This is a genomic window from Telluribacter roseus (assembly GCF_017355915.2).
Taxonomy (GTDB): Bacteria; Bacteroidota; Bacteroidia; order Cytophagales; family Spirosomataceae; genus Telluribacter.
In genome coordinates this window covers 403,701-634,386 of record NZ_JAFEUV020000002.1, presented here as the reverse complement: position 1 = coordinate 634,386, position 230,686 = coordinate 403,701, and the positions used below count along the sequence as shown (strand labels likewise).

Below are 230,686 nucleotides of genomic sequence, written 5' to 3'. Positions count from 1 at the left end.
TACGCTGCTGCTGACCACCCGATAGCTGCTGCGGAAAGTGGTTGCGGCGGTGCATCATGTTCATGCGGGTCAGGGCTGCTTCTACGCGATCCTTGCGCTCATTGGGAGGCGTCTTCAGGTACAGCAGGGGTAGCTCGACGTTCTCATACACAGTAAGTTCGTCAATCAGGTTAAAGCTCTGGAACACGAAGCCAATGTTGCCCTTACGAATCTGCGCCCGCTGCCGCTCCGACATTCTTGATACATCCGTACCATAAAACTCGTAGGTACCTTCGGAAGGGTTGTCCAGTAGCCCCAGGATATTCAGGAGGGTGGATTTACCACATCCCGAAGGACCCATAATGGCCACAAATTCACCGTCCTTGATCTCCATATCAATGCCGTTGAGGGCGGTGGTTTCCACCTCTTCGGTGGTGAATACTTTCTGCAAATTAGTAGTTCTGAGCATGGCTTTTTTAGAAGGATAAAAGGTACGAAGGGAGGAAAGGAGGAAAGGTTTTAGTTACCTGCCGCCGATTCCGTTACTTATTGAATTAGTTATACATGGCTAAAATCGAAAAATTTGAGGACCTGGTAGTATGGCAGGAAGGCTTCTCCCTTGCCACACGCTTGTACGAATTACTCTCCGGTTGTAAAGACTTTGGTTTAAGGGACCAGATGCAGCGGGCTGCTGTGTCTATTCCATCCAACATAGCCGAAGGTTTTGAACGATATTCTAATAAGGATTTTATTCGGTTCTTACGTATTGCCAAAGGGTCTACCGGGGAACTCAGGACACAGATTCAGATTGCTATACGCATTGGGGTACTTAGCCAGGAATCAGGAGAAGAGTTGATTAACAAAACACGCCTCATCTCTTCTATGCTACACTCTCTGATCAAGACCCGAACTGAAAACTTCACGTCCTAGCCGGAAAAAAGATAATACTTTTCTCCCTTATTTCTTTCCTCCCCTCCTCCTTTTAGAATTCTAACACCTAACAACCTCCCTTAGAATTCCAACACCTCATTATCCCCGAAATTCTCGTAAGATGAGGTGATGACTTTTTCGCCGGGCTCGAGGCCTTCCAGTACTTCAAAGTACTCAGGATTTTTACGGCCCAGGGTGATCTTACGGCGTGAGGCCTTGCTACCATCTCCGTTGACAACGTATACCCAGTTGCCACCGGTGTCGGAGAAGAAGCCGCCCACGGGTAGCAGAGTAGCCTTGGAAGGCTGGCCCAGCTGCAGGCGAATCGGGGTAGACTGGCCACGCTTGATGCGCTCGGGGGCTCCCTGCACAAAGCTCATATCTACTTCAAAGCGTCCGCTGCGTACTTCAGGATAGATCTTTACGATTTCGAGTGGAAAGGTCTTGCCATCAAAGTCCATGGAGGCGCGGAGGCCAACGAAGATACGGGAGATGTAGTGTTCGTCAATACCGACACGCATTTTGAAGCCATCCAGGTCATCGATCTGACCGATGTTCTGGCCCTGGTTGATGTTTGAACCTACCTCTACGTTCATAGAAGACAGCAGACCGGATACCGGCGCCTTCACCACCAGGTTATCGAGCGTCTGGCGCCACAGGCTTACGTTTTTCTGGGTATTGGCCAGGGTACCTTCCAGCTGGGTGATCTGCATCCTGGCGTTTTCCTCCTGATACCTCTGCGATTCTACCTCAATTTCGCGCTGCTTGGTCAGGCGCTCAAACTCCCGCTTGGTTTTCAGGTAGTCAGCTTCAGGAATTACTTTGTCACGGAACAGCTGCTCATTACGACGGTGGGCATCACGGGCCTGGTCGATCTGAAAGTCCAGTTCGCTCAGAGTCTTTTGCAGGTTAAAGCGTTCTACTCTCAGGCGCTGACGGGTATTCTGCAGGTCGTTGACGAGGCGGCTGGCTTCGGTTTCGGACTGTAGGAAGTTGAGCTTCAGACTCTGGTTTTCGAGGCGGAGCAGTACATCACCCTGCTTGACCATATTACCGCCCTCAACGAGCTTCTGGGTTACGTACCCTCCTACGATCGCATCCAGCTGGATGGTCTTCAGGGGCTGTACCACACCGGTCACGGCGATAAATTCATCAAACTCGCCCTGCTTTACCGTAGATACCGTGAGCTTATCTACCTCTACGTTCAGCTTACTGCGTTTGTCGGCAAATAAGAACTGGTATATAATAAAGCTTGCGAGCAGCACACCTATGACTGTACCACCAATACGACGGCTGTTCCAAAACTTCTTGGGCTTGATGCGATCCATAGAGCTAGAATTATTCTCGACGAAGCCGTTTTTGGGAGTACCAAAAGGGGGTGTTTTAATTTCCATTGTATTATGAATGTCTTTATGTATGGCTAAATAGGTTTGTCAATCTGTTAGGTCTCTATACCCAATCCCCGTGCCAGAACAACAGAAACCGCCTAATTTGCTGTATTTCAGCCATATCTTAATTTTTACCCCCTACTGGATTGTTCATTATCGGACACTTTTGTTCGCTGCCGAACAAAGCCTTTTTTACTACATTTGTGTAAATTGTTTAGTGCTAGTCGCTTAAGCTCTGTGGCAAGTATAAGGAATAGTTTTTGCACTCTCCTGCTTGCACCAAAAGCGGCTCGTACTGATCCGGACCCATACTCATGCTATCATTCATGCAACTCTCCCAATCCAAAATCCTTATCATGGACGATGACGTGGACGTACTCAGTGCGGCCAAGTTATTACTGAAACGTCACGTCAAACAGGCCGATATCGAGAAGAACCCCGAACGCCTTCCCTTCCTGGTTACCAACGGAGCCTACGACCTTGTCCTTCTGGACATGAACTTTACCCGTGACGTCAGCAGTGGGCGCGAGGGCTTTCAGTGGCTGGATCGCATCCTGGACATAGCTCCCGAAACAACCGTCATTATGATCACAGCCTATGGGGATGTAGAAATGGCGGTCCGGGCTATCAAAGCCGGCGCGGCTGACTTTGTACTTAAGCCCTGGGAGAACGACAAGCTACTGGCTACGATCGAGAATGCGCTGCAGAGCCGCAAGGATAAGTCAGGTAACGGTGAAGACAGGAAACCCGAAAAGAAAGCATCGGATACGTCTATCATAGGTAGTAGTGTGGCCATGCAGCAGGTACTGGATACCGTAGAGCGTGTAGCGCCTACCGATGCCAACATACTGGTACTAGGGGAGAACGGTACCGGTAAGAGCCAGCTGGCCCGCCACATTCACCAGCTCTCCAGGCGTGCCGATAAGCCCTTCGTGACCGTAGACCTGGGTGCCCTGAGCGAGTCTTTGTTCGAGAGCGAACTCTTTGGTCACGTCAAAGGAGCCTTTACCGACGCCAAGGAAGACCGCCCCGGACGATTTGAAGAAGCGCAGGGAGGTACCATATTCCTGGATGAGATTGGCAACCTGCCCCTACCCCTGCAGGCCAAGATGCTGACGGTGATTCAGGAGCGGCGTATTACGCGCGTAGGCTCCAACAAACCCATACCGGTAGATGTCCGGCTCATCTGCGCTACCAATCAAAATGTGGATAAGATGGTAGCCGACCGGCAGTTCCGGCAGGACTTGCTCTACCGCATCAATACCATCGAACTGGAACTACCACCCCTGCGCGAGCGTCCGCAGGATATAGCCCCGCTGGCCGAGCACTACCTCAAGCAGTTCCGCAAGAAGTACAGCCGTCCGGTATCGTCACTGAGTGCCGCGCTGGTTAAAAAAATGGAGCAGTACAACTGGCCCGGCAATATCCGTGAGCTGCAGCACGCCATCGAGCGGGCGGTGATTCTGTCGCAGTCCAATGCGCTCCAGCCGGAGGACCTGTTCCTCAAGAACACAGGTCCGGAGCCAGCCGCTGCCACCGGATTTGATCTGGAAGAAATGGAAAAGAACATGATTGTTAAAGCCCTCAAACGCTATAACGGCAACATCACTGACACGGCCCGCGAGCTGGGCCTGAGCCGGGCTGCCCTGTACCGTAGGATGGAAAAATACGGACTCTAAGCCTCTAACTCTGCGCACCCTTTTATGCGTCATTTTTCTATTGGCATCTTTTGGCGGGTAGGTCTCCTGATCCTCTGTGGTATGGGACTGGGTTACCTGCTTGTACAGGAGCCCCGCTCCTGGCTACTCATCTGGATACTGGGGCTGATTACCCTGCAGGTGGGGCGCAGTGTTTATCTATACGTCACCTCATTCAACCGTAAGTTTGTCCACTTTCTGGAGTCGGTACGGTACTCCGACTTTGCCATTAAGTTCCGCTCTGATAATGAGATGGGGCCCACCTTCCGGGAATTGAATCAGCAGTTCAACGAAGTACTGGGAGCCTTCCGGCAGGCGCGGGCTGAGAAGGAGGCCAACCTGCAGTACCTCAACGCCATCGTACAACACATCGGTACGGGCTTGATCTCTTTTGACGCCAACGGGCAGGTCAACCTGATCAACAACGCCGCGCTACGTATGTTGGGCATCTACCGCCTGCGGCAGCTGAGCGAGCTACAGGACACCCACCCCCGACTTTACGAGCTCCTCTCTGATCTGGAGACGGGCGTTAGGGAGCTATATAATACCCCCAATGACCAGCCCCTGGCCGTACAGGGTACCGCCATCCAGCTACAGGGCAACTGGGTACGCATCGTGGCTCTGCAGAACATCCGGACGGAGCTCAACCAGAAGGAGGTAGAAGCCTGGCAGAACCTGACCCGGGTACTGCGCCACGAGATCATGAACTCCCTTACGCCTATTCTGTCGCTGGTAGGTACCATGCGCCTGATCGTGAATGAAGATATTGAGAAAAGCACTACTGATCAGGAAGCCGTAAGTGATCTTAAGGAAGCCTTGTACACCCTGGAAAAACGCAGTCAGGGTATGATGCAGTTTGTAAATGCCTACCGTGACTTTACTACCCTGCCTAAGCCTAACCTAGCTCAGGTAGAGGTGCGTGATCTGCTGCGCGATGTCATCCAGCTACTACAGGCCAACCTTACTTCCGCCGGGGTACTATGGCAGGTAGACGTAAAACCGGAAAACCTATCCATTCGGGCCGATTATGACCAGTTGCAGCAGGTACTCATCAACCTGGTCAAGAATGCTCTCGAGGCTTTCAGCAAACAGTCCCATCCGCTCATCGAGCTCATAGCGTATTCACCCGATAACCAATCGGTGATTATTGAGGTCAGGGACAACGGCGACGGCATTGAACCCGAGGCCCTCGAGAAGATATTCATCCCCTTCTACACGACCAAAAAGACCGGCTCGGGTATTGGGCTGAGTCTGTCACGGCAGATCCTGCAGCAGCACGGCGGACAGCTTACTGCCCATTCGGAAGTAGGGGAAGGAACGGTTTTTTCAATGGTACTCTAGAATCTTTCTCTGCCACATTCCAACCATGTTGGCAGTAATGAGATCATAGATAAAAACTGAGTACATATATGAAAAAATTAGCCATACTACTTCTGATAGGAGCAAGTACCATAGCCTGTCAGGAAGGATCCATAAATAAACAGGGGGATCAGGGAATCAGGTACAAGGAGACCGTTACGCTGAATGAATCTCCCAAAGCTACGCTGACGTTTTCGGAAGTGGAGGATAGCCGGTGTCCAGAGGGTGTACAGTGTGTATGGGCAGGAAATGCTACAGTTGATCTGACGCTTACCTCAAGTATCTCGGCCAGCAATGAGCCGGAACTGGTCAAGATGTGTCTGGGGGATTGCCGTACGCTATACCCCAAGAACCCCTACCGCACCGCCGATACTCTCAACTATACCCTGGCGGGACAGTCGTATCGCTTTATACTGAAAGCAGTAAATCCGTCACCCAAGGCCGATAAGGAAGTAAAAAAAGAGGACTACACGATCACGTTGGGAATTGAGAAGATGTAGTAACGATACCATACATAATCACACCTGTATTTCCACACTTTTATAGAGCCACACTAGCAGAAAAGCCGCTTTGAAGCGGCTTTCTTGTTTATACTGCAATGTGCTTTATTACCCGGTTATCCGTGCCACGGTTTCAAACCGTGGCACGGGTCAGGAGCCGGTTCAGTCTTGTGTCAGAATCATGCCTTAACTACTTATATTTAGGCCGTAACTAACAGTATAGTCTTTCCCCATGAAGAATAAAGTACTTGTCTGGATGCTCGTCGTAGGTATAGCCGCCTGTCAGGAAGTCTCTATTTACAGGAATGAAGACTTGAAAATCAAATACAAAGAAACAGCTCAGCTTCCTCCCTCTATTACCTTGACCTTCCGGGAAGTAGTTGACAGCAGATGCCCACTCAATGCTTACTGCTTACAAACAGGTAACGCAGTTGTTACCCTGGAGATAAAGCCCATAGGTTCTTCGTCTGCCAGTCCTCAGGAGGTAGAGTTATGTGTGGGGGCATGCTCGTCTGATGCGCCAGATACCACTTATATCAATATAAACGGCACCCGTTATAAACTCACGCTACTGGAGGTGGCACCTTATCCCAATTTTTCCAAGAGTCTTACTCCCAAAGAAGAGTACAGCATTAAGGTGAAGCTCCGGAAGAGTCCGAAGTAAAGCTAACTACCTCCATAAACACCCGTGGCACGGTTTGAAACCGTGCCACGGGTACTTCGGGTACTTAAGAGATTATTCGTTCCCCTCAGCCAGTTTGCTCTTCTTATAGCCGTAGCTGAAATAGATCACCAGCCCGATCACCAGCCAGATCACAAAGATCAGCCAGTTGGAAGTACCCAGCTCCGTCATCAGGTACAGGTTAGTCAGGATGCCCAGTACCGGCAGAAGCGAGAACTTATGGCGGAAAGCCAGTACCGAAAGTACCAGCCAGGTAATCCAGAAGAAGCCCAGCAGTGGCTTATCAGCCACAGATTCGCCCAATGTACCAGATGATAAAGTAAACCCAAAGGCAATCACGAAGAGTACCCCTACGATGAATTGTCCATTAACATAAGGTACTTTAAACTGCGACTGCCGCGAGATACCCGAATGATCCATATACAGTACTCCGGCACATACCAGTATAAAAGCGAAGAAAGTACCTACACTGGTAAGGTCTACGAAAAAGTCCATCTTGAAGAAAAGAGCGGGCACCGCCACGACAATACCCGTTACGATGGTGGCGAAGGAGGGTGTTTTGTACTTCGGGTGAATCCGGGAAAAAGGCTTCCAAAGCAGGCCATCACGGCTCATGGTCATCCAGATCCGGGGCTGTCCCAACTGGTACACCAGCAGGGCACTGGTAATGGCCACCACCGCACTGACGGATATGACACCCGCCATAAAGTCCAGACCAATGTACTGAAATACAAACGCCAAAGGATCGTCGACATTAAGCTCTTTGTAATTGACCATTCCCGTTAGTACCAGCGTAATCAGTACGTAGAGCACCGTACAGATCAGCAGGCAGTAGAGCATAGCCCGGGGCAAATCACGCTGTGGGTTTTTACACTCTTCGGCCGTGGTGGAGATGGAGTCAAATCCAATAAAAGCGAAGAATACGGCGGCTACACCACTCAGTACTCCCTTCATTCCATTGGGCGCGAAAGGCAGCCAGTTCTCCGGCTTGACGTAGAAAGCCCCGGCAAAAATCACCAGCAGTACTACCCCTATCTTGAGCACCACCATAATATTACTGGCCGTCCGTGACTCCTTGATACCAATGTACACCAGCGCCGTCACGAGTACCGTGATCAGCCCGGCCGGCAGGTCCAGGATCATACGCATACCCCCGAGTTGGGGAGCGGTCTCGTAGGCCCGGGCCGCCTCACGCTCTGCTATGGTCAGTGCATCTGCTCCTACCGTCTGTAGCCTGGCGAAAGCATCGGCGGCCGATCCGGGATCAATGGTCAGGTAGGCGGGCAGGTGCAGCCCGAACCCGGCCAGCATACTCACGAAGTACTCCGACCACGAAATAGCCACTACCATGTTGGAAACGGCGTATTCCAGGATAAGCGCCCAGCCGATAATCCAGGCAAACAACTCGCCAAAGGTTACGTAGGCGTAGGTATAGGCACTACCCGATACGGGTACAGTACTGGCAAACTGCGCGTAGGAAAGAGCCGTAAATACGCAGGCAATGGCGGTAAATACGAACAGGAGTGACACGGCCGGTCCGCCGTTGAAGCTGGCCAGACCAATGGTACTGAATATCCCCGCTCCTACTATGGCCGCAATACCTAGCGATACCAGATCACGCACCCCGAGCACTTTTTCCAGACCGGCCCCTGTATCGGCCTTTTGGGTATCACTAAGAATTTTAGCTACTGATTTTTTACGAAAGAGAGAGGAATTATTTGCCATGAAGTGATTTAAATTTTATCTGTCTTGTCAGAATCGATTGGCTAAATTAACTATAATCCTGTTTGTAGATAGAAATTGCTCCCGAAAACATACTTTTAAATGCCATAGTGGCCTCATGTACAGGAATAAGCCGTTCTTAGTACATTTGCATAACCTCAATCCTTAAGCCATTGCCTTTCCCATGAAACTACCATTATTGAGCCTGCTGACCGCCACGCTGCTTTACGTTTATCCGGTGCTGGCACAAAGTACTATTAAATATACCACCGCCCAGGCCCACTCCCATAACGACTACGAGCAGGCCGAGCCCTTCTGGAAAGCCTATAACCAGCAGTACGGCTCCATTGAAGCGGATCTGATCCTGCGGAATGATACCCTTTATACCGCCCACGATCTTAAAGACATCTCCCCCAGCCGCACCTTCGCTTCGCTGTACCTCAACCCGATACTGGCTCAAATAAAGAAGAATGGTGGCAGCATTTATACAGATAAAAACACGCAGCTCCAGCTACTGATCGACTTCAAGACTCCCGCTGAGCCCACTATGACAGTTCTGATCAGGGAACTGGCCCCCCACGCAGACCTTCTGGCGCCGAAGGGCTCGGTCCGGATCGTCATCAGCGGTAATACGCCCGCTCCCGAACATTTTGGACGGTACCCGGACTACATCTCTTTCGACGGCAGGCCCAACATCACCTACACCCCTCAGCAGCTCGAGCGCGTTGGTCTCATCAGCCAGTCGTTCCGCAACTACTCCCGCTGGAACGGTACGGGTACCCTGCCGGAGCCGGACCGGGCAAAGCTTCAGCAGGTGATACAGCAGGCACACGCGCAGGGTAAGAAGTTTCGCCTCTGGGCTACGCCCGATACCCACGAAGCCTGGGCCACTCTTAAAAGCCTGAACGCCGACTTTATCAATACCGATAAGGTAGTGGAGCTGGCAGACTATCTGAGAAAGTAAGGGGTATGTACTCACGACTACTCGCTATAATCCTGCTTCTGTCAACGACGGTTTACGGACAGATTGACCTCCAGAAGCCTTTCCGGGAGTGCGGTATGGAGGGCAGCACTACGATCTACGACTACAAAAACCGGAAGTGGATCTATAGTAACGAAGCCGATAGCCAGATACCTACCCTGCCCGCCTCTACGTTCAAGATCATCAACTCACTGATCGTGCTGGAAACGGGGGTAGTCAGGGATGAGAATGAGGTAGTACCCTGGGTGGGCAAAACCGATACCGTCCTGTACGGCTACCGCCCGGACATCTACCACGACATGACAATCAAGGAAGCTTTTGAGAAATCAGCGGGATGGGTGTACGTGGAACTGGCGAAAAAAGTAGGAAAAGACCGCTACCTCGACTACCTCAAACGGTGCGGCTACGGCAATCAGGACCTGTCGGGCAGCGAAGGGGCTGACTTCTGGAACTTCGGAAATTTTGCTATTTCACCCGCTAATCAGGTCTCATTCCTGCGCGACTTTTACGAAGAGAAGCTCCCTTTCTCCAAACGTACCTTTGAGATAGTCAAACAGATCATGGTATCGGAACGCACGGACAACTACACCCTCCGCGCCAAGACCGGCTGGACCCGCTACGGCGGCAAGGATACAGGCTGGTGGGTAGGCTACGTGGAGCGGAAGGATAATGTGTACTTCTTTGCTACCCGATTGATCAAACCCCGCAGCACACCTAACCGGAGGTTTGGCACTTGCCGCATTGAAATCACCAAAGCGATACTGCGGCAGCTGCAGGTACTTGATTAGTCAGGTACCTGCAGCTGTGTACTACTCTGTATGTAGGGCAATAGCAGATGGCTACTTGTTCTTTACAAACCGGAGGTTAAAGCGGTACTCGGGACTATCGCTGTTATCATAAAATGACATATTGTGGTTAAGCCCATTGGCACTTTCCATGATACTCATGGTTTGTCCACCGACGGTCCAGTACTCGCTGATGTCCCCGTCCTGCGGAGCCGCCTCCCTAAAGCAGTACCCACCGGGGTAGGCGTTGAAGCCGGAGGCATTGGTACCCGCCACTTTCCGCCAATTGATAACAGAAACCAGTTTTTTGAGAGCATCCTGGTTGGTAGCCCGGTCACCGGTAAATGTTACCCCCTGCGATTGAGCCAGCTTCTTGTAATCTTCTATTGTGGGCATTCGCCAGCCGGCGGGCAGGGGCACCGCTTTTGCTTCTTCATATGTGTAGTAGCGCCCGTATTCGGGCTTTTCGTTGTTGGTATTGTAGGCGACTCCCCCCTTGCCCGTATAGTTGGCAGCCGTCCAGGTCAGATCTCCAATCGTAACCGTCGGGTAGGCTTTCCCGTCAATAAGAACTGAGCTGGGCTGGGGCTGAGGTTGCGGTTGGGGGTCATCCTGAGTGCGGCAGGATGTTAACAGAATGGCTAGCAGGAAGGCCGCCAGCGCAGTACTACGTGATATGTAATCTTTCATGGCTTATGGTAATAGTTATAGTATCTCTAAGACCCACTGCCACATAAATGGTTGGATAGTAACCAAACAATACAAGTAATCCTCCGTAAACCACAATATAGTACAAAATAGCGCTAGTCCTGAGCAACTATGTATATCAGGTCAGCTTCACCGAGAACAGGTCCCTTGAGCGGTAGTAGATCCATGAAACCACCCCGATGGTAAAGACGCCTCCCAGCACTACCGAGGGAACAGTCCCCATCAGCTTGGCCGCCAGTCCTGACTCAAAGGCCCCCAACTCGTTGGAGGAGCTTACGAACATACCATTCACGGCCGCTACCCGGCCCCGCATCTCGTCGGGCGGAAACAGTTGCAGGATGGTCTGCCGGACTATGACACTGACGCTATCGCAGGCACCGGTCATAAACAGGGCCAGGCACGACAGCCAGAAGTCAGTAGATAAAGCAAAGACAATAGTAAATACGCCAAATCCACCTACGGCTATCAGCATATTACGCCAGGCATTGTGCGTGGGCGGGAAGTACGCCATGGTAAACATGGTCAGCAGTGCCCCCACCGACGGCGCCGCCCGCAGTACCCCCAGCCCCTCAGGACCTACACGCAGGATATCCTCCGCAAAAACAGGCAGAATAGCTACCACGCCTCCAAACAAGACCGAAAACAAGTCCAGCGAGATAGCGTACAATACGATACGGGTACGGAATACAAAGCGGAAGCCCTCTTTCAGGCTTTCAAACAGCGGCGTAGTGGTTTTGACAAAAGCAGGGAGTGTTTTGATAAACGAAAGCAACACCAGACATACCACAAAGCTGCCTATTACCACCAGTAGGGTATGGGTAAGGCCGATGTAGGCGTACAGGAAGCCGGCGATGGCGGGCCCAAGTATGGCCCCGGCCTGCCAGAAAGAGCTACTCCAGGTAGAGGAGTTGTGATAGATCTCCCGCGGTACCAGAAACGGCTTAAGGGAAGAGGACGCCGGTGAGTAAAACCCCTTGGAAAAGCCAATCAGGAAAAACGCCGAATAGATCAGTACCATTTGCTCCCGAAACGTAAGGTCATCCATAAATCCCGGTTGAAAGATGAGGTACAGTACTACTGAGCTCATAATAATAACCGACAGACTGATACGCATGATGGTGGTCTTGTTGTACTGGTCGGCAATGTGGCCCCCGAAGAGCGAGGTACAGATAAAGGGTATGACCTCGGCCAGACCGATCAATCCCAGCGACAGCGGGTCGTGGGTCATCTTGTATAGCTCATAGCCTACGATTACCTCCTGGATCAGAATGGTAGCCGTAAACAAGGTACTATTCGCAATAAAAAAGCGGAAGTCGGGATAGCGTAAGGCCGCGTAGGCGTCGTTGGATCGGGTTGGTTTCAATGCTAATGCTACAAGTGAGAACAATTCGGGCTTAGTACACAAGATGTACCTGCTGCTGCACTTCAGAGAAACAACAAATTATCACCTTAGTTCACCATCCAGTACTTTGAATTTTAAGGTACTGCACGCTTTCCTATGTTTTGTATTTATCGTTACTTGCCTGCTGATTGTAATTTCATCCTCATTCTTCAAAAACACACTTTCACCAATTCATACCATTTCCATGTTACCCAAAGTAAAAATCTGCTGCATCAGCAGTATCGAAGAGGCACGCCTGGCCGTACAGTACGGCGCTTCGGCACTGGGTCTGGTGGGTCGTATGCCCAGCGGACCGGGTGTAGTGACCGACGAGCTTATCGCTCAGATTGTCCCCACCGTACCACCGCCCATCGCTACCTTCCTGCTCACCTCCGAAACCACGGCCGTCGATATCATAGCGCACCAGCGCCGGGTCCATACCAATACCCTCCAGCTGGTCGATGCCGTATCCGAAGGTACTTACCAACTCATCCGGCAGTCGCTGCCTTCGGTCAAGATCGTGCAGGTCATCCATGTCATTGACGAAAGCTCCGTCGAAGAGGCCCTGATGGCGGCCCAGGAGGTAGATGCGCTGCTGCTGGACTCAGGCAACCCCAAGCTGGCCGTGAAGGAACTTGGTGGTACCGGGCGCGTCCATAACTGGTCGCTGAGCCGCCGGATCGTTGAGCAGTCGGCAGTGCCGGTATTCCTGGCGGGTGGACTGAGAGCCGAGAATGTACAGGAGGCATTGGATACGGTGCAGCCGTTCGGCCTGGACCTATGCAGCAGTGTCCGTACAGATGGAAAGCTGGACGGAGCTAAACTGGAAGCCTTTTTCAGAGCCGTTGGGTATTAATCAGCTAACATTTACGTACAGCACCGGTTATTGATAAATGAATTAACTTGTAAAATTCTGTCAGGCTGAGCGGACAGAGCCGCCTGGCGGTCGAAGCCCGGGCTTCGACTCCGCTCAGCCTGACAAACCTAATTGATTTTATAGCATTTCAACAACTCTACATACCTAATCAATAAGAAGGTATAGGACTAATTTCCTTAGAACGATATGCAACTTACCAATGCAGTGGCGCTGGTCACGGGTGGCGCTTCGGGCCTGGGTGAAGCCACTACCCGCCTGTTTGTGGACCAGGGCGCACAGGTAGTGATCCTGGACCTGAACGAAGAGCGCGGACTGGCGCTCGAAAATGAACTCAGCGGCAAGGTACGCTACGTAAAAGCCAGCGTCACCGATGAGGCCGCCGTACAAAACGCCATTGATACCGCCCGGGAGCTGGGACCGCTTCGGATCGTGGTCAACTGCGCAGGAGTGGCCGAAGCCCGCAAGACCATCGGTAAAGTGGGCGACACCGTAGGTCCTCACGCGCTGGATGTATTCCAGAAAGTCATCAATATCAATTTGGTGGGTACCTTCAACGTCATCAGGCTGGCGGCTTTCGCGATGAGCACCAACGAACCCAATGGCGAAGGAGAGCGCGGGGTGATTATCAATACAGCTTCGGTAGCCGCTTTTGACGGACAGATTGGTCAGGCTGCCTACTCAGCCAGTAAGGGAGGTATCGTAGGTATGACCCTGCCCATAGCCCGCGACCTGTCGCGGACGGGTATCCGGGTCATGACCATTGCACCGGGACTTTTCGAAACGCCGCTGCTGGCCAGTCTTCCCGAGGAGGCTCGTATCTCGCTGGGCCAGCAGGTACCCTTTCCGTCACGCTTGGGCCGGCCTTCTGAATACGCTCTGCTGGCCAGATCCATCGTTGAAAACCCTATGCTCAATGGCGAGGTAATTCGGCTGGACGGAGCCATCCGGATGGCCCCCAAGTAGCAAAAAGAGGCAGTCTGCACCTATAACTCATTAGTAAGCAAATAGCTATGCCGCAGCTATTTGCTTTTTTTATTTTTTTAGTTTAGATTCATACTCCCATTGTATAAGTAGTAGGGATAAGGTAGCCAATAGGTCAGGTGGAAACCCTTTTTGCCAGGTTCTCTTTTACATCCCCTGACCACTTTATCCCTTTTCTTATTAATCCCTATTAGCCAGTAGCAGTAGCCTTATAAGGTACCACACCCAGGAAAGTCCGTTACGCGTAAGTACTGATTCTCACCTCTCACTACCTCATGATAAGACTACTCCCGCTTGGGCTACTATGCCTGCTCTGTGCGTTTACCCCCGTGACCGTTACTACCTGGTCTGTCAAGTCCTACTCGGTCAAATGCAAGATTCGCAACGCGGGCATCCCTGTCACAGCTACTTTCACTGACCTGCAGGCCAACCTACGCTTCGATCCCAGCCGCCCCACCGAAAGTACCCTTACCGCATCGCTGGGAGCCAATACCATCAAGACGGGTGTAAGTCTGCGCGACTACCAACTCCGGAGCCGCAACTACCTCTACGCCGACAAGTACCCACGGCTGCTGATGCAGTCAAAGCAGATCAGGGCCGTTGGGAAGAACAGCTACGTAGGCCAGTTTGACCTGACCCTCCGCGGAGTCACCAAAGTCGTGGAAGTACCTTTCAGTTTTGTTCAGCAGGGTAATCTGGTTACCTGTAAGGGTAAATTTTCTATTAACCGCCGGGATTTTGGCGTAGGAGGATCCAGTCTCATCCTGGACGATAAGGTGGATATCGTGGTGGAAGTTACCGGCAGCGACAGCAGCAAGGAGCCCGGACCACCCACCGCACTACCCAAAACCTGATTTAACTCAGCAAGCGTATGCCCGGACTCGCCGGAACCGAACGAAAGAATATAGCACCCGGCTTAGCGGTGTCTATTGTACTCAAGCAGGATCAGCGCACCGGCAAGCTCACCGAAGGCGTAGTAAAGGACATCCTGACCAAGTCGCCCCACCACCCGCACGGCATCAAGGTACGCCTGGAAACGGGCGAGGTAGGCCGCGTGAAGGAAATCCACGATGAGGAGTAATGTTACTCCTCCCCATACACCAGCTTCTCCGCTCTGAGCAGCCCATCCGCCGCCTGCTGTAGCTTTGCTTTCAGGCGAGCGTTGTAGGTGGGGTTCTTGTCCAGAAAAGCTCGTACTACCTGCGCCGCTTCGGGCGACTGATAGGCACCCAAGGTAGCCCTCAGCCACCGTTCGGGGAAGAAAATATCACCCGTGCGCTGGATTTCGGCCAGTAGCTCCAGGCTCTGCGGCAGGTAGTTGACTGAGGTAGCCGCCCGCAGGGGATGGTGCAGGTACTCCAGCGCCGTGACTACATTGGCCTCCCGCTCCCGGTTCTCCTCTTTACTAAGCGAAGCAAAAAACGCATCGCGCTCAGCGGCCTTTGACGACAGAGCCGGCATGATGAACTGCAGCCTTTTCTGTCGGTCCGGGTTCTTGATGCGCCCCAGCTGCTGCTCAAGTATCCCTGCGGCCGGATAATCGCGTACCGCCAGGGCCAGCGCCAGGGAGGTGTAGTCATCCTCGGTGAGGGTCACGCCCGTAGGGGCCTGCTGCGCTTTCCATATTTCGTACAGCCGCTGCTGAGCCGGCTGGCTCAGGGCGATATTCTGGTACAGTTTGAACAGTACCTTCTTTTTATTGGCACTAGTTTCCTGCTGCATGGCCTGCCAGGCCTCCCCTTCCAGCGCTCCGGCTAGCCCGGCTCGTTGCTCGGGGCGAATAAACTGCCAGACTATCTCCGACAACTGTCCCGTCAGTAGCCGCAGGTTTTGCTCTTCCGGCTCGTTGTCCAGCAGGCCCCGGTACAGGTCGGCTAGTCTCGTCGGGGTAACAGCCTGGCCGCTGAGCATATTTTCGTAGAGGTTGATGTAGGCCGAAGCCCTCGCTACCGGCTCCCGTATCTCCGCTAACTGTTGCAGCATCAGCGTATCTACCGGAAACAGGCCGTAGCCCTGCCCCGTGGAGTTGAATACCACGTACAGCGGTGCTTTCTTTCTCTCAGCCTCCCGGACTACTACCTGCCGCTGGTTCATGTCCACCGTTAGTTCCTCCACCCGGTCGGGGTACATCAGGGCTACTTCAAAGAGTTGCGGCCACAGCCGGTCGGAGCCATCTTCGGCCTTTTGACTGACGGTAAAGCGGGTAATAGTACCATTATTTGATTCTAGCTTGTAGTCAATTCGAGGGCGGCTGGTCTCATTCACCCATACGTGGTTCCACTTGGCTAGGTCGGCCGGGGTACGCTTATCCAGGATCCGGATCAGGTCGGGCCAAGTGGCGTTGGCGTACGAGTACTCTTTCAGGTACTCCCGCAGCCCGGCCCGTAGCGCCTCCTCCCCCATGAGCCGCTCCAGCTGGCGCATCATTATGGGGGCTTTGTGGTAAATAATACCTCCGTATAGGGTACCTGCTTCCTTGAGGTTACGCAGCGGCTGACCGATAGGATTAGCTCCCGCCGTACGGTCCACCGCGTAGGCCGCCGGGAAGTGATTGACCAAAAACTGCAGGTCATAGTTGTTATCCTGCAGGGTCACCTCCCCCACCTTATCGGCCATAAAGTTGGCAAATACCTCCTTCATCCACACGTCATTAAACCACTCCATCGTCACCAGGTCGCCAAACCACATGTGGGCCGTTTCGTGCGCAATGAGGTTGGCGCGGCTTATCATCTGATCTTTGGTAGCTCCCTTATCCAGGAACAAGGCCGAAGCCTTGTACTGAATGGCCCCAACGTGCTCCATACCTCCGTACTGAAAGTCAGGAATAGCCACAAAATCGAACTTCTGGAAGGGGTACGGGATCTGCGTATACTCTTCCAGAAATTGGAGCGCTCCGGCATGAATGGCAAAGATGGAGTCGAGGCTGTAGTTGATCTTGGAGGTATCGGTTTCGCGGTGGTAAAAATTCATCTCTCTCCCTCCTATATTTCGCGTTACCCGTTCAAATTTACCCGCCACAAAGGAGAACAGGTAGGTACTGATGAGGTCAGATGGCTGGAAGTGGTAGGTTTTGCGCTGCTCAGTGAGTAGTGTGTCACGCAGGGGTGCGTTGGCTACGGCCTGCCAGTCGTGGGGGACGGTCAGAGAGAGCTCGTAAGTTGCCTTCAGGCTGGGCTGGTCAAAGCAGGGGAATACCGTACGCGCCCGGTCAGGTACCAGCAGGGTATACAGGTACTCGGGATTGCGATTGAGGGAGAGGTTACCGGCTATGAACGCTATATCCACCTTGTTTTCCCCGGCTTTCAGGTACTCCGGCCGGATCAGGATGTGCTCTTTCTCAAATTGAATGGGTACTTCCTTCTGATTGACTACCACCCGTTTTATATGGTCCCGTTCTTCACGGAAATCAATCTGCAGGGGAGCCGAATTCTTTTTCCAGGTAAAGGAGATGGTCTCGCTGGCGTCGATGGGCTCTTCTTTCTGAGCCGGTATTTCCAGGCTGATCCGGTAGGCAATCTGGCTGAGTACCTGCTTGCGATGCTTCGCCAGCTCCTCCAAAACGCCCTCCTCCACGGCAGGCAGGGTACTCACAGGAGTAGACTTTCGGCTACACGCAAGTACCAAAAAGAGGGAGGTGGCAAACAAAAACATGGTAAGAGTAAAGCCTTGTATTTTTTTCATAGTACCGGAATCATAAGCATAGAATCCCCCTAAAATAGCCATTTCTGAGCTATTTTACAGAAGAATCCCAATTATGATCCTTGGGGATGTCCCGGACAAATTCTTTTTCCAGATTTTTCATACTGAAGCTCGCTGTAACGCCATGAACAACCAGCGATACCAGAACCGTAAAGGCTACCAGCGCCCAGACGTCATCTCCAGACGGAAAATCTGCCTTCTCCAGGGCAAACGATAAATAGAAAAAGGAGCCGATCCCTTTGATACCGAAGAAGGCAATAGCCCATTTTTGCTTCTTATGCAGACCAGTCCCGATGAGCCCCAGATATCCCGTAAGCGGGCGCACCAAAAAGACAAAGGCCAAACCATACAGAGCCATCTCCCAGGTAAGCTCTTCCAGAATACCATTGATGAGGCTTCCCCCGAAGAGGATCAACACAATGGCTACCAGTATGCGCTCGATCTGATCCGTAAAAGAGTGTAACTCCGTATGAAACTCGTGCTCCAGCTCCCGGCTCCTGAGCGCCACGGCTCCTACAAAAACGGCTATGAACCCGTATCCGTGAATTATCTCGGTGAGGCCGTAGATCAGTAAGGTAGCGGCCAGAGCCATGAAGGCATTATCTCCCTCGTAGATCTTCTTGCCCTGGGTCCATTTCCACTCGTTAAATATCAGATAAGCCAGCAATCGCCCCAGTACATAGCCACTGATCACTCCGGCGATAATCCGGTACAGCAGGTCCACCGTAAACCACTCCATCAGCCCTCCTTCGCCCGAGGAGGTCATGAGTGCTACCGCTACGGCCAGCCAGGTAAAAGGGAAAGCCATGCCATCGTTCAGGCCAGCTTCGGCAGTCAGTGCAAACCGTACATCATCCCTCTGCCCCTCGTTGGGCGGACCTACCTGCACATCTGAGGCCAGCACCGGATCGGTAGGGGCCAGTACCGCGCCCAGCAGTATGGCCGAGGCGGCATCCATATGTAGCCCCCACCATCCCAGAAAAGCAATCAGCGCTATACTTAGTAGCATAGTAACGCTGATCAGCCGCAGGGGGGCCTGCCAGGCTTTATAAGAAAAGGGTCGGTCAATCTTAAGACCGGTACCCATCAGGGAAATAATAACTACCAGTTCGGTCAGACGCACCGTGTACTCCAGCTTCCGAATGGGGTTGGGCAGAGGTAGTACATCCAGGAACAGGTAGAGCAATACCCCAAACAGAACGTAAGGAATGGCATACGAGACTCCTATCTTTTTAGAGAACAGAGGCATCCAGGCCATGCCCATCGCCGCCAGTCCGATGACCGTGATAACAATGATATAGGTATTCATAGAATGTAATAGTGACAGGGTGTAAAGACGCCGTAGCAGGAATATGTTTCTTATCTTAAAAATTATACCTACACCCTCTTACTACCTGTTATACAGCTCGCTGTGGGGTTTCGACTGCTCCTTCAATGCGTCTGAAAACACACTTCTTCTCCCCGGTGGGTTGTGCCGAAAAATAATTGGCTGGAGGCTCAACTTTTTCTATGTCCGCTTTAAACCTTTTACCGTTATATAGATCTAATAATCAGGAAGTCTTTCCTCAGCACTTTAATCTACTTCTAGTCATGAAAATACCTTATATAGTACGGGTACTAGGCCTGCTGGCTATTATAACAGCAGGCTCAGCCGTGGGAGACAGGGCCGTGGCCCAGCCGGGTATGAGCGTCTCCTTTCAAACATTCTACAGTGACCTGTCGCCCTATGGCCGCTGGACCTCACATCCACAATATGGCTCGATCTGGATTCCGAGTGTAGTTGGCGACTTTCAACCCTATGCAACCAATGGTCGTTGGGTGGTGACTGAGTACGGCAATACCTGGGTGTCCGACTATGACTGGGGCTGGGCTCCCTTTCACTACGGTCGCTGGTTTCACGACGACTTCTACGGATGGGCCTGGGTACCCGACTACGAGTGGGGTCCTGCCTGGGTAAACTGGCGCTCGGGTGGTGGCTACTACGGATGGGCTCCACTGAGTCCGGGTATTCATATCAATGTGCAGGTAAACATCCCCATGAACTACTGGGTGTTTGTACCACAGGTATATATTACCAGCCCGAGGCTGTATAACTACTGCCTGCCACGTACGCGGGTAGTAAATGTGTACAACCAGACGACCATCATCAACAACTACTACAACAACGACAACCGTACGTATGTGTATGGTCCCCGCCGGAATGAAATAGAGCGGGTAACGCGCAATACGGTACCTGTGTACCGGGCTGATGAAGTAGTTCGCCCAGCGCGTTCGCGCTACGAGAATGACCGGGACAACAACCGTACGTACAGTGCTGATGTCAACAGCAACCGCGCACGTACCGGAGCCCGTCAGGATGAGGTGTATAGCAACGACCGCACTCCCAGTCGCTCCAACCGGGAGAGTACATCAGGTATTATAGAGAGAAACTCCACTGACCGCAACTACGGTAGTACTACCGAACCAGGCCGCGCCAGAAGGAGCTACGAAGAGGCCGCTCCCGGACGCTATGGCACTGATACCGACAATCAAGCCGAGCGCTCTACCCGCAGCCGTAGCAGTGCCGACTGGTCTGATGCTACCCGTAGTACCCCTACCCCTGACTATACCGAGCGGAGCAACTCCAGCCGGAGCCGCCAGAGCGGAGTAGAAGCGGATCGCACTCCTTATGGCACCAACCGATCATCGGGCACCTACGATACGGACAGAACGGCTCCGTCCAGCCGGAGTTACGGTGACCGTAGCTATGGTACTTCGGAGTCAGGCCGGGCCCGTAGCAGCTATGGTGAAAGCAATCGGAGCAGTGCACCGGCTACCCGCACGCAGCCAAACTACTCGCCGCGCTCCTCCGGGGCCGAAATGTCAGCACCCCGTAGCCGCAGCAACCAGAGCAGCCAGGGCAGCTACCAGTCGCAGCCGCAGCGTCAGAGCTCACCATCGTACGGAGGTGACAATGGCCGACAGGCGTCTGGCCGACAGGCGTCTCCACGCTCGAGCCGCAGCCGGGGAGTTGAGTAGTAGCTCTCAGGACTGCCTTCGGCTCCCTTACTGAACAGAAATTTTTTCAGCCTCAGGCCCTTCCGGTATAGTTACCGAAAGGGCCTGAGGCTTTTATTAGGGTGTATCTTCCAACACCTGCTGCCCTCTCCACTGAGGCTTGCTTATGGGATTGTCAGAATATCTTCGTCAATAAAAATAGAGTCCATGACATATTTTTAGTACACTTGTATCCGACGATAAGAAATCGGCCTGATTTTTGATCGGGAGCTATTTACTTATGACCCTCCGTCTCCTGTATCATACGTATAAAAGCCTGCGACTCAAGCCCTTGTTCGGCCTGATCCTGCTGGCTATTTTCCTCCCACTGTACATAACCCCGGCCTGGGCCAGTACCCCCAGGGCGGAGCAGGGAGTACTGGATTTACGCAATTCGGAGCTGGACGATAAGGGCCTCCAGCTGGGAGGCGAGTGGAAGCTGTACTGGAACCGTCTGCTTACTTCTGCTAGCCCGACCGAGTACCACGAGTACGTCCCGTTTCCGAAGCTCTGGGCTCACACTACGTGGAAACAACAGCCTGTGCCTACCAAAGGATACGCTACCTATGCACTTGACATCCTGTTGCCCACTACCAGCGAACCACTGGCGCTCTACCTACCCGAGGCGTACTCGGCCTATGCGCTGTACGCCAATGGCAACCTTATAGCCCAGAACGGCGAACCGGGCATCTCAGCCGAAACTACCACCCCTTACTGGTCGCAGCAGGTAGTACCTGTTACGCCCAGCACTGATACCCTGCGGCTTACGCTACAAGTAGCTAACTTTCACCATGCCAAGGGAGGCCCCTACAAGCATATCCGGATTGGCTACTTGAGCGCGCTACAGGCTGCTCAGCAGGTCAATTACGCCCTGGATATATTCCTGGCGGGGTGCCTTTTTATGGGTGGGCTGTTCTTTCTGGGGCTCTATCTGTTTGGGCACCACGAAAAATCCAACCTTTACTTCTCGCTGTTCTCTATCCTTTACAGCTACCGGGTAGTAGGTACCAAGCAGTATGCTCTTCACACGTTTTTTCCGCACCTTGACTGGAGTCTGACGCTGCACTTTGAGTACCTGTCTCTCTTCCTGAGCATACTGATGTTTACGCTGTATACGTATAAGCTCTACCCGAAAGACATCAATAAGTACATTGTTCGATTTATGGCAGGAAGCTGCATAAGCTTTGCGCTGGCTACTCTCCTGCTCCCTACGACACTGTTTACCCAGCTCATCATTCCATTCCTGGTATTGATGGCCGTTGGTATTCCTTATACATTCTATGTGTATTGGGTAGCTGCCCGTAACCACCGCCCCGGTGCCCGGTACGCGCTAATGAGTACGTGGGCACTCCTGTTCATATTTGTGGTCATTATGCTGGAATACTTCAGGATAGCCACCCCTGGCAAGCTCATCCTGTTTGTAGGGTACATTGGCTTCTTCTTTCTGCAGTCGCTGATCTTGTCGTTCCGGTTTGCCTCCACCCTTAAGAAAGCTAAAGAAGCGGCCGAACTAGGCCTGAAAGCCAAAAGCGAGTTCCTGAGTACGATGAGCCACGAGATACGTACGCCGCTGAACTCGGTGATCGGGATGACCCACCTCATGCTCAGAGACGCCCCGCGTCCTGACCAGAAAGAGCAACTGGATGTACTGCTGTTCTCGGCCAATAACCTGCTGACGATTGTTAACGACATCCTGGACTTCAACAAGATTGAAGCCGGTAAGATCACCTTTGCCATGGGGCCCATTGATCTGGCTACCATCGCCCGTAATATTGTGTCGGGTTATAGTAAGTCAGCGGCTGATCTGGGGATAGAGATAAGGGCCGTGATTGACCCATCGCTTACCTTCAGGGTCATCGGAGATCACACACGTACCTCGCAGGTGATCAGTAACCTGGTACAGAACGCCATCAAGTTTACGCCCAAAGGGTCCGTGACGCTGCGCCTGGGGGTAGAAGACCAGACGGACAAGGACGTGACCGTGACGTTATCGGTAGAGGATACCGGTATTGGTATTGCTCCAGAAAAACAGCAGGAAATTTTTGAACGCTTTACCCAGGTTGATTCGTCGGCCACACGTGGCTTCAGTGGTACCGGACTAGGCCTGGCCATTAGCAAGCGGATACTGGAACTGCAGCAGGTAGATCTGCACCTGGACAGCGAACCAGGCGTGGGATCCACCTTCTACTTTACCCAGACCTTCCCGCTGGCCCCCGTAGTGGAAGTTACCAAACCGGTCGTATCTACGGTTCCTACGACCGAAAAACCGCTGGAAGACGTACGTATCCTGATTGTAGAAGATAATAAAATGAATGTACTGGTAGCCCAGAACTTCCTGAAGCGCTGGGGAGCTACCTCCGAAGTAGCCACTAACGGCAAAGAGGCCTTGGCCAAGCTGGATCCCAGCCGGCATGACCTGGTACTGATGGATCTGCACATGCCCGTGATGGATGGCTACGAAGCCACCCGACTCCTGCGCGAACGGGGTGAATCCATACCGATCATAGCCCTTACGGCCAGCATAGCTCAGGAAGTAGAGGGGCGCATATACAGCATTGGTTTCACGGATATTGTAGTAAAGCCTTTCAATCCGAATGAACTCCTGCGGGTTATCGCCGCCCACGCGCCACAGAAGAATAAAGTAGTCGTATAGCACCATAGATAAACTTAAACAAAGAAGCGCGGGCAGAGCTGCCCGCGCTTCTTTATTATAACTACTAGTATCAGCCTTACTCGGCTCCCCACGTCAGCCCCATGTTGTGGAACATGAAGGCGTAAATATCAGCCGCGGTTTCGAGCGCTTTCTTCGTGTTACTGGCGCCGTGGCCGGAGTTGGTATCGATCCGGATCAGGAGCGGATTGGTAGATGACGCTCCCGCCTTCTCCTGCAGCGTAGCCGCGTACTTAAACGAGTGCGCCGGTACTACGCGGTCGTCGTGGTCGGCGGTGGTGATGAGGGTAGCGGGGTACTTGCCGCCCTCTTTGATATTATGTACGGGCGAGTAGCCGTACAGGTATTTAAACTCCTCCGCGTTGTCGCTGCTGCCGTAGTCGGCGATCCAGTTCCAGCCGATGGTGAATTTGTGGAAACGCAGCATATCCATTACCCCTACCGCCGGGAAAGCCACCTTAAACAGCTCCGGACGTTGGTTCATCACGGCACCTACCAACAGACCACCGTTGGAACCTCCCTGAATAGCCAGACGCTCCGGTGAAGTATACTTCTCTTTGATCAGGTATTCGGCCGCCGTGATAAAGTCGTCGAATACATTCTGCTTTTTAAGCTTCATACCCTGCTCGTGCCACTTCTCGCCATACTCACTACCGCCGCGGAGGTTAGCCTGCACGTACACCCCACCCTGATCCAGGAACGGAATGCGCGTCGGGCTGAACGAAGGCGGCAGGCTTACGTTAAAGCCCCCGTAGCCATATAGTAAGGTTGGGTTAGTACCATCCAGCTTCAGACCTTTCTTGTACACGATGAACGCGGGTACTTTGGTACCATCCTTTGAAGTATAGAACACCTGCTTGGTTTCGTAATCGGTAGGTTTGAAGCTTACCTCCGGCTCCCGGAATACGGAGCTCTTCTTCGAAGCAATATCATAGCGGAATATAGTCGGTGGGTAGTTGAATGAGGTGTAGGTATAGAACACGAATTTGTCCTCCTTCTCACCACCAAAGCCGCTGGCGGTACCCAGTCCGGGCAGGGTCACTTCGTTTTCCTGCTTACCTTTCATATCGTACACGTACACGCGGGTAGTTACGTCTTTGGAGTACAGGGCAAATACCTTACCTCCGGCTGTACCAGCGTCCTGCAAGGGCTCGGGCTTTTCGGGCAGGAAGGGCTTCCAGCTTTTGGTCTTCGTCTCGTACAGTACCACTTTGCCATTGGGCGCGTCGGCGTTGGTTTCGATCAGGAAGCCGCCTTCTACGTTGTCCACCACACCGTACTTAAAGTCAGTGATTTCGCTCACGATGGGGGTAAATTGGGTCTGTCCCCGCTCCATAACCCATAGTCCGTTCCCATCCTTGCCTTTACCTCGGTCACTTACGCTGAGTACCGCGTAGCGGCCATCTTCGGTAGTACCTACCGTATGGAAGCGCTGCGGATTGGCGGGATCTTCGTACACCAGCTTATCGGCCGACTGGGGAGTACCTACCTTGTGGTAGAATACCTGGTGGTTTTCGTTTTTGGCGGCCAGGGCACTTCCTTCGGGCTTGGGGTAGCGACTATAGTAGAAGCCATCGCCCTGCCAGGCCGCACCGGATACCTTCACCCACTCCACCTTATCGGATAGCATCTTGAGGGTTTTCATATCCATCACCTGGTAGTCCTGCCAGTCGGAGCCGCCCTTCGAGAAGCCCAGTACCGCGTAGGCACCATCTTTGGACAGGCTGAATACCGTCAGGCGCGTGGTACCATCGGCCGAGAGCTTATTGGGATCCAGTACTACCTCAGGCGTACCATTCAGGCCTTTCTGTCTATAAAGCACCGCCTGGTTCTGCAGACCGTCATTCTTATAGAAATAGAAGTAGTCGCCCTTCTTGCGGGGAGCCGAGTACTTGGGGTAGTTGTAGGCTTTTTCCAGATCGTTGTAGATCTCCTGCTTAAACGGGATCTTGTTCAGGTAGCCAAATGTCACCTCGTTCTGCGCTTTCACCCAGGCGGCCGTTTCGGCCGAGCGGTCGTCTTCGAGCCAGCGGTACGGATCGGGTACTTTGGCACCGTGGTACTCGTCTACATGATCTACTTTATTGGTTTTGGGATACTCCAGTTTCTGCGCCGTTCCGTCGGCGTTGACAATCATGGCAGCGATCAAGGTCATTCCTAAAAGGTTTTGTTTCATGCTTCTATCAAAAGGGTTTGAGATGAAGGGAATTACAAATGTACTATCGGATCAGGTCGCAATCAACCCACTTATTAGCAAGACCATATTCTCAGACATTCCGTTCACTGCTACTGAACTCACCATCCTGGAGTAGGTACAGAAATACGGCAGAAGCAACTTATTAGCACTATAAATAAATAGAATAAAACAAATACCCGAGCGAAGCCTTTCCAAAATATTCGAAAAGCTGACTCTCCTTTCAGAAGGACTCTTGCGCTGATGGCCATTTTTCAAAGCAAGGGGGTCAACACTTTTGTTATTAAATAAAATATAGACTACTAACAAACTGAATTAGAAATAATTATAAAAATATAGAAAATATTTCCACAGTAATTCAATCCTTCCGAAACCCTCAGGCGTAAGTTCAGACATAAACATTATAACTACTAATAGGATCTAACACTTAATCTCTTTTACACATGAAAAAAATTGCATTTTTTGTGGTGGCATTATTTGCCGCACAGGCTTCCTTTGCCCAGGGCAATATGCGGACAGTTAAAGTGGGTGGCGCCGCTATGTACCCTAACAAGAACATTGTTGAGAACGCTCTTAACTCCAAAGACCACACTACCCTGGTAGCAGCCGTCAAGGCCGCCGGACTGGTGGAGACGCTGCAGGGAGCTGGTCCTTTCACCGTATTTGCTCCAACGAACGATGCCTTTGGCAAACTACCCGCTGGCACCGTGGAGACGCTGGTAAAGCCTGAGAACAAAGGTACACTCACCACCATCCTGACCTACCACGTAGTACCCGGCCGTATGGACTCAGAAGCCATTGCCGAAGCCATTAAGAAAGGAAATGGCAAAACTACTTTCAAGACCGTAGAAGGGGGTACCCTTACGGCCATGATGAATGGTAAGAAGCTGGTCCTGACGGATGAAAAAGGGGGAACCTCTACCGTAACCATTAAGGATGTGTACCAGAGCAATGGTGTAATACATGTAGTTGATACCGTAGTAATGCCTGATTAACCTGGCTGAATTGAATTGGTATGTGTTGTGAATAACAAAGAGCCGGCGCGTTTGTGCCGGCTCTTTGTATATATCTTTGCAATTCTATCGCTCGCCCCGATTTGCAATCGGGGCGCTGTCGTACTCGCGTTTAAAACGCTAACAGAACCAACTCCCGATTGCAAATCGGGGTTAGCAGGGTTGACAGGGTTAGACAAGTTCAGCCTCTGGAAGGGTAAGAAAATGTTCAATTCCTTTTACCTTAGCGCTAATCAGTTTCTGAAAATAACATTGCAATGAATAACAACGACATACTACGCCGCCTGCGCTTTGCCTTTGACCTGAAGGATGAAGAGATGATGCGGCTATTCAAACTGGGCGGCTACGATGCCAGCCGGGCTGAGGTGAGTGACTGGCTCAAAAAGGAGGAAGACCCTGAACACAAAGGCCTGGTGGATGTAAGGCTGGCTAACTTCCTGAACGGATTTATCGTGGATAAGCGCGGCAAGAAAGATGGTGAAGAACCCCAGGCCGAGAAAAAGACCAATAATAACCTGGTACTCCGAAAGCTAAAAATTGCCCTGAGCATGAATGATACGGATATGCTGGAGGTATTTGATCTGGTGGGCTTTCGGATCAGTAAGCATGAACTCAGCGCTTTTTTTCGCAATCCCAACAATCCGCACTACCAGCCTTGTAAGGACCAGATACTTCGCAACTTTCTGGTAGGGTTGCAGCTGAAATACCGGCCTAAGGGGGACGAAAGCGATCAGTAGAGAAACTACCCTGCGCTCGTCCCGATTACAAATCGGGACGCTGTCATACTAGCGTTTGAAACGCCAATCCAAGCCTGGGTACGAAAGCCATCAGTAGAGAGACTACTCAAATCCAGCCTGCCCATTTTGAACATTGATTTACTATAGCATGACCCATTACAAAGCCATTATTTTTGATTTAGGAAACGTACTGATCGACTGGAATCCGAATTATTTATTTGATCAGATCATTGTGGATCCGGTGAAGAAGAAGTACTTCTTTGACAACGTATGTACCTCCGACTGGAATGAGGAACAGGATGGCGGACGCCTGATCAAAGAAGCCACAGAAGACCTCGTAAACCGACACCCCGAGTGGAAGGAGCACATTGAAGCCTACTATGGCCGCTGGACCGAAATGCTGGGCGGACCGATCCACGGATCGGTTGATATATTCCGCGAATTAAAAGATACCGGCAAGTACAAGTTTTACGCCCTTACCAACTGGAGTGCCGAGCTATTTCCGATTGCGCTGGAGCGGTACGATTTCCTGCACTGGTTTGATGGCCGGGTCGTGAGCGGTGAAGAAAAGATGCGCAAGCCTTTCCCGCAGTTTTACCAGGTTCTGCTGGACCGGTACAGCCTACTACCCAACGAAGCCGTCTTTATAGATGATAATTTCCGTAACATCAAAGCCGCGGAGGCCCTAGGCATACCTTCTATCCATTTTCAGTCGCCGGAGCAGCTTCGGCAGCAGTTGCAGGAGATGGAGGTACTATAATTACAACCTACCCCTACTCATCCCGAAAGTACGTCCTAGGAGGAGTAGGGGTAGCCTGTTTAGAGATTTGAAGATTAATTGTTTAACAGCTCTGCTACCTTGTTAGCCAACTCCTCCCCTCTTAAACTGTGCGCCCTGATTACCCCCTGCTGATCAATAAGATACGTCTGAGGTATCCCCTGCATTACGTACCACTCTTGTACGGCTTTATTCTCCTTATCTACTACCACCTGAAGTCCCGGCGGTGTATGCTTTTTAATACCTTGCAGCCACTGCTTATGATTTTCATCTACAGATATGCTGATGATCTCAAGCCCCTGGCTGGCGTAGGTACTATATAGCTTTTTTATAGACGGCATTTCCACAATACAAGGCCCACACCAGCTCGCCCAGAAGTCCAGCAGCACCAGCTTTTTGGCTTTCCTTACTTCTTCCAGACTTTTGAAAGCACCACTACTATCGGGTAGCGTAAAATTATAGGCCTGATTACCTACGGCCACTTTTTGTAGTTGTAAAGCTTTTTCTTTCAGCCCATTTTCCATTTTCTGGAATGTAGGGTATGAAGCAAACTGGCCTCTGAATTCATCAAGCATAGTTTTGACATAGTCATCCTCCCAGCCACCGCTACTCAGGAGGGATAGGTTGAAGAAGGTAAAAGGTTTCTGCGCTACCGCTTCTCTCATACGCCTTCCAACAGAGATACTGACGGAGTCATTCTGCTTCATCAATTGATTAAACAGTACCGTATCGCCTTTTTGTTGAGCAACAGCCCGCTCCTGATAAAGCTTTATCAATTGATTCCTGGCCGGATTAAGGATCTCCGTCTGATACTGCTCCCACTGCGAATGTAGCTTAGAGCCAGCTATCTTATAGCTACCATCATCTTTGATACTAACCTGCATGGATGAAGGCTCTACAAAGACCGAATATGGATCAGGTACGCCATCAATCTTCAGATTGTACAGACCAGGCTCCATCTGTGTCCCTTTCAAGGTGAAAGTACTTCCGGTAATGGGAGCCGAACTAACCTGATTTTCTGCCTTGTCAAGCAGATACACCTGACCGTTCCGGGGCTGAGCCAGTTGCCCCTGAATGGTGAAGGCTTGGGGAGACTGAGCGAGAGCGGAACAGGCGCAAAGACAAATTAGCAGTAAGAAGCTTGATAGCCTTAGTACATTACCAGGCAGGTTGAGGTGTGTGGCATGCATGGCGTGAGTGTGTATTTGATGAAGAAAAAAGCCTGTGAATCAGACCGTAGCCCAATGTACTAATAGTTAGAAGATGAGTCAATCCTGTACATAGATCTTTCTAAAAAATGGCAAGAAACACCCACCAGACAAGTAAATGCTACCCGCTTGTACAGGACTGTACCTATTTCTTCCGTCTAGATATAGAGCAATCCCTTTAGTTTATTTAGTACCATGAAGCTCAAACTATCATCACTCCTTCTAATCTTTACCCTGCTGGCGCTGGCCCTGACCAAACCCGCTCCCGTAAACCTGTACCTGATTGGCGACTCTACCGTCAAGACCGGCTCGGGCAAGGGCGAAAACGGCCAGTGGGGCTGGGGCAGCTTCCTGCCGGAGCACTTTGACACCACCCGCATCAAGATCCACAACCACGCCATCGGAGGGCGGTCCAGCCGGACGTTTGTCAGCGAAGGCCGCTGGGACAAAGTACTGTCTGAGCTCAGGAAGGGTGACTACCTGCTGATCCAGTTTGGGCATAATGACTCCAGTCCCGTCAACGATACCCTTCGCGCCCGGGGTACCATTAAGGGCATCGGCGAAGAAACCGAGGAAATCGACAACCTTATTACCAAAAAGCACGAGGTAGTACACTCGTACGGCTGGTACCTGCGCAAGTACATTGATGAGGCCAAAGCCAAAGGAGCCATCCCGATTGTGTGTTCGCCTATCCCCCGTAACCAGTGGGAGAACGGCCGCATTGTGCGCCCCACAGACAGCTATCCGCAGTGGGCGCAGGCCGTAGCAAAGTCCAAGGGTGCCTACTTCATAGACCTGTACGAGCTGGTCGCTACCGAATATGACCGTACCCCGCCCACCTTGGTCAAGCAGCAGTACTTCACCCCGGCCGACGACACGCACACCTCCCGCCAGGGCGGTGAACTGAACGCGGAGCTGGTAGCCCGGGGCATCAAAACGTTGAAAAAATGTAGTCTGAAGAAGTACCTGAAATAGGCCATAGAGCGAGGATCTACCACTCCCTAAAAAGCTACGGGTGAAGGTTGGGTAAGTATGGGTTGTTCGCTACATTTACTGCAAACTACATCCCTATGTATAAGCGATTTATCTCCGGCCTTACTACCCTGTTTCTTTTACTGAGCCTGCTGTTGGCAGGTAGTACTGTACAGGCACAGGATAGTACTCAAGTCAAGTCGGCGGAAACGCCTACGCCCTCCCTGCTGCACATGAAAGATGGTACGGTACTGCGGGGGGTAATCCTGTCGGAGACGGAGGAGGGTGTCCGGATCAGGACGGATAACCTGGGGGAGCTATTCATTACGCGCGATAAAATCGATAAGATCGAAAGGGAGGTAGCGGGCTACTACCGCAACGGGCAGTTCTGGTTCCAGAATCCGCACAGTACCCGGTACTTCTGGGCGCCGTCGGCCCTGCCACTCCGCAAAGGCGAAGGCTACTACCAGAATGCCTATATCTTTATCAACTCCGTAGCCATAGGTGTTACGGATCAGTTTAGCATGGGTGCCGGATGGGTCCTTAACCCGACGTTCCGCGACTGGCAGGTATTCTTCATTACGCCCAAGGTCAGCTTTCCCTCTACCTCCAACGTCACCTTCGGAGCGGGCATGATCGGCGTAGGCGTCTTCTCCAATCGGAACACCTATGACAACCGAGGCTACGTCACCGGCCACCGGCTTGGCACTGATCTGTTCGGCATTGGCTACGGCAACGTAACTTTCGGCAACACCGAAAAGAACTTCACACTGGGGCTTGGCTGGGGATTTTCTAATGATGATATAGCTTCCACTCCGGTTGTCAATCTGGCTTATATGTCACGGGTGGGCCGAAGAGTAGGCTTCGTGACCGAAAACTGGCTTGTGCTTAATGGTATAGACAATGACCCGCTGGCGCTGCTGTCGGGTGGGGTACGCTTCTTCGGCGAAAAGACGTCCATCGACCTGGGCCTCTGGATACCCGCCGTCGCTGATATGGATGCCTTCATCGCCATTCCGTACGTAGATTTTGTTCTGAAGTTTGGTAAGAAGCCGCGGCGACGGTAAAGTTTTTGAATCTTCATGAAGAAACAACTCATCCCAGCCGCACCAGCTCTTTCAGTTCTTTATTCGAAAAATCCCCAATCCAGGTTTCGCCATTGGCGACGGTCAGGTCGGCCAGCTCCTTTTTGCTCTGGATCAGCTGGTTGATTTTTTCTTCAAAAGTACCTTCCGTCAGCAGGCGGTGAACCAGTACGTTGCGGGTCTGGCCGATGCGGAAGGCGCGGTCGGTGGCCTGGGCTTCCACGGCGGGGTTCCACCACAGGTCGTAGTGGATGACGTTGTTAGCGGCGGTCAGGTTGAGGCCGGTGCCGCCTGCTTTGAGCGAGAGCAGAAGCAGGCGCGTGGCGCGGTTCTGCTGGAAGTCCTCCACCATGGCGTCGCGCTGCGGGCGGCTGACGCCGCCGTGCAGGAAAGGTACCTCCACCCCCAGCCGCTGGAGCAGCATGGTTTGCAGCAGGGTACCCATCTCCTCGTACTGCGTAAAGATCAGCGCCTTCTCCCCGTTTTCGAGGAGCCGCTGCACCAGGTCCAGCAGGAGCAGGGCCTTGCCCGAGGCCTCCGGGTGCACTTCGCCCTTCTTGAGGTAGTGCGTGGGGTGGTTGCAAATCTGCTTTAGGGCTGTCATCATCTTAAATATCAGCCCGCTGCGGTTAAAGCCATCCTTAGCTCCCTCAATGCCCCGCAGGGCTGTATCCACTACGCTCTGGTATAGGGCCGCCTGCTCCGACGTGAGAGTACAGGTCTGGTCCATCTCTATCTTATCCGGCAGGTCCTGAATTATTTTTTTATCCGTCTTGACGCGGCGCAGGATAAACGGCTCCGTCATGCGCCGAAACACGTCCAGCCGGTGCTGGTCACGGTCTATTTCGATGGGAATGGCAAAGTCACTGACAAACTGCTTCAGCGAGCCCAGGTACCCCTTGTTAGCGAAATCCAGGATGCTCCAGTACTCACTCAGGCGGTTTTCGACGGGCGTCCCGCTCATAGCAATGCGCACACCCGCCTTTATCTTCTTGATGGCTTTGGTCTGGGCGGTGGTGGGGTTCTTGATGTTCTGGGCTTCGTCAATGACTACCACCGGCCAGGGCGATTTGGTAAAGGTATCCAGCTCGCTGCGTACCACGCCGTAGGTAGTCAGCACCAGATCGGCTTCCATAAAGCCCGCCTGGCTGCGGCCGGGGCCGTGGTACACGCTGGCGCGCAGGCCCGGTGCAAAGCGGGCTATCTCGCGGCTCCAGTTGGTGAGCAGCGTGGTAGGTACCACCACCAACCCTTTGTACTTTTTGAAAGCGCCTTCTTCCTTAAATTTCAGCAGGGTAGCGATGACCTGCAGCGTCTTGCCCAGGCCCATGTCGTCGGCGATGAGGCTGCCGAAGCCTACGCGGGCGTTCTTGTACAGCCACTCGTAACCGCGCTGCTGGTAAGGGCGCAGGCGGGCGTCCAGCCCCTCGGGCAGCCCTACCGCCTCCGGGGCCGTGAGCTGCTGGATGAGCCTGCGGGCTTTGGCAGTAAGTTGGATGCCCGCCCCCTCGTACTCTTCGGTCAGGGCGGTCTGCAGCAGCGTCTGGGCATCCACACTGGGCGGGTTTTTGAGCTTGTCCAGCAGCGACCGCACCTCCTTCTCGTCGAGGTACACGTACTGGTCCTTGATTTTGACCAGGCCGCGGTAGTTTTCAATCAGGTCCACAAACTCCCGCGTATCCACGTGCTGCTCCCCGATGGCTACTTCCCATCGAAACGCCAGCATAGATTCCAGGTCAATGACCGAGCTGGCCGCTACCCGGCCCGACTCCTCGCCGTCGAGCGTCATGGAGAGCTGCGGACGCACGAGCTTCTGCAGGGCACGCGGCAGCAGGATCCGGATGCCAAACAGCCGGAGCGTAGGCAGAATTTTGAGTAAGATTTCGGGAAAATCTCCAGCGCTGAACACCAGCTCCTCCTCCCCCCGGGAGGCAATGAGGCGGTTGAGCTGGGGGAAGTGCTCCGCCATCATGGACAAGTCGCGCAGTACGCCCATGCGGACGGGGGCGTATTCGGACTCCTGCATGAACAGCGCGAAGGGCACCGGCGCTTTCAGCGGGTCGGCCTTGTTCTCGACCAGTACCTGCACCCTGAAGTCCGCGCTTTCTTCCCGCTCTTCTACCTGAATGAGCGGTACGTAGTCGCGCTGGGCGATGAAGAATTTATTGAGCCAGAGCTGAATCGTGACCGGAATCTCGCGGCTGTCGAAGCCGCTGAAGCGGGCGTACTCGCGCCGGAAAAACAGGTCGTCAATGTCGGTATCCCTGTAGTGATAGCGGTCGTTAAACTGCCGCACGCGCTCGGTCAGGAAGAGCGAGCACAGCATGGTGAACCAGTCGCTCGTCAGGGGCTCGTAGATGTCGTGGCGACCTATTTTGTAAAAGAGAAACTCCTTTGGCAACAGTACCTCTAGCTGGCGGGCAACCTGCGCGACCTGCTCGTTGATGAGGGCCGGTATCCAGCGTACAAAATAATTTTCCTTTTTGAGCTGTACCCGCAGAAGCTGTGGCAGCAGGCCGCCTACTTCCAGGAGCTTGCTGGCAAAGCGGTTGGTGAGGTACAGGCCGCGCAGCAGGGGCGACAGCTGCGGCAGCTGGCTGGGCGGTACCTGCTGCAGCCAGTCCAGGAACTTCGGAAGTTCGTTGAACTGAAACACCAGGCGCTCGTTAGTATCGCGGAAGTTGGCCTGCAGGAATAGCATGGCCTCGTCCAGGATGATTTCGCCGCTCTCGATGGCGTCGAGGTCCTTGTCGTAATCGTGCTCGCGCAGCTCGCTGGCCACCGCCAGGGCCTGGGCCTGCTTCCGAGCGTCGACATAGAAGGTACTTAGTACCTTCTTAAAATCACCGGCTTTGTAAAAGAGCGGATTCTCCGAGAGCAGCGACAGCAGCCCCTCACGGCAGTCGGGCAGCACCGAGAAGTCCAGCGCCTCGTACAGGCTCTCCTCCGGCCGGAACTCCACCTCCTCGCCTCCCTCGTAGGGGCGGCGCAGGTCGGCTACGTCGGGCACCTCCACGTCTTTCTGCTCGGCCGAGGCTACCCCCAGTCCTTCCAGCGCCTTGAACAGGTCAAAGTTGCGGAGCTCAAACACCAGAAAGGGGTTCTTGTCGATCTCGTTGGCGACCAGGTACAGCACCGCCGCCCGGTGCTTGCAAGGGTCGCCCCAGTCGGGGCAGGTGCAGGAAGACTCAATGGTACTCCAACTATCCGGAAAAAGCGAAATCCCTTTGCTGCGCCCTTCTTCGTACAGTTCAGCCGGGAGCTGGCGGTTGAGCAGTTGGGTCAGGAAAAGTGGGTTCTCGGTAATAAGGCTGACCAGCCGGGCTTTATCCGCGGCCGACAACGGCTTTATCTTAAATGTAGTTTTATAGGGAATAGGCCGGGTGCCCTGTACCTTAGCTTTAAAAGTATTCTTGTCAAATTCGAGCGAAAGTACCGCCCCGCCGCTGGCATAGGTTCGCCCCCGCGCCAGCCGCCCGCTCTCGTCTATCTTTTCCAGCACACTAATCCACTGCTGCCCCCACCACGTTTGTCCGAATGCCTTTTTTCGCGCCATGTTGTATAGCTACCAAGTAGTTTATTGAGTAACTGACAAAGGTACGGATTGTGGGGAAAATGAGGAGTTGCTACTCTTTGCTGTATAAAAAGACAGTTAAAATCTTCCATTTTCGTACTGTTACACAATACATTTAGGTTAATGATACGGAGCATTAGGTACGTATAAACTCTTGGTCCCCGCTCGGTTCTACCGGGTGAGTACTATACAACAGGCTTCCAGCCTGTACTGTATAAGTAGATCATTAGAACACGTGCCGGAGGCACTTTCGGATAAAGGTCGCTCGTCGGAGCCGAGCGACTGCGGGAATTATTAGAGGTAACCTTCCTCCATGGACTGTGTCCCCACAGTCCATGCCCTAAAGCCAATAGTCCCCACTTGATCTAGACAAGCGGGGACTAAGTCATAGAAGAATCAATCTGCTATTTACTTGCTATACATAATGCCGCTCTTTCCCTGCCAGTGATAGAACATCTCCACGCCTAGCTCTTTGAGGTACTTTGCCCTCATTTTCTGGTGCAGGGCCTCGGGCTGCTTCTTGCCGTTTACTACCAGTTCGTCCTGGTTTAACCGGTACGAAAGGTCTTTTTTGCTCTGGATTACTCCCTCCTGAATCAGGTCATTGATAAATTCCCCCTGCAACTTCTCGTATTCAGCCCGCTGCGCCTCGGCTTTTTTCCGGTGCTCCTCAGCTTCTCTGCGGTGTACCTCCGCCTGCTGACGATGTACCTCCGCTTCCCGACGAGCTTCATCGGCGTGGCGTCGGGCTTCGGCCTGTGAAGCCTGCATACTTTCCGCCTCTCTGCGATGCTTTTGTGCCTGTTCCCGCATAGCCGCTGCTTCCTGGCGCATCAAATCGGCCTGTGCCCGATGCTCTTCCGCTTGCTTGCGGTGTACCTCAGCTTCCCGCCGATAGACTTCGGCCTGTGCCCGGTGTATTTCAGCCTCTTTCTGATGCTCCCGAACCTCCGCCATTACAGGTGCCAGTTCAGAGCTATACGACGCAATCTGGTCTTCCGGAATGACAACACCATCTATTTTTAACCCGGTTATCTTTCCATTCTGCTCCACAATCTCGTACCGCTTACCATTGAATGACATGTGGTAGGTCGACAGAACCTTGCCCGTGCTTATACCTGTTTTTCTGGGCGTAATAGTATCTGGTGCGGCCGGGGGTACTACGACAGGCACTGCTGCGGGGGCCGGAGGTGGAGCAGGGATAGGTGAAGGTGATGGTGCCAGCGCAGGAGAAGGCGCTACTACTGGCCGGACTACCGGCTTAGGAATCTCCGGCTGGGGTACCTCGGCCGGAGGAGTGGGTGAAAAGGCCACCGACAGCACGGCGATGGTGAGCAAACTGGCTGTTACAAATACTTTTTCCATGGCTTCTAAAGGTTTATTGTTATTGTAAATGATTCGCTTGATCCGGTCCAGCAGGTGGTTGCGACGGCCCGCAAAGGCCAGCGCGTGGGCCGACTGCGTCAGATTGTACTCCTGAAACTGGACCAGCGCCTCCACAAACCCCTTTCGGTTCTGCGTTACGGCTATGGCCAGGTCGTCGCAGCAGTGCTCCCGCTCTTCGCGGAGCAGGTACGACAGCCACAGAACGGCCGGGTTGAAGAAGTAGATATTCTCGGCCAGGCTCTGGAACAGGTTGACGAGGTAGTCCTTGCGGCGGATGTGCGCCAGCTCGTGCAGCAGAATGACCTCTACCTGCTGGTAGGGCAAGTTGGTCAGAAAGCCAGCAGGTACCAGGATGATGGGCCGCAGAAAGCCCGCTACCTGAGGTACCGTGACCAGTTCTGACTCCACCAGATTAATGGCTGTGTTAATTTTTAATTTTTGGGCCAGCAGGCTTACCCGTTCGGCCCAGGCGGCGGGTACTTCATGGATACCGTGGTGGCGGAGCCTGTGGATGTAGTAGAGTCCGGTGGCTGCCTTCACTGACTTGAGCAGGAACACCAGAAACCACAGGGCTACAATAAGGGAGGCATGCCGGGTACAAAAGTCCATCAACCTACTCAGCAACAGCTCAGCATCCAGCCAGTTTATACCTCCTGCACCAGCGGGTTGAACCATCTCGGTGCTGCCTACCTCCGTCTCCTGATGCGAATGAAAGATAATGGTACTGGAGGTCTGGCGATATTCCAGCCAGAAGGTACCCGCACTGACCACCATAAAGCCTACCAGCAGGGTCGCCAGCGCATTGTACCGTAGCGCGGGCCGGGCCTTCCGCAACGTGAGCAACACAAGGCCCGTCAGGACCGCCAGCACCAGACCCTGCCAGAGCGAGTGGAGCAGCGTCCAGCTCAGGGCCTGGATGAGTTTCTGGGAAAGAGGCAGATCAATGATGTGTATTTTCATGGCTAATAGGAATAGGATATGGCTACTTACTGATCGAGCTTTTTCAGAAATTCCTTTATTTCGTCCAGCTCCTTCTTCGAAGTATTCTTGTTGCCGAAGAGCTGCATCACCAGGCTGGTGGCGGAGCCCTCGTACATGGAGTCCACAAAGCGGTCCAGCAGTTTCTTTTTGGTTTTGTCCTCCTCCTCCGCCGGGCTGTATACGTGCTTCATGCTGCTTTCGTCGCGGGTCACGAGGCCCTTCTCCGCCATAATCTGCATGAGCTTCAGCGTAGAGGAGTACTGTACCTGGCGCTTCTCCTCATTCAGGGTATCATTCACGAAGCGTACCGTGGAAGGGCCGTGCTTCCATAGTACCTGTAGTATTTCCAGTTCTGATTTTGTGGGTTCCATACCTGTTCTATTGATCACTCAACCAAAGGTAGGAAATATTTCGTACGAAGCAATACCTAGCCTGATATTTTCTATAAGGTATTCATATAGAGATGAAATGTTGCACCGTCCTGAAATATAAAAGCCCTGTGACCAAAGATGTCACAGGGCTTTTTGTTGATGCACTTTCTCTACTGCTTCTTCTCCGGCATCAGTACTACCTTGATGTAGTTGGACTCGTCGAGGTACTTCTGGGCCGCAGCTTTGGTACTGGCCGTAGTTACCTGTCTGAGGAGCTCCGGTTGCTTAAATACCTCATCCAGATCATCTCCGTAGAACAGATTGCCGGATATATAGCCCCGCCAGAACTCGTTAGTACGCAGGTCTAATTCGGTCTTGCGGTTGGTTTCGGCTACGAACTTCTGAATGTCCTGCGGATCGGCTCCCTTCTGCTTGATCTTATTGATCTCTTCCAGGGTACGGTTTACCAGTTTATCCACGTTTTCGGGACCGCAGCCAAAGCTGACCTGGAAGCGATAGCGGCCGCTGGGGAACTTGTCGGTACCTTCGGATACACTTACGCCGTACACGCCACCTTCCTCTTCGCGCAGGGCCTCGATGAGTTTGATCTGCAGTACCTCCTGCAGAGCCTCGATCTGTACGTTATTCTCGGGGTTGTACTCGTACTCGCCGCTGAATATCATGGTCACGCGGCTCTTCGGCTCCAACCCTTTATATACCGTTCTTTCGATACGGCCCTTGGGAGGGAATATGCCCGGGTGCTTAAAGGTATCGTCGCGGTTGGTAGCGGGCAGGCCACCGATGTACTTTTCCAGCAGAGGCCTGATCTCATCCTCCTTGAAGGCTCCTACAAAGGTAAATACAAAGTCAGAAGCATCGGCAAAGCGATCCTGGTAGATCTCCATGGCCCGGTCCAGATTCACCTTATCAATACGCTCGGGGGTCAGCGGACGGCGGCGCGGGTGATTGTTAGACAGAACACTGGTCAGGGTATCGGAGTATACCTTCTCGGGCGTGGGTGTCTTGAGCATGTTCTCGAGGTAAGCCTTCTGATTGGCCAGTATACCCTGAACTACCTCCGTATCCTTACGCGGCGCTGTAAAGTAGGCATACACCAGCTGCAGAGCCGACTCCAGATCCTTGGGGCTGGCGCTGCCGGATATACCTTCGGTGAGTTCGTTGATGTAGGGGCGTACGCTTACCGTCTTACCCGCCAGGTACTTCTGCAGCTGCGTCTGGCTATACGTACCTACGCCGCCTGCTCCTATCAGCGAAGCCGCGAACAGGCCGGTTTCGATATCATTGGGGTACAGCGAAGTACCTCCCTTGGCCGTAGCATCGAACAGGATCTGGTCGTTCTTGAAGTCTGTAGGCTTCAGCATCACTTTCACGCCATTGCCCAGGGTTAGTTCGGTAATGCCTAGTTTCGCGTGCTTCTTCTCACTCACTACCTTCGATCCCTTGGGCTCGGTGGGCAGCAGCGGCTGGTCTACGGCATCATCCACGTAGGCCGTTACATTCTGACCGGCACTAGCCAGGATCTGCTTCACCTGCTCTTCCGTCGGGAGCTTTTCCCGGGCGGTGGTAGGTGCCATGATCACTACGGCGCGATCTTTGTCCGTGATAAACCGCTTGGAGAGCGCATTTACCTCTTCCAGCTTCACCCCTTCCAGGTGCTTTTTCACGAAATCAAAGTAGTAGTCGATGCTTACCGAAGGCTCTCCGTCCAGGAAGTGCTGTACGTACTCCTGCGTGTAGTTAGCCGACTTGGTCTTATCCCGTTCCCGGTAGGCGCGCTCAATTTCATTCAGATACGAGCGCTTGGCCCGCTCCAGCTCCGAAGCCGTAAAGCCAAACTTCTGCACCCGGGCGTTTTCTTCCAGCAGCGTCGTCAGGGCCCGCTCTACGCCACCGGGGTCTTTGGCCAGGGCAATGGACGAGAAAGCATCCAGGTTGCTCAGGAAGTCGCCGTAGCTGCTGTACCCCACCAGGAAGGGCGGGTTGGCGTTCTGGGTCAGTTCCTGCATACGGTCGCCCATCATGGAGTTAAACAGGGACCGGCCCATAGCGCTACGCATATCCAGCAGGGTCCTGTCCTTGATTTCGGGCTGCTTATAGATCACCTGCACCACGTTCTGTGGGTACTCGGGGTCGGTTACGATGGCTACCTTGGTAGAGCCATCCAGTGGAATGGTATATTCACTACGCTTCTTGGGAGTCTTGGGAGCTTGAATACGGCTGAATTTTTCCCTGATCATAGCCTCCACCTTAGCCGCGTCAAAATCACCCACGGCCACCACAGCCATCAGGTCAGGGCGGTACCAGTCCTTATAGAATTGCCGTAGTGTTTCGGGCTTGAAGTTCTGCAGGATGCTGTCTTTCCCGATGGGGAGCCGCTGCGCGTAACGGGAATTACCCAGGATCATGGGAAAGTACTCGTCACGCATGCGCTGCTGGGCACCGCGCCCCAGGCGCGACTCTTCCAGTACCACCCCGCGCTCCTTATCGATATCGTCAGCTTCCAGCAAGGCATTGTGCGCCCAGTCTTCGAGTACCTGCAGGCCCCGCTCCAGGAGTCCGGCCGAGTCGGTGGGGATGGGAAGCATGTATACGGTTTCGTCAAAGCTGGTGTAGGCGTTGAGGTCAGCCCCGAAGCGTACCCCCGTCTTCTGCAGGAAGTCTACGAGCTGATTCTTGGGGAAGTTTTTGGTACCGTTAAAGTTCATGTGCTCCATGAAGTGCGCCAGTCCCTGCTGGGCGTCCGTTTCCAGAATGGAGCCCGCCTTGATCACCAGCCGGAGCTCGGCGCGGTTCTGTGGCTCGGCATTTTTACGGATATAGTACGTAAGGCCATTTTTCAGTTTCCCGACTTTGACCTGCGGATCAAAGGGAATGGGTTGTTTGGATAGGTCCTGGGCCAGAGCCGGCACCGCCAGCATCAGCAGCAGTAGCCAGAGCCAGCCGTATTGTAGACGTTTCATAAGATTCATCCAGGTTAGGTTTTGTGTAGTAGTGTAGTTAACGGTGAAAACTATTTGACTGTTACATTCCGGGAAAGCAGTCATTATACTTCTTTTCCTAAAAATAATAAAGTACATAGTACCTCCATCCGATTTATGATCAGCGGAAGGTATCCGATCGCAGCAGCCGCTCCAGCTTTCGGTGTAGCTCCATCAGTTCAAAAGCTCCTTCTCCCCAGAACAGATCATGCACCTTACTGGCGTACAGCGCCGTAGGCGCTTCCTGACTCATGAGTTGATCTACCTCCCGGCGCTGCCGGGCCAGCCAGTCAACCAGTTCGTCCTGCCGGGTGCTGAGGTTTTTGTCTGTAGCCGGTGGTGGCGTACCAATGAGTCCCTGAACTATGCGTCTCATGCCCTGCCGGACCTCCTCAAGGTGCTCCTGCAGGTCCGGGTCGCGCAGCTGGTACGTGGGGTGCCTCTTGCAGAATAGCCCCAGATTGACCAGCACCGACAACTGATGGTATACCGAAAGTACTACCTGCTGGCTGTTGTTCAGGAAATCTTTTTGCGCGGCGGATTCAGTTTTGGTGAGCCGGTAGATATTGGTCAGGTTGTCCATCTGTACGTAGGCTTCCTTACGACTCAGCTTATAGCCGGTAGTGTCAAAACCATCCGTATGCAGCTGGGCCAATATAGTAGAGAAGAAGTCACTGTTGGCCCTGATGGCATTACTGATGGCCTGAGGGAGCTTCTGCTTCTCCCAGTAAGGCAGCACATACCGGATAGACAGCCAGCACAAAGCTGCCGCCAGCAGGGTATCCAGCAGCCGGTACCAGGCCGCTTCCAGGAGCTCTCGGTGCAGATAACGGTAAAAGAACAGGAGAAATACGGTAAAGAATAAGGAAGAGATCCAGTATTGCTTCTTGATAAAGGAAAAAGCAAAAAACATGGAGGTCAGAAAGATCAGCATACTGATCTGGTACCCGGGCTTAAAGACATAGAACAGAACAAGCCCTGCTACTGCCCCCAAAAAAGTACCTATTACCCGCTGATACAGCCTCTGTCTGGACAGGCTGAACCCTGGCTTCATGATGACGAGCACCGTCAGCAAGGCCCAGCTAGGGTGACTCAGATGGAATACAGTAGCCAGATAGTAGGCCACTACCGCCGTCAGAGCCGTTCGGAGGGCAAAGCGAAAAAAGCCGGACTTCAGGCTGATATGGTCCCTCAGATACGACAGACTCAGATTCTCTCGGTCAGCAAACTGCCGGAGCTGTTTTCGTTCTATATCAATAGGCGACACCTGCCGTCCCATGATCTCCTGCATGCGGGTCAGCAGGGTAAGCTGGTGCTCGCTGTACACCTGCACCCGCCGCAGGGTCCGGTAGATACCCGACGAGGCGGGATGCGAAGCCGCCTGTACCTTCATGGTATCCAAGTAGCCCGTGAGCCGGGCCAGTGCCTGACTGGCCTCGCTATCCGTGGAGGTACTACTCTCCTCTTTGGTAGGTCGTTGCCACTGGTCGGCTAGGTACCTGAGGCGGTTAACGGCGTACTTATTCAGCGAACGGAGCAGAGGCAGTGTATCCGTGCCGGGCAGCTGATCCGCCACGGCATGTATAGACCACGAGGACGCCGTAGCCAGCTCGAAGATATCAACCAGGTTGGCGAAGAAAAAGGTAGCCCGGCCCATGTAAGTAGCCGGATTGGTAAGGTTGATAGGCTCACGCAAGAGTACCTCCCGGATCTGCTGATGCGCTTCCACAACTTCCCCCTGCTTCTGAGAAAGGTTGAGGAGTACCTCCTGCAGGTCAATGTTGGGTTCAAAAAGTTTGGCCTGTAAGGCAAAGTAGTCAGCCGTCAGGTTCAGACACTCCTGGATACGACGCCGGAGTTGCCGGGGGCGCTGCAGCAAGTGCATAACTACGGCATACAGGATGTACCAGCCTACCCCCGCCAGTATGTACCCTGCTCTTTCCAGGGCTTCGGAGGTACTTTCTATACTTTCAGCCATACTCAGGCCAATCATGATCGACAGGCTGATGAGCAGGGACACAATGCTGAAGCTAGCGCTAATCGGAGCTACCAGGCTCAGCGAGAAAACAAACAGGAATATCAGCAGGGAGGTCAGAAAAGGATAAGGCTCTACCTGCGTAAAAATGACAAAAATGAGCGCGGACAGTACGCCCGTCAGCGCCATGAGCGCTACCTTTTTGGGAAGCGCAATGGCAATATCTATTCCTTGCACAAAGAGAGCCCCCAGTAGCAGGAAGATGCCTTCTTCCGGAAAGCCCATCAGGGTAGCAATCACTAACGGAATAGAAGCTCCGATAGTAAATCGGAAAGCAGACTCGGTATCTTCAGAAGTCAGGTAATTCTGTAATGTCATGTAAGGTGTGGTACGGCCTTGAAACCTTTACAAATAAGGCGTACAGGTTTCTATTTTGCTAATATAACTCCTCAATACTCACTTTTGCCGAACAGAATTAACTTCTTAGCGTCAAAATCAGAAGATTTCTTCATTATTTTTAATAATATTGTCATACAAATTAAAATCTTTAACAAAATATCAGAGTCTGTTCAGTGATGGCACCTCCTGAGCACTCTGTCCTTATCGTATATCAATGAAAAGACTACTTCCCTACCTCCTGGCCTCTGCCCTTGCGCTGCCCGCCGCGGCCCAGCAGCATTCGGAGCAGCACCACATCAACTACATGCCTCCCAAAGACCCGCTGGTACAGCAGAAGCTCAGCCAGTGGCAGGATGTAAAGTTCGGCCTTATGATGCACTGGGGTACTTACAGCCAGTGGGGTATCGTAGAATCGTGGTCACTGTGCCCGGAGGATGAAGGCTGGTGCGAACGCCGCGGCCCCCATTCACACAGCTGGTACGAATACAAAAAAGCGTACGAGGACCTGCCCAAGAGCTTCAACCCGGTTAAATTCAATCCGGACAAGTGGGCCAAAGCCGCGAAGAACGCCGGTATGAAGTACGTGGTATTCACCACCAAGCACCACGACGGCTTCGCAATGTTCGACACCAAGCAGAGTGACTATAAGATCACCAATACGCCCTTTGGCAGCAACCCGCGCAGCAACGTAGCCAAGGAAGTATTTACGGCCTTCCGGAACGAAGGCTTTATGACCGGAGCGTACTTCTCCAAGCCCGACTGGCACTCCAACGACTACTGGTGGTCGTACTTCCCTCCCAAGGACCGTAACCCCAGCTACCACCCGGAGAAGTACCCCGAGAAGTGGGAGAACTTCAAGAAATTTACCTACAACCAGATCGAGGAGCTCATGACCGGCTACGGCAAGATGGATATCCTGTGGCTGGATGGCGGATGGGTACGTCCTGAAAGTACCATCGATACTACCGTTAGCTGGCAGAAAACCATCCCTTTTGACCAGGATATCAACATGGCTAACATTGCCCGTATGGCCCGTAGCCACCAGCCCGGTCTGCTGGTCGTAGACCGCACCGTAACCGGCGAGTTTGAGAACTACGTAACCCCCGAGCAGCAGATCCCGGATGAGTACCTGGCTATTCCCTGGGAGTCGTGCATGACCATGGGCAGCTCCTGGTCGTACGTACCCAAGGAGAACTTCAAGTCGACGCACCAGCTGGTACACACCCTGGTTGACATCGTAGCCAAGGGAGGTAACCTGCTCCTCAACATTGCCCCCGGTCCCGATGGCGAGTGGCACGAGGAAGCGTACCAGCGTCTGGAAGAAATCGGTAGCTGGATCAAGACCAACGGCGAGGGTATCTACGGTACTACGCCCGTAGCTCCTTACCGCCAGGGCAAGTGGGCCTTTACCCAGAAAGGCAACACCAGGTATGCCTTCTACATGGCAGAGCCGGGTGAAAAGCTGCCCAGCCGCCTGCAGCTCACGGGCATCACGCTTCCCGCCAACGCACGCATCACGATGCTGGGCGCTAAGAAGCCCCTGCGGGTGAAGAATGGTACCATGGAAGTACCCGCCGGTACGGCCACCCAGCCCGTCTATGGATTTGTGATCAACTAATATTCTTTGCAGATTTCTCATTAGGAAATCCCGGCCGTTAGGCTTTTATTTACTGATTGTGAAGCACTCTTGACTCTTTGAAATGAAAAAACTTGTAGTACTTTTTGCATTAATCTCGTATAGCCTGCTGGCACAGCGCCTGCTCGCGCAGGTACCTCCCAAGCCGTACGGTGCGCTGCCTTCCGAGCGGCAGCTCACTTGGCACGACATGGAGGTCTATGGTCTGATTCATTTTACTCCTACTACCTACGAAGATAAGGAATGGGGCTACGGCGACGCCGATCCGAAGGTATTTAACCCCACAGACTTTGATGCCGAGCAGATCGTGCTGGCAGCCAAGGCGGGCGGACTGCGGGGCCTGGTACTGGTAGCCAAGCACCACGACGGCTTTGCCCTGTGGCCTACCAAAACCACCGACTACAATATCTCTAAGAGCCCCTTCCGCAATGGAAAGGGCGATATGGTACGGGAGTTTGAGCAGGCGGCTCGTAAGCACGGTATGCAGTTTGGGGTGTACTGCTCGCCCTGGGACCGCAACAGCGCCGCCTACGGCAGCCCCGAGTATATCAAGATCTACCGCGATCAGCTTAAAGAACTCTATACCAACTACGGTCCTTTGATCATGTCGTGGCACGATGGCGCCAATGGTGGCGATGGCTACTACGGCGGTGCCCGCGAAAAGCGCTCCATCGACAACACTACCTACTACGGCTGGGACTCGACCTGGACTAACCTGACGCGTAAGCTGCAGCCTACGGCTAATATTTTCAGTGATATAGGATGGGATGTACGCTGGGTAGGTAATGAGAAAGGCATAGCCGGCGAAACTCACTGGGCTACCTTTACGCCCCAACCTCCGGCCGGCAAAAATGTGGCCGTACCCGGCCAGGCCAACTATCCCGATAGCCCCATAGGGCACCGCGATGGTAAGTACTGGATGCCTGCGGAGTGCGATGTTCCTCTCCGTAAAGGTTGGTTTTACCACCCCAACGAAAAGCCCCGCTCACCCGAGGAGCTATTTGACCTGTACCTCAAAAGCGTCGGACGCGGAGCAGGTCTTGACCTGGGACTAGCCCCTGATACACGAGGTAAGCTGCACGAAGATGACGTAGCTTCCCTGAAAACATTTGGTGAGAAGCTACAGAAAACCTTTGCTACAAACCTGGCCCAAAGTGCCTTTATCCGTGCCTCCAACGTACGTGGGTTTAATTCCAGATACGGCACCAAAAACCTGGTAGATGGCAACAAGAATACCTACTGGGCCACCGACGACGACTATAAGACGCCTGATCTGGTTATAGATATGAACCAGCCCAAAACGTTTGATATAATTACACTGGGCGAGCATATCAAGCTGGGACAGCGCATAGAGGCCTTTGCGGTGGATGTACAGGAGGGGGATGGCTGGAAAGAAATCCATACAGGTACCAGCGTGGGTGCCAAGCGTATTGTAAAGTTACCTGCTCCCGTTACGGCTCAGAAGGTACGTATCCGTATCACAAAGTCGCCCGTAGGGATGGCTATGAGCGAAGTAGGGATTTACAAAGAAGCCATGTAGTATATTCATTAACAGACACCATTTTTCTAAACCCCTATGCAATCTACCTTACGGACGCAGGTCCTGAAAGCAGTAGCCATCGTAGCCATGGCCTCAGCGGCGGTTTCGTGCCGTACGCAGGCTCCGGCCAGTAGTACCGGTACTTCCACCAGTACTACTAGTGCTTCTGAGCGGCTCACGAATGAGCGGCTGACGGAGCAAAGCCTGATACCTATGCCGGTATCGGTAACCGCTACGAATAACCTTTTTGAACTGACTAGTAACACCGACATCTATGTACAGGACGGCTCACCGGAGCTGAGGAACATTGGCCAGTACCTGGCCAATCTGCTCAACCCCTCCACCGGACTGGGTATAGGCGTACAAACTACCCAACGGGCTCCCAAGCAGGGAAACATCTACCTGGCCCTGCGCAATGATGCCGCTCTGGGTGATGAGGGATATGAACTAACCATTACGCGTGACGGCGTACAACTGGTAGCTAACAAGCCAGCCGGCGTATTCCGCGGTATCCAGACCCTCCGCCAGAGCCTGCCGGCCCGCGTGGAGATGACCAGCCAGCAGGCTGGCCCCTGGCAGATCCCGACGGGTACTATCCGCGACTACCCTACCTACGAGTACCGGGGCGCCATGCTGGATGTTGCCCGTCACTTCTTCGGTGTGGAAGATGTGAAGCGTTATATTGACCTCATTGCAGCATACAAGATGAATGCCCTTCACCTGCACCTGGCCGATGACCAGGGCTGGCGCATCGAGATCAAATCGTGGCCCCGCCTGACTACCCACGGGGGTAGTACGCAGGTAGGTGGCGGCAAAGGCGGCTTCTACACCCAGGAGCAGTACAAGGATCTGGTCAGGTACGCGCAGGAGCGCTACATCACCATTATCCCGGAAATAGATATGCCCGGCCACACCAACGCCGCCCTGGCCTCCTATCCCGAACTCAACTGCGACAATAAGGCCCGCGAGCTGTATACGGGTATAGAAGTAGGATTTAGTACGCTTTGTACCGAAAAGGAGATTACCTACAAGTTTATAGACGACGTGGTGCGTGAACTAGCAGCCATGACTCCCGGTCCCTTCCTTCATATGGGTGGGGATGAGTCGCACGTAACGCCCATGAAGGATTACATTCCCTTTATCAACCGGGTACAGGACATCGTGGAGAAGCATGGCAAGCGGATGATTGGCTGGGACGAGGTTACCAACGCCAAGTTGAAACCTAGCACAGTAGCGCAGTTTTGGGCCAAAGCCGACTATGCCAAGTCGGCCGCCCAACAGGGAGCTAAGGTTATTATGTCGCCAGCTACCAAAGCTTACCTGGATATGCAATATGACTCTACTACCAAGCTGGGGCTGCACTGGGCTGCCTATATCGAATTGGACAGCGCCTATATCTGGGACCCCGCTACCATGGTACCCGGCGTGACCAAAGCCCATATACTGGGAGTAGAGGCCCCTATCTGGACCGAAACCCTTACCAACATGGAGCAGCTGGAGTACATGGCTTTCCCCCGTCTGCCGGGCATTGCCGAAGTAGCCTGGTCGCCCAGCACCGTACGCGACTGGAATACCTACAAAGTAAGGCTGGGCAAGCACGGTGCCCGTTTGAAAGCCATGGGTATCAACTACTACCCTTCCAAGCTGGTTCAGTGGAGTGAGCAATAAGAATTATGAATTCTGAATGATGAATTCTCAATAAAATCAGTTCATTTAAAAGAGCCCCGGGAGCAAATGCTGTCGGGGCTCTTATTTTTAGGAGCGTACTATCTGACTCTGCTTCTCAACCCATTCATAATTCATAATTCAGAATTCATAACTCAAAATTCTACACCATCTCAATCCTGACCTGATCATCTTCGGGGTAGGCGGTGCAGGTAAGTACCCAGCCCTGCTCTATATCACGCTCGGTCAGTACGTCGTTGATACTCATGTACAGCGAGCCGCTCCGGCACAGGCCCGCACACACGGAACATCGTCCCCCTTTGCAGCTGTAAGGCAGGGGTATACCCGCGTTGAGGGCAGCTTGTAGCACCGTGGTATAGGCCGGTACATGCAGCAGATGCTCCTGCCCCATAAAGTGCAGCTTTATATCGTGCGGTGCAGACTCACGGGGAGGCCGCGGCGGCGCGTCAATGACAAAATTTTCCTTACGGATCTGATCCTTGTCAAACCCCATAAACAGCAGCGTAATTTCTACCGTCCGCATCAGCTCAAAAGGGCCGCACAGAAAAAAGCGCGCCCGCCCGGGCGCATGGCAAAGGGCTTCGTTCACCAACTTTTCGATCCGTTTATTATTGAGCCGCCCCTGCTGCCCGGTCCAGTCATCGGAGGGCTGGCTTAGTATATGCACTACCCGCAACCGCTCCGGAAACCGCTGCTGCCATTTATGGAGTTGATCATAGAAAATAACTTCGCGTTCGCGTCGGTTGGCGTACAGCAGGGTTACGGTACTACCGGGTTCGTCGGTCAGGGTTTGTTTCAGTATAGAAAACAGAGGCGTAATACCACTCCCGGCCGCAATCAGTACTATATCGCGTGGCTCCCCATCCGACTCGTCGAGTGTGAAGCGACCCGCGGGAGGCAGCGCTTTCAGCACATCTCCCTCCTTCACCTGATCCAGCCAGTAGCGTGAAATGGTACCATTAACCATCCGCTTCACCGTAATAGCCGGAAGCGGATCTACCCCCGGTGCAGTATGCATGGAATACGAGCGCCGTACTTCCTGCCCGTGGTAGTCGAGCAGGAGCGTCAGGAACTGGCCGGCCCGGTACGTTACGGGGCTCCCGTCTACCGGTTCCAGTACGATGGTTTTGGCATCATAGGTTTCTGTACTAACTTCCTTTACCCGTAATAGGATTATATTTTCCTGCATTAGAGAGTCTGTATTGGAATGCAACATGTATTATCTAACAAGATAATACCAAAATTGATTGTTACCTTTTCCCTCCGCTACCCTAATCAGTACAGCGGACCTCCGAATAAATAAATTGTAGGGAAGTAATAAAAATTGGTAAGTAAAACAGTACCAGTAGTGACTTCTATGGGTGCTAACAGCGCTAATCAGGAGTCCGGTTATTACAAGAGCCTGTAGTTAAGCTTATGGTGTGGTGGGAGCAGGCGATGAGGGTCTTTTCGAGATTTATGGGGGCTGTCTACTTGATTATTTACAGCGATAAAACACCTGGCTTTATCTATCACAAAGCCTCATCCCAATCTTGCCACAGGTCTGTACGTGTACGCACCCGTGACCATCGTCTTAGCTGTAGCGCGCTTCCCTAACCGGCGCCATGATTTCTAAAAAACCATTTTAAATCTTAACCCATTATTTGCTAGAGCATGATGAAACATTTGCATTCCAAATCTGGAATCCTATTCTCACTCTGCATGCTACTGTGCATGGCCCTAGTGCCGGCCCGGTCGTTCGCACAGGGGGTGAGTATCAGAGGTACCGTAACCGGTGCCGATAACAACGAACCGCTCCCTGGTGTAAGTGTTGTGGTAAAAGGCAGCACGCAGGGTACTACCACCGACGCTTCCGGTACCTATCAGGTAAATGCCCCTGGTGGTAACGCCGTGCTGGTATTCAGCTTTGTTGGCTACCTGTCGCAGGAAGTTACAGTAGGCAACCGACAGCAGATCAATGTAAAGCTCGAGGCAGACGTGAAGTCACTGAACGAGGTAGTCGTAGTAGGTTACGGTACTGTAAAGAAAAGTGACCTGACGGGCTCGGTATCATCCGTTGGATCAGAAGAACTAACGGCCTATCCGGCTTTGGGAACCGTGCAGGCTATGCAGGGCCGCGCGGCCGGGGTACAGATCCAGGCTAACAACGGGGAACCCGGCGCCTCCTTCAAAGTACGTATTCGGGGAGGTACCTCGGTCAACGCCAGTAGTGACCCTATTTACGTAGTAGATGGCTTTGTAGGTGGTGCCATACCGCCTCCGGAAGATATTGAGTCGCTGGAAGTACTCAAAGATGCTTCGGCAACGGCTATTTACGGTTCGCGGGGTGCCAACGGGGTGATCATGATCACCACCAAGCGGGGTAAGTCCGGTAAGCCCCGCATTGATTTTAATACTTCTTTTTCATCTCAGACTGAAATCAACCGTCTGGATCTGCTGAACGCTGAGCAGTTTGGTACGTACATCAAGGAGATACGACCCAACTACGTACCTGCCGGAGCCAATACCGACTGGCAGGACGAGATTTTCAGAAGAGGGGGTATCCAAAACCATCAGCTCTCTATTTCGGGTGGTAGTGACGCTGTCAACTACTACCTGTCCGGCGCGCTCTACGACCAGAAGGGTATCATCCTGAACTCAGGCTTCCGTCGTTTCTCTATTACCAGCAACACGGAAGTTAAAGCCAGCAACAAGATCAAGATTGGTCTGAACCTATTTGCCCAGCGCAACGAGAAGGACCAGGCTTACACGCAGGAAGGCTCCGGTGGCTTGACGCCGGGTGTAGTGAGTGCCGCGTTTAAGTTTGAGCCGGATCAGCCAATCCGTGACCCCCAGACAGGACGCTTTACCGTAGCGCGCCTCAACGATCCGCACGACAACCCGTACGCCGTAGCTACCCAGCTGCAGAACCAGTCGGTAAACGACCGCATCCAGGCCAACCTGTTTGCTGAGTACGACATCATGGAAAATCTAAAATTCCGCACGACGCTGGGAGCCACTACCAACAGTGGTCGTGGAGGTCAGTTTACACCTACTACGCTGAATGACGGACGTAACGTAGGTGGCCGGGCTACCGTAAGCGGATCCAGAAGCACGCAGCTCCTGAACGAAAACTACCTGACCTACAACCGGAACTTTGGTGATATGCACAGCTTCTCGGCAATGGCGGGATATTCGTACCAGACATCATCCAGCGAAGGATGGAGCGGTACCGGACAGTCGTTCATTACGGATGCTGTATCGTACTGGAACCTGGGCGGATCATCGGTATGGCAGAGCCCTACTTCGGGCCTTACCGAGTGGCAGCTTGGCTCATACTACGGCCGGATCAACTACTCCCTGATGGACCGCTACCTGTTTACGGCCAATATCCGCCGCGATGGTTCGTCCAACTTCAGCCGCAACCACAAGTGGGCTACGTTCCCATCGGGAGCCTTTGCGTGGAAGATGTCCAACGAGCCATTCATGCAAAACAGCAATACCATCAGCCAGTGGAAGTGGCGCTTCAGCTACGGTATCACGGGTAACCAGGCCATCGAGCCTTACCAGACTCTGGCCCGCTTCTCCAACGTATTTACAATTATCGATGGGGTAGCTGTCAATGCCGTACGACCTACTACTGTGGCCAACGACGACCTTACCTGGGAAAGCACCGCTCAATTTGACATTGGTACCGACATAAGCCTGTTCAAAGACCGGATCAACATCGTGATGGACTACTACCGCATGGTGACCCGCGACCTGCTGTTCAGCGTGCAGCTGCCCCAGTACTCGGGCTACGCCACGCAGCTGCAGAACGTAGGCTCGGTAGAGAACAAAGGATTTGAGTTTACGCTAAACTCCCGCAACCTGGTGGGCGAGTTTAAGTGGAACATGGATATCAACTTCTCCACAAACCGCAACAAGGTACTCAAGCTGCCCGGCGGTACTGAGCTGCAGTACAGCGCTGCTCCCGGTCACCTCGTAGGTCTGGGTAATACCCACGTGCTGCGGGAAGGGTATCCGGTAGGTAGTTTCTTTGGCTGGATCTACGACGGCGTGTACCAGGAAGGGGACGGATTTATACCAGGTGGTGGTTTTGAGCAGGTAGCCGGTGGCGAGAAGTTCAGAGACCTCAACGAAGATGGTACCCTCAACAGTAATGACCGCACCATCATTGGTAATCCGCATCCTGACTTTATCTGGGGGCTGAATAACGACTTCAGCTACCGGAACTTCGATCTGAACCTGTTCTTCCAGGGATCACAGGGCAACGACATCCTGAGTTACACGCTGATGGAGCTCAACCTGCTGTCGGGTATCAACAATGCTACTACCGCCGCGCTGAACCGCTGGACACCTACCAACACCAATACCAACATTCCACGGGGTTTTGCCGGCCGTACCCGTCGCGTGTCAACCCGCTGGGTTCACGACGGTAGCTACGCCCGTCTGAAAAACCTGGCCGTAGGCTACAACTTCCCTGCATCGGTTACCCGTAAACTGGGAATGACCAAGCTACGTATTTATGCCAGTGCTCAGAACATCCTGACATTTACGAAGTACGAAGGCTACGATCCAGAGGTAAACTATGCATCAGAAGGAGCTACCAACAGCAACCGGAACCTGGGTCTGGATTACGGCAGCTACCCCAATGCCAAATCCTACACGATTGGTCTAAACGTCGGTTTTTAATAGTCTAGAAAACAAAAAGTATCTGACAAAACATGAAGCGTTTCATATCTAAATTTCTTCTCCTGACCCTGACCGGCCTCACTCTGAGCTGCGTGGATCTTGAAGAAAGGCCCGTGGGTATCTTAGCCCCCGAGGCTCTATTCAGAACTCCTCAGGATGTCAGAACCGCCATATTTGGTGCCTACGGCTGGATAGCCTCCGAGCGCCTGTATGGCCGCCAGTTTGTGACGGCCCTGATGCTGCGCAGCGACATGGTGGATATCGGCGACCGGGGTACTCCCGCCGAGCGCCAGCAGGTCAATGACTTCAACATGGATGACAACAACAACATGGTCATCCAGTTCTGGCCGATGTGGTACCAGGTGATCAGTGCGGCCAACGCGGCCATATCCGGTGCCGAGTCCCTCAAGCTTTCCGAGAATGAGATCAATCCACTCATTGCTGAAGCACGTTTTGTACGCGCCTTTGCTTACTTCCACATGGTACAGACATTTGGTGATGTACCTTACCTGGATCGCTTTATCTCTGATCCAAACGCCGTAAAGGATATCTCCAAAACTCCCGCTGCCACTATTTATCAGAACATCATAGCTGACCTGCAGTTTGGCAAGCAGTGGCTCCCTGACAAACAGCCCAATGACGTACGGAGCCGGCCTACCAAGGGCACCGCTGCCTCTTACCTGGCTTCTGTGTACCTGACGCTGGCCGATTATCAGAAAGCCTATACTGAAGCAAAGTGGGTGATTGATAACAAGGATCAGTTCGGGTACGGCCTGGTAGCTGATTTCCAAGACCTGTTCAGAGCGCCTCAGCCCGGCAACCTCCGGGAGCACATCTTTGCTATTGATTTCCTGGGTCTGCAGAATGGCTCAGGAGGTGCGAACGATGATATTATGGCCCCTATGACTGGTATCCGTGGTGCCGACGCTCCTAAGAGCGGATGGAGCGTAGCCGTACCTTCGATGGCGGTCTATAACACCTGGGATCCTCGTGACTACCGCAAGGAAGTTAGCTTTGATGATTCCATCCGGATCAACGGCGTAATGCAGCCGTATACGGTATTTGCCAATACTAAAAGGCCCCATATTGCCAAGTACGCGCGCTTTCCGGGCAACTCTAACTCCGAAGGCCGTTACTCGGATCACAACTACGCCGCTATGCGCTACGCTGAGGTTCTTCTGATCGCGGCTGAGGCCCTGGCTGAGGTAAACGGAGGAGCTAACGCCGAAGCCATTGGCTATGTAAACCAGATACGCGCCCGGGCCAGAAACTGGGCTGGTAAGCAAACCAGCTTTCCAGAAGATGTGACTGCCTCCGGTATGAGCAAAGATGCCTTTGTGAATCTGGTACTGGAAGAAAGACGTCTCGAGCTGGCTTTCGAATACAAGCGCTGGTACGATATCAAGCGTCGCCGATTGGGTGAAGAAGTATTTAAAGGGCCAAACTCACTGGAGCCACACCCCAACTTTGACCCTAACCGTGACTACCTGATGCCGCTGCCGCGCATTGAGCTTCAGGTAAATCCCAATCTGGCTCCTCAGAATCCCGGCTATTGATCCTAAATTAGAGTAGTTATTCAGTGAATGGTCCTGATCCTGTCGTCATAGGTATCAGGACCATTCTACTTTATTCATAACCTTAACAAAAGTCGTCGGGGAAGACAGAGTAGTTATAGATCCCCAATTTTCGGCTTTACTTTTATATCATTCTAAACCCTTATCAGAATGCAAGATCAATTCTCCCGGCGCGACTTTATCCGTACTGCCGCGGTAACAACCAGCGCTTTGCCCTTTCTTACTGTAGACTCCCTGCCTACTCCTTCGCAAAGCCAGGCGGCCATGCCGCCCATTATCGTTTTCTCGAAGCACCTGCATTTCCTGGATTATAAGGAAATGGCAGAGAAAGCTGCGGAAATAGGCTTTGACGGCGTGGACCTTACCGTACGGCCTGCGGGTCACGTACTACCCGAAAACGTACAGACCGACCTGCCCAAAGCCGTTGCGGCCATTAAGCAGGCTGGCCTGCAGCCCCTGATGATGACCACCACCGTGGAAGATGCCACCGGTACGGATGAAACGGTACTAAGAACGGCGGCTCAGCAGGGTATCAAGTACTACCGGATGAACTGGTACCGCTACAATGACAGCCAGTCCATGCCGGATATGCTCCAGAAGTACCAGAAGCAGGTCAGGTCGCTGAGCCAGCTCAACAGCAAGCTGGGCCTCATAGGTAGCTACCAGAACCACGCGGGTAAGCTGGTGGGGGCTTCGGCCTGGGAGATATTTCAGCTCCTGCAGGGCGCCAATCCGGCGCACATGGGCGTACAGTACGACATCCGCCACGCTACCGTAGAGGGTGGCTTGTCGTGGGAAAACGGCCTGCGGCTCCTGCACCCACACATCAAGGTACTTGCCATAAAAGATTTCCTGTGGGCCAACCAGAACGGAAAATGGGGGGTCAGGAATGTACCGCTGGGCGAAGGCATGGTAGACTTCAAAACCTACTTCCGCTTGCTGAAACAGTACAATGTACAGGTACCTATCTCGATGCACTATGAGTACGAACTGGGAGGAGCGGAGCACGGTGCCAAAACGCTCAAAGTAGACAGAAAAGTAGTATATGATGCCATGAAGCGGGACCTGGCTAAAGTGAAGGAGCTGTGGCAGCAGGCACAGGTATAACCCCATCCGGATCAATGCCTGTACGCATGAAACTATTTTTGCTCGGTTCGCTGCTACTCCTATCGGGGTATATCACTATGGCTCAGGGGCAGGAGGGGCCTGTACGTAACAATCAGAAGGCTGACGGTTATAAGGGCATCTGGTTTACGCTGGGGCAGTTCTCGGAGTACGGCGACAAGTACTCCGGCGGCCTGGGTACCTACACCGCCAAGCATATTCCTCTGGCCATCTATGCCCCGAAGGTCAATAAGACTTTCTTTGTCTATGGAGGTACCACCGGTGAGCAGGACCGCTACCTGCTCTGCATGATCGGCAGCTACGACCACAGGACCGGCCGGGTATCCCAGCCGACCGTCGTATACGACAAGAAAGGCGTAGACGACCCGCACGACAACCCCACCCTGGCGATGGACGATGCGGGGTACCTGTGGGTATTTGTAAGCGGGCGCAATACTAACCGCCCCGGCTTCAAGTACCGGAGCCGGCAGCCTTACAGTATAGAGGGCTTCGATCAGATGACGGAAGAAGAAATGACCTACCCCCAGCCCAAGTACATCCCGGGCAAGGGCTTCCTGAACCTGTTTACCAAGTACACGGGCGTAAGGGAGCTGTACTTCGAAACCAGCCCCGATGGCATTACCTGGACCGCTGACCAAAAGCTGGCAGGTATGAAGCGCCCGGAAGATAAAAACAGCGGTCACTACCAGATCAGTGGTCAGCACGGCGATAGGGTAGTCTTCTTCTTCAACTGGCACCCCAACGGCGACGTAGACCGGCGCACCAACATCTACTATCTCCAGACTACCGACATGGGCAAAACCTGGACGACCATAGACGGTAAGCCCGTAGCCATTCCGGTTACGGATGTAGCCTCACCCATCCTGCTCAAAGAGTTTTTCAGCCAGGGGCTTAACGTGTACATCAAGGACGTCAACTTTGATGAGAAGGGGAACCCCATCGCACTGTACCTCTCCGGCTCCGGCCACCAGCCCGGCCCTAAGAACGGCCTGCGGCAGTGGGCGGTGATCTACTGGAACGGCTCCGCGTGGGAAAACCACCCCATCACCACCTCCGACCACAACTATGATACGGGGAGTCTGTTTGTGAAGGGGAACGAATGGATGGTAGTAGCTCCTTTTGAGAATACGCCTCAACCTTGGGGAGGGGGCGGTGAGGTAGTGATGTGGAAGAGTACCGACAAAGGCCGGACCTGGGCCCGCACCCGACAGCTCACCCACAACAGTCCCCGCAACCATAATTATATCAGAAAGGTAGTCAACGGGCAGGATCCCTTCTACTACTTCTGGGCCGATGGGGATCCAGGTAAGCTAAGTCCGTCCCACCTGTACTACGGTGATAGTAAGGGCAATGTATGGAAGCTCCCCTATACCATGAGTAAAGAGTGGGAAAAGCCGGAAAAGATGAAGTAGGAGCGTAACAAAAAGTTAACTTGGCCCCTGTACTCCAATACGTTTTATTTACACTTTTGAACATTTATACTATTCCTGCCCTTAACCTGATAAAGCATGAAGAAGAGTTTTCTGATTTTGTTACTGTGTGCCCTTGTGATGCAAAATGCTTTTAGTCAAGCTAATACTCCCCTGGTGATCGCAACCTACAACCTCCGCTACGATACCCCTAATGATGGCGTCAATGCCTGGCCCCATCGTAAGGAGAACGTAAAGGCCCTGATCCGCTTTCATGAGTTTGATATATTTGGTACGCAGGAGGTACTGAGAGGGCAGTTGGAAGATGTAGCTGAGCTGAAAGAGTTTGCCTTTCTGGGCAAAGGCCGTGATGATGGCAAGCAGGGTGGCGAGCATTCGGCCATTTTTTACAAAAAAGATCGCTTCAAGGTACTTGAGTCCGGCGACTTCTGGCTGAGCGAAACGCCTGATGTACCCGGTAAAGGCTGGGACGCTACCTGCTGCAACCGTATCTGTTCGTGGGCCCTTTTTCAGGATCTGACTACTAAGAAGCAGTTCTACTTCTTTAACGTCCACTTCGACCACCAGGGCGTCAAGGCCCGTCAGGAATCGGGTAAGCTGATGGTAAAGAAGATCAAAGAGATCGCTAAGAATACCCCTACCATCTGTACCGGCGACTTCAACTCTACACCGGAGACGGAGCAGATCCAGGCCATGCAGACTATCCTGCGCGATACGTATAAAGTGTCAGCCCAGCCTCCGTACGGTCCCGAGGGTACCTTCAATGCCTTTAAATTTGACGCTCCCATGGATAAGCGCATTGATTATATATTCGTGAGCAACCAGTTTGATGTACTGAAGTACGGCGTACTCACCGATGCAAAGGAGCAACGCTACCCGTCGGATCACCAGCCGGTAGTAGCGAAGGTAGTTCTGAAATAGCCATTAGGTTTTAGCTAATTAGGTTTTAGCTGGAAGTAATAGGAGTACTAATAAGACATAAAAGTGAAGAGCACACCCGAATAGGTGTGCTCTTCACTTTTGTACAAGTACTAGGTAAGTTCACTGCAGTATGTCCGTCTTGTTTGACTTCTTTCCTTGGTAGGCTTTTACTCCCTGCTGATTGATACCAAACAGCAGCTTATCCCCTACCTGGAGTATACTACGCACATCACCCGTCAGCCGGAAGCCCGACTGCAACTGCGGAATATAGCTAAACTGCCCCTTGCCGTTGCCTTTGAGTAGTACTCCGTGGTTCGCATCGAACTTGCCCAGACGCAGACGCCCCTGGCTGATGTTTCCACCCAACAGCAGGTCTTTCTGACCATCCTGATCATAATCAAGGGTGGTAATCGCAAATACAGGGGATACCTGTGCCTCCAGCGGAAGCTCCGCCAGTTGGTACTTACCGCTGGCCGTACTCAGGAAGCAGGCCGTCTTCAGGTAGTTGGCCTGCATATGCAGGGCATCCTGCAGTTCGCTCTGTGAGAACAGATCGTCCAGCGTCACATCCGCATAACTCTTGTAGTCGGGGTAGCGCCCTCCCATGCCACTGATCTGGCCGACCAGTTCATCCCGGGTAATATAGGGGTAGTTCTTGCCCTGCACATAGAAGCTCAGAATCGGGTCAATCCTGCCGTTTTTGTCAAAATCTTTGGCGTATAGCGAAGCCGGCTCCTGATCGCTGGCCCGTACCTGAGAGTTGAGTCCCTGGTTACCAACCACCAGATCCATCTTCCCATCCCCATTCAGGTCCTCCACGAGCAGCGAGTTCCACCAGCCACTGTACGTTTTGTCGAAGTAGTCAGTGGTTTTGTCGGTAAGCTTTCCACCGCTGTTGATGAGTACCGTTACGGGCATCCATTCTCCAACCAGCACCAGGTCCGGCTTACGGTCACCGTTCAGGTCGGTTGCAGCCGCATCCGTTACCATACCGATCTTCTGCAGCTGGGGGGCCAGATTAGCGGTCATATCGCGGAAGTTGCCCTTGCCATCGTTTACCAGCAGATAGCTGCGAGGTACCGTAGGATACTGTCCGGGTACTACCCGTCCGCCTGCCACTACATCGGGCTTGCCATCACCCGAGAAGTCTCCTACTGTGACGGCTCCCGTACTGGTACGCATAGCGGGCAGGGCATTAGCACTAAGGGTAAAGCCGCCCTTTCCGTCGTTAAGGTACAGGCGGTCCTGCAGGCGCTGGTCTTCCGGCTCAAAGTCAGCGTAGCCACCATTGCCTACGTATAGGTCAGGAGCTCCATCTCCGTTAACATCCAGGAAGGCCGCATCGGTAGCGTGCTGCTGCTGATCGGCATCAAAGGCCGGTGTAGGCTTCTGGCTAAAACTTCCACCCTTTTGCTGTATAAACAGGGCGTTGGCTTTGCCCTTGCCTCCTCCCACAAATAGGTCCTCCAGACCATCGCCATTCACATCGGCTTTGGCCAGTACCGGACCGGCAAATGAAATAGGATTGACCAGCAGGGGCTGCCGGTAGAAATCATTGACAGGTAACGTTGCGTCGGTGTAGCTGATCGGAGCCTTTACTTCCTGAAATAAAGCCGGGCCAGCATTTGCGCGGCGGTAGGGTTGAGTAGCATCCTTTTCTGACAGCGTCAGTAGCTGATCCGCCTTTACGTTGGGCAGCAGTTGCTGCTTACCATTGGGCCATACCACCCGAAGGGAGTCCACCACCGCTACTTCACCTAGTCCAAAATGCAGGACGGGTGATACATGGGACTGATAACCACGGGTAGGCATTTGTTCCAGGTACTGCTGATTGCCCTGGCTGTACAGGGTTACCTGCGCTCCTACCCCGAGGGTATTGGCACCATTTCCCTGCGTCTTTACCTTCAGGTAATGGTGCTTAAGCTGCTTGTTAGCCTGGTTTTCGTATACGAAGGCGGCCGCATTGACATTGTTCACCACCAGATCCAGGTCTCCGTCCCCATCCAGATCCGAATAGGCCGCGCCGTTGCTGTTAGACACCTTATCCAATCCCCACTGCCGGGTTACGTTTTGGAACGTAAGGTCACGTCCATTTTGGAAGGCGTAGTTGGTCAGGTTAGAGGAAGGAATCTGGTACACCAGTTCCAGTATATCACGCCGCTGGATCCCCTGCTGCTTGTTCTGGATATAGTCACTCATGTACTTCAGGAAGTCCATGTTGGTATAGTCGCGGAGGTAGCCATTGGTCACGTACAGGTCTTTCCAGCCGTTGTTGTCAAAGTCAGCAAACAGGGGTGCCCAGCTCCAGTCTGTATTGGAGATACCCGCCAGCTGCCCAACTTCGCGGAAAGCGCCATTGCCATCGTTGATGTGCAGCATGTTACGCATGTACTGGTGGTTGAAGCCCAGCCGGAGGTTCAGGTCAAACTTCTCGTAGTTGTCCGGAGCCATCAGGAGCTTCTGGCGGCGGTTATCCTCCGGCAGCATGTCGAGGGTTATTATATCCGGACGGGCATCATTGTTGATATCGGCTACATCATTCCCCATCGAGAAGTGCGAGGTGTGCCCCATGCTGGTCTTTACCTGATCTGTAAAAGTCCCGTTTCGGTTATTGATGTAGAGGTAGTCAGGTATAGTATAGTCATTGGAAACATACAGATCAGGCCATCCGTCGTTATTCATATCGGCAATACCCGCTCCCAGACCGTACGAAAGGGCCGAGCCCTGTAGGCCGGCCGAACGCGTAACATCCTTAAACTTCATGTTGTCGTTTCGGAAGAGCCGTACGCCATGGTTGGGATCGTCCTGGCGCAGCATTTCGGCCGTGCCCAGTTCGTTCAGGATTGGCAGCGACTTAGGGTTGTGGTTAAGCAGGAACATGTCCAGGTCTCCATCCTTGTCGTAGTCAAAGAAAGAAGCCTGCGTACTGGTACCTTCACTGGCCAGTCCGTATTGCTCAGCCTGCTCGGCAAACTGGGGTACTCCCTGCGGATTAAGCCCCTGATTAATGAATAGCTGGTTCCGGCGCTTCTCTGGGGGGTAATTGCCGGAGTAGCATACATACAGGTCAAGCTTTCCATCGCCATTTACATCGGTCATGGTCACGCCCGTTTTCCAGCCCTCTTCACGACCTGCCACACCGGCCGCAGCCGTCACATCCTCAAACTGCATCTTGCCCTTGTTCAGGTACAGTTTGTTAGGCACCATGTTGCCCGTAAAATACAGATCATCCAGCCCATCCCCGTTCAGATCACCCACTGCTACGCCTCCGCCATTGTAGAAGTACTCATACATGAGCACATTGGCATTGAGGCCCTCGGTCAGGTTATTACTGAAATCTACGCGGGTCTGTTCGGTGGGTAATAGTACAAAGAGGGGATCTCCGGCGGGAGCAGCAGCAGCGGTATCACCCTCTGATGAGGATGATCGCTGGCAAGCAAATAAACCTCCTGCTACAACCAGCAGCAACAACCTGTGGAGGCTAAACTTGATCAATGTCATAAAGATAGTAAAAGGGTAAACTTCCAGGGGGCGAAATAACAAAAAAAGAAACTATGCCGGTAGGAATTTTACCGGCATAGTTTCTAACGTACTAGTGTAACCTATTATTGGTTAGTTCGTTACATATCCCGGATTCTGAACCAGATTGGCGTTACGGTTCATTTCATCACGATGGACAGGGAAGAAATACAGTTTATCATCCCAGTTACGGTTTTCCTTACCCGGATCGATTTCGAATACGCGGTAAGTATAGTCATAGCTGGTAGGATCGTAGCGGTATACACTCACTGTCTTACCAGGCTTAAGTGTACCCGTGATAGCAATACCGTTGGCTTTGCGTCCCAGTGTAGAGGGAGCGATCATCCAGCGGCGGGTATCGTGGAAGCGCTGCTCTTCATAGGCCATCTCAATGCGCTTTTCGTTACGGAAGCGCTCTACCAGAGCCTGACCTGATTCGGTGATAGCAGGCATACCGGCACGGAAGCGAATCTTGTTGAGCCAGGTACGAGCTTCTTCTTCCAGACCCAGTGCTATACAAGCTTCGGCATAGTTGAAGATGGCCTCAGTGTAGCGCAGGATCGGCCAGGGCACCTCCTGCCAGGTATTCTGATCTACGATAGCTGGGTTTGGATCAATGAACTTACGGAAGTAATAGCCTGTGTAGCTACCGTTCCAGTCCTCGATGGGGCTGCTACGGGTATCCAGACCAAAGTGAGTTACTTTTTCTCCGGCTGCGTTTACAACTTCGTAGCGACCTGTCTGGATCTGTCCTAGTGGATCACGTGGCTGGTTGGCCGCACTACGTGGCTTCCACTGAGAACCATCATACAGTACCGAAGCGTAAAAACGTGGGTCACGGTTCTGGTAAGGCATGCTGGCATGCTGAGGATTGGTCCAATTGAACTTAGTACCATCCATCATTTCGTAATCATCGATCAGCAACTGTACAGGAGTGTTACCAGCCCAGTTGTTGTATCCGTTAGGTCCGTTGAACAGACCCTGACGACCACCATCTTCCTGCTTGGCATTGATAAAGTATCTGCCCAGGATCAGGTCTCTCTGTCCACCATTTCTGGCAAGAGACATGTTCATGTAGTTAGCAGTACCTTCTTCTTTGCTTACAGGAGCAGTCAGGTTAGTCATGAAGCCGTAGCTGGTCATATCCAGTACTGCCTTAGACGCATCCTTTGCTTTCTGCCAGCGCTCAGTGCGGCTGCCACTTACGTAGCCTAGCAATTCAGGCTTTGCAAAGTTGGCAATTACAGTTGACTTAGTCTTAGCAGTAGGAATGTCGTGTAAGTCACTGGCTGCGTACGTCAGGATTCGTGACTTCAGAGCCAAAGCGGATGCCTCAGTGGCACGGCCTGCTGCCATGTTTCTTCCTTTCAGTAGAGCAGCTGCATCATCCAGATCCTTCACAATGAAATCTACTGTTTCGGCCCAGGTATTACGAGGAGCATCATAATCAGCCTCGCCCAGTTCGTAAGGACGATCGATCAGAGGAACGCCACCGTAGAAACGAGCTAACTGATGATAGTAATACGCCCGCAGGAACTTAGCCTCACCCCTCAGACGATCAGCCAGAGCAGGGTTGTCGAACTTAGGTGTTTCCAGATTTTTCAGAGCCAGGTTAGTAGCTCTGATACGCCGGTACATATCTGTCCAGTTATGCGTGTTGTTTATCCAACCCGGATCAGCGGGGTTCGAACGTCCCTCGGTGATGGTAGTAATATTACGACCGGGGTGGGTAAAGATCGCTTCGTCGGTGAGTGAAGCAAGCATCTGCTCACTGAATCCCCCCAGGACGAAACCTGCATAGATTTCAGAAACGAAAGCCTCGGTCAAAGCGGCATCAGCCCATACTGCGTTTTCAGATAATTCACTGAGAGGCTGAGTGTTTACAAAGTCGTCGTTACAGCTGGTATTAACCACCAGAGCTGCGACAAACGCCATGGATATAACTTTTAATTTATTCATTTCTTTGTTACAGTTTACAGAATTAGAATGTTGCTGTTAGCCCCACGTTAACTACTTTCTGCTGTGGATAGTAGTAGCCGGTAGAGTTATCTGACTCAGGATCAAATACTTTCAGCTTGTCGATAGTTAACAGGTTCAGACCGTTGAAGTAAAGTCTTACGTGGCTAAGACCTGCCTTAGTAACCAGGTTTGCAGGTACTGTGTAACCTACTTCAAGGTTCTTCAGACGGATGTAGTCAGAGCTTCTCAGCCAGTAGGTGTTACCGTTAGAGTAGTACTGGTCGCTACGGTTGGCAATACGAGGATGTACGCTGCTAGGATTGTCGATGGTCCAGCGGTTTTCGTAGATATCCAACAGGTAGTTACCAATGTTACCCGATTCGCCAGCACTAACGTACTGTCTGGCACCGGCTGCTCCCTGGAACAGGACAGTCAGGTCAAAGTTTTTGTAGTTGGCACCCATGTTGATACCACCCTGGAACAGAGGAATGTTGGTGTTATCCAGACGAACACGGTCATCAGGAGTGATTTTACCATCTCCGTTGTAGTCTTCGTACTTCATATCACCAGGACGCAGTGTTTTAACGATAGCACTGTAGTCGATGGTGTTAGCATCAATCTCGGCCTGATCTTTGAACACACCGGCATAGTTGTATACCACGTAGGTATTCATAGGCTTACCGGTAGAGCGCTGCCACTCAGGTGCACCGGGAGCTTCATCCCAGAACAGAATCTTGTTCTTGGCATAGCCACCATTCACGCTGAAGTTATACTTCAGGTCACCAACCTGGCTACGGTAACCTACGTTGAATTCAAAACCACGGTTAGCTACTTCTCCAATATTCTCGGCAGGTAGTGTCAGACCCGTGCTCTGAGGTACAGAGGCATTCTTGTAGTACAGGATGTTGGTACGCTTGTTATAGAACGCATCTGCTTCGAAGAACATCTTACCATCGAATAGCTGTCCTTCAATACCTACGTTAGAGTTAGTAGCGACCTCCCAGGTGATGCTGTTGTTAGGAATACGGGCTTCGAACAGGGTTTTTACTTCCTGATTGCCAAGGATGTAGCTGCGGAATCCGTAGGTAGAGAGGTACTGGTAGGTAGCCAGTGTTTCGGTACCTGGCAGATACACCTGGTCATTACCCAGCTGTCCGATTGATCCACGTACTTTGAAGAAGTTCATGGCAGGTATTGAGTTTTTCCAGAAATCTTCTTCTGAAACTACCCAACCCAGCATGATACCCGGGAAGAAACCGTAACGAGTTTCTTTAGGGAACATATCCGAACCATCGTAGCGCCACAGGAACTCAGCCAGGTACTTCTCTTTGTAGTTGTAGCCTACACGACCAAAGTAGTTGATACGAGCAGTTTCGAACGCTCCACCACCGTTGTTTCTCTGCAGGTCACCACCAGCAAACATCTGATCCAGAGCTGTTGACAGGAAGAAGCGACGGTACGCGTTGAAGTTATCGCCTTCGATGGTTTCGCGGTTAGTACCAGCCAGCAACGTCAGGTTGTGGTTACCGATTGATTTATCGTACGATACAAGTCCACCCAACAGGATATTGAGCTGGTTGATGTTCTCAAGTCTCAGGTTAGGATCAGCAGGTCCACGCAAGCTGGCAACCAGCTTAGGTGTTACGCCATCCGCTTCGAAGCCGCTTCCACGCTGGTACAAGGTCCAGGGTGTCTCCCAGCGCTTCAGGTTACGAGCCATGTTATCGATAGCAGCTGTACCCGTTACTTTCAGACCTTCCACACCAGGTATCTTAATTTCCAGTGATCCGTTCGTCTGAACGTAGTTACGGGTATCACGATCGTATCCACTCAGGTTGGTAGTGATAACCACTGGGTTTTCACCGTTCTCGATATCCGGACCAGGACGACCATCAGGCCAGTAAGCAGGCTCCTGTGGCTTACCACGCATCAGCATACGGAAGATAGTACCAGCACCCTTTGTAGGGAATCTTCTGGCTTCCTGACGACCTGCGATACCCAGGTTTACTTTTACGTACTTGTTGATATTCGCATCCAGGTTGATACGCAGGTCATACTGCTTATAACCGGTTGCTGAGTTAATATAGTAAGCATCCTGATTCTGGTAGCCCAATGAAGCCAGGTATTTGATAGCCTCGGTACCTCCGTTCAGCTGGATGTTGTGACGTACCTGCGGAGAGTTTCTTTTCAGAGTTGCTCCAAACCAGTCAGTGTTAGGATGTCCCCACGGATCAGAACCATCCTGGTACTTAGCGATATCCTCAGGTGAGAAAGGTGCCTTACGAACAGTACCATTAGGACGTGTAAATGAACCCGTAGTTCTGTACGCTTCGTTAGCTGCCGCCCACTCTGACACTGGCAACTCATAGATGCTCAGGTCATTCAGCATGCTGGTATACTGAGCAGCGTTAGCTACCTGAGGTATACGGGTTGGGTTGGCCCATCCCTGGTTCAGGGAGTAAGACAGCTCAGGCTTACCGGTTTTACCACGCTTAGTAGTAATAAGGATAACCCCGTTAGCAGCCCGCGAACCGTAGATAGCAGCCGCAGCATCCTTAAGGATAGAGATACTCTCAATGTCGTTAGGATTCAGACGATCCAGACCACCAGCACGGTTAGGAATACCATCAATCACGATCAGAGCACTGTTGTTACCGAGGGTGTTTGAACCACGAATACGGATGTTAGATCCGTCATAACCAGGCTCACCTGAACGGTTAACGGCCGTAACACCCGGCAGACGACCTGCCAGTGAGTTAGAAAGGTTAACAGCGGGTGACTTTACGAGTTCATCACCATTTACAGATACTACCGAACCTGTTACGGTTTCTTTTTTCTGTACACCGTAACCTACTACCACCACTTCACTCAGTGACTTTACATCGGTAGCCATGCTTACGTTGATGGTGCTCTGGTTGTTAACAGGAATCTCCTGGGTCAAATACCCAATGAATGAGAAAACCAGCGTAGCATTGTTGTTAGGCACATTGACAGTAAAATTTCCGTCAGAGTCCGTAACCGTACCAGCCGTGGTAGTCTTAACAACTACACTCACACCGGGCAGACCATTTCCCTGGTCGTCTGTTACCTTTCCTTTTACGGAAACGCTTTGGGCAAAGGCTCCGACAACGGAAGCCATCATGAGATACAGCACAAATAGACACCTCCCGACTTTGAGGCCAGTCCATGGCGTAGAAATTTTCATAGATGATTAATTGATTAGGTAAAAAGTAACTAGCTGATTAAAGATTAAGTAAGCCTCAGATGGACCTGTACCTTCTGCTCTTACCTGACGTTCGCCTCATTTGTGGAGGCTAAAAAACACGTGATCGGACCAGTCAGACTTTTATGCTCTGCTGTTCCTGTAAGATGCTTATGAGGGTCTGAGTACTTTTAGTTGAATTTTGTTTACTGTCATGCAGGTTATTAAAACTAGTTTATTGGTTATTGGACTTAAAAGAATGTTCAGCTGATGTAACTACCTGTTAAATTAAAAGAATTTAATTAAGTAATACTTATTATTAAAAAAGTCATAAAAACTTTTATTTATATAAATTGCCAGCCACATAAGTGGCCTATACTATGTACTACTTTCTGTTAGCTGTACATTATGAAGGGGATATTCTGAATTTTAACCACAAAAAATTGCAGAATATATTGCCTTCTACCCATTGCCTCCTCTGTCTATCTATTTCTTAGCATTTTCAGCCAGGTCGGCCGTCTTGGCTACCTCACCCGCTTTCAGAAACTCCGCTACCGCCGACTCCGTAAGGCCATTCACAACTACCAGGTCAGGGCGTGCCTTACGTAGCTCGGCAATGCCGCCCTCAGTTACCTGCGACTGCCATACATAAATGCTCTTCAGTCCTTTCAGTCCGGCTAGTGCCTTCAGTCCGCTATCCGTTACTTTAGTACCTATGAGGTTCAGGTACTCCAGGTATTGCATATCTTTCAGCTTAGCCAGGCCGGCATCAGTTACGCCTGTGTGCTCCAGATGTAGTTTATTCAGATTCTTAAGCTTGGCTACTTCGCTCATAGCAGCATCAGACACCTTAGTGTTTCCCAGCTTCAGCCATACGATCTGCTCAGCCAGCGGCGTAAGCATAGCTGCCTGTGCATCAGCAAAGGCAGGAGCATTGACAGCGCTAACCTCTACCAGATGCTGATCCTGCGCCAGCGGCATCACCAACAGGTTTGTCTTCTTCAGGGAAGCTACGGCTCCGGCATTCGGAGCGGGTACCTTCAGACTCAGCACGGGTGACTGGCTAGGCTCCGCAGAGGCTACTGCTGTTCCCGCTCCACCCGTAGTCAATGAGGCAAGGGCCGGTTTAAGATTATCGGTTACCTGTAGCTCGGCTACTTTCTTATCAGTAGGCGCTCCCTGATCGATCCACCAGGTCAGCAGGGCGATCTGCTGTTCGGTCAGCTGGGTCTTGCCTTTGGGAGGCATGTGATTATCATCTTCAAGCGGCAGCAGACAGCGCTTCAGCATTTCACTATCGGCACTTTTACCCACGACCAGAGCGGGGCCGTTCTCTCCTCCTTTCAGGAGGCGGTCAAAGCTATCCATCCGCAGGTCCCCTTTCTGCTTGGTAGCACTGTGGCACTGCACGCAGCGGGTAGTCAGAATGGGCTGTACTATATCCTTATATACTATAGCCTGATTGATATCGGCGATGGGTTTGATCTCGGTTATCTGTTCCTCACGGGCGGGTATACCTGCCAATGACCGGAAAGGCTCGGGTGTATACTGGGTCAGATAGCCGTCACCGTGGGTGAGTGAGCCTCCATGATGCCCAGCCACCATCGTCAGCAGCGAGCCGATAAACAGGGCAGGCATATAGAACAGTGGAGCCATTGGTATACGCTCGCCCAAAAGATCTGACTTAACCGCCCAGGCAATCCAGGCCAGGACAGCTACCCCGATCCCCTGCCACATATGCACGTCCAGGAGCTCCTGCTCGTAACCGCCGCCCTGTGAGAGCAGGTAACCGGCTATACAGGCCAGAGTAGCTCCAATGGCTGACCAGAACAGTATAAATGTAATAGTAGAGTCACTGACGCTTACTTTGCCCATGCGGTGTCCTACTTCAAGTAGTGCCGCTACTAACAGAAAGCCAATGGGCAGGTGTACCAATACGGGATGGAAACGCCCAAAAAAGAGAGCCCAGTCGGATGCCTGAAGGAGGATTAGGGAAAGCATAACTTCTGTATAATGACAAACAAGTTTGTATTATAAGCCTGTGTGACTGACTACTCTACTTATACCATATAAAGCAAAGTACAATTTTACGGCAAAAAAGTACCAGCGACTTTTCTATTATTGACTACTTATGACTCAATTTTGACCAATTTTTTAAAGGCATAGTCTAATAATAGCAAAATCAAGCTAAAACAGGCCGTACTACCTTGCCGGCTGTGTCAGTAAGGCGGAAGTTACGCCCCTGGAAAGGGTAGGTAAATTTTTCGTGGTCAAAGCCCATTAAGTAGAGGATAGTAGCCTGCAGGTCGTGGACGTGTACCCTGTCTTTGACGCCGTAGTAGCCCAGCTCGTCGGTTTCGCCAAAGCTGAATCCCCTTTTGACGCCACCGCCCGCCATCCACATGGTGAAGGCTTCGAGGTGGTGGTCACGCCCCATGAAAGGCAGTACCTGTCCATCGCGGTTTTCCTGCATGGGTGTGCGGCCAAATTCGCCGCCCCATACGACCAGCGTCTCGTCCAGTAGCCCCCGCATTTTCAGGTCCTGGAGCAGAGCCGTTACCGCCTGGTCCGATTGCCTGCATTTCTGATGTAGCCCTACGTCAATGGCTCCGTCGGCACTAGTCCCGTGGGTATCCCAGCCCCAGTCAAATAGTTGCACGAAGCGTACGCCGCTTTCGACCAGCTTACGGGCCAGCAGACAGTTCATGGCAAATGAGCCCTCGCCGGGTTTCACACCATACATATTTAATATATAGTCCGGCTCTTTGGATACATCCATTACCTCCGGTACCGACATTTGCATCCGGAAAGCCATTTCGTACTGACTGATGCGAGTCAGGATCTCAGGATCCTGTACCTCCTCATAAGTCTGGCGGTTGATCTCGTTGATGGCCTCAATGGTTTGCTTGCGGATATCACGGTTCATGCCGCTCGGGTCCGATACGTACAGAACCGGATCGCCACCGGTACGGCACTGAACGCCCTGATATACCGTCGGCAGAAATCCGCTCCCCCACACGCTCTTGCCGGCATCGGGCTGCTTACCACCGGAGGCCAGTACTATAAAGCCCGGCAGGTTCTGGTTTTCAGACCCTAACCCATACACGGCCCACGAGCCCAGGCTGGGGCGCCCCAGGCGGGCGCTGCCCGTATGCATGAGTAGCTGGGCGGGGGCGTGGTTGAACTGGTCGGTATGCATGGCTTTAAGAAAGGTTACCTCATCGGCCACGGTCTGTAGGTAAGGCAGGTAATCGGAGACAAGAGCGCCGGACTGACCACACTGGCGGAAGTGTCCCTGCGGACCGAGCATCTTGGGTACTCCCTGAATGAAGGCGAACTTCTTTCCTTCCAGAAACTCAGCCGGGCAGTCTACGCCGTGGTACTTCGCCAGCTCGGGCTTGTAGTCAAAGAGCTCCAGCTGCGAGGGTGCCCCGGCCATATGTATATAGATCACCCGCTTGGCTTTGGGCGCAAATTGTGGAATGCGAGCGGCCATGGGGTCAGTAGGTGCCTGCCCCAAATCAGTACCTCCAGAACTACAACTACTCCCTACCAGAGAGCCCAAACCGATAGCACCCAACCCGAATCCGCAGGATTGCAGAAAGTGCCGACGCGTCTGTCGGGCCAGGTGAGTATGCTGAAGTTCTTTGAGTAGCTTTTCCATGATTCACTTGATGCTTTGCTAGTGCCTGCTCTGTCCTATTCTGAAGGTTGCTTGGCAGGTACCGCCCCTAACGGGGCTTCATATTGTTTATAACTCTTCTGCTACTGAAGTATCGTCCCTACGGGGCTTGCGGGTTAGGGATAAAAGCGTTTTTGGCCACCAAACCTCCATCCATGCTGGCGGCCCCAGCGGGGCTATACCTTAGTAGCAATACGTTTCCTAAGAAATAAAAGCCCCGCTAGGGGCGGCACCTACAATTATTCTTTTCGTAATAAGCAAATCATTGATTTAACTACTGCTCCTCTATCCAATCAAACAGGTACTTCTCATTGTAATCGATTTCAAACTTGTTCAGAAAGTCGAGGTACTCTTCGCGAAACGATTTGCCTCTGTGGTGCTCGGGTTGATTCAGGATGTAGTGGATAACCGCCTCCTTTTGGGATTTGGCATAGCTAAATGCTCCGTAGCCTTCCTGCCACGCAAATCGTCCTACTGTCTTTTTATTTTCATTCAACCATTTGCTGGAATTTGCTTTTACATCACGCACTAAATCCGAAAGACGAACATCAGGCTTGATGCTTAGGAACAGGTGCGTGTGGTCAGGCATACAATAGATAGCCACTACCTTTTGACCTACTCCTTCCACTATTCCACATATGTATTTTTCCAGAGACTCCCTCACCACGGCCTGCACCATACTTTCCCTTCCCTTGACGGCAAACACGATCTGTATGTATAGCTGACTGTAAGTATTGGCCATTTACTATCCCTTAATTGTGTCGCTCCTAGCGGAGCTTGTACTTTCAGATATCTAGAATTTTCTACTTAGGTGCCGCCCCTACGGGGCTTACTTGCTATCCAAGTTTTGTATCTCCTGCTGCTGCTACTGAAGTGTCACCCCTAACGGGGCTTGCGGACGGCAGTGTCTATTTCTTTCTAACTTGCTTGGGCGGGCACGGCCCCAGCGGGGCTATACCTTAGTAGCAATACGTTTCCTCAGAAATAAAAGCCTCGCTAGGGGCGACACCTCAATATCTCACTCCTATAAATATGCTATATTACAATGCCCCACTCGCTGTTCATGGGACGTCCCAGCAGCGCATTGGCTTCCTTATCATTCTTGAATGTTTCCTTTTTGGGGTTCCACTGCAGGGGTCGCTGCAGCTGATACGCGATATTGGCAATGTTACATACCGAGGCTGTACGGTGGCCAACCTCTACATCACAAACAGGCTTGGAACGGTTGCGCATAGCCTGGAAGAAATCCTTGTAGTGGTTCTCGCTCTTATAGACGTGCTTTTCGTTTTCGCCAATTACCTTGTCCTTCAGGGAAGCCGGAGTGGTTTCCAGCTTACGGCGCTGTACTTTCAGATCTCCTTCGCTTCCTATAAAATGGATGGCGTTGTTCCAATCCCATTTTTCGTGTGTCATGGTGATGCCGTTGTCGTAGCGGAAGGTCAGGTTCTGTACATCCTTACCGTTGGGTGGTAATATCTCCACGGGACCGCTGTTGTCTTTATCCAGCGCCCACTGCACAATGTCGAACATATGGGCTCCCCAGTCGGTCACCATACCTCCTCCAAATTCTTTGTAGAGGCGCCAGTTAGGAAATACATCTTTAGATAGCGGGGGAGCCAGCTCGGAATTAAAAGGTACCGGCTGATTCGGTCCCAGCCAGGCCGCCCAGTCCAGCCCTTGTGGTATGGGCTCGGCCGAAAGCGTATAGGGTACCGGAGGAGTTCCTACGTTTACTTTGATACTCTTAATATCCCCGATGTAGCCGTTGCGGATCAGCTCGGCCGTCTGCCGGAACTCCGGCCAGGAGCGTTGCATACTACCCGTCTGGAATACGCGATTGTATTTACGGGCGGCATCCACCATAGCCCGGCCTTCGCGTACCGTCAGAGAGAGGGGCTTTTCGCAGTAAATATCTTTACCAGCCTGGGCAGCCCGTACGGCCATGGCCGCGTGCCAGTGGTCGGGAGTGGCGATTACGACGGCATCTACATCCTTACGAGCCAGCAGCTCCCGGAAATCATTATATACTGGTATTTCTGAATAGATACCTGCCTGAGGATTCTTCGTGTGATATTCCTTAATTTTATCAATCGTCAGCTGCGCTTTATCCTTATATACTTCGCTAATGGCTACGATTCGGGCTTCGCCGGTAGACAGGAAGGAAGTAGTCAGCCCCCGCCCCTGCTTACCGGTTCCGATAAAGCCCAGGGAGATCATGTCGCTGGGAGGCAGGTACGATGAGCCATCCGGCTTTTTGCCCCCCAGTACAAATCGGGGCACGATCATAAATCCGGCTGCCGCAGCCGCTGCTTTTCCGACAAAGTCCCGGCGGGAAAGTGAGTCATTCTTTTCTTCTTTCATTGTCCTGTTTCGTTAAGGGGTATTATTGGGTAAGTTTATTCTATCTGGTTACTACTCCTTCGTCACCACTCTATCCAAGTTCAAAAGTACGTTGGCCGACACCGCCAGGGCTGCCATCTCCGGCGACTTCTTATCTCCGTATTTAAGCAGGCTATCTACTTCCGCCGGGTTCTTCCTGTATCCTTCCAGCGAATTCTGATATACCTTCAGGAGTACGTTCAGGCTCCTGGGTTCGATGGGCTGGTAGGTAAGCATCCGGTAGCCTTCTTTAAGCTGCTGCTCGGGTGTCTGGCCGCGCTGCTGCATGGCTTCGGCCATCTTCTGGGCGGCCTCCAGGTACACCGGGTCGTTGAGCGTGACCAGGGCCTGCAGGGGCGTATTGGTCCGGATGCGTCGCGACTGGCAAAACTCCCGGCTGGGTGCATCAAAGGTGACCATAGACGGATAGGGAGCGGTACGTTTCCAGTAGGTATAAAGGGCCCTACGGTGGCGGTCTTCGCCCTCGCTGAGCTTCCACTTATCCCCATTGTAAGGCGACAGCCAGATCCCTTCCGGCTGCGGGGGCATCACACCGGGGCCATACATCTTAGGTGACAACAAGCCACTAGCCGCCAGGGCCTGATCCCGCACCTGCTCGGCACTCAGCCGCACGCGTGGCCCGCGCGACAGCCAGGTATTGAAGGGGTCTTTTTCTAATTTTTCTTTATCGGCTACCGAGCTCTGCCGGTAGGTAGCGGACAGTACCATCTGCCGCAATAGTTTCTTTGTACTCCAGCCAGCGTCTTCCATAAAGTATACCGCCAGCCAGTCCAGCAGTTCGCGGTGGGTGGGTTCATTGCCCTGTGAGCCGAAGTCTTCCACGGTTTCGACGATACCCGTTCCGAACAGCTGCTCCCAGAACCGGTTTACCACCACACGCGCCGTCAGCGGATTATCCCGGCTGACCATCCAGCGGGCCAGGCCCAGCCGGTTGCGCGGCAGGTCTTTAGGCATAGCCAGCAGCGACTGGGGTACATCGGGCTGTACTTCCGGCCCTTTGACCAGCCAGTTGCCCCGCTCGAATACGTGCGTCTTCCGCACCAGATCTCCCTCCGCCTCCCAAAAGATAGGCGTGTTATCAGCCCAGCCGGTTAGTACATTAGCGTAATCTTCCAGGATAGAAGTATAGGCGGGCTGGCCTTCTCCCGGCAGCGCCTCCTGGAAAGCCACCCACTTGATATTGATCCAGTCTTTGGGAGCTTTGGGACTATTGAAATACAGGTAGAGGTTATGCTTACCCTGTACTTTGGGAATGGGCAACGCCAGTACGGTATCTATTAGAGGTACCTTGATCTGTGTCAGCTTTTGGCCCCTTAACGAATCCAGCGTGACGGTCATGGTAGCTCCTTCGGCCCGGGTACCTATGGCTATCAGCATCCGGTCCTTTCCCGTCAGCGTCACGCCTTTGATACGTGCCGATCCCTGGTGCTGCGCGCCGTAGTACTTGGCGTCACGCAGGGAGGAGTTAACATACTCGTCAAAGTCGTGGGAGTTGATCTTGGGCTCCATTACCCGCATAAACTGGGCGAACTGCGGGGTTTGCTTCGGATTGTGCTGGTTGATCCAGGCCTTGACCCGCTCCACCCGGAGGGAGTCTTCACCTTTATAGAAGCGGAGCGTGGGAGTATCAGAGGTGACGTCTTCGTCGCGGGTGTTATTGAAGAACGCCATGTACTTGTAGTAGTCCTCGTGCTGGATGGGATCGTACGGGTGGCTGTGGCACTGCACGCAGGCGAAGGTAGTTCCCTGCCATACCTCCCAGGTCGTATTGACGCGGTCGATAAGGGCCGCTACCCTGAACTCCTCGTCCTGCGTACCACCTTCGTCATTGTTCATGGTATTGCGGTGGAAGCCCGTAGCTACCAGTTGTTCGTCGGTAGGTACTCCTTCGGACGGCGCCCCGTTGGGCCCCGACAGCTGATCACCCGCTAACTGCTCTATCGTAAACTGATCAAAGGGCTTGTCGGCATTGAACGACTTGATGACATAATCGCGATAGCGCCAGATGGTCCGGCCGGGGTCGCGCTCGTAGCCTTTGGTATCGGCGTAGCGGGCCAGATCCATCCACATAGCTGCCCAGCGTTCGCCGAAGGCCGGTGAAGCCAGCAGCCGGTCCACTACCTTTTCGTACGCATCAGGTGAAGGGTCATTTATAAAGGCTGTTACTTCTTCTTCTGTAGGCGGTAGCCCCGTCAGGTCCAGACTCACCCGACGGATGAGGGTGGCCCGGTCGGCTTCCGTGGCCGGTTCCAGCCCCTTTTCGTCTAGCTTTTGCCGGACAAAATGGTCTATTTCATTTTTAACCCAATCTTTATCTCCAAATAGATTCAGGCTAGCCAACAGACCGCCGCTCCCAGGTACTTCGGGGCGCTTAACCCGCTCATAGGCCCAGTGGTTGCCCCATTGGGCTCCCTGGTCTATCCATTTACGGAGTACCTCTACCTCCTGCTCAGTTAGTGGCGGGCCATCCTTAGGCATACGCTCGTCGGGATCATCGCTCAGGATACGGCGGATCATCTCACTACCCTCGGCATCACCGGGTACCACGGGGCGTTTGCCTGACTTGCCCGGCTGGATAATCTCTTCCTCAAACAGGAAGCTCACATTGCCCGCCTTCTTTACCCCACCATGGCAGCCCATGCAGTGCTTGTTCAGGATGGGTTTTACGTCCTTGTTATAATCTACCTGCTCTTCAAAAAGGCTCAGCCACGAAAAGGACGATAGCAGTATGACTACTGCTACTCCCAGAAGGAATATCCATTTATTCGTTGCTATCAGCTTTGCCATGCAGCAATAGGTAGTAGAAAGTACTCTAATCAGGACGTGGTAGAAGCTACCTTGCCCCTACTATACATAAAGTACAGCTTAACCTTTTCTTAATCATAAAAGCAGAGGAAAGATCAAAGGTACATACCTGTTACTCCCGCCGATGAATCACCGCCAGGCACCAGCTGTTGTGAAGGTACCAGTGGTCGTTCTAGAGCCTGTAATTACCCTTACCGGATAGTGCTTTCCCAGTTATTGACATACGCATAGCTACTTTTCATTATGCGTATATAGCTTATAGTTAGTTTCTACTATCACTCCACGATAATTGTACTATTTATAGTTAAACATTACCTACGTACCTGTTTTGAAATAAACCTATTTTCATCTTTTCGCTCATTATTTCATCTATATACATTAAAAGATAAACTTACTTTCGACCTGTCTGCAATTTTATAGGCCATTACTCCAAAAATTCACACCTGTACTACTCTTAGTAGCTCCATCTCCATAAGAACCTGCCCATAGATGACACCCCGTCCTAACCAACTATTGATAGAGTGACCATAACAGGCTCTGTAACAGCCTTTTTCATGACTTATCAAACCTTTTATAGTAATAACTAAAGAAATAACGAACGCCTGCGCTCAGATCTCTCAAGCAAAGCAGCTTACAATAATTTGCCCTATCAGTGGGTTTTACAAAAGTTATTATAGATTAAATACAATTTAATTTCGGCTAATTATTTAACTACCACTTTTTATTGCAAAAAATTGAAAATTTCCGCTCTATAATTTTGCATCATATCATTTTAACAATATCTTTGATATGTCATTTAAGATAATCGACTCCTAGACCAACGGATGTTTCCAGCCGCACTTGAAGCATTCGCAGATAAAAAAGAGTCGGAACGTGAGTATCATTTTGCAAGGCAGAATGAATGGGAAAATCACCCTACCAGCGTATCCGAATCTTATTTAGAAAAACATTAATAACTCAAACATCCAGAGCCTGAAAACGTGGACGAACAGCTTTCGTTGACGCAGGGGATTCTTTGTCCCAAAGGTCTGCTCTACCGCGCTGATCGTCCTCGCAAGAGGGTATTGCTTTCCGGAAAAGCAAACTAGTAGGATTATGGCTGTGGCGGTTGCACGCCAGTGTGTGCGGCCCATGAACGTGTCAATCTGTCGCAGCCATAACCTTTTTGAATGCCTGTTCTCGATCTACTAACCTAATCATTCATTAACCGGAAACTTCCCATGAGAAAAACTCTACTCGTTTTGATATGGGGCTGTCTTTGTTCTACATTGAGCATGGCCCAGGTGCGCCAGCTGACTGGTAAAATTACAGCCGCCGAGGATGGACTCGGCCTTCCGGGTGCTTCTGTTATTTTCAAGGGCACCAATGTCGGTACCAACACTGACGCTGATGGAAACTTCAAAATTACCGTCCCTGATGACGGCATACTCGTTTTTTCATTTGTAGGGTACCTGTCGCAGGAAGTACCTATTGGTGGTAAAACAAATTTTGATATAAAACTGAACGCCGATACCCGTCAGCTGGCTGAGGTAGTAGTAACGGCCTTTGGTATTGAGCGCGAGAAAAAAGCACTGGGTTATACCGTACAGGAAATAAAAGGAAGCAGCCTCACCGAATCACGCTCTACCAACGTAGCCAACGGACTTTCGGGCAAAATCGCCGGTCTGCGTATTCAGTCCAACGGGGGTCCGGGTAGTGGCTCTACCATTCAAATCCGCGGTGCGTCGTCGGTTTCAGGCAATAACCAGCCCCTGGTAGTTATAGATGGAGTACCCATGCAGCAGAGCGGCAGCAACCAGATGGGTGGTGGTATCTCCGAAATAAATCCCGATGACATCAAAGAGATGTCGGTACTGAAAGGACCCAACGCGGCGGCTCTTTACGGATCGCGTGCAGCTAACGGGGTAATCCTGATTACTACCAAAACCGGACAGGGTACCAAAGGCCTGGGGGTTGACTTCAACTCCAACGTAACCTTTGAGCGCCCCTGGATCAAGCCCAACTTCCAGAACACCTACGGCGGTGGTAATGGCTACCGCACCTGGTATACCGACGGATGGAGTGGCTCTATCACTGATCCTCTCGAAGCGCAGCAGTACCGCGCGGTATATGACTCCAAGTACCCACTGGCTGGCTCAGAAGGTACCGACGAAAGCTGGGGAGCCCCTATGGACGGACGTCTGGTGCGCCACTGGTGGTCGGGTACCGAAGTAGCTCCACTTACGCCTCAGCCTAATAACTGGGAAGAGTACTGGGCTACCGGTCAGACGATCAACAATAGCCTGGCCTTGTCAGGTGGCAATGACAAAGGCTTCTTCCGGATGTCGCTGGCCCGCGTGGATCAGAAGGGTATCATGTACTACAACGACTTCCACCGTACCAACTTCCGCCTCAACTCGGGCTACAACCTGACCAAGAATCTGAGCGTAACCGTAGCTGGTGAATATATTAAGTCGGGTGCTACCAACCGTAGCTTTACCTCGGGTCAGCAGTTTATCTGGGCCCATCGCCACACGTCGTGGGAGCAGATCCGCAACTACGAAGACTACCAGGACGTACACATTCAGCGCGCCCTGGCTGGTAAACCCGCCGATAACAGTCCACCAAACTGGCAGCACACCTTCTTTACCAACCCGTACTACACGGCCCGCAAGTTGCCGTACGGTAACGACAAGGACCGTCTGCTGGGTAACATCGCCCTTAACTACAAGATCCTGCCTTCGCTCAGCCTGATGGTACGCTCAGGTACCGACGTGTGGAGCGATACCCGCATCAACGTAACCAACTTTGACCGGGTCAGAAACGGTAACCGTACACCCGGTAGCTTCAACGAAGAAGTACTGCGCCGTCAGGAGACCAACCACGACTTTATCCTGACCTTCAATAAGGAGCTCATCCCGGATATCAGCACGAACATTCAGGTAGGTGGTATCGACCGGACCAACTACTACAAGCGTAACTACTTCAACGTAGGTGAAATGGTGGTAGATGGTATTTACAACGCGGGTAACTCAGTACCCAGCCGGAATACGATCGAAAGCATGATCCAAAAGTCAAAAGTACAGAGCTTGTTCGCTGCGGCTAACTTTGGCTGGCGCAACATGGTGTTCCTGGACCTGACTGCCCGTAACGACTGGTCAAGTACCCTGCCCAGCAATGCCCGCTCGTACTTCTACCCATCGGCCTCACTCAGCGCCGTAGTCACTGACCTGCTCAACGTACAGAGCGACATCCTGACCTTCGGTAAGGTTCGCGCCAGCTACGCTCAGGTAGGTAATGATGCCGATCCGTACCAGTTGGCCCAAACCTTTACCTCTTCGGGATCATGGAATGGTTCACTTCCCAAATTTGCCGAGAGCATCTCCATCGCCAACTCAGGTCTGAAGCCTGAGATCACAACCGGACTTGAATTCGGAGCCGACCTGCGCTTCCTGCGTGGCAAAGTGGGTCTGGATGTAACCTACTATGAGCAGACTACCCGCAACCAGATCCTGGGTGTTGAGATCTCGAAAGCCAGTGGCTACGACCGTCGTATCCTGAACGCCGGACAGATCACCAACAAAGGGCTAGAGATCAGCCTGTCGGGTACTCCTCTGAAGCTCGATAACGGCTTCACCTGGGATGTATCGATGAACTTTGCCCGCAACCGCAATAAGGTGGAAGAGCTGGCCGAAGGCCTCACTACCTACATCCTGGCTTCGCAGCGCGGTATGACTATGGAAGCCCGCGTAGGACAGCCCTACGGTACCTTCTACGGAGTGGCATTCCAGCGTAGTCCGGACGGACAGGTTGTGTACGGTGACAATGGTCTGCCTATACGCCAGGCCACCCAGCAGATCCTGGGTAACATCCAGCCCGACTGGACCGGCGGTCTGCTGAACACATTCAGCTACAAAGGACTTACCCTGACCGCACTGGTAGACGTACGTATGGGTGGTGATATCTATGACGAAGGTACCGGTACCGGTCGCTGGACCGGCCAGTACGCCGAAACAGCCCTGGGTCGTGAGGAAGGGGTAATCGGACAAGGTGTACGTGCGATCACCGGTGCTGACGGAAATGTGAGCTATGTATCTAACGACATCATCGTAACAGCCAACCAGCTGTACGGCTTCAATAACCCACGCAACTACCACGAAGCGGGCATCTTTGACGCCAGCTACGTAAAACTGCGTGAGCTTTCACTAGGCTATAACATTCCGTCTGCTCTACTCAAGAAGATCCACCTGCAGTCAGCCAAGGTATCTCTGGTCGGCCGCAATGTCCTGATGATCTTCAAGAATACGCCCCATGTGGACCCCGAGTTTGACTCCAAGGGTGGCAACGCGCAGGGATTTGGATACGGCGAACTCCCCAGCTCACGCAGCCTGGGTATGAACCTCTCCTTCTCCTTCTAATTGAAAGACTGATGTATCGCCAGCATTTAAAGACTTTACCGATGAAAAGCATAACCAACTATAAAACCCTCTGGGCCATGGCGCTGGCCAGCCTGCTGACGATCAGCAGCTGTACTGATAGCTTCGACGCCATGAATACTGACCCCAACAGCCCTACCTCCATCGGATCGCAGTACCTGCTTCCTACCGGTATTGAAGCTTCCGTGGATCGCTACTGGGGACACCGCACCCGCTTTGAGCGGATCAACATCGATGCCGCTGAGCTGTACGTGCAGCACTTCACCCGCAACATCTACTCCAACGAGGGAGATAACTACGAAGTGTCGCCGGGTCTGGTATCCAACAACTGGAAAGGCTTCTTTAACGACGGCCTGCTCAACTTCCAGCGGATCATTGTACAGTCGGGGCCCAATGGTAAAAGCCCCAACGCCAACTACGAAGGCGTAGCGCTGGTGATGCGTACGTGGGTATTCTCGCTGCTGACCGACATGTACGGGGCTATCCCCTACTCGGAGGCGCTGTCGGGTACCAGCGAATCGCCCATCTACACACCTAAGTATGACTCTATGGAGCAGGTGTATGCGGGTATGCTCAACGACCTGAAACTGGCGAACGAAAAACTAAGTACTTCGGGGCCGTCCATCTCGGGTGACATCCTGTACGGCGGCGATATCATGAAGTGGAAAAAGTTTGCCAACTCTCTGCGCCTGCGTCTGGCCAACCGCCAGGCCGCCAAGAAGCCTACCGAGTCACGGGCGATCATGGCAGAGATCTTGGGTGACCCGACCAAGTACCCCATCTTTTCCAGCAACGCGGATAATGCCCTGCTAAAGTGTACTACCGTACTGCCAAGCAACAACGAGTGGCACCAGGTAATGGTACAGGATGGTCGTACCGACTGGAACATCAGCTCAACGCTGGCCGACAAGCTGAACGCCCTGGGTGATACCCGTATCACGGTATTTGCCAACCCCAACAAGGACGGTAAGTACCAGGGACACCCCAACGGACTACCCGACGCGGTTGCCACGGCTTACCTAGCTACCAGCTCCACCATCGGTAACTACTTCGTACGGGCCGACGCTCCGGAGGTGATCATGACCTTTGCGGAACTGAACTTCATCCTGGCCGAAGCCGCTCTGGATGGTGATATCACCGGCGATGCCAAAGGGTACTTCGAAAAAGGCATCGAAGCTTCCTTCAACCAGTACAGCCTCACGGTACCGGCCGACTACCTGACCAAAGTAGGAGCGGTGACCAAAGAGAAGGTGCTGGAGCAGAAGTGGATCGCCCTGTTCGGACAAGGCATCGAAGCCTGGACCGAAAAGCGCCGTACTGGATTCCCGGTATTCCCCGCGGCTGACAGCCGCGCCGTATTCGCCAACGATGGCGTACTACCTACCCGCTTTGTGTACCCCAACTCGGAGTTCTCGCTGAACCAGGCCAATGTAGAGGCGGCTTTGAAGATCAACGGTGGTGCCAACGACATGAAGACTAAGCTCTGGTGGGCTGAGTAAGGCAGGTAGTAAACAGTATCTAATTCACAGTTAATGATCAAGATTATGAAAAAGACTATATCATACCTTTCAACTCTGGGTTGTGCCTTCGCCATCGCATTGGTTGCTACTTCCTGTAAGGTAGAAGACCCCTTCGTGGATCGGGTGGTAGCCCCGGTACTGGTAGATATCGTAGGAGCTCCCTTCGGTGCTCCCCTGGCGGCTGAGCCTACGGTAACCTATCCGGCTGCCGATGCCAAAGTAGTCCTGAAAGCCCGCCTGCTCGAACTGGATAAGACCAACATTCTTGACCATACCAAAGGCATTGATTCCATTCCCGTAGCCAACATACCAATGAAGATTACGCTGCGTACCGGCGCTGCACTGGGCGAGGTTACCTCCAATGCCAACGGTGAAGTAACCCTGGAAAAAACCTGGGCTGAACTGGGCTTAACCGCCCCCAAAGCTGGCAACACGGTGAAGATCTCCTGGTCGGGCACCCATAAGGGCATCGCCTTTACCCGCCTGTCACAGATTCAGGCCAAGTAATATCTAAATCCTGTCATACCGGCACTCAAATATCTCTACTCTGCTTTCAGCCCATTGAGATAGCCCTGCTGCCGGTATGACACCTTCTTTCAACCCGTTCCACATACGCATACCTGAGTACGTACCCGAGTGCTATTCACTACTAACTATTGTAAAACCTAACAAATCTTCATTACTATGGATCAGAAAATCGATCGCCGTAATCTGTTAAAGTCAGGCCTTATGACACTGGGTGGCTTGGTGGCAGCACCACACCTGAGCATGGGCGCCTTCTCCAATATGCCCCTCAGCCTGGACCCTGAGAACCGTATCTTCCGCAGTCCTATGGTACGGGAGTACTTCCTGGACGAGAAGGTAGCACCCAAGATCCTGGCGAAGCTTAATGCCAACGAAAACCCCTACGGCCCTCCGATGTCGGCACGTAAGGCCGTGGCTGAGTCGGTGGAGGGTGGTAACCGCTACGCCTGGAAAGAACTGACGGACCTGATGGCCAAGATAGCCAAGAAAGAAGGCGTAACTCCTGACCATATCATGATGGGCCCCGGCTCATCGGACCTGCTGGAGAAAGTAGCCCTGGTACTGTTTGCCAACGGAGGAAACGTAGTATCGGCTGACCCTACCTACATGTCGCTGATCAACGTAGCCAAATCAACCGGTGCTACCTGGAAGGCTATCCCCTGTAAAGAGGACTGGTCACACGACCTGAAGGCCATGGAAGCGGCCATTGATAAAGATACCAAGCTGGTGTACGTGTGTAACCCCAACAACCCCGTAGGTAGCATCACCGCCGGTAAGGACCTGCTCGACTTCTGCTCACGCGTATCGGAGAAGGTACCTGTATTCGTAGATGAGGCGTACCTGGAGCTGGCCGTAGGTGCCAACACCGAAAGTATGGTATCGCTGCTGGCTAAGAAGAAGAACGTAATCGTAGCCCGTACCTTCTCTAAGATCATGGGTATGGCCGGCTTGCGGGTAGGATACATTGCTGCCCTGCCTTCTACCCTGGATCAGATCCAGAAAATCACCCGTGGCGGTATGGGTATCGCCTATACCTCTATCGCGGCAGCCAACGCCAGCCTGGACGACGCGGAGTTCCAGACCAAGAGCCGTAAGCTCAACCACGAAGCCAAGCTGTACCTGTACGACAACCTCGACAAGATGGGCTACAAGTACATCCCGTCCTATACCAACTTCGTGATCTTCCCGGTAAGCATAACCGGTAAAGACCTCCTGACCAGGATGGCAAGCAAAGGAGTAGGCGTACGGGCGTTCGACATCGTGGGCAAGACCTGGTGTCGTGTGAGTATCGGTACGATGGACGAAATGAAGATGTTTGTTGGCGCCCTGGGCCAACTGAGCTAACCTGCGGAGCCTGCACGCAGGCTCTTTCACAAGCGAAGCCAGAGGTCACTGGCCTGCTGGCTTCGCTTACTACTTCTGCTAACCTATTCTATTGAATAACAAACTCTGCTTATTCAATACTCCAGTACCCCTTTAACTCATTTCAACTATGAGCGATGCCTTACAAAAAACCATAACTTTATTGCTGCTGATTACTTTGGGTCTGGTACTTAGATCAAAGTTTAAGAATAAAGAACAAACCAATGGTATCAAGGAGATTGTACTTTCGGTGGCGCTGCCCTCTACGATCTTTATCTCGCTGATGAAGATTGAAATGGACTCCACCCTTTTCATCATACCGCTGGTTACGTTGGTATTTAACTTCCTGATGTACTTTTCCGGACCTCTTGCGTTTTCTCTTTTCGGTATTGAAAAAAACAGTTCAACAGGCCGCACCCTGATGATGCTCATTCCCTCCCTGGCACCCGGACTGTCCTGCTTTCCGTTTATTGCCGAATTTTTGGGAGAAAAGAGCCTTGCTATTGCTGCCCTGGCCGACGTAGGTAACAAGTTTTTTGTGCTGATTACCCTGTACCTGCTGGCCATGAACATGTTCCTCAAGAACAGTACGGACGAAGAAACCAACACGGGAGGAAAGATCAAGAGCCTGCTACTGAGCATGGTTCAGGAACCTATCAACCTCCTGATCATCATAGCTATTATACTATTGAGCGTAAATATCAACTATGGTACCCTGCCGGCCGTAATAACCGACATCTTTGATAAGACCAGCGCCCTGATGACACCTTTGGTACTGATATTTATCGGACTGGCTGTACAACTCAAGGATGGCAAAAAAGGCCTGGTGTCTTCAATCCTGCTTTTCCGCGCCGGTATTACCATGATCATCAGCTCGGGTATGATCTACGTGTTCCATATTACGGAGCCTTCTATGATGCTGCTGGCCATAGTAGTGCCGCTCAGCTCGGCCAGTTTCTGGCCGCTGGCACACATCTCAGCTTTTCATGCTAAGGAAGAAGCCAAGGCACTGCCCAAGGAGAAGCGTACCTTTGACATGGAACTAGCCGTACTGATGCTGGCTTTCTCGCTACCTTTCTCTACCCTGCTTATTTTGGGAATCCTTTCTACCGGTACGTTCTTTGCCAACCCGGTCATCCTGCTGTTCAGCGGACTGGCTCTGATAGCGGCAGCCGCAGTACCAGGTATGGTGAGCAAGGCCTACCTAAGGCTTTCAAAAGCATAATATATTAATTAACCTAAACTAATCGTGACTAGCGCCATGCGTACCTTCACCCTTACCTTGCTGGCGGCTCTGCTTTATCTGGGCGCATGGGCTCAGGCAGAGCAGCCTCGGTTCATGTCCGCAGATACGGCTTCGAAAGCACCGGATCAGCTGGAGTTACACTGCCTGCCGGAGCACGTGTCGGTCAAGATGGCGAACGGAAGGACGAAGTCAATCTCGGCCGTACAAGCCGGTGATACCGTGATAACCTATGCCAATGATCAGATCACGACGACGCTGGTGCAGCAGGTTGATAAACTGGAAAATATAGGTACCGCCCTCACGCAACTGTACCTGCGCCCGGTAGATGAGCTTGCCGCCAGTCGCAGCAGCTGGCCAATGGTACCGGCCCTGCTGCTGGAGGCCACGCCCTGTCACCCGGTACAGACTACAGCGGGCCGTAAACGAGTAGAGGAACTGGTCAAGGGAGATGTACTGTATTGCTACGAATCGGCTACGGGGAGCGTATCGGCCTGGAAAGTAGGCCTGATACAGGTTAATGCCGGCAAGCTGAGTACCGGCTATAACCTTATTACCGAAACGGGTACCTACCTGGCAGAAAATGTAGTGGTATTGGGAAAATAATGATTGATAGTAGTTGATAATCCTACAGGAGGCCCATGATGGGCCTCCTGTTTTGTTAGTTACTGCACCCGGATTTTAGATAGTGGCAGTAGTATTACCGGATCTTACTTCTTTTAGAGAAAGAATAATCATCAGAGAGCATGCATCTGAAGTACTATTGCCTACTACTTATTACATTACTAGTTACTCACCTCAGCCCGGCCCAGCAGCAGCGACTGCCGCAGCAACGGCTGCCGCAACAACGGTACTATAACCTCGGGGACTTCAGGCTCGAAAATGGGCAGGTGATCAAAAACTGCCGCCTCGGCTACCGCACCGCCGGAAAGCTCAACGCCAACCGCTCCAACGCCATTCTGGTACCTACCTGGTTTACGGGGAAAAGCGAAAACAAGCTATTTATGGCGGCTCCCGATCAGGTGGCCGACAGTACCCGCTTCTTCACGATTGTGGTAGATGCACTCGGCAACGGCGTTTCCTCTTCACCTTCCAACAGCAAGGCTCAGCCGGGAGCTCTGTTCCCCCAGTTCTCGATCCGGGATATGGTGCGGGCCGAGTACGAGCTGGTCACGAAGCACCTGGGACTCCCCCACCTCTACGCCGTAGCCGGTATTTCTATGGGAGGTATGCAAGCCTTCGAGTGGCTATTTACCTACCCTACCATGATGGATAAGGTAGTAAGCATCGTAGGTACTCCCGACCAGTCGGCTCATGACCGCTTTCTGTGGGGTACCCAACTGGCCGTACTGGAACGCGGCAAGTACAGCACCGACGCCATGAAGACCGTCGGAGCTCTGCACGAAATGCACCTGACATCACCTGAGTACTATCACACCAAGCTCCCCACCGAGCAGGAGTACAAGAAGTACCTGCAGGCCAAAGAAGCCGAATATGTCAAAAATAATGACCCCTTCAACTGGGCATCTCAGCTACGGGCCATGCTGGGACACGATGTATTCCGGGACCGCAACCGGACGCAGGCTATCCGGGATACCAAAGCCAAGGCACTTGTCATTGTAGCCTTACAGGATCACATGGTTAATCCTCTTTCGGCCCTACAGCTGGCCCGCGACCTCAACGCCGAAGTTCTGGAACTAACCGGCAACTGCGGCCACCTGGCCAATGGCTGCGAAGCGGATAAAATCAAGGCGAAGGCCCGGAGGTTTATGGCCAGGGAGGAGGATTGAAGTTCACTATTGCTGCGTTTCCAATAGCTAGCTACTGCTTATTTCAAATATTTCAGTAGAACTAATATGAAAAGAATATTACTACTATCTGTTATCCTTTTAACTTTTGCATGTTCTGGAGATAGCTTAGAAAGCATAAAATATGATGTTTATAAAAGCGTAATAGACTCCAATTTTGGACATCTGGCAGAGAAATATCCCTCTTACATAGTAGTCAATGATACTCTTTCAGATTTTAAATCTGACTTAGGTATATTGATTTACTCGGTACAAAAGAATGATAAATTTTTCGAGGAATGTTGTGAAGGAGACAGTAGTTTTAAAGACTTCATACTTGGAATTAAAGGAATAAATATCAAAAAGGAATTATTGAAGGCTGAAAAGATTAGGCCGAGCTCTAACTTCAAAGTCCTCCCAAGAAGCGCTGTCAGTCAGGAAGAAGATCACTTTTCAATATATTTCTCAAAAATAGTATTTAATAAAAATTACGATAAAGCTATACTATACGTCAATAAATCATCCTCTGGCTCATTGTATTTCGTTGAACAGATCAACAACAAGTGGTATGTTAAAAATAAAATATTGATGTGGATAATCTAAGCTAACAGCCATAACTAAACAACCCGTTATCTAATACTCTCATCAAATAGCTTATAGCATTAAGTTGGCAACGATATAATATTAATAACCTAACCCTACAATGACTACCTTTATGAATCTAGTAAAATCAATCTTTTTCGTACTCTTCCTGTCGCTCTGTTCCGGAGCAACTTCATGGGCTCAGAACGCCTCTGAAAAGCTCCGCATTATCATGATCGGCGCTCACCCCGACGACTGTGATATCAAAGGCGGTGGTACGGCCGCGCTCCTGTCTTCGATGGGACATGCGGTCAAGTTCGTATCCGTTACCAACGGCGACGCCGGCCACCAGACCGACAAGGGAGCCTCTCTGGCCAAACGCCGGCTGGCCGAAGCCAAAGAAGCCGGTAAGCGCTTCGGTGTGACCTACGATGTACTGGATAACCACGACGGTCAGCTCCTGCCGGACCTGAATACCCGCCTGCAGATCATCAAAAAGATCCGTGAGTGGAATGCCGACGTAGTGATAGCCCCGCGCCCCAACGACTATCACCCCGACCACCGCTACACGGGCGTCCTTGTCCAAGACGCAGCCTACATGGTAGCCGTACCTAACGTAGCCCCCGAAACGCCTCCGTTGAAGAAAAACCCGATCTTCCTGTACTTCCAGGACCACTTCCAGCGGCCTAACCCGTTCCGTCCTGATGTGGCCGTTGATATCACACCCGTATACGCGCAGAAAATTCACGCCATGGACGCGCACCAGTCACAGTTTTACGAGTGGCTCCCCTGGATCGCTGGCTTTCTGGATCAGGTACCTACCAACAAGGCCGATCAGGAAAAATGGCTGGCCGAAACCCGCGCCGTCAAGATCACTCCTGAGGTACGCGCGTCGTTGGAAAAATGGTACGGCAAGGACAAGGCCGCCCAGGTACAGCACGCCGAAGCCTTCGAAGTATGCGAATATGGCGCCCGCCCTACCGAAGCTGACCTGAAGCGGTTGTTTCCGATGCTGAAGTAGGGGCACTGGGGCTATGATTGTAGGGGTGGCCGCTGCACTAATACTATCGATGCAACTTTGGAAAACGCTGATGCTAGGAGTATAAATAATGGGATTTCCCTTCCGCGGGCTGTGTCACCACAGCCCGCGGATAGACTGTTACTCTACTTCTTTGACCGATTCGCTAGTTCTTCAAAATCACCGTTGACCCAGCGGGGTTGCCCGATATAGGCCGGCGAAACAATAAACCGTCCGGTTTGGGTATCCAGGATTATAGCCTCCCTTTCACCAGCTACAACCTGGAAACGGCGGGTATCGATTATATCAGACTCGGGTTTGGCTTTCTCGGCCGGTGTGAAGTTGGCGAGTAGCAGAATACCTCCCAGGGTAAGAGCACCGATAAAAAATGATTTGAGGTCGATAGAGAAGTGTACGGTTTTCATGGTCGCTGAAACGGTTAGTTTGTTGAATGGTATATACAAGAGTTACTTTGGGTACCGCCAGGTTGGATCAACTGCAAAGAAAATTTCAAAAGCTGGCCTTCGGTTGCTGACCTGCCCCAAATATAGTCTGAGATCCTACTGCGGCCGATTTGCTGGTTGTACCTGTGTCAATGTAAGTCAAAAGGAGAATACTTCCCGCAACTTTTTCCTTGATTTTTCCGCACTAAATCGCAATCCACTCATCCACAGTACCCGCGGTATTTCATGACAGAAAACCCAGCTGATATGGGGTTTTATATTACAGTATTCGGATAGAATCCCTTGGGGAGCAGGTCGGCTGGTACCCTGTACCTGTTACTTACCCCAGTCCGGGGCGGGAGTTTTGGCGTTGAAGAGTTCGTCGAGGTAGTAGGCGCGGCGGTAGCGTTTATCGCACTCATCCTCGTTGCCTATGGGGTAGGCGCAGGCTTCGTAGAAGCCAACGGCCCGGGAGTTCATGATACTGACCGGGGCGCCACCGGATAGTAAGTCATCACGGTGGTCGCGTCCGAGCAGGCAGTGCCCAAGTTCATGGAAGACCAGCGCTTCGCGGTTTTGCTCAATGCTGCTTCCCCAGCACAGACTACTCTCAACCAGCGTGATCTTTCGCTGCCCGTTGTTGACCGCCCGCGTACAGCTTCCGCATTCATCCCCCGAGCCAGCGCCGGTAGATCTGAACTCTATGATCAGGTTTTCCAGCTTTATGGTGACGCCTCTCTTCTGCCCCTCCTCCACAAAGCTTTGAACATACTTTTCTACCGCCTTCGGTACATCATATACCGTTGGTTCAATGGGGGCATCGCCCGAGCAAGCCATCAAGAGTCCCAGACACCAGAGTATGTACTTTTTCACTGTCCAGCAGTTAGCCTTCAAAATCAACTTTCAAGTGGCTGCCATCGCAATAAGGCTTATTGTGGGAATGGCCGCAACGGCAAAAGGCAGTTACTTTGCTCCTTTCTACTTCCTTACCTGCTGCATCCTTTACCTTCAGGTTTCCGTATACCAGTAGCGGTCCTTTGGGAAGTACCTCCACCACCGTGTGGTTCACGATTGCTGCGGGCTCTACCGAGGGAATATTCATGTAGTAGGAAAGGGCACCGGAGGGACATTTATCTATCTGCGCCATGATCTGCTCCGAATCGGCCCCTTCTATAGAGATCCACGGACGCTTCATGCGGTCAAAGACGGCTGGAAGGCCCGTGAAGCAGCGCTCTGAATGAATACATTTGTGCGGCTGCCATACTACCGTCACCTCATCATTACTGTACTTCTTTGTAATTTCTTTTTCCATAAGTAGTCTGGGTTTACAAACCTAAATATATCAACGAGTTAGCAATTGTCATAAAGTGGGCCGCATTCCTTCTCAAAACCGGGCCTCTCAAAACATTCAATGAGGGTCTAGCGTTAAAGTATCCCTTTTATATGTACTACTAATCCGCATTTACGTGAATAAAGTCCAACTGAATATTTGCCTGACTTCTTACCCTACTGAATCAGAACTCCCCGAGGCTGAACAAGAATTAATGGAAGCGGCCCGTCGGGCCACCCGAAAGTCCTACGCGCCCTACTCCAACTTCCACGTCGGGGCGGCAGTCCTGCTCGAAGACGGTACCGTATTTACGGCCGGCAATCAGGAAAATGCCGCTTTCCCCTCCGGCTCCTGTGCGGAGCAGTCGGTGATCTACTGGGTAGGCGCCAACTACCCCGACAAACTGATCAAGTCCATCGCAGTGGTAGCCCGACCTGGTCTGGGAGGACCAGGTCGGGATGGACCCGGTCTGGGAGGACCCGGTCAGCAGGAAGAGTATAAGCCGGTATCCCCCTGCGGGGCCTGCCGACAGTCACTGCTCGAATACGAACACCGGCAGAGACAGCCGATCCGCCTCCTGATGATGCAGCCCGATGGGGGAGTGATCGTGTCAGAATCTATATCCAACCTGCTTCCGGTGAAGTTCGACGCGGATGATCTGAGGGGGTAGCCAGCGGTACCCTACACATAAATCTCGCGAAGGTTGTAGTTAGGAATGAGGTAAATCTTCTTTTTAGAGTACGGGACTTAGGCCCGGCTTACCTCATCCTAAACACTTTGCGTATCCTGTATGAAAAGATCCTTTTTGGCCCTCATCCTGTTTGGCAGTATACAACTGGCCACCGCCCAGTCGCAGGACTGGAAACCGGTAGAGGGAAAAATAACCACCACCTGGGCTACTCAGGTCAATCCGACGGCTCCCCTTCCTGAATACCCGCGTCCGCAAATGGTACGTGGCAACTGGCAAAACCTGAACGGCCTCTGGGACTACGCCATCAAAGCCGGTGCTCAGGACCAGACCAAGCCGGCTACTTTTGAAGGGAAAATACTTGTACCCTATGCGGTGGAGTCGGCGCTGTCGGGCGTGGGCCGTACCGTAGGCAAAGACAGCGTGCTGTGGTACCAGCGGACAGTGAAATTTCCAAACAAGCTCAAAAACCAGAATGTACTGCTGCACTTCGGAGCGGTAGACTGGCAGTGCGATGTATTTGTCAACGGCAAGAAGGCCGGCTCCCACCAGGGTGGCTACGATCCGTTCTCTATTGACATCACGCCTCATCTGGTCAAGGGTGATCAGCAGCAGATCGCCGTGCGGGTATGGGACCCCAGCAGCGACGGCCCGCAGCCGCGCGGCAAGCAGATCAAGAACCCGCATGGCATCTGGTACACGCCAGTAACGGGTATCTGGCAGACGGTATGGCTGGAAACAGTACCTACCAGCCATATTTCCGGCCTCCGCAATACCCCCAACATAGACAACAAAACCCTGACTGTAGCCGTGCAGGGGCAAAATGTTCAGCCCAATGACCGAATCAGAGTGACGGCCCTGGACGGTACCACCCAGGTGGCCCAGCAGGAAATAGCTCCCGGCTCGGATGCCGTGCTGCAGCTCAGCTCACCTAAGCTGTGGTCGCCCAGTAACCCTTTCCTGTACGACCTGACGGTGTCGCTGGTGCGTAACGGTAAGGTAGTAGATGAAGTTAAGAGCTACTTCGGCATGCGTAAGATATCCGTGAAGCCCGATGGGCAGGGTATCCAGCGTATGCTTCTCAACGATCAGTTTGTATTCCAGTTTGGTCCATTGGACCAGGGCTGGTGGCCCGATGGCCTGTACACGGCTCCTACCGACGAGGCGCTCCGCTTTGACATCGAAAAAACCAGAGACATGGGCTTCAACATGATCCGGAAGCACGTGAAGGTAGAACCCGCGCGCTGGTACTACTACTGCGACAAGATGGGGATGCTGGTGTGGCAGGATATGCCGAGCGGCGACATGGGCAACCGCTGGGAGTCACGCCCGGGGGTAGCCGGACTGGGTACCGAGAAGGAGCGTACGCCGGAGTCGGAGCAGATTTTCCGTACGGAGTGGAAGGCCATCATGGATGCTAACTACAACTTCCCTTCCATAGTAGTATGGGTACCTTTCAACGAAGCCTGGGGACAATTCAAGACCAAAGAGATTACGGAATGGACCATGAAATATGATCCTACGCGGCTGGTCAACAGCGCCAGCGGGGGTAACTTCTTCCCGGTAGGTCATATGATAGACCTGCACAACTACCCCTCACCCGCCATGCCCGATCCAGAGTTGTTTGGCACCAAGCAGGTACTGGTATTGGGCGAATACGGTGGTTTGGGCCTACCCGTTGAAGGGCACACCTGGCAGCAGAAAGACAACTGGGGCTACCAGACCTTCAAGAATGCCGACGAGATGTATGATCGCTACAAAGGATTCATAGATAATATCACCGGCCTGATCCGGAATGGTCTTTCGGCCGCTATCTACACCCAGACTACCGATGTGGAAGTGGAGGTAAACGGCCTGATGACCTACGACCGGAAGGTACAGAAGGTACCCGTGGATAAGCTCCGCCAGACGCACCAGAAGCTGTACGATGCCTCGCTGGTGAAGATGAATAAATAATGAACAGCTTTTAAGAAAGACACCCGTGGATACAAGAATCTACGGGTGTCTTTTTATATATACTTTCTGCAACTCCCCCTCCCGCCCTACTCTCAAATAACTAAAACCTTCATCCGCGAGTTATGAAAGGCATAACTCACACTATTTAAATAACATATGAAGGTTATATCTCCACGTTTCCACGCTATTCTTGATTACCTGCTGGTTGTTTCGCTCTGGGCAGTGGCCGGTATGTACGACTGGGACTCTTCGCTGTCAGCCTTTACATTTGTACTGGGAGGAATACACCTGATTCTTACGCTCGTGACCCGCTTTCCGGGTGGCATGTTCAAACTGGTGCCTTTTCCCATTCATGGATATATAGAGCTGATCGTAGGTGTATTGGCACTACTGGCTTCGCTGTTCTACTTTGAGGAAAGCCTGGCGAAAAACTTTTATTTGGGTTTTGGGATAGTAGTTCTGGTGGTGTGGGCCCTAACCAACTACCGTAGCAGTGATTGAACGGCTCACTATACCGGTGGCTTAATCCCTGCAGGCACTCCTGGCATTATCTTTTTCTATACTTCACTGACCGCTTTCTGAACATTACCTGAAACAGGTCAAATACATGCTATTGTAATAAACACCATTAACCTTTTAAACAGATCAATCTTATGATTCGTATTCCGACACGTGCACATGGTATCATGGATATGGTATACAGTGCTGCTCTTATGGCGGCACCAGTGGTGCTAAAGGCTGTGACCGATGGTCGATTGAAAAATCAGGGAACTGCCAATAAGCTGCTGCCAACGATTGGTGCGGGTATTCTGGCTCAGGGACTCATGACCAACCACGAGACAGGAGCAGTAAAGGCCATTGATATGAAAACCCACATGGCAATGGACCTGGGTGTAAGTGCTCTCATGATGGCGGTACCTTATATAGCCAAACTGGATAATCGGATAAAGTACCCCATGATAGCGCTGGGAGTAATTGGTATAGGTCTGGCGCTCATGACCAAGACCAAGCCAAGCTACGAGCAGGCCCCTACCGAAGAGCCTGACACTTTCCTGGAGCATGTAGAGAAAGAAGCTACTAAATAAAAGCTACGGGCACTGGCGATACCGCCAGTGCCCGTAGTCTATCAGTACTGTAGGTACTGATAGGCACTTTATAGATTTCCCGTTTTGCCACCATCTACGGGTATGTTGATCCCGCTGATGCTGGCTGCCGCCGGACTACACAGGAAAGCCACCGCGGCCGCTACCTCCTCAGGCTCCGCAAATCGGCCCACCGGTATCTCCGACTCCATCTGGGTGGCTACTTCATCTACCGTTTTGCCCTGCGCTTCGGCCCGCATGCCCAGTACCGCATCCAGTCGGCTGGTACGTGTGTATCCCGGCAACACATTGTTGACTGTAATACCAAACCTGCCCAGCTCCAGCGAGAGGGTCTTGGCCCAGTTGGCCACGGCTCCGCGTATGGTATTGGACACCCCCAGCCCCACTATGGGTTGCTTCACCGATGTACTGATGATATTGACAATGCGCCCAAAGCCTGCCTGCTTCATACTGGGTACTACGGCCTGGGTCAGGATCTGACTGTTGATCAGATGCATCTCGAAGGTTTTCAGGAATTTATCCGGGTCTTCATCAATGATAGCGCCGCCTGACGGACCACCTGTATTATTAATAAGTATATGTACATCCGGTACCAGCCTCAGGTACCCATGAATAGCTTCTTTTACATTCCCGCTATCGGCAAAATCTGCCACAAAATAACGATGAAGCTGCCCCCGCGAAATATCCAGGGAGTCGACGGCCTCCGCTAGTTTCTGTTCGTTTCGGGCTATAAGTGTAACGTTGGCACCAAGCAGGGCCAGTTCTACGGCCGAAGCGTAGCCTATGCCCTGGGTACTGCCACAAACAAGGGCTGTTTTGCCGCTAAGATCCAGATTCATGTGTGATTTGCTATATTAGTATATGATACAACTAGACTATCAGAGCAAGTATATAAAAATTAAGCCGGGATAGTACACTATCCCGGCCTGATGATCTACAATACTATGTATTTCTCCGATGAACCTTCTATATACCTATAATATAGTGCTCCAGATAATTGATATGCTCGCCCTGTTCGCGAATCATCGCCATCACGATATCTCCAATACTCAATAACCCTACGACACGTCCCTGCTCCATGACGGGCAGGTGCCGGATTTTCTTCTGGGTCATGAGCTCCATACAATCCGTTATATCCATTTCGGGCGTTACGGTGTACACCTTAGAGGTCATCACCTCCATGATCGGTGTACTCTTGGCTTTCCGTCCCTGTATAATTCCCTTTCGGGCATAGTCCCGCTCGGAAAAGATTCCGACGAGCGTCTGACCATCCATGACCGGGACAGCTCCTATCCCTTTCTCGGCCATGAGGTGAAGTGCATCAATAACCATATGCTGCGGAGTAACGTACCACACACGCTGGTCTCTCTTGTCCTTTACTAATTTTTCTACCGTACACATAAGCCTATGAGTTATGTTGATAAACACTATTACTGGCTGGTACGAGGAGAGTGTCTGGGAAAGAAGACTAATCTACAAAATATATTATTGAAATTCAAACCTTTGTAACCAAACAACGACAACAAATAACTACTCCCCTCTACCGTACCCCTCTTACTTTTAGCCGCAAACTAGCCTTAGGACGCAGAGTCACCATAGGCTCCGATTCCACCCGCTGGCCGGGATAAAGGAGCTGTATATCAAAATCGCGTACCAATAAGGCCAGTACCACCTGCATCTCAAGCAGAGCGAAGTTGTTGCCAATGCACATCCTGGGCCCGCCACCAAAAGGTATGTAGGCGTAGGTAGGACGCTCTTTGACGGCCTCCGGCGCGAAACGATCAGGGTTAAATACCTCCGGCTCCTGCCAGTAGTCGGGGTGGCGGTGCAGCACATAGGGGCTTACCAGCACGTAAGAGTCGGGCTTAATAACATAGCCTCCTATGTAGTCGGGGGTCAGCGTACGCCGCCCCACCATCCAGGCGGGCGGATACAGCCGCATTACTTCCTGTACTACCTGCAGGGTATAGCCTAGTTGCCGGGCCGACTCGAAGGTAGGTACTCCCTCATTACCCACTACCCGCACGACCTCCTCCCTGAGCCGCTTCTGGACTTTTGGGTGCTGAGCCAGTACATACAGGGCCCACGACAGGGCGTTGGCGGTAGTTTCGTGTCCGGCCATGAATATGGTAGTCACCTCATCGCGCACCTGCTTATCCGACATACCTTCACCGGTTTCCTCGTCGCGGGCATGCAGGAGCATATCCAGCAGATCGTCGTAGCGGGCATCGGGGTTACGGGCGCTTTCGCTCCTGCGGGTGTTGATAATGTCATAGATCAGCCCCTCCACCTTTTTTACAGCATTCAGATACCGCAGGTTGCCGGGTGTAGGGTACTTCAAAGGTATATTGATAAAGCTTTTGAGCGCATTATCAGAGTAGTGCATGATGTCATTGAGGGCACCCGATATACCTGCCACCCGGTCTCCCACATCGGTACTAAACAGGGCCTTGGTTACGATATTGAGCGTCAGGCTCAGCATATCGGCCGTAATATCCCTGGCCAGGTTATGGTCATGCTTTTTCCATTCGGCCAACAGTACCTGCGTTTCGTGTACCATCATGTCGGTCATCAGGGCCAGGCGCTGCTTGTAAAAGGCCGGCTGGGCCAGTTTGCGTTGTCGCCGCCAAAAGTCTCCTTCGCTGTTGAGCAGGCCGTTGCCCAGAAAGATAGCCAGTATCTTGTAGGCTTCGCTTTTGTGGTAGTTGCGGTTATTTTCCTGTAGAACGTACTTGGCATCCTCAGCCGTCAGCAGTACCGTTATGTCGCGGCCCAGTACATTGACCCTGACCAGTCGCTCGTACTGCCCCTGCAGGTCGAGCAGGAAACCCAGCGGATCACGCACAAAATGCCAGGTATTACCGACCAGTGGCAGCCCTTTGTGGCTGGGTGCCACCTGAGAAGTATGAGGTAGAGTTTGCATAATAATTACTATTAGTTCAGGATTACACTATCTTTGCGGCTTATTTTAAAAAGAGAGTAGCCGCAATGGCTCTTTTCCACACGCAATCTCCTCTGAATCATAACATCTGAATCTATTTCACTAAAATACGAACGAAGCGTCGCAATGTCTAAAAAAATTCAATCCGCGCTCATTTCTGTTTATTACAAAGATGGCCTCGAGCCCATTGTTCGTCTCCTGCACGAAAATGGCGTGAATCTCTACTCTACCGGTGGTACTCAAACGTTCATTGAAGAAATGGGCATTCCGGTAACGGCCGTTGAATCGCTGACGGGCTATCCTTCCATATTCGGAGGCCGCGTCAAGACCCTGCACCCGGCTGTATTCGGTGGTATCCTGTACCGCCGCGACCACGAAGGTGATATAGCCCAGGCTGCCGAGTACAACATCCCGGCGCTGGACATGGTAGTGGTAGACCTGTACCCCTTCGAGGAAACCGTTGCTTCCGGAGCCAGTGAGGAAGATATCATCGAGAAGATTGACATTGGAGGTATTTCGCTGATCCGGGCGGCCGCCAAGAACTTTAAGGATACCCTGATCGTATCTACCCGCAACCAGTATGCGGATGTACTGGCCCTGCTTACGGAGAAAGGCTGCGCTACTGACCTGGAAGACCGCCGCACCTACGCCCAGCAGGCGTTTGGTACGTCGTCACACTACGATACGGCCATCAACAACTACTTCCTGGGTACCGGTGAGGATATCTATAACTTCCGTAGCCTGCCGTCGCAGACGCTCCGCTACGGTGAGAACCCGCACCAGAAAGCTACCTACTACGGTGACCTGGATGCCATGTTTGACAAGTTGCACGGCAAGGAGCTCTCGTACAACAACCTGGTAGACGTAGACGCCTGCGTGGGACTGATCGACGAATTTACAGAAGCGGGTCCTACGTTTGCGATCATTAAGCATACCAACGCCTGTGGTATCGCTACGGCAGCCACAGCTCAGCAGGCTTACCTCAACGCCCTGGCCTGTGACCCGGTTTCGGCCTTTGGTGGCGTAGTAATTACTAATACTAAAGTAGATGTGGCCACGGCTGAGGAGCTGAACAAGCTTTTCATGGAGATCCTGATCGCGCCGGGCTACGAAGATGGAGCTCTTGAGGTACTCCAATCAAAGAAGAACCGTATACTCTTACAACGCAAACCCACAGCCCTACCCGGCGAAATGTTCAAGACCATCCTGAACGGGGTACTGGTACAGGACAAAGATCTCGCTACCGAAACCGCCGCTCAGATGACGACCGTTACCGAGAAGGCTCCTTCTGAAGACGAACTGCGTGCTCTGGAGTTTGCATTGAAAGTGTGTAAACATACGAAGTCTAACACCATTGTACTCGCTAAGGAAGACCAGCTCCTGGCCAGCGGTACCGGCCAGACCTCCCGCGTGGATGCCCTGCGTCAGGCTATCGAAAAGGCGAAGGCGTTTGGCTTTGACCTGAATGGATCGGTGATGGCGTCGGATGCCTTCTTCCCCTTCCCCGACTGTGTGGAGATAGCCAAGGAAGCTGGTATCACGGCCGTAGTACAGCCCGGTGGCTCTATCCGTGACAAGGATTCCATCGACTACTGCAACGCCAACGGCGTAGCCATGGTAACTACCGGCGTTCGTCACTTTAAGCACTAATAATGGCTATAGGCTGTATGCTTTAGGCTTTAAGCTTTTTCCGGAGGCCGTGTCCCCACGACTCCTTCGGGTAGAAAGCGAATAAAAATCTCCTCTCTTACCGGGAGGAGATTTTTATTTTTGAATCTGCTTACATTAGCGCTTTCTTTCCTTTATCCCTGGCTACAAGTACATGCGTTTGTTTTCGCTGCTTTATACGATCTGGTGCGCGTTCTGGTTCGTGACGATATTTCTGCTGCTGTTTCCCTTTACCTATATTTTTCTGCAAAGGGAGGAGTGGAAGCCCTACGCGCACTACATCAACCGCCTGTGGGGTAAGCTGTTCTTTCCGCTGGCGGGCATCCGGTTTAGGGTTGAGTACCGCTTCCGGCCCGAGCCTCGGGGTACCTACGTATTCTGCGCCAACCACTTCTCCTACCTCGACATCGCCACCATGGGGGTGATCCTGAATAATTACTACGCCTTTGTGGGTAAGCACGGGGTGAAGAAGGTCCCCCTGTTTGGCTACATGTTTGCGAAGCTGCACATCCAGGTAGACCGCGACAAGAGCCACAGCCGCGCCTACTCACTCAATAAGTCTATTCGTACGCTGGCTCAGGGACGTAGTGTGATGATATTCCCGGAGGGCGGTATTGTATCCAAGCACCCGCCCAGGCTACACCTGCCCATTCAAAAGGGAGCCTTTATTATGGCCATTCAGCAGCAGGTACCTATTGTGCCCATTACCCTCCTGACCAACCACCTGCTCCTGCCCGACGAAGCGCCCCTGCGGCTGCACCCCGGTACGGTACGCGCCATCGTACACGAGCCCATTCACACCACCGGAATGACCCAGGACGACCTACCCGCGCTGATGGAAAGGTGGCTACATGTGGTAGAGGGGACACTGTTTGGTGAAGCCAATCGGGTGTAAGGGCGACAACCCCTCACAGAGCTAGTATTACTGGGGATGCTCCACCCAGATCAGTTTGGAAGTATCGTAGCCAATACTGCGGGCTTTCTCGAGGTACCTTTGTTTTATAGCCTCAGGCATGGTAGTTTCCCGGGAGAGCAGCCAGAGGTAGTCTAGATCCTTGCCCGCTACCAGCGCATACCGGTACTCCGGATCAATTTCGACGACGTTATATCCTGAGTAAAAAGGGCCAAAGAAAGATACCTTCAGCTTACCGGTACTCTCATCTTCCACAAATTTAGCCTTGCCGGTAGTTCCCTTCCACTCCTGCTCCTTAAAGTTATACCCCCGGTTTTCGACCTTGATTGTACCATCCGGATTCAGTGAGTACTGGGCTGTCACGTTGTTCAGGTTCCGCTCAAAGCGATAGTCAAACCGCGCTACCTCGTACCATTTGCCCAGGTACCTGTTCACATCAAACGGCTGGACCGCCGTAACTCCCTTCGGAATAGTGCGGCAGGAGTTTAACATTGCAAGGGCCACTACACCCAGCAACGCTCCACCTACTAGTAGTTTTCTCTTATTCATCTCATTAGCTTTTTACCACCACTTAACTGGTTGTTCACCCGAAGGTTTCAATAGTTGTTGAATAGAGGGATACGCATTGATAAATAGGTGTTATACCCCCTCACTTGCGAATCATTGACCTGTGTACTACTAAGTTTCCGTTAGATAACTTTATTTGTAAAGGAGCCGGAATCTTGGTAGTATTGATACTATCTACAGCCTCTCTCGCTTACATATTATCCTTTTGTAAAATTCTTACAGGCGCGCACTTATAATAGGGTCTGGAGTGGCACTACTAGCCCACGTACCAGAGCTTTGGGTTTGTAGATCAGGATTTGTGACTTTCTGAACAGCGAACTACCAGAACGTACAGAACGCCCGATACTGCCTTAGATGGGCAAGGGTAAAGTAATTGAATTGGTCTGCCTTACTACCAGCCCCATTGGGCTGGACTTTCTCCCGCTATACGTACGGATAGGATGATCCGGAAGCACAACTCCGGCTTCTGGATACTAGTACTTCAACCCACTTTAAACCCCTACACTTATGTCTATTGTACTGATCACCGGCTGCAGCACCGGTATTGGTTTCTCTACCGCCGAAACCTTAGCCCGCAGCGGCCACACCATATACGCTACGATGCGTAATCCACAGAGTGCCCCTCAACTGGCCGAACTTGCCAAACGTGATAGCCTACCACTAATAGTATTACGAATGGACGTTGACTCCGACGAATCTGTATTAGAAGCTACTAATCAGGTACTGATGCAGGCTGGGCACATCGATGTGCTGATTAACAATGCTGGTATTGCCCCTCCGCTGAAACCAATTGAAGAAACACCGGCCGAGGATTTCCGAAGAACTATGGAAACGAACTACTTTGGTACTGTACGCTGTATTCAGGCGGTACTGCCCACAATGCGGGAGCGCCGGAGTGGCCTAATCATCAATGTATCGTCCGTAGCTGGTAAGCTTCATACCAACTTTATGGGTGCTTATTGTGCGTCGAAGGCTGCTGTTGAATCACTAAGCGAATCGCTGGCTTGTGAAGTACAGCCCTTCGGTATTCGGGTTGCTGTAGTGCAGCCTGGAGTTATTGAGACACCTATTGTTGATAAACTGAATGTCGCCCCTGCCCATACTAATTACACGAACCTGATTCGCCAACGCGCTTTTTTCTCTGCTTCGAAAGATAATCACGTACAACCCTTTATCGTTGGTGATGTCATTCGGGATATTATTGATAATGCTAATAACGCCCGGATGCGCTATCCGGTCGGGCCGGACTCGCTTCCCTTACTGGGTTATCGGGCATCGCTCACGGATGAAGATTGGGTGGCATCAGCCGGTGTTGATGAAGACACCTGGGCAGCCGGTATGGGACAACTTGGTCTGAATGTGCGGAAATATCTTTAAGTTGCTACTCGATGGGCCGCTGATCAGCGGCCCATTAACTTCTAAACCTTACTACGATGAAACAACCACTACAACTAGCATCCATTCTCCTGATTTTTAATCTGCTGCTGGTAGTACCCAGCCTTGGTCAGCAGGCCAGCCCGAAAGCCAAAGCTTACACGTACCTGATCTACCACAAACTGGCTCCCGGCTATACCCTTCAGGATGCGCTCCCCATCGAACGGGAGTGGAAAGCACTCAATCAGGCGGCGGTGGATGAAGGCAACCTCATTGGCTGGTACATGATGGCCAAACAGCTGACTTCTAACCCGGACGCAGCCGAATATGATTACGTAACTATGATTATCTCCTCGGAGATGACGATCAAAGGAGCCTCTCCGGCCGCCCGGACCAAGATCTATGGCGATAGCGTACAAGCCCGCATGGCCGATCTGCAGAAACGTGACCGCACCATAGCCCCCGTCGTAAAAATGGAAATATGGGAAACAGCCGATGCTATCATCAGCCCTGGCTTTGCCCCGGACAAAACACCCATCCTGGTACTTGACCTGATCCGACTCCGCGACCCGGCGGCCGACTGGCGGAGCCTGACCGGCCCGATGAAGCGAATGGCCTCCGAGCGGGTAAAAAATAGCCAGCTAGCCGGATGGAACATTTCAACACTGATGGTCCCCCATGGTAGCGAGAAAGGCTACAGCCTGGCGGTAGTTCGGTGCGCGGCCAGTCTGAGCGCAGCCGTTCAATCCGATGGAGCTACGGGGGCTGTGCCGGCGGCAGAAGTAGCCAAGCTCAAGACACAGCAAATACGAACCTTCGATATAGTGCGGCAGGAGGTATACCGCCTTACCGAATTTACGCTCAATCCTAGGTCCACGGCTGATGCTTCGCGCTGAAGTGTATAGTCGATAGTTATTTATGTTCTGTACAGTTGATTTCTATTTAAGAAAATCATCTATCAACGGCATATAGTTAGTGTTTATATAAATCCAGAAGCGGCTTTGATGGAAAAACTACGAGATGTAATCATAGACAAAGCGGGCCTTACCGATGAGCACTGCGTGCAGCTGACCGGGTTTATCAGAAGGATTCACCTAAAGAAAAAGGAGTACCTGATCCGGGCAGGTACTACCTGCTCATTTATTGGGTGGGTAGAAGAGGGTACCTTGCGCTCATTCATTCAGAAGGAAGGCGATGAAATGAACCTGGACTTCTATCTGGAGGGCTCCTTTGTGAGCGCCTACACCAGCTTCCTGACCCAAACCCCTACCCACGGCTCTATTCAGGCTTTATCTGATACCACTGTTTATCTGATTTCGTACGCCGATTACCACCGCCTGCTCAAAAGCAGTGACAGCTGGCACAGGCTGGGCAAGTCTATATCGGATCAACTCTTTATCCGGAAATGTAGAAGGGAAGCTTCGCTACTGATGGATTCAGCCCCTGAGCGGTACCAGTCATTGCTACAGACCTACCCGAACATCGAGCAGCTGGTGGCCCAGTACCATATCGCTTCTTATCTAGGTATAAAACCCGAGTCACTGAGCCGGATCAAATCCTTAACCTACATCAATGGATAGTGGCGGGCGGCTCCTCAACTTTGCGTCATGAAACCTAATGACAAAGTTGAAGATGAACCACCTTACATACACCATTATTTTTTCCGTAGGCATAGCCATGAACGCAGCCGCCCAGAATGGGATGCAACGAAAGGACCTGTTACACGCCAACATCATCGAACGTACAGTTTCTTCGGTCAAGGTAGTCGAAGTAGAATTTAGGGGTGGACAAAAAGGAGCCTACCATAAGCACCCGTGCCCGGTAGTGGGGTACATTGTGGAAGGTACTTGCTTACTGCAGGTAGAAGGGCAACCGGCTCAGGTACTACAGGCCGGTGAGGCTTTCTTTGAACCCGCCGATACTCCTATTCTCCATTTTGACAATTACTCGGCCAACCAACCCATGAAGTTCGTGGCGTATTACCTGCTAAACGGCGAGAAGGAGCTGATCGAGCTACTGCCCAAAAAAGGAGAGTAGCTGTTATAAGCTCACGCCTCCCCCACCAGCGCTCGCGCCATTTGCAGGCCTGACTGGTAAGCTCCCTCAACATTCCCCATCCCGAAGCCATCACCGCCCAGCAGCAGAGGGAATGGAGTGTTACACTGCAGGTAAGGCTCAGGATGGCGCTGGTCGCAGAGGCTGTACCGCCAGCGGTGTACCTGAAAACTCTCGACGGCTTCGGCAGGTATCCATTCGTGCAGCTCAGCGATCAACATCTCCCCTACCTTGTTCAGGTCGCCTTCCAGGTGCTCCCGGCTGTACTGCGGACTGGCGTGGATGGTAACGGTAGTTGAATCGTAGGTAATACCTTTCTGGAAGTTGTCCGCTACCCATGAAATAGGTCCCTCCTCATACCGTATACCACCGGGTGCGGGAATCCGGCTTGGCTGGTTCAGCTCGGCAATGACGGCCAGGCAGGGCTGGTAATTAATAGTATCTAAGGCCACTTGTTCGGTAGTACTTAGCTGAATCCCGCTATCCGTAAGCAGCGCCTTGACCTGCGGGGCGGGTATGGTAACGATCAATTTCTCCGCTGTATATACAGTGCCTGCCTCGGTACGTACGGTACAGCCGGTAGCGTCGCCCGCTACGTGTACTACTTTTTCCCCTGTATGTATGTCAAGTCCTTCGGCCAGGTACTTGGGTATGGCGCTCATGCCACTACTGCCTACGTAGCGTGGGTGATGATCAATACCCGGCAGGTACCACTCCTTCACTACGCCTGCTTCCTTCATCGCTTGCACCTGCGCCTGAAACTCCGGTGTGCGGGCTGAGAAGTACTGGGCGCCGTGGTCGGCGCGGGTGTTGTGGATGCGGCGGGTAGCCATGCGGCCCCCTACGCCCCGGCCTTTATCCAGGAGGGTGACCTGCCACTGGTGGCGGGTGAGTTCGCGGGCAGCGGTAAGGCCGGCGAGGCCGGCGCCAATGATAATGCAGCTTGGCATTGAAAAAATTGTTAGTTAGAGGTGGGTATACTAAAAGTTAACTTTCTATTTTTAAAACTTAGACTACTTTTACTCTGAACTACAAACTACAAAACCCGGGATTTGTTGAAGACCTCCCCCTTTTCAAAAAGTTGGTTTATCCGAGTTGGACGACTGATCGGTATAGGGCTGCTGGCGGTGGTGGTAGGGTACTACATCATCTATCCGCACGTGTTTCATTGTCAGACGGTCCGGTACTCAGACTTCGAAAAGGTCAATAATAAGCTGTACGTCAGTCCGGACATTACTCAACCGCAGCGACGCCAGATGTTCCAAACTATCCAGCGCGCCCAAACCCGGGTGGCCCGTTTCTGGGGTGCGGCCCGCGGCGAGGCTACCTTTATACTTTGCAGCAGCCCGGCTCAGTACGAAAAGTACTGCCACAGCAACGAGGGGGCTGGCTGCAGCCTGGGTACTCCCTGGGGCGACTCCTACATTATCCTGAACCCTTTCGGCCTGAACGAAGACGTGGTAAGTCACGAAATGTGTCACGACGAGCTGTTCACGCGTCTGGGCTGGTGGACTACCACCACCGAGGTACCTCAGTGGTTCAATGAGGGTCTGGCCCTTATGCTCGACCGCCGCTTTGTCAACAGCACCGACTCCATCCAGCGGTACCTCGACTACATGGATGAGTGGCTGTACCTGACCAACGGTGCTCAGGAGTTTCTGGAACTGGAAGAGATCAGTACTATGCGGGGCTTTTTTGGCGGCAACCAGCGTCACGTGATGCTGGCCTACATGACCGCCGGTATGGAAGTATCCAGATGGATGGCTCTGGTGGGTGCCTCCGGGATAAAAAAACTGGCGGTCAGGGTGGAGGATGGTGAATCGTTTGAAAAGGTATATAAGCAAATGGAAGAGGCAGGTGAATCAAGTAGCCGGATAAAATTGCCCGAAACGCCGCTTCACCCTCAATGAACAGGAACCATTTCGCTATTTAGCAGTAGAATAGAGTATTTTTTTAGAGTAATAGCCCTATATGCATAGTGCACTTTTTTCTAAAAAAAAGTACCTTTCGAATCCATATCCGTAGAACCTTAAAACCTGTTGACTTATTTTTTAGCCTCATGCAACAATTACAGCTCCTCGATTACCTTGTATTCCTAGTTTACTTTCTCGTGGTAGCCGTATATGGCTACTGGGTTTATCACAAGAAAAAATCAGCCGAAGCCTCTACTACCGACTTCTTCCTGGCCGAAGGTTCCCTTACCTGGTGGGCTATTGGTGCCTCTCTTATCGCCTCCAACATATCAGCCGAGCAGTTTATCGGTATGTCGGGCAATGGCTTTACCATGGGTCTGGCTATCTCTACCTACGAGTGGATGGCCGCCGCTACCCTGATCATTGTAGCGATCTTCTTCATGCCTATCTACCTGAAGAATAAGATATATACCATGCCTCAGTTCCTGAACCAGCGCTACAACAAGTCAGTGAGCCTGATCATGGCGATTTTCTGGCTGGCGCTGTACATCCTGGTCAACCTGACCTCCATCCTGTACCTGGGAGCTCTGGCAGTATCGGGTATTTCGGGCATTGATTTCTATACCTGTATGATCGGTCTGGCTGTATTCGCTATCATCATTACACTGGGTGGTATGAAGGTAATTGGTTATACGGACGTAATTCAGGTATTCTTCCTCGTAATCGGTGGTCTGGCTACTACTTACCTGGCACTCAACCTGGTATCTGATGACGCCGGACGGGCCGGTATGATGGAAGGATTCAGCCTGATGATGCAAAACCACGACGACCACTTCCATATGATCCTGCCCCGCGGTAATCCTTACTACATGCAGCTACCGGGCCTGACGGTACTCATCGGAGGTATGTGGATCGTGAACCTGAACTACTGGGGCTGTAACCAGTACATCACACAACGTGCCCTGGGCGCTGACCTCAAAACGGCTCGTAACGGTATTCTTTTCGCAGCTTTCCTGAAACTACTGATGCCCATCATCGTGGTACTACCCGGTATCGCGGCCTATTCACTGTACAGCAAGGGTATGTTTCAGCAGGATATGTTAGGGGAGGATGGACTCATCAATGCCGACAAAGCCTATCCGGTACTCCTCAACCTGCTACCGGTTGGTTTGAAAGGACTTTCGTTTGCTGCCCTGACGGCTGCTGTAGTAGCTTCGCTGGCTGGGAAGGCCAATAGTATCTCGACCATCTTTACACTGGATATCTTCAAAGACTACTTTGGCAAGAATGCCAGCGAAAAACAGTTGGTAATGGTAGGTCGTGTGGTGGTAGTAGCAGCCATGGTGATCGCTATTGTGGCTTCACCGTACATGGGTATCGATAAGAAAGGGGGTTTCCAGTTTATTCAGGAAATGACCGGTCTGCTTTCTCCAGGTATCTTCGCTGCTTTCAGTATGGGCTTCTTCTGGAAGCGTACCAACTCAGCCGGCGCTATGTTCGCCATCGTGGGTGGATTCCTGATCGCACTGAGCATGCACAACAACTGGCTCCCATTTGCCGACTGGTCTGAGGTACCTTTCCTTGATCGTATGGGCTGGGTGTACCTGATCTGTGTGACGGTGATGGTGATCCTGGGATATGCCCTGCCTACCGAGAACAAAGGACTGGCTATTGATGCTTCTATGTTTAGGACCCACCGTTCCTTTACCATCGGAGCGGCCGTGGTGATCGCTATGATTACCTTCCTGTATATCTACTTCTGGTAGAGGAGAGGCTTATTGAAAAATAGCAAAGCCGGGCGGAATGTTTTCCGCCCGGCTTTGCTATTTATTTGCCATCTTCATCTCAAGAAACTCTTTATGCCACTTCATTTTTTCTCTAACCAGCTCCCTGATCTCTTCATCTGTTAGCTGCTCGTCATATTTTTTTTCCAACTTATTTTCAGAGTTCCTCTTAACTACATAGGTATTGCTACCAAGCATAATATATATTTCAGTATAAAAGCTAAAGCTGCCATATTCAACATGGTTGAATGTTTCGTAAGAATAACACATTCTGAATTGAGCCGTATCAGCTATGATAGCATTCTTATCTACTGGTAATGAAGAAAAATTATACTTTACAAATGTAGTAGAGCTACTAGCTCCTGCAGTATTCAATAATTCAAAAGTAACCTTAGATCCAGTATAAAACCTCTCAAACTTCTTCCCTTCTTCCACAAACTTCTGAAATAAAGGAACAATAGACTGGTGGTACAGCTCCTGTACTACCTCCACCGTTTTTTCCACCTCCTGATTTCCCTGCTTTAAACGACGCTCCAGCAGTGCCAGCTCTTTATCAAAGTCATCCGGCTCTTCAATACTTTCTCCTTTGGCACCCCGAATCATTAGCCCCATCGACCTAATTAAGTTCGTAGCTATATAATTGATAAATGGTTCAATAATACCGGCATCTGCTTGACGTAGCGCTGACAGATAATTACTTTTATCTTCGGTTTTAATGACAACGGGCGGAAAGCCGTCCTTCATCAGTATAAAATTCATCAGAATCCGGGCTGTTCGGCCATTGCCGTCGTCGAAGGGGTGGATTCTGATGAACCTATAATGAAACTCGGCTGCCAGCAGAACAGCATTTACTTCGTCAGAAGTAGTTTTTTCCCGATACCACTTCATCAAATCGTCCATTTGAGCGGGCGTCTCTTCGGGCGTGGCAAAATAAAATATCTCCCCCGTCGACGTCTGTACATGATTTGGTGAACTTTTGTATTTTCCTACCTCCACCTTCTTTTTGGTAGGTCTTCCTTCGGATGTAATGGCTTCAACCCAATATGATTCCTTGAGCAACAACTGGTGTAATTCTCGGATGAAGCTCTCAGTCAGAGGGTACTCACCTTTCACCCTCTCCATTACCCATTCAATAGCCTCATTATGCCCTTCTATCTCCAAATGGTCTTTTAGAGGCTTCCCCTGAGCTGTAATACCAAAAAGAAGCAGTGCTTTCGTCTCGCCATAGGTAAGGGAATTCCCTTCTAAGTGATTGGAATGGTAGTTCCAATCTAACCGAAACTTTTGCATAATTCGCATCTCCTGCTCCTTACTAAGAGGCCTCAACGAATCTAGTTCTTCCTTAAGTACCAGAGCTTTTTCTATAGGGTTCATAACTATTAGTCGGTTCAAGGTAAATATATAGCATTACTGATAGAAACGTTGATGATGCTCCATAATAGGTAGAACAACAGCAGGGCCGAATAGAGTTGTATCCATTCGGCCCTGCTGTTGTTTTTTAAAGCTTTACAGCTCTTTACGCCTCATCCTCATGGATGGTGATCTTCGTGATCTTATCTCCCTGACGGATATCATCGATTACATCTACGCCCTCCACCACTTTACCGAAGCAGGTATGGTTACGGTCGAGGTGGGCCGTGTGGCGGCGGCTGTGGCAGATAAAGAACTGCGATCCACCCGTGTTACGTCCGGCGTGAGCCATCGACAGTACGCCGCGGTCGTGGTATTGGTTCTCACCTTCCAGTTCACAAGGGATATGGTACCCCGGACCGCCACGGCCGGTACCCTGGGGGCAACCACCCTGGATTACGAAATCAGGAATAACCCGGTGAAACGTGAGGCCGTCGTAGAAGCCCTTCTTAGACAGATCTACAAAGTTCTTAACGGTATTGGGTGCGTCCTTCTCATAGAACTCGATCCACATCGTCCCCTTTTCGGTGACCATTTCAGCTTTCAACATAGCAAATATTTTATGTGATTAGGGATAAAAACGTATAAGCCCCCGGACTGTTTACGATCAGTCGGAACAAATACTTTACAAAGTTAAAGACTCCCGCTTGGGATTTGAAAGCTATCAATTAATTTAGACTTTGATAACTAGCAAATTATCTGATAAGTAACCCATTGCCTCTATTAAAAAATAATTACCCTTTCTGTTTGTGATGAAGAAACTTGTACTGTTCGCGGCTCTGCTGCTTGCAGCCAATGGTATGGCCCAAAGCTCAGATGCCTATTTTACCTCTTACCCCACCCTTACCCCAGATGCCCGAACCGTTATTTTCAGCTACGAATCCGACCTGTGGAAAGCAGATCTGAGTACTGGATCGGCTATGCGCCTTACGGCCATGCAAGGCACCGAAACCCGCCCGCGCGTATCGCCCGACGGAAAGTGGATTGCCTTCTCCAGCAACGAAAACGGTAACACCGACGTATACGTAATGCCCGTAGCGGGAGGTCCCGTACGGCAGCTTACCTACCACAGCTCGTACGATCTGGTAGAGGGATGGTCATGGGACTCTCAGAGCATCTACTTTGAATCCGGTGTGCAGAACTCGGGTACTACCTATGCCATAGACCTGAAAGGCGGTACGCCCCGGCGTCTGTTCAGGCACTACTTCAACCGTATTCACAACGTAGCCGAGGCTCCCAACGGAGAACTATTCTTCAACGATACCTGGGAAAGCGGCAGCCAGGCCATGCGTAAGGGCTACCAGGGCGAATACAACCCAGACATTCAATCGTACAACCTGAAGACCAAAGAACACAAGCGCTATACCGACTACCGTGGTAAAGATATGTGGGCCACCGTAGACCGGAATGGAAAGATCTACTTCGTGTCTGATGAGACCAACGGCCAGTACAACCTGTATACGTTTGAAGATGGGAAGAAGACCCCGCTGACCAGCTTTAAGGAGTCGATCAAGCGCCCGCAGGTAAGTGCCGACGGCAGCAAAGTAGTATTTGAGAAAGACTATCAGCTATGGCAGTATGACGTAGCGAGCCGCGCGGCCCAGCCGCTACGGCTCAGCCTGGTACAGAATAGCACCCTTCCCAAAGCGCAGGAATTTACTACCAGAGATAAAATCACGGCCTTTGACGTAGCTCCGGACAATAAGAAACTCGCCTTTGTATCGCGGGGTGAGCTGTTTGTTTCAGACCACGAAGGCAAGTACGTGAAGCAGCTACCTACCCGTACCGACGCCCGCGTGCTGGAAGTAAAGTGGCTGGCCGACAGCATATCGCTCATCTACAGCCAGACCGTAGGCGGGTACCCCAACTGGTTTACGATCCGGGCAGATGGCAAAGGCGGCGAAAAACAACTGACCACCGACGCTCAGAGCAACCGCAACCTCAGCCTGAATAAGAAACGTACCCTGGGGGTGTACCTGAGCGGGCGCAACGAAGTCAGGATCATCGATCTCAAAACACTCCAGAGCAAAACCGTACTGAAAGAGGAGCTTTGGGGCATCCAGAACGATGTACCCAGCTTTTCTCCCAACGGTGAGTACCTCTTGTTTACGGCCTATCGCGATTTCGAGCGGGATATTTTTATTCACCACATCAAGAACAACACCACCCTGAACCTTACCCAGACGGGTATATCCGAGGTAGAGCCCACGTGGTCACCGGATGGCAAGTACCTGTTCTTTGCCTGTGACCGTATGAACCCTTCGTACCCCTTTGGGATGCAGAGCCCCAAAGTATACCGCATGGCCCTCACTAAGTTGGATGATGCCTACCGAAGCGAAAAGTTTGAGGAGCTGTTCAAGAAGGAAAGCCCGATTGCAGAGGGTACCACTAACGACAAAGACAAAAAGGAAGACGGTAAGAAGAAAGGCAAAAGCACAAAGATCGAGGAAAAGAAGCCGGAAGAAGCTCCTATCAAGCCCATAGCGCTGGACCTGGAAGATATCCTGGACCGCATGGAGCAGGTAAGTCCCTCGTTTGGAGCCCAGGGGTCACCACTGGTAATTCAGAGGGACAACAAGACGTTCGTATTCTATATTTCGGATCATGATAAGGGCAGAGAAGGCCTGTGGCGCACTACCTACGAGCCTTTCGAATCTCCCAAAACCGAAAAAGTAGAGGATGGTGTAGGCGGCTTTGAGGTAGCGCAGGCTGATGATAAGTACTACCTGCTGATCAACGGGACTATCCGGAAGTTTAACTACGAGGGCTGCCGGGCAGAGCCTATTTATATTAACTACACATTTCAGCGCAACCTGGCGGGTGAGTTTAACCAGATGTTCCATGAGGCATGGGCCGGCGTGGAGGAAAACTTTTACAGTGAGACCTTCCACGGCACCAACTGGAAAGCCATCCGCGACCGCTATGCTACGTTCCTGCCCCACCTGACCAACCGCGATGATTTCCGTACGCTCTTCAATGACATGCTGGGCGAGCTGAATGCCTCGCACTTGGGCTTGTACTCCAATGGCCCCGAAGAGAAGGTATACTACAAAAACAGCACGCTTGAAACGGGGATTCTGTTCGAGGAGGAGCATCCGTACACGGTACACCGTATCATAAAGCGAAGCGCCGCCGACAAGGCTGGCAAAAAGATCCTGCCCGGTGACCAGCTCACTCACGTCAATGGTGTAGCTGTTGAGTCCCAGCAAAACCGTGACTTGTACTTTACCAAGCCCTCCCTCGAGCAGGAGGTAGAGCTAACCTTACGCAGAAAAGGAGCCGATACATCATACACAGTTCGTATTCATCCGCAGGCATCACTGGGCAGCAACCTGTACGACGAGTGGATCGACTGGAATCAGAAGTACGTAGATGATAAAAGTAAGAAGCGCATTGCCTACGTACACATGAAGAACATGGGACAGCAGGAGTATGAGCGTTTTGTCGTAGATATGACCCGTGACTGGTACAAGAAAGACGCCCTGATCCTGGACCTGCGCTACAATACCGGAGGCAACGTACACGACCTGGTACTCAACTTCCTGTCGCAGCGCCCCTACCTGCAGTGGAAGTACCGCGAGGGTGCCCTCACTCCTCAGCCTAACTTCGGGGTAGCGGCCAAGCCCATTGTGCTACTGATCAACGAACAGTCGCTCTCGGATGCGGAGATGACGGCCGCCGGATTCAAGCAACTGAAGCTGGGTAAGGTCATCGGAACCGAGACCTACCGCTGGATCATCTTTACCTCGGGTAAGGGACTGGTAGATGGCTCTTTTTATAGGCTTCCCTCCTGGGGCTGCTTTACCCTTGATGGCAAAAACCTGGAAAAAGAGGGAGTCACACCCGATATTTACGTAAAGCAAACCTTTACAGACCGCCTCAATGACCTGGACCCCCAGCTGGACAAAGCCATTGAAGAACTCACAAAGGCGCTGTAATAGCCCTAAAAATTAAGAGCCTCCCCGGGTAGGGAGGCTCTTAATTTTACTACTGCGTCTTACATGTAGAATGAAGGCTGGTATTATGAACCCGCAGTGGCCAAGGCCTTACGAGGTATAGCACCTTCTTCTAATAATTTCTTTGTTTCATTGATTTTGGCCACTCGAATAAATACATCATCCGCTCCCCACTCTTTGCATCGATCAGGGTTGGTGAACCATTCTTTAGCAGCTACTAATCTGAACACGTACTGTGAGGTCTCTTGGTTCATTCGCAGTCTGAAGTAATCTTCGTTCTGCTGTTGGTTTACATGCCGCCGGATACGGGTGGGGCCTGCATTATAAGCCGCCGCTACCAGCGTCCAGGAACCTAACTGACGGTGTAGTCTCAGCAGGTATTTGCAGGCAGCATGCGTAGACTTAATCAGATTTTTTCGTTCATCAACAGTATCATCCACTTTCAAACCAAATTCGCGGGCCGTTTCGGGCATAAATTGCCAGTAGCCAACAGCTCCTTTAGGCGACACGGCCGAGGCCGTCATAGTGCTTTCTACTATAGGGATGTACTTCAGATCGGTAGGAATACCGTAACGTTGAAGAATGGGCTCGATAACCTTCATGTTACCTTGCACCCGTTTTCTCATTCTTCGGAAGGTGGGATTGTCGTAGTCTTTGATAGTTCGCTGATAGCGCTTGGCTACGTACGCTTGCTTAAGAGGAATGGTATCGCCGCAAAAATCGATATCAATAAGCTCAGTATCAATATCCACATCCTCCACAAATACAACCTCTTTCTTTCCCTCTACAACTTTCTCTACACTCTGATTACTAAACTTAAATACTCCAAAAGACGCAACAGCAAGCATAAAAAACAGGATTCGTAGCATGCATTGTTTGTTTGGTTCTACATAATTTAATACTCAGGCTTTATAACGGCATAGTACATAAAAATGTTTCACAGAAAGTAAAAATCTGATTTACAAGGGGTAATAGTTTATCACCATTGCACTAAAACGAGTAGAGCAAAAACGCAGGTATGCTTTTTATGCAATTCGATTTTCATCGAAATTGACGGATAAAAGCAATAAATACCCTTGGAGCAGGGTATAACGAAGCAAAAGCTAATAGTAAGATACCAGGAGGAAAAAATCCTAAAAAAATCCTAACGAAAGTAACGGGAGGGCTGCCAAAGGAGGGGTCAAATACCCCTCTTTAAGGAGCGAATATATAACAATAAATTAAAATGCAAGAAGAGTAGGTATAAAACTTATCAGATGGTTATATACAAAGGTGCGACTCCATAGCTCAAGTACCTATATATAATGCAAAGCTACAACATATAAATACAATAACAAGGTACTACCAACTCACCGGATCAAGTACCTCCAAGCCTCTTAAAAACCACCTTACCCCCACGCTCCAACGGCTCCCACCCCGCCCTGCAAGTGACGAATGGTGTGGTTGGGTAAAGCTTTGCGGAGCTGCTCGGCGGCCCTACGGCTGCGCATACCCGACTGGCAGTACAGGACAATATCCTGGTGTGGCTGAATGTCCGGCAGGTACTGCGTCAGGGTATTAAGCGGCCAGTTGACTCCACCGATATCGAACCGCTCGCGCTCGTGCGGCTCGCGGACATCAATCAATAAGGGAGGCTGGGGGCTTTCCAGTAGCTCCAGTAGTTCTGGGTACGTTAGCTCTTCTATCTCCCGATCAGGTACCGCACAGGCCAGTCCATAGTCAGCCTGCAGGCCCCGCCGCTCCCGGGAAGCCGGATCAGCTTCGAAGCGGTACGTCTGGAAAGTGGATCTGAGGGCATCGTACAGCAGCAACCTGCCGCTCAGCACCTCACCCGCCCCCGTAATGAGCTTGATCACCTCCGTAGCCTGCAGGGTACCAATGACTCCCGGAAGGATACCCAGTACGCCCACCTCAGCACAATTAGGTACTTCGTTATCGGCGGGAGGCACCGGATACAGGCAGCGGTAGGTAGGACCACCCTGGTAATTGAATACCGTCACCTGTCCTTCAAACTTAAAGATCGAGCCAAACACCAGGGGCTTGTCCAGCAGCAGGCAGGCATCGTTGACGAGGTAGCGGGTAGGAAAGTTATCCGATCCATCTACTACAATATCGTAGTCCGCCATCAGGCGCAGGACGTTATTGCTGGTTAGCTGTTCGTTATAAGGCTGGATGCTGATGTACGGATTCAACGCCTTCAGACGCTCAGCCGCGGCCAGTGCCTTGGACTTACCTATATCATCCACGCCAAACAGTACCTGCCGGTGCAGATTGCTGGCTTCGACCTTATCAAAATCAATTACACCCAGGGTACCTACTCCCGCCGCCGCCAGATACGTCAGGATAGGACAGCCCAGACCGCCCGCCCCGATGACCAGCACGCGGGCCTGCTTAAGGCGCTGTTGACCTTCATGACCAAATTCCGGAAGCGATAACTGACGGGCGTAAAATTGCTGTTCCTGAGGTGAAAACATAGCTGATATCGAAAAATGATAGAATCGTTCGTAGGCTTTAAAGACCGGGAACCGTAAATTTCGGATGAGCTGGGGTAGCCGGTAGTGGATACCGCTCCCAAGTACACTAATTTCTTGCAAGAAAATGGTTACCGTTCAGGAAGCAAAACAAAAGGTCATTGAAAATACGTTCCCGCTGTCGGTGGAGGAGCGCGATGTCATCGAAGCCGTCAGCTATGTAATAGCCACCGACGTACGGGCGCCACTGTCACTTCCCCTTTTCCGGCAGTCGTCGATGGATGGCTACGCCATTCACCACGAAGATATCGGTCAGTCCGGTGTGGCACTACCCGTAGTAGCGGAGTCGCAGGCGGGAGCGTCCGAACTGCTCCATCTGGAACGCGGTACGGCCGTCAGGATATTTACGGGGGCTCCCGTGCCGGACGGAGCCACGGCCGTAGTGATGCAGGAAAAAACGGAACGGGATGCCGACACGGTACTTATTAACGAATATCCGGTATACGAAAAGCAGAATGTACGCGCCATCGGGCAGCAGATCAGAGAAGGCGCCGTAGCCCTTCCCACTGGCACCTACCTGACGCCCGGCTCCGTAGGCTTCCTGCTGGGTATGAACGTACGGCGTGTGGAGGTATACCGTAAGCCTAAGGTAGGCATACTGGTTACGGGCGACGAGCTGGTGCAGCCGGGGAATGAACTACGATTCGGACAGGTATACGAGTCCAACTCTACCATGCTGGCGGCTACCTTGCGTCAGGAGGGCATTACCCAAATAAGTATTAAGTACGTAGAGGACAATCCCGAAGCTACTACCCAGGCGCTCCGCGAGCTGACTGAGCAGAATGACGTGGTACTGGCAACGGGAGGTATATCCGTAGGTGAATACGATTATGTAGGAAAATCATTGGAGGAAATAGGCGTAGAAACCATTTTCTACAAGGTACGCCAGCGCCCCGGCAAACCACTGCTGTTTGGCAAGCGGGAGAGTACGTTGTTCTTTGCCCTGCCTGGCAATCCGGCCTCCTCACTGGTATGCTACTACGAGTATGTACTGCCAGCGCTTCGCCGCCTGTCGGGTAAGACAGATGCCTTTCTGCCGACGGTACGCCTGCCCATCACCCACCCGTACTCATTCAAAGGTGAGCGGGATGAGCTGCTGAAAGCCTCCGCTACTACTACTGGTGTAACGCCCCTGGAAGGACAGGAATCCTTTGCACTACGCTCCTTCGCGGTAGCCAACGCCTTGATCCACCTGCCTTCTACCCAGCAGTCGGTACAGCCGGGCGAGCTGGTAGAGGTGCATTTATTGCCATTTTTCTGTTAGAGAGAGTTGATAATCACCGCGAAGGCAACTGTAGCACCTTACTTTGCGTTATGGAATTATTAATTGATTTTACCACAGAGGTACTTAGAGTAGACTCTGTGAAACCAGGTGCTAACCTCTTAAAACTCTGTGGTAAAAAATAAAAAAAGCCTATTGCCTACAGCTTACAGCCTAAAGCCAACAAAATGACCATTAGTATTCTATACTTCGGAATGCTTGCCGAAGCCACCGGTCACCCCTCCGAAACCTGGGAGGCCACCGATCCGCTTTCAGTAGGGCAGCTCCGCGAACAGCTTTTACAAAAGTACCCTGTCCTGCGCGACCGCAAGTTTCAGGTGGCAGTCAACCAGCAGATCGCTGATTCGGCCATGTCTATTAACACCAACGCTGAGGTAGCCCTGCTTCCTCCCTTTGCAGGCGGATAGTACCAGCCTTAATAGTCACGCAGATACAGTATTCCTTCATTCGTAGACAATGGAAAAAACTCATACACCAAAAAAGGTATTCGTGGATGGGCCTATCAGCCCCCAGTTCGTTAGCGATTCTATAGCCAAGCACCAGTCCAAGACTAACATCGGAGCACATTCCATCTTTTTAGGGCAGATTCGGGCCGACCAAAAAGAAGGTGGCGTTGTGACGGGCATCGAGTATACTGCCTATACCGACATGGCCGAGAAGGTATTCCACGAGATTCGTGAAGCCGCTTTTGCTAAGTTCGACCTGGTGTGTATGCATATCTACCACAGCCTCGGCCTGGTACCTACGGGTGAGGTCAGTCTCTTTGTCTTTGTTTCCTCCGCCCATCGTAGGGCTAGTTTTGAAGCGCTGGAGTACGTAGTAGAAGAAATTAAAGCCAAGGTACCTATCTTTGGAAAAGAGCTCGTCGGCGAAACAGGCGAATATACCTGGAAAGAGAACAAGTAACATGGTTGATATTACCCATAAGACGAATACCCTACGTATTGCTACGGCACAGGCTATTGTGCAGGTGAGCAAGCCGGAAACCATCGAAGCCATTCTGAATCGTACGGTACCTAAGGGGGATGTGTACGAAATGGCCAAAGCCGCCGGACTGCTGGCCGTGAAGAAAACGCCCTACATGCTGCCCGACTGCCATCCGCTGCCCATTGAATCCACTACGGTGACCTACCGGGTGGAGGACCTGACGGTAGTGGTGGAGATGACGGTGAAGACCATTTATAAAACTGGAGTCGAGGTGGAGGCTATGCACGGGGTGTCGGTAGTAGCGCTGACCATGTACGACATGCTGAAGCCCATTGACAAGGGCGTAGAGATCCGGCATATCAAACTACTGGAAAAGAAAGGCGGTAAAAGTGATCGCAAGGCCCAGATGCCTGACCTCAAAACCGCCGTAGTAGTATGCTCAGACAGTATCGCGCAGGGTATTGGTGAAGATAAATCCGGCCGACGCATTATCGAAAAGCTGGAACCGTATCAGATTAAAGTGAGCGATTACAGCATAGTACCCGACGAAAAGGCTGCCATTCAGGAAAAGATCAAAGGCCTTTGTGCTCTGGGCTACCGCCTTGTACTGATCACAGGCGGTACCGGTCTTTCGCCCCGTGACGTTACGCCCGAAGCCGTGGGTGAACTGATAGATAGACCCATTGACGGCATTGTCGAGACTGCTCGCCAATACGGTCAGCAACGCATCCCGACGGCCATGCTCTCGCGTGCGGTGGCTGGCTTGGTTGGTAATACCCTTGTCATTACCATGCCTGGTAGTACGGGCGGAGTGACCGAAAACATGGATGCTTTATTCCCGCACGTATTGCATGTGTTCAGCGTTATGGAAGGAGCCAGGCACTAGAGAGCTGTTAGCCTTTAGGTATTAGGAGTTAGTTTTTTTGAGTTTTAGGCAAAAAGTTGTTCCGTAGCATGTAGAGACACAGGCTAGGAATAATAACCTTTTTTATATGCATCAAGTACTTTCTGAAAATATGGATAGGATTCAGGATTTGTGCAAGAGGTACAATGTAAAGTTTCTTTTTGCCTTTGGCTCCGTATGTGCCGACCGCTTTTCAGAAAATAGCGATATTGACCTGCTGGTTACGTTTCACCCGATGGACTATGGCGACTATGCAGATGCTTATTTTGAATTGGCAGATAATTTAGAAGAACTTTTGCATCGTCCGGTGGACCTTGTTACTGATAAATCTTTGGCCAATCCTTATTTCATAGATTCTGTTAATAAGACCAAAGTACTTCTCTATGAATCCAGAAGTCAAAAAGTACCTGTATGATATACAGGAGGCCATAACTTCAATAAAAAATTATCTTGGCGATATACGTGATTTTAGTAGCTATAAATCTAATAAAATGCTACGCAGAGCAGTAGAAAGAGAGTTCGAGATAATTGGAGAGGCCATGACTCGAATTGAAAAGCTTGATCCATCTGTCTCTATCTCCAGAAAGAAGCAGATTATCAGTATGCGAAACAGAGTGATTCACGGTTATGATAAAATTGATGATGAGATAGTATGGGGTACTATTGTGAGGCATCTACCCGTTCTAAAAGGTGAAATAGACAAATTGTTAAGCGAATGAACCCACCCATTGTAGATAAATTCGGACGCGTCCATAACTACCTCCGCATCTCCCTGACGGACAAGTGCAACCTGCGCTGCAACTACTGCATGCCGCAGGAGGATATGCAGTTTATGCCGTCGTCCTGGCTGATGTCAGCGGAGGAGATTCAGACGCTGGCAGGAATCTTTGTGGAGATGGGAGTACAGAAGATACGTCTGACGGGCGGTGAGCCACTGGTACGGAAGGACGTTGGTCAGATCATCGAGTCACTGGGCCAACTGCCGACTTCGCTTACCCTGACTACCAATGCCGTCTTCATTGAGCAGTACATTGACACATTGAAGAATGCCGGCGTACGCTCGCTAAATATTAGTCTGGATACACTGGACGAAGAGCGCTTCCGCAGTATTACCAAACGCGACCACTTCACCAAGACACTCGCCAACATTCGCATGCTGCTAACCGAAGGATTCAGCGTAAAGCTGAACATGGTGGTAATGCGGGATGTGAACGTGGAAGAGGTCAACGACTTTGTGCGCATGACGCTGACCGAGCCTAATCTGCACGTACGGTTTATTGAGTTTATGCCTTTCAACGGCAACCAGTGGGACTTCTCTCGTATTGTTACCTATAATGATTTGCTGAGTCGGGTTAGTGAGGAGTTCCTTTTTGCGCCGCTACCCGGCGAGCCCAATGATACTGCCCGTACTTTCCGGGTAGAAGGTGGTCAGGGTACCTTTGGCATCATTAGTACTATAACTAACCATTTCTGCGATAGCTGCAACCGCATCCGCCTCACCGCCGACGGCAAGCTCAAGAACTGCCTCTTCGACACCTCGGAAGTAGACCTGCTGAAGCCCCTGCGCCGGGGAGAGGATGTGCGGGCGATTATCTATGACCACTTCCAGCAGAAACACTTCGCCCACGGGGGCCATACCGAGTTCACCAACAAGGATGCTAAGACCGAGTACGAGCAGAACCGCCGTATGATCGCGATTGGGGGGTAGATACAAGTACCTGTCCTGTAGAATTACATGCTGAGCTTATAGGTTCCAAAGTAATGAACTATGAAGACAACTCTTACTCCACATACAGGCGTTACTATTCCAGAGCCTATCTGGTCATTAGCTAACTCTATGAAGGCGGCGCTTCGAGAGCACTACGGAGAGCGATTAGAAAAAGTTATCCTATACGGTTCCTATGCCCGTGGTGATTATCATTCTGAATCTGATGTAGACCTCCTAGTTGTGCTTAATGATATAGAGGTTGATGCAGCCGCCGAACGAAAAGCTTTGTTTGACCTTTGGTTTGAAGTCTTCTTCTCAAAATCTATTAAGTTCTCGCTCCATCCGGTATCTCTACGCGCTTATATTGATAAAGCCAACTTCCTATATCATTTCGTTCAAAAGGAGGGCATTGAGCTTTGAAAGAACTGGTCCAAAAAGGGATAGCGCAGGCACATGAAGACCTGGCCGCAGCTCAAGTACTGATATCCGCTGGCTTTTACGGTGCCAGCATCAATCGAGCTTACTATGCCATGTTCAATCTTACTCGTACACTGTTGCACCTGAAAGGGGTACATGCCAAAACACATCAGGGCGCTATCAGCAAATTCAATGAATTGTACGTTAAAAGTGGCCTTCTTCCCATTGAACTTTCTAAGAAATTGAGTAGAACAGAGGAACTACGAGAGGCCGCTGATTATGATTTAGACTCCCACTCTTCCAAAGAAGAGGCTGCTCAGGCCATAGAGGATGCCACATCCTTCATGGCAGAAGTAACGCAGTACCTACGTATTCAAAACATTACCTAATACTTTCCCCCCTACCGACTATTCCGCTCCAGTGAGTCGAAGTCGGGCATGCCGGAGCGCTCCTCCCGCTTACGGACTCCGAAGTTGTACCGCAGGCTGAGGCCTACGCGGCGGGTATCGTTGATACGTGCACCCGAGGCAGCGATGGAGCCCTGGTTGAGCGTGAACTGGTACTTATTGGTAAAGAACACATCACTGACGCTCAGGCTCAACAGCATCTTTTTGTTCATGAGCTGCCGGTTGAGGTTCAGGTTGACATTGCCGAAGTTACTGAGCTCGTAGAACTGTAGCTGCCCCTTCATCCGGTAAAAGCCGTTGAGGCTTAGGGTAGTCAGCGCTCCCATTTTCAGCTGGTGGTAGGTAAAGAGCGTGGTGCTGCCGCGCTGAAACTCCAGCGGGCTGTTTTCGTACTCGCCCCGGTAGTCGTTGTAGTTGTACTGCAGCCCTACCACAAAGAAGTACTTCCCACCGGGCGGAATGGCTCCCAGCAGACGGAAATAGGTTTCAGCGTTGCGCCCCAGATTGTCGTACGAGCGGTAGGCTACGGCTGGATTACGCGGGTCCTGGTAAAGTACATTTGTAAAAATATCCTCCGTATAGTTGCGCCCGATGGCAAAGATGGGCCGCTCATCTACGCTGATGTTCACTTCGTAGTTTTGGGTGAACTGAGGCCGCAGAGCCGGGTTACCGGTCTCGTAGAGGTACTGATCCACGAAGCGCGCGAAGGGGTTGAGGTATTCGTAGGTGGGACGCGTGATGGAGCGGCGCATCACCAGGTAGCTCCGCAGCTCGTAGCCTGCGATCTTACCTACCCTACGGCTAAAATAGAGGTAAGGGAAGAGGTCAGTGCGGTTGATGCGGAAGGAAGTATCGGACGGAATGTGCTGCCGCCCGTTCATGATGGTATTCTCTAGCCGGGCTCCTACTTTTAGCAGGAAGGCACCGAAGGTCTTGGAGCCCTGCAGGTAGGCGGCGTTGATGTTGTCGCGGTAGGTAAAGGTATTAGTACGGAAATTATCCTGCTCCCGCTGGTCACCTACCCCTATAAAGTAGTCGGTACCGCTGTTGAAACCCTGGAAGGTTGATTTCAGCCCCGCTTCCAGCGCTATCTGCCTGGGTAGCTTGTAGCGGGCATCCACCTGCCCCGACCACAGGTGCCGGCGATTGGTCCACTCTCCGTCGCCTGCCAGCTCCGTTACCTGTGGCAGCCGGAAGAGGGTCTGGTAGTCCTGGCGGCCCCGGTTTTCGAAGTACCCGTACGAGAAGTCAGTGGTGATCTCGGAGCCTTCCTCGTTGATCTTGTACTTAGACGTAACACCCTGGCTTACCGAAAACACATTGGAGTGGTTCTGCAGGTAGTTGGTATTATAGCTCAGCAGGGTACTTACATCAGGTGTACTGATAATGCTCTCGTTCGTGGAGGAGGAATTAGTGCCGTTGTAGTTGATCCGGCTGTCGTAGTTGACCTCCCATTTCGGAGATAGCTCGTACCCGAAACCAAAGCCCGCGTAGGCAACATCCGACGGAAAGATTGTAAAAGCCTGCTGAGCGATGCGGTTGCCGTTGGCGAGCAGGCGCTCTGTCTCTACCCGCTCGTAGGTATTGCGGCGGGAGTAGTTGAGGTTGAGGTACGAATGCCGCTTACCTACCTGGTTGTTCAGGTTCAGGCCCAGCATCTGGTTGCCGTAGCTCCCCTGGTTAAAGGACGCGTTCACCGAGCCAGTTAGCCCTATTTTCACTCCTTTCTTAAGTACTATATTCACTACCCCACCGCTGCCGCTGGCGTCGTAGCGGGCCGAGGGAGTACGCAGTACCTCTATATGCGCTATACTGTTAGGCGGCAGGCTTTTGAGCATGGAGGCAATGTCGGCCGTACTCATGCGCTGCTCCCGACCGTTGATGTAGATAGTAGCGGGCGTGGTGCTGCTCAGGTACACGTTGCCGTCCGGGTCCACAAACAGCCCTGGTGTCTTCTCAAGTACCTCCAGGGTGCTGGTACTGGTACTTACGATCGGCTCCGGGTCTACGATCAGTTTATCCTCTTCCTGCCGCATCAGGGGGCGGGCCGCCGTTACCTGCACTTCCTGCAGGAACTGGCTTTCTTCGGTGAGGGTAAACGTAAAACTTCTTTGCTGCTCTGATACAGCCAGCGACCGTCGTAGCTCCCGGTACCCTATGGAGGTAGCTATCAGCAGGTAGGGCCGGGCCGGAGTCAAAACAAAGCTGACAGTACCCAGTGTATCCGTAATGCCCGCCTGAGCCACGGATGAGTCTGCATTCAGCACCCGTACCGTAGCCCCCACGATGGGATCCTTGGAGGGTTCGGTCAGTTTAATATGCACAGGGACCGTTTGCGCAAGCAGGCCCAAAGAGGTAAGAAAAAGTAAAGTTGAGAGAATAAACTTCTGCATGTATAAATTCAGCAATCACGTACAACACAAACCCATTAAGAGCAACGACGAATTCTGTATTAGTGGTAAATAGAAAATACAGAAAATGGACAGGTTGTTACCTCCAGTACATCATATTCATCCTATAATTGTCACTTCCTTCCACAAAGCTACTACGGATAGGGCAGGAGAAGAAAACTATTTTACCTAATCAGGTAGGTGCTGGTCTTTTATTGGCCTTACTACTGGTAGAAACCATTGCAATAAAAGTAGTAGATTAGCCTAAGGATTCTAATCACATACCCATGAAGCAACCTCATTCCCTCAACCGCCGGAAGTTCATCGCCCGTACGGCCCAGTCCGCTGGTCTGCTGGCTTTGGCTGACCTGAAGCCATGGCTTCCAACCTTTCCCGACTTTCAAACTAAAAAGTCTGTAACGGTACAGGAAGTGATTGACCTGATCCTGAAAGAGGGCGGACTATCCCCTCTGAAAGAAACCGTCGATACGCTCAAATCCGGCCAGAGCAGCCAGGTCGTAAGCGGCATCGTAACTACCATGTTTCCGACCACCGCTGTTATCGAAGAGGCGGCGCGGCTGGGAGCCAATTTTATCATGGCCCACGAGCCCACCTTCTACAACCACCTCGACAAGCCTGACTGGGTAGAAAACAATAGCGTGGTAAAACAGAAGCAGCAACTGCTGGATAAGCATAAAATAGTAGTCTGGCGCTTTCATGACTACATTCACCGCCTCACTCCTGACGCCATCAGCTACGGCGTTGTCAAAAAAGCCAACTGGCTGCCTTACTACAAGACCGGCCAGCCCATACTCACCATCCCATCGGTACCGCTGAAACAACTGGTACAGCATCTCAAGTCATCCCTCGGTATTACACAACTGCGGGTGGTGGGCGATCCTGATCAGGCTTGCCAGCGCATTGGCCTGCTGCCGGGTGCCATTGGCGGTCAACGACAAGTGGCCCTGGCTGAGCGCGAAAAACCCGATGTGCTGATCGTGGGCGAAGCACCGGAGTGGGAAACGGTGGAGTACATCCGCGACGCCCGCCTGCAGGGGCGTACCATATCCCTGATCGTGCTGGGCCATGCCGTCAGCGAAGAGCCGGGTATGGAGTACTTTGTAGACTGGCTAAAGCCTAAGCTCCCCGACCTGAAAATTACACATGTAGCTTCCAAAGACCCTTTTAAATGGATGTAGACTTATGAAAGGAGCTATACTAGCCGCCAGCGTAACAGCCACTTTACTGGTGGCGACCTTGGCCTGCCAAACCTCAAATACCCCAACCGATATGCCCGCAACTGACCGTAAATGGTGGAAAGAAGCCATTGTATACCAGATATATCCCCGTAGCTTCCAGGACAGCGACGGGGATGGCGTTGGTGATCTTAAGGGCATACTATCCAGGCTGGACTATATCAAGAGCCTGGGTATTACGGCTGTCTGGCTCAACCCCATTTACTCCTCCCCCAACGACGACAATGGCTACGACATCAGCGACTACCGGGGTATTATGCGGGAGTTCGGGACGATGGAAGACTTTGATGCCCTGCTAAAAGGGATGCACGACCGCGGTATCAAACTGATCATGGACCTGGTTGTCAACCACAGCAGCGACGAGCACGAGTGGTTCCAGCAAAGCCGTAGTTCCCGCACCAACCCCTACCGCAACTACTACCACTGGTGGCCCGCGGAGAAAGGCACTCCTCCCTACCGGTACAGCCTCTTCGACGTCAACCACGACGCCTGGGCCTATGACTCGCTCACCAATGCCTACTATCTGCATTACTTCTCCCGCAAGCAGCCCGATCTTAACTGGGAAAACCCGAAGGTGAGGCAGGAGGTGTACGATATCATGAAGTTCTGGGCTGATAAAGGGGTGGATGGCTTCCGGCTGGATGCCTTTCAGTTTGCCGCCAAAGACACCACTTTTCCGGAGTTCCCCAAAGGATACGAGAAAAACTTCACGCTATACTACGCCATGCAGGGCAATCTGCACGAGTACCTAAAGGAGATGAACCGCGAGGTATTCAGCAAGTATGATGTTATGAGTGTAGCCGAAGGAGCGGGTAATACCTTTGAAGACGCCCATAATCTGGTAGATGCCGACCGCCAGGAGCTTAATATGGCTTATGCCTTCGAAGGCGTAGATATCGCGAAGCCCGAAGGATACAGCCTGCTCACATTCAAGGAGGTTTTCAGCCGCTGGGACAGCTCCTTTGCCGAAAAAGGGTGGCTGTCTATCTTCCTGGCCAACCACGACCAGGCCCGGATGGTCAGCCGGTTTGGCAATGACAGTCCGGAGTTTCGGGCACCGTCGTCCAAGATGCTCTCTACCTTTATCATGACTATGCGCGGCACCCCCTACTACTACTACGGCGACGAGCTGGGTATGACCAATGGTGACTTTCAGCGTATTGAGGAGTTCAGGGATGTACAAACGCTTAATGAGTACCAGTACCAGAAAAACCAGGGAGCGGATATGGCCAGGTTTCTGGAACGCAAAAAGTTTGAATCAAGGGATAATGGCCGCACTCCTTTCCAATGGGATGACTCCCGACATGCTGGCTTTACCACCGGTACCCCTTGGATAAAAGTAGCCCCCAACTACAAAACCATCAACGCTGCCGCCCAGGAAAAAGACCCCAACAGTTGCCTCAACTACTTCCGCGAACTGGTGAAGCTGCGTAAGAATAACCTGGCACTTGTCTACGGCGACTATACCCTCCTGGACGAGGCCAATCCCAACACCTACTCCTACACCCGCGAGTTGGATGGCAAGAAATTTCTGATCCTGCTGAATTTCACAAGTACCCCTGCCTCTACCAACACCGGTCTTGATGTAAGCAAGGCCAGGGTGGTACTAGGTAACTACCCCCAACCTTCCAGAGATGGAAAGCTGCAGCCCTACGAATCGGTAATTTATGAATTGCCGTAAGAAGTACGGGTATTCTTTTGAGGAGTCACAACTAATGACAAACCTAAACCCCAATCTATCTATGAACAAAATAGTACTTCTCAGCTTGTTGGCATTCATGAGTTTGGTTTCCTGCAATCAGGAGAAACAACAGGATATACAATCAGAAGCCGTCGGGACGGGGGCTGGAGCCAAAAATAGTGAAGTAGTAAATAAGCTCTATGAATACTTCAACCGGCACGAATGGGATAGAATGGCTAGCTTGTATGCTGAAACTGCTGAGTTCAAAGATCCCTCACTAGGGACAGGAACCGTAAAGCAGACCCGTGAGCAAACCATTCAGAAGTACAGCGAAATGAGCAAGATGTTTCCGGACATTGCGGATAAAGTAGTGAGTGTTTATCCTACTAATGGCAAGGAAGTCATTGTAGAGTTTATATCAACTGGAACTGCACCCGACGGTTCCAAATTCGAACTACCTATATGCACGATCTTTACGATAGAAGATGGGCTGATCACAAAGGATTATACCTACTATGACAATTTCTAGTAATTAGCGCTACCAGTTCCTAAATATAAGGTTAGTACACAAGTGCTACTAGTTATTAATAGATGAATTAGTTTGTAAACTACTGTCAGGCTGAGCGAACAGGGCCGCCTGGCGGTCGAAGCCCTACTCGTCCTCGACCACAGCGGAGGCCGCTCCGCTCGGACTGACACAATTAAGCAGACTTTACATTTTAATGCACTGCTCTATAACGGGTGAAAACAACAATAGCCTGGATCCTAAGAGAGCCAGGCTATTACGTTAGGACCTAAACTGCCTCAACCTTCGTCTTCAGGTACGCTACCAGTACTTCCAGACCAGTGTCGAAGCGGTGGTTGTTGTTGATGACGATGTCGGCTTCGGAGCGCAGGGGCTTAATGTACTTTTCGTAGGTAGGCGCTACGTGGTGTTCCCAGCGGTACAGTACATCGTCGAGATCGTAGCCACGCTCGTTGTTGTCCCGGATAATGCGCCGTTTGATCTTCACGTACTCTTTAGTATCTACGAATATTTTGAGGTCGATGAGCCGGGCTACCTCGGGATAGTAGTACACAAAGATACCTTCAACAATAATGATAGGGAGGGGGTTAAAAGTCAGTACCTTGGGTTCAAGCAGAGGATTATTGAAGGTATACTCCTTTTGCTGAACTACATTTCCCTGCCGCAGCTCCGCTATATGCCTCGCAAACAACTGGTGATCAATAGCCTCCGGCAAATCGAAATTAGCCACTCCATTCTCATCCCTCGGAATCTCATTGATCGGGCGATAGTAGTTATCCTGCGAGAGTCGGCAGATGTGCTGTTCGCTGAATGATTCAATGAGCTTCTTCATAAAGTACGTCTTTCCCGACGCACTACCTCCTGTAATACCGATAATAAAAGGGGGCTTTTGCTGACTTGTCATGTTTTTAGTTTGCAATGAAAAACGGTAGTGGGTTACTCTACCTCTATGTTGAGCGCGATTAATTGCAAAATTACAAAGTACTGGATACTCAACCGAATATTATTCTGAATTAGGACAAAACCTATTCCACTACAGCCAACTTTCCGGCCACACTTTCCGTTCCATCGGGGGCTATAAGAAGTACAAGATATATGCCACCGCGCGCTCTGCGGCCTGTATAATCCCGTAAATCCCAAGAAGCCGTTCCGCCCTGAGAGCGGGTTTCGTGTACCAGTCGTCCCGACAGGTCCGTAATTTTTACTACGGTATTCTCCACCAGTCCCTTTACCCCCACTACTCCGTCATAGCCCGGCCTGACCGGATTCGGGAAGAGGGCAACTGTATTTGTGACCAAGGTTGGCTCGGGCGAAGTAGCGCCGCTGCGGTACGAAACCATGCCATTGGGGGTATCAACGTAGAGGTAGCCGGTACTATCAGCAAAGCGTAAGGCACGTATGTGATCCGTCGGTAAGGGGCTATTCTGAGCGGTAAACTGCTGAATTAGCTCGATACCATCAGGGGAGAATAGGTACAGGCCGCTGCGGGTACCGATCCACTTGCGGTTGCCGGGCTCCACGGCCAGTGCGGTGGCCCGCTCGCTGGAGAGGAGGCGACGCTGGCCGTAGATAGGAAGTACCGCATCTATGCGCCCTCCCGCTAGTACTCCGTCCGGCACAAAGTACCCCACGCCCCGGTCGCTCGCAAACCAGACTAAACCATCGCGGTCCACTACTATACTATTGACCGTAGCCGAGGGCAGACCACCATTACCCAGTGAGGTAGAGAGGTAGCGTTGCCGACCAGTACTGTGGTCACTGACCACGATGCCTCCACCCAGGTAGGTAGGTAGGCGCGTCCACTGCAGTCCGTTGCGGTCCAGCATTGTGGAGTCAGCCCGTACCGCTATGGTCGTATCGGCCGTGGGGGGGCTGTACGAGCGAAAGGCTTCTCCTGCGTTACCCAGTAATCCATTTCTGAGGTCAGCTATCCACAGGGTACCGACAGCCTCTACAGCAGCGTCCTGCGGACTTACGATCAAAGGGTGCTGATACACCGTAGGCGGAGCCGGTGGAGCCAGTACTACTACCTGATTATCCAGCATAGCTAGAAGTTTCCCACTAGCCGAACGCAGACTAACCGTTGATCCAGTACCAGGATAAGCTAAGTTCCAGTTAATACCCTCCCTCCTGTACACGCCCCTGCCCGAAAAGCCGGCATAGAGGGTGCCATTCGCTACCGCGACTGAGCGTGGCGTGGAGAACGGGATAGGTACTGCTTTCCAGTTGCCAAAGAACTGCCGGTTTATAGTAGGGTCTAAGCTAGTAGTCAATAGTCCCTGTGAGGTAACGGCGTAGAGGCTATCGGTGGTAAAAGCCAGGCTATTTACCGCCACTTCGGCCCCGGCCGGTCCAATGTACCGGTACGTCTCACGTACTTCCCGACGCTGCGGGTCCAGTACTATGACGCCAAAACTAGTAGATAAATACGCCAACCCCTCGTGGAATTGGATATCCCGTACCCGACGGTTTTCGGGCAGATCAGCCGCATTACGCAGCAGGGGCCAGTTCAGGATCTGGGTAGGTTCCGCCTTTTCATCCAGGTATAACAGGTCCAGGTTACCACTGCGGTACCCCAGCAGCAGGAGCCGTATGGCAGGATCATACGCCATGGCACTCACTCCCACATCACTCAGCCCGGTGGCTTTGGAATATTCGACAGTACTATCGTCGGAAGGATTGACACTGAAAAGGCCGTTGTAGGTAGCGCAGAAGACCCGTCCCTCCACCAGCTCTACACTATGGGCGGACAGGTAGCTAAAGTGGGTTCGCCAGGCGCCAAGTGGGACATCCTGTGCATAGCTCCTATATAGAGTTAATAGTAGTACTAGTATAAGGAAGAGCCTCCTCATACGCCATACGCAGTCAGTACCAGTCGGCGGCCGGAGGCGTGGTCACGGTGCTCGCACAGGTAGATACCCTGCCAGGTACCCAGGTTCAGACGACCATTGGTAATGGGTATGGTGACGGAGCTATCCAGCAGCGAAGCCTTGATATGCGCCGGCATGTCGTCCGGTCCCTCGTAGTTGTGGCGGTAGTAGGGAGCATTTTCGGGTACCATCACATTGAAATGGCTCTCAAAGTCATGGCGTACCGTTGGGTCAGCGTTTTCGTTGATCGTCAGGCTGGCTGAGGTATGCTGGATAAATACGTGGAGAAGTCCGGCTTTGATCTGCCGGATCTCGGGCAAAGCCCTGAGTACGCGGTCAGAGATAAGGTGAAAGCCGCGGGGAAACGGCGGCAATGAGCATTCGTTCTGAAATACGAGCATGCGTTATAGTAAGAAAGTACTTTTGCTCAGCTCGAGACATAATCAGTCAGACCGTCTTGGAAGGTTGGTTGCCGATCATACTCAGTCTGCTTTTCTTTAATTCCAGCGGGCTCATTCTAAGGTACGAGGCCAGGACTTTTTCAGGTATCACTTCCATTAGTCCCGGATACTCTTCATGAAAGTTATTCAGGCGGGTCTGTACACTCTGGCTGGCCAGCACACGACCCAGCGCCCGCTGCCGCTGCACCTCCTCTACCAGCCTTTGTACCAGGCGCCCCCAGGCCGGGATCTCTCCAAATAAACTTACCATATCCTCGTACTTCAGTATCCAGAGACGAGTATCCGTAACAGCCTGTATATTTTCGGTAGCCGGAGCCTGGTGCCGGAAGCTATCCGGCAGCACGGCCAGATTTCCGTTGGAAATAAAGTAACGGGTTACTTCATCATCCCGATCAAAATGCAATACCCGGAGAACTCCCTCCGTCACAAATCCAATGTGCCGACAGACATTTCCTTCACGGAGGAAATAGTCCCCTGCCTCTAGCTTTACTTCTTTAAGATAAGAAACAAGCAGCTCAATCTGGGCATCCGATAACGACATGTACCTTAACAGGTACGCTTTTAGTGGTTCCATACTTTGTACAAACTCACTTAAATGTCCAGATGTTGTACAGATTCAGGTATTTATTTGGCTATTCCTGACAGTCCTATTTCTCAACCGTAATCAGGGCACTTCCCATACTGGTTCCACTCCCGCAGGCACTTTTCAACGAGCTGATTGTAAACTCGGACGTAGCCGTGGGCGAAACCGTGATCAGGTACGGATTCAGGAATGTCCCCTGTACAGTAGTGCCATCCGATAGGGTAAATGACCAGGGAGGTAAGCCATTCTTAAACCTGAGCCGGATGCGGGTAGAGCCCCCACCTGCTATGACTCCACGACCTGATACTTCACCAATGGCCGCATCGGGTGCAATAACTTTGATCTCACGCGGCTCGCTCACTACCGAAGGTGCCGTAGCCATGATGCGCAGGCGCTGAGCACTGATCGTATCACTCATGAAGGAAGGCGTCACTTTTACTTTTAGCGGGCTCTCTTTGCCAGTCGTTGGCAGGTTCACCCAGTTTCCGTTTTCGTCGGCGATCTGAACGATGTACTTATTGGCCGCGTAGAATCGTCCCGTGTACGTAAAGGGTACTTCCACCTCACCTCCCGAGCAGATGATACTCTGCGAGGGGCTACCCATACTGATGGTCGAAGGAGGTACCTTCACGAATACATGCGCCTTACCGGAGAAGCTTCCGACTCCACATAAGCCACCCGCTGAGGTGATCTGGTAGTTGGTGGGGTTGGCAGGATTTACCTTTAAAGTATGGGGCGATGTAAGAATGTTATTCTCATAAGTACCATCCGACAGCAGTACAAACCAGGGACCTCCTCCCGTGAAGCGTAGCGTCAGGTCAGCGCTCTCTCCTTCTTTGACCGATAGGGAGTCACTTTGTAACACAGTATGTGTAGGGGCTGCCACCATGATGGTAGCTGTATCACTGAATAGCTGAGGAGCGGACGCGGCCACCCGCAGGCGGTACTGTCCGGCCTTAAAGCCCGCTGGCAGCTGGGCTATGATGGGTCCCATGGTATCAACCTGAGAGATATTTTTGAATACACCATCGGCATCGGCCATCTGCACTACGAAATTATTACCGGCTTTGTATTTTCCGGTAGCACTAAATGATACCTGGAAGGGGGTATCCGAACACACACGGAAGCCTTTTTCGGCATCTTTCAGCGCGAGCCGTGGCTCCGGATTGGGATCCACATTCACGATTACTTCTCCATTGACGGTACCACTACCGCAGGCATTGGCGACGCCCGTCAGCCGGTACGCCTGAATTTGCTCCGGCCTGATGGAGTAATAGTAGGGGTTGCTAAGCGTCTCGCGAACTACAGTGCCATCCGATACCCGAAACGACCAGGGGCCACTTCCGGTCAGGTTGACCCGCAGTTGCGCCTCCTGCCCGGGCATGATACGCGAGGACGCAGAACCGTCACCGGTTTCCAGTCTGGCCGTAGGAGCTGAAAGCAGGCGTATAGACACCTCATTACCCAGTATGGCCGGACTGGTAGATACTACCCTGAGGCGATACTGATGCCCGCCCCTTTTATCAGCTGGTATGACCGCACTGATCGGCCCTGACTTAGTAGGAGCCGATATGACTATAAAGTTATTACTGGCGTCAATGAGCTGCACCAGAAAGGAGTTATCCGCATTGAAAGTGCCCGTAGGCGTAAAAGGTACCTGTATGGTAGTACCCGCGCATACCGACAGATACGACACATCCCCCGTCAAGATACGGGCGGCGCTTTGAATACTATCTCCCTGGGTAGTAGTGGCTCGGGTAGAATCCGGATCGAGTATGGGCAGTCCGTTGGAGAGGATCGGCGTTACAACATTCCGCCCCTGTGGCGCTACCGTATCATTCAGAATAGGAAGTGTAGTTGTATTAAGTGGCGTAACTACATTACGGCCGGGAGTCCGGGAGAGAGTGGTATCGGTCTGTGGAGTAGTGGGCACCTCCTGTGCCTGTACCCGCAGAGCCGTACTGAGTAATATTCCTAAAATGACCTTTGTAAAAGCTTTTGACATAACACCAGGTAACAACAAACACTAACCACTGAAACGAATAAAAGACGACAACCTGTCAACTCTTACTACCTTATTTATGCTGGACGGCAGACACAACTCTCTTAATGCATTGCTACCAGAGAGTTCCCTCTCAGTACCGGTACCACATCGTACAGATCGGTCTGTAGCGAGTAAGCGATATCCTTGTGGATACCCAACCGGTGCAAACGCCGCACGTGCGAGGAGTTAGACACGCACGAGAGCAGGTTATCTCTGCCCTGCTGGTACATCCGCTGAGCCATAATGGTGCTATCCTCCATAATCATGTACTCCTCTTTAAGAGCCTCGGCCAGCGCTCCCGCAAACAGCGTATCTTCCAGATTAGGGCGCCCCTTCCAGCCGGCACATAGCACCAGTATATCATAGGGCTCCGAGCGGAGATGATTAGCCAGAGCTCCCAGATTCAGGAAAGCTCCGACCAGTACCTTTACGGCCACGGGTCTGGCTTTGGCAATGGACAGGGTACCGTTGGTGGTAGTCATGGCTATGTTGGCTCCGATGAATCGCTCGTTCATGAAGCTGAACGGGGAGTTGCCCAGGTCAAAACCTTCTACCATCTGTGCATTGCGCTCCGCGGCGGCTATATACCCTTTGTCCTGTAGTAGCTTACACTCTTCTATGGTAGCTACCGGCGTAATACTCTTTACCCCGTAAGCCAGGCCGGTTACCATGCAGGAGGTAGCTCTGAATATATCAGCCACCACTACTATACAATTATCTAACTTATGAAGGTGCAGCAAGTCAGGTGTCAGGCAAACATCAAGTTGTTTCATGAGGATGGGTAGGCCTTAGGCGTCAGGTAGGTATAGCTACTTGCTCAGCATCACAGGCCTTTTACTTTTAAAATAAAAACTTTGTTATAAATTAGTTAGTGATATACTTTGGCGCCAGACAGTAATTAGAGTATAGTATAAGCTAATCCCTAACAACCTAACTACTAAAACCTAAGCGCTACTTTACAAACGGCATTTTTACGACCTGTGCTTTCAGGAGGCGCTCCCGCACCTTTACGAACAGTTCCGAGCCCGGCTGGCTGTACTCTTTTTGTACATACCCCATACCGATGCCTTTCTGAAGCGTAGGCGACTGGGTACCTGACGTTACTTCACCAATGACGTTCCCTTCGGCATCACACAGTTCATAGTGGCTGCGGGGGATACCGCGGTCTATCATCTCAAAGCCTACCAGCTTACGGGCTATGCCCTGCTCCTTCTGGGCTTTAAGCGTGTCGGAGTTGATAAAGGGCTTTGTAAACTTCGTTACCCAGCCCAGTCCGGCTTCCAGGGGTGACGTGGTATCGCTTATATCATTGCCGTACAGGCAGAAGCCTTTCTCGAGGCGTAGCGTGTCCCGTGCTCCCAGACCGATGGGCTTGATCCCAAACTCAGCACCCGCTTCGAATAGGGCCTCCCATATTTTCTGAGCGTTTTCCTTCACTACATATACCTCAAATCCACCCGCTCCGGTATAGCCCGTAGCTGACAGGATCACTCCCTCAACACCGGCTAATGTACCCGTCTGGAAGGTATAGTACTCCATGGCTGCCACGTCTATATCAGTCAGTTTCTGAAGTGTAGCGATGGCTTTGGGCCCCTGCACCGCAAACAGACACAGCTGGTCCGATACATTCTCCATCTCCACCTCTTCGGTATTGTGGCTCATGATCCAGTTCCAGTCTTTCTCTATGTTGGACGCATTGACCACCAGCATGTACTCATTGGCATGGTGGCGGTACACGAGCAGGTCATCCACCACTCCACCGTCCGCATTGGGCAGGTAGCTATACTGTACTTTTCCGTCATAGAGTACTGAGGCATCGTTGGCCGATACTCTCTGGATCAGGTCTAATGCTTTGGGGCCGCGCAGCACAAACTCCCCCATATGTGATACGTCAAACACGCCTACACCATTACGGACAGCATGATGCTCATCAAGGTCCGAACTGTAGCGAACGGGCATTTCAAAACCCGCAAAAGGTACCATTTTGGCTCCTAGCTGAACGTGTAAGTCGTGAAGTGGGATGGTTTTCATCAAATTGTAATTTATTGCGAGTGCAAAAGTAGGAAATGCCTGTAAAAGACGGGTAGTTTGGCGGCGACAATTCAGCTAATAAGGGCAGAAATAGTTGTTTCTGAAAAAGTCAGTATCTTGCTTTCGTGCATTTACCCAAACCAACATCCTCTCCCAACCTTATGAAAAAAATGATACTTCCGGTAGTGATGGGCCTTCTTATGGTATCCGGCCAGGTGCTGGCTCAGCATAAAATAATCAGGACGGACAAAGCTCCCGTGCCCATAGGCCCATACAGCCAGGGTGTGGAGGCCAATGGTATGCTGTTTCTGGCCGGACAAGTAGGCCTCAAACCCGACACCCGAAAACTGGTAGAAGGAGGCTTAGAGGCCGAGGCGGTCCAGACCATGGAAAATATCAAGACGCTACTGGCTACCGCCGGACTTGACCTGACGCACGTAGTCAATACCACTATTTATATAAAGGATATCAGTCAGTTTGGAAAGGTCAATGAGATCTATGGCAGGTACTTTACGGGCCAGTACCCTGCCCGTACTACCGTAGGTGTAGCCGACCTACCGGCAGGAGCCAGTATCGAGATAGCCGTTATAGCCGCTGTTCCTGCTCAGAGACGCAAAAAATAAGGGTAGCGACTCAAGTCGTACCCTTCTATTTCCTCAGTACCATTTCTTAAGTACTATTTTTATGCGGTGATAGCCTGCTGCTCTTCCAGATAGGTCATCAGGCTACGGATATTTGTAATCTTGGCATAATCCTCATCCGGAATGCTTATTACAAACTCCTGCTCCAGTTGCATCATCAGATCTACTGTATCGAGGCTGTCAAAACCCAGGTCTTTAATAAAGTGTGCGTCTTCGGTAATGGCAGATTCTTCAACACCAAAATTTTTAAGGATGGTAATAATGCGTTGTTTCATGGGCTTTGTGTTTTTTGAAGATGAGCAAAGGAACCAGATCACTGTTCGTGATGGAACTATTTTACACATAGTACGACAAAAAAGTACAAAATGTTTCAGCTCCCCGAACTATTTTTCAATCGGCTACACTTCAATACTTTATCAATATTAAATATTAAAAAACGACAATTTTAACATCCCAAAACAACTACGATTTTTACAAAAAATAAAGGTAAAGTAGCTCAGGCGGCAGGAATTCGGTATGAATACTCCAAAAAAGAGGATAAACAGTAAATACAGGTACAGAAGAAATAGCCAACGGATACATCCATGACCCGAACATGAGCAAAAGGTACCTGTCATACTGCCTTTTTACAAAAACTGGAGCTGTTTGCCCTGTTTCTTTGAGTAGAAAATCTACCCGATCCGTTTCTTTGTAGGTGAAAGTGGAGCATCTGGAACAGCCGCTTCTAACCATTACAAAAGCTTTAACTCAAAAAACAATTACCATCATTCCATCAGTTTTATGAAAGTACTGACTTCTTTACTACTGCCAGTCCTGTGCCTGCTGGCCCTTACTACCACCCCTACCTACGCCCAGAACTCAGCCAAAAACGATGACTCGCGTTTGTACGAGATACGCGTCTACTACTGCGAGCCCGGCCGCCTGGATGCCTTGATGAATCGCTTCCGCAACCATACTACCAAGATTTTTGAAAAACACGGTATGACCAATGCCGGCTACTGGGTACCTGTTGATAACTCGGATAACAAACTGATCTATATCCTGTCGTACCCTACTATGGAAGCCCGCAATGCTTCCTGGAAAGCCTTCGGCGCTGATCCGGAGTGGAAGCGCGTAGCCAGCGAGTCGGAGAAAGACGGTAAGATCGTGAAGAAGGTAGACCAGATCTTCATGAAAGCGGCTGACTTCTCACCAGCCTTCAAAACTACCTCCATAGATCCGAAGGGACGGGTATTCGAGATGCGTACCTATACAGCCAACCCCGGTAAGATGCAGGACCTGCTGAGCCGCTTCCGTGATCATACCCTGAAACTATTCACCAAGCACGGCATGACCAACGTGGGTTACTGGATACCCGAAGGCCAGGAAAACACGCTGATCTACATCCTGGCGCACCCCAGCGAAGAGGCTGGGAAAAAAGCGTTTGACAACTTCCGCAACGACCCTACCTGGGTTAAAGCCCGCGACAATTCGGAGCGCAATGGCAAGCTGACGGAGAAGGTAGAATCGGTATACATGATACCTACTGATTTCTCTACAATACGCTAAGCGTTTTAAGATACTTTACTAGTTCTGTTTTCGTTAGCAATAATCCCTGACTGCTGTTTCAGTCAGGGATTATTGCTAACTTGCGTTTAAATGTAAACTGTACACTTATTTTGCAAATGCGTTCTTTAACCAGAATTATTTACCTGCTGCTGATCACGTGTCCCCTGTTGGTTTCAGCGCAGTCAGAACAAGGCAACTACACCGCCGTTTCCCTGAGTGATCTGAGTGCTTTTGGCCAGGCCAGTTCCAACTGGTCGGTGAAGGGAGGAGTTACTATTCATCCCGAAAATGCATCTTCTGTCAAAACCCAGGCCGGTAGTGGGGTACTGGTTGGGACACCCGGTTCGCCACTTACTACCCAGGTAAAAGCCCAGGACCTGCGGCTCCGACTGGAATTTATGCTATCTCCGGGAGCCGAGGGATATGTACAGCTTCCGGGTGGTCAGCGTGTACGCCTGGCCGACAGCCGTCAGCAGCCTGTCCCCAACGCACAGTCTGCCGGATTTATCAGCCAGTTTCCCGCTCAGAACGCGGCTAAAGCACCGGGTCTGTGGCAAACGCTCGAACTGGCCTATGACGCCTCCGTACCTACTCAGGCTGGCTCTGCTTTGCTGAATGACCTGGTACTTAATGGCGTGACGGTACAGCAAAGCGTGTACCTGCCCCTGGCCAAGTCCATAGATGAACCGCAGGCGCTGAGCCTGGAAGTGACCAAAGGTACCATTGCCTTCCGTAACATCGGGTACCAGCTCCTGGGCGACCGCAAGCCCCTGGCTTTGCAGAACATGTCATACAAGCTGTACAACGACTCCTGGAATAACCCCAAGCCGGTGAAGGTAGTACGCGAAGAGAAAACCAATACCCTAACCCAGGAGATCGGCACAGGCATGCGTGAGTTCCACGCTGTATACGATGGCGAAATGAACGTGGAGGAATCGGGTATCTATATATTCACGGTAGCCTATACCGGCCCTATCCTGACGCTGGATATTGATGGCAAGCAGGTGATCGCTCCAGGTGAAAGTACCTCGCAGGATCTGCATACAGGCTCCGTCCAGCTTAACAAGGGCGCACACAAGTTCCGCCTGCATTATTCCCGCTTCCCCTGGCGCCCGGCGGCTCTGGGTCTGCGCGTCGAAACGGCCGGCGTTCGTCCCTACGACCTGCACCCTCTGTCGTCACTTCCGGTGCCTGCACCTAAGCCTTATATGGGTGTAGCCCCAACCGGACGCCCAGAGATGATTCGCTCGTTCGTACAGCTCAACGACGAAAAGTACAAGCGTACGCACTGCGTATCGGTAGGTAGCCCCGCCGGGTGGCACTACACCATGGATCTGAACCGCGGCGCGCTGCTACAAGCCTGGCGCGGGCAGTTTGCCAACGTCACCGAGATGTGGTACGAGCGGGGTGAGCCCCAACTCCTATTCAGTGCCGGACTTACCGTACCCGTATCGGGCAAAAGCAGCATAGCGATTCTGAAGAAAGACAACACCGCCTGGCCCGACTCGGCTGATATCAACTTCCTGGGTTACCGGCTGGACGCCCAGGGCTTCCCGATGATGCGCTACGCGGCAGGCTCGGCTACGGTACATGATTACCTGGTACCGGGCACCGACGGACTGGTTCGTACTATCAACGTAGACGGCACTCCTAGCGGAGGTACCCTCTATACATTGGCTGGTGCTGGCAAGCAGATCGAAATGGTTGAAAAAGGCCTCTACAAGGTAGAAAATCGCTACTACATTCGTCTCGATAAGCGGGCCAAAGCGGTACTTCGTACCTCGGGCGGGCAGCAGGAGTTGCTGCTCTCGGTGACGGGTTCCACCAGCTACACGATGTTCTGGTAACCTATCCTCTAATTACTCCACCTTTGGGATTACGTCATACTACTAGTGAAAATGAAAAATATAATTTTATCAGCCATTCTGGCCGTAGGTAGTGTTGCCGCCGTGCAGGCGCAAAAAGCCCGTCCTGTCACCGAGGACGACTACTACCGCATAATTACCATGCCCATACCCGAGAACGTTGAACTGGAGATAGGTGGGATGTCGGTGCTACCGGATGGTCGCCTGGCTACCTCTACCCGTCGGGGTGAAGTATGGATGATCAGCAACCCGTACATGAAGGGCAACGGACGTCCTTTGTTCAGTCGCTTTGCCCATGGCCTCCACGAGCCCCTGGGACTCCACTACCGCGGTGACCACTTTCTGGTGACGCAGCGGGGTGAGGTAACCAAGCTGGTCGACACCAACAATGACGGAATTGCCGACATCTACGACAGCTTTGCCAAATGGCCCCTGTCGGGCAACTACCACCAGTACTCGTACGGTCCCGTGCCCATGCCTAACGGCGATATGCTCGTCACCCTCAATCTCGACTGGATCGGGCACGGTGCCAGCCAGTCGAAGTGGCGGGGCTGGATGCTCAAGCTGGGTGAAGACGGGAGTCTTACTCCCTGGGCTACGGGTATGCGCTCTCCGGCCGGATTCGGATCCTTCAAAGGCGATATCTTCTATACCGAAAACCAGGGTGACTGGGTAGGCTCAGGCCGTATGACCCACGTGGATAAAGGTGATTTTGTGGGTAACCCGGCGGGTTTGCGCTGGAGCGACCTACCCGGATCGCCCGTGAAGCTGAAACCTAAAGACATACCCGATACGGGTGAACCTCTTTACGAAGTAGCCAAGAAAGTACCGGGCCTGAAGGCTCCGGCGGTATGGTTCCCACACACACTGATGGGTATCTCTACCTCCGACTTCAAGGAAGATACTACCCGCGGTGCTTTTGGTCCGTTTGAAGGACAAATGTTCGTAGGAGATCAGGGCCACAGTAAGATCATGCGTGTGGATATGGAAAAGGTCAACGGTGTATGGCAGGGAGCCTGCTTCCCCTTCCGCGAAGGCTTTATGTCCGGTATTATCCGTATGGTTTGGGGTCTGGACGGATCTATGTTTGTAGGGCAAACCAGCCGGGGCTGGTCCGCTACGGGTCCGGCTCCCTTTGGTATCCAGCGCCTGGTATGGACCGGTCAGACTCCCTTCGAAATGAAGTCGATCCGCTCTACGCCCGATGGATTTGAGGTAACCTTTACCATGCCGGTAGACAAAGCCTCCGCTACTGATCCGGCTTCGTACCAGCTCAACAGCTTCAACTACAAGTACCATCATACGTACGGTAGTCCAATCATCAATGCCAAAGAGATGACGATCAAAGGTATTCTGCTTTCGGACGATGGTCTGCGGGCCCGCTTGGTGGTAGATAGCGACAGCCTTCGTAAGGGCTACATCCACGAACTGAAAGCCGAAGGCGTAAAGTCAGCGGATGGTCTTTCGCTTCTCCACACTTTTGGCTACTATACGCTGAACGAAATCGCCTCGGGTGAAAAAGCTGTACTGCCCGTTATGACTGCAAGCGCCAGCACTAGCACTACCGCCAATGCCCACGCCGGACATACCATGCCTGCTACTGCTGCCAAAACCGGCAAAGCAACTCCAGCAAAAACAGCTTCAGCGTCAACCACGGCGGCGGCTCCTGCCACCACCGCGGCTAAGCACCTGACCGAGATGCCTGCTGACTGGACCAACGGCCCCGATCAGGTAATTACGCTAGGTACCAAGCCCGGTCTGAAATTTGAAGTGCAGGAAGTACGGATCAAAGCCGGAAGCCGGGTGAAGTGGGTATTCAACAATGACGATGACATGCTGCACAACTGCGTGATCACGAAGCCCGGTACCGCCAACCAAGTAGGCGAAGCGGCGCTAAACCTGGGACTGAAAGGTCCCGAAATGCAGTACGTACCGGTATCGGATAATGTCCTGTTCCATACCAACATTCTGCAGCCCGAAACCAGTGAGGCTATCTACTTTGTAGCTCCCAAGCAACCCGGCGACTACACCTACGTGTGTACCTTCCCGGGCCACTATATCGTGATGCAGGGCAAGCTCAAAGTTGTAAAATAAGTATGCCTGCTTCTACTCTACCTGCGGTGTGAGCAACTAGCACCACAGGTAGAGTAGAACTAACTCTCTGCACCTGCCCCACAACCTCCTATTTGTCAGTCTGCTACACATCGCCCTTGTAACTTCTTTTACATTTTGGACGATATTTAAGCCCTATCAGCTCTAGCCTGTTTTTTACGAGCTCCCCCCTTTTCATTCTCCTACTCATGGTCTGATTTTTTTGCCCTGGTGTGAGTTGTTTCACTAAACCAACTCATCACAGAAATTATGGTCACATCAGAAATGGGTATGCCTGGTACTCAAAACCAGACTACGATTGAACCTGTCGCCAGTGGTTCATCCCGTGTTAATGTAGGCGGTAATGAACGTATCGTGTCTACTACTGCGGGGGCTCTGCTTACTTATTATGGTTTGCGCAAACCTAGTCTCGGACGCCTCCTGGCTGCAACGCTTGGTGGATGGCTTATCTACCGCGGTACTTCCGGCTACTGCCATGTAAATAATGTGATCGGGCGTGATACATCCGAAGGTGCTACTCTGGACTCGATTGGGCTTTCTAGCAGTGTTACCATCAATAAGCCACGTGCAGAAGTGTATCGCTACTGGCGCCAGCTGGAAAACCTGCCTAAGTTTATGCACCACCTGGATAAGGTTACCCAGATTGACTCCAAGCGCTCTCACTGGTGTGCTCCGGTACCCGGAGGTATCACTAAGCTGGAGTGGGATGCTGAGATAGTAGAAGACCGTGAAAATGAGTGTATCGTATGGCGCTCTGTACCGGGAGCCGCTGTGGATAACGCGGGTGAAGTACGGTTCAAAGATTCTGTAGATGGCAAGGGCACCGAAGTACATTCAGTTATTCGTTACCAGCCACCAGCTGGATATGTAGGTGATATGCTGAGTAAGCTCTTTAATCCCGCGTTCAAGAAAATGGTCAAGCAGGACATGCGCCGCTTTAAGCACCTGATGGAAACAGGTGAAGAATTTGTTATGCCTGACCCTACTGCCAAGCACCGGGGAGTAGACCCCAATAGCGTACAGGAGCAGAACGCTCCTCACACTCCTTTGCATACATTATAAGGCTAGGCAACTTTGGTGGTAACACCTTCTCAATGGTAGCCTCTATACGTGTCGTACCCCTTCCGGTACGACACACTTGTATTATCCGGGTACAGTACCCAGGTACTTCTATCCGGCAGATAAGGGTAATTGATTAACTTTCGGCGAGCCTTTTCTACTTACTACATGGAACAAAGTACACTGATAAAAACAGAAGCGTATGTAAACGGCCAGTGGGTTAGTGCCTCCGGTAGAAAAACCTTCGAGGTAACCAATCCGGCTACTGGTGAAGTCATAGCGGCTGTGCCCGATATGAGCGTCGAAGAGGTCCGCCAGGCCATCGACGCCGCCGATAGGGCCTGGCCCGCCTATCGCGATATGACCGCCAAAGAGCGGTCCGCCATTATGCGGAGGTGGTTTGATCTGATGATCGAGCACAAGGAGGAGCTGGCTCGCATCATGACCATTGAGTCTGGTAAAGTAATGACGGAGAGCCTCGGAGAAGTCAACTACGGAGCTTCGTTTATCGAATGGTTTGCCGAAGAAGCCAAGCGTGCTTACGGCGATGTCATCCCCCCCCATACCAAAGACCGCCGGCTGGTAGTGATCAAACAGTCTATCGGAGTAGTAGCAGCCATTACGCCCTGGAACTTCCCGCTGGCAATGATTACCCGCAAGGTAGGCCCCGCCCTGGCCGCGGGCAGTCCGGTCATTATCAAACCCCCATCAGAGACTCCCCTGACCGGACTCGCTATCGCAGCCCTAGCCGAACAGGCCGGATTTCCACCCGGTGTATACAATACTATCACTTCCACGGACAGTAAGGGCGTTGGAAAAGAGTTCTGCGAGAATCCCAAGATCCGCAAGCTATCATTCACCGGCTCCACCCCCGTCGGCAAGATACTCATGAGCCAGTGCGCCTCTACCCTTAAAAAGCTATCACTAGAGCTGGGAGGGAACGCCCCTTTCATAGTATTTGACGATGCGGATGTGGATGCCGCCGTGAGGGGAGCCATAGTTTCCAAGTTCCGACACAACGGCCAGACCTGCGTGTGCGTCAACCGCATACTGGTGCAGGACCAGGTATACGATGAGTTTGTGGAGAAATTCTCGAAAGCGGTGGCGGAGCTAAAAATCGGCAATGGCCTGGATAAGAGCGTACAGCTCGGCCCCCTGATCAGCGAGAAAGCCGTCAGCAAAGTAGTAGAACACGTAGAAGACGCCGTTGCGAAAGGAGCCACGGTAGCCTACGGAGGTGAACAGCTGGAAGGACTGTTCTATAAACCTACGGTACTGGCCAACGCCACCGTGGATATGATTATTGCTAAGGAAGAAGTATTTGGCCCCGTTGCCCCTATCTTCCGCTTCAGTACCGAAGAAGAAGCTATACAAATGGCCAATGATACCGAATACGGCCTGGCATCATACTTTTATAGCAAAGACGTTAACCGCTGCTGGCGCGTAGCCGAAGCCCTGGAGTACGGTATGGTAGGTATTAACGAAGGGTTGATCTCTACCGAAGTAGCTCCTTTTGGTGGTATCAAAGAGTCGGGCTTTGGACGCGAAGGCTCCAAGTACGGCATGGACTACTTCATGGAAATCAAGTACCTGTGTTTTGGGGGAGTAGATAAACAATAAAAAAACCAACAATGAGCAAAGCAGAATTTGTACCTAATGATAAAGGATCATTTGTTATCCTGGAAGATGGCGAACGAGTAGCCGAAATGGTAATAGGCATAGTAGGTGAGGAAATGTCAGTCTACCATACTGCTGTATTGGAAAGACTACAGGGCCAGGGGCTGGCCAAGCAGCTCCTGGATACCATGGCTGAGTACGCCCGGGACAATAACCTGATGGTCACTACCTACTGTCCCTTTGTACAGGGGCAGTTCAGGAAGCAGGAAGATCAATACTCCGACATCTGGAAGAAGGACAAGCCCCAGCTAAAAGCCATGTAAGGCTTGGGTAGATTAATACTTTTATACAGATGCTACTCCACTTAATATCAGATGGAGGAAATTTATGTGTATCTGCCAACCAATTTGTTTAGCCTATGCTGAATATTACCTTCAACCACTCCTCCGTGGTAGCACACCAGTTTGTCAATAGCCAGCATCCTGAGCTTATCAACTGAGGCTACTGCTTCGGGCAGGTCAAGGGTGAAGTGCGGATTGGCAATTTCCAGTTCTCCATCTTCCACTACTACCGCATCGGCTGCAATGAGCGTCCGGTTATCAGGCAGGAAGATGGATATATGACCCGGCATGTGACCGGGGGTATGAATGATTCGTGCGCCACTCAGAACAGCCGGTTCTTCATCAGCTGTAAACGTATGGTCTACCGCTACGGGTATCATACTCATGAGCATCTCCTGAAAATACAGTGCTCCCGGCTTCTGCTCTTCGGGTAGTGAATCATATAGATATTCGGCCTGTACCAACCGCAACGATTTCTCCTTTCCACTAATATAAGGCTCATCCAATTCTGCTGCATACACCTTCAGGGAGGGATACGCGGCTTTGATCTCAGCCAGTCCGCCCATATGGTCCAAATCGTGGTGGGTAATGAGCACACCCGTAATGTCCCGCAGGGAAAGACCATGTACCTGAGCGGCAACCTCAATAAGCGGCATAAATCCAGGGTATCCACAGTCGACCAGGATGGTTTCACTACTGCTCCGCAGGATAACCGGATAGAGGCTGTCCTCCCGGCCGTTGAAACTAAAAGGTACTTTTAGTACGTGTACTTCCATCGAGATAATTTACGTAATTAGTCGCTATCAATTTAGATTATAAGGTGAATAAAAACAAGGCAACTAGAACAAGAAGTATACTAAGATATACTAATAAGATTCTAAAATTATAATGAGATGACATACCGTTAGATAAAAAAATGGTAGCCCATCAGTATTAATTTTGAATTGATTCGATTTTTAATCTGCACATGCATTACTTATGTAGTAGTAATTTCAAAGCCATTTATTAGTATACTTAAAATAAATAACGGGCACATTTTCTATTTTGTCTTTAAATGAATAATAATCTCGTAATAGATTGGTATATCCAACTCTAACTATCATAATAAATATAGATTGAACCTGAACCAGGAGGGCAGCAATTAAGAAGTAACAACAAAACTTTATATCTATAAAATTAACTATACACATCCTTTGAGAATAGCTGTTTGGCATAACTTACCTTTTGGTGGTGGAGCAAGAGCTCTGTACTATCACCTGAAAGGCCTTTTAGAAAAGGGGCACCACATAGAAATATGGTCCCCTAACCCCACTATTGACGGATTCTTTAAACTCCCGGAGCATGTAAAAATACATCAGGTACCATTAAAAAGAACGCAACGCATCCCATTAAAGGATAGAGTAAAATCTGTATTTTTTGAAAAAGATGTGAATCTAAAAGAAATGGAACTGCATTGTCAGCAGTGTGCTGATGAAATAAATAGCGGAAACTTTGATGTATTATTTGCTAATAGTTGCTTCTTCTACGCTGCACCTTTCATAAGCCGTTATGTACATATTCCTCGCGTACTCTATCTAGGCGAACCTTATCGTTATTTTTTCGAGGCCCATCCATATAGTTTTTGGGAAGCGCCTGAAGTTGTCAATCAGTACAGCATCTTAAACAAGAAATATTGGTGGGAGTGGTTTAAAGATTTGTGGAAGATCAGAGCAGCGCGAGTGCAACTACACGAAGAGCGAATTAATATTGAATCCGTAGACACACTACTTGTAAATTCTTATTTCTCCAGCGATAGCTGTGCCCGGGCTTATAACCGGATGGGTGAAGTCTGCTACCTGGGCGTCGATACGTCAACTTTCAAACCACTACCTGACCGGCAAACCAATAATTACGTAGTAGGACTAGGGAGCCTGCTGTTCCACAAAAATGCGGAACTAGCCATTAAGGCCGTCGCCCAAATTAAAGAGAACCGTCCTCAATTGGTATGGGTGAGTAACTACAAGAATCCCGAATACTATAACTATGTTCTTTCACTCGCCCAAAGTTTGGAAGTAGATTTTCAGGTCAGGGAGATGATTGATGACAGGGAGTTGGTACGCTTGCTCAATAACGCCATCTGCATGGTGTATACCTCCAGACTTGAGCCGTTTGGGTTTGCTCCACTTGAAGCCAACGCCTGTATGACTCCAGTAGTAGGACTCAAGCAGGGAGGAATCAGGGAGACAGTTATTGACGGGAAGAATGGTTTCCTATGCCTGACAGAACAAGAAATAGCCGACAAGATCCTATTCTTAATGAATAATCCTTTTGAAAGAGAAAGGATGGGACAGATGGCTTATGACAATGTACTACTAAACTGGACGCTGGAGGAGGCTACCCTTCGCCTTGAGAGCGCCCTATCAAAATCGATTCAATCGGGTTCTGAACTACGTACAGGTAGTCTGACCTTAAATGCCTGCTAGAGGTAATTCAAAACCGGTCACAGAGGCCTGACTGAGATTCAATAAATTGGTACTATGATAGTAATCTATACGGTTTAATGGCCCCTACTACGACTACAGCCTAATATCAGTCCCAACAGCTTTACTAGCGGGCTTCCTTTTATCTTCTGACAGCGACAAGTACTTTTTACGCCCTAGGGTCAGAAAATACAGCAGCACCAGGATAGCCGGGAAAGTCAGTACGATCAGGCGGGGATTATCTACATCGAACAGAAAACGTAGTGTATTGTACAGCACAACCAGGAACAGGGCAATCATCAGCAGGTTGGTATTCTTCAGGCTATTGACGTTGAATGTCCTGACTTCACCTTCTTTGACGTCGAACGTCAGGACCGGGCTGTAGCACCAGTCCAGTCTGGCGTAGATCGTATGCCGCCCCGGCGCTACCTTTAACTGGAGCGTTTCTTCGTTGGGAATAGCCCCTATTTTTTTATCATCTACGTAGATACCATACGCCATGAACCGGTTGATAGATTCATCGTTTCGTGTGACCTTGATTGTCGCCGTGCCTGCCATGCCTATCTAACGAAAAAAGTATAATAAGGTTACTACTATTTAACCAAAAAAGCTTCGAAGTATTGTACCAAAGCCCCGATCCTTACGCTACTAAAAGACTGGCATGCAGGGGCACTACTCTACTCTGCACCTCTTCCCCCCTCGGCGAGCCCCAACTGGTCTTCGACGTACTTCTTATATACTTTGCCGATCCGGAAAGTATGGGAGCCAAGCTGAAGGCTGTCCTGTGCCAGAGCTGTGACGTACGAGCTGTTAATGATATGCGAACGACTAATGCGCAGAAACCGGGGCCGGGGCAGCCGGTCCTCCGCCTCTTTCATGGACATACGTACCAGGTGAGTCTTGTGCAGTGTATAAATCTTGACATAGTTCTCGAGGCTCTCGAGGTACCGGATCTCGTGATGCGGTATATGTTGTCTTTCGCCATCGACAGTACAGCTAAGGTACTCTGCATCCACCGGTGGTACCGGCTCCTGTACCGGTCGTGGCTGCTCTGGCCTGGGTACTTCCCTCAGGTACCTGACTATGACATATACTCCCAGCCCAAGCAGGGTATACAGCCAGAGGTTAATAATCTGCGGAAGCGGGTTCATTACCCCGAATCCGTAGCGCAGGATAAAGTACATGTTGAGTGAGCACACGGCAAGTGCCAGCGAGGTGTAGAGGAAGTAGGGACGTTTGCGGCCGGCCAGGTACAGTCCGCTAAAAAGTACCCGGTTGTGAAAGACGATCCAGCCGTACAGCATCACCAGAAAAAGGTAGGGGGAGGTCTGCTGGAAGCCGGTTCGCTGCTGGAAATGGTAGTAGTCGTCCACAAAGTGTACAGCCCACAGCGCCCCTATACCAGCCAGGTGCAGGACGACGGGATTCTCAAACCAGGCTCTGATTCTCATGGGCTACTCCGTTTTATAACTAAGGTACATGGGACGCTGCTGTGACGAAATCACTTGGTCACAGACAAAGGCAGCTAGTCAACAATAGCTTGGCTGCCGGCAAATAACCTCCAATTATTGCATCCACACTCCAAAAAACCAAACCAGTGTGCCCTCGTGTATGATCCATCAGGTAAACATTCTTATTCACGTGCTGGCCGGAACCACGGCCCTGCTGGTAGGCGGTGCCGCCCTCCTTACCCCCAAGTACCTACCCCGACACGCCCGGCTGGGCCGCATCTTTCTGTACCTGCTAAGCGTAGTAGTTGCGACGGGCTTTGTGGGCTGGCTCTTTTTTCGCTCCAACAACTTCCTTCTGATGCTTACTCTGCTATCGGGCTACGTAGGCTACGCCGGGTGGAGATGCGTCCGGTTAAAGGAGAAAAAGGCTTCAGCCGGGGACGCCCTGGTAGCTATCTTGGCCCTAACGTTGGGCGTGCTGTTCATGCTGGAGATCAGGAAACAGGATGGTAGCTGGAACCCTGTAGTGATCTACTCAACCTTAGGCGCTTTGGGAGTCGTGACTGTCTATGATCTGGTAAAGTACTTCTGGCTGCATCACCGCCTCAGGAAGTGGTGGATCTACGAGCATATTTATAAGTTAGTCTCTGCCTTTAGCGCCACGCTTGCCGCCTTTACGGGTACGGTACTACCCGACTATAAGCCATACAGCCAGATCCTGCCTAGCGCTTTCTGTACGCTCCTCATCCTAGTACTGATCATACGCCAGGCCCGCAAACAACAGAAGAAGCGGAGGGTACCTGTGCAAGAACTAAATTAAGTACCCCGTACTTACTGACAGTTTAGTAGTACTGCGTACACCTTATAATCAAAAATGCCCGTATGACCGGGCATTTTTGATTGTCTGTATCAGGATGCTGATGGCTCGTATCCTTTCACAAATATGGGTACACCATTTTGGGTTCCTTCCAGAGCCGTGACGTAGGCTTCGGCGGTTTTGGTCGCATCTGGCCAGGGCGAGGCGTCCATACCCAGTTTGATGGCAGTTTCGGCCACCCAAGGAGGATGTACTACCACCACTCTCCGTCCTTCGGTCATTTCCAGCGCGGCTGCTCTTGCGAATCCTTCCAGACCCGCATTGACCATAGCAATCATGGATGTCTGTGGCGAGGGAGTATAAGCCAGAAAGCCTCCTGTAATGATAGCGACGCCGTTGGGGCGTAACTTAGGCAGCCCCCGACGTACCATATTGACCTGCCCAAGCAGTTTGTTATTTACACTAAGTTGCATGTCATCATCGGTCAGCTGGCCCAGAGCCGCAAAGGCTGCGCTACCCGCAGCACTGATAATGGCGTCAACCTCCCCCACCTGATCAAAAAATTGGTCAATGGTGGAAGGCTCCGCGATATCAATACCAGGCTGGGTAGTACGCGACGCTTCGATTACTTCATGTCCTTTCTCCTTCAGGAGCTGTACAATGGCTCCTCCGATGGTGCCCGTAGCACCTAATACCACTATTCTCATCTTTTTACTTTTTTAGGTCAGGTGAAAAATAAGAAATAGATGTAATTGGGTAAACTTATGGATTTGTGGAGAAGACGCTCGCTTCTTTTACAAATACCCTACGGTTCAGCTTCAGCTGAGCCATAAGGAGTTCAGCAAAGTCTTCGGGATGCATCACCCGCTCCGGATCGCCCGTAATCAGTTTATTGCTATTGGCTAGATCGGTTACGATAGTACTGGGCGCCATGGCCGTTACGCGTATGTTGTGCTTACGCACTTCCTGCATCAGACTCTCACTCAGGCCAAACACCCCAAACTTGGAGGCACTGTAGGCGCTGGTCACGGGGCTACCGGCTCTACCGGCCGTAGAAGATATATTAATGATATCACCGGTCTGGCGCTCGATCATCTGGGGCAGTACGGCACGGGTGGTGTAGTACACTCCAAACAGGTTTACTCTGACCTGCTCTTCCCACTGCTCGGGCTCCAGCTCCAGAAACTTCCCAAAAGCCGCCGTACCGGCGTTATTGATCAGAATGTCGATAGGCCCCAGACTACTCTGTAACTGGGCAACAGCCGCTTCTACGGCCTCTCTGTTGCTCACATCCGCTACGGCCGTAGCCGCATTTACACCCAGTGCCTTTATTTCCTCAGCCACAGCCTGCAAAGCTCCCTCGCTGCGCGCCATCAGTCCTACATGTACACCTTCCTGAGCCAGTGCTACGGCGATGGCCTTACCTATGCCTTTACCTGCTCCTGTCACCAGAGCTACTTTTCCTTTTAATGATTCCATACACGGGTATTTTAGTATAAATAAACTAGCTGTACCTCTACCATCAGACCAGCCACCTCATCCGACAACGCCAGACGTTGAATCATCTCAACCTGCTATTCTGAACGGCATACACTACTTAGCTTCTCTCTAATCAAAATAAAGTGAAATATGTTCCTCCTGCTGCTACTATTGCCGATGAAATAGGCTGAGACTACCTGCTAAGTATAGAAGTATGATCTAATGCAGGTGAAAAAACAAAAAGCTCAGCCGGTAGTAACTGAGCTTGTGAAGTAGTAGAAGACTGCGGTTATTAGTAACCTGCTAACTGCATACCCAGTATAGGATACGGCTTGCCGGTACCATCCAGCTCTGACCGGCTTACTACTCTAAACCCCAAGTGCTCATAAAATCCTACGGCCTGCCCGTTTTGCTCATTGACATCTACCTTGGTAATAGTTAGATTATGAATAGCATACTGGAGCAAAGCCTTGCCTATACCTTTCCCTCTGGCCTCCGGCCTCAGAAATAGCATCTCGATTTTATCTTCGGAAGTACCCAGGAAGCCCTCGATCCTGCCCTGCTCGCTCCTGATGCAAAATAAGTCGACGGTCTTCAGGTACTCGCTCCGAATCAACGGCCGGAAGTACTGGATGTCCTTTTCTGAAAGGAAATCGTGGGTAGCCCGTACCGACGCCTCCCATACCTCCACGATCTCATCGTAATCAGTAGAGTTAGCCTTTTCGATCTGATGATGCAAAGTATTTTTCATACTTTAAAGATTTCTGTATTCCGCGACAAACCGCCTGTCGATGCTCAGGTAGACGAGGGTAATGATCAAAGCGGCTATGACGCCAGCCAGGCCCACGATGCTACCAACGAGTACATTATTGTTGATAATAAACAGCAGAGCTAAGGGGCCGCCGGCATTGATCATACCGTGAAAGGCGGCCGGAGCGTAGACAGTCCTGACTTTCAGCCGTACAATGGCATGCAAAAATGAAAGAGCTATACAGAACAGGATCATCATCAGGCTACCTGCTATGGGTTGGTCAGGGTAGTTATGTCCCATAATGATTATAGGCAAGTGCCAGACTCCCCAGATGGTGCCAATGAGCAGGTTCGACTTCCAGAAGCCCAGGCTCTGAGTCTCTTTCAGTAACAAGCCACGCCAGCCCAACTCTTCCCCCAGGGTAAACGGCAGGTTGAACGTAAAGCCGGCCAGTACTCCTCCCATAAGCCCCGCCAGGAACAGTACCACCGGAGGCGGTAGTTTCACTTCTGCTGTATCACCACTTCCTTTCATGGATTCCTCCACCTTCCTGAGTATCTCATCCTGCGCAAACGTCACCTGCCCCATCCCATCTACCTCCATTATATTACCCAATACGAAAATGATTCCCATCGTCAGCAGGACATACGCCAGGTAGAACCCAATGGCGATCAGGATATTTTTGGGTACTGTGTTTTTCAGCGTCAGGCCATACTCTTTTAGTGATTGCTTATAGAAGTACTTCTGGGTAATGACAGTGGCCAGTGCGGGCGCGGTCATATAAAAAAGAGCTATCAGTACGGTAGACTGCATAGTGCCATACTCAACACCCAGCAGGTACATGATTAGCCCGACGGTCCAGCTAATCCCAAAAGCGAAACTCAGAAACAGTTGTATTTTTTTAGTATTCATAGGAGACGTTCATCCTGCCGAGCAGCCTATACGTTACCAGGTTTACCCACAGCTACCCGAAAACAGAAAATGGACAGAATCAGTGTTAGTGGTGTAAATATGAGTCTTTCGAGACTATTATTCGAGAAAATGTTACCAACGGTATTGAGCAGAAAGAGCCCAAACATCGCCCAAAAGATTACCCTGGTAAGCATAGGGTGCACGTTGATCCTGACAATACCTGCCCTGACGCAGATTATCGCAAGCATAAACAGGTTGATACCCAGAGAAACGATTTCAAAAGCCAGCATCTGCGAGCGATCCTGTAGTCTCCCGCCCCAGACTATTTCAAACGGAATTACGCCCAGTACGACCAGTACATGAAATACAATAGTCAGCGAGATAATGGTAAGTAAGCCATTCAGGGCGAATCGCTCAGTGATGAGGTCTTTCATAGGTATGAGTGTTCAGGATAGAGGTTGGCAGAAACAGCCTTCTGGTATTATCTGGCCGCTAAAATATCAAAATTTTGGTACTGTACAGCTCCACGGGCAGCAGTACCAGTACACCCGTGTTACATTGTAGTTGTGCGTAAGTCTGAGTTTCTACCTGTATTGAGGTAATTACTACTTACTTATCCGCAGCCATAGCCGGTACCCTGGCTCTGCTCCTGGAGGTAAGTAAGCCTACTGTCATGATGCCCCAAAGGGTGATCAGAAAGCCCATGTAGCCGACTATATGCTGATCAGCCATATCGGCCGTAAAGGCAATATCGACGGTTGAATGAAAAACGGCACACACCAGCACACTTCCTCTGGACGAGTTGTACAGCCACGTCAGCAGTATACTACCTGTCAACAGACTCACCCCCCAGCCAACTGCCCCCACCACATCCATAGAGGTATAGCCCGGGCGGTACAGAAACAACGGCAGGTGCCACAAAGCCCAAAAAACTGTGAGCACAATACTGGCTGTAAGGGCGTTCATGCGGCTCTGTAGCCGGGGCAAGGCAAAGCCCCGCCAGCCAACCTCTTCACCAAAACCAAAAAAGATGAGGTTGTACACAAAGAAGGACAGCAAGTTAAACTCCGGGAACTCCCTGGTGCGGAGCAGTCCATCCAGCTGTATAGCAGTACCATTTAAGAAGTAGGCCATCACAGCCGCGATAATAGCCAGTACAAACGGACTAAGAAGGGCTACAGCCAGGTACCCGACAGGCCGCAACTGCGTACACTGAGCCAGTAGCTGGGCTACCCCTCTCTTTCGGGCGTACCAGAAGGTTATCAGCAAAGCTGCCAGTAAGGGCCCTAATCCGCCCAGGGCATGGTGAAAGGGTACTGTGGGCAGGCTAGTCAGCCCCAAAGCTGGTCCGTAAAGGGGTAGCCAGACTAGCCAGGAGATAGCGTACGCCAGGCCAAAGTAGGATAGAAGTTGTTTCATGGCTCGAAGGGCTATGCTGGCTGAGTCATGTGCAGCTGTTTGATCTGGCTGGTCCGGATGGCGGTAGTGGTATTGTTAAGCAGCAGAAGGGTACACCACACGGAGGTAGCGGCAAAGGTGGGAATAATAAATACCACCGGAATAATATTGTAGCCACTTAGGCCCATGGCAATGATCTTGGCCGTGAGAGCCGTCATTAGTATCGACAGAAAAACAAAATAGACCGGAACCAGCAGGTACCCCCAGGGGCGCTTGCGCAGCAACAGGATACCCGATACAAAAGCCAGCGGTAACAGTAGCCCCAGGTCTAGCCCCTGTACGATAAGCGTGGTATAGTGCTCCAGCGATGTGGGATAGATGCTGCCATCCAGCAGGGGCGGCACTACTACACTCAGCCACAGCATTGTAATTGAAAAAGCACTGAAGATCAGGAAGCTCCCTGTGAACTTTACAGGCGTACTTTCCGTGAACTGCTCGGGGAGTCTGGAAATGTCAAAGGAAAGGAGTGTAAGGGTCAGAGCAAAAAAGGAAGTACCCAGCAGAAAGGCATACAGCAGGAACAACTGATTATAGCTACCCATGGTCAGGTAAAACAGGTACGTTACAAAAAAATACCCCAAAGTACCTGCCAGCAGGAAGCGTCCTTTTAAAGATTCTTTCCTTACCCAATATAGGGACAGAAGCAATAACGGAACCGCCATAAAGAGTGTCACATAGTCCTGAGCTATACCTTGAATAGCTACCTCAGCCGACATGTGCTTATAGATGCCCCGCCCGTAGAGGGTCACGCTCTCCCCGTGGATCGAAGAGTACTGGTAAGGTCCCGGCCCCTGGTTGGAAAATATACCCGTAGTAGCGGCAATGGCCGCTGCGATTGCTATGCAGATGGCAAGCGTGGTAACTGTCTTTCTCTGATTCATACGTGTATGCTTTTATAGGTTTCCAGCACTGAAATAATTTTCCACCAGCTCCCCCATCTAATCCTTAATAAAAGTGGTAGCTACCACGCACTATTACCATGACCTACACCCGATATTATACTGACACTCATCACTTTTACCCCTTCCTTCTCAGAAGTACCCTAAGTACCTGAACACACACAGCATTCAATCAAAAATTTCTTTTTACTCCTAAGGTCTACATCTACCTGCTGTTTCCACCTGCTTGTCCCTGCCTTCCTGTTAGATCTATTTGCACTATTTCATTTGAAGTTTAGGCTTTCGCCTGTTGCCTAACTTTTCCCACAGAAGTTACCCGTAGTTTTGTATTTTTATGGTTTGTTAGATTTAAAAACAGGCACCTTTTGATATGAAAAAAGTCTTTTTTCTCTGTTCGCTTTTATTTTCACCATTCGCCTATACCTTCTCCCAAACCGTAGTACAGCGCGATCCGGCCATTATGCAGATGGTCACGGAGGTGTCGGAAGATAGCCTGAGGGCGCACGTTGACGGGCTGGTGAGCTTTGGTACCCGTCATACCCTAAGCGCTACGACCGGTCCGCAGGGCATTGGAGCAGCTCGTCGGTGGGTACTAGGTAAGTTTCAGCAGTACGCTAAGCAATCGGGCGGCCGTATGACCGCTACCATTGATACCTGGACCTTACAGCCCGATGGCCGCCGCATCGACAAGCCCGTAGAGATGGGTAATGTAATGGCTACGCTAAAAGGTACCGACCCCAATGATGACCGTGTATTTATTGTGACTGGACATATCGATAGCCGCGTGACTGACGTCATGAACCGTACGAGTAAGGCTCCCGGTGCTAACGACGACGGCTCCGGTACCGCAGCCGTGATCGAATTGGCCCGCGTTATGAGCAAGTCCTCTTTTCCGGCTACTATTGTGTTTGTGGCCGTAAGTGGTGAAGAACAAGGCCTGCTCGGGGCCGAGCACCTGGCTCAGCGGGCGGTGGACGAAAAGTGGAACCTGGAAGCCCTGCTTAACAATGATATCATGGGCTCCAACAACAGCCACGACACGCGCATCATCAACAATACCATTGTACGGGTATTCAGCGAAGGCCTTCCCGGCTTTGAGACCGACAAACGAGCCGCTAACATACGTCAGTACGGCTTGGAGAACGACGGTAAGGCACGTACCCTGGCGCGCTATGTAAAGGAGGTAGGTGAGCGCTACGTAGATAACCTGGAAGTACGCCTCATCTACCGCAACGACCGCTACCTGCGCGGCGGTGACCATACGCCTTTTGTTAATCGTGATTTTGCGGCGGTACGCTTTACCGAAATGAACGAAAACTTCGAGCACCAGCACCAGGACCTGCGCACTGAAAATGGCATTGAGTATGGTGACCACGCAAAGTTCATGGACTTTGAGTACCTGCGTAAGAACACCGCTATGAACCTGGCTAACCTGGCCAATCTGGCAAAGGCTCCGGCACAGCCCCAAAATGTAACGATGGAAGCCCGCAACCTGACTAACGCGACAAGTCTGTTCTGGCAGGCTCCCAAGAGCGGAAAAGTAAAGGGCTACTACGTGCTTATGCGCGAGACGCACTGGCCTTTCTGGCAGAAGAAATTCTTTACCGACAAATTGGGTATGACCCTGCCCTACTCCAAAGATAACTACTTCTTTGCGGTACAAGCGGTGAGTGAAGATGGCAACGAAAGCCTTCCGGTACTACCCCGCCCCGGTATGCGGTAGTACCTGAGGGACTTGCAAAAAGGAAGCCCCGCCATCGCTGGCGGGGCTTCCTTTTTGCATACATGCTGCTTTGGAACTAGTACTTTAAAAAAGGCTAATACCTTATACCTAACCCCTAACAGCTACTAAATAAACCGAGCCAGCAGGTTCTCAAGGTATTCCTGACGGCCGGAGATCATCTTAGGCTCACCACCATCGATAGCCAAGTTGAAAAGGTCTTCGAGCTGCAGCTTGCCAGCTTCGTAGTCTGCACCTTTGCCGCTGTCAAAGCTCGCATAGCGATCTTTACGGATGCGGTCAAACTCGCCATGCTGGATTACTTTATCCGCAATGATCAGAGCGCGGGCTACGGTATCCATACCACCGATGTGCGCATAGAATATATCCTCCATATCGGTAGAGTTACGACGGCGCTTGGCGTCGAAGTTGATACCACCACCGGCCAGTCCACCGGCTTTCAGGATCACCATCATTGCCTGCGTCCACTCCATCAGGTCATTCGGGAACTGATCAGTATCCCAGCCGTTCTGGTAGTCACCACGGTTGGCGTCGATAGAGCCCAGTACACCGGCATCAGCCGCTGCCTGTAGCTCATGGTCGAATGTATGACCGGCCAGCGTAGCGTGGTTTACTTCAATGTTGATAGCGAAATCGTCCAGCAGGTCAAACTGACGCAGGAAGCCCACAACAGTAGCTACATCATAGTCGTACTGGTGTTTGGTTGGCTCCATAGGCTTGGGCTCGATGAAGAACTTGCCGGTGAAGCCATTCTTACGGGCGTAAGCAACGGCCATTTTCAGCATCTGAGCGAAGTGCTCCTGCTCACGCTTCATATCAGTATTGAGCAGGGTCATATACCCCTCGCGGCCACCCCAGAACACGTAGTTTTCACCACCCAGTGCTATGGTAGCATCCAGGGCCATCTTCACCTGAGCACCAGCGTGCGTCACCACCTGGAAGTCAGGATTGGTAGAGGCACCATTCATGTAGCGGTGGTGGCTGAACAGGTTGGCAGTCCCCCACAGCAGCTTCACGCCCGACTCCTTCTGCTTGGCAGCCAGGTAGTCAGTCATGGTCTGGATACGCTTCTCGTTGGTACGTACTTCATCGGCATAGTCTATTACGTCTACATCATGGAAGCAGTAGTAAGGAGCGCCTATTTTGGTAATGAATTCAAAAGCGGCATCTGCTTTATCCTTAGCCCGATCTATCACATCACTCTTCTCGTCCCAGGGATAGAAATGGGTAGGGCCACCGAAAGGGTCCAGGCCTGAGCCTACGAACGTATGCCAGTAAGCAATAGCAAACTTCAGGTGCTCTTTCATGCTCTTTCCGGCTATGATACGGTTTTCGTCGTACCAGCGGAATGCCAGCGGGTTGTCCGATTCAGGTCCTTCGTAGGCTATCTTCCCTACTCCTTTAAAATACTCGCGATCACCAAGTAAGATACTCATATCTGTATTTGATAGTAGTGGTTAAAAAATGTCATTTTAGCTTATAAGTGTAAATTTGACAATTTTTACTCAACAAATAAAAATAAAATAAAAAAAGAGAAGGCCAGGACTATTCATCCTGGCCTTCTCTTTATATAATTAGTCTCTAATACAGTCTATTAGAAGAAACGAGCGCGACGGTCAACAATGTTAGCTTTATCGCGGATAGCCTCGTTCAGCAGGAAGCTGGTGCGGCTTTCGAGGGCCTGCAGAAGCTGCGTCTTGTAAGGTGTATAGTCTGCGATCTGAGGTGCTTCGGTACGACCTGTCACTTCAATCACGAATACTCCATTCTCACCGGTAAATACACCTGTCTTCTGACCGGCTTTCAATCCGAAAGCTTTACCCAGTGCGATAGGATCGAATCCTGCGCTTGAAAGGAAGCCAGTAGCCAGTGTCAGGTCTTCGGCTGATTCAACGAGTGCACCGGCACCGTACTTAGCAGCCATGGCGTTCAGGTCGCCACTCGCACCTTTTAGCTTAGCAGTGATCTGCTCCGCTTTGAGCTGGTTACGTACTTTGGCAGTCAGTTCGTCACGGAAGTCATCCACCTTTACTTTCTCGGCGTCAGTCTTACCCGTTACTACGGCAACTACATACTGCTCATCGGTCTCAAACACCTGCGATACATCGCCAATATCTGTTTTGTCATCAAAGGCCCAGCGTACAATCTCACGGGCATTCTGAATGGCATTGACATTGGTAGCGGTCTCCGGTACACGGTTAGCCGTAGCTACTACCAGCGACTTATCTTTTTTAACAGCTTCGTCAAACTCAGCCTTGGTATCTACCGAGTTAGCAAACTCATCGGCTCTGCGGTATGCTTCGTCACGGGTAGCCTGGCTTGGAGCGATGGTCTTACCAATGGCGGCTACACGGTACAGTGTATTGTTCTTAGCGTCGGTTACTTTGATGATATGGAAGCCAAACTGGCTTTCCACTACTCTGCCGACCAGGCCGGTTCCTGACATAGAGAAAACAGCGTCTTCAAATGGCTTCACCATAGAGCCGTTGTTCTGGAAGTATCCCAGATCACCGCCACGCTGAGCCGAACCCGGATCAGCGCTTGATGTAGCGGCCAGAGCTTCAAAGCTGGCACCACCACGGATCTGGTTGAGCAGAGCCTCAGCCCGCTGACGAGCTGCTGCCTTCGCTGAATCCGAAGGATTCTCAGGACGAATCAGGATATGGCTGGCACGAGCTGTATATACTGAATCTTTGGTAGTACCACCGTACTTGTAGATAAAGTAGGTGTTGCCTTCACGATAAGGACCGTATACACCACCTGGTACCATGGTCTTCACCGCCTCTTTCAGCTGGTCCGACATGTTAGCGTACGACAGAGTAGTAGGGATAGGTATATCCGAGTTCATACGGGCGAAGGCCGAATCATTCTGAGCCGCCGCCAGGCCACGTGCCAGATCCTTGATCTCTGTATAGAGTGCAGAGCTGTCATCCTTAGCAGGCAGTACCGGGAACGTCACGTACTGGACAGTACGGGTATCAGCACCTTTGTACTCATCACGGTGGTTGTTCAGGTACGCTTCCAGTTGCGAATCAGTTACCTTGACGGTTGTATCAGCAATTGAGTAGAATGGCACGTACAGGTAACGGATAGAAGCCTTGGCGTTCTGAGCCACGTACTCTTTCTCGGCTTCGGCCTTGGTTACGTACGACGACAGACGCATCAGGTTCTCATATTTCTGACGCAGACGATCTTCGCGTAGGCTTTTCTCAAAAGCAGCCCATGACTGCTGCTGAGGTACGGGAAGGTTCTTCAGATTTTTGAGATAGTTGATGACCGCATTCTTATCAAATCGGCCGGTGGTAGGATCGGCAAAAGCCTGCTGAATAGCGGGGCTGATGTGGGTACCCTGCACCATGTCTACCAGTTCTTCATCGGTCACTGCCAATCCCAGCTTCTCGTACTGCTCTCTGTAAGCAATGTCGATGATCATCTGGTTCCAGGCCTGCTCTCTCAGCGCTACCAGTTCCTGCTCATTGGCAGCACGACCTGTCTGCCCTTCGTAATTTTGGCGCAGTACATCCACACGATTCTGAAAATCCTTGATGTCGATGTCCTGACCAGCAATCTCTCCTACCGTCTGGTTGTTTCCCCCACCAAACAGGGTGTTGGGGCCCAACAGGTCTCCACCCACGATAAACAGGATTAAGCTGACCGCGATAACCGTAACGGCAACTCCTGATTTCTCTCTGATTTTGTTAATTAATGCCATTGTACTATTTCAAAAATTTGACCCGCAAAATAAAATCTTTTATCCTTACTATCCAAGCCAGTCCGGAAGCTAATCCGAATGGATGTCAATAAAGTACCCTATTTTTTGAAACTTTTTGCTGATTAGTTGGTTACTACAACGCTCGCGGCAGCTAAAAGACTATAACCTAATGCATGTATTTTAAATTCAATGCGTAGAGTCCGCTGAAGATAATACTGAAGAATACTTCGCCCAACGTAACAATAACTCCCAGCCAGCCTCCAATAAGAAGCATAGGAGCTACCAATGCTACTGCCACTCCGCCTATATAAAAATGGTAGCCCCGCTTCTGCAGGCCCCACATGAGGTACGCTCCGTACAACGTCAGTGACTCGTAAATCAGCAGGATGATAGCGCTGGTGCGAATGGTTTCGGCATCCAGCCGAGTGAGCACCGAGTCAAACAGGCTATTAACCATGTCGGCATTGGCATCCTGGCCCCGCGCCTCCATATTGTCCCGAAACTGCTCAAACATCTGCAGCATCTGATCGGCTACCACACCAGGGGTCCACAGACGCTCAGACTGCGTAAATAAGCCCGCCACAGCACTGATAAAGGTAAGTACACACAACACCGTCAGAAATATGGGCCTCTGAACCGGTGCCTCCGTCTTATTTTGCATGAACTATAAGTAATACATTATTAAAAAGAGGTCAAAAATTGCCCTTTTCAACGAAAACACCAAAAGCATTTGATTTTTATTACTACGCCGGTACTTTTATGCGTTATTAACAATAATTAACTAAAAACCGTGCTGGAATGAGTTTACAAATCCTTACTGACCGCATACGTAACCTCGTAGGAAACGATAGCGGCATGGACGCAACCGTAAAGTTCAAAACCGAAGAAGGCTCCGTATTTGTGGATACTACTCAGATACCTAATGTGGTATCGAACGAAGACCGTGAGGCTGACTGCGTCCTGGAAGTATCTACCAAGAATGCCCTCCAGCTTATGGACGGAGAGCTGAACCCGATGACAGCTCTGATGATGGGTAAGCTTAAGATAAAGGGTGATATGGGTATAGCCATGAAAATAGCCCAGACGTTTGGCAGCTAATACTACCTTATACTACTTCTCCTGCAACGGCCCCTCTCAGGGGCCGTTTTGCTTTCCGTTGCAAGTAACTTAGGAGCCGCCGGTACTTTGTCTGGTTGTAGAGATAATCAGAAACCATCATGGAAAATGATAAAGTAAAGGCGCCAACGCGGCGCCGGTTTTTACAGGCTGGTACCCTGGCCGCGGCGGGCTTCATGATCGTACCCCGCCATGTACTGGGCAGGGGGTACGTAGCGCCCAGCGATAAGCTCAACATAGCGGCCGTAGGCTGCGGAGGCAAAGCCGACTACAACATACAACAGGCTTACAATGGTGGCAGTGATAACGTAGTGGCGCTGTGTGATGTGGACGACCGCCAGGCGCAGAAGTACCGGGCGCAGTTCCAGAAGGCGCCCTACTACCGGGACTTTCGCCAGATGCTCGAGAAGGAGGCAAAAAACATAGATGCCGTTATCATTACCACTCCCGACCACATGCACTACCCGGTGGCTATGGCGGCTATGCAGCTAGGAAAGCACGTATACGTAGAGAAACCCCTTACCAAAGATATTTGGGAGGCCCGTATGCTCACGGAAGCCGCCCGCAAACACAAGGTAGTAACCCAGATGGGCAACCAGGGCAGCAGCGGCGACGGCACCCGCCATACCGAAGCCATCGTGCAGTCGGGTATGGTCGGTGACGTACATACCGTAGAGGTATGGACCAACCGACCGGTATGGCCGCAGGGGGTCAAATCGCCCAAAGACCGGGGCGAATCCCAAACGGTACCCAAAGAAGTAGACTGGAACCTGTGGCTGGGTACCGCTCCCGAGCGCCCCTACCACGAAGCCTATATGCCTTTCCGCTGGCGCGGCTACTGGGACTTCGGTACCGGTGCTCTGGGCGACATGGGCTGTCACTTTATAGATGTACCTTTCCGGGCCTTGAAGCTCGGGTACCCTACCTCCGTAGAGTGTAGCGTGGGCTCCGTCTACGCCGACTTCTTCCAGGAAGCGTTCTTTGATGATGTATGTCCTCCTTCTTCGTCCATTCACCTCCGGTTTCCGTCACAGGTGAAGAATGGGGAGGAGCTACGGCTCAACTGGTACGATGGAGGCATCCGCCCGCAGCTGCCCGACGGCTGCGACTACCAGACCGTCTTTGGCGACCCAGATGGAGGTATACTATTCATAGGTACTAAAGGAATCGTGAGTGCGGAGCTATTCGGCGATAACCCACGGCTGTGGCCGGAGGCCAAGTTCAAAGGGACTACCCTGCCCAAGCCTACCCGCCCGCTGGTAGAGGGCGGCTGGCCGGGTCACCAGCAGCAGTGGGTCAAGGCCTGTAAGCAGGGCTTCGGCGCCTACACCAGCTCATCGTTTGATCAGGCCGGTCCACTTACCGAAACAGTACTGATGGGCAACCTAGCGGTGCGGTCATTCCTGTACCGCGAGCCTAAGGCCGACGGCAAAGGGGTCAACTTCCCGGGCCGCCAGAAGCTGCTATGGGATGGAAAGAATATGAAGATCACCAACTTTACCCCGGCCAATCAGTTTGTCAGGCGCGAGTACCGGACGGGCTGGTAGTAGCACCAACGTATAGTCATTACTACTGGAGGTACCTTTCGGGTACCTCTTTTTGCTTTATATCCTTCTTTTCTCCAAATTCGAAGTTTGTTTTGATCTAAAAAGTATCAGGGTACATCTCTATGAGAAATTTATCATTGTTCCTCTCTCTTTCTCTGTTTCTGGGCTTGTCAACCCAGCTAACAGCTCAACAAACTACCAAGCGAAAACTCCAGCCTTCGGATGTGTACCGGCTCAAAAGTCTATCGAACCCACAGGTATCACCCGAAGGAAAATGGGTGGCCTACGTGGTATCATCGGTGGACACCGCCAAAAACAAACGCAACGCCGATCTGTGGATGGTAAGCTGGGATGGCAAAGAAACTATTCAGCTCACCCACAGTCCCGATGGTGAGTCGCAGCCCCGCTGGAGCCCCGACGGCAAGTACCTGTCGTTTGTATCGTCACGCGGCGACCTGGACCAGAGCCAGATCTGGCTGATGGACCGCCGGGGTGGTGAAGCCAGAAAGATTACTGACTTCAAGCACGAGCTGCAGGCCTATACCTGGTCGCCGGATGGCAAGAAGCTGCTCCTGGAAGTAAAACAACTGGTGGATACTACTACCAATAAGAAAGTACCCGACCCTATAGTGACGGATCGCTTCAAGTTTAAGCAGGATGTGGAGGGCTACCTACGGCGCGAGCCCATCCACCTGTACCTGTTCGACATCGCTACCAAAAAGATGGACTCTCTGACCACCGGCCCTTACAGCGAAACCGGAGCCGTATGGTCGCCGGATGGCTCACAGATCGCCTTTGTAAGCAACCGCACCGAGGACCCCGACCGCAATGTGAACAGCGACATCTGGGTGATGGATGCAAAGCCCGGCGCGACTCCCCGGAAGCTAACCACCTGGACTGGCTCGGATAGCCAGCCCCGCTGGAGCCCCGACGGCAAGCAGATTGCCTACATCCGCTCTTCGTCCGAAGCCTATACCATGTACGGACAGCCGCACCTGGCTATAGTACCTGCCGCAGGAGGTACACCTAAGGTACTTTCGCAGACGCTGGACCGCGACGTAGCTAATCACCGCTGGACCGCCGATGGGCAGGCCCTGGTGGCACTGGTAGATGACGACCGCCAGAGCTACGTAGCGCAGTTTGATATTAAATCGGGTAAAATGACTAAGCTGGCCAGCGGTGAGCGTGCCTTCAATAATCTGGAAAAGCACTCCAACGGCAACTGGTTGACGGCTATGAGTGAGCCGCACCTCCCGGCTGAGTTGTTTGCGCTGGAAGGAGGCAAGACCCGCCGCCTGACTCACCACCATGATGAGTTCCTGGCGCCGCTGCAGCTGTCTAAGGTGGAAGCTTTCACCTCAAAGAGCAAGGATGGCACCCAGGTATCGAGCCTCCTGTTCCTGCCCAACGATGCTCCGGCTGGTAAAAAACTCCCCCTGATCCTGTTCATCCACGGGGGTCCCGTAGCGCAGGACGACTACGGTTTTGATCTTAGCCGTCAGATGCTGGCTGCCGCCGGCTACGCTGTAGCGGCTGTCAACTACCGGGGGAGCAACGGACGCGGCCAGGCCTATACCGGCGCCATCAGCGCCGACTGGGGTAACCTGGAAGTAATGGACCTGCTGGGAGCGGTGGACTATCTGGTGGAGAAAGGCATTGCTGATCCGGAGCGTCTGGGTGTAGGTGGATGGAGCTACGGAGGTATCCTGACCAACGCTGTTATAGCTACTACCACTCGCTTCAAAGCTGCCGCCAGCGGAGCCGGCGTATCGTTCCAGCTGTCTATGTATGGCGTGGACCAGTACATCCTGCAGAATGAAAATGAACTGGGCCGTCCGTGGGAGAGCATTGACAAGTACCTTAAGATAGGCTTCCCGCTTCTGCACGCCGACCGCATCAAGACGCCTACCTTGTATATGGTGGGTGAAAAAGACTTCAACGTACCAGCCGTTGGTACCGAGCAAATGTACCAGGCTCTGAAATCGCTGGGAGTCCCTACCCAACTGGTTATATACCCCAACCAATTCCACGGACTCACTGTACCCAGCTACCAGAAAGATCGCTTCGAGAGGTACATTGACTGGTTCGGCAAGTACCTGAAGCCATAAATTAGAATTTCGAATTTCGACGGTGCGCCGCAGCGAGTGCAGAATTTCGAATTAGTGAATACTACCAATAAAGGAGAAGCGCGTAGAGGTACCTCCACGCGCTTCTCCTTTATTGATACAGTTTTAAAAGCTAATAGCTAACAGCTACTACCTAACAACTACTCACTACCTACCCGCTTGTCCCATCCAGGCTTTACGAAGCTGTAGCTGTTGTGCCGTAGCATTCGCTTCAGGCTCCAGGGTAGGGTACGTGATGGTAGCTTCGCGCAGATCGGCCGATAGAGTTACCTCTTTCACTTCGTCCTCCGCTACTTTCCGCTTCACCACGAACGTCACCTTATCACCCACCTTGTACTCCTCATCATAGCTCTGCAGTACCGAAGCGTAGGTGTCCAGGTTGAACGGCTGACCGTTGATCGACACAATCTGATCCATTGATTTCAGACCCAGTCGCTGCCCCAGATCCGTAGCGTTGCTGATATTGGCGATCATGATGGTCTTAGTACCGGGTGCCAGGGCAAAGTTGACACCAAAGGCTTTCTCTACCTCCCTCTTCTCACCCGCCGGATTAAACTGAATACCGATGGCTCCGAACAATTCTTCCAGCGGTAGTGGTTCGCCTCCCTCTACGTACTTACGGAAGAAGTCACGGATCTCGGGTTTGGTCAGCTCAGTGATCTTATCAAAAAGTTCTTCGTCTTTGAAAGACTTATTCTTTCCGTAGGTCTTCGCCAGATCACGCATCAGGTCCTTGGTACCGTACGTACCGTTAGTAAGCTGGCGCAGCCTCAGGTCCAGCGCCAGACCGATCAGGGCGCCTTTCTCGTACACATTCTGGTACTCATCCTTGTAGGTCTCCAGTACATTACGTGACATTTCGGTAAACGAAAGGGCGTCGTTGTAGCGGGTACGCGAGTTCTCGATCTTCTCTTCCTGACGGTCCAGGTAGGTAGTCAAATCTATGATACCCGCCTGCAGCTGAGCGTGGTGAGCAGCGTACTCGGTAAGTCCTTCGTACAGCCACAGGTGGCGCGACATCTTGGGGTTGATATAGTCAAAGTCGCCAATCTCCTCGCTGTGGATGTTGAGCGGCGTCAGGATATGGAAAAACTCGTGGGCGGCTACGTTCTTCATCGTTTCGGAAAGCTGCTCCGCCGACATACTCTCGGGCAGGTAGTAGAACGACGACAGCGAGTGCTCCAGCGCCCCGTAGCGGGTCAGGTCCTTCCGGTCCGACATATAGATAATAAAGGCGTACTTGTCAATGGGCAGAGTACCTCCAAGGTAATCTTTCTGCGCTTCCAGCACGGGCTTTATATCCGCCGCCAGGTCCTTGGTAGATACCTTGTTGTTTGGTGAAAATACCGATACCAGGATATCCGCATTGCCTACCTTCAGCCACACGGTATCCGGCCGGTTGTACATGATAGGGGCGTCGGCCAGCTCGTGGTAGTCCTGCGTAACAAATACATCCTTATTGGAAGCAGCATCTTTAGTCTGATTGACTAGTGAGGTAGAGCCATAAAAACCGCTGGGTTTGGTAATAGTTACCTGATACGGCAGCCTCTCCATCCCCTGAAAGTACCCAAAGAAACCAAATGGGTTCAGCACGAAGTTGGTGTCCTGCTGGATGTTGGTACCACTGGGCTCAAACACATCCTCCTGAATCTCGGGCGAATCCCAGGTATCATCTACCTGATAGGTAATCCGGTGCAGTTTATTAGCATTCGCGATTCTCCAGCTGTTCTTGTCGGTCTGTTCTACTTTTAGGGCCTTACCTTTTTTGTCGAAAGCCTGAAAGTTACTGGCGTAGGAGCCGTAGTTATTGATGGAGTAGGTACCGGGTACTATTTTGGGCAGATGATATACCGCTTCTTTCTGTTTTATGGCGGGCGTAAGCAGGTTCACCGTCAGCTCATCATTCTGCGGCTGCGTCAAATCCACCGAAAACTGATACTGCTTTTGGGCAAACACATACTGACTAGCCGAAAGCAGTACCAACAGTATTAGATTATTGGCTTTTTTCATTTAGGTAAAAGAAAATTAGTAGTAAAATAACTAAGGCTACGCTGCCTGTATATAGGCAGTCATAACGTAAATAAAACATAAATACTTATCAAAATGCTCCTATATCTTTATAAGCGGCATATTAGGGTATACAAGAGGAGACGTAAAAAAGGCGGGGAGTGGTAGTACCTGGTGTAAGAGTGATAAGCGAAAATCAGCCCGAAATGTTTGCCCTATTTCTCAAACTCCCGCAGTAGCGAAGCCAGTTGTGTACGGCTTTTTACATTGGTTTTCTGATAGATACGGTGCGTATGGTCTTTGACGGTCTGTACCGTTACGAATAGTTCATCGGCTATTTCCTTATTGGCTTTGCCCCGGCATATCTCCCGCACTACCTCCGCCTCCCGGGCAGTAATACCGTACCGCTCCATAAACACCTCAAAGGTGGCCGGCACCGAAGGTACTTCTGCCGACACCACTACCACCTCCTGCACCGGCGGTAGCGTAGCGCCGTAGCCGAAACAGACGCCCAGGGCGGTGTGGCTCAGGAAATACAGGAAAATGAATAGCAGCTCGTATACCGGCTCCCCTACTCCATTCAGAAACAAGGGAATATGTATAGCTCCTATCACCCACACCAAAGCCGCCATAACAAGCTTTGATGACCTATCGAAGTACTTGATTGAAGAGAAAAGCAGCAGCGAACCTACAAAAGCCACCACTATCCATACAAGCATCACATAGAGCTGATAGACGCCCGGCTGGCTTTCGGGGGAATGAGAGAACCAGTAAAGTAATACCGGGAGAAGTACTACACTACTACCCACCGGATAGAAAAACGCATTGCGTTTATTTTCCAGCAGAGACACCGCCCACAGCACCAGCATCAGCTTGCCGGTGATCAGGAAGGGAGTACTGATGGAGACCAGGAAATTAACAACGGGGGCAAGGGTACTGTAGCTTTCAGAAGTAAAAAACAGGACCCGGAACCACAACTGGCTCCACATGGCGTAAAAGCCAAAGGTATACATCAGGATCAGGTAGTACTGCATGTACCGGAACGCCGCGTGCTGCCGGTAGTGGCGGTGGCGGAACATAACGAGTACACCTCCGGCGGCCAGAGCCATACAGAAGATAAAACAAATCCAGATGTATATGCGGCCTATCTCCATACTGAGCAAAAAGTAATGATTGAGCCAAAACTATCCATACGGCCTCCAAATTACATCCTACTAAAGTAGTGTTCTTAAAAATGGGTGCAAATCACTACTTAAGTAGCTGTTTTCGGATAGGCGCGCTCCCTACTTTTGAGCAGTTAATTAATCATCAGAAAACTACTTAAAGGTATGGAAAATGTAACACCCCTGGTACCACCCAGCTGGAACGGTAGCCTGTCGTTTGGCTGGGAGAAAACGAAGCAGTACTTTCTGCCTCTGCTGCTGATCATACTGGTGATAGCCATAGCCAACGCGCCCGTTGACCTGATCAAGAAGAACGAAGAGCAAGAGTACACCTCCACCCGGATCATGCTCGAGATCATAGGGGTTGCCTACTGGCTGTTGCTCCTACCTATATTTGAATACAGCGCGGACCTGATGTTTGTACAGGCCGTACGCAATCAGAAGATAAATCTGAGGGATATTGTGATCGGCTTCAACAACTACCTCAACATCGTGCTGGCCCACCTGCTGGTCACTGCTCTGATTGGCATTAGTCTGATCGCCCTGATCATTCCGGGTATTATTGTAGCCTGCAGGCTGGCGTTTGTTTCCTACCTCATCATGGACAAGAAGCTGGACCCCATCGCGGCCGTAGAAGCCAGCTGGAAGCTGACGAGCGGACACGGCTGGCGGATTTTCGGCCTGGGCTTCACCTCTATCTTTATATTCTTAATCGGGCTGGTCTGCTTTATTGTAGGGATATTCCCGGCCCTGATCTGGATCAAGGCTTCATTTGCCTCCCTGTACCGGGCGGTACTGATCGAGAAAGAAGGGGGTGCCGGTTATTAAGCTTATGTTTAGTACCTGTGGCACACCTCTAAGGGGTGCCACAGGTAACTATCAGGCTACGGTAGTATGTAGCTTCTCGGCCCAGGCAACCAACTGTTGGGCAGTCTGCACCGGATTGTCTTCAGAAATGTCAATTTTGAATATAGTATCGGCCGTGCGGAAGGAAAGGCCGTGAAGGTAAGCCTTATCGTAGTAGGTAAGGGTGATATCGGCTACGGTAGCGTAATCGTGCTGCTCCAGGGCCGCCAGGGCTGCCTGGTGGTGCTGACCACCCAGCCGCTTGCGGATACGGTCAGTAGCTTCATAAAGCAGGCTATGATCATAGCAGGCGTACTCACGTACCAGTCGCTGAATACGCACCTCCTTAGGAACATCGACAAAAGCTACGGGTGCCTGACACATCTGCTCCCACAGCGAAAGAGGCACAAAGCAGCGCCCCACAGTACGGCTCTCGTCCTCTACCCAGATCCGGCGCTCGGGATCGAGCTGCTGCCACTGTACAGCGATGTCGTTTTCGTACTGTTCGGACGTAGGCTGAGGAGCCTGCCCGATGGCCCCGTAGGAGGAGCCCTTATGGTGTGCCAGTGCTTCCAGGTCCAGTACCTGCTCGCCCAGCTTATGGAGTTCTTTCAGAATTTCGGTTTTGCCGCTGCCCGTTTTGCCACCCAGTATGACCAGTTGGCGGGGCTGCGTAAAGCCATCCAGTACCAAGTTGCGGTAGGCCTTATAGCCACCCACCAGGGTAGACACTCTCATGCCGGCCGTCTCGAGCAGCCACGCGAAGGAACCGCTGCGCATGCCCCCGCGCCAGCAGTGAACGAGTATCTCTCCGTCGGGAGCCAGCGCTCTGGACTGGCGCACAAAGTCCGCCATCTTGGGGCCTACGTACTCCAGTCCCCTCAGCAGGGCATCGTCTTTACTGATCTGCTTGTAAGCAGTACCTACTACCGCCCGCTCTTCGTTGGTAAACAGGGGGATATTGACCGCTCCCGGAATATGCGCCTGAGCAAATTCTCCCGGCGAACGCACATCCACTACGGGTAAGGTAGCGGCTTTCTTCAGAAACTCTTGGGGGGACAGGGCCTGGGGCATAAGTAGGTATCAGCTATTAGGTTGTTAGGGATTAGTTATAGGATAGGTATGTGTCGCCTCGGTAGTAACTTGTGCTCGTGCCAGGTCTATTACCAGGGCATTGCTGTGCTTCCATCCACATATACTATATAAGCAGAAAACTAACGGCTACTACCTAAAAGCTAACAAGCTATCATCTAACCCTCCTCTTCTAACTCCCGCAGGTACATCTGTATTGTATTTTCGAGGCCAAAATACAGAGCATCGGATATGAGCGCGTGTCCAATCGAAACTTCGTCCAGCCAGGGTATGCACTTCTTGAGGTAGCGAAGGTTTTCCAGGCTCAGGTCGTGGCCGGCGTTAAGGCCCAGGCCTACCTGGCGCGCCATTTCGGCTGCCCTGACAAAGGGAGCCACCGCCGCTTCACGGTTGTCGGGGTACAGGTGAGCATAAGGCTCCGTATAGAGTTCTACGCGATCGGCTCCGCATAGTTTGGCTCCTTCTACCATGCGCTCATCGGCATCCACAAACACCGACACCCGGATACCCGCCTGCTTAAACTCCGCCACCAGCTCGGTCAGCAACGCCTTATTATTTACGGTATCCCAGCCCGCATTGGACGTGATAGCACCCAGCGCATCAGGTACCAGGGTTACCTGTTCCGGCTTTACGGCCAGTACCAGATCCACAAACTTCCTTTCGGACGGATTTCCCTCAATGTTAAACTCCGTCGTCACCACCTCCTTCAGGTCATAGACATCCTGGTAGCGAATGTGCCGCTCGTCGGGTCGGGGGTGTACAGTAATACCCTGTGCTCCAAAGGACTCGCAGTCGATAGCCGCTTTTACTACGTTAGGATTATCCCCACCGCGCGAGTTGCGAAGCGTTGCTATTTTGTTGATATTTACACTAAGCCGGGTCATAAGGTGGAATGTGTTAGTAATTCGGTGATTGCTGTTTTAGATGATGGAACCGAAAGCCGGGTTTCGTAACTTTGCCCCAAAGTTATCTTTTACGAACAGATGTTGCCAAAGAAATATTTTTCTTTACTCCCTTGTCACCGGAGTAGCCGGAAAATAAGCCTCTGCGGCCACCATCATTCCAAAATACACAAGTACTCATGTCACTCAAAAGTCAAGTAGAAGCAGGTATCAAGGATGCCATGCGGGCCAAAGATCAGGACAAGCTGCGCACCCTGCGTGCTATCAAGTCGCTGATCATGCTGGAAGAAACCAAGGAAGGCAGCACCGGCGGGGAGCTATCGGCCGAAGAGGAGATCAAACTCCTGACCAAAGCCGCCAAGCAGCGCAAAGAAGCCGCCGAAGTATACCAGACCCAGGGCCGCGAAGACCTATGGAGCAAAGAAGAGGCCGAACTGGCCATTATAGAGCAGTTCCTGCCCAAGCAACTTACCGAAGAAGAAGTAAGAGCCCGTCTGCAGGATATTATAGATCGCGTAGGCGCGAAAGCCCCCTCTGACATGGGAAAGGTCATGGGAGTAGCTACCAAAGAACTGGCCGGACAGGCCGACGGCCGTGTTATCTCCACCTTAGTGAAGAGCATGCTGGCATGATGCTTCTGGATGTTCTCATCCTGATCCCCCTGCTGTGGGGGGCTGTCAATGGCTACCGCAAAGGACTGCTCATCGAGATTATCGGGGTGGCAGGGCTGGTGGTAGCCATGATAGTTGGTTTTAAATTTCTGGGGCTGGGTATGGAGATACTGGCCCCCTATATCAGTGCGACCGCCGCCCGGCGCATACTACCCTACATTGGCTTCTCGGTGGTGTTTTTTCCTACGATCATGCTACTGAACCAATTCGGCTATTCCATCCGCCGTACCCTCCGCTATACCATGCTTGGTACTTTTGACAGCCTGGCCGGTGCTTCGGTAGGTATATTTACATGGATATTCGGAACGAGTGTATTCTTCTGGTTGTTAAGTACTATCGGAGTGAGGATTCCCGAACATCGTACCGAAGGCACCCATATTTTTCCGCTTATTACCCCAGTAGCCCCCAAAGTCATCACCTCGGCCGTCGAATGGTGGCCCACCGGAAGCCAGCTGATCCGGGACTGGAAAAGGGAGTACCTGGAAGGAGACCGCGAAGGGAACAGTTAAGCAGATTCAGGTGTTGGAGCCCCAGCAGGTGGATTTAAACATTACTTAACCTCAGGATCGCCTCACCCATTATATATTAGCATTGAATTCTAACAGATAGATGATAACGGAGGTAAATGAAAAGGCCGATATTCGGAAGCTCTCGGTAGAGCAGATGAAAAAGTGGCTGTCAGAACAGGGTGAGCAGGGCTTCAGAGCCAAGCAAATCCATGAGTGGTTGTGGAAGAAATCGGTGCGCTCTTTTAGTGAGATGACCAACCTGTCGCTGCGTACCCGCGAGCTGCTGGACGAGCACTTTGCCATCTACTCCCTCACCACAGCTAAGCAGCAGCAGAGCAACGACGGTACCATCAAGTCGGCCTTCCGGCTGCACGATACGCACCTGGTAGAGGGGGTACTGATACCGGCCGACGACCGTATGACCGCCTGCGTCAGCAGCCAGGTAGGATGTTCGCTGACGTGTAAGTTTTGTGCAACGGGGTACATGGAGCGCAAGCGCAACCTCGAAGCCGGCGAAATATACGATCAGGTGGTAGAGATAGCCCGGCAGGCTGATGCCAGCTTTGGCGCTCCGCTTACCAATATTGTATATATGGGTATGGGTGAGCCCCTGCTCAACTACGCCAATGTACTGCAGTCCATTGAGCACATTACCTCGCCGCAGGGCCTGGGTATGTCGCCCAAGCGGATCACGGTATCGACGGCGGGTATTGCCAAAATGATCAAGAAACTGGGGGATGACGAAGTACGCTTCCGGCTGGCGCTGTCGCTGCACGCGGCCAACGACGCCAAGCGTAACCAGATCATGCCCATCAATGAGTCCAACTCGCTGGAAAACCTGGCGGAGGCGCTGAATTATTTTTATAAAAAAACCGGCAACCGCATCACCTTCGAGTACATTGTATTCAACAACTTCAATGATACTTTACAGGATGCCAAGGAGCTTTGGGAATTTACGAAAAAGGTACCTGCACGGGTCAATATCATCGAGTATAACCCCATTGCGGAGGCTGCTTTCCGTAACACCGAAGCTGACCGTCTGGATCAGTTTGCGGCCTTTTTGGAGAATAAAGGCGTGACTGTGAGTGTCCGACGTAGCCGCGGTAAGGATATAGATGCCGCCTGTGGGCAGCTTGCCAATAAAAGTTAAGACGGAGGGTCGCCAGGGGCGGCCCTTTCCTGTTTATATCACTTAACAATTTCTTAACATTGGCCTCAGGAAGTTTAAGTACTTTTGCACAATTTTTATATTTAACCCAATTTATATGTTTGGCTTAGAGACCGACATTTTCCTCCTCCTGGCGTTTAGTCTTTTTGCTGCTTGTGCTTTTGAGTTTGTGAATGGATTTCATGACACAGCCAACGCCGTTGCTACTGTAATTTACACTAATTCGCTCAAACCTAACGTGGCAGTAGTCTGGTCGGGCTTCTGTAACTTCCTTGGCGTATTCTTTGGCGGTATCGCCGTAGCCATGGGTATTATAAACCTGCTTCCCGTAGAGCTGCTCATTGATCAGAATGTGTACCACAGCATAGCCATGGTACTATCGCTCCTGTTTAGTGCTATCGTCTGGAACCTGGGTACCTGGTACTTTGGACTGCCCAGCTCGAGCTCACATACCCTGATCGGGTCTATTCTGGGGGTAGGTCTGGCCTTTACCTTTATGCCCGAAAATACCTCCGGCGTAGGTGTTAACTGGTCCAAGGCACAGGAGATATTCATATCCCTGCTGGCTTCGCCTCTTTTTGGATTTTCCCTGGCCGTAGTACTGATGTTTATCCTCCGTCGTATGCTTGATAAGCCGCTGCGTAACGTGGTATTCAGCGAGCCTCAGAAAAATCAGCCTCCTCCAACCTGGATCCGTGGTATCCTGATCTTGACCTGTACTATGGTAAGCTTTTTCCACGGCTCTAACGACGGACAGAAGGGTGTAGGTCTGGTCATGCTGATCCTGATTGGTATTACCCCCGCTTACTTTGCGCTCGATAATGAAAAAGACCCCCGCCTGATGCAGGGAAACCTGACTAGCATCGAAACCACCCTTAACAAGGTAGATACGACCCGGCTCTCAGCTAAAAACAGAACAGAATGGGCTCAGGCCAAGCAGGAAATAGATCGCCTGCAGGGCCATCTGAACCAACCTATTCAAGACCATAAGTTTAAGGAAAATGAGCGTTTGGAAGTACGTCGCTCGCTTCTCCTGATCAGCCGTAACGTAAAGAACATCACTGACAGCGGTGATGCCAACCTGACTAGCGCTGAAGTGGATATGCTCAAAGAACAGACTGATAATAAGGCAGGTCTGCGCCGCTTTACCGACTATGCCCCCGACTGGGTGATTCTGATGATCTCACTGTCGCTGGGCCTTGGTACCATGGTAGGCTGGAAGCGTATTGTAATCACGATTGGTGAAAAGATCGGTAAGCAGCATCTTACGTACGCGCAGGGTGCCTCAGCCGAGCTGGTAGCTGCCAGTACCATTGGGGTATCGTCGGGTCTGGGTCTGCCGGTAAGTACTACCCACGTACTTTCGTCCGGTATTGCCGGTACCATGGTGGCCAGCAAGGGTATCAAGAACCTGCAGGCCGGTACTGTGCGGAATATCCTTATCGCCTGGATACTGACCCTGCCGGTGACGATGTTCCTGTCGGCTACGCTCTACTTCTTCTTCCGCTGGATCCTGTAACTCAAGACTCCATATATAGTAAAAGTAAAGCCCGGTACACGTATCGGGCTTTACTTTTATCCTTCTTCTACGTGCTACTAAATGAGCTAACATTCAAAATTGCTGTTATTTTTACGCCTCTTCCTCGGAGGGTTGGGTTGCATACAACCAAACGTGCAACTTTGAAGTGGCTGATTTGAACGAGGAAATGCGTCCTTACGTTATGTATACGTTTGACAAACAGCGCTGACTACTCCCTTTTAACTAGTTGTACCAGCGCCATTTAGTAGTTAAGGTAAGTAGGTACCTACTACACGTTTGTTTAAAGCTTTGCAAATTCCGGTAGTTAGACATAAAGCAAAACCACAACATCAAATGACCAATCAGATAGCGGAGCAGGTGGCTCGTTACGGATACGTGAACGAAGCGGTAGCGAAAAACATTGATCTGGTAGAGGAGATAAACCGCCTCAAAAAAGAAAAAAACGCTATAATTCTGGCGCACTACTACGTAGATGCCGAGATTCAGGATATAGCAGACTACTTGGGTGATAGTCTGGGGCTATCGCAGCAGGCTGCCGCTACTGATGCGGACATGATCGTGTTCTGCGGGGTGCATTTCATGGGTGAAACCGCCAAGATCCTGAGCCCCAACAAAAAAGTAGTTATTCCTGACCTGAATGCGGGCTGCTCACTGGCCGACTCCGCTCCGGCGGATAAGTTTGCCGCCTTCAAGGCGCAGTACCCCGACCACCTTGTGATCAGCTACATCAACTGCTCAGCCGAGATCAAGGCACTGACGGATATTGTATGTACCTCGTCCAACGCTCTGCAGATCGTAGGTAGCCTCCCCGAGGACCAGAAGATTATATTCGCCCCGGATGCCAACCTGGGCCGGTACGTCTCCAAGAAGACAGGCCGTGATATGGTACTGTGGGATGGTGCCTGTATCGTACACATTGATATATCGCGTGAGAAGCTGCAAAAGCTACGCGAAGAACACCCGGAAGCCGTGCTCATTGCACACCCGGAATGCAAGGAAGATGTACTGCTTCAGGCCGACTTTGTCAGCTCCACTACTGGACTGCTGAAATTTGTACAGGAGTCTCCGCATGATACCTTTATCGTAGCTACCGAAGCGGGTATCCTGCATAAGATGAAAGAGGCCGTGCCGCACAAGAGGCTGATCCCGGCTCCGGCTACCGAAAACAATACCTGCGCCTGCTCGGAGTGCCCCTATATGAAGATGAATACCCTCGAGAAGGTATACAAGGCGCTACTGTATGAGCAACCGGAGATACACGTACCCGAAGCGACCCGTCAGAAAGCCTATGAATCAGTAGCCCGCATGCTGGAGCTGAGCAAAGGGATATAAATAGGGATGAAGCGCCTTTTCTTATTGCTTATCATATTAACTACGGCGGCCTGCCAGAAATCAGCCAAAGACGTGCAGGAAGCACAAAAGCGGCTGATGGCAGTGCCCAGGTGGTATATTCAGGAAATAGCAATGGATGAGGTACCTGTGTTTAAAGAAGGCAGACACATTCCGCATATCAGCGGCGTGAGGTTTGATACGTATATGGATTGGCTGAGTTTCCGACCCGATGGCTCCTTTGAGGGACACTTTCAGGGACCGGGCAATACGCAGCACTTTCAGTGGAAGGCCTATCCGGTGCAGAATGTGATTGCCCTGCGTGATTCAGTCACCAAGACGGGCGGGTGGAACATCTACCCACGCAATGTGTATGAGGATTATTTTGTAATGGAAACCCGGAGTACGATATACGATCCACCGCGTGTGACTAAATTGTCCCTGAAGTTTGTAAGTAAGCAACCTGACTAACGTTTCTGAACTACTTCTAACAAAGACACCAGCAGAATAAATACCCCTGTTTATGCCTCAGTTCGATTTCCTAATCATCGGCTCCGGTATCGCCGGACTTAGCTACGCTGCCAAACTGGCGCGCCATTTTGAAGCCCAGGGTGAACCCATCTCCATTGGTATCATCACCAAGGTACAGGCCGACGAAACCAACACGAAGTACGCACAGGGAGGCATAGCAGCCGTTTGGGCCGAGTCTGATTCGTTTGAGAAGCATATCCTGGACACGATGGATGCCGGCGATGGCATGAACAAACGGAATATCGTAGAGATCGTGGTGACGGAGGCTCCGGATCGTATACAGGAACTGATCGACTACGGTACCCGCTTTGATAAGGTACCTGACGGCGATTATGACCTGGCCCGCGAAGGAGGACATTCGGACCATCGCATCCTGCACTTTAAGGATATTACCGGGGCCGAAATAGAGCGGGCCCTGCTGGAAGAAGTAAAACGTCACCGGTCCATACAGATATTTACCCACTACTACGCCGTAGAGCTAATCACACAGCACCATCTGGGCCAGACGGTGTACCGCTACCGCGAAGATATCGAGTGCTACGGTGCCTATGTACTTAACCGTGAGACAGGCCGGGTAGAGAAGTTTCTGGCCCGTACTACGGTACTGGCTACCGGCGGTATCGGCAATATCTACCAGAGTACTACCAACCCTACCATTGCTACCGGTGATGGTATCGCTATGGCTTACCGCGCCAAGGGAATCTGCGACAACATGGAGTTTGTGCAGTTTCACCCGACCAGCCTCTACCAGCCGGGCAAGAAGCCTTCTTTCCTGATCTCGGAAGCCGTACGCGGCTTTGGTGGTATTCTGAAGAATGCCGACGGCAGTACCTTCATGGAGTACTACGATGATCGCCTCTCGCTGGCCCCGCGCGACATCGTGGCCCGGGCCATTGACTCCGAAATGAAGAAGAACGGGGTCCAGCACGTGTACCTGGATGTGCGCCATCTGGATTACGAAAAATTCTTTGAACACTTCCCCAACATAACGCAGTACTGCCTTAGCATCGGTATCGATGTACGTAAGGATATGATTCCGGTGGTACCGGCCCAGCACTATCTGTGTGGAGGCGTAAGGGTCAATGAGTGGGGGCAGACCAATATCAACTTCCTGTATGCCGTGGGGGAGTGTGCCTGTACCGGCCTGCACGGGAGCAACCGCCTTGCTTCCAACTCGCTGCTGGAAGCGGTAGTATTTGGCCATCGCGCCTACCTCAGTACGCTAGAGCACTTTGCCCAGGCCCGCATTCCTGACAACATCCCTGAGTGGGACGACTCCGGCACTACCCATCCGGAAGAGAATATCCTCGTTACAGAGATGACCCGCGAACTCAACAGCATCATGTCCAACTACGTGGGCATCGTACGTACCAACCGACGTATGAAGCGCGCCTACGACCGTCTGGAGCTGCTGCATCAGGAGCATGAGCAACTCTACCGGGAGTCGAAGGTGTCGGTTGCAATCTGTGAGCTGCGCAATATGATCACGGTGTCGTACCTGGTGCTCAAAATGGCTATGGCCCGGCGCGAAAACATTGGCCTGCACTACAACCTGGACAATGTCCGTCAGGAAGCATCTGAGTATGCAGCTACCGGATTAAAGTAAGACATAAAAAAACCTCCCGGATAACTCTACGCTCCAGGAGGTTTCAAGAAATTACTTTTACTTACTTAACGCTTAGCGATCACAGTGCGGCTTTTGCGGGTAACAGCAGTATTCCACACCCACTGACCTACTTTCTCACCCAGGTTGGTTCCTTCCTCTACGCCATCACGGTAGTGGATGCCCCCGTACATACGGCTGTACGAAGCATCCCAGTAGGCCTCCTTGAATGACTTGAAAGACTTCTGCCCGTGGCCGTACTTCTTCTCGGTCGTATCGGTAAAGGCTACATTATCCCCGATCAGGTTGGTAAGGATGGTTCCGCAGGAAGCCGAAATGGTACTGTGACCACTTACGTACTCGGGGAAAGCGGGCGTTTCCAGATAAGGTCTCCAGTTGGGGTCCCAGTTGCCGTTGATCACCGTTTCGGGGCGTACGCGTACACTCTTGTACTTTTCGTCCCAGCACGACACAAACCCATCAAACATGGATATAGCGGCCAGTGTATAAGCCTCTACCGCCTCTATCAGGCTGAGGTTTTTGTCCTGGGATACGATACGGGTAATAGCCAGCCAGTGGCCCGGAGGGGTCATCTTCTTGTTCGCAAACATCACGTGGCCCACTACATTGGTTACAAATGGATTATCATCCCAGAAGTAGGCCGTAGTACGCTGGTCTTCGGTGAGGTTCTTACCGATGTCGTATACCTCGCGCGCCAGCTTTACAAACTCACTCTTCTCGTTAAGATCATACTTGGCCGGAGGAGGACACTTAAACATCCCAGCCGAATCAAGTGTGAAAGTACGTACGGTATTCCACATGGGTTCGCAGGCATCGGCGTAGGCCGGTGGGGTAGGTACCCAGGTACCGGGGGCGTTGGTCACCGTATAGCGGAAGCCCCGGATCTCCTTGTAGTGATCCTTGGCGGCATAGTCGAGTACGTGCTTGGCTACGAGTTCACCATAGGTGATGGAGCGCTCGTACACATCCTCTGGAATACCCATTTCTTCGTATTTCTTAAAGAAATCTTTCTCGTACTTATCCCACATATCGCCCGAGAAGGTCAATGCCCGACCTACTACGGTAAACGCCTTGGCACTGGCCAGCGGATAGCAGTACTCCTTTCCATCTTCAGGACGGGGAGGTACCTCAAACTGATTGAGCTGCCCGCCCAGGCTCTGGTACTCAGGATCACTGGGAGCCAGTGCCTCGTAAGCCGCCAGAAACGAGTACGAATAGATACGGCTGGCAACCGGTGGCTTAAAGATATCGTGGATGATCACGTTGGTTAGCTGCACAGTAGTATTATGAAACAACTGCGGATCGGAAGCTAACTTATTATATACCTCCGGGGGAGATGATTTTTTACATCCATTCAGTACGGCAGCGAAGCTAAAAGCCACTGCCAGGAGGAAGATCTTTTTCATTGGTTTACGTAAATATAAAAAGTCTGGAAACCTACTCAATTCATGTCGGCTATGCACTGACGCAGGTCAGTCCCATCAGGAGGCGGCTAGAGCATACGATAGTACTACCTGAAATAGCAGAGTCGCATACGGCTGCCGGGATGGTGGGTTGCCGAATAACTTCACAAATAGTACGACGTAGCATCAGGTACCAGAGCACGTGTAGCTCCTCAGCACCAGCGACTATTTGTGTCTACAGGGATAGGCTAGACCAGCTCCGGTGGCGGAGATGCAGGGGTAGCGTCGGACGAAGCCACCAATGATTGATAGGCAGGTACGGGGGAGTGTTCGGGCAGGAGTTCCCACCAGAACAGCCTAACGTAGTAATGCGTAGGTAAGTAATGTTTTAAGGCTCCGGCCAGCAATTTCGCCGTCCTTTCTACGGGGCTGCTTTTGTCAGTATCCTGCCCCAATTGCTGCTGAAGCTGATCGGCAATGGCGAAGAACTGCTCCCGGGCACTCAGGTTGGAGCGCAGGACGGTATAAAGGGAGTCATTCTCATACCGCTGCTCTACGATGTTATAGAAGTTACCGTTGTACTGGATCAGTCCTGAGGGGGCATCGTTCTGCCAGGTAGTACCATAGGGGATAGACAGAGGTACTTTAAGTACTACCCATTCATCACCCATCGTTCCCTTGTCCGACGTTCTGTACATTTGCTCGATACATAATACCGCCACCGACTGCCCCAAAATATTGAGCAGTAGCAAGAGCAATAGACCGATGGCCAGCAACTTTTTCAAGTAGTACGGTACAAGGATAAAATATTCTTTTACAAAGGTAAATGATTAATTATCGGTACACAAGTACCAGGTGCACTTCTGATACATTGCAATAAGTCAGGCTATATTGCACTCTACTTATTCACAGTCAGCGGCATATCCGGCAACGTACGCTTTTTCTTGCGCAATAGCAGCAAAGGGGCATCATTACGCGCTACTAGCCACTGATCCCCTACCCTTAGGATATCTTTAGTATCACCAGGTATACTGATACCAGCCTCATCCATACCCGCGGAAATAAATCCCTGCTTTCCGTCACCCAGAAGTACCTTTCCGTAGGAGGCGTCCATCTTTCCGATCCGAATACGGGTTTTGGAAAGATTACCAGCTAGTAACAGGTCCAGGTGCCCATCCTGATTGAAATCATCAATCGCGATAGCGCTTACGGGAGCCTGCTGCACCAGTCGAGGCAGTGGCTTCAGTACTAGCTTACCGCTCTCGTTCATCAACAAACTAGTCTGTAATTCAACCACTTTACGTATTTCGGCTGATTTCAGTTCCACTTCTGAAAGTACTTCTCCCAAAGTAGCCTTCGCGTAGGTAGCATAGTCGGTAAATCGCTTCCGCAGGGGCAATAGCTGTTCAAGGGCCTCGTCACGACTAGCCAGCGGGTACTCCTTCCCCTGAATATAGTAAGAGATAAAAGGATCAAGGGTACCGTTACGGTCGAAGTCGTTGGCATAGAGGGTAACCGGCTCGGCGGCGGAGGGCTTGAAAGGATTATTAAGCCCCCAGTTGCCGACCACAAAATCGATGTCTCCGTCCTTATCCAGATCGGCACCCGCCAGGCGCAGCCACAGGCCTTCGGAGCCCTCCACGACCTGCTTCTGCTTAAAATCAAACTTTCCTTTCTGATTGAGGAAGTAGGTAATGGGCATCCACTCCCCTACTACCACCAGATCGGGCCAGCCATCCCGGTTGATATCGGCCACGCCTACATCGGTGAGCATACCCAGCACCGGAAGCGGATCGGAGGCTACGGTAAAATGGCCCCTTCCGTCGTTGACCAGCAGGAAGCTTTCGGCGGCGTAGGGAAACTCACCGGGACTCACGCCTCCTCCTATAAACAGATCCACGTCGCCGTCCTTATCAGCGTCCAGCGCGGCTACGCAGCTACCGCTGCGACGGATGCCCGGCAGGTACCCTATTGGGGCTTTCGTAAAATTACCGCGGCCATCATTCAGGTAGAGGCGGTCCTCCTGAGCAGCATCCGATGGCTGCATTTCGTAGGCTCCGCTTACTACGTACAGGTCCTGATCCCCGTCGCCATCCGCATCCAGGAATACAGCCGCGCGGTCTTCGTAGGTAGAATCAGACTGTAAATCGGGCTGTCGTAAGAGTTGGAAAGAGTTATCAGTTCTTTTCAGAAAAATGGCTCCGCTTTGCCCCATAGCCCCTCCCACAAAGAAATCTTCCAGTCCATCGCCGTTTACATCCGCCTTAGTCAGTCGGGGGCCTTCGTACGAGTACTGCCGGGGCAGCAGTAGTTGCCGGTTGAAGTCAATGACAAAGTTTTCACGGTGCGTAAAGGCAGGGGCGGCTACCTCTTCCAGCAGCGGAGCTGAATAGGGAGCAGGGCCATTAGTATACGGCGCAGCATTCGCTTTATCCAGGTACAGGGTCTGATTTACCTTCACCTCTTTGAGTAGCTGGCTCTGTCCGTCCGGCCAGACTACCCGGACCGAATCCACTCCCGTAGCCTTGCCCAACCCAAAATGCAACGGACCGGCCGAACTGGATTGGAAGCCGCGCGTGGTGTAGTACTCCTGCATCTGTACCGATCCGCCGGTATATACCAGTGCTTTGACTCCCAGAGTGGTAACTCCCAGAGCGGTGGCTCCCAATGGCGGGGCCGACTTAAAAGCTACTTTCAGAAAAGCCCGCGGCTCCCGCTCCTGCTGGTGATTACGAAATATACCCGCCGACTCGTTGGTGTTGTTAGTGATCAGGTCCAGGTCACCGTCACCGTCCAGATCGGCGTAGGCGGAGCCGCTGGCTATGGTGGTACGGTCAAAGCCCCAGTCGGTTACCTTGTCGGCAAATGATAAATTGCCTTCGTTGCGGAAGATGTAGTTATGGGTGGGTGTAGACGGCATCTTTTCCAGGTGCTTCAGTAGTGAGCCATTACCGTCCGCCCTCATCTTCTCGTCGGCGTAGTACTTTATAAAATCCTGGTTGGTGTAGTCGCGGACGTAGCCGTTGGATACGAACATATCTTTGTAGCCATCATTATCAAAATCCGCAAAGAGGCTTCCCCAGCTCCAGTCGGTGTTGGACACCCCAGCCAGCTGGCCTACTTCGCTGAACTTGGGTAGGCCATTGGCATCAGTACCTACATTGACGTGCAGCATGTTGCGCATATTCTGCCAGTGGAAGCCATTCTCCAGCATGGAGAGCTGTACGCTCCAGCTGTCGGGCCAGGCCAGGAGCTTCTGCCGGGCGTTGTCGGCCGGGAGCATATCCATGGTGAATACATCCGGACGGGCGTCGTTGTTGACATCGGCAATATCGCAACCCATGGTAGAGAAGGAGTAGTGGCCCATCATCTGCTTGCCTCTCTCCTCAAACTTGCCGTTGCGGTTGTTGAGGTACACGTAGTCTTCCTCTACGTAGTCGTTGCCCACGTACAGGTCCGGCCAGCCATCCTGATTCAGATCGGCTACGGCCAGTCCCAGTCCGAATCCCAACGGATTGCTGCTGATACCCGCCTGTTCACCTACTTCTATAAACTTTCCTCCTTCATTACGGTACAGCTTGTCCCCCGCATTGGGGTCACGGCTGGCTTTTAGAAAAGCGGCCTCCTTGCGCCCGTAGTTGCGAAGGTTGTGGTTCATCACGTACAGGTCGAGGTCGCCGTCCCGGTCGTAATCCAGAAAGGCTGCCTGCGTGGAGTACCCGGATTCAGCTACGCCGTATTCTTCAGCCCGCTCCGTGAAGGTCAGGTTGCCGTTGTTGATAAAGAGCTGATTCTTGCGCTTATCCGCCGCGAGTGGCCCCGAGTAGCACACGTACAGGTCCAGATAACCATCGGCGTTGACATCCGCTACGGTCACGCCCGTAGCCCATCCGTCAGTGCGTCCCGCTACACCGGCCTTCTCGGTGACGTCTTCAAATATAAAATCTCCTTTGTTGAGGTAAAGCTTATTAGGTACCTGGTTGCCGGTAAAGTAGATATCGGGCAGGCTGTCATTATTGAAGTCGCCCACGGCCACGCCACCGCCGTTGTAGTAGTACTCGTAGGCCAGGATATTCCACTGCTCGCTCTCCTGCAGGCGGTTTTCGAACGTAACGCCCGTATCGGAGGCATCCAGCCGTTCAAACAGCGTCGGAGCCTTCTGCGAGCAGGCGCTCAGCAGTGTGGCTAAGGCCACTACCAGGTAGCTACTTGTGCGCATAGTACTTGCTGCTGATGGTTCTGAAAAACAACGGACTGGCGTTGTTACGTACTACAGTATACATAGGGCCGGAGGGCGTACGTACAGATCGGATGTGCCGTACCTCACCATCCAGCACAAAGCCGGCTTCGGTGGGTAGTACCGTTTTCCACTGGCCTTTGCCCTCGTTCAGCAGTACCAGTCCGTAGCTGGCATCGTAGCGTCCTTGGTAGGTACTTACGTTATAGAAATTCCCTCCCAGCAGCAGGTCCGGGCGATTGTCATCGTTGACATCGGCCACCTGTACCGCAAATATCTTGGACACCTGCGCCATGTACGGCAGGTGGTGTACTGCAAATGTACCCTTGCCCCGGTTCTCGATCCAGACGCTCTCGAAAGTATTGACTTCCCGAAGTTCGGCGGCATTCAACTCATTGGATTTGAATATTTTTTCGATGGTCTTTCCGGAGAAGTCGCGGTAGTTGGGGAATCGCTGGTTGACGTACGGGATGACCTTCCCAATCTCATCTTTGAGTGGTACGGGATAGAAATTCGGCCCTACTCCGTAAGCCAGGATCTGATCCGTCTTGTTCACATTCAGGAAATCGCCCGCGTACATACGAATGCGGCCATCCCACCCGCGCCGGAACTTGGTATTGGTGCCCAGGTTACCTACCACGTAGTCTTCGTCGCCGTCACCATCGAGGTCGGCCTTCTGAATGGTTTGCCAGAAACCGTATATCCCTTCCAGCCCCGACTCCGCCAGGCTTAGCTGTCCTTTAACATTCTCAAATACCCGCACCGGCATCCAGTCGCCCACTACCAGCAGATCCGGGTCCCCATCACCGTCGTAGTCGCTCCAGGTAGCGTCGGTGACCATGCCTACCTTGCGCAGGGTAGGTGCCAGGGCGGCCGTCTGATCGGTAAACTTACCTTTGCCGTCGTTGATCAGCAGGTAGGACTCAGGGATGCGGCCGTAGCTGTAGGCCACTACCCTACCACCTACAAACAGGTCCAGATCACCATCCTTGTCTACATCGGCGGCTACCACGGTACCTTTGTTGGTGTACATAGCGGGCAGAGCGGCTCTATCGCGGGTGAAATTACCCTTGCCGTCGTTGCGGTACAGCCGGTCAAGCAGTTCGGGACTCTGCCCAAAGAACTCGTTGCCTCCGCTCACTACGTACAGGTCCAGGTCCTTGTCGCCATCGGCGTCAAAGAATATAGCCCTTATATCTTCAAAGGTAGAATCAGCCGTAAAAACCTGCTGGCTGGTGGGTACCCACCCCCCTTCGGGCGTCTGCAGGTACAAGGCTGATTTCTCAAACTTCGCCGAGCCCAGGTACATATCATCCAGACCATCCCCATTAACATCCCCCACGGCCAGAGCCGGACCTTCGGTAGAGATTTTAAAGGGCATCAGGGGTTCGCGGGTAAAGTCGTAGTAGGTATTCTCCTTGTGGGTGTAGGGCAAGGCTACCTGCTGGGTTACCTCCTGAAAAAGTGGCTGTCTGGCAGCTGGCGGTGTAAAGCTACCGGCAGCCTCCGACTGGTTCAGGGTAAGGGTCTGGTTGGGCTTTACCCCCGTCAGTACCTGAGCCTTCTGATTGGGCCATACCACCGCCACCGAGTCAATAGTCGTACTCTTGGCTACGCCAAACACCAGACCGGGCTCTACGGATGACATAAAGCCGCGCGTGGGCATATTGTGCTGGTACTGCCAGCCCTTGTCGGTTTTTACGTAAACTTTCGCGCCTACTCCGAAGCTATTAAACCCATCGCCTTTCAGCTTTACTTTCAGGTAATGGTTCTTCGCTACGGCCTCCTGGCGGTTCTGGTACACACCGGCTACGCCGTTGATATTGTTGGTGATCAGGTCCAGATCGCCATCCCCGTCCAGATCAGCATAGGCAGCTCCGTTGGAGTAACTGTCTTCGTGGAAGCCCCAGCTCAGTGACTGATCCACAAACTGCAGGCTATCGGTTCCTTTATAGAGGTAGTTGTGGGTGAGGCCATCGGGCATGCGCTTAATGGCTTCCAGATCCAGCGCCTTGCCCTGCATCAGCTTAGCCGATACTTCCGGACTTGATACAAATTTCAGGTACTCCAGGTCATTGGGACGACGCACGATACCATTGGTAATGAACAGGTCCTTGATGCCGTCGTTGTCGTAGTCGGCCAGGAGTGGCGACCAGCTCCAGTCCGTAGCGGCAATTCCGGCCATAGCTCCTATGTCGCTGAACTTCTCCCCTCCCTGGTTGAGCTGTAAGGTATTGCGGGTATACTGGTTGTAGAAACCAAACTGCAGCTTGTACAGGTACACATCCAGCGGGTCCTCGCCAGCCGAGGCTTTCTCCACGGCCGGATCTTCGGGGTACATATCCATCGTCACCACGTCCAGCAGGCCGTCGTTGTTTATATCGGCCATGTCGTTACCCATCGAAAACTTACTGGTGTGGGTAAAGTGCTCGCGCAGGGCTTCGGTAAAGGTTCCGTTCTTGTTGTTGATGTAGTAGTAGTCGTCTTCGTGAAAATCGTTAGCTACGTAGATATCCTCCCAGCCGTCGTTGTTGAGGTCACCTACCGATATACCCAGGCCATAGCCCATAGGAGCGGCGTAGATACCCGCCTGCTCGCTGACGTCGGTAAATCGCTTTCCGCCTTCATTCCGAAACAGGTAGTCGCCCGCTTCCTTGTCCCGCTCCAGCCCCCGGGTTGATACCCTTCCGTAGGAAAGCGAAGTATGTACCGCGTGTGTCAGCAGGTAAGCGTCGAGGTCGCCGTCGTGGTCGTAATCAAAAAAAGCAACCTGCGTGGCAAAGCCCTGAAAGTCCAGTCCGTACTCTTTGGCCCGCTCGGTAAAGGTACCATCGCCGTTGTTGATGTACAGTTCGTTACTGCCTGTGAGCCCCTTGTAGTTGCTGACGGCGCACACGTAGATGTCCAGGTAGCCGTCGCCATTGATATCGGCCATGGTAACGCCCGTTTGCCAGTCGGCTTTGCCGGCTACCCCGGCCTTTTCGGCTACTTCTTCAAACTTCCAGTCTCCCTTATTGAGGTACAGCTTGTTTTTGCCCCGGTTCGAGACAAAGTACAGGTCCGTCAGCCCATCGTTATTGATATCACCGGCCGACACGCCCCCGCCATTGTAAAAGTACAGGTAATCCAGAATACTGAACTCCCGCGTATCGACGATCTCATTAACGAAGGTGATCCCACTTTGCTTCGGGTCCATCCGTACAAACAGAGGCTCGCTACTGTACTCCTGATCGTCGGCTTTCTGGCAGGAGTACAGACCTATCAACGCAATGAGAGCTGCTCCTTTAAGAAAACGTAAACCACTGCTTACTACTATACTTACTATCATTATCTATATCTATCACACAGATGAAAGAATCTTAATTCTTGGCTGCCAGTGCAGCAGAGGGTGGCGTCATGGCTATTACCTGCGCTTTGTCGTTGTTCTTGGCCAGTACCAGCCAGCGCTGTGCGCCATTACCACGTACCATCTGCATCCTGCGGATCTGTCCACTCAGCCTAAAGCCCGTCTCACTGGGCTTGACGGCCTCATACTCATGGTTGCCTTTGGATCGTAGTACCAGGCCGTAGTTGGAGTCGTAGCGACCCAGCTCCGGCAGTACATCGAAGAAGTTGCCCGCCAGTAGTATGTCCTTGCTGCCATCACCGTTGTAGTCCACGGTGCTGATGCCGAATATTGGTGAGAGCTGGGCTTCCAGCGGTAAGGCTTTCATCTCAAAGTTAAAACCGCCGTTGTTGATCAGCAGTGATGTATTGGGGTTATAAACTGCTTTTTTGACCACCCCCCGCATCTGCTCGGGTGTAAACAGCTCTTCGATGGTCTTACCGGCGTAGTCGGCGTGCTTCACAAATTTTTTCTTGATCACTGGCAGTACTTTCTGCAGATCGGGCTTAAGTACCATCGGGTAGCTGTTGCCGTCACGGTTATAGCAGGTGATGATCTGCTCCACCGAACCATTCCGGTCGTAGTCATTGGTATAGAGCTGGGCGGGGCGATCGGGTGAGGCTACCAGTCTGGAATTACGGCCCAGGTTGCCCAATACAAAGTCCATATCGCCGTCGCCGTCTATATCTTCGGGGTAAATGCAGTTCCACCAGCCGTTGCTCTTCATTAGCGAAGGTACGTCGAGGCGGGTCAGCTTCTTCCCTTTTTCATTTTTATAAATCGTAACCGGCATCCAGTCCCCCACGATGATCAGGTCGGGGTAGGAGTCTTTGTCCAGGTCTTCCCATCGGGCGTCGGTCACCATACCGAGGTCACTTAGCTGAGCCATAGCCTGTGAACGATCTGTAAATTTACCCTTGCCATCGTTGACCAGGAGCTGACTCATGGGGTCATAGCCATACTGCCCGGGTACCAGGCGCGAACCTACAAACAAGTCGAGATCGCCATCCCGGTCAAAGTCGGCTGCTCTTACGCAGGCTCCGCTGGCCGTAACGCTAGGCAGCGCATCGGCCTCATAGGTAAAGCCACCCTTGCCGTCGTTGCGGTAGAAGCGATCCAGCAGCAGCGGATTGTCGGTCAGAAACTCGTTGCCGCCCATAACCACGTACAGGTCCAGGTCCTTGTCTCCATCGGCATCGAAGAATAGGGCCGCGACCTCCTCCGAAGCTTGGGCCGCCTGGAAGGCTCCCGGTGAGGCTTTCGTAAAGGTACCATTAGCGCCCTGCAGGTACAGCTGACTCAGCTGACCGGCCGCTCCTCCAAAGTACACATCATCCAGCCCATCGCCATTGACGTCGCCTACGGCCAGGGCAGGTCCCTGGGTAGAGTACTTTTGCTTCAGGAGGCCGTCCCGGTTGTAGTCAATGAAGTCGTTTTCGGTATGTACAAAGTCCAGCCGGCTGGCTGAGGTCACGTCGGCAAAGGGAAGTACCCTGTTGGGTGCCGGAGCGGGAGTCTTCCAGCTCGCTTTGGCATCTCTATGACGCAGTACCAGGGTAGTATCGGCGGCGGGCTTATGGAGTACCTGCATACGGTCGTCGGGCCAGATCACCGTTAGTGAATCAATGGCAGGTGTAGTGTTTAGTCCGAAAATAAGGGTAAGGTCGCTGGACGACTGAAAGCCCCGGTTGGGCATCTGCTGCAGGAACTGCGTTCCCTGAGGCTGGTGCACATATACCTTGGCTCCGATGGCGTTGGGATTACCTCCTGTCCCCTGCAGTTTGACCCGCAGGTAGTGTTTCTTATACCGCTCCACCGAGTGGTTACGGAATACCCCCAGAGGCTCGTTGTTGTTATTCACCACCAGGTCCAGGTCCCCGTCGTTGTCCAGGTCGCCGTAGGCCGCCCCATTAGAGAAGCTGGCCTTGCCCAGCCCCCACTCTTTGGCTTTATTGTCAAATTTGAGCCCTCCCCCGTTCCGGTACGCGTAGTTAGGGATCGGGGTAGTGCTGATCATGTTCACAAACTCGCGGTAGTCAAACTTCATCCGGCCTTCAATCATGGCCTGAATGTTATTCTGATCGGCCAGAAAAGCCACATAATCCTGATCGGTGAGGTTCTTGACGATGCCATTGGCCACGAACAGGTCTTTCTGCCCGTCGCTGTCCATGTCAAAGATGAGCGCCCCCCAGCTCCAGTCGGTAGCATGTACCCCGGCCAGTTGTCCCACTTCCGTAAAGGTACCGTCGCCGTTGTTGAGGTGCAGCATGTTACGCATGTACTGGTGCCAGTAGTCGCGCTCGCGCTTCAGCGCGGTTACCTCATGGCCTTCAAATACCGAAGTGGTTTTCAGGCGCACATCGTCTTCCGGCAGCATATCCGTGACGAATATGTCCAGATTGCCGTCGTTGTTGATATCCGCAATATCCGCCCCCATGGACGAGAGACTAATGTGGGGCATGTGGCTTTCGAGGGATTCCTTAAAAGTACCATCCTGCTGGTTGATGTACAGGTAGTCGCGCTCGTAGAAGTCGTTGGAGATGTAGATGTCGAGCCAGTTGTCGTGATTAACATCCCCGATGGTAATGCCCAGGCCAAAGCCGATCAGGCTCCCGTAAATACCGGCCTCTTCGCTTATATCGGTAAAACGAGCTCCATCATTACGGAAGAGCTTGTCGCCCCCCAGCTTGTCGCGCATGTTCCGGAAGTTCTGGTAGCCCAGCTTATCCACAGGCGTGAAGCTGTTGTTGAGCAGGTACATGTCGAGGTCGCCATCCCGGTCGAAGTCGAAGAAGGCGGCATGCGTAGAAAACCCACCGTCCATGAGGCCGTACTGAGCCGCTTTTTCTTCAAATACCGGTACTCCGTCAGCATTATTACCCTTGTTGATAAAGAGCTCGTTGCCCCGGCTGTCGCCCTGCACATTACCCGCGTTACATACGTAGATGTCCATGCGGCCGTCGCCGTTAATGTCGGCAAAGGTAGCGCCCGTAGACCAGGCCTTGGTACCTCCTACACCGGCCAGTTCGGTAGCATCTTCAAACTTCCACTCCTCACCGGGGGTATTGCCCTGATTCAGGTAAAGGCGGTTTTTCTCAAAATTGGAAGTAACAAATATATCGGCCAGGCCGTCGCCATTCACGTCTCCGATGGCTACGCCGCCTCCGTTGTAGAAGTTACGGTAGTTGAATATGTTAAGCTCTTTTTTATCCAGTAGCCGGTTTTCAAAGTCAATACCAGTCACAGACGAAGAGAGGGATTCAAAAAGTTGGTCGTCAGTCGATCGTTTACATCCGGTCAGGACTAGCCCTACGACAGCAACACACCAGAGGATAGTACGCATATTCTTATTTTAAATAGAAAGAATACAAAATTAACGATTCTTGTACTCATTCTCATTAATTTAAAACCAACAGTTTGGAGTTAGCAGATACGATATAGAATACCACCGGCAGCATACATCCCTGAAGCAGCCCGGTAGATGGAAGAAGTTGCTCCGTACAAACAGAAAAGGGAGTCCAAAGACTCCCTTTTCCTATATCGAAGTACGCTTCCGGATTAGTTGTATCCCGGATTTTGCTTCAGCCCTGGGTTGGCATCCAGACGCTGCTGCGGAATCGGGAACAATACTGTATGCGGAGCGGGGTTACGCATAAACTTGCTGGTAAAACGACCTCCTACATCGTTGAACTTACCAAAGCGGATCAGGTCACTGCGGCGCCAGCCTTCCCAGGCCAGCTCGCGGCCACGCTCAGCCAGTAGTTCGTCCAGTGTCAGCGCGGTCAGCGGGGTTACTCCCGCGCGGGTCCGCACCAGATTCACATCCGTCATAGCCTCAGCAGTTTTGCCCAGGCGCAGGTTAGCTTCGGCGCGCATCAGATATAGATCTGACAGACGGATCATAGCCCAGTCATTGTCCTGATCAGTTACTGTGTTGTTACGCTGGATCTCGTACTTACCCAGACGGGCGCCCGCTCCCTGGTACTCAGGATCCGACGAGGTAAACTCATCTGTACGTACCTCAGGAGTAAATACCAGCGGAAGACCCGCGTCTGTCAGCAGCTGAGTACCATCGGCCGCATACTGAGGGCCGACGATAAACATACGCTTGCGGACGTCATTGTTTTCGAACGAGTTATAGAACTCAGCCAGGGAGCAGAAACCATTCCACGGAGTATCAGCCAGACCGTAGGTGAGCTTGTTACCATAGTGTAGGGTACGGTACGGGATGTTCATACCCCCCGCCTGAAAACGATCAAACGGAATAGCCCAGACGTTTTCGTTAGAATTCTCATTGCGTACAGCAAAGTTCTCGAAGAAGTTAGACGACAGCGAGTACTCGCCTGAGTTGATGATCAGCGTAGTCTCATCGATCACTTTCTGCCATTCGGGTGCTCCTTTGTATACCTGTGCGTTCAGGTACAGCTTGGCCAGCAGGGCGTGAGCCGTCATCTGGTTGATGCGTCCGTAGGACTCTCCCTCGATCAGGTTGGGCAGCGCCTCTCTGAGCTCTTTCTCTACAAAGGCATATACCTCCGCTCTGGGGCTGTTGGTTACCTGCGTAGCACCCGATCCTTCGGTAATGATAGGTACGTTACCAAAAGTATCCAACGCTATGAGGTAGTAGAAGGCACGTACGGCCCGCAGCTCCGCAACCGCGTTGGTGTTATTTCCTACCTGCGGGATCAGGTTGTTGATGGTGTTGATACCTGTCTCGTACAACCAGCCCCAGATATTGTTGATACGGCTGTGGGTGGTAGCCCAGGTGTGGCGGTTGTAGTTGAGCCACTCACCACCATCGTACCAGTCCCGACCGCGGGTAGGTACCAGCATCACGTCGGTGGTTACTTCGGTATTATGAATATGTTCGGCATAGCCACGTATGCCCGAATAGGCAGGACCAAGAAGAGCCGCCAGCTGCTCGGGAGTTCCTCCGAAGCCTTCTTTGGGAATGATCCCATACACTGACTCTTCCAGATTGGTACAGGAAGCCATCGTAATAGCGCCCGCCAATGCCAGATAGATTAATGATTTTCTCATAGTTGCTACTATTGTTAGAATCTTCTTTACGTTTTTTTCGGCCGTTTAGTATCAGTACTCTGTATATCAGTTAACTAATACCTACAGATCATTAGAATGAAAGGTTAACACCTAACTGGAACGAACGTGAGCGGGGGAACTGCTGCTTGGTATAGATACCAGAGTTGATAGTACCAGCAGTGAGTTCGGGATCTACGCCCTTGAACTTCGTCAGCACAAACAGGTTGTTTCCGGATACATACACCTGCGCGTTTCTGAGCACACCTTTGACAGGGATGTTGTAGCCTAGTCGGAAGTTAGACAGACGAACGAAGCTACCATCCTCCACAAAATAACCGAAGGCGTCGGTAAGCTCAGAGCGGATGGGCGAATCAGCCGCACCACGCAGCGTGTTTTCGTCAGGGATACGACCCGTAGTACGGAAGTACTGCATCCGCTCGGCGTTGAATATCTTATTACCAAACGCACTGTTCAACAGGAAGCTCAGGTTGAAGTTGCCGTAGGTGAAGTTGTTGGTCAACGAAGCAGTCACCTTAGGTAGCGGACTTCCAAGTACCCGTCGGTCAGCCTGGTTGAGCTGCGAAGTACCCGACTCATCCACCGCCGAGTAGGTGCTTCCGTCGGCCGCCCGGATTACGTACTGTCCTTCTGAGTTGATCTCAACTACTTCGTAGCCGTAAATAGCACCGATAGGTGATCCGGCCTGAATTACGTTGAAGTTAACGTTGGAAGTACCGCGGGTAGCCGCTCCCAGATCCGTACCAATGAAGATCTGCTCAGGGGCATTGAAGATACCGCTCGACAGGCCTACTACCTCGTTCTTCAGGGTAGCTCCTGCAAATACAGCCTCCCACTTAAAGCCAGGCTTATCAATGATCAGACCGTTCAGTGATAGCTCCACCCCGCTGTTGCGCATCGAACCTACGTTAGCCAGAATGGTCGGGTACAGAGGTCGGATGGAGAGGGGAGCTGTTACTTCGTACAGCAGATCACGGGTATTACGGACGTAGTAGTCAAGTGAACCGGTCAGTCGGAAGTTCCAGAGTACAAAGTCGATACCGGCTCCGTAGTTTTCGTTTACCTCCCACTTCAGGTCAGGGTTGGGGTTCTGTACGGGGCGGTACGAAGGCAGCCAGTTACCATTGTCGTAGTACCGGTCGCCAGGTCCCAGCAGCGCCAGGGTAGTATAAGGTCTGATACCCTCGGAGTTACCCGTCTGACCGTAGTTAACACGCAGCTTCAGGTTATTGATGGTTTCGTTGCCTTTCAGGAAGTCTTCCTCACTCAGGGTCCAGCCCAATGAAGCCGCCGGGAAAAGTCCCCACTTGTTGTTAGCTCCAAACTTGGTCGACCCATCCTGGCGAAGGCTTACGGTAGCGAAGTACTTCTCATTAAGAGCAGCCGTAGCACGACCGAAGAAAGAGATCAGCTTGTAGTTGCTGCGGTACGAGTTTACGGCATCGCTGGCACGCTGTCCCAGGGCCAGACCGGCACCCGCACCCAGGTTATCAAACAGGATGTCGTCGGTGATAAAGTTGTTGTTACGGGCCGCAAAACCTTCGGTAGTCACATCCTGGTACGAATAACCACCCAGTACGCCCAGGTTGAGGCCGCTGATCTGCTTGCTGTAGTTAAGAGTAAGTTCCAGCAGCTTGTCATCGGTAGGAGGCATAAATCCAAAAGCATCATTAACCGGACCTACGTTGGTACCTCTAACCGCCAGACCCTGGGCAGCAATACCCGACTTGGGCACGCGGCTTCTATAGAAGTTTACATTCTGGTTGTATCCTTTGAGGGCTCCGTTTACGCCAAAGGTCAGGTCGTTGGTAATGCTGTAGCGCAGGTTGAGGTTACCCAGGTACTCAAATGACTTGGAGTACTGCGTAGTTTCGTTGAGTTCGGCCACAGGGTTGAAGATCGAGAACGCTCCCAGACGCTCGAAGTAGCCAGCCATTGAGGGAGTCTGCTCGTTGGGATCGGTCGTATACACCGGGTCGGTAGGCAGGTTGGTGATCGCATAGGCAAAAGCCGCGTAGTTCACAAAGTCACGCTTGCCAGTAATAGCCGACAGGCTGGTCCCGATTCTTAGCTTTCCGTTCAGAGCGGTCTGGTCCAGGTTGATACGGGCACTTACCCGCTCATAACCCGACTTCTGTACTACCCCCTTCTGGTTCAGATAACCCAGTGAAGCCCGGTAGCTGAAGTTTTCGGTACCACCCGAGAAAGCCAGATCCTGCTGATTGACCGGAGCCGTGCGAGTAATTTCATTGAACCAGTTGGTGTTGGCACCTCTGTCGTCCAGGGTAAAGCCCAGCTGGCGGGAAGCCGCACGGTACTCCTCGGCACTCATATAGTCAGGAGCCTTAGCTACCCGGCTGAAACCCGTGTACGCATTGTAATCAACACTGGCTGCTCCGCTTCTACCACGCTTGGTAGTGATGATAATTACCCCGTTAGAAGCGCGTGACCCGTAAATAGCAGCCGAAGATGCATCACGAAGTACATCTACACTTTCGATGTCGTTGGGGGAGATGTTCTGAATGGGTACCCCGGGTACTCCGTCTACTACGTACAAGGGTTCCGAACCGGCGGTCAGTGATCCTACCCCGCGCAGACGTACCGTAGGACGGGCGTTGGGGTCACTACCAGTCTGGGTAATATTAAGACCAGCCACTTTACCCTGTACGGCCTCGAGTGGGTTGGTAACTACCCCGGCGTTGAACTCCCGGCTGCTGATGCTGGAAACGGTACCCGATATCTCTCTGCGCTTCTGAGTACCATATCCTACTACTACCACCTCTTCCAGCGCCTTGGTATCTTCGGCTAAGGTTATGTTGATGGTAGTACGGCTATTGATCGGTACTACCTCATTTTTATATCCCACAAAGCTGAATACGAGGGTAGCCGTTGCCGGAGCCGAAATAGTGTACCCACCGTCCACATCCGTGTTGGCACCGCGGGTTGTACCTTGTATCGTAACAGCCACCCCGGGCATTCCCATGCCGCTGATATCTGTTACTTTTCCTGTAACGGTTATATCCTGGGCCATCACCAGGCCAACTGAAACTAACAGAGCCACTGCTGTCAGCCAGAGACGGTTTAGGCCCACATAGTCCCGTTTACGACTAGTTGAGTAGGATTGGTTCCTCATAGGTTGATTGATTGTTGGTTAAATTAAAAGTACTACTGCAGGTCTTTATTTCTCCGAGCGAAGAGGCGAGAGGACGATTTCCGGTTTGTAACAATGCAAGGCAGCCGCCGGAATAGCATTCGGGTGTGCCGGGGAATAAGCGAGCACTTTGTAATCAGATGTAGAACAGTACTTGAAGAAAGTAGAATCAGTCATAGGCAATGCTACTTAGAGACAAAATGTTGAATCCATTATTCCATCAAACGCAGTAGAAGGCACCTTCCATCTGCTTTACGATATACCCTACATCAATAAGTCCTATACTATGTCAGAATATTGATATATACATGCAAATATATGCAAATTCATACGCAGAAAACAAGAAATGTTTGCATTTGTTTACTATGACCTCTTACTTCCTTTCTCATGCTAAAGGACGAACGTCAGCACTGGATTTTAAATAAGCTGGATAAGTGCAAAAAGGTATCTCTTGTAGCCATCAGTCGGGAGTTGGCCGTATCGTACGACAGCATCCGGCGTGACATCATAGAACTAGAGGAACGTGGCCTTCTAAAAAAAGTACATGGCTGGGCCATTGCTAATTGCTACCTACCGACCCAGGCGGGTAAGGTCATTCCCAGTCCCAACACAGAGCTATCGTCCATAGCCAGCAAGGCTCAGCGACTTTTCAGGAATGGCCAGACCATCCTGATGGATGGCGGCATCACCAATCTGCATATAGCGGAGCAGATACCGCTCTATCTGGAGGCAACCGTGATCACCAACAGTCCCCGGCTGGCTATTTCACTGACTAATCATCCTAGCGTAGAGGCGATTATACTTGGTGGCGCCTACCACAAAAATCACCAGATCACCCTCGGCAGCGAAACGTCACTGCAGCTTCGCCACTTCAAGGCTGACCTTTATTTTATGGGAGTATCGGGTATACACCCCAAAGAGGGTATCACCATCCGGCACTACGAAGAGTCGCAGCTCAAGCGGCAGATGATGACTGTAGCGGCGCATACCATCGTGTGTGCCACCACCGAAAAAGTCAATAAAGTGGAGACCTATCAGGTATGCCAGCTCAGGGACGTCGGGACCCTTATTACCGGTAGTTCTGACACAGTGCTGGAATCCAATAAATGGCCGCACCAGAATGTGCAAATTCTGTAAAATTTACTATGTAAGGTAGTTGATACATGCGTAACTTTGGGGATATTTTGGTTCTTAGTTACTAAGTATGACACCTCTTCCCCCTGTTACAAATGCTGACCTGGAACAACTGGCCGGTCAGCTTGACGGTGAACTCCACTTTGATAATACCATGCGTACGGTGTACGCCACCGACGCCTCCGCCTACCGCGAAATGCCACTGGCCGTGGCTATGCCTTCCACGCACGAGGATCTGAAGCGTCTCATTGCTTACGCCAGCCAGAAAGGCATATCGCTGATCCCGCGCACAGCGGGTACATCGCTGGCCGGACAGGTAGTAGGAGCTGGAATAGTAGTAGATGTTTCGCGCAAGTTCAACCGCATCCTCGAGATCAACGCCGAGGAGCGTTGGGTACGGGTAGAGCCGGGCGTCGTACGGGATGAGCTCAACATGGCACTGAAGCCCTACGGCCTGTACTTCGGCCCCGAAACCTCTACGGCCAACCGCGCCATGATTGGGGGAATGGTAGGTAATAACTCCTGCGGCTCCAACTCGGTCGTATACGGCAGTACCCGTGAGCACCTGCTGGAGGTCAAGGCCATCCTGGCTGATGGTTCCGAAGCTACTTTTGGCCCCATGTCGGCCAATGAGCTACGCGCTAAGACAAAAAGTCCGAATAAACTGGAAGCACAGATCTACCAGAAAACCGTAGATATACTGGACAATCCGGTGAACCAGGCCGAGATTCGTAAGAACTTTCCGAAGCGGTCCATCGAGCGGCGTAATACCGGCTACGCGCTGGATATGCTGCTCGACTGTCAACCTTTTACCGCCGACGGACCCGAGTTCAATATGTGTCGGCTCATAGCCGGTTCGGAAGGTACTCTCTGCTTCCTGACTGAGATAAAGGTTAATATAGTACCTCTGCCTCCCAAGACGCAGGGACTGGTGTGCGCCCACTTCAATACCATTGATGAGACACTACGGGCTACCATCATCGCCCTCAACTACAAGCCACAGGCCGTAGAGCTGATCGATAGCTACGTACTGGAATGTGCGGCTGCCAACCCGGAGCAGCGCAAAAATGCCTTCTTCGTAAAAAATACGGATGCGGGCGAGTACCCGGCCATTCTGGTAGTAGACCTGTCGCGTGAGACACCCGAGGAGGTAGAGAAGCTGGCGGCCGATATGGAAGCCGAAATGCGGGCCGCTGGGCTGGGATTCCACTTCCCGCTGCTCTTTGGTGAAGATACCAAGAAGATCTGGACCCTGCGCAAGGCGGGACTGGGTCTGCTGGCCAACCTGCCCGGCGACGAAAAGGCCGTAGCTGTAATCGAGGATACCGCCGTGGACGTGTACGATCAGCCGGACTACATCCGCGACTTCAACGAGATTCTTAAAAAGCATAATATGTCGGCGGTGCACTACGCCCACGCCGGCTCGGGTGAGCTGCACCTGCGCCCCATCATCAACCTGAAGACCCAGGAAGGTCACCGGCAGTTCCGCCTCATTGCGGAAGAGATTGCGGCCCTGGTGAAAAAGTACGATGGCTCGCTGTCGGGTGAGCACGGCGACGGGCGCCTGCGGGGAGAATTCATCCCCAAAATGGTGGGTGAGCATAATTACGGGCTCTTCAAAGAGCTCAAAAAGACCTGGGATCCGCAGACGGTCTTCAACCCCGGTAAGATTGTGGACACGCCGCCCATGGATACCTTCCTCAGGTACGAGGCCGACCAGCAGACGCCCGAGTTCAAGACGTACTTCCGCTACCCTGATCAGGACGTACTGCAGCACGCCGAGCAGTGCAACGGCTCCGGTGACTGCCGCAAAACCCAACTGAGCGGAGGTACCATGTGCCCCAGCTACATGGCCACCCGTAACGAGAAGGACACCACCCGCGCCCGGGCCAACATCCTGCGCGAGATGCTGACCCGCTCCGATAAGCCCAACCGCTTCGACCACCACGAGATCAAGGAGGTGTACGACCTGTGCCTCGCCTGTAAGGGCTGTAAAGGCGAATGTCCCTCCAACGTCGACGCGGCTAAGCTCAAGATGGAGTTTCTACAGCAGTACCACGATGCCAACGGTCTGCCGATGCGCTCGTGGCTGGTGGGTAACTTTTCCAGGATGACCGGACTGGCCAGCTACGTACCCTGGGGCTATAACCTGATCTTCAAGAATGCACCGCTGCGTCGGGTAGCTAATAAGATAGTTGGCTTCCACCCCGACCGCACCATGCCCCTGCTGCACAGCACTACGCTGAAGAGCTGGCATACTATGCGTAAGCAAACGGCTAAAGCGGATCGGCAGGTGTACCTGTTCTGCGATGAGTTTACGAACTTTAATGACGTAGAGATAGGCCAGAAGTCCATTATGCTGCTGGAAAAACTGGGCTACGAGGTAGTCATTCCTGACCATGGTCCATCGGGGCGCCCCCAGCTGTCGAAAGGAATGCTGCGGGATGCAAAGAAGATTGCCGATAAGAACGTGCGGATGCTCAAAGACGTTGTGTCATTTGAAAGCCCGCTGATTGGTATCGAGCCTTCGGCCATCCTGACGTTCCGCGATGAGTACCCCGACCTGGTGAGCGAAGAGCTAATCGAAGACGCCAAAGCCCTTGCCAAAAATACGCTGCAGCTGGATGAATTTATCGCCCGTGAGATTGACGCCAAGCGCATTTCGAAGAGCCTGTTCAAGCAGGAGAAGAAGCTGATCAAGCTACACGGTCACTGCCAGCAGAAAGCTATATCCAGTCTGGTACCTACCAAGAAGATGCTCTCGCTGCCCGAGAACTACACCGTACAACTCATTCCAAGTGGATGCTGCGGGATGGCGGGCTCGTTCGGCTACGAGGAAGAGCATTACGATGTATCCATGAAGATTGGAGAACTGGTGCTGTTCCCGACGGTACGTCAGCAGCCCGAAGAGGTCATCATCGCTGCACCGGGTACCAGTTGCCGACACCAGATACACGATGGTACCGGCCGCCGCGCCATGCACCCGGCTGAGATCCTGTGGGAGGCACTGGCCTAAGATATATCACTAAAAAGGGACGCCCATCGGCGTCCCTTTTTGATTTCTACTCTACGTAGTCCAGCTCTTTGCCGTAGGTTTCCTCCATGTACCAAAGCGAGAACAAGGCTATGGCAAAGCATAAAACACCTACCATGGCTCCGGCTTCTATCACGCCCCAGTCTGGCTTGAGGTACTGGTACAGGGGTAAGGTAAGCAGCACCGTTGCACGTACATTGTTAGCAACGGAAGTGGTAACGGTAGCCCGCAGATTGGTACCAAACTGCTCGGCCGTAGTGGTCAAGAACATGGCTATGTAGCCGATCGAAAAGCCCAGCCAGGCATAACAGGCATAGAGCGTACTGGCTGAGCGAATACCGCCGTACAGTAGCCACACGCAGCCCACAAAGGTCATGGCGATCATAATGCCAATGGCCTTCCGGCGCGAGCGCAGCCACTGGCTCAGCAGGCCACTGAAGAAGTCTCCCAATACCACCCCTATGTAGGTATAGAGTACCGTACGCCCGGCCTGTACCTCTTCAGTAAGCCCCAGGGCCTTGGCAAATTCATTCCCAAAAGTGGCGTATATCCCAATGACCAGGTAGGTAGGCAGAGCCATTCCCATGCAGCGCAGGTACCGGATCAGGCGCGAGCGCTTGGAAAATATCGTCCACCACTGCCCCCGCTTTACGCCCTGCTCCACCCGGTCGAATAGGATGGACTCCAGTACATTCACCCGCATGGCCAGCAGTACCAGTCCCATCCCGCCACCGATCCAGTAGGCGGTCCGCCAGTCGGACAGAGATACAGTAAAGAAAGCTGCGATAGCTCCGAGCAGGCCTACTCCCGCCACCACGGAGGCTCCGTAGCCGCGTAGCTCTTTGGGGAGTATTTCAGCGATAAGAGTGATGCCTGCTCCCAGTTCACCGGCCAGGCCCAGCCCCGCCACAAAGCGCAGCAACGCGTATACTTCGGGATCCTTAACAAAGCCACAGAGAATATTAGCGATGGAATACATCAGGATAGAGCCAAAGAGAACGGACCGCCGTCCCATCTTATCCCCCCACACACCCCAGGCGAAGCCTCCCAGCAGCAGACCGGCCTGCTGCCAGTTATACACCCGCGCCCCCACAGTTGACACCTCCTCTTCCGAGAGGCCCATGTCCCGCAGGCTGGGCACCCGGACGATATTAAATAGCAACAGATCATAAACATCCACAAAGTAGCCAAGTGCCGCTACAATCACGGGAAGGCTCAATACGGTGCGTAGGGTACTAGGTTGAGAGGAGGAGGAAGTAATCATAGTGAGGTATTAGCTGATAGCTGTTAGTAATTAGCTTTTTAATTACCGAGGTATGGAGAATTTTTACAGAAACAAAAAGAGTAGGGAGACTTCGAATACCTGTGAGCTTTCCTCATTTCTACTTCGTGCCGGGCCGCCGGTGCGGTAAAAATAGTAGTTGTTGCATCTATTTTAGCTAATCGCTAACACCTATGAGCTAACAGCTAGAAAAAACCGCTGGATCTTACTCGATCGGCGGCTTCCTTCTCATGCTTTTCACGGCAGACTTTCGCTGCTTTTTCTGCAAGCGCTCCACTACCGAAGCCTGGGTGGGGCGGGTGGCTTTTCGTTTCTTTTGTACAATGAAGGCTTCGCGGATGAGGCGGTCAAACTTTTGTACTACCTTGTCCTTATTGGCCAGCTGCGAGCGCTCCGTTTGGTGATATAGCACCAGTACCCCCTCCTGCGTGAGCTTATTAGCCAGCTTTTCCAGCAGCGTCGCCTTCTGCTCCTCGCTCAGCACGGCCGAGCTAGGTACATCAAATCGCAGCTCTACCTTCGTTTCTACTTTATTCACATTCTGCCCCCCTTTTCCACCGCTGCGGGCGGTCTGGAACTGGAGTTCAGAATGTAGCTGTTCTGGATTGATCATTACAATCAGCAATAATTTGTTGTACTACTTCTTTTAAAACGGGGAGTTCTTTGACTACAACTACCCATACCATCCGCACAGAAACTCCGAAATACTCGTGAACTATAATATTTCTGAACCCCTTGATGCCTCGCCAGTCGATGGAGGTATACTTTGCCTTAGTTTCAACCGACAGTGCATTTACCGCCTCACCAATAATAGTAAGCTGCCTTTCGGTTGCGCTTCTGACCAATGAATTGAATTTGAATTTTTCAAAATCAAGGTCTGCCACGTAGACCTCAATCTCTTGTATGGACTCCAGAATATGCTGGCTCGCTGACAATCATCAAGCAGGTTTCTCATAAATTAACTTTTTGTCCTTCTCAATAAAAGGGCGCAGGTAAGGCGACAGGCCATCTTCGGTTACTACGTCTACATCTTTACCTAATAGTTCTTTCAGATCTTCCAGGATTCGCCCTAAATCAAATAGACTCACCATTGTCTCAGGATCGAAATCAAGCAGAAGATCCACGTCACTGTCAGTAGTTTGTTCATCACGAGCATATGATCCGAAAATGTACGCTCTTTGTACAGATGTAGCCCGCAAATAGCCTACGATTTTTTCCTTTACTTCCTGCTCCATGGTAATCCCTGTTTATTCACCAAAAGGTATCTAAGTTAGAGCAATACTACTCTATCTTCCACTTCATAAAATTTCGTACCTCCGTAAAGTTCAGTTGTTCGTACAGAGGCTTACCGGCACTGGATGCGTTGAGGGTGACGGAGCCTATCTCCTCCTGCCGACACCAGTCCAGGATGGTTTCCATGATGAACCGCGCCAGTCCCAGTCGGCGGTACTGGGGCTCCACGAATACATTCAGAATATGAGCCTGCTGGTCCGACTTACTCACTCCGCCCCTGCCATCCGGATAAGGTGCTACGCGCCGGAGCAGCAAGCCTCCTCCCCCAACGATGGTAGCCGGATCAGAAACGGGGGCGACTACCCAGCCCAGGTAGCTTCCGGCCGGAACGGCTTCCCGGAAGTAGTCTATACCCAGCCGGTACATTTCGTCGTAACTTTCGGGGAGGATATCTTTCATGGCGAGCCACATCTGGCTGCGGTGCCGGCTCAGCGCCTCTACGTCCAGTACGGTAGCGCGCCGGATCATAAAATCAGATCGTGAGGGTTGGGTACTCATGGGTAAAGGGTCTATCTCCGCAAAATACAGCGTTTAAGGCCGCATTGTAAAGCCTTTTGCCCAAACGCTTCTTTACAATCCTGAAAAAATTCCCTAAGTGGTGAGAAACAGCAATTCTGACATGGTGGTCCGGGACGAAAAAGCAACATTCGACCTTAACAAGGAGTTGGAGAGGTATAGTTGCTATTAATTTGCTATACCATGGCGTTTCGCTTTTTAAGAAAGCCCAGTTCGGGCGGCCCGGTTGCCTCCTATACCTTGCTCCACTTCCCCCTGCGTCATGCACGCTGGGCTCTGGCCCGCATGGGTGAGCGCCGTTTAACGCTATCCCCACCTCCGGGGGCGCTATTCAGCCGGATGATGGGTTGTGGCCGCAACGGGTTTAGTCCCCTACCCGACTTGCGCCGCTACGCGTTGGTAGCTTCCTGGGAAAGTACCGAAGCAGCCCTCCGGTTTTTTGAGTCCGACCATTTTGCCCCCTACACCTCCCATACCACCGAACACTATACCGTACTGATGGCTCCTGTCCAGTCGCATGGCCAGTGGGACGGGCTAAATCCCTTTGCTACTACTACGCCTGTGGTAACCTCTCTCGAAGATCCGCTGGTGGTACTTACCCGCGCTACTATCCACACCCGTAAGCTACTTGATTTCTGGCGGCATGTACCCCAGGCGCGGTCAGGGCTGAAAGGCTCACCGGATCTGCTCTATGCGCAGGGTATTGGTGAAAATCCATTGACGCAGCAGGCTACCGTCAGTATCTGGAAGAGCAGTACCGCCGTCCGCCAGTTTGCCTACCAAAAGACCTCCCACAAGGACATCGTACGCCTGACCCGCGAGCGCAACTGGTACCGCGAGGAACTCTTCGCCCGCTTTGTGCCAATAGCCACACAGGGTACTATGGAAGGGAAGGATTTGCTGGGGGAGTACTTGTATACAAATCAATTATAAGGTAGTTCTTGAGAATGCTCCACTTTGAGGATTATGATAGATTGAGTAAGTTTAGGTGCGATCTAAAAGCATCTACTATCATGAAATTCGGTAAGACAATAAAGATATTTCTTATTGACGGAGATCCTAATGGGCGAATGGCCTGCGAACTGTCTAATTGGACAGGCAAAGCCTATAAAGTACCTCGTATTCAAGTAAAGGATTGTGCTGATAGAATAGACTTAAACAATACAGGAATCTATCTGCTACTTGGAAAGAATGAAGAGGGACAAGATCAGGTATATATCGGTGAAGCTGAATCCATTCTGAAACGGCTAACGCAGCATCTTACTCAAAAAGATTTCTGGAATGAAGTAGTTGTCTTTATTAGCAAGGATGAAAATCTGAATAAGGCACACGTTAAATATCTGGAAAACAGGCTATATGAACTAGCTCATACTTCAAATAGATATAAGATTGATAATACTGTTACACCAACACAGTCTTCTATTTCCGAATCTGACAGGGCAGAGATGGAAGAGTTCTTAGAGAATATAAAGCTACTTGTAAATACACTTGGGCATAAGGTATTCGAAGAAAAGCGAGAGGTTAAAACAAAAGCAAAGAAACAAGAGTCATTTTACATCGAAGCACCCCGTGGGGCATATGCACAAGGTGAACCGACCTCTGAGGGATTTGTCGTATTTAAAGGCTCAAAAATTGCTACTTCAACCGTCTCTTCTTTTCCTCCTTATATGCAAAAGCTCAGACAAGAGCTTTTAGACAAAAAAATTATAATCCCTAATGGAGAATATTTAGAGCTTATAGATGACTACATTTTTGGAAGCCCTTCTACTGCTGCTGCACTTGTGATGGGGCGCAGTGCCAATGGACTTACAGAGTGGAAGTTGCCTAGTGGCCTAAACTTAAAAAGATACGAATCGGAAGGGGAGCCAATACTTGACGGCTTGTCAATAGCAAAAGCGGGAATAATAACATCAATATCACTAACTCAATAAATTGACATTCAATCTCATAATCAAATAAATCCCTGCCAAAAGCATTATCTTGGCAGGGATTTATTTTTAAAATACATTCACACTTAACCCAGCCCGGAACGAGAAATTCTGGTCCAGGTAGGGGTTGCCGGCGGCCCATCCGGCTGTTTTGGCAGTAACGGCACCATTCAGCAGCACTGACCTGGAGATTCTGTACTTGGTAGTAAGGTCCAGCGAACCACCGGCCGTGCTTTCAGTCGCGAAGTAGCTCTGGTCTTTGGGCTGCATCCATCCCTTTAGATGGACCGATACCAGCCATCTGTTCGTCAGGGCTCCGTCTATGAGGCCCAGTTCTACACCCGGTAGGGTCATGTTACGGTTGGAGTACCGGTGGAAACCCACCACATATTTTCCATAGTACAGCTGAATAGGTACCACCAGTGCCACATCATTTCCAAAGTGCGTAGGATAGTACTGCCCCATGAAGTTGAATGAGAAATGAGAGCCCAGGTTGATCCGGTTGATAAAGAATATGGCCGGGTTGATAAAGTTGATCAGCGATAGCTTCTTCTGCTCTAACAGGAAGTCCTGCGCTTCGGGCGAAAGATCACTAAAGCCTACCCGGCGATTGACACCTTCCCCACCGGGAAATTTGTCGCGATCCGTATAAGGCTTGTCGGGATTGAACATATCGTACGCCCAGGCCGTAAAGTCAGAGCCCGCGTAGTCCCGCTGCTCAGCCGTAGGATCTTCAAAATTCGGGGCTCCGTCCTTCACCCTATCCGACACTTCGCTGGTGGAAAACTTGAGGTAGTTATACACATAGTGCGCGCTATACAGGTACAGGGCGTTTTTGTACGCGGACCGGCGGTAGAAGAAGTCCTGCTGAACGTTGGTAAGGGTAGTAAGGTTTTGAGCATGTGCCCCTGCTACATATGAGTGCAACAAGCCTGACACGTTATTGGTCTTTAAGCTGGCCAGCGCTTCGTCCGTTACACCGTACACCGTACCATCCCAGCGGCTCCCGATCCAGTTACCGTTTTTGGAAGATACTCCATTCACTCCCAGCACCGATCTATGAAACTCTTCGTGCGCCCATATCCCCAGCGGGATAGGCAGTTCGCTGCCGTACTTGGCAAAGCCCAACCCAAGCGCGTAGTTCAGGGCCTGGTTGGACACATTTCGCCGGCTGAATCGGGACTGCCACTTTACCGGCTTCACGATGGCATTGCCTACTTTACTAAGTCCGTAGAATCCGAGGTCATAAAAGCTATTGCTCAGCTCGAGGGCCTGGTTCATGGAAGGGTACGACCGGACGATGTCCTTATTCTGAGGCATGTCAATGACGGGTACCTGTAAGCGGAGTTTGTAAACGGTAGAATCCTGGGCAAGAACATGGGTGGCTATCAGGCATAGTAGTACCAGGATAGCAGAAATTGCTAACTTTTTCATGGCTAAATACGTAATTAAATTAGTGGTTTGAAGAAATTTTAACGGGGGCTTGATTGGTAAGTTGAAGAGCCGTTTCAAGAACAGGATCTTTTCCGGCCAGCAGGTCCGCGATGGTAGGTACTACCTCATGGTCGGGTACTACGCCCCGGTGCTGCCGGGCAGGATTATTAACCGCCTGATGGTACTTCCACAACGGAATACCCAGTACCAGATTAGAGTGCGGTAGGTCTACAATGGCGAAGAACCCACTGTTGTTTGTAGTGTATCCACCGCCGGTTTCCTCCCCAATGAAGGTGGCCCGCTTATGATGGTGGGCAATAGAAGCAAACTCAGAGGTTACCGAAAAGCTGTGTCCATTGGTCAGGATGTATACTTTGCCCTTGTAGTTATCTTTCTGCGGCTTCTGACGCTTCAGATTGCTGTGGTACTTCCAGTGGTACTCACCATCCTTTTTAGACAGTACCTGTCGGTAGATACCGAAGAACCAGGGCGTATAGGCGTGTTCCGAGAAGCTAAACTTCTTGTTGGTGTTGGTCGTGACCTTGGTGTAGTACTCGTATGGCTTGTCGGTCAGGTACGAGTACAGCAGCGACCCGTAGCTATCCTTTCCGCCTTCGTTGTTCCGGATGTCAATGATCAGGGAGCTTACACCTCTTTTGTTGATTTCTCTGAACGACTCTTCCAGAAACTTTTCGAAACTGGATTCTTTACTTTCAAACCAGAATGTTTTCAGCGTGAGCAGCGCGGTACCATTTTTCAGGAATTTAAGCGCCAGCTGATTCTCCTGCAGGTGTTTCAGATCTTTTTTGATACTTTCATTTACGACTGTATACGGCACACCATCTACTTTCGTACTTTCTCTATTTCCGGCCGCATTTTTATATTCGACCACGTAAGAATCTGTCTCTTCAATAAAGGTAGAATAGTAGCCACTAAAATAATTATTCAGCTCGAGGTACTTTCCTGTTTCGGTGGCTCCGTCCGCAAAGCTATTGTAAGCCATTAACTGATCAACTACTTCCTGTATTGGCTTTTTATTGATAGAAATAATCTCGGCACCAGCGGGAATTACATCATCCCCCGTATAGCTTTTCCAGGCAAATACTCCGTTTTTAGAAAAGTAAAGTTTAACCGGAAATAGTTTATTCTGGTGAAAAGGAAATTTAATATCCTCTTTATTCTTCACCATAAACTTCACGTGCCCACAACCGATCATGGTTACTACCGGAGTCAGTAACTTATAAAATTCCTGTTGGCTGAGAGGTCGGGTAATGGACTGCGAAACCTGATTAAAGGCACTATCCATTCTGGCCTTTGACGAGTGGGTGTACAACCCGGGGTGCGCCTCCTCCAGCGCCGTACGAAACAGTCGTAAATCCTCCTTCAGATACTGGGTCTGGATCAGGGCGGGAGGCTCGGTAGTCTGTCCCATGCACGAAGGCAGGGTCAGACAGTGCATAAGCAGCAGATACAATTTCACTAGTGTTTTCATGGCTATAATTGTTTTGATTCTGCTGCAAATTTGGGGAGTCCAGACGTCCCAATCGTCCGAGCCGATAAGTTCAGACCACTACTTTTTGTCCCGCTGCGAACTGTGAGGGCGTAATTCCGGTAATTTTCTTGAATACGGAGTTAAAAGTAGCCTTAGAACTGAACCCAGCCTCCATAGCTACGGCCAGAATGGTGTAGTGCTTATATTGCTCATTGAGCAATAGCTCCTGCGCAGCCTGTACCCGGTACTCATTGATAAAGGTGAAGAAGTTCTTGCCGAGCTTGTCATTGATCACCTGAGACAGGTGGTGCTTCGGGATGCCGGTATCATTCGACAGGTTCTGAAGGGTGTAGTCATTGTTGAGGTAAGGTTTGTTGGTACTCATGTACAGCAGTAGCCTTTCGGCATAGCCAGTAGCCTGTTCATCGGGTATACCTGACTTTTCATATTTCACGGGCTCCGCATTTTCGGCTGGCTCTGGTGCGGTAACCGGAGTAACCGGAGCGACTGATTTATTCTGCCGAATAATTTCTTTATTAAATATCTCGGGCTGCGAAAGTGCTTTGTACCCTATCCAGTAAATACAAACAATTACGCCCAGATAATGAAAATGATACGCATCTTCAACAAAAGGTATATTGAATTTCTTACTATAAAATACCGCAACAGAAAACAGTAGTAAGGCAAAGATGAATGTAATTAACTGCTGTAACCAATTAAGCTTTTTCTCTTTTAACTCGGAAAAATTATCGAGAATATTCTTCTTGTGATTATGAATATGCACCAGGGCCAGAATTGCGTAGGTAATATGAATAAAATTAGTCACCTGATTCAGGATACCAAAATCATCCAGCGAAGCTTTTTCAAAATTAGTAAGGTACAGTCTTTTTTCAGCGGCAGATTTTAGGTAGTAAGGTAACAGCAACAAGAAATACGTGAAGAACGGGATAAAGTGCAGCAGGTCTTTCGGCCTGAACCGGGGCTTTTCGCTGGATACTTTTACCGTAAACAGGTAGATCAGCGGGCCGAACAGAGTCGGCAGCAACCAGCCTACCTTGCTCAGATGGGGAAACCTCAGGAAAAAGTCGCGGGTATCAAACCCTACCAGGACCGATTGGGCAGATATGGCTAGTATAAGGACAGCCAGTAGCCTATTGGCTAATTGGTTTTTTTTCTGCCTGACCAGCAGAAAAGATACAAGCGCTCCCTGTACAGCACCCGCGGCCAGTAATATCTGCAGTAAAAACATGGATGTACTATTTATTTATACAAAGAAAGAGAGGTTTTGGCAAAGATAAAGTACCAGCCCCACTCATTTTAAGCCTCCTGTGCCTGCTTAGTACCCATTCCTGTATACGCCCTCTTTTCCCTTTGTATCCATTGTAGCTCGTGGGTACTCCTGAGGCTGATTCTGTGGATAGGTATATACAAAGAAATAAGCCGCCTCAACTAGTGAGGCGGCCTACCAATCAGCAACTTAGTACCACTACTTACAAATACAATTCACTTCCCTTCGCCAGAAACTCGCTGCTTTTATCAGCCATGCCCTGCTGAAGAGCTTCCTCTTCGGCGGTACCCTGGGCGTCGGCATAGGCCCTTACCTCCTGCGTGATCTTCATGGAGCAGAAGTGGGGACCGCACATGGAGCAGAAGTGGGCGACTTTGGCACCTTCGGCCGGTAGTGTCTCGTCATGGAACTCGCGGGCTGTATCCGGGTCCAGCGACAGGTTAAACTGGTCGTCCCAGCGGAACTCAAAGCGGGCCTTGCTCAGGGCGTTGTCGCGGTACTGCGCTCCCGGATGCCCCTTGGCCAGGTCAGCTGCGTGGGCAGCGATCTTGTAGGTGATTACCCCGTCCTTTACGTCCTTCTTGTTTGGTAGTCCCAGGTGCTCCTTGGGTGTTACGTAGCACAGCATGGCGGTACCGTACCAGCCGATCATGGCCGCCCCGATGGCCGAGGTAATATGGTCGTAGCCGGGGGCGATGTCGGTCGTTAAGGGGCCCAGCGTGTAGAAGGGCGCTTCCTGACAGTACTCCAGCTGCTTCTCCATGTTCTCCTTGATCAGGTGCATGGGTACGTGGCCGGGGCCTTCGTTCATCACCTGCACGTCGTACTTCCAGGCCATGCGGTTGAGCTCGCCCTGTGTCTTCAGCTCGGCAAACTGCGCCTCGTCGTTGGCGTCGGCAATAGAACCCGGACGCAGCCCATCGCCCAGCGAGAAGGCTACATCATAGTCTTTCATGATCTGACAGATCTCCTCGAAGTGGGTGTAGAGGAAGTTTTCTTTATGATGCGCCAGACACCACTTCGCCATAATAGAGCCTCCGCGCGAAACGATACCCGTTACACGCTTAGCGGTAAGTGGGATGTAACGCAGCAATACCCCGGCATGTATGGTAAAGTAGTCTACCCCCTGTTCGGCCTGTTCAATCAATGTATCTCTGAATATCTCCCAGTTTAGCTCCTCGGCCTTGCCGCCTACTTTTTCGAGTGCCTGGTAGATAGGTACTGTACCAATGGGAACGGGTGAGTTGCGGATGATCCACTCCCGGGTTTCGTGAATGTTCTTACCGGTAGAGAGGTCCATGATGGTATCGGCGCCCCAGCGGCAGGCCCATACGGCTTTCTCCACCTCTTCTTCAATGCTGGAAGTAACGGCGGAGTTACCAATGTTGGCGTTGATCTTGACCAGGAAGTTACGGCCAATGATCATGGGCTCGCTCTCGGGGTGGTTGATGTTGCTGGGAATAATGGCCCGGCCCGCGGCCACTTCCTGTCTCACAAATTCGGGCGTGATGAGGCCCTTAGGTGTATTGGCGCCAAAGCTATGGCCCTGGTGCTGCTTCCAGAGCTCGTTGTCCTGGCTGTACAGCTGCTCCAGTCCCTGGTTCTCACGAATAGCAATGTACTCCATCTCGGGGGTTATGATTCCTTTCTTAGCGTAATGCAGCTGCGTTACATTAGCTCCGGCTTTGGCCCTTAGCGGCTGGTGCCGGTGCTCAAAGCGCAGGTGGTCCAGAGTGGGGTCATTCAGTCTTTGCCGGCCGTAGTCAGACGAAATCTGCTCCATACGCTCTACGTCATTACGGTCCAGTATCCAGGACTCCCGCAGCTTGGGCAGGCCTTTTCGTACATCGATGGTAGTATGGGGGTCGGTGTAGGGGCCGCTGGTATCGTACACATAGACGGGGCTATTCTTTTCTACCTTACCGCTGAACTTGTGGAGCGTATCTCCTACCTGTATTTTACGCATGGCTACCTGTATGTCATGCAGCTTGCCCTGTACATATATTTTCTCAGAACCCGGAAACGGGTCACAGGATAGGACATTAGTCGATGGAATGGTATCTTGTTTCATGATTTGATCAGTTGTTGGGGATTGTAGAAATGATTTAATGGGCCGGTTCCTGCACCTATTTGCACATCCTTGCCCTGCTCAATGGCCGCCTGCACGTACTGGATGCCTTCCCAGATAGCTTCCATAAGAGAGAGGCCCCGTGCCAGCAAAGCAGCCACCGCCGAAGACAGCGTGCAGCCCGTACCGTGCAGATTGGTACTTTGAATAAAGTGAGAGGTTAATACCTGTTCGAGGCCCTGATGGTCCACGAACACATCGTGCAGGTGGGGGCCTGCAAGGTGGCCCCCGGTGATCAGTACTGCCTTGCAGCCCATTCCGACCAGCCGATGCGCCGCCACCTTCATATCATCCAGACCATTGATAGAGGTACCCGCCAGGGCAACGGCTTCGCTGATGTTGGGGGTAATGAGCGTGCAGAGGGGCAGAAGCTTTGATCGGAATACCTTAATGGTCTCATCGGTTACGAGCCTGCGACCACTGCTGGATATCAGCACCGGATCAAAAACAACCGGAACAGCATACCCTCGCAGCGCTTCGACAACGGCCTCCGCTACTTCCTGATCAGGTACCATTCCGATCTTGACGGCCGCGGGTTGGAGATCATCCATTACGGCCCTGATCTGTCCGCTCACTATAGCGGCGGGTATACAATGGACATCCTGTACCCCCAGCGTATTCTGCACGGTAATGGCCGTGATAGCCGTGGTACCAAAACAGCCCAGGGCCGAGACGGTTTTCAGATCTGCCTGAATGCCTGCCCCGCCGCCACTATCCGAGCCGGCTATGCTCAGTACGGTGTGATAGTGATAGCTTTTCATGGCAAAGCACCGGCGGCCAGCAGGGCATTGGCCCTATTGTTCATCACTAGGTAGTTGGTGGTGCTGTGTACAAGGGGGGACTGTTCCCGAACGGCGAGAACATGGCTCCATAGTTGCTCCTTCATATCTTACTTTTTAGGTAAAAAAAGATTGAATGGCCAAGGAGCTTCCTGGAGGAGGAAGACAATACGAGAAGATGTTTCACTACTTTTCCCTTCGCCAGCATTACCCGGATCAGGTTCAAAGGGTATAATCTCAGCTCCTTGACGGAACACCCCTAAAGCCGATGCAATGTAAAAGAATTATCGGGAGATGTGGTAGTGATCTACCGAAAAATATGCAGCGAATGTAAATAATGCCTAAATTCCCATTGAAGTCACACATCTGAGTAGAATATAGATGAATAGGCACATCCAGCGCTCACTCCTCCCGATTTACGGGCTGCCCCTCCTGATTATGCTCTTCTCGGTGGGGCTTACACTGAGTCCGTTGCTGAGTCAGCAGCCAGCCCTGGCCATGGGCATAACCTACGACCTGACCCTGACGGCGCCACTACTGTACCTGTTCCTCATGCGGACCAGGAGAATCCCGAAGATAACGGCAGTGCCCGTTTTTGTGCTGGGGGTAGTGCTGGCCAGTCTGCTCCTGCCCGAGCATCAAAAGTACCACCTTGGCCTGATTACGACCTATATATTACCCCTGGTAGAAGTGACTATGCTTGCCGTTATTGGGTACCATGCGTATAACACAGCAAAAGCTTTCCGCGCAAGTACCCATGGTAGCCAGGACTTCTACATGGTTATAAAGGAGGCCACGATCAGGACCATCGGCTACCCTCAGATTGCCAAAGTCTTTGCCTCTGAGATCGCTATGGTTTACTACGCACTATGGAACTGGAAGAAAGAGTCAGCGAATGGATTTACCAGCTACAAGGAAAACGGCGTTACGGCTCTCCTGGGTACCGTTGTCTTTATCGCTATCATAGAACTATTCGTAGCTCACCTGCTTCTGGTAAGGTGGAATGAGATGGTAGCCTGGGTGCTGACAGCAGGTAGCTTCTACGCTACTTTTCAGCTTTTGGGACACATCAAGGCCATCCGGCGTAGGTACTCAGAGATAACGGGCAGCCAGTTGTTCCTGAAGTATGGGCTGTTCGGGGATATGGTAGTAGACCTCAAGGACGTATTACGAGCCGAAATCACCCCTAACACCGTTGAAGTAGAAGACAAAAAGGTGGAGAAACTAGCTTTGCTTAAAGACGTGGAAAGTCATAATGTAGCCATCTACTTCCGGGAGAAACAGACCATTGAAAAAGCGTACGGAATCAGCACGCGATGTGACATAGTACTGCTACATATCGACGATAAGCAGGCGTTTGTGGAGAAGCTTAATCAGGCCCTACATAGGAGCAACAGCAACTAATCTTCGTCTTCTTCATTGCTTCTACGAACAGAGACCAATAACTGTTGATTACTTGCGGCTGTTTACAAATACAAGTACTGTATAAATGCAGCCGGGAATGAAGCAGTTTCTATCAGCAATACTAGGTGTCTATACTCTTTCCTCTTCACTTACGTTCGCCCAAACGGATAGTACCCGGCAGCAGACAGCTGAGGTTACGGTAGCAGGTTTTGTGGATGCCTACTATGCGTACGATTTTAACAAACCGGCGACCAGCTACCGGCAGCCGTTTCTCTACAACCACAACCGACACAACGAATTTAACCTTAATCTGGGGTTAGTAAAAGTGGGGATCGAGCACAGCCGGTACCGGGCCAACCTGGCTTTGCAGACAGGTACCTACCCCAACGACAACTACGCCGCTGAGCCCGGTACTCTGAAAAATATATTTGAGGCCAATGTGGGTATCGCCCTGAGCCGAACCGGAAATCTATGGCTGGACGCGGGAGTGTTTGCTTCCCACATCGGGTTCGAAAGCGCCATCTCCCTCGACAACTGGACCCTTACCCGCTCGCTGCTGGCCGAAAACTCTCCCTACTTCCTGACCGGGGCCAAACTTAGCTACCAGCCGCATGAGGCGTGGCAGCTACAGGTCCTGGTACTGAATGGCTGGCAGCGCATCCAGCGGCTCCCGGGCAACTCCCTGCCCTCATTCGGGACGCAGGTCAATTACAGCCCGGCGGAAGCGGTAGTACTGAACTGGAGTACCTTTATCGGCACCGACGATCCCGATACAACCCGGCGGATGAGGTACTTCAATAACTTCTACGGGCAGTTTCAGCTTTCACCCCGAGTAGGGCTCATTGCCGGCTTTGATGTGGGTGTACAGCAGCGAACCCAACATAGCAGTAGCTACGATGCCTGGCTGAGCCCGGTACTTATAGCCCGCTACACCTTTACTGATAACTGGGCGGCGGCCTTACGTGCTGAGTACTACCAGGACCCGACGGGCATCATCATTCGTACCGGTACTCCCAATAGCTTTAAGACCGCGGGAGTGTCTATGAATCTGGATTATACACCTGTACCTAACATGGCCTGGCGTATAGAGGGACGCTGGCTGAACAGCCGGGACAGACTATTTGAAAGGGGGAGTAGCTTTGTAGCTGATAATATCTTTATCGTAACCTCCCTGGCGGTAAGGTTTGGGAAGAGCGTGGAGGATTAGTAGCTCCTCCACGCTCTTATGACTCTTTATATTATACCTTTTGTTTCAGGCGATCTTTGAGCTGCTGCAGTTCGTCGCGGAAGCGGGCAGCCTGCAGGAAGTCCAGATCCTTGGCGGCAGCCTCCATTTTACGCTGCGTCTCGGCAATGATAAGCTGCAGGTCATTTTTACCCATGTACTGCACCACCGGATCGGCCGCGATACGGATCTCCTCGGGCTCGACGTACATCTTACGTACCTTAGAATCGGCTACTTTGGTCTGCTCCATAATGGCCTCTCTCGACTTCAGTACCGTGCGTGGGGTAATGCCGTGCTCTTCGTTGTAGGCCATCTGGATGCTGCGACGACGGTTGGTTTCATCAATGGCCTTCTGCATAGAGCCCGTGATCTTGTCGGCGTACATAAGTACCTTGCCCCGCTCGTTACGGGCGGCACGACCGATGGTCTGGATCAGCGAACGAATATCGCGCAGGAAGCCTTCCTTGTCGGCATCCATGATCGCCACCAGCGATACTTCGGGCAGGTCAAGTCCCTCACGCAGGAGGTTCACTCCTACCAGTACGTCAAATACGCCCAGGCGCAGCTCACGCAGGATCTCTACCCGATCAAGGGCCTTTACTTCGGAGTGGATATAGCGGCAGCGAACACCTACACGATCAAGGTACTTGCTGAGTTCTTCGGCCATACGCTTGGTCAGTGTCGTTACCAGCACCCGCTCCTCGCGGTTGATGCGCGTATTAATCTCATCCAGCAGGTCATCAATCTGGTTCAGGCTTGGACGTACTTCAATCTCCGGATCCAGCAGCCCCGTCGGACGAATAATCTGCTCTACCACTACCCCATCGGTACGGCGTAGCTCATAGTCAGAAGGGGTAGCACTGACGAAGATGGTCTGGCTGGACATCTCCTCAAACTCCTGGAACGTCAGGGGCCGGTTGTCCATGGCGGAAGGTAGCCGGAAACCGTAGTCTACCAAGGCTTCTTTACGGGAGCGGTCACCGCCCCACATCGCCCGGATCTGCGGCATGGTTACGTGGCTCTCGTCCACCACCAGGAGGTAATCCTCGGGGAAGTAGTCGAGCAGACAGAAAGGCCGCTGCCCCGGCAGACGCCGGTCAAAGTACCGGGAGTAGTTCTCGATACCGGAGCAGTAGCCCAGTTCCCGCATCATTTCGAGGTCAAACTCTGTACGCTCCTTGATGCGCTCCGCTTCCAGCAGGCGTCCTTCCTTGGTGAAGTACCGAATCTGAGCCACCAGGTCATCCTGAATCTCCTTCATCGACTGCGTAAGCACATCCCGGCCCGTTACGAACAGGTTGGCGGGGAAGATCGCAATCATGCGCTCGCTAGATAGTTTTTTGCCGTTAGAAGGGTCAATGCGCTGGATTTCTTCTATTTCGTCACCGAAGAAAATAAAGCGGTAGGCAAAATCGGCATATCCGGGGTATATATCCACCGTGTCGCCCTTTACACGGAAGGTACCACGCGTAAACTCTGCTTCGGTACGGCTGTACAGGATCTCCACCAGCCGGAACAGAAACTGATTGCGGCTGATGACATCGCCCACACTCACGCGCACGATGCTCTTTTTGTATTCCTGCGGGTTACCGGCACCGTAGATACACGATACCGACGCTACCACCAGTACATCGCGCCGCCCGCTCATCAGCGACGATACCGTCGAAAGCCGGAGCTTGTCGATTTCTTCGTTGATGGCGAGGTCTTTTTCGATATAGGTATTAGTAGTAGCTATAAAAGCCTCGGGCTGGTAGTAGTCGTAGTAGCTGATAAAGTACTCAACAGCATTGTTAGGAAAGAACTGCTTAAACTCACCGTACAGCTGAGCGGCCAGTGTCTTGTTATGACTCAGTACCAGCGTAGGGCGGTTGAGCTGCGCTACTACGTTGGCCACGGTAAAGGTCTTACCGGAGCCCGTTACCCCAAGTAGCGTCTGAGCACGGTCACCGCTTTTGATTCCTTCCAGCAGTTGTTGTATAGCCTGGGGCTGATCGCCCGTAGGTTGATAATCAGAGACAAGTTCAAAATTCATAAATAGCCTTTCAAAGGTTAAGCTTATGATCCGGTACTTTAGGCAAACGCTGCTACGGCAGTAGCCATTGTTCCGAAAAGTACCATTTAATCCAGTATATTAAAACATTGGATAGGGTACCAATAGTTCGGTACTACAAGCTGTACTTCCTCATTTATCAGCTATTTGTTCAGAGTTATTAGCAAGCGGTATTATTGACCATTCGTCCATACTCAAACCGGTATGAAAAACATTCGGGATAAGCTGTACACCATCATATTTGAGTCCGATACTCCAGCGGGCAAAGCCTTCGATGTAGCTCTGATCATATCCATTATTATCAGTGTGCTGTCGGTCATGCTGGAGAGCGTGGCTTCGCTGCGAGCCTTGTACCGGGAGCAGTTTTTTGTGATTGACTGGCTCATTACTATTTTGTTTACCGTTGAGTACCTCCTGCGGGTATGGGTGTCCAGGAATACCCGTGAGTATACCCTTGGTGTCTGGGGCATTATTGACTTACTGGCTATTCTTCCGGCTTTTCTGAGCCTGTTCGTATCGGGTACCCAGTTTCTGCTGGCTATTCGTATTCTGCGGGTACTGCGGGTGTTCCGTATCCTGAAGCTGGCCCGCTACATATCGGCCACACAAACCATCACCAGAGCACTGGGCAACAGTTATCAGAAAATCCTGGTGTTTCTGGGTATGGTACTTTCCATCGTGATCATACTGGGTACTGTAATGTATCTGGTTGAAAACGGCAATAATCGGGAAAGCGCTTTCAGCAGCATTCCGCTGAGTATCTACTGGGCCATCGTCACCCTCACTACAGTGGGGTTTGGGGACATTGTACCCGCAACAGTACCGGGTAAGTTTATAGCCTCTCTGATCATGCTCATTGGCTACTCTATCATAGCAGTACCTACGGGTATAGTGACCAACGAGCTCCTGCACCTTCAGAAAGGTACAACTAAACCCTGTTCGACCTGTGGTAATCCTCAAAATGACCAGGATGCTGTCTACTGCAAGAAATGCGGCAGTCAGCTTGATGCCTGAATTAAAGTAGTAACCGTCAGGGGCTACTCTTCGGCCGGAAGTACAGGGAGCATGATCGTGAAGGTAGTACCCAGCCCGGGTTCGGATGAAGCCGTGATAGACCCATGGTGGTTCTGAACGATTTTCTTACAGAGAGACAGCCCGATCCCTAGTCCGCTTGTGTGCGCATCCAGCTTTTTGAAGAGCTGAAATACATACGTCTCAAAATCTTTCTCGAAACCAATGCCATTATCAGTAAACTGTACTCTGACAAAATCAATGTACTTGTACTTGCCCTGAACGGTTTTGAAGCGGTTGCGGCTGACTACACTTCCCGCCACGGTTACGTGCAGAGGCCGATCTTCCGACCGGAACTTCACCGCATTGTCAAATAGATGGTCAAACAGCATCTCAAGCTGCCCCGGATCACCGTGGATAACAGGCAACCCATCTAATTCAAAGGTGCACTCAAAAGCGTTGTCTTCCAGTATGCCGCCTGCTTTGTAGTAAGCCACCTGGATCAGCCTTTCCAGATTTACCCGTTTCCGGATATTGGCAGACTCATTGAGCCATACGTACTGCTGCAGGCTATACAGTACCTCTTTCATAGAGCTCGCTACCTGGGTAATACGTTCGGCGGCTACAGTTATGCGAGGTGAATCAGAAGCACTGTGCTCGTTGTTGAGTACCTCCGCAAAAACCATCATCTTGCGTAACGGCTCCTGAAGGTCGTGCGAGATAATGTGGCTAAACTGCATGAGCTCGTCGTTGCGGGCCTGCAGCTCCTGTACTATTTTGTCCAGCTCTTCGGTCTGCTTCTGAAGCTCCGCTTTGGCCTTAGCCAGCTCTGTATTCTCATTCAGCGCTTTTTCGGCCAGCCGCTTGGCTTCCAGAATCTCAGCCTCGTACTTTCCGCGGTTAGGTACACATATGCATACACACACGTTGAGGGGTGTACCGTTTTGCTCTATACGCCGGGCGTTTAGCAGTACGGGTACCTGAGCCCCCGACTTGGTTTTCAGGTTAAGAAATATTTCCTCGGTCTTGCCGTGCATTTTCAGCATCAGGAAGAAATGCGTCTGGTAAAAGATGCGGGCGGAGAGAGAGAGTACTTTCTCAATGGTATGGGCGTGCAGTTCTTCCCTGCTGTAACCCAGCATATCACAGAAGGCTTCGTTTACATCCTGAAGGAGGTTATCATCGGTGAAAGAAAAAATACCGCCCGGTGCCTGATCCAGTAAACTATCCATCTGCTGCTTATGTCCTTGTGAAGTTAACACGTACGGGACAAGTACTCTTTAATGATATCAATTGTTTCGTCGGGGGCACTTACGTGGGGGCAGTGACCCGTGGCTTTCATCACTTTAAGCGTACTATTGGGAAGCTGCTGGTGCAGGTATTCGCCTACTTCCAACGGGGCTATGATATCTTCGGAGCATTGCATAATGAGCGAAGGCAGCTTCAGCTTGGACAGATCACTACGATAATCCGAGAAGAAGGTAGCTTCGGCAAACTGACGTGCGATAACGGGATCCGTCGAGCAGAAGCTATCGGTCAGCTCCTGACCCAGCTCGGGCCGGTCGGGATGACCCATGATCTGGGGTGCCAGGAAGTTGGACCAGCCAATGTAGTTTTTCTCCATGGTTTCCAGTAGCCCCTCAATGTCCTGTCTCTCAAAGCCACCTACGTACTCTTCATCGTTGATATAGCAGGGCGAGGGCCCTACCATGACAATACGTGAAAAGTACCTGGGCTCAGATACTGCAGCCAGCATACCGGTCATGCTGCTTACCGAATGCCCTACAAAGATAGTATCCCGCAGGTCCAGCGCCTCACATATATCTAGGACGTCCTGTGCATAGCCATGGAGGGTGGCGTATCTTTCGGGATTATAGGCATTGATATCGGATTTACCGTTGCCCACGAAGTCAAACAAGATTAATTTGTAGTCCTGCTCAAAGGCAGGCGTAATAAAGCGCCACATGTGCTGATCACAACCAAAGCCGTGGGCGAACATAATCGGCTGTTCCCCCTTTCCAGACACTTTTACATTGTTGCGACGAAGGATGTCGGGTGCCATAGAAAAAAGCAGATTAGATGTATACAATAAGAATAGAAGTTAAAGATACTATAATATACTTACTAATCCGCACTTATTTCTAAAACACCTACTGGCAAAGTACTTACGCGTGACCGCTCAGGGCTGCTCAGCCAGGGCGCCGGACTATGAAAAAAGCAATCATAACCTTTAGATTAAAATGCCGTTTATTATCTGTTTGTATCAATACCTTACATGGCAGAAACTGTACTTATTACCGGCGGCACGGGCCTGATTGGCCGCCGTCTCACTGACTTACTACTGGAACGGGGATATAAGGTTGCTTACCTCAGCCGGGGGGCGGCCACCTATCCGAACGTGAAAGTGTACCAATGGGACATCCAGAAGGGGGAGGTAGACAAGGAAGCACTGCTCCGGATGGACTACCTTATCCACCTGGCCGGAGCCGGCATAGCCGACCAGCGCTGGACCGAAAGCCGCAAGAAGGTCATAATCAGCAGCCGTACTGACAGCATCCGGCTACTGGCCCGGCACATGGCGCAGCTGGGTGTAAAGCCCAAAGCGTTTGTTCCTTCCTCAGCCATCGGCTACTATGGCGCCGATACGGGTAATGCCCATCAGACCGAGGCCTCACCAGCCGGTCAGGATTTTATGGCCGAAGTGACGGTACAGTGGGAAGCCGCCGCCGATGCCGTCAGAGACCTGGGGGTGCGTACGGTCAAGATACGTACAGGCGTAGTACTAAGTAATCAAGGAGGAGCGCTACCACAGATTGCCGCGCCTGCCCGCTGGGGCTTCGGGGCGCCGCTGGGGTCGGGTGAGCAGTGGATGTCATGGATACATATAGATGATATATGCCGTATGTTCATTGAAGCCATGGAGAACAGCGACTGGGAAGGCGTGTATAACGGAGTAGCTCCCGCGCCCGTTACCAACCGGCAGCTCACCCAGCTGATCTGCGAAATAATGAACAAGCCGCAGTGGGCTCCGGCCGTTCCGGCGTTTGCCCTGAAGCTGGTATTTGGTGAAATGGCCGCCGTAGTACTGGGCAGCAGCTATGTAGAGAATCAGCGCATTAGTCAAACAGACTTCAGGTACATATTCACCAATCCGGAGGATGCCCTGATCAACCTGCTACACAAGAAGTCGCATACTTGAGATCAAAATATGGATACGCTGTCTGAGCTACATAAGGGGTACTCCTCAGTTATTGATATCACGGTAGCCTGGGGTGAAATGGACGCGGCCCAGCACCTCAACAACGTAGTCTATATCCGGTATATGGAGAGTGGCCGGGTTGCACTTTTCAGTGAATGGGACTTTATGGGTTTTGATTCCAGCATTGGTCCTATACTATCCGAAGTACGTTGCTGGTATAAAGCTCCCGTTACATTTCCGGATACAATCAGGGTAGCTACGAGGGTGGCACACGGTAGTATACACGAATACGGATTTGAGTTACAACACCTGATGATAAGCCACCAGAAGCAGAGGATCGTGGCAGAAGGATACTCAGGAGTTGTAAGTTATGACTACGCTACGTTGCGAAAAGCGCCCCTGCCCGAGTGGCTCATTCAGAAAATAAATGAGCAACCGGAGCAGTAATCTATAACTTTTCTGGGTTCAAACGGGTAGTATACATTCAAGCCCGAAATTTCAGAACCTCCCTCTCCTGCTAGTCTGTGATAAAAAGATCATGAAGGCATTCAATAGTTCTTTTTATTGATCCTATGGTAGAGAAGTTTTTCAAGCGTGTACTGGATAGTTACCACCATCGGTTTGTATCACGTCGACTGATATTGGCTATTGATCTGGCCATAGTCGCCTTTTCCTTTATTACGGCCTGTATACTTCGTTTCAACTTTGATATTGCTGATATCGATTGGCCCGTATACCAGTACTACCTGCTTATTCTCCTTTTTGTCCGCTACGTTTGTTTTACCACCTTCCGGTCCTACCACGGTATAGTCAGGCACACAAGCCTGGAAGACATGAACCTGATATTCAGGACGGTGACGGCCAGTAGCCTTATCACTACTTCATTTTCTACGACGGCGGCCTTTTTCTCGGGCATCCATCTACTTTACATACCCGTTTCGGTACTCCTGATCGAGTACTTCATCTGCCTCTTCCTGATGATCGCCAGCCGTTTCTTTGTCAAGTCCATGTATACGGATATTGTCAGCAAGCATCGTCAGAAGACCACTCAGGATGTTATGATCTACGGAGCTGGTATGCTCGGACTACTGACTAAAGACGCCCTCCTGCGCGAAACGGAGAAAGTCTACAACCTCCTGGGCTTTATTGACGATAACCCTACACTGAGCAATATGTCAGTGGAGGGCGTTCGCGTCTATGATCTGAAGACGGCCTGCGAGCAGTTTCTGTCGGGGCTGCACAACGATGTAGAAGTAGTGATGGCGATCCAGCGCATTGCCCCTTCCCGCCGCAAAGCCATCATGGAGTACTTTCTGCAGCGGGACATTGTAGTAAAGGTAGTGCCGTCGGTAGATGAATGGCTCAATGGTACCCTGAGTAGCGGGCAAATCCGCAAAATCCGTATCGAAGACCTGCTGGAACGGGAGCCGATCCGGCTGGACAATGAGAATATTCAGGATCAGATTGCCGGTAAAAGTATCCTGATCACCGGAGCGGCCGGCTCCATCGGCAGCGAACTCACCCGTCAGATCCTGCACTACTGCCCGGCCCGGTTGCTCCTGATGGACCAGTCTGAGTCGGGGTTGTATGATCTGGAATTTGAAATCAATCAGGCCTGTCCTGCTGTTACGGAGCTTATCACTATCATTGCCGATATTACCGATGAGGTACGCATGCAGCGCATGTTTGAGTTGCACCGTCCGCAGGTGGTATTCCACGCCGCTGCCTATAAGCACGTGCCCCTGATGGAGCGGTTCCCATATGAAGCGGTAAAGACCAACGCGCTGGGTACCAAGCTGATCGCGGACCTGTCGGCTACCTACGATGTAGAAAAGTTTGTGTTTGTATCTACCGACAAGGCCGTCAATCCTACCAATGTCATGGGGGCTACCAAGCGTCTGGCCGAGATGTACCTGCAGAGCCTGAACGAGCGTTTCAAGGACGGTACCCGCTTTGTCATCACCCGCTTCGGTAATGTACTGGGCTCCAACGGCTCGGTAGTACCCTTGTTCAAAAAGCAGATTCAGGCCGGAGGTCCCATTACCGTTACGCATCCGGATGTAATCCGCTACTTCATGACCATCCCCGAAGCCTGCCAGCTGGTACTGGAAGCCGGTACCATGGGCATACGCGGCGAAGTGTTTGTATTCGATATGGGCGAGCCTGTACGTATCCAGGACCTGGCCCGGCGCATGATCAAGCTGTCGGGCCTGGAAGTTGACAAGGATATCAGGATCAAGTACACCGGCCTGCGGCCCGGTGAGAAGCTATACGAAGAGCTCCTGTGCCAAAGTGAGCAAAACCTGCCCACCCATCACCCCAAGATACTCATTGCACGTATGCCCCCGGTTTCTTTTCAGGAGGTCAACGAAACGTTTACAGATCTTCGCGATGCTCTCAAACGAGCCGACCGTGAAGGAATGGTCAGCCTGCTCAAATCGGTTATTCCTGAATACATCAGCAACAACTCCGAATTCGAAAAGCTGGATCAGGTGGAGCAAAAGCTTACGGATCCTATTTAACCGCTAGGTCTTACAACCCATTACCTTTTCCTTATACGCAAAAGCTGTTGCGACTTTATGAGGAAAAGTTATTTTTGTAAATAGTATGCTTGCATACTGACAGAGAAACTATTCATAATCCTACATACCCTTTCAGGAATATGGCCGAAGCCTATATCTACGATGCCGTCCGTACGCCCCGGGGCCGGGGCAAATCCGACGGCTCGCTGCACGACGTGCAGCCCGTACAGCTACTTACTACCGTACTTAAGGAGATCCGGGACCGCAACCAGCTCGATACCAGTTACGTCGATGACATCATCATGGGCTGCGTAACTCCCATCGGAGAGCAGGGCGCTGACATAGCCCGCACCGCCGCCATCGAAGCCGATTACGCCGGTACCGTAGCCGGAGTACAGATCAACCGCTTCTGCTCCTCGGGGCTGGAGGCCATCAACATGGCCGCCGCCTATATCATGTCCGGGCAGACGGACCTGATCATTGCCGGCGGGGTAGAGTCTATGTCACGGGTACCTATGGGGGCCGACGGAGGAGCCATTTTTATAAATCCCCAGATCATAGCCCGTAACAGGATTGTCCCCCAAGGTATATCGGCTGACATTATCGCCACCCGCTGCGGCTACTCCCGAACGGATGTAGATACCTACGCCGCCGAGTCGTACCGCCGGGCAACGGAAGCCCAAAAAGCCAGCCGCTTTGCCCGCACGATGATCCCCCTGAAGGACGACCTGGGCATTACACTACTCGACCATGACGAGGGCGTACGCCCGGATACTACCGTAGAGTCGCTGGCAAAACTGAAGCCGGCCTTTGAAGCGCAGGGGCAAATGGGGCTCGATGCGCTGGCGCTCATGAAGTACCCCGACATGAACCATATCAACCACGTACACCATGCCGGCAACTCGTCCCAGATTGTCGACGGCGCGGCCGGTATGCTTATCGGCAGCCGGGAGATTGGTGAGCAACTGGGCCTGAAGCCCCGGGCACGTATCAGGGCCTTTGCCGTAGTAGGCTCCGAGCCCACCATTATGCTCACCGGTCCGGTACCCGCTACCCGCAAGGTACTTAAGCGGGCGGGTATGTCCATCAGCGACATTGAGGTGTTTGAAGTCAACGAAGCCTTTGCGGCCATACCCATGTACTTCATGGAGCAGCTCGGCATAGACCACGGCAAGATCAATCCCAACGGCGGAGCCATCGCACTGGGGCACCCGCTGGGCGCTACGGGGGCCATTATATCAGCTACCCTGCTTGACGAAATGGAACGTACCGACAAAGCCGTCGGCCTGGCCTCACTGTGCATCGGAGGCGGTATGGGTATCGCTACCATCTTTGAACGGGTAAACTAATCCTTTCAGCTTCAAAAAATACAAACCATGGCAATTGATTATGCTATAGACCGAGGTGTAGCAATCATCTCCTGGAATATGACCTCCTCCCCCATGAATGTACTGAACGACGAGTCCATTCCGGAGTTTGAGGCGGCTCTCCAAAAAGCGTACGACGACACCGAAGTAAAGGGTATCATTGTTACTTCCTCCAAACCCGAATTTATCGCCGGGGCCGATCTGAAAATGATCCTGCGTAATCAGGATAAGGATCCCAAAGAGATGCTGGAAGTCTCGGCCGGCCTCAACCGCCTCTACCGCCGGATGGAAACCTGCGGCAAACCCATAGTTGCGGCTATCAACGGTACAGCCCTGGGTGGAGGCTACGAGGCCTGCCTGGCCTGCCACTACCGCATCGCTCTCAACAACCCCAAAACCAAGATCGGGCTACCCGAAGTAAAGCTGGGGCTGCTGCCCGGCGGAGGGGGTACCCAGCGCCTTCCCCGCATGATCGGGATGCAGGCTGCCCTGCCCCTCATGCTCGAAGGCAAAGACGTAACTCCCCAGGAGGCCGTAGGTATGGGGCTGGTAGACGCCATCGCGGCTACCAGCGACGAAATGTTAGAGAAAGCCCACGAATGGATAGCTGCGAATCCACAGCCGGTAAAGCCGTGGGACCAGGTGGATAAGAAAACCGGACGCATAGTAGGCAAAGACAACTATAAAGTACCCGGTGGCAATGTACAGAGCCCGGTAGGGATGCAGACCTTCATGGTAGGTACCGCCATGATGATGGATAAGTCCAAAGGCAACTATCCGGCTACCCAAGCCATCATGTCCTGCGTGTACGAAGGCCTGCAGGTCAATATAGACCGTGCCCTGATGATTGAGGCCCGGTACTTTGTCAAAGTGGCTACTTCCAAAGAGGCGGGTAACCTGATCCGGACCATGTTCCTGGGACTTAACGAAGCCAATAAGGGAGCGAGCCGTCCTAAGAATATTGATAAAACGGAGGTCAAGAAACTCGGTATCCTGGGTGCGGGTATGATGGGGGCGGGCATTGCCTACGTGTCGGCCATGGCGGGTATTGAGGTAGTACTCAAAGATGTAAGTACCGAAGCCGCCGAAAAAGGCAAAGCCTACTCACGGCAACTCCTGGAAAAAGCCATCAGCCGGGGCAAAATGGACCCGGCAAAAGCCGAAGGCATTCTGAGCCTGATCACCCCTACGGCAGACTACAACGACCTGCAGGGCTGTGAACTAATTATAGAAGCGGTATTCGAAAATCGGGAGCTCAAGGCACAGGTGACGCGGGAAGCCGAACCTATGCTGGCCGAAAGAGGCGTATTTGGCTCCAATACCTCCACCCTGCCTATTACCGGACTAGCCGAAGCCTCGGCCCATCCGGCCCACTTTACCGGCATCCACTTCTTTTCACCGGTAGATAAAATGATGCTGGTAGAGCTGATCGTGGGCAAGCAGACGTCCGACTATGCGCTGACCGTGGCCATTGACTATACCCGTAAGATCCGTAAGACACCCATTGTGGTCAATGATTCGCGGGGCTTCTATACCTCACGCTGCTTCAGTACCTACACGTCCGAAGGCATGGAGCTGCTGAAAGAGGGAGTCAATCCGATACTGATTGAGAATGCGGGCAAGCTGGCCGGTATGCCGGTTGGTCCCCTGGCTGTTACGGATGAAGTAGCCCTGGACCTGGTTTACAAGATCTCGGGCCAGGCGGTCAGGGATGGCGTACTTACCGAGGATGACACCGCCTACCAGATCAGCCGCAAATTTGTAGAACTAGGACGTACGGGCAAGAAAGCCAGGGCCGGATTCTACGAATACCCCGAAGGAGGTACCAAGTACCTATGGTCCGACCTTTCAGAGTACTTCCCGGTGTCAGCAGAGCAGCCCACGCTGGATGAAGTAAAGAAACGGCTGCTGTACCGTCAGGCCCTCGAAGCCGTACGCTGCTACGAAGAAGGAGTAATACGTACCCGACTGGATGCCGACCTGGGATCTATACTGGCCTGGGGCTTTCCGGCCTATACCGGAGGAGCCCTTTCTTTCGTAGACTACATAGGCACGCGCACCTTTGTGGAGGAATGTGACCGCCTGGCGGATACCTACGGCGAGCGCTTCCGCCCCACCGAAAAGCTCCGGCAGGCAGCCAGCAGTAACGAGAGGTTCCTCCAGCCATCCTGAACTGCCACAGCCTGAAATTTACTTAGAGCACTAACCTTATGAAAGTCGTCACTGCCCCCAAAAGTGACGACTTTCTGTTTGTACGCAGAACCTCTACCGCCAAAAAGCGTACATAAATCTGGGACTTGCTCCTCAAAATACCGTAAACACGGTATTGACACACCGACTAGTATACGTCTACCTTTGTATCAAGCCTTACGTCATATATACCGCACCATGATCAAACTCTAATCTTTTCCACGCATTATCCCCACCCGCTTATGAACACCTATACACACACTATTTCCAACTATCCTGGTAAGCATCACCGCTTACCTTTTCTCTTTGAGGACATAGTGCGTCTGGAGGGAGAAGGTAATTATACCGCCTTTACACTCATCGGTGGAAAACAATATATCACATCCCGTACGCTACGATTCTACGAGGAGATGCTCCCAAGCAGCTTTGTGAGGATCCACAAAGGGTGCATTATCAACATTGCCTACCTCGAGAAGCTCTGCATCACTGAGCGCCTGGCTCAGCTGGCAGACGGAAGCGCCATGAGCATAGCCCGCAGGCGCTGGCCCCAGTTCAGAGATCTGGTGGAGAAACAATACCGCAACTCTATCCCGTAACGATCATCTCGGCTACCTGCCGCCCCGTCAGCATGGCGGCATTCAGAGAAGGATAAGCCGTATAGTCTCCACAACGGTATAGTCCTTCTCTCACACGTAGCTCTACGGGCTGGCTTCCGGCTCCGTAGCGGACCAGCGCATCTTTCACATAGTACGTTTTTAAGTACTGCCACTGAAGTACCTCATCCCCAAACCACCCCCGTAGTACCTGCCGTATGGCCGCTTCGGATACTTCCTGATCGGGTCGTCCGGGTACCTGAGTACTTACCGATATAAGTGCCTTCCCCGCTGGTGCGTAGGAAGGTACTACATCACTTAATACCGCCACATGATGGACCGCTGAGTCAACGGCCGGATTAAGGAGCAGCAGCCGCTGGGAATGGGGGGAGCGGTCAGCGGCAAAGTACGTACAGGTAGTCGTGTTGAACTGACGGTCTGTAGGCTGCCCGAGCAGATGGTCAGCCGAGCGGGCATCGGTAGCCAATACTACCTGCTCAGCCCGGATAGCATCACCATTATCAAGGTAAACCATCTGCCCATCGATTCCTCTGACGCGCGTGTTCAACCGTACGGAGCCGGTGGGTAATCGGGCCGCTACCTGCTCCGGGATCGCCTGCATACCCGTCGCCGGTAGCGCCGCCTCGCCGTCGTAGAACTGCCGGAATACAAACCTGAAAAAATTACTGGATGTAACGAGCCCGTCTTCCAGGAAGATTCCACCAAAAAAAGGCCGGAAAAACGTATCAATCATCTGGTCGCTCAATCCCTGTTCTTTCAGATAGTCCAGCGTACTCGGTCCCTCCTCCCGAAAGAAATCCTGCGTAGTAGTGTCCGTACCTACTATATCCTTTACTAATTTGACAAGCCGTAGCTTATCGGCCAGTGATCCTATCGGGGCTTTGATACTCTCCCAGATAAATTCCGGATCCCGCCGCGGGTCGGCTACTTCCATGAAGTCATTGTCATAACGGATAGCCGCTCCCGAACGAAACTTCCCCAGCTGCAGAGCAGGATAATCGAGCAGCCGCCGGGTCTCGGGGTAGGCAGTGATCAGTATCTGAAAGCCCCGATCCAGACGAAATCCATCCACCAGATCGGTCCTTATCCGGCCGCCTACGGCATCCGCTGCCTCCAGTACCAGGCAGGCTATTCCCGCCTGGTTGAGATAGTGGGCACAGGTCAGGCCGGCCATACCGGCCCCTATTATGACTACAGGATAGGACGTTTCCATGTTACAGACGGTGATAAGCTTACTATAATATAATATTTATAAGAAAATTCTAATGAAGAGTTGGGGAACGTAGAGTCATTTTCATAAAAAAATAAGTAGCTTTGTATCCCCCCGGAATGCCTTAGAACATAAGTCCTGCCCCTGGATATATATAATTGTATAATAGGGTATATAGGTAAAAAAACCTATCTTCAGGTCTTTATTACGTTCAGAAAGACATCTTTTCAGTAACTTATGGTGTAAGCTTCTTGTTGGGAGTTATCTGAGTCAGAGCCAACATTTTTAGAGAGACTATCGTACAGAATAGCCTGGTAGCTATCAAGCGGTAAGTCGATAAACTTTTTACCAATCAGTAGGAATGAAATACAAAGTACACGTAGAAGGTGATTTTAGATATATTGACGAAGGCCAGGGCGAAAATCTCCTGCTGCTACACGGTTTGTTCGGCGCCCTGAGTAACTGGGACGGCGTAATTGACAACTTCTCGAGTCGCTACCGCGTTATTATACCGGTACTCCCTATCTATGAGCTTCCTCCCCGCAAAGCCGGGCTTGAGGCACTGCTGGAGTTTCTGGAGAATTTTCTGGCGGCCAAGAATCTAAAAAATCTGACTCTGCTGGGTAACTCACTGGGAGGGCACGTAGCTCTGCTATACACACTTAAGAACCCTGAGAATGTCCAGCGTCTGGTACTGACGGGCAGTTCCGGGCTATTTGAGAACTCAATGGGGGGATCTTTCCCCAAGCGTGGCAGCTACGACTACATCGCTGAGCGCGTCTCGTATACCTTTTATGATCCGCAGGTGGCTACCAGGGAACTGATTGATGAGGTGTTTGAGGTAACGTCCAGTATCGCCAAGTGTATGAGTATAGTAGGCATTGCCAAGTCGGCCCAGCGCCACAACCTGGCCAAGGAGCTGGACAAGATCAGGATACCTACGCTACTTGTATGGGGCCTCAATGATACCATTACGCCTCCTTACGTAGGACACGAGTTCAATCGGCTCATCAAGGACTCGGAACTTCACTTTATAGACAAGTGCTGCCACGCCCCCATGATGGAGCACCCCGAGAAGTTTAATCGCATACTGGAACAATTTCTGAAGAATCATACGTTAGTAGAAGTAGCATAATAATGCTGCTACCATATAGGAAGGGCCGCATGCGGCCCTTTTTTTTGTGGCAAACTTTTTTAGAAGTAAATTTGATAGTAACCCATTTTTTTTTAGTTTTCGAAAAAGACACTCATAGACTCTTATGCTCGCAGCTACTCTTATCAATCCGATGATACCCACGCTTAAACTCACTGACGCAGTGAGCACGGCGCTGGATTGGATGGAGGAGTATGAGACAAGGCAGCTTATAGTAGCCGAAGCAGATGAGTACCGGGGAATTGTATCAGAGGAAATTTTGCAGGATGTACTTGACGACTCTCAGCTTATATCTGAGGTAATCAGGCAGCATCAGGAGGTATTCGCTACCGAAGATCAGCATATATATGAGTTACTCCGCCTGGCCAATCAGTTCAGACTGAAAGTGATTCCTGTCCTTCACGAGGATAATACGCTGGCCGGCACCATCCTGGTAGGTGAGCTACTGGGTCGCTTTGCGGATGTGCTGGGTGTGCAGGAGAAGGGAGCAGTACTGGTTCTGAAAGTAAACGAGCGTGATTACTCCCTGTCCGAAATAAGCCGACTGATCGAATCCAACGGTACTAAAGTTATCAGCAGCTACTATACAACGTCTACCACTTATAACTCCCCGGAAGATTCGCGCCTGACCCTTAAGCTCAATCGTACCAATATTACCCCTATTGTAGCGACGCTTGAGCGCTTTGGTTATGATATCCGTGAAGCGCACGCCAATGACCCCATAGAAAATGTAGATCAGGAGCGGCTTGATATGCTTCTGCGGTACTTGGCCACGTAGTAGTTCCAACGAAAGTACCACAAAGTTTTTCAATTAGGTTTATTGTGCCTTATCTTTCGGTTGGTTTAAGGAGTCATCTTCCTTCCGTTGTATGAAAATAGCTATTCACGGACGTAACTTCACCGAATCGGCTCGCCCTTTTATTCAGTCTCTGTTTGACGACTTATCGGCAAGGCAAATCGACGTGCAGCTCTCCGCTGATTACCGGATCATCCTGGACAACATTGGTATAGCGCATAAAGTATCGCAGGTATACGAGTCTCCCGAAGCCCTTTTCGACGCTGATTTTATTTTCAGCCTGGGCGGGGATGGTACCCTGCTCGATGCCGTTACTCATGTAGGTGCCCGTCAGATTCCCATTGTTGGGATCAATGTAGGGCGTCTGGGTTTTCTGGCGACTATTTCTCCACCGGAACTCCCCTCCCTCATTGCTACCATCGAGGCCGGACTCTTCCGGCTGGACCACCGCTCGCTGGTGTGCGTGGAAACCGACGAAAATCTGTTTGGGAGTATCAACTTTGGCCTGAACGACTTTACTATTACCAAAACTGATACCTCTTCCATGATCACCGTGCATGCCTACATGAACGGTGAGTTCCTGAACTCGTACTGGGCCGATGGCCTTATTATCTCTACCCCTACCGGCTCTACCGGCTACTCGCTCAGTTGCGGAGGCCCCGTGCTGGTACCCCAGACCCAGAGTTTCATTGTTACGCCGGTAAGTCCGCATAACCTCAACGTACGCCCTATGGTAGTAGAGGATTCGGCTGTGCTGAGCTTCGATGTCAAAAGCCGGAGTGGCAGCTTCCTGATCTCGCTGGATGCCCGCTCGCAGGTCGTTAACGAAGGTACCCGCATCAAGGTCCGGAAAGCCGACTTCGTGGCCCGGCTCGTAAAGATGACCGACGACAGCTTTTTTAATACGCTCCGAAACAAGCTATCCTGGGGACTGGATATGCGTAATTGATCCGTATGTTTTTGTACTGAGGGCAAACATCCGTTGGCAGGATGACTATATTTGCTTTACCCTGGCCGGGGTCGCTCCGCGGAGCTGACTCTATTACCCATACGGATCATGCAGCTACTCTTTCATACTTTTGACTTACACCTCAAGCACACCTTTACCATTGCCCACGACTCCCGGGATGTACAACCCACCCTGATCGTCGAACTACGGGAGGGTGAGTTAAGCGGACTGGGTGAAGCAACTTCCAACAAGTACTACGGGATCACCATCCAGAGCATGACAGACGCGCTGGAGTGCGTACGCCCTCTGGTCGAAAGCTACGCCTGGGGTACGCCCGAAGAGCTATGGACAGCGGTACATCCCCACCTGCGGGATAACCCCTTTGCCCAGTGTGCTCTGGACGAAGCGGCCCACGATCTGTTTGCCAGGCAGCAAGGTAAGAAGCTGTACGAGTTGTGGGGACTGCAGCCAGACCATAATCCCATAACCGACTACACCATTGGTATTGACTCCGTAGATAAAATGGTAGCCAAAATGCAGGAGATGCCCTGGCCCCTGTATAAGATCAAGCTGGGTACCGACGACGACCTGCGCATCGTGCGCGAGCTACGCCGCCATACTACGGCTACCTTCCGGGTTGATGTCAAC

Annotated in this window: 182 protein-coding genes and 1 riboswitch (2 of these 183 only partly in view); of the genes, 99 read left to right on the top strand and 83 right to left on the bottom strand. The window is 51.7% G+C overall.

Annotated elements, in window-relative coordinates; genetic code table 11:
* Positions 1 to 448, bottom strand: the 5' portion of a protein-coding gene (locus JTN23_RS05890) for an ABC transporter ATP-binding protein (RefSeq protein ID WP_247233049.1). It extends 230 nt beyond the left edge of the window; 448 of the gene's 678 nt are visible here — the first part of the coding sequence; its start codon is at positions 446 to 448; its stop codon lies beyond the left edge, outside the window.
* A gap of 95 nt (positions 449 to 543) precedes the next feature.
* On the opposite strand from JTN23_RS05890, the gene JTN23_RS05885 reads away from it, so the two are divergent.
* On the top strand, positions 544 to 909 hold the full coding sequence (locus tag JTN23_RS05885; protein ID WP_247233047.1) for a four helix bundle protein: 366 nt from the start codon (positions 544 to 546) through the stop codon (positions 907 to 909).
* Between the two features lie 80 nt (positions 910 to 989).
* Here the strand turns inward: JTN23_RS05885 and JTN23_RS05880 are convergent, their stop codons facing one another.
* Positions 990 to 2,237, bottom strand: a complete 1,248-nt coding sequence (locus JTN23_RS05880) for an efflux RND transporter periplasmic adaptor subunit (RefSeq protein ID WP_247233143.1) — start codon at positions 2,235 to 2,237, stop codon at positions 990 to 992.
* Positions 2,238 to 2,611: 374 nt separating this feature from the next.
* On the opposite strand from JTN23_RS05880, the gene JTN23_RS05875 reads away from it, so the two are divergent.
* The 4 genes from JTN23_RS05875 to JTN23_RS05860 all read left to right on the top strand — a co-directional run bounded on the left by JTN23_RS05875 (position 2,612) and on the right by JTN23_RS05860 (position 6,517).
* Positions 2,612 to 3,976 (top strand): sigma-54-dependent transcriptional regulator, encoded by a 1,365-nt coding sequence (locus tag JTN23_RS05875; RefSeq protein ID WP_247233044.1) that lies wholly within the window; start codon positions 2,612 to 2,614, stop codon positions 3,974 to 3,976.
* 24 nt (positions 3,977 to 4,000) lie between these two features.
* Positions 4,001 to 5,335: a sensor histidine kinase gene (locus JTN23_RS05870; RefSeq protein ID WP_247233043.1), complete on the top strand. Its 1,335-nt coding sequence runs from the start codon at positions 4,001 to 4,003 to the stop codon at positions 5,333 to 5,335.
* A 68-nt stretch (positions 5,336 to 5,403) separates the two neighbouring features.
* Positions 5,404 to 5,853, top strand: coding sequence for a hypothetical protein (locus JTN23_RS05865; protein WP_247233042.1), 450 nt, complete (start codon positions 5,404 to 5,406; stop codon positions 5,851 to 5,853).
* Between the two features lie 232 nt (positions 5,854 to 6,085).
* Positions 6,086 to 6,517 (top strand): hypothetical protein, encoded by a 432-nt coding sequence (locus JTN23_RS05860; protein ID WP_247233041.1) that lies wholly within the window; start codon positions 6,086 to 6,088, stop codon positions 6,515 to 6,517.
* 72 nt (positions 6,518 to 6,589) lie between these two features.
* On the opposite strand, the gene JTN23_RS05855 is transcribed toward JTN23_RS05860, so the two are convergent.
* Positions 6,590 to 8,260 (bottom strand): amino acid permease, encoded by a 1,671-nt coding sequence (locus JTN23_RS05855; RefSeq protein WP_247233040.1) that lies wholly within the window; start codon positions 8,258 to 8,260, stop codon positions 6,590 to 6,592.
* A 181-nt stretch (positions 8,261 to 8,441) separates the two neighbouring features.
* On the opposite strand from JTN23_RS05855, the gene JTN23_RS05850 reads away from it, so the two are divergent.
* Both JTN23_RS05850 and JTN23_RS05845 read left to right on the top strand, forming a co-directional pair.
* Complete coding sequence (locus JTN23_RS05850; RefSeq protein ID WP_247233039.1) at positions 8,442 to 9,221, top strand: phosphatidylinositol-specific phospholipase C/glycerophosphodiester phosphodiesterase family protein; 780 nt, start codon at positions 8,442 to 8,444, stop codon at positions 9,219 to 9,221.
* 5 nt (positions 9,222 to 9,226) lie between these two features.
* On the top strand, positions 9,227 to 10,027 hold the full coding sequence (locus tag JTN23_RS05845; RefSeq protein ID WP_247233038.1) for a penicillin-binding transpeptidase domain-containing protein: 801 nt from the start codon (positions 9,227 to 9,229) through the stop codon (positions 10,025 to 10,027).
* 51 nt (positions 10,028 to 10,078) lie between these two features.
* Here the strand turns inward: JTN23_RS05845 and JTN23_RS05840 are convergent, their stop codons facing one another.
* On the bottom strand, positions 10,079 to 10,714 hold the full coding sequence (locus JTN23_RS05840; protein WP_247233037.1) for an FISUMP domain-containing protein: 636 nt from the start codon (positions 10,712 to 10,714) through the stop codon (positions 10,079 to 10,081).
* Between the two features lie 136 nt (positions 10,715 to 10,850).
* The gene (locus JTN23_RS05835; RefSeq protein WP_247233035.1) at positions 10,851 to 12,095 is read right to left on the bottom strand and encodes an MFS transporter; all 1,245 of its coding nucleotides are present in this window, start codon (positions 12,093 to 12,095) and stop codon (positions 10,851 to 10,853) included.
* A gap of 223 nt (positions 12,096 to 12,318) precedes the next feature.
* Here JTN23_RS05835 and JTN23_RS05830 point away from each other — a divergent pair, with 223 nt between their 5' ends.
* From JTN23_RS05830 to JTN23_RS05815, 4 genes are all read left to right on the top strand, one after another.
* Entirely contained in the window at positions 12,319 to 12,969 is a 651-nt protein-coding gene (locus JTN23_RS05830; protein WP_247233034.1) for a phosphoribosylanthranilate isomerase, read from the top strand.
* Between the two features lie 207 nt (positions 12,970 to 13,176).
* A complete protein-coding gene (locus JTN23_RS05825; protein ID WP_247233033.1) occupies positions 13,177 to 13,953 on the top strand; it encodes a 3-hydroxyacyl-CoA dehydrogenase in 777 nt (258 codons plus the stop codon).
* A gap of 293 nt (positions 13,954 to 14,246) precedes the next feature.
* A complete protein-coding gene (locus JTN23_RS05820; RefSeq protein ID WP_247233032.1) occupies positions 14,247 to 14,825 on the top strand; it encodes a YceI family protein in 579 nt (192 codons plus the stop codon).
* A gap of 17 nt (positions 14,826 to 14,842) precedes the next feature.
* The gene (locus tag JTN23_RS05815) at positions 14,843 to 15,052 is read left to right on the top strand and encodes a YwbE family protein (RefSeq protein ID WP_247233031.1); all 210 of its coding nucleotides are present in this window, start codon (positions 14,843 to 14,845) and stop codon (positions 15,050 to 15,052) included.
* A gap of 2 nt (positions 15,053 to 15,054) precedes the next feature.
* Here the strand turns inward: JTN23_RS05815 and JTN23_RS05810 are convergent, their stop codons facing one another.
* Complete coding sequence (locus JTN23_RS05810) at positions 15,055 to 17,652, bottom strand: M1 family metallopeptidase (RefSeq protein WP_247233030.1); 2,598 nt, start codon at positions 17,650 to 17,652, stop codon at positions 15,055 to 15,057.
* 49 nt (positions 17,653 to 17,701) lie between these two features.
* Positions 17,702 to 18,979 carry a cation:proton antiporter gene (locus tag JTN23_RS05805; protein ID WP_247233029.1) on the bottom strand — a complete coding sequence of 426 codons (1,278 nt, stop codon included), beginning with the start codon at positions 18,977 to 18,979 and terminating at the stop codon, positions 17,702 to 17,704.
* Between the two features lie 281 nt (positions 18,980 to 19,260).
* On the opposite strand from JTN23_RS05805, the gene JTN23_RS05800 reads away from it, so the two are divergent.
* Positions 19,261 to 20,688, top strand: a complete 1,428-nt coding sequence (locus JTN23_RS05800; RefSeq protein ID WP_247233027.1) for a DUF6600 domain-containing protein — start codon at positions 19,261 to 19,263, stop codon at positions 20,686 to 20,688.
* 259 nt (positions 20,689 to 20,947) lie between these two features.
* A complete protein-coding gene (locus JTN23_RS05795) occupies positions 20,948 to 23,359 on the top strand; it encodes an ATP-binding protein (protein WP_247233025.1) in 2,412 nt (803 codons plus the stop codon).
* A 76-nt stretch (positions 23,360 to 23,435) separates the two neighbouring features.
* Here JTN23_RS05795 and JTN23_RS05790 read toward each other — a convergent pair whose 3' ends face one another.
* Positions 23,436 to 25,532 (bottom strand): prolyl oligopeptidase family serine peptidase, encoded by a 2,097-nt coding sequence (locus JTN23_RS05790; RefSeq protein ID WP_247233023.1) that lies wholly within the window; start codon positions 25,530 to 25,532, stop codon positions 23,436 to 23,438.
* 19 nt (positions 25,533 to 25,551) lie between these two features.
* On the opposite strand from JTN23_RS05790, the gene JTN23_RS05785 reads away from it, so the two are divergent.
* The 4 genes from JTN23_RS05785 (at position 25,552) to JTN23_RS05770 (ending at position 28,081) form a co-directional block, all read left to right on the top strand.
* Entirely contained in the window at positions 25,552 to 25,689 is a 138-nt protein-coding gene (locus JTN23_RS05785) for a hypothetical protein (RefSeq protein WP_247233021.1), read from the top strand.
* A 325-nt stretch (positions 25,690 to 26,014) separates the two neighbouring features.
* On the top strand, positions 26,015 to 26,566 hold the full coding sequence (locus tag JTN23_RS05780; RefSeq protein WP_247233020.1) for a fasciclin domain-containing protein: 552 nt from the start codon (positions 26,015 to 26,017) through the stop codon (positions 26,564 to 26,566).
* Between the two features lie 275 nt (positions 26,567 to 26,841).
* The gene (locus JTN23_RS05775; RefSeq protein ID WP_247233019.1) at positions 26,842 to 27,321 is read left to right on the top strand and encodes a YehS family protein; all 480 of its coding nucleotides are present in this window, start codon (positions 26,842 to 26,844) and stop codon (positions 27,319 to 27,321) included.
* 148 nt (positions 27,322 to 27,469) lie between these two features.
* On the top strand, positions 27,470 to 28,081 hold the full coding sequence (locus JTN23_RS05770) for an HAD family hydrolase (RefSeq protein ID WP_247233018.1): 612 nt from the start codon (positions 27,470 to 27,472) through the stop codon (positions 28,079 to 28,081).
* Positions 28,082 to 28,155: 74 nt separating this feature from the next.
* On the opposite strand, the gene JTN23_RS05765 is transcribed toward JTN23_RS05770, so the two are convergent.
* A complete protein-coding gene (locus JTN23_RS05765; RefSeq protein WP_247233017.1) occupies positions 28,156 to 29,289 on the bottom strand; it encodes a TlpA disulfide reductase family protein in 1,134 nt (377 codons plus the stop codon).
* A 213-nt stretch (positions 29,290 to 29,502) separates the two neighbouring features.
* On the opposite strand from JTN23_RS05765, the gene JTN23_RS05760 reads away from it, so the two are divergent.
* Together JTN23_RS05760 and JTN23_RS05755 are read left to right on the top strand one after the other, a co-directional pair.
* On the top strand, positions 29,503 to 30,282 hold the full coding sequence (locus tag JTN23_RS05760; RefSeq protein WP_247233016.1) for a rhamnogalacturonan acetylesterase: 780 nt from the start codon (positions 29,503 to 29,505) through the stop codon (positions 30,280 to 30,282).
* Between the two features lie 95 nt (positions 30,283 to 30,377).
* Positions 30,378 to 31,346 carry a hypothetical protein gene (locus JTN23_RS05755; protein ID WP_247233015.1) on the top strand — a complete coding sequence of 323 codons (969 nt, stop codon included), beginning with the start codon at positions 30,378 to 30,380 and terminating at the stop codon, positions 31,344 to 31,346.
* A gap of 28 nt (positions 31,347 to 31,374) precedes the next feature.
* On the opposite strand, the gene JTN23_RS05750 is transcribed toward JTN23_RS05755, so the two are convergent.
* From JTN23_RS05750 to JTN23_RS05730, 5 genes are all read right to left on the bottom strand, one after another.
* Entirely contained in the window at positions 31,375 to 34,920 is a 3,546-nt protein-coding gene (locus JTN23_RS05750; RefSeq protein ID WP_247233013.1) for an SNF2-related protein, read from the bottom strand.
* A gap of 426 nt (positions 34,921 to 35,346) precedes the next feature.
* On the bottom strand, positions 35,347 to 37,284 hold the full coding sequence (locus JTN23_RS05745; protein WP_247233011.1) for a M56 family metallopeptidase: 1,938 nt from the start codon (positions 37,282 to 37,284) through the stop codon (positions 35,347 to 35,349).
* A 26-nt stretch (positions 37,285 to 37,310) separates the two neighbouring features.
* Positions 37,311 to 37,676, bottom strand: coding sequence for a BlaI/MecI/CopY family transcriptional regulator (locus tag JTN23_RS05740; protein ID WP_247233009.1), 366 nt, complete (start codon positions 37,674 to 37,676; stop codon positions 37,311 to 37,313).
* Between the two features lie 170 nt (positions 37,677 to 37,846).
* Positions 37,847 to 40,657, bottom strand: a complete 2,811-nt coding sequence (locus tag JTN23_RS05735) for a M16 family metallopeptidase (RefSeq protein WP_409049432.1) — start codon at positions 40,655 to 40,657, stop codon at positions 37,847 to 37,849.
* A 139-nt stretch (positions 40,658 to 40,796) separates the two neighbouring features.
* A complete protein-coding gene (locus tag JTN23_RS05730; RefSeq protein ID WP_247233008.1) occupies positions 40,797 to 43,028 on the bottom strand; it encodes an FUSC family protein in 2,232 nt (743 codons plus the stop codon).
* A 235-nt stretch (positions 43,029 to 43,263) separates the two neighbouring features.
* Between JTN23_RS05730 and JTN23_RS05725 the strand changes: the two genes are divergently transcribed.
* From JTN23_RS05725 to JTN23_RS05715, 3 genes are all read left to right on the top strand, one after another.
* Positions 43,264 to 44,667, top strand: a complete 1,404-nt coding sequence (locus JTN23_RS05725; protein ID WP_247233007.1) for an alpha-L-fucosidase — start codon at positions 43,264 to 43,266, stop codon at positions 44,665 to 44,667.
* 82 nt (positions 44,668 to 44,749) lie between these two features.
* The gene (locus JTN23_RS05720) at positions 44,750 to 46,225 is read left to right on the top strand and encodes an alpha-L-fucosidase (protein WP_247233006.1); all 1,476 of its coding nucleotides are present in this window, start codon (positions 44,750 to 44,752) and stop codon (positions 46,223 to 46,225) included.
* A 36-nt stretch (positions 46,226 to 46,261) separates the two neighbouring features.
* Entirely contained in the window at positions 46,262 to 47,893 is a 1,632-nt protein-coding gene (locus JTN23_RS05715) for a beta-N-acetylhexosaminidase (protein ID WP_247233005.1), read from the top strand.
* A 160-nt stretch (positions 47,894 to 48,053) separates the two neighbouring features.
* Here JTN23_RS05715 and JTN23_RS05710 read toward each other — a convergent pair whose 3' ends face one another.
* The gene (locus JTN23_RS05710) at positions 48,054 to 49,100 is read right to left on the bottom strand and encodes a ferredoxin--NADP reductase (RefSeq protein ID WP_247233004.1); all 1,047 of its coding nucleotides are present in this window, start codon (positions 49,098 to 49,100) and stop codon (positions 48,054 to 48,056) included.
* Between the two features lie 524 nt (positions 49,101 to 49,624).
* On the opposite strand from JTN23_RS05710, the gene JTN23_RS05705 reads away from it, so the two are divergent.
* The 5 genes from JTN23_RS05705 to JTN23_RS05685 all read left to right on the top strand — a co-directional run bounded on the left by JTN23_RS05705 (position 49,625) and on the right by JTN23_RS05685 (position 57,635).
* Positions 49,625 to 52,585: a SusC/RagA family TonB-linked outer membrane protein gene (locus JTN23_RS05705; protein ID WP_247233003.1), complete on the top strand. Its 2,961-nt coding sequence runs from the start codon at positions 49,625 to 49,627 to the stop codon at positions 52,583 to 52,585.
* Between the two features lie 32 nt (positions 52,586 to 52,617).
* The gene (locus tag JTN23_RS05700) at positions 52,618 to 54,141 is read left to right on the top strand and encodes a RagB/SusD family nutrient uptake outer membrane protein (protein WP_247233002.1); all 1,524 of its coding nucleotides are present in this window, start codon (positions 52,618 to 52,620) and stop codon (positions 54,139 to 54,141) included.
* 168 nt (positions 54,142 to 54,309) lie between these two features.
* A complete protein-coding gene (locus JTN23_RS05695) occupies positions 54,310 to 55,266 on the top strand; it encodes a sugar phosphate isomerase/epimerase family protein (RefSeq protein ID WP_247233001.1) in 957 nt (318 codons plus the stop codon).
* Positions 55,267 to 55,292: 26 nt separating this feature from the next.
* A complete protein-coding gene (locus JTN23_RS05690) occupies positions 55,293 to 56,696 on the top strand; it encodes a BNR-4 repeat-containing protein (protein ID WP_247233000.1) in 1,404 nt (467 codons plus the stop codon).
* 96 nt (positions 56,697 to 56,792) lie between these two features.
* Positions 56,793 to 57,635 (top strand): endonuclease/exonuclease/phosphatase family protein, encoded by an 843-nt coding sequence (locus JTN23_RS05685; protein ID WP_247232999.1) that lies wholly within the window; start codon positions 56,793 to 56,795, stop codon positions 57,633 to 57,635.
* A 120-nt stretch (positions 57,636 to 57,755) separates the two neighbouring features.
* Here JTN23_RS05685 and JTN23_RS05680 read toward each other — a convergent pair whose 3' ends face one another.
* From JTN23_RS05680 to JTN23_RS05645, 8 genes are all read right to left on the bottom strand, one after another.
* Positions 57,756 to 61,136 carry a VCBS repeat-containing protein gene (locus JTN23_RS05680; protein WP_247232998.1) on the bottom strand — a complete coding sequence of 1,127 codons (3,381 nt, stop codon included), beginning with the start codon at positions 61,134 to 61,136 and terminating at the stop codon, positions 57,756 to 57,758.
* 111 nt (positions 61,137 to 61,247) lie between these two features.
* Positions 61,248 to 63,113, bottom strand: a complete 1,866-nt coding sequence (locus tag JTN23_RS05675; protein ID WP_247232997.1) for a RagB/SusD family nutrient uptake outer membrane protein — start codon at positions 63,111 to 63,113, stop codon at positions 61,248 to 61,250.
* Between the two features lie 22 nt (positions 63,114 to 63,135).
* Positions 63,136 to 66,255 (bottom strand): SusC/RagA family TonB-linked outer membrane protein, encoded by a 3,120-nt coding sequence (locus JTN23_RS05670; protein WP_247232995.1) that lies wholly within the window; start codon positions 66,253 to 66,255, stop codon positions 63,136 to 63,138.
* A gap of 546 nt (positions 66,256 to 66,801) precedes the next feature.
* The gene (locus JTN23_RS05665) at positions 66,802 to 68,316 is read right to left on the bottom strand and encodes a c-type cytochrome domain-containing protein (protein ID WP_247232993.1); all 1,515 of its coding nucleotides are present in this window, start codon (positions 68,314 to 68,316) and stop codon (positions 66,802 to 66,804) included.
* Between the two features lie 181 nt (positions 68,317 to 68,497).
* On the bottom strand, positions 68,498 to 69,979 hold the full coding sequence (locus JTN23_RS05660; RefSeq protein ID WP_247232991.1) for a DUF1501 domain-containing protein: 1,482 nt from the start codon (positions 69,977 to 69,979) through the stop codon (positions 68,498 to 68,500).
* Between the two features lie 292 nt (positions 69,980 to 70,271).
* Entirely contained in the window at positions 70,272 to 70,739 is a 468-nt protein-coding gene (gene tnpA / locus JTN23_RS05655; RefSeq protein ID WP_247232989.1) for an IS200/IS605 family transposase, read from the bottom strand.
* Between the two features lie 293 nt (positions 70,740 to 71,032).
* A complete protein-coding gene (locus JTN23_RS05650; RefSeq protein ID WP_247232987.1) occupies positions 71,033 to 72,358 on the bottom strand; it encodes a Gfo/Idh/MocA family protein in 1,326 nt (441 codons plus the stop codon).
* Between the two features lie 51 nt (positions 72,359 to 72,409).
* Entirely contained in the window at positions 72,410 to 75,184 is a 2,775-nt protein-coding gene (locus tag JTN23_RS05645; RefSeq protein ID WP_247232986.1) for a DUF1553 domain-containing protein, read from the bottom strand.
* A 1,238-nt stretch (positions 75,185 to 76,422) separates the two neighbouring features.
* On the opposite strand from JTN23_RS05645, the gene JTN23_RS05640 reads away from it, so the two are divergent.
* From JTN23_RS05640 to JTN23_RS05600, 9 genes are all read left to right on the top strand, one after another.
* Positions 76,423 to 79,599, top strand: a complete 3,177-nt coding sequence (locus tag JTN23_RS05640; RefSeq protein WP_247232985.1) for a SusC/RagA family TonB-linked outer membrane protein — start codon at positions 76,423 to 76,425, stop codon at positions 79,597 to 79,599.
* Between the two features lie 41 nt (positions 79,600 to 79,640).
* On the top strand, positions 79,641 to 81,116 hold the full coding sequence (locus JTN23_RS05635; protein WP_247232984.1) for a SusD/RagB family nutrient-binding outer membrane lipoprotein: 1,476 nt from the start codon (positions 79,641 to 79,643) through the stop codon (positions 81,114 to 81,116).
* Between the two features lie 45 nt (positions 81,117 to 81,161).
* Complete coding sequence (locus JTN23_RS05630; RefSeq protein ID WP_247232983.1) at positions 81,162 to 81,644, top strand: hypothetical protein; 483 nt, start codon at positions 81,162 to 81,164, stop codon at positions 81,642 to 81,644.
* Positions 81,645 to 81,821: 177 nt separating this feature from the next.
* The gene (locus tag JTN23_RS05625; RefSeq protein WP_247232982.1) at positions 81,822 to 83,006 is read left to right on the top strand and encodes a pyridoxal phosphate-dependent aminotransferase; all 1,185 of its coding nucleotides are present in this window, start codon (positions 81,822 to 81,824) and stop codon (positions 83,004 to 83,006) included.
* A gap of 148 nt (positions 83,007 to 83,154) precedes the next feature.
* Positions 83,155 to 84,249, top strand: a complete 1,095-nt coding sequence (locus JTN23_RS05620) for an AEC family transporter (protein ID WP_247232981.1) — start codon at positions 83,155 to 83,157, stop codon at positions 84,247 to 84,249.
* A gap of 36 nt (positions 84,250 to 84,285) precedes the next feature.
* Complete coding sequence (locus JTN23_RS05615; protein ID WP_247232980.1) at positions 84,286 to 84,873, top strand: hypothetical protein; 588 nt, start codon at positions 84,286 to 84,288, stop codon at positions 84,871 to 84,873.
* Positions 84,874 to 85,013: 140 nt separating this feature from the next.
* Positions 85,014 to 86,057: an alpha/beta fold hydrolase gene (locus tag JTN23_RS05610; RefSeq protein WP_247232979.1), complete on the top strand. Its 1,044-nt coding sequence runs from the start codon at positions 85,014 to 85,016 to the stop codon at positions 86,055 to 86,057.
* A gap of 66 nt (positions 86,058 to 86,123) precedes the next feature.
* Entirely contained in the window at positions 86,124 to 86,657 is a 534-nt protein-coding gene (locus JTN23_RS05605; RefSeq protein WP_247232978.1) for a hypothetical protein, read from the top strand.
* A 112-nt stretch (positions 86,658 to 86,769) separates the two neighbouring features.
* Positions 86,770 to 87,657: a PIG-L deacetylase family protein gene (locus JTN23_RS05600; protein WP_247232977.1), complete on the top strand. Its 888-nt coding sequence runs from the start codon at positions 86,770 to 86,772 to the stop codon at positions 87,655 to 87,657.
* A gap of 143 nt (positions 87,658 to 87,800) precedes the next feature.
* Here the strand turns inward: JTN23_RS05600 and JTN23_RS05595 are convergent, their stop codons facing one another.
* The 3 genes from JTN23_RS05595 to JTN23_RS05585 all read right to left on the bottom strand — a co-directional run bounded on the left by JTN23_RS05595 (position 87,801) and on the right by JTN23_RS05585 (position 89,409).
* Positions 87,801 to 88,079, bottom strand: coding sequence for a hypothetical protein (locus JTN23_RS05595; RefSeq protein WP_247232976.1), 279 nt, complete (start codon positions 88,077 to 88,079; stop codon positions 87,801 to 87,803).
* Positions 88,080 to 88,433: 354 nt separating this feature from the next.
* Positions 88,434 to 88,970 (bottom strand): hypothetical protein, encoded by a 537-nt coding sequence (locus tag JTN23_RS05590; RefSeq protein ID WP_247232975.1) that lies wholly within the window; start codon positions 88,968 to 88,970, stop codon positions 88,434 to 88,436.
* A 10-nt stretch (positions 88,971 to 88,980) separates the two neighbouring features.
* A complete protein-coding gene (locus JTN23_RS05585; protein ID WP_247232974.1) occupies positions 88,981 to 89,409 on the bottom strand; it encodes a (4Fe-4S)-binding protein in 429 nt (142 codons plus the stop codon).
* A 154-nt stretch (positions 89,410 to 89,563) separates the two neighbouring features.
* Between JTN23_RS05585 and JTN23_RS05580 the strand changes: the two genes are divergently transcribed.
* From JTN23_RS05580 to JTN23_RS05565, 4 genes are all read left to right on the top strand, one after another.
* Entirely contained in the window at positions 89,564 to 90,097 is a 534-nt protein-coding gene (locus JTN23_RS05580) for a cytidine deaminase family protein (RefSeq protein ID WP_247232973.1), read from the top strand.
* 120 nt (positions 90,098 to 90,217) lie between these two features.
* Positions 90,218 to 92,071 carry a glycoside hydrolase family 2 protein gene (locus JTN23_RS05575; RefSeq protein ID WP_247232972.1) on the top strand — a complete coding sequence of 618 codons (1,854 nt, stop codon included), beginning with the start codon at positions 90,218 to 90,220 and terminating at the stop codon, positions 92,069 to 92,071.
* 156 nt (positions 92,072 to 92,227) lie between these two features.
* On the top strand, positions 92,228 to 92,572 hold the full coding sequence (locus JTN23_RS05570; protein ID WP_247232971.1) for a hypothetical protein: 345 nt from the start codon (positions 92,228 to 92,230) through the stop codon (positions 92,570 to 92,572).
* Between the two features lie 152 nt (positions 92,573 to 92,724).
* The gene (locus tag JTN23_RS05565) at positions 92,725 to 93,156 is read left to right on the top strand and encodes a hypothetical protein (protein WP_247232970.1); all 432 of its coding nucleotides are present in this window, start codon (positions 92,725 to 92,727) and stop codon (positions 93,154 to 93,156) included.
* A gap of 68 nt (positions 93,157 to 93,224) precedes the next feature.
* Here the strand turns inward: JTN23_RS05565 and JTN23_RS05560 are convergent, their stop codons facing one another.
* The 3 genes from JTN23_RS05560 to JTN23_RS05550 all read right to left on the bottom strand — a co-directional run bounded on the left by JTN23_RS05560 (position 93,225) and on the right by JTN23_RS05550 (position 96,097).
* Positions 93,225 to 94,013: an SDR family oxidoreductase gene (locus tag JTN23_RS05560; RefSeq protein WP_247232968.1), complete on the bottom strand. Its 789-nt coding sequence runs from the start codon at positions 94,011 to 94,013 to the stop codon at positions 93,225 to 93,227.
* Between the two features lie 127 nt (positions 94,014 to 94,140).
* The gene (locus tag JTN23_RS05555; RefSeq protein ID WP_247232966.1) at positions 94,141 to 94,575 is read right to left on the bottom strand and encodes a CBS domain-containing protein; all 435 of its coding nucleotides are present in this window, start codon (positions 94,573 to 94,575) and stop codon (positions 94,141 to 94,143) included.
* A gap of 139 nt (positions 94,576 to 94,714) precedes the next feature.
* On the bottom strand, positions 94,715 to 96,097 hold the full coding sequence (locus JTN23_RS05550) for a cytochrome P450 (RefSeq protein WP_247232965.1): 1,383 nt from the start codon (positions 96,095 to 96,097) through the stop codon (positions 94,715 to 94,717).
* A gap of 144 nt (positions 96,098 to 96,241) precedes the next feature.
* Here JTN23_RS05550 and purH point away from each other — a divergent pair, with 144 nt between their 5' ends.
* Both purH and JTN23_RS05540 read left to right on the top strand, forming a co-directional pair.
* Complete coding sequence (gene purH / locus JTN23_RS05545; protein ID WP_247232964.1) at positions 96,242 to 97,765, top strand: bifunctional phosphoribosylaminoimidazolecarboxamide formyltransferase/IMP cyclohydrolase; 1,524 nt, start codon at positions 96,242 to 96,244, stop codon at positions 97,763 to 97,765.
* 172 nt (positions 97,766 to 97,937) lie between these two features.
* Positions 97,938 to 98,678, top strand: coding sequence for a lysophospholipid acyltransferase family protein (locus JTN23_RS05540; protein WP_247232963.1), 741 nt, complete (start codon positions 97,938 to 97,940; stop codon positions 98,676 to 98,678).
* Between the two features lie 27 nt (positions 98,679 to 98,705).
* Here JTN23_RS05540 and JTN23_RS05535 read toward each other — a convergent pair whose 3' ends face one another.
* Entirely contained in the window at positions 98,706 to 99,245 is a 540-nt protein-coding gene (locus JTN23_RS05535; protein WP_247232962.1) for a lipocalin family protein, read from the bottom strand.
* 525 nt (positions 99,246 to 99,770) lie between these two features.
* On the opposite strand from JTN23_RS05535, the gene JTN23_RS05530 reads away from it, so the two are divergent.
* From JTN23_RS05530 to JTN23_RS05515, 4 genes are all read left to right on the top strand, one after another.
* Positions 99,771 to 100,640: an SDR family oxidoreductase gene (locus tag JTN23_RS05530; protein WP_247232960.1), complete on the top strand. Its 870-nt coding sequence runs from the start codon at positions 99,771 to 99,773 to the stop codon at positions 100,638 to 100,640.
* A gap of 56 nt (positions 100,641 to 100,696) precedes the next feature.
* Positions 100,697 to 101,533 (top strand): hypothetical protein, encoded by an 837-nt coding sequence (locus tag JTN23_RS05525; RefSeq protein ID WP_247232958.1) that lies wholly within the window; start codon positions 100,697 to 100,699, stop codon positions 101,531 to 101,533.
* 108 nt (positions 101,534 to 101,641) lie between these two features.
* On the top strand, positions 101,642 to 102,217 hold the full coding sequence (locus tag JTN23_RS05520; protein ID WP_247232956.1) for a Crp/Fnr family transcriptional regulator: 576 nt from the start codon (positions 101,642 to 101,644) through the stop codon (positions 102,215 to 102,217).
* A 52-nt stretch (positions 102,218 to 102,269) separates the two neighbouring features.
* Positions 102,270 to 102,674 (top strand): cupin domain-containing protein, encoded by a 405-nt coding sequence (locus tag JTN23_RS05515; RefSeq protein ID WP_247232954.1) that lies wholly within the window; start codon positions 102,270 to 102,272, stop codon positions 102,672 to 102,674.
* 11 nt (positions 102,675 to 102,685) lie between these two features.
* Here JTN23_RS05515 and JTN23_RS05510 read toward each other — a convergent pair whose 3' ends face one another.
* Entirely contained in the window at positions 102,686 to 103,642 is a 957-nt protein-coding gene (locus JTN23_RS05510; RefSeq protein ID WP_247232952.1) for an NAD(P)/FAD-dependent oxidoreductase, read from the bottom strand.
* A 105-nt stretch (positions 103,643 to 103,747) separates the two neighbouring features.
* On the opposite strand from JTN23_RS05510, the gene JTN23_RS05505 reads away from it, so the two are divergent.
* Positions 103,748 to 104,602: a hypothetical protein gene (locus JTN23_RS05505; protein WP_247232951.1), complete on the top strand. Its 855-nt coding sequence runs from the start codon at positions 103,748 to 103,750 to the stop codon at positions 104,600 to 104,602.
* A gap of 149 nt (positions 104,603 to 104,751) precedes the next feature.
* Positions 104,752 to 106,371: a sodium:solute symporter family transporter gene (locus JTN23_RS05500; protein WP_247232949.1), complete on the top strand. Its 1,620-nt coding sequence runs from the start codon at positions 104,752 to 104,754 to the stop codon at positions 106,369 to 106,371.
* Between the two features lie 57 nt (positions 106,372 to 106,428).
* Here JTN23_RS05500 and JTN23_RS05495 read toward each other — a convergent pair whose 3' ends face one another.
* Together JTN23_RS05495 and JTN23_RS05490 are read right to left on the bottom strand one after the other, a co-directional pair.
* Positions 106,429 to 107,763 (bottom strand): Fic family protein, encoded by a 1,335-nt coding sequence (locus JTN23_RS05495; protein WP_247232947.1) that lies wholly within the window; start codon positions 107,761 to 107,763, stop codon positions 106,429 to 106,431.
* Positions 107,764 to 107,905: 142 nt separating this feature from the next.
* Complete coding sequence (locus JTN23_RS05490) at positions 107,906 to 108,349, bottom strand: peptidylprolyl isomerase (RefSeq protein ID WP_247232946.1); 444 nt, start codon at positions 108,347 to 108,349, stop codon at positions 107,906 to 107,908.
* A gap of 202 nt (positions 108,350 to 108,551) precedes the next feature.
* Between JTN23_RS05490 and JTN23_RS05485 the strand changes: the two genes are divergently transcribed.
* A complete protein-coding gene (locus JTN23_RS05485) occupies positions 108,552 to 111,737 on the top strand; it encodes a S41 family peptidase (RefSeq protein WP_247232945.1) in 3,186 nt (1,061 codons plus the stop codon).
* An 83-nt stretch (positions 111,738 to 111,820) separates the two neighbouring features.
* On the opposite strand, the gene JTN23_RS05480 is transcribed toward JTN23_RS05485, so the two are convergent.
* On the bottom strand, positions 111,821 to 112,624 hold the full coding sequence (locus tag JTN23_RS05480; RefSeq protein WP_247232944.1) for a lytic transglycosylase domain-containing protein: 804 nt from the start codon (positions 112,622 to 112,624) through the stop codon (positions 111,821 to 111,823).
* A 519-nt stretch (positions 112,625 to 113,143) separates the two neighbouring features.
* Positions 113,144 to 114,349, bottom strand: a complete 1,206-nt coding sequence (gene moeB / locus JTN23_RS05475) for a HesA/MoeB/ThiF family protein (RefSeq protein ID WP_247232943.1) — start codon at positions 114,347 to 114,349, stop codon at positions 113,144 to 113,146.
* 4 nt (positions 114,350 to 114,353) lie between these two features.
* Between moeB and JTN23_RS05470 the strand changes: the two genes are divergently transcribed.
* The 9 genes from JTN23_RS05470 (at position 114,354) to JTN23_RS05430 (ending at position 119,913) form a co-directional block, all read left to right on the top strand.
* The gene (locus JTN23_RS05470; RefSeq protein ID WP_247232942.1) at positions 114,354 to 115,550 is read left to right on the top strand and encodes a molybdopterin molybdotransferase MoeA; all 1,197 of its coding nucleotides are present in this window, start codon (positions 114,354 to 114,356) and stop codon (positions 115,548 to 115,550) included.
* 185 nt (positions 115,551 to 115,735) lie between these two features.
* The gene (locus tag JTN23_RS05465) at positions 115,736 to 115,975 is read left to right on the top strand and encodes a MoaD/ThiS family protein (RefSeq protein ID WP_247232941.1); all 240 of its coding nucleotides are present in this window, start codon (positions 115,736 to 115,738) and stop codon (positions 115,973 to 115,975) included.
* A 49-nt stretch (positions 115,976 to 116,024) separates the two neighbouring features.
* The gene (locus JTN23_RS05460) at positions 116,025 to 116,474 is read left to right on the top strand and encodes a molybdenum cofactor biosynthesis protein MoaE (RefSeq protein WP_247232939.1); all 450 of its coding nucleotides are present in this window, start codon (positions 116,025 to 116,027) and stop codon (positions 116,472 to 116,474) included.
* A 1-nt stretch (position 116,475) separates the two neighbouring features.
* Positions 116,476 to 117,381 (top strand): bifunctional molybdenum cofactor biosynthesis protein MoaC/MoaB, encoded by a 906-nt coding sequence (gene moaCB / locus JTN23_RS05455; RefSeq protein WP_247232938.1) that lies wholly within the window; start codon positions 116,476 to 116,478, stop codon positions 117,379 to 117,381.
* A gap of 106 nt (positions 117,382 to 117,487) precedes the next feature.
* A complete protein-coding gene (locus JTN23_RS05450) occupies positions 117,488 to 117,814 on the top strand; it encodes a nucleotidyltransferase family protein (RefSeq protein WP_247232937.1) in 327 nt (108 codons plus the stop codon).
* Positions 117,783 to 118,118, top strand: coding sequence for a HepT-like ribonuclease domain-containing protein (locus tag JTN23_RS05445; RefSeq protein WP_247232936.1), 336 nt, complete (start codon positions 117,783 to 117,785; stop codon positions 118,116 to 118,118). Before JTN23_RS05450 ends, JTN23_RS05445 begins: the two co-directional genes overlap by 32 nt.
* On the top strand, positions 118,115 to 119,107 hold the full coding sequence (moaA, locus tag JTN23_RS05440; RefSeq protein ID WP_247232935.1) for a GTP 3',8-cyclase MoaA: 993 nt from the start codon (positions 118,115 to 118,117) through the stop codon (positions 119,105 to 119,107). The genes JTN23_RS05445 and moaA overlap by 4 nt, the downstream gene beginning before the upstream one ends.
* Positions 119,108 to 119,167: 60 nt before the next feature.
* Positions 119,168 to 119,527: a nucleotidyltransferase domain-containing protein gene (locus tag JTN23_RS05435; RefSeq protein WP_247232934.1), complete on the top strand. Its 360-nt coding sequence runs from the start codon at positions 119,168 to 119,170 to the stop codon at positions 119,525 to 119,527.
* Positions 119,524 to 119,913 carry a HEPN domain-containing protein gene (locus JTN23_RS05430; protein ID WP_247232933.1) on the top strand — a complete coding sequence of 130 codons (390 nt, stop codon included), beginning with the start codon at positions 119,524 to 119,526 and terminating at the stop codon, positions 119,911 to 119,913. Before JTN23_RS05435 ends, JTN23_RS05430 begins: the two co-directional genes overlap by 4 nt.
* Before the next feature lie 11 nt (positions 119,914 to 119,924).
* On the opposite strand, the gene JTN23_RS05425 is transcribed toward JTN23_RS05430, so the two are convergent.
* Positions 119,925 to 122,255 (bottom strand): TonB-dependent receptor, encoded by a 2,331-nt coding sequence (locus JTN23_RS05425; protein ID WP_247232931.1) that lies wholly within the window; start codon positions 122,253 to 122,255, stop codon positions 119,925 to 119,927.
* Between the two features lie 353 nt (positions 122,256 to 122,608).
* Here JTN23_RS05425 and JTN23_RS05420 point away from each other — a divergent pair, with 353 nt between their 5' ends.
* The 3 genes from JTN23_RS05420 (at position 122,609) to JTN23_RS05410 (ending at position 125,787) form a co-directional block, all read left to right on the top strand.
* Complete coding sequence (locus tag JTN23_RS05420) at positions 122,609 to 123,520, top strand: Nif3-like dinuclear metal center hexameric protein (protein WP_247232928.1); 912 nt, start codon at positions 122,609 to 122,611, stop codon at positions 123,518 to 123,520.
* 91 nt (positions 123,521 to 123,611) lie between these two features.
* A complete protein-coding gene (locus JTN23_RS05415; protein ID WP_247232927.1) occupies positions 123,612 to 125,258 on the top strand; it encodes a glycoside hydrolase family 13 protein in 1,647 nt (548 codons plus the stop codon).
* A gap of 61 nt (positions 125,259 to 125,319) precedes the next feature.
* Positions 125,320 to 125,787, top strand: a complete 468-nt coding sequence (locus JTN23_RS05410; protein WP_247232925.1) for a nuclear transport factor 2 family protein — start codon at positions 125,320 to 125,322, stop codon at positions 125,785 to 125,787.
* A gap of 265 nt (positions 125,788 to 126,052) precedes the next feature.
* Here JTN23_RS05410 and udk read toward each other — a convergent pair whose 3' ends face one another.
* The 7 genes from udk to gcvT form a co-directional block, all read right to left on the bottom strand.
* The gene (gene udk / locus JTN23_RS05405; RefSeq protein ID WP_247232923.1) at positions 126,053 to 126,688 is read right to left on the bottom strand and encodes a uridine kinase; all 636 of its coding nucleotides are present in this window, start codon (positions 126,686 to 126,688) and stop codon (positions 126,053 to 126,055) included.
* Positions 126,689 to 126,809: 121 nt separating this feature from the next.
* A complete protein-coding gene (locus JTN23_RS05400; protein ID WP_247232921.1) occupies positions 126,810 to 128,636 on the bottom strand; it encodes a PorZ beta-propeller-like domain-containing protein in 1,827 nt (608 codons plus the stop codon).
* Positions 128,633 to 129,055 (bottom strand): secondary thiamine-phosphate synthase enzyme YjbQ, encoded by a 423-nt coding sequence (locus JTN23_RS05395; RefSeq protein WP_247232920.1) that lies wholly within the window; start codon positions 129,053 to 129,055, stop codon positions 128,633 to 128,635. The genes JTN23_RS05400 and JTN23_RS05395 overlap by 4 nt, the downstream gene beginning before the upstream one ends.
* Before the next feature lie 46 nt (positions 129,056 to 129,101).
* The gene (locus tag JTN23_RS05390; protein WP_247232919.1) at positions 129,102 to 129,689 is read right to left on the bottom strand and encodes a Crp/Fnr family transcriptional regulator; all 588 of its coding nucleotides are present in this window, start codon (positions 129,687 to 129,689) and stop codon (positions 129,102 to 129,104) included.
* A 73-nt stretch (positions 129,690 to 129,762) separates the two neighbouring features.
* Positions 129,763 to 131,703, bottom strand: a complete 1,941-nt coding sequence (locus tag JTN23_RS05385) for a hypothetical protein (RefSeq protein WP_247232918.1) — start codon at positions 131,701 to 131,703, stop codon at positions 129,763 to 129,765.
* 101 nt (positions 131,704 to 131,804) lie between these two features.
* The gene (locus JTN23_RS05380; protein WP_247232917.1) at positions 131,805 to 132,515 is read right to left on the bottom strand and encodes a 2-phosphosulfolactate phosphatase; all 711 of its coding nucleotides are present in this window, start codon (positions 132,513 to 132,515) and stop codon (positions 131,805 to 131,807) included.
* Between the two features lie 178 nt (positions 132,516 to 132,693).
* Positions 132,694 to 133,773 (bottom strand): glycine cleavage system aminomethyltransferase GcvT, encoded by a 1,080-nt coding sequence (gene gcvT / locus JTN23_RS05375; RefSeq protein ID WP_247232916.1) that lies wholly within the window; start codon positions 133,771 to 133,773, stop codon positions 132,694 to 132,696.
* A 161-nt stretch (positions 133,774 to 133,934) separates the two neighbouring features.
* Between gcvT and JTN23_RS05370 the strand changes: the two genes are divergently transcribed.
* Entirely contained in the window at positions 133,935 to 134,396 is a 462-nt protein-coding gene (locus JTN23_RS05370; RefSeq protein WP_247232914.1) for a Rid family detoxifying hydrolase, read from the top strand.
* A 59-nt stretch (positions 134,397 to 134,455) separates the two neighbouring features.
* Here JTN23_RS05370 and acpP read toward each other — a convergent pair whose 3' ends face one another.
* Positions 134,456 to 134,689, bottom strand: coding sequence for an acyl carrier protein (gene acpP, locus JTN23_RS05365; protein ID WP_247232911.1), 234 nt, complete (start codon positions 134,687 to 134,689; stop codon positions 134,456 to 134,458).
* A gap of 505 nt (positions 134,690 to 135,194) precedes the next feature.
* Here acpP and JTN23_RS05360 point away from each other — a divergent pair.
* The 6 genes from JTN23_RS05360 (at position 135,195) to JTN23_RS05335 (ending at position 142,938) form a co-directional block, all read left to right on the top strand.
* A complete protein-coding gene (locus tag JTN23_RS05360; protein WP_247232909.1) occupies positions 135,195 to 135,962 on the top strand; it encodes an NIPSNAP family protein in 768 nt (255 codons plus the stop codon).
* Between the two features lie 116 nt (positions 135,963 to 136,078).
* Positions 136,079 to 137,809 carry a 3-keto-alpha-glucoside-1,2-lyase-like domain-containing protein gene (locus tag JTN23_RS05355; RefSeq protein ID WP_247232908.1) on the top strand — a complete coding sequence of 577 codons (1,731 nt, stop codon included), beginning with the start codon at positions 136,079 to 136,081 and terminating at the stop codon, positions 137,807 to 137,809.
* 51 nt (positions 137,810 to 137,860) lie between these two features.
* A complete protein-coding gene (locus tag JTN23_RS05350) occupies positions 137,861 to 139,921 on the top strand; it encodes a plastocyanin/azurin family copper-binding protein (RefSeq protein ID WP_247232906.1) in 2,061 nt (686 codons plus the stop codon).
* 267 nt (positions 139,922 to 140,188) lie between these two features.
* Entirely contained in the window at positions 140,189 to 141,001 is an 813-nt protein-coding gene (locus tag JTN23_RS05345; RefSeq protein WP_247232905.1) for an SRPBCC family protein, read from the top strand.
* A gap of 165 nt (positions 141,002 to 141,166) precedes the next feature.
* Positions 141,167 to 142,618, top strand: a complete 1,452-nt coding sequence (locus JTN23_RS05340) for an NAD-dependent succinate-semialdehyde dehydrogenase (RefSeq protein WP_247232904.1) — start codon at positions 141,167 to 141,169, stop codon at positions 142,616 to 142,618.
* Positions 142,619 to 142,629: 11 nt separating this feature from the next.
* Positions 142,630 to 142,938, top strand: coding sequence for a GNAT family N-acetyltransferase (locus JTN23_RS05335; protein ID WP_247232903.1), 309 nt, complete (start codon positions 142,630 to 142,632; stop codon positions 142,936 to 142,938).
* 62 nt (positions 142,939 to 143,000) lie between these two features.
* Here the strand turns inward: JTN23_RS05335 and JTN23_RS05330 are convergent, their stop codons facing one another.
* Positions 143,001 to 143,732, bottom strand: a complete 732-nt coding sequence (locus tag JTN23_RS05330) for an MBL fold metallo-hydrolase (RefSeq protein ID WP_247232902.1) — start codon at positions 143,730 to 143,732, stop codon at positions 143,001 to 143,003.
* 417 nt (positions 143,733 to 144,149) lie between these two features.
* Here JTN23_RS05330 and JTN23_RS05325 point away from each other — a divergent pair, with 417 nt between their 5' ends.
* Positions 144,150 to 145,418 (top strand): glycosyltransferase family 4 protein, encoded by a 1,269-nt coding sequence (locus JTN23_RS05325; RefSeq protein ID WP_247232901.1) that lies wholly within the window; start codon positions 144,150 to 144,152, stop codon positions 145,416 to 145,418.
* A gap of 93 nt (positions 145,419 to 145,511) precedes the next feature.
* Here JTN23_RS05325 and JTN23_RS05320 read toward each other — a convergent pair whose 3' ends face one another.
* Both JTN23_RS05320 and JTN23_RS05315 read right to left on the bottom strand, forming a co-directional pair.
* Entirely contained in the window at positions 145,512 to 145,973 is a 462-nt protein-coding gene (locus JTN23_RS05320; protein ID WP_247232900.1) for a DUF2846 domain-containing protein, read from the bottom strand.
* Between the two features lie 119 nt (positions 145,974 to 146,092).
* Positions 146,093 to 146,866 carry a LytR/AlgR family response regulator transcription factor gene (locus JTN23_RS05315; protein ID WP_247232899.1) on the bottom strand — a complete coding sequence of 258 codons (774 nt, stop codon included), beginning with the start codon at positions 146,864 to 146,866 and terminating at the stop codon, positions 146,093 to 146,095.
* Positions 146,867 to 147,026: 160 nt separating this feature from the next.
* Here JTN23_RS05315 and JTN23_RS05310 point away from each other — a divergent pair, with 160 nt between their 5' ends.
* Positions 147,027 to 147,686, top strand: coding sequence for a DUF2306 domain-containing protein (locus JTN23_RS05310; RefSeq protein WP_247232898.1), 660 nt, complete (start codon positions 147,027 to 147,029; stop codon positions 147,684 to 147,686).
* 89 nt (positions 147,687 to 147,775) lie between these two features.
* On the opposite strand, the gene JTN23_RS05305 is transcribed toward JTN23_RS05310, so the two are convergent.
* The 7 genes from JTN23_RS05305 to JTN23_RS05275 all read right to left on the bottom strand — a co-directional run bounded on the left by JTN23_RS05305 (position 147,776) and on the right by JTN23_RS05275 (position 153,164).
* Entirely contained in the window at positions 147,776 to 148,390 is a 615-nt protein-coding gene (locus JTN23_RS05305; protein ID WP_247232897.1) for a short chain dehydrogenase, read from the bottom strand.
* Between the two features lie 55 nt (positions 148,391 to 148,445).
* Positions 148,446 to 149,162, bottom strand: coding sequence for a 3-ketoacyl-ACP reductase (locus tag JTN23_RS05300; RefSeq protein WP_247232896.1), 717 nt, complete (start codon positions 149,160 to 149,162; stop codon positions 148,446 to 148,448).
* A 292-nt stretch (positions 149,163 to 149,454) separates the two neighbouring features.
* Positions 149,455 to 149,913 (bottom strand): GNAT family N-acetyltransferase, encoded by a 459-nt coding sequence (locus JTN23_RS05295; RefSeq protein ID WP_247232895.1) that lies wholly within the window; start codon positions 149,911 to 149,913, stop codon positions 149,455 to 149,457.
* Between the two features lie 3 nt (positions 149,914 to 149,916).
* Positions 149,917 to 150,825, bottom strand: a complete 909-nt coding sequence (locus tag JTN23_RS05290; protein WP_247232894.1) for a CPBP family intramembrane glutamic endopeptidase — start codon at positions 150,823 to 150,825, stop codon at positions 149,917 to 149,919.
* Positions 150,826 to 150,851: 26 nt separating this feature from the next.
* Entirely contained in the window at positions 150,852 to 151,259 is a 408-nt protein-coding gene (locus JTN23_RS05285) for a hypothetical protein (protein ID WP_247232893.1), read from the bottom strand.
* 175 nt (positions 151,260 to 151,434) lie between these two features.
* On the bottom strand, positions 151,435 to 152,244 hold the full coding sequence (locus JTN23_RS05280) for a type II CAAX endopeptidase family protein (RefSeq protein WP_247232892.1): 810 nt from the start codon (positions 152,242 to 152,244) through the stop codon (positions 151,435 to 151,437).
* 11 nt (positions 152,245 to 152,255) lie between these two features.
* Positions 152,256 to 153,164, bottom strand: coding sequence for a hypothetical protein (locus tag JTN23_RS05275; protein WP_247232890.1), 909 nt, complete (start codon positions 153,162 to 153,164; stop codon positions 152,256 to 152,258).
* A gap of 388 nt (positions 153,165 to 153,552) precedes the next feature.
* Between JTN23_RS05275 and JTN23_RS05270 the strand changes: the two genes are divergently transcribed.
* Positions 153,553 to 154,905 (top strand): M20/M25/M40 family metallo-hydrolase, encoded by a 1,353-nt coding sequence (locus JTN23_RS05270; RefSeq protein WP_247232889.1) that lies wholly within the window; start codon positions 153,553 to 153,555, stop codon positions 154,903 to 154,905.
* 125 nt (positions 154,906 to 155,030) lie between these two features.
* Here the strand turns inward: JTN23_RS05270 and xylA are convergent, their stop codons facing one another.
* The 3 genes from xylA to JTN23_RS05255 all read right to left on the bottom strand — a co-directional run bounded on the left by xylA (position 155,031) and on the right by JTN23_RS05255 (position 159,296).
* Positions 155,031 to 156,359: a xylose isomerase gene (xylA, locus tag JTN23_RS05265; protein WP_247232888.1), complete on the bottom strand. Its 1,329-nt coding sequence runs from the start codon at positions 156,357 to 156,359 to the stop codon at positions 155,031 to 155,033.
* 158 nt (positions 156,360 to 156,517) lie between these two features.
* Entirely contained in the window at positions 156,518 to 158,635 is a 2,118-nt protein-coding gene (locus JTN23_RS05260) for a peptidylprolyl isomerase (RefSeq protein ID WP_247232887.1), read from the bottom strand.
* 166 nt (positions 158,636 to 158,801) lie between these two features.
* Entirely contained in the window at positions 158,802 to 159,296 is a 495-nt protein-coding gene (locus tag JTN23_RS05255; protein ID WP_247232886.1) for a hypothetical protein, read from the bottom strand.
* A 137-nt stretch (positions 159,297 to 159,433) separates the two neighbouring features.
* Here JTN23_RS05255 and JTN23_RS05250 point away from each other — a divergent pair, with 137 nt between their 5' ends.
* From JTN23_RS05250 to JTN23_RS05240, 3 genes are all read left to right on the top strand, one after another.
* Positions 159,434 to 159,733, top strand: coding sequence for an SCP2 sterol-binding domain-containing protein (locus JTN23_RS05250; protein WP_247232885.1), 300 nt, complete (start codon positions 159,434 to 159,436; stop codon positions 159,731 to 159,733).
* A gap of 119 nt (positions 159,734 to 159,852) precedes the next feature.
* Positions 159,853 to 161,298 (top strand): Gfo/Idh/MocA family protein, encoded by a 1,446-nt coding sequence (locus JTN23_RS05245; protein WP_247232884.1) that lies wholly within the window; start codon positions 159,853 to 159,855, stop codon positions 161,296 to 161,298.
* A 122-nt stretch (positions 161,299 to 161,420) separates the two neighbouring features.
* The gene (locus JTN23_RS05240; RefSeq protein ID WP_247232883.1) at positions 161,421 to 163,406 is read left to right on the top strand and encodes an alpha/beta hydrolase family protein; all 1,986 of its coding nucleotides are present in this window, start codon (positions 161,421 to 161,423) and stop codon (positions 163,404 to 163,406) included.
* A gap of 165 nt (positions 163,407 to 163,571) precedes the next feature.
* Here the strand turns inward: JTN23_RS05240 and JTN23_RS05235 are convergent, their stop codons facing one another.
* The gene (locus tag JTN23_RS05235) at positions 163,572 to 165,434 is read right to left on the bottom strand and encodes a M61 family metallopeptidase (protein ID WP_247232882.1); all 1,863 of its coding nucleotides are present in this window, start codon (positions 165,432 to 165,434) and stop codon (positions 163,572 to 163,574) included.
* Positions 165,435 to 165,646: 212 nt separating this feature from the next.
* A complete protein-coding gene (locus JTN23_RS25910) occupies positions 165,647 to 166,585 on the bottom strand; it encodes a helix-turn-helix transcriptional regulator (protein ID WP_310586707.1) in 939 nt (312 codons plus the stop codon).
* Between the two features lie 174 nt (positions 166,586 to 166,759).
* Between JTN23_RS25910 and JTN23_RS05225 the strand changes: the two genes are divergently transcribed.
* Entirely contained in the window at positions 166,760 to 167,422 is a 663-nt protein-coding gene (locus tag JTN23_RS05225) for a DUF975 family protein (RefSeq protein WP_247232880.1), read from the top strand.
* A gap of 51 nt (positions 167,423 to 167,473) precedes the next feature.
* On the opposite strand, the gene mnmH is transcribed toward JTN23_RS05225, so the two are convergent.
* Both mnmH and JTN23_RS05215 read right to left on the bottom strand, forming a co-directional pair.
* Positions 167,474 to 168,514, bottom strand: a complete 1,041-nt coding sequence (gene mnmH / locus JTN23_RS05220) for a tRNA 2-selenouridine(34) synthase MnmH (protein WP_247232879.1) — start codon at positions 168,512 to 168,514, stop codon at positions 167,474 to 167,476.
* A gap of 176 nt (positions 168,515 to 168,690) precedes the next feature.
* Positions 168,691 to 169,416: a pyridoxine 5'-phosphate synthase gene (locus JTN23_RS05215; RefSeq protein ID WP_247232877.1), complete on the bottom strand. Its 726-nt coding sequence runs from the start codon at positions 169,414 to 169,416 to the stop codon at positions 168,691 to 168,693.
* A 197-nt stretch (positions 169,417 to 169,613) separates the two neighbouring features.
* Between JTN23_RS05215 and JTN23_RS05210 the strand changes: the two genes are divergently transcribed.
* From JTN23_RS05210 to nadB, 7 genes are all read left to right on the top strand, one after another.
* Complete coding sequence (locus JTN23_RS05210; RefSeq protein ID WP_247232876.1) at positions 169,614 to 170,066, top strand: GatB/YqeY domain-containing protein; 453 nt, start codon at positions 169,614 to 169,616, stop codon at positions 170,064 to 170,066.
* On the top strand, positions 170,063 to 170,614 hold the full coding sequence (locus tag JTN23_RS05205; protein WP_247232875.1) for a CvpA family protein: 552 nt from the start codon (positions 170,063 to 170,065) through the stop codon (positions 170,612 to 170,614). Before JTN23_RS05210 ends, JTN23_RS05205 begins: the two co-directional genes overlap by 4 nt.
* A 100-nt stretch (positions 170,615 to 170,714) precedes the next feature.
* Entirely contained in the window at positions 170,715 to 171,764 is a 1,050-nt protein-coding gene (gene rlmN, locus JTN23_RS05200) for a dual-specificity RNA methyltransferase RlmN (protein ID WP_247232874.1), read from the top strand.
* A gap of 115 nt (positions 171,765 to 171,879) precedes the next feature.
* Complete coding sequence (locus JTN23_RS05195) at positions 171,880 to 173,301, top strand: inorganic phosphate transporter (RefSeq protein WP_247232873.1); 1,422 nt, start codon at positions 171,880 to 171,882, stop codon at positions 173,299 to 173,301.
* Between the two features lie 354 nt (positions 173,302 to 173,655).
* Positions 173,656 to 174,654, top strand: coding sequence for a quinolinate synthase NadA (gene nadA / locus JTN23_RS05190; protein ID WP_247232872.1), 999 nt, complete (start codon positions 173,656 to 173,658; stop codon positions 174,652 to 174,654).
* Between the two features lie 24 nt (positions 174,655 to 174,678).
* Positions 174,679 to 175,122, top strand: a complete 444-nt coding sequence (locus JTN23_RS05185) for a hypothetical protein (protein WP_247232870.1) — start codon at positions 174,679 to 174,681, stop codon at positions 175,120 to 175,122.
* A gap of 52 nt (positions 175,123 to 175,174) precedes the next feature.
* A complete protein-coding gene (nadB, locus tag JTN23_RS05180) occupies positions 175,175 to 176,788 on the top strand; it encodes an L-aspartate oxidase (protein WP_247232868.1) in 1,614 nt (537 codons plus the stop codon).
* A 65-nt stretch (positions 176,789 to 176,853) separates the two neighbouring features.
* Here the strand turns inward: nadB and JTN23_RS05175 are convergent, their stop codons facing one another.
* The 7 genes from JTN23_RS05175 to JTN23_RS05145 all read right to left on the bottom strand — a co-directional run bounded on the left by JTN23_RS05175 (position 176,854) and on the right by JTN23_RS05145 (position 194,022).
* On the bottom strand, positions 176,854 to 178,212 hold the full coding sequence (locus tag JTN23_RS05175) for a vanadium-dependent haloperoxidase (protein ID WP_247232867.1): 1,359 nt from the start codon (positions 178,210 to 178,212) through the stop codon (positions 176,854 to 176,856).
* 245 nt (positions 178,213 to 178,457) lie between these two features.
* Positions 178,458 to 178,994: a hypothetical protein gene (locus tag JTN23_RS05170; protein WP_247232865.1), complete on the bottom strand. Its 537-nt coding sequence runs from the start codon at positions 178,992 to 178,994 to the stop codon at positions 178,458 to 178,460.
* A 113-nt stretch (positions 178,995 to 179,107) separates the two neighbouring features.
* Positions 179,108 to 182,428 (bottom strand): VCBS repeat-containing protein, encoded by a 3,321-nt coding sequence (locus JTN23_RS05165; RefSeq protein WP_247232863.1) that lies wholly within the window; start codon positions 182,426 to 182,428, stop codon positions 179,108 to 179,110.
* Positions 182,415 to 185,774 carry a VCBS repeat-containing protein gene (locus JTN23_RS05160; RefSeq protein WP_247232862.1) on the bottom strand — a complete coding sequence of 1,120 codons (3,360 nt, stop codon included), beginning with the start codon at positions 185,772 to 185,774 and terminating at the stop codon, positions 182,415 to 182,417. Before JTN23_RS05160 ends, JTN23_RS05165 begins: the two co-directional genes overlap by 14 nt.
* 31 nt (positions 185,775 to 185,805) lie before the next feature.
* Complete coding sequence (locus JTN23_RS05155; RefSeq protein WP_247232861.1) at positions 185,806 to 189,174, bottom strand: VCBS repeat-containing protein; 3,369 nt, start codon at positions 189,172 to 189,174, stop codon at positions 185,806 to 185,808.
* Between the two features lie 215 nt (positions 189,175 to 189,389).
* Positions 189,390 to 190,871, bottom strand: coding sequence for a RagB/SusD family nutrient uptake outer membrane protein (locus tag JTN23_RS05150; protein ID WP_247232860.1), 1,482 nt, complete (start codon positions 190,869 to 190,871; stop codon positions 189,390 to 189,392).
* A 91-nt stretch (positions 190,872 to 190,962) separates the two neighbouring features.
* Positions 190,963 to 194,022: a SusC/RagA family TonB-linked outer membrane protein gene (locus tag JTN23_RS05145; protein ID WP_247232859.1), complete on the bottom strand. Its 3,060-nt coding sequence runs from the start codon at positions 194,020 to 194,022 to the stop codon at positions 190,963 to 190,965.
* 405 nt (positions 194,023 to 194,427) lie between these two features.
* Here JTN23_RS05145 and JTN23_RS05140 point away from each other — a divergent pair, with 405 nt between their 5' ends.
* Both JTN23_RS05140 and JTN23_RS05135 read left to right on the top strand, forming a co-directional pair.
* Positions 194,428 to 195,177 carry a DeoR/GlpR family DNA-binding transcription regulator gene (locus JTN23_RS05140; RefSeq protein ID WP_247232858.1) on the top strand — a complete coding sequence of 250 codons (750 nt, stop codon included), beginning with the start codon at positions 194,428 to 194,430 and terminating at the stop codon, positions 195,175 to 195,177.
* A gap of 67 nt (positions 195,178 to 195,244) precedes the next feature.
* Positions 195,245 to 198,190: an FAD-binding and (Fe-S)-binding domain-containing protein gene (locus JTN23_RS05135; protein ID WP_247232857.1), complete on the top strand. Its 2,946-nt coding sequence runs from the start codon at positions 195,245 to 195,247 to the stop codon at positions 198,188 to 198,190.
* A gap of 46 nt (positions 198,191 to 198,236) precedes the next feature.
* Here JTN23_RS05135 and JTN23_RS05130 read toward each other — a convergent pair whose 3' ends face one another.
* The 5 genes from JTN23_RS05130 to JTN23_RS05110 all read right to left on the bottom strand — a co-directional run bounded on the left by JTN23_RS05130 (position 198,237) and on the right by JTN23_RS05110 (position 201,281).
* The gene (locus JTN23_RS05130; RefSeq protein ID WP_247232856.1) at positions 198,237 to 199,472 is read right to left on the bottom strand and encodes an MFS transporter; all 1,236 of its coding nucleotides are present in this window, start codon (positions 199,470 to 199,472) and stop codon (positions 198,237 to 198,239) included.
* Positions 199,473 to 199,695: 223 nt separating this feature from the next.
* The gene (gene arfB / locus JTN23_RS05125) at positions 199,696 to 200,103 is read right to left on the bottom strand and encodes an alternative ribosome rescue aminoacyl-tRNA hydrolase ArfB (protein WP_247232855.1); all 408 of its coding nucleotides are present in this window, start codon (positions 200,101 to 200,103) and stop codon (positions 199,696 to 199,698) included.
* The gene (locus JTN23_RS05120; RefSeq protein ID WP_247232854.1) at positions 200,075 to 200,374 is read right to left on the bottom strand and encodes a HepT-like ribonuclease domain-containing protein; all 300 of its coding nucleotides are present in this window, start codon (positions 200,372 to 200,374) and stop codon (positions 200,075 to 200,077) included. The genes arfB and JTN23_RS05120 overlap by 29 nt, the downstream gene beginning before the upstream one ends.
* 54 nt (positions 200,375 to 200,428) lie before the next feature.
* Positions 200,429 to 200,725 carry a nucleotidyltransferase family protein gene (locus JTN23_RS05115; protein ID WP_247232853.1) on the bottom strand — a complete coding sequence of 99 codons (297 nt, stop codon included), beginning with the start codon at positions 200,723 to 200,725 and terminating at the stop codon, positions 200,429 to 200,431.
* A 46-nt stretch (positions 200,726 to 200,771) separates the two neighbouring features.
* Positions 200,772 to 201,281: a GNAT family N-acetyltransferase gene (locus JTN23_RS05110; protein WP_247232852.1), complete on the bottom strand. Its 510-nt coding sequence runs from the start codon at positions 201,279 to 201,281 to the stop codon at positions 200,772 to 200,774.
* A gap of 201 nt (positions 201,282 to 201,482) precedes the next feature.
* On the opposite strand from JTN23_RS05110, the gene JTN23_RS05105 reads away from it, so the two are divergent.
* Positions 201,483 to 202,232: a spheroidene monooxygenase gene (locus JTN23_RS05105; RefSeq protein WP_247232851.1), complete on the top strand. Its 750-nt coding sequence runs from the start codon at positions 201,483 to 201,485 to the stop codon at positions 202,230 to 202,232.
* Between the two features lie 80 nt (positions 202,233 to 202,312).
* Positions 202,313 to 203,230: a GIY-YIG nuclease family protein gene (locus JTN23_RS05100; RefSeq protein WP_247232849.1), complete on the top strand. Its 918-nt coding sequence runs from the start codon at positions 202,313 to 202,315 to the stop codon at positions 203,228 to 203,230.
* A gap of 66 nt (positions 203,231 to 203,296) precedes the next feature.
* Here JTN23_RS05100 and JTN23_RS05095 read toward each other — a convergent pair whose 3' ends face one another.
* The 6 genes from JTN23_RS05095 to JTN23_RS05070 all read right to left on the bottom strand — a co-directional run bounded on the left by JTN23_RS05095 (position 203,297) and on the right by JTN23_RS05070 (position 210,455).
* Positions 203,297 to 204,661, bottom strand: a complete 1,365-nt coding sequence (locus JTN23_RS05095) for a hypothetical protein (RefSeq protein WP_247232848.1) — start codon at positions 204,659 to 204,661, stop codon at positions 203,297 to 203,299.
* A gap of 19 nt (positions 204,662 to 204,680) precedes the next feature.
* Complete coding sequence (locus JTN23_RS05090; RefSeq protein WP_247232847.1) at positions 204,681 to 206,153, bottom strand: S41 family peptidase; 1,473 nt, start codon at positions 206,151 to 206,153, stop codon at positions 204,681 to 204,683.
* A 70-nt stretch (positions 206,154 to 206,223) separates the two neighbouring features.
* Complete coding sequence (locus JTN23_RS05085; protein WP_247232846.1) at positions 206,224 to 207,402, bottom strand: helix-turn-helix domain-containing protein; 1,179 nt, start codon at positions 207,400 to 207,402, stop codon at positions 206,224 to 206,226.
* 241 nt (positions 207,403 to 207,643) lie between these two features.
* Entirely contained in the window at positions 207,644 to 209,512 is a 1,869-nt protein-coding gene (gene thiC, locus JTN23_RS05080) for a phosphomethylpyrimidine synthase ThiC (RefSeq protein WP_247232845.1), read from the bottom strand.
* Entirely contained in the window at positions 209,509 to 210,330 is an 822-nt protein-coding gene (gene thiD, locus JTN23_RS05075) for a bifunctional hydroxymethylpyrimidine kinase/phosphomethylpyrimidine kinase (RefSeq protein WP_247232844.1), read from the bottom strand. Before thiD ends, thiC begins: the two co-directional genes overlap by 4 nt.
* The gene (locus JTN23_RS05070; protein ID WP_310586706.1) at positions 210,327 to 210,455 is read right to left on the bottom strand and encodes a hydroxyethylthiazole kinase; all 129 of its coding nucleotides are present in this window, start codon (positions 210,453 to 210,455) and stop codon (positions 210,327 to 210,329) included. Before JTN23_RS05070 ends, thiD begins: the two co-directional genes overlap by 4 nt.
* A 69-nt stretch (positions 210,456 to 210,524) precedes the next feature.
* A riboswitch (TPP riboswitch) is annotated at positions 210,525 to 210,619 on the bottom strand.
* A 110-nt stretch (positions 210,620 to 210,729) separates the two neighbouring features.
* Here JTN23_RS05070 and JTN23_RS05065 point away from each other — a divergent pair.
* Positions 210,730 to 211,752, top strand: coding sequence for a hypothetical protein (locus JTN23_RS05065; protein ID WP_247232842.1), 1,023 nt, complete (start codon positions 210,730 to 210,732; stop codon positions 211,750 to 211,752).
* Positions 211,753 to 211,849: 97 nt separating this feature from the next.
* Positions 211,850 to 212,959: a porin gene (locus JTN23_RS05060; RefSeq protein WP_247232840.1), complete on the top strand. Its 1,110-nt coding sequence runs from the start codon at positions 211,850 to 211,852 to the stop codon at positions 212,957 to 212,959.
* 31 nt (positions 212,960 to 212,990) lie between these two features.
* On the opposite strand, the gene uvrB is transcribed toward JTN23_RS05060, so the two are convergent.
* On the bottom strand, positions 212,991 to 215,009 hold the full coding sequence (uvrB, locus tag JTN23_RS05055; RefSeq protein WP_247232838.1) for an excinuclease ABC subunit UvrB: 2,019 nt from the start codon (positions 215,007 to 215,009) through the stop codon (positions 212,991 to 212,993).
* A gap of 222 nt (positions 215,010 to 215,231) precedes the next feature.
* Here uvrB and JTN23_RS05050 point away from each other — a divergent pair, with 222 nt between their 5' ends.
* Positions 215,232 to 216,041: an ion transporter gene (locus tag JTN23_RS05050; RefSeq protein WP_247232836.1), complete on the top strand. Its 810-nt coding sequence runs from the start codon at positions 215,232 to 215,234 to the stop codon at positions 216,039 to 216,041.
* A 23-nt stretch (positions 216,042 to 216,064) separates the two neighbouring features.
* Here the strand turns inward: JTN23_RS05050 and JTN23_RS05045 are convergent, their stop codons facing one another.
* Positions 216,065 to 217,300: a PAS domain-containing sensor histidine kinase gene (locus JTN23_RS05045; RefSeq protein WP_247232835.1), complete on the bottom strand. Its 1,236-nt coding sequence runs from the start codon at positions 217,298 to 217,300 to the stop codon at positions 216,065 to 216,067.
* Positions 217,294 to 218,100: an alpha/beta fold hydrolase gene (locus tag JTN23_RS05040; RefSeq protein WP_247232834.1), complete on the bottom strand. Its 807-nt coding sequence runs from the start codon at positions 218,098 to 218,100 to the stop codon at positions 217,294 to 217,296. The genes JTN23_RS05045 and JTN23_RS05040 overlap by 7 nt, the downstream gene beginning before the upstream one ends.
* A gap of 213 nt (positions 218,101 to 218,313) precedes the next feature.
* Here JTN23_RS05040 and JTN23_RS05035 point away from each other — a divergent pair, with 213 nt between their 5' ends.
* The 6 genes from JTN23_RS05035 to JTN23_RS05010 all read left to right on the top strand — a co-directional run bounded on the left by JTN23_RS05035 (position 218,314) and on the right by JTN23_RS05010 (position 225,912).
* Positions 218,314 to 219,237: a TIGR01777 family oxidoreductase gene (locus JTN23_RS05035; RefSeq protein WP_247232833.1), complete on the top strand. Its 924-nt coding sequence runs from the start codon at positions 218,314 to 218,316 to the stop codon at positions 219,235 to 219,237.
* Between the two features lie 9 nt (positions 219,238 to 219,246).
* The gene (locus JTN23_RS05030; RefSeq protein ID WP_247232832.1) at positions 219,247 to 219,684 is read left to right on the top strand and encodes an acyl-CoA thioesterase; all 438 of its coding nucleotides are present in this window, start codon (positions 219,247 to 219,249) and stop codon (positions 219,682 to 219,684) included.
* 125 nt (positions 219,685 to 219,809) lie between these two features.
* Positions 219,810 to 221,759 carry a polysaccharide biosynthesis protein gene (locus JTN23_RS05025; protein ID WP_247232831.1) on the top strand — a complete coding sequence of 650 codons (1,950 nt, stop codon included), beginning with the start codon at positions 219,810 to 219,812 and terminating at the stop codon, positions 221,757 to 221,759.
* Between the two features lie 140 nt (positions 221,760 to 221,899).
* Positions 221,900 to 223,108 carry an acetyl-CoA C-acetyltransferase gene (locus JTN23_RS05020; RefSeq protein ID WP_247232829.1) on the top strand — a complete coding sequence of 403 codons (1,209 nt, stop codon included), beginning with the start codon at positions 221,900 to 221,902 and terminating at the stop codon, positions 223,106 to 223,108.
* A 27-nt stretch (positions 223,109 to 223,135) separates the two neighbouring features.
* On the top strand, positions 223,136 to 225,298 hold the full coding sequence (locus tag JTN23_RS05015; RefSeq protein WP_247232828.1) for a 3-hydroxyacyl-CoA dehydrogenase NAD-binding domain-containing protein: 2,163 nt from the start codon (positions 223,136 to 223,138) through the stop codon (positions 225,296 to 225,298).
* Between the two features lie 260 nt (positions 225,299 to 225,558).
* Positions 225,559 to 225,912, top strand: coding sequence for a LytR/AlgR family response regulator transcription factor (locus tag JTN23_RS05010; RefSeq protein ID WP_247232827.1), 354 nt, complete (start codon positions 225,559 to 225,561; stop codon positions 225,910 to 225,912).
* Here the strand turns inward: JTN23_RS05010 and JTN23_RS05005 are convergent.
* Positions 225,902 to 227,143, bottom strand: a complete 1,242-nt coding sequence (locus JTN23_RS05005; protein ID WP_247232826.1) for a protoporphyrinogen/coproporphyrinogen oxidase — start codon at positions 227,141 to 227,143, stop codon at positions 225,902 to 225,904. The two genes, JTN23_RS05010 and JTN23_RS05005, sit on opposite strands and share 11 nt — an antisense overlap.
* Positions 227,144 to 227,501: 358 nt before the next feature.
* Here JTN23_RS05005 and JTN23_RS05000 point away from each other — a divergent pair, with 358 nt between their 5' ends.
* The 4 genes from JTN23_RS05000 to JTN23_RS04985 form a co-directional block, all read left to right on the top strand.
* Positions 227,502 to 228,275 carry an alpha/beta fold hydrolase gene (locus JTN23_RS05000; protein WP_247232825.1) on the top strand — a complete coding sequence of 258 codons (774 nt, stop codon included), beginning with the start codon at positions 227,502 to 227,504 and terminating at the stop codon, positions 228,273 to 228,275.
* A 124-nt stretch (positions 228,276 to 228,399) separates the two neighbouring features.
* Complete coding sequence (locus JTN23_RS04995) at positions 228,400 to 229,071, top strand: CBS domain-containing protein (RefSeq protein WP_247232824.1); 672 nt, start codon at positions 228,400 to 228,402, stop codon at positions 229,069 to 229,071.
* Positions 229,072 to 229,162: 91 nt separating this feature from the next.
* A complete protein-coding gene (locus JTN23_RS04990) occupies positions 229,163 to 230,038 on the top strand; it encodes an NAD kinase (protein ID WP_247232823.1) in 876 nt (291 codons plus the stop codon).
* A gap of 108 nt (positions 230,039 to 230,146) precedes the next feature.
* A protein-coding gene (locus JTN23_RS04985; protein WP_247232821.1) for a dipeptide epimerase crosses the window boundary here: on the top strand, positions 230,147 to 230,686 show its 5' portion. 483 nt of this gene lie beyond the right edge of the window; only the first 540 of its 1,023 coding nucleotides appear in the window; the start codon lies at positions 230,147 to 230,149; its stop codon lies beyond the right edge, outside the window.

Excerpts from the sequence above, each read along its gene's own strand:
- uvrB (WP_247232838.1), bottom strand. The coding sequence starts at position 215,009 with ATGAATTTTGAACTTGTCTCTGATTATCAACCTACGGGCGATCAGCCC.
- JTN23_RS05115 (WP_247232853.1), bottom strand. The coding sequence starts at position 200,725 with ATGGAGCAGGAAGTAAAGGAAAAAATCGTAGGCTATTTGCGGGCTACA.
- JTN23_RS05880 (WP_247233143.1), bottom strand. The coding sequence starts at position 2,237 with ATGGATCGCATCAAGCCCAAGAAGTTTTGGAACAGCCGTCGTATTGGT.
- JTN23_RS04990 (WP_247232823.1), top strand. The coding sequence starts at position 229,163 with ATGAAAATAGCTATTCACGGACGTAACTTCACCGAATCGGCTCGCCCT.
- JTN23_RS05330 (WP_247232902.1), bottom strand. The coding sequence starts at position 143,732 with ATGGAAGTACACGTACTAAAAGTACCTTTTAGTTTCAACGGCCGGGAG.
- JTN23_RS05015 (WP_247232828.1), top strand. The coding sequence starts at position 223,136 with ATGGCAATTGATTATGCTATAGACCGAGGTGTAGCAATCATCTCCTGG.
- JTN23_RS05090 (WP_247232847.1), bottom strand. The coding sequence starts at position 206,153 with ATGAAAACACTAGTGAAATTGTATCTGCTGCTTATGCACTGTCTGACC.
- JTN23_RS05705 (WP_247233003.1), top strand. The coding sequence starts at position 49,625 with ATGGCCCTAGTGCCGGCCCGGTCGTTCGCACAGGGGGTGAGTATCAGA.
- arfB (WP_247232855.1), bottom strand. The coding sequence starts at position 200,103 with ATGATCAATCCAGAACAGCTACATTCTGAACTCCAGTTCCAGACCGCC.
- JTN23_RS05305 (WP_247232897.1), bottom strand. The coding sequence starts at position 148,390 with ATGAGAATAGTGGTATTAGGTGCTACGGGCACCATCGGAGGAGCCATT.
- JTN23_RS05260 (WP_247232887.1), bottom strand. The coding sequence starts at position 158,635 with ATGGCATTAATTAACAAAATCAGAGAGAAATCAGGAGTTGCCGTTACG.
- JTN23_RS05565 (WP_247232970.1), top strand. The coding sequence starts at position 92,725 with ATGATTCGTATTCCGACACGTGCACATGGTATCATGGATATGGTATAC.
- JTN23_RS05610 (WP_247232979.1), top strand. The coding sequence starts at position 85,014 with ATGCATCTGAAGTACTATTGCCTACTACTTATTACATTACTAGTTACT.
- JTN23_RS05000 (WP_247232825.1), top strand. The coding sequence starts at position 227,502 with ATGAAATACAAAGTACACGTAGAAGGTGATTTTAGATATATTGACGAA.
- JTN23_RS05490 (WP_247232946.1), bottom strand. The coding sequence starts at position 108,349 with ATGTTGAAAGCTGAAATGGTCACCGAAAAGGGGACGATGTGGATCGAG.
- JTN23_RS05620 (WP_247232981.1), top strand. The coding sequence starts at position 83,155 with ATGAGCGATGCCTTACAAAAAACCATAACTTTATTGCTGCTGATTACT.
- JTN23_RS05395 (WP_247232920.1), bottom strand. The coding sequence starts at position 129,055 with ATGCTCGTATTTCAGAACGAATGCTCATTGCCGCCGTTTCCCCGCGGC.
- JTN23_RS05380 (WP_247232917.1), bottom strand. The coding sequence starts at position 132,515 with ATGAAACAACTTGATGTTTGCCTGACACCTGACTTGCTGCACCTTCAT.
- JTN23_RS05765 (WP_247233017.1), bottom strand. The coding sequence starts at position 29,289 with ATGCATGCCACACACCTCAACCTGCCTGGTAATGTACTAAGGCTATCA.
- JTN23_RS05855 (WP_247233040.1), bottom strand. The coding sequence starts at position 8,260 with ATGGCAAATAATTCCTCTCTCTTTCGTAAAAAATCAGTAGCTAAAATT.
- JTN23_RS05840 (WP_247233037.1), bottom strand. The coding sequence starts at position 10,714 with ATGAAAGATTACATATCACGTAGTACTGCGCTGGCGGCCTTCCTGCTA.
- JTN23_RS05315 (WP_247232899.1), bottom strand. The coding sequence starts at position 146,866 with ATGAGAATCAGAGCCTGGTTTGAGAATCCCGTCGTCCTGCACCTGGCT.
- JTN23_RS05060 (WP_247232840.1), top strand. The coding sequence starts at position 211,850 with ATGAAGCAGTTTCTATCAGCAATACTAGGTGTCTATACTCTTTCCTCT.
- JTN23_RS05570 (WP_247232971.1), top strand. The coding sequence starts at position 92,228 with ATGAAGGTTATATCTCCACGTTTCCACGCTATTCTTGATTACCTGCTG.
- JTN23_RS05850 (WP_247233039.1), top strand. The coding sequence starts at position 8,442 with ATGAAACTACCATTATTGAGCCTGCTGACCGCCACGCTGCTTTACGTT.
- JTN23_RS05390 (WP_247232919.1), bottom strand. The coding sequence starts at position 129,689 with ATGGAACCACTAAAAGCGTACCTGTTAAGGTACATGTCGTTATCGGAT.
- JTN23_RS05295 (WP_247232895.1), bottom strand. The coding sequence starts at position 149,913 with ATGAAAAATACTTTGCATCATCAGATCGAAAAGGCTAACTCTACTGAT.
- JTN23_RS05780 (WP_247233020.1), top strand. The coding sequence starts at position 26,015 with ATGAAAAAAATTGCATTTTTTGTGGTGGCATTATTTGCCGCACAGGCT.
- JTN23_RS05160 (WP_247232862.1), bottom strand. The coding sequence starts at position 185,774 with ATGATAGTAAGTATAGTAGTAAGCAGTGGTTTACGTTTTCTTAAAGGA.
- rlmN (WP_247232874.1), top strand. The coding sequence starts at position 170,715 with ATGATAACGGAGGTAAATGAAAAGGCCGATATTCGGAAGCTCTCGGTA.
- JTN23_RS05465 (WP_247232941.1), top strand. The coding sequence starts at position 115,736 with ATGACCATTAGTATTCTATACTTCGGAATGCTTGCCGAAGCCACCGGT.
- JTN23_RS05625 (WP_247232982.1), top strand. The coding sequence starts at position 81,822 with ATGGATCAGAAAATCGATCGCCGTAATCTGTTAAAGTCAGGCCTTATG.
- JTN23_RS05690 (WP_247233000.1), top strand. The coding sequence starts at position 55,293 with ATGAAACTATTTTTGCTCGGTTCGCTGCTACTCCTATCGGGGTATATC.
- JTN23_RS05070 (WP_310586706.1), bottom strand. The coding sequence starts at position 210,455 with ATGAAGGAGCAACTATGGAGCCATGTTCTCGCCGTTCGGGAACAGTCC.
- JTN23_RS05215 (WP_247232877.1), bottom strand. The coding sequence starts at position 169,416 with ATGACCCGGCTTAGTGTAAATATCAACAAAATAGCAACGCTTCGCAAC.
- JTN23_RS05280 (WP_247232892.1), bottom strand. The coding sequence starts at position 152,244 with ATGAAACAACTTCTATCCTACTTTGGCCTGGCGTACGCTATCTCCTGG.
- JTN23_RS05400 (WP_247232921.1), bottom strand. The coding sequence starts at position 128,636 with ATGAGGAGGCTCTTCCTTATACTAGTACTACTATTAACTCTATATAGG.
- JTN23_RS05600 (WP_247232977.1), top strand. The coding sequence starts at position 86,770 with ATGAATCTAGTAAAATCAATCTTTTTCGTACTCTTCCTGTCGCTCTGT.
- JTN23_RS05275 (WP_247232890.1), bottom strand. The coding sequence starts at position 153,164 with ATGAATCAGAGAAAGACAGTTACCACGCTTGCCATCTGCATAGCAATC.
- JTN23_RS05010 (WP_247232827.1), top strand. The coding sequence starts at position 225,559 with ATGAACACCTATACACACACTATTTCCAACTATCCTGGTAAGCATCAC.
- purH (WP_247232964.1), top strand. The coding sequence starts at position 96,242 with ATGTCTAAAAAAATTCAATCCGCGCTCATTTCTGTTTATTACAAAGAT.
- JTN23_RS05875 (WP_247233044.1), top strand. The coding sequence starts at position 2,612 with ATGCTATCATTCATGCAACTCTCCCAATCCAAAATCCTTATCATGGAC.
- JTN23_RS05510 (WP_247232952.1), bottom strand. The coding sequence starts at position 103,642 with ATGCCAAGCTGCATTATCATTGGCGCCGGCCTCGCCGGCCTTACCGCT.
- JTN23_RS05515 (WP_247232954.1), top strand. The coding sequence starts at position 102,270 with ATGAACCACCTTACATACACCATTATTTTTTCCGTAGGCATAGCCATG.
- JTN23_RS05165 (WP_247232863.1), bottom strand. The coding sequence starts at position 182,428 with ATGCGCACAAGTAGCTACCTGGTAGTGGCCTTAGCCACACTGCTGAGC.
- JTN23_RS05810 (WP_247233030.1), bottom strand. The coding sequence starts at position 17,652 with ATGAAAAAAATACAAGGCTTTACTCTTACCATGTTTTTGTTTGCCACC.
- JTN23_RS05640 (WP_247232985.1), top strand. The coding sequence starts at position 76,423 with ATGAGAAAAACTCTACTCGTTTTGATATGGGGCTGTCTTTGTTCTACA.
- JTN23_RS05345 (WP_247232905.1), top strand. The coding sequence starts at position 140,189 with ATGGTCACATCAGAAATGGGTATGCCTGGTACTCAAAACCAGACTACG.
- JTN23_RS05435 (WP_247232934.1), top strand. The coding sequence starts at position 119,168 with ATGAAGACAACTCTTACTCCACATACAGGCGTTACTATTCCAGAGCCT.
- JTN23_RS05695 (WP_247233001.1), top strand. The coding sequence starts at position 54,310 with ATGCAAGATCAATTCTCCCGGCGCGACTTTATCCGTACTGCCGCGGTA.
- JTN23_RS05770 (WP_247233018.1), top strand. The coding sequence starts at position 27,470 with ATGACCCATTACAAAGCCATTATTTTTGATTTAGGAAACGTACTGATC.
- JTN23_RS05830 (WP_247233034.1), top strand. The coding sequence starts at position 12,319 with ATGTTACCCAAAGTAAAAATCTGCTGCATCAGCAGTATCGAAGAGGCA.
- JTN23_RS05790 (WP_247233023.1), bottom strand. The coding sequence starts at position 25,532 with ATGACCTTGATCGCTGCCATGATTGTCAACGCCGACGGAACGGCGCAG.
- JTN23_RS05385 (WP_247232918.1), bottom strand. The coding sequence starts at position 131,703 with ATGTCAAAAGCTTTTACAAAGGTCATTTTAGGAATATTACTCAGTACG.
- JTN23_RS05445 (WP_247232936.1), top strand. The coding sequence starts at position 117,783 with ATGAATCCAGAAGTCAAAAAGTACCTGTATGATATACAGGAGGCCATA.
- JTN23_RS05555 (WP_247232966.1), bottom strand. The coding sequence starts at position 94,575 with ATGTGTACGGTAGAAAAATTAGTAAAGGACAAGAGAGACCAGCGTGTG.
- gcvT (WP_247232916.1), bottom strand. The coding sequence starts at position 133,773 with ATGAAAACCATCCCACTTCACGACTTACACGTTCAGCTAGGAGCCAAA.
- JTN23_RS05480 (WP_247232944.1), bottom strand. The coding sequence starts at position 112,624 with ATGCTACGAATCCTGTTTTTTATGCTTGCTGTTGCGTCTTTTGGAGTA.
- JTN23_RS05745 (WP_247233011.1), bottom strand. The coding sequence starts at position 37,284 with ATGAAAATACACATCATTGATCTGCCTCTTTCCCAGAAACTCATCCAG.
- JTN23_RS05335 (WP_247232903.1), top strand. The coding sequence starts at position 142,630 with ATGAGCAAAGCAGAATTTGTACCTAATGATAAAGGATCATTTGTTATC.
- JTN23_RS05360 (WP_247232909.1), top strand. The coding sequence starts at position 135,195 with ATGAAAGTACTGACTTCTTTACTACTGCCAGTCCTGTGCCTGCTGGCC.
- JTN23_RS05735 (WP_409049432.1), bottom strand. The coding sequence starts at position 40,657 with ATGAAACGTCTACAATACGGCTGGCTCTGGCTACTGCTGCTGATGCTG.
- JTN23_RS05715 (WP_247233005.1), top strand. The coding sequence starts at position 46,262 with ATGCAATCTACCTTACGGACGCAGGTCCTGAAAGCAGTAGCCATCGTA.
- JTN23_RS05495 (WP_247232947.1), bottom strand. The coding sequence starts at position 107,763 with ATGAACCCTATAGAAAAAGCTCTGGTACTTAAGGAAGAACTAGATTCG.
- JTN23_RS05085 (WP_247232846.1), bottom strand. The coding sequence starts at position 207,402 with ATGTTTTTACTGCAGATATTACTGGCCGCGGGTGCTGTACAGGGAGCG.
- JTN23_RS05240 (WP_247232883.1), top strand. The coding sequence starts at position 161,421 with ATGAGAAATTTATCATTGTTCCTCTCTCTTTCTCTGTTTCTGGGCTTG.
- moaCB (WP_247232938.1), top strand. The coding sequence starts at position 116,476 with ATGGTTGATATTACCCATAAGACGAATACCCTACGTATTGCTACGGCA.
- JTN23_RS05775 (WP_247233019.1), top strand. The coding sequence starts at position 26,842 with ATGAATAACAACGACATACTACGCCGCCTGCGCTTTGCCTTTGACCTG.
- JTN23_RS05175 (WP_247232867.1), bottom strand. The coding sequence starts at position 178,212 with ATGAAAAAGATCTTCCTCCTGGCAGTGGCTTTTAGCTTCGCTGCCGTA.
- JTN23_RS05290 (WP_247232894.1), bottom strand. The coding sequence starts at position 150,825 with ATGAATACTAAAAAAATACAACTGTTTCTGAGTTTCGCTTTTGGGATT.
- JTN23_RS05145 (WP_247232859.1), bottom strand. The coding sequence starts at position 194,022 with ATGAGGAACCAATCCTACTCAACTAGTCGTAAACGGGACTATGTGGGC.
- JTN23_RS05820 (WP_247233032.1), top strand. The coding sequence starts at position 14,247 with ATGATAAGACTACTCCCGCTTGGGCTACTATGCCTGCTCTGTGCGTTT.
- JTN23_RS05605 (WP_247232978.1), top strand. The coding sequence starts at position 86,124 with ATGAAAAGAATATTACTACTATCTGTTATCCTTTTAACTTTTGCATGT.
- nadA (WP_247232872.1), top strand. The coding sequence starts at position 173,656 with ATGACCAATCAGATAGCGGAGCAGGTGGCTCGTTACGGATACGTGAAC.
- JTN23_RS05355 (WP_247232908.1), top strand. The coding sequence starts at position 136,079 with ATGCGTTCTTTAACCAGAATTATTTACCTGCTGCTGATCACGTGTCCC.
- JTN23_RS05485 (WP_247232945.1), top strand. The coding sequence starts at position 108,552 with ATGAAGAAACTTGTACTGTTCGCGGCTCTGCTGCTTGCAGCCAATGGT.
- JTN23_RS05135 (WP_247232857.1), top strand. The coding sequence starts at position 195,245 with ATGACACCTCTTCCCCCTGTTACAAATGCTGACCTGGAACAACTGGCC.
- JTN23_RS05800 (WP_247233027.1), top strand. The coding sequence starts at position 19,261 with ATGAAAATACCTTATATAGTACGGGTACTAGGCCTGCTGGCTATTATA.
- JTN23_RS05630 (WP_247232983.1), top strand. The coding sequence starts at position 81,162 with ATGAAAAAGACTATATCATACCTTTCAACTCTGGGTTGTGCCTTCGCC.
- JTN23_RS05235 (WP_247232882.1), bottom strand. The coding sequence starts at position 165,434 with ATGAAAAAAGCCAATAATCTAATACTGTTGGTACTGCTTTCGGCTAGT.
- JTN23_RS05110 (WP_247232852.1), bottom strand. The coding sequence starts at position 201,281 with ATGAGTACCCAACCCTCACGATCTGATTTTATGATCCGGCGCGCTACC.
- JTN23_RS05845 (WP_247233038.1), top strand. The coding sequence starts at position 9,227 with ATGTACTCACGACTACTCGCTATAATCCTGCTTCTGTCAACGACGGTT.
- JTN23_RS05535 (WP_247232962.1), bottom strand. The coding sequence starts at position 99,245 with ATGAATAAGAGAAAACTACTAGTAGGTGGAGCGTTGCTGGGTGTAGTG.
- JTN23_RS05885 (WP_247233047.1), top strand. The coding sequence starts at position 544 with ATGGCTAAAATCGAAAAATTTGAGGACCTGGTAGTATGGCAGGAAGGC.
- mnmH (WP_247232879.1), bottom strand. The coding sequence starts at position 168,514 with ATGCCCCAGGCCCTGTCCCCCCAAGAGTTTCTGAAGAAAGCCGCTACC.
- JTN23_RS05725 (WP_247233007.1), top strand. The coding sequence starts at position 43,264 with ATGAAAAGACTACTTCCCTACCTCCTGGCCTCTGCCCTTGCGCTGCCC.
- JTN23_RS05750 (WP_247233013.1), bottom strand. The coding sequence starts at position 34,920 with ATGGCGCGAAAAAAGGCATTCGGACAAACGTGGTGGGGGCAGCAGTGG.
- JTN23_RS05035 (WP_247232833.1), top strand. The coding sequence starts at position 218,314 with ATGGCAGAAACTGTACTTATTACCGGCGGCACGGGCCTGATTGGCCGC.
- JTN23_RS05540 (WP_247232963.1), top strand. The coding sequence starts at position 97,938 with ATGCGTTTGTTTTCGCTGCTTTATACGATCTGGTGCGCGTTCTGGTTC.
- JTN23_RS05680 (WP_247232998.1), bottom strand. The coding sequence starts at position 61,136 with ATGACATTGATCAAGTTTAGCCTCCACAGGTTGTTGCTGCTGGTTGTA.
- JTN23_RS05740 (WP_247233009.1), bottom strand. The coding sequence starts at position 37,676 with ATGGAACCCACAAAATCAGAACTGGAAATACTACAGGTACTATGGAAG.
- JTN23_RS05310 (WP_247232898.1), top strand. The coding sequence starts at position 147,027 with ATGATCCATCAGGTAAACATTCTTATTCACGTGCTGGCCGGAACCACG.
- JTN23_RS05760 (WP_247233016.1), top strand. The coding sequence starts at position 29,503 with ATGAAGCTCAAACTATCATCACTCCTTCTAATCTTTACCCTGCTGGCG.
- JTN23_RS05520 (WP_247232956.1), top strand. The coding sequence starts at position 101,642 with ATGGAAAAACTACGAGATGTAATCATAGACAAAGCGGGCCTTACCGAT.
- JTN23_RS05615 (WP_247232980.1), top strand. The coding sequence starts at position 84,286 with ATGCGTACCTTCACCCTTACCTTGCTGGCGGCTCTGCTTTATCTGGGC.
- JTN23_RS05040 (WP_247232834.1), bottom strand. The coding sequence starts at position 218,100 with ATGGCACCCGACATCCTTCGTCGCAACAATGTAAAAGTGTCTGGAAAG.
- udk (WP_247232923.1), bottom strand. The coding sequence starts at position 126,688 with ATGACAAGTCAGCAAAAGCCCCCTTTTATTATCGGTATTACAGGAGGT.
- xylA (WP_247232888.1), bottom strand. The coding sequence starts at position 156,359 with ATGAGTATCTTACTTGGTGATCGCGAGTATTTTAAAGGAGTAGGGAAG.
- JTN23_RS05550 (WP_247232965.1), bottom strand. The coding sequence starts at position 96,097 with ATGCAAACTCTACCTCATACTTCTCAGGTGGCACCCAGCCACAAAGGG.
- JTN23_RS05205 (WP_247232875.1), top strand. The coding sequence starts at position 170,063 with ATGATGCTTCTGGATGTTCTCATCCTGATCCCCCTGCTGTGGGGGGCT.
- JTN23_RS05650 (WP_247232987.1), bottom strand. The coding sequence starts at position 72,358 with ATGAAAGAAGAAAAGAATGACTCACTTTCCCGCCGGGACTTTGTCGGA.
- JTN23_RS05105 (WP_247232851.1), top strand. The coding sequence starts at position 201,483 with ATGGCGTTTCGCTTTTTAAGAAAGCCCAGTTCGGGCGGCCCGGTTGCC.
- JTN23_RS05415 (WP_247232927.1), top strand. The coding sequence starts at position 123,612 with ATGCCCGCAACTGACCGTAAATGGTGGAAAGAAGCCATTGTATACCAG.
- JTN23_RS05140 (WP_247232858.1), top strand. The coding sequence starts at position 194,428 with ATGCTAAAGGACGAACGTCAGCACTGGATTTTAAATAAGCTGGATAAG.
- JTN23_RS05665 (WP_247232993.1), bottom strand. The coding sequence starts at position 68,316 with ATGCTTTCCCTAATCCTCCTTCAGGCATCCGACTGGGCTCTCTTTTTT.
- JTN23_RS04995 (WP_247232824.1), top strand. The coding sequence starts at position 228,400 with ATGCTCGCAGCTACTCTTATCAATCCGATGATACCCACGCTTAAACTC.
- JTN23_RS05795 (WP_247233025.1), top strand. The coding sequence starts at position 20,948 with ATGACCCTCCGTCTCCTGTATCATACGTATAAAAGCCTGCGACTCAAG.
- JTN23_RS05155 (WP_247232861.1), bottom strand. The coding sequence starts at position 189,174 with ATGCGTACTATCCTCTGGTGTGTTGCTGTCGTAGGGCTAGTCCTGACC.
- JTN23_RS05645 (WP_247232986.1), bottom strand. The coding sequence starts at position 75,184 with ATGGCAAAGCTGATAGCAACGAATAAATGGATATTCCTTCTGGGAGTA.
- JTN23_RS05130 (WP_247232856.1), bottom strand. The coding sequence starts at position 199,472 with ATGATTACTTCCTCCTCCTCTCAACCTAGTACCCTACGCACCGTATTG.
- JTN23_RS05660 (WP_247232991.1), bottom strand. The coding sequence starts at position 69,979 with ATGGAAAAGCTACTCAAAGAACTTCAGCATACTCACCTGGCCCGACAG.
- JTN23_RS05675 (WP_247232997.1), bottom strand. The coding sequence starts at position 63,113 with ATGAATAAATTAAAAGTTATATCCATGGCGTTTGTCGCAGCTCTGGTG.
- JTN23_RS05195 (WP_247232873.1), top strand. The coding sequence starts at position 171,880 with ATGTTTGGCTTAGAGACCGACATTTTCCTCCTCCTGGCGTTTAGTCTT.
- JTN23_RS05710 (WP_247233004.1), bottom strand. The coding sequence starts at position 49,100 with ATGCAGGAAAATATAATCCTATTACGGGTAAAGGAAGTTAGTACAGAA.
- JTN23_RS05670 (WP_247232995.1), bottom strand. The coding sequence starts at position 66,255 with ATGATGGCTTCCGTTGTCGGAGCCTTTGCCCAAAGCGTTTCCGTAAAA.
- JTN23_RS05635 (WP_247232984.1), top strand. The coding sequence starts at position 79,641 with ATGAAAAGCATAACCAACTATAAAACCCTCTGGGCCATGGCGCTGGCC.
- JTN23_RS05025 (WP_247232831.1), top strand. The coding sequence starts at position 219,810 with ATGGTAGAGAAGTTTTTCAAGCGTGTACTGGATAGTTACCACCATCGG.
- moaA (WP_247232935.1), top strand. The coding sequence starts at position 118,115 with ATGAACCCACCCATTGTAGATAAATTCGGACGCGTCCATAACTACCTC.
- JTN23_RS25910 (WP_310586707.1), bottom strand. The coding sequence starts at position 166,585 with ATGGAGATAGGCCGCATATACATCTGGATTTGTTTTATCTTCTGTATG.
- acpP (WP_247232911.1), bottom strand. The coding sequence starts at position 134,689 with ATGAAACAACGCATTATTACCATCCTTAAAAATTTTGGTGTTGAAGAA.
- JTN23_RS05030 (WP_247232832.1), top strand. The coding sequence starts at position 219,247 with ATGGATACGCTGTCTGAGCTACATAAGGGGTACTCCTCAGTTATTGAT.
- JTN23_RS05410 (WP_247232925.1), top strand. The coding sequence starts at position 125,320 with ATGAACAAAATAGTACTTCTCAGCTTGTTGGCATTCATGAGTTTGGTT.
- JTN23_RS05595 (WP_247232976.1), bottom strand. The coding sequence starts at position 88,079 with ATGAAAACCGTACACTTCTCTATCGACCTCAAATCATTTTTTATCGGT.
- JTN23_RS05530 (WP_247232960.1), top strand. The coding sequence starts at position 99,771 with ATGTCTATTGTACTGATCACCGGCTGCAGCACCGGTATTGGTTTCTCT.
- JTN23_RS05005 (WP_247232826.1), bottom strand. The coding sequence starts at position 227,143 with ATGGAAACGTCCTATCCTGTAGTCATAATAGGGGCCGGTATGGCCGGC.
- JTN23_RS05585 (WP_247232974.1), bottom strand. The coding sequence starts at position 89,409 with ATGGAAAAAGAAATTACAAAGAAGTACAGTAATGATGAGGTGACGGTA.
- JTN23_RS05065 (WP_247232842.1), top strand. The coding sequence starts at position 210,730 with ATGAATAGGCACATCCAGCGCTCACTCCTCCCGATTTACGGGCTGCCC.
- JTN23_RS05785 (WP_247233021.1), top strand. The coding sequence starts at position 25,552 with ATGCTTCTATCAAAAGGGTTTGAGATGAAGGGAATTACAAATGTACTA.
- JTN23_RS05500 (WP_247232949.1), top strand. The coding sequence starts at position 104,752 with ATGCAACAATTACAGCTCCTCGATTACCTTGTATTCCTAGTTTACTTT.
- JTN23_RS05815 (WP_247233031.1), top strand. The coding sequence starts at position 14,843 with ATGCCCGGACTCGCCGGAACCGAACGAAAGAATATAGCACCCGGCTTA.
- JTN23_RS05150 (WP_247232860.1), bottom strand. The coding sequence starts at position 190,871 with ATGAGAAAATCATTAATCTATCTGGCATTGGCGGGCGCTATTACGATG.
- tnpA (WP_247232989.1), bottom strand. The coding sequence starts at position 70,739 with ATGGCCAATACTTACAGTCAGCTATACATACAGATCGTGTTTGCCGTC.
- JTN23_RS05860 (WP_247233041.1), top strand. The coding sequence starts at position 6,086 with ATGAAGAATAAAGTACTTGTCTGGATGCTCGTCGTAGGTATAGCCGCC.
- JTN23_RS05560 (WP_247232968.1), bottom strand. The coding sequence starts at position 94,013 with ATGAATCTGGATCTTAGCGGCAAAACAGCCCTTGTTTGTGGCAGTACC.
- JTN23_RS05870 (WP_247233043.1), top strand. The coding sequence starts at position 4,001 with ATGCGTCATTTTTCTATTGGCATCTTTTGGCGGGTAGGTCTCCTGATC.
- JTN23_RS05245 (WP_247232884.1), top strand. The coding sequence starts at position 159,853 with ATGGAAAATGATAAAGTAAAGGCGCCAACGCGGCGCCGGTTTTTACAG.
- thiD (WP_247232844.1), bottom strand. The coding sequence starts at position 210,330 with ATGAAAAGCTATCACTATCACACCGTACTGAGCATAGCCGGCTCGGAT.
- JTN23_RS05050 (WP_247232836.1), top strand. The coding sequence starts at position 215,232 with ATGAAAAACATTCGGGATAAGCTGTACACCATCATATTTGAGTCCGAT.
- JTN23_RS05225 (WP_247232880.1), top strand. The coding sequence starts at position 166,760 with ATGGAAAATGTAACACCCCTGGTACCACCCAGCTGGAACGGTAGCCTG.
- JTN23_RS05285 (WP_247232893.1), bottom strand. The coding sequence starts at position 151,259 with ATGAAAGACCTCATCACTGAGCGATTCGCCCTGAATGGCTTACTTACC.
- thiC (WP_247232845.1), bottom strand. The coding sequence starts at position 209,512 with ATGAAACAAGATACCATTCCATCGACTAATGTCCTATCCTGTGACCCG.
- JTN23_RS05320 (WP_247232900.1), bottom strand. The coding sequence starts at position 145,973 with ATGGCAGGCACGGCGACAATCAAGGTCACACGAAACGATGAATCTATC.
- nadB (WP_247232868.1), top strand. The coding sequence starts at position 175,175 with ATGCCTCAGTTCGATTTCCTAATCATCGGCTCCGGTATCGCCGGACTT.
- JTN23_RS05720 (WP_247233006.1), top strand. The coding sequence starts at position 44,750 with ATGAAAAAACTTGTAGTACTTTTTGCATTAATCTCGTATAGCCTGCTG.
- JTN23_RS05525 (WP_247232958.1), top strand. The coding sequence starts at position 100,697 with ATGAAACAACCACTACAACTAGCATCCATTCTCCTGATTTTTAATCTG.
- JTN23_RS05470 (WP_247232942.1), top strand. The coding sequence starts at position 114,354 with ATGGTTACCGTTCAGGAAGCAAAACAAAAGGTCATTGAAAATACGTTC.
- JTN23_RS05420 (WP_247232928.1), top strand. The coding sequence starts at position 122,609 with ATGAAGCAACCTCATTCCCTCAACCGCCGGAAGTTCATCGCCCGTACG.
- JTN23_RS05340 (WP_247232904.1), top strand. The coding sequence starts at position 141,167 with ATGGAACAAAGTACACTGATAAAAACAGAAGCGTATGTAAACGGCCAG.
- JTN23_RS05250 (WP_247232885.1), top strand. The coding sequence starts at position 159,434 with ATGAGTTTACAAATCCTTACTGACCGCATACGTAACCTCGTAGGAAAC.
- JTN23_RS05210 (WP_247232876.1), top strand. The coding sequence starts at position 169,614 with ATGTCACTCAAAAGTCAAGTAGAAGCAGGTATCAAGGATGCCATGCGG.
- JTN23_RS05805 (WP_247233029.1), bottom strand. The coding sequence starts at position 18,979 with ATGAATACCTATATCATTGTTATCACGGTCATCGGACTGGCGGCGATG.
- JTN23_RS05255 (WP_247232886.1), bottom strand. The coding sequence starts at position 159,296 with ATGCAAAATAAGACGGAGGCACCGGTTCAGAGGCCCATATTTCTGACG.
- JTN23_RS05350 (WP_247232906.1), top strand. The coding sequence starts at position 137,861 with ATGAAAAATATAATTTTATCAGCCATTCTGGCCGTAGGTAGTGTTGCC.
- JTN23_RS05450 (WP_247232937.1), top strand. The coding sequence starts at position 117,488 with ATGCATCAAGTACTTTCTGAAAATATGGATAGGATTCAGGATTTGTGC.
- JTN23_RS05575 (WP_247232972.1), top strand. The coding sequence starts at position 90,218 with ATGAAAAGATCCTTTTTGGCCCTCATCCTGTTTGGCAGTATACAACTG.
- JTN23_RS05700 (WP_247233002.1), top strand. The coding sequence starts at position 52,618 with ATGAAGCGTTTCATATCTAAATTTCTTCTCCTGACCCTGACCGGCCTC.
- JTN23_RS05865 (WP_247233042.1), top strand. The coding sequence starts at position 5,404 with ATGAAAAAATTAGCCATACTACTTCTGATAGGAGCAAGTACCATAGCC.
- JTN23_RS05755 (WP_247233015.1), top strand. The coding sequence starts at position 30,378 with ATGTATAAGCGATTTATCTCCGGCCTTACTACCCTGTTTCTTTTACTG.
- JTN23_RS05685 (WP_247232999.1), top strand. The coding sequence starts at position 56,793 with ATGAAGAAGAGTTTTCTGATTTTGTTACTGTGTGCCCTTGTGATGCAA.
- JTN23_RS05825 (WP_247233033.1), top strand. The coding sequence starts at position 13,177 with ATGCAACTTACCAATGCAGTGGCGCTGGTCACGGGTGGCGCTTCGGGC.
- JTN23_RS05020 (WP_247232829.1), top strand. The coding sequence starts at position 221,900 with ATGGCCGAAGCCTATATCTACGATGCCGTCCGTACGCCCCGGGGCCGG.
- JTN23_RS05100 (WP_247232849.1), top strand. The coding sequence starts at position 202,313 with ATGAAATTCGGTAAGACAATAAAGATATTTCTTATTGACGGAGATCCT.
- JTN23_RS05730 (WP_247233008.1), bottom strand. The coding sequence starts at position 43,028 with ATGACATTACAGAATTACCTGACTTCTGAAGATACCGAGTCTGCTTTC.
- JTN23_RS05270 (WP_247232889.1), top strand. The coding sequence starts at position 153,553 with ATGAAAAAAGTCTTTTTTCTCTGTTCGCTTTTATTTTCACCATTCGCC.
- JTN23_RS05095 (WP_247232848.1), bottom strand. The coding sequence starts at position 204,661 with ATGAAAAAGTTAGCAATTTCTGCTATCCTGGTACTACTATGCCTGATA.
- JTN23_RS05370 (WP_247232914.1), top strand. The coding sequence starts at position 133,935 with ATGAAAAAAATGATACTTCCGGTAGTGATGGGCCTTCTTATGGTATCC.
- JTN23_RS05460 (WP_247232939.1), top strand. The coding sequence starts at position 116,025 with ATGGAAAAAACTCATACACCAAAAAAGGTATTCGTGGATGGGCCTATC.
- JTN23_RS05300 (WP_247232896.1), bottom strand. The coding sequence starts at position 149,162 with ATGGAATCATTAAAAGGAAAAGTAGCTCTGGTGACAGGAGCAGGTAAA.